Raw genomic sequence first — 225,923 nt, forward strand, 5'->3', positions numbered from 1 at the left:
AGGAGGTCGCGCTGCGACCGTCTCGAGACCCGGTGAGGGTGGTGTCGGTGATGTGGACGTTGAGGACGACCTTGCGACCCGGGGACTGGACGGTGACTTCGCCGGTTTCCTCGTCGGCGAACAGCAGGTCCAGGGACAGGTCTNCGGTGATGTGGACGTTGAGGACGACCTTGCGACCCGGGGACTGGACGGTGACTTCGCCGGTTTCCTCGTCGGCGAACAGCAGGTCCAGGGACAGGTCTTGGCGAGCCATGTCACCGACACCGCGTGCGCGGCGAACGTCCAGGGACGAGTCGTCGCCGAGTTTGCCGCGCTGGATCGCGCGCCGGTTGACGGCCTGGTCGAAGTCGTGACCGTCTGCGGCATCGACCAGGGCGTCGATGCGGACGCGTCCGTGTTGGTCGACCTGGCGATCGACGTCGACGAACAGGTCCTCGTTCGCGGCCTGGCGTTCGGCCTCGGCACGTTCGGGGTCGAACCGGAGGATGGCTTCGGTGACGAGGCGGTCGAGCTGCGCCCACCCGACGCCACCGACGGCGGCGAGCTGCCGGTCCACGAAAGCAGCGGCTTCAGCGTTCAACGACCGGGTGAGGTCGGCGATGCGTTCGGCACGCCACGGCGCCAACCTGCCCTCGACCACGGACTTGTAGATGTTGGGGAGCCGCCAGGCGCACTCGATGATCCGACCGACGTAGGCACGTCCACCATCAGGTGAGCGGCCGAGTACGGCGATGAGTTCCATCAACGCGAACTCCGACACCAGCGGCGCACCCTCACCCGCGATCGGGACACCCGTGTCGATGACACCGTCGATGATGGTCGCGGCCTGCTCCGGGGTGGTGACGGTGTGCTGGTTGGCCCAGGTCACCAGGTCGGTCCAATCCTCGACCAGTGACTCCTCGCGCGGGACAGCAGCGTGCCTGCCGGGCGACCCTCGTGCCGTCCGGTCAGTTCGCTGTCCCCCTGCTCCATACCTGTATTGGATCACGAGGAGGCGACACAACCACGGCCCGGAAACCCGCCTGTGGACAGAGGAAAGTCCCTCGACTGCCTGTGGAGAGCTCGTGGTCAGGGCCGGGGGTTTCGAGGCTCGCTGCGCTCGCACCTCAACCACCGGGCGGCGTCTCGATACGCGGCTCGCTGGCGCGCACCGCTACTCGACGAACTTGGCGGTACGCAAGACTCGTCGCGTGCAGGTCGACCTGGAGGACGTCACCCCGCTCCGGTTCCCCGACGGCTCGCCCGTCCGCGCAGCGTCCGCCATCGCGCCCTTCGGGGCCGGATTCCTCGTCGTCCAGGACGACGCGACGCACGCAGCCTGGTGCACGCCGGACGACGTGATGGCAATCCGCCTGCTGCCAGCGATCGGTGGGCTCGACACCTTCGAGAAGCACACCGGCACCAAGCACCTCAAGCCCGACCTCGAAGCAGCCTGCCCGCTCGAGATGGACGGCCGCCCCGCCGTACTGATGATGGGCTCCGGGTCGTCGATCGCGCGCATGCGCTGGGTGCTGGTCGTCCTGGAGGACGGCCGCCCACAGGTCACCGTGGCCGACATGACGGGGCTCTACGCGGCGGTCGCAGCCAGCCTCGGGGTCGACGCCGACGCCCTCAACCTGGAGGGCGCCTGTCTGGTCGACGGCGCGCTGCGCTGGTTCCATCGCGGCCTGCCGTCAGCCGGACTGCCCTCGGGAAGTGTCGACCTGGACCTGGCGCAGGTGCTGGCGGCCATGGCGGGCCGGACCTCACCCGAAGCAGTCGGCGTCGAGAACCCGCTGTTCTACGACCTCGGCGACGTCCACGGGGTCGGCCTGGCCGTCACGGACGCCGTCACCCTGCCCGACGGCACCGTGCTGCTGAGTGCCGCCGCCGAGGACAGCCCCAACGTGATCGACGACGGCCCCGTCACCGGCAGCGCCCTGGCCCTGCTCGTCGACGACGTCGTCACGGACGTGGTTGCCCTGCCGCTGATCGACGACAGGGTCGCCAAGGTGGAAGGGTTGATGGTCGTCGGCACCGACCGCGACACGATGCTGCTGCGCGCGGTCGTCGACGTCGACGACCACCTGGCGCCGTCACTCGCGCTACGGCTTAACGTCCGGCCCGGGGTCACTCGCTGCTGACCCGGTACCTGCCGATCGCCTCCGCTTCGGGATCGCTCTTCATGGCGCGATTCACAGCGACCACCTCATCCTCCGCGACCGTGATCTCCAACGGGATGTCTGCAGAGACGTTCGCCGCGAGAAGATCGAAACGCTCGCCGATCCGGAGGACGAGTCGTTCCCGGGCGGCGCCGACCCGCGGGTCCCCTCCGGTGGACTCGCTCCGGGAAAGCGACAAGCCACCGGAGGTCACTCCCACGTCGTCGACATCGACGTAGCGGTCGGCCCGCCGAACGACCTCGGCGAAGTCGGTGGGCGCCAGCTCCACGTTCACGGTTCGGAGCCACTTGCCCGCAGCGCGTTCGTAGGTCAACACAGCCTCGTCGCCTTGTGCGGCAACAAGGTCCTCGACAACCTCCTCGGCCAGGCGGCTGCCCTCGCCACCGAACGAAAGGGTCGCCTGCTTCGGGCCGACAAGGGTCACCACGACCACCTCGACGTCGCCGCCCTCGACCTCTTCGGCGTACTCGTCGAACACGCCGATCACTTCAGCGCTCGTTGCATCGCCCTCCATCGAGACCGTGACCTTCTTCGCCACGGTGGAGAACGGCATGTCGTCGTCGGCGTAGTCGACGTCCTCGGTGTGGACCTTGATGACGCCGGGCTTGTCCGCCGCGGCGCCCACCAGGCTCCCGTCCGAGGGCGAGCAGGCAGTCAGAACGGACAGGGCGCCGGCCAGCAGCAGTGCACGTATCACCGTGCCGATGGTTCCTGACGCAGCACGAGACCACATTGGTTTCGACCGAATCGGGACCCCGGGCCCCTTGGCTTCGAGCTCGCTTCGCTCGCCCTCAACAACCGGACTAGGGCGCAGACAGGTAGACCGACTTCAGCTCCGTGTACTGCGCCAACCCCTCGGGACCGAACTCGCGCCCGGTACCCGAGGCCTTGTAGCCACCGAACGGCGCGGCGAAGTCCATCGTGTACGTGTTGATCCCGTAGGTGCCGGTCCGCACGCCGCGGGCCACCTCGAGGCCGGCTTCGTGGTCCGAGGTCCACACCGTCCCGGCGAGTCCGTACTCCGAGTCGTTGGCGATCCGGACGGCATCGGCCACGTCGTCGTACGCGATGACCGAGAGGACGGGTCCGAAGATCTCCTCCTGTGCGATCCGCATCTTGTTGTCCACGTTCGCGAAGACGGTGGGCCGGACGTACCAGCCCTTGTCGAGGCCGTCGGGCCGACCGTCGCCACCGGTGAGGAGCTGGGCGCCCTCGTCCTGGCCGATCCGGATGTACGACGCCACGCGCTCCTGCTGGCGCGCCGCGACCATCGGGCCGATCTCCGTGGCGGGGTCCATCGGGTCGCCGACGACCATGTTGCCGATCGCGGTGGCGAGCGCGGCAGCGAAGGCGTCGTGCCGCTCGCGGCTGACCAGCACGCGGGTCTGCGCGACGCAGGCCTGGCCGGAGTTCATCACGCCGAGGAACTTCAGTCCCTCGATCGCAGCGGTCTCGTCGGCGTCGTCGAGGATGATCGCGGCGGACTTGCCGCCGAGCTCCAGTGACACCCGCTTCAGCTGCTGGCCGCAGATCGAGCCGATCAGGCGGCCAGCGGCGGTGGAACCGGTGAAGGCGACCTTGTCGACGCCGGGGTGGCGCACCAGGTGCTCGCCCACCTCCCGGCCACCGGCGACGATGCTGACCACACCCTCCGGGACGCCGGCCTCGATGAGCATCTCGGCCAGCAGGTAGCAGTCCAGCGGCGTCTCGGGCGCGGGCTTCACGACCACGGTGCAGCCGGTGAGCAGCGCCGGGACCAGCTTCGACAGCACCGTGAACTGCGGGACGTTCCACGGCGGGATCGCGGCCACGACACCGACCGGCTCGTGCCGGACGAGGACGTCGGTCCCGAGCACTCCGGGACGCGTCGACTCCCACGGGAACTCCCGGGCGATGCCGAGGAACGCCTCGATCTGCATCCACGGCGCCGGCGCCTGCGCGAGGCTGCTGAACGAGATCGGCGACCCCATCTCGGTGCTGATGACAGTCGCCATCTCCTCGAGTCGCGCGGCGTACAGGCCCGACAGGTTCTGGATGATCGCGATCCGCTCCTCGGGCGCCATCCGCGGCCACGGGCCCTCGTCGAAGGCCTTGCGTGCAGCGGCGACGGCGGCGTCGATGTCCGCGGTCGAGCCCTCGGGCACCCGCGCCACGACCTCCTCCGAGTGGGGCGAGACCACCTCCAGGACGGCGTCGGTGGCGGGCTTGGCCCACGCACCGCCGATGAACAGTGCGTCGCGGTCGAGAGTCATGTCGTTCCTTTCAGTTGCCTTGGTTTCGAGGCTCGCTTCGCTCGCACCTCAACCAGCGGCGTCAGCGGTCAGGGGGCGAGGTCGAACCAGTCGGCGAAGCCGCTGGGGTCGTGGCGACCGAGGGCGCCGTGCTCGAAGAGCCCCCAGCCCTCGGCCCCACCGGGTACGTCGACGCCGGCACCGTGGGCGACGGCGTGGCCGACGTGGTCGATCACGCCGAACATCACCCGGCCGGCGACGGCCGGGTCGTTCAGGTCGTAGGTGAGCCGCTCGGTGAAGCCGGCGCCCTTCCAGACACCGTGCGTCCAGTCGGAGTCGCCGCCGTACCCACCACCGACGTGGATGGGGACGGGCAGCTTCGAGGTGACCTCCAGAACCAGCGATTCTCCCGAGGGGGTGGTGCAGTGGATGGTCGCGCCGGTCGGGACACGCGTGCCCGATCCGTAGGTGATCTCGACGCGCGGCCAGCCGAGCTGCTCCACGCGGCCGTCCTTCCAGACGCGGGTGCAGTCGTTCAAGGTACGGAAGCCGTCGGGCGTCTCCTGGATGATGACCACGACACAGAAGTCGTCGAAGCGCATCGGGACGTAGAGCCACCACATGCCTTCGAAGGCCGGGTCCGCCGGCTTGCCGCCGGGAGCCGATTCGCCCACCGGCCGGATCCCCCACGAACGGTCCCGCGAGCCCACCCAGCGGTCCGGGGTGACCGCGATGTCCTCGCCATCGACAGCGATCGTGCCCTCCCACGTGCCGACCTGGGCGAAGCGCTGCGCGTCGAGGATCGTGTTCGAGCCCTGGCGCATCACGTGCGGCAGTTCCTGTACGACGTCGAAGGAGCCCTCCCACGTCAGGTCGAGGGCGATCCCCTCGGTCTCCTCGAGCACGATCCGCAGCTTCTTCAACGGATCCAGCACCTCGATCCGGTAGTTGCCGACCTGCTGCTGCATCCGGTCCGCACCGCGCGGATCGGCCGCGTCGCCGAGGTGGACGGCCGTCTGCTCCCGGCGCCCGTCGACGTCCCGGCTCAGCAGGACGAACGCGTCCTTGGTGCCGAGGTTCGGGTAGAAGCCGAGCCCGGTGATCAGGAACAGGTCGCCGGTGCGGTCGTGGGCGTTGAGGTAGCAACGGTCGTAGAAGTTGCGGTCGCTGCTGCCCGCCCAGGCGAGGGGACGCGGCAGCTGGTGGATCGGGTACTCGTCGAGGGGACCGAGGCCGACGTACTCACCGTGGAGGTTGGGAGAGCTCATGCGCCGACCTCCGCCAGCAGCGCCTCGAACAACGGACGGTGGTGGAACACCGACTCCGGGTCCTCGGGGCGCTCGATCTCGCCGAAGTGGATCTGGCGCGCGCTCGTGCGCAGGAAGACGCAGCCCCACAGCACCGCAGCATGGAGCTGGTGCCAGGTCAGGTCGCCGACCTCGACACCACACGCCGCCGTGTAGGCAGCGGTGACGTCCTCGGCCCGCAGGAAGTCCGGCATCCCGGGGACGCCGAGCATCCGCGCGATCTCGTCGAACACGCGGTGCGCGAAGACCATCCACGCCAGGTCCTGCTCACGGGACCCGAGCGTCGCCATCTCCCAGTCGAGGACGGCCACGGGCCGGAAGTCGTCGTACATCACGTTGCCGATGCGGGAGTCGCCCCACACCAGGACCGGTTCTCCGGACTCGGCCGGCAGGTTGGCCTCGAGCCAGGCGAGCCCGCGCTCGATCAGCGGCGACGGCGCGCTGTTCGCGTCGGCGGACAGTGCGTAGTCGTACCAGGACCGGGTGCGCGCGAGGTTCCGCGCGAGTGGGGTGGCGCCCTCGTGGCCGGTGACGGCCGGGTCGAGGAAGGCGAAGGTCGTCGCGGCGTCCGGGATGGAGTGCAGCTTCGCGAGCACCTCGACACTGCTCTGCTGGAGTCGCTGCCGCTGCTCGGGTGTCGCGTCGAAGAGCCAGTTGTCACCGAACGTGTACGGCATCACGTCCGGCGGTACGACGCCGTCGACCCGGTCCATCAGGAAGAACGGTGTGCCGAGCACGTCGCCCGTCGGCTCCAGCCAGCGCACGGCAGGCACGGGCACGTCGGTCAGCTCGGCCGCCAGCCGCATGGCGTCGTACTGGTCACCGAGGCGGTACTCCGCGAAGACCGGCAGGTCCTCGAGCGCTGGCGCGACGCGGACGACGTAGGCGCCAGTCACCCGCTCCCCTCCCTCGGTGACGGTGACGTCGAGCAGGACGGTCTCGCTCGACATGCCGTTGCTGTCGACCCCGGCGAGCAGCGTCACCTGCGGGTCGGAGCCGGCGGGCAGCACCGTGGCCAACCAGGCTTCGAGCTGGTCGTGCACCGCGGACTGGTCGCGGCTCGAGCGCTGCAACGTCATCTCGGCAGGCAACTCTGACTGCGACATGGGGGGCCTCCTGGGTTCAAGCCTGTTAGAACACGTTCTAGTTGTCAACGGAGGATTACGGTACCCTCGGTGTCGTAATAGGGGAAGAGGTCATGGGGAACGACATCGACGAAGTGGTCCGCGGCGCCGGCAGGCCCCGGGATCCGCGGATCGAACAGGCACTGCTGGCCGCTGTACGCGACCTGCTGACCGAGGGCGGCTATGCCGCCGTGACCGTCGCGGCCGTCGCCGATCGAGCGGGTACGACGAAGGCGGCCCTGTACCGCCGTTGGCCGGCGCTCCCCCACCTGATCCACGAAGCCGCGTTCCCCGGCGAGCTCGCACAGGACCTGGTCCTCGGGGCCGACCTGGCCACCGACCTCACGGGCGTCGTGCGCGGCACCCGGGACACGTTGTGCTCACCGATCGGCGCGGCCGCACTTCCCGGCCTGCTCGCCGAGGTCGGTGCCTGGCCCGACCTGCACGCCGCCATGATGCGCCGGTTCGGCGGGGTGTTCGCTGCGCTCGAGGACCGGCTGCAGAAGGCGGTGCGCGACGGTGACGCCCATTCGGAGGCGCGCGCGGACGACGTGCTGCGCCTGGCGATCGGCGCCGTCCTTGCCGGCCTGCTGCTCACCCCCGGCGAGCTCGACGACGCCTGGGTCGACCGGATCTCGGCGACGCTGACCCGCAGCCTCCGCCCCTGATCGCCCTGACCCTGACGGATCGGCGAATCAGGTCGCGACGACCTCGACCCGCTGGAACTCCTTGAGCTCGGTGTAGCCGGTGGTGGCCATCGAGCGCTTGAGGGCTCCGACGAGGTTCATGGTGCCGTCGGCGACGCGGGACGGGCCGAAGAGGATCTCCTCGATCGTGCCGACCTGCTCGAGCTGGACGCGCTGGCCGCGCGGGAGGTCGGCGTGGTGCGCCTCGGCGCCCCAGTGGAAGCCGCGACCCGGCGCATCGGTGGCGCGAGCGAACGGCGAGCCCACCATGACGGCGTCCGCGCCACAGGCGATCGCCTTGGCCAGGTCACCGGACGTGCCGATGGATCCGTCGGCGATCACGTGGACGTAGCGGCCGCCCGACTCGTCGAGGTAGTCGCGGCGTGCGGCGGCCACGTCGGCCACGGCGCTCGCCATCGGTACGGCGACGCCGAGGACCGTGCGCGTGGTGTGGGCGGCACCGCCGCCGAAGCCGACGAGCACACCGGCAGCGCCGGTGCGCATCAGGTGCAGCGCGGCCTGGTGGGTCGCGCAGCCGCCGACGATCACCGGGACGTCGAGCTCGTAGATGAACTCCTTGAGGTTCAGCGGCTCGGCCTGGCTGGACACGTGCTCGGCGGAGACGGTCGTGCCGCGGATCACGAAGAGGTCGACGCCAGCGTCCGTGACGACCTTGGCGAACTCCTTGGTGCGCTGCGGCGACAGCGAGCCGGCGACCGTGACACCCGCGTCGCGCATCTCGCGCAGGCGTGCGGTGATCAGCTCAGCCTTGATCGGTTCGGTGTAGATGGTCTGGAGGCGACGCGTTGCCTCCTCGCCCTCCAGCCCGGCGACCTCTTCGAGCAACGGCTCGGGGTCGTCGTACCGAGTCCAGAGACCTTCGAGGTTCAGGACGCCGAGACCGCCGTGGCGACCGAACGCGATCGCCGTCGACGGCGACATCACCGAGTCCATCGGCGCGGCGATGATCGGGAGGGTGAACGGGTACGCGTCGATCTGCCAGTCGATGCTGACTTCCTCCGGGTCGCGGGTGCGCCGCGAGGGCACGATCGCGATGTCGTCAAAGGAATAGGCACGGCGCGCGCGCTTCGCGCGGCCGATCTCGATGTCACTCACCGGGTCAGCCTAGTGGTCGTCTCGCCAACGGGCTGATTGGCAGCGGTCAGGTCGGACCCGACCCGTACCTGAGCGGCGTCATTTCCAGACGTGCACGTAGTCCACTTCCAGCGTCTTGGGACCGGCGTCAATGCCGTCGTAGCCGGTCGAAGCCCTACCCATGGCTGAAGTGAGTGCCACGATGTACTTCTTGTTCAGCATGGCGCTCTTCGAGGTGTTGACCAGGCACAGGTTGCCGTTCACCCAGATCTGGAGCTTGTTGGCATCCCATTCGAGGGTGAAGGTGTTCCATGCGCCCCGGTTGGCCACGCAGTTCCAGGCGGTGTTGGCCACACCCGGGTTGCTCCCCGTGTACGGCGTGGGCGCGGTGGCGTCGTAGTGCAGGTAGGGAACGGACAGGGTCGGGTACTCCGAGTAGGTCTCGGTGACGTCGATCTCTCCGGTGGCAGGGAAGAGCGATTCTCCGGCCTCCACGGCCGGCCAGAGCCAGAAGGCCTCGTGCAGCTTGGTGGGTGAGTCAGCCGAGATCTCTGGAGACTTCATGCGGGCCTCGAAGCGACCGTGCTCCTGGTTGAACCTGGCGTACGTGCTCACCTGCCCGGAGGCGTAGGGCACGTCAGGAATGTTCTTCGAGCTGTCAGCCGACTTGGGGCAGAGCACGTTGGAGGGCATCCTGCGCGTCGTGAGCTTGAGCGTGCCGTTGGACTGGCTGATGACCGACGGGTCGTCGACGTAGCACGCGTAGGCGTAGGGCGGACCCTCGCTGTACAGGCGGCCGTTGACGAAGTTGGTCTGAGGAGTCCACTTGCTGCGGTCCAGCGCACTGGCGTCGAACTCCTCCCCGAAGGAGCAGACCCAGAGCGTGCCGTCCGCCTTGGCCACGGGAGTCGTGCCGCACGTGGGAGCGCCGGGGCCGGGGGCGGTGGCGAGGGCGGTCACGGCCAGCTCAGGGCTGGTGCCCGCAGCGTGGGTGGTCGTCTTGACGACCGTTGCACGGTAGCGAGCCGCATTCGTGTTGGCAGGAGTGATGGTGAGGACAGCCCGCCCGGCGACGGCGTCATACGGAGCAGTCCCGGCGGCGCCCCACGAGAGGCCACCCCACTTCTCCAGCTTCACGGCTTCGCCGTTCGACAGGTGGGTTCCCGTGGCGACGAGCGTGGTGGGGGTGTTGACGACAGCATTCCCCTGGAGCGCGAGGGTGAGCACGGGTTGAGCCAGGACTCCGGTCACGGTCAGCGCAGCGCTGGCGGCAGCCTGGTGCGTGGCGCTGGCCTTGACGCTCACGCGGTACTTCACGGCCTTGGTGCTGGTCACCGGGACGGAGAAGCTGGCCGTGCCGGTGGAAGAAGCCGGAGCAGTGGCCACCGCGCCGTACAGGAGCCCGTTGAACTTCTCGAGAGTGATGGTGTCCCCGGCGTTCAGGCTGGTGGAGGTCACGGCGAGGGTGACGTCCTGGCCCACCGTGGGCGCAGACGCTGCGGTGAGGGTGAGCGTGGGCTTCGGAAGGGCCGCCGCCTGGGCAGCCAACGGGAGCGTGAAGACTCCCAGGAGGCCGACGAAGAGGGCAAAGAAGTGCAAACGTCTCACGAGCGTGGTCTCCTGCAGCGATCAGTGGAGCGTGACGACAGACGGGGGGGGTCTGCCAGTCCTACCACGCTCGCGCGCTGCGCGAGGACGAAACCTGACTGCCCGGGGCCCGGGTCAGTGCAGGGTCAGCGCAGCTCAGCGGTGGTAGTTCGGCGCCTCGATCGTCATCTCGACGTCGTGCGGGTGGCTCTCCTTGAGCGAGGCGGAGGTGATCCGGATGAACCGGCCCTTCTCCTGCAGCTCCGGGACGGTCCGCGCGCCGACGTAGAACATCGACTGCGAGAGCCCACCGATGAGCTGGTGGGCGACACCGGAGACCGGGCCCTTGTAGGCGACCTGGCCCTCGACACCCTCGGGGACGATCTTGTCGTCGCTGGTGACCTCGGCCTGGAAGTAGCGGTCCTTGGAGTAGGACTTCTTGCCCCGCGAGGACATCGCACCGAGCGAGCCCATGCCGCGGTAGGCCTTGTACTGCTTGCCCAGGTGGAAGACGACGTCGCCGGGCGACTCCTCGCAACCGGCGAGCATCGAGCCGATCATCACGGACTCGGCGCCGGCCACGATCGCCTTCGCGATGTCACCGGACTGCTGCAGACCGCCGTCGGCGATGACCGGGATGCCGGCCGGGTGGGCGGCCAGGGCCGCTTCGTAGACGGCCGTGACCTGCGGGACACCGCAGCCGGTGACGACGCGCGTCGTACAGATGGAACCGGGGCCGAAACCGACCTTGACCGCGTCTGCTCCGGCATCGACGAACGCCTGCGCACCTTCGCGGGTCGCGACGTTGCCGCCGATGACCTGGACGTGCTTGGTGGCCGGGTCGTTCTTCAGGCGGCGGACCATGTCGAGCAGCAGCGTGACGTGGCCGTGGGCGGTGTCGGCGACGAGTACGTCGACGCCCGCGTCGATCAGGCTGGTCGCCCGCTCCCACGCGTCACCGAAGTAGCCGATGGCCGCACCGACGAGCAGGCGGCCGCTGGCGTCCTTCGAGGCGAGGGGGAACTGCTCGGACTTCACGAAGTCCTTGACGGTGATCAGACCACCGAGGCGGCCCTGCTCGTCGACCAGGGGCAACCGCTCACGCTTGTGCTGGCGGAGCAGCAGGGTGGCGTCGTCCCGGCTGATGCCGACCGGGCCGGTGATCAGCGGCATCGGCGTCATCACTTCGTCGACCTTGGTGGTCGCCCACTCGGCAACGGGGGTGAAGCGCAGGTCGCGGTTGGTGCAGATGCCGAGGAGACGGTTGTCGGTGTCGACGACCGGGAGGCCGGACACGCGGTACTCGCCACAGATGCGGTCGAGCTCCTCGAGCGTCGCGTCGGGGCCGATCGTGACCGGGTTGGAGATGATCCCGGTCTGGGTCCGCTTCACGAGGTCGACCTGGTAGGCCTGCTCATCGGCGGAGAGGTTGCGGTGCAGGATGCCGATGCCGCCCTGGCGGGCCATGGCGATCGCCATCCGCGACTCGGTGACCGTGTCCATGGCGGCGCTGATCAGCGGCGCCTTGATCATGATGTCGCGCGTCAGGCGCGTGCTCGTGTCGATGTCGTCCGGTGCGAGGTCGGAATGACCCGGCAGCAGCAGCACGTCGTCGTAGGTGAGACCAAGGGCTGCGAATTTGTCGGGGACCTCCACCGGGCCAGTCTACGGCCCGCCCTTGACTGGTCCGACACTCTGGGGGTGTGAGTACCGCGACCTCTGACCTGCCCCCGCACGTCCTCGTGCTCTTCGGCGCCACGGGCGATCTCGCCAGCCGCAAGCTGTTCCCCGGGCTCTACCGGCTCGCCGCCGCTGGGCGGCTCCCCAGGCACCTCGCCGTGATCGGCAGTGGGCGCCGCTCCCCCGGCACCGACGAGGAGTTCCGCGGGCACGTCCGCGACGCACTCGACGAGTTCGTCGGCGACGTCGACGAGGCGGTCGCCGGACCGCTCCTGGAACGGATCACCTTCGTCGCTTCCTCCGCCGACGACGGTACGGCGCTGGCGCGCGCGGTCGAGGCGGCCGAGGACCGGCTGCTGACCGATGCTCGGTGCCTGCTCTCCGACGTACGCCGCCTCTTCTACCTCTCCGTGCCGCCGACGGCCGTCGAGGGCATGGTCCAGATGCTTGACCGCGAGGACCTCGTGGACCGGTCGCGCCTGGTGGCGGAGAAGCCCTTCGGCACCGACCTGGCCAGCGCTCGCGAGCTGCATGCCGTGATCTGTGGGGTGTTCGCCGAGGACCAGGTGTTCCGGATCGACCACTTCCTCGGCAAGGAAGCGGTGCAGAACATCCTCGCGCTGCGCTTCGCGAACGGGCTGTTCGAACCCGCCTGGAACCGGCACACCATCGAGTCGGTGCAGATCGACGTGCCCGAGAAGCTCACCGTCGAGGGGCGCGGCAGCTTCTACGAAGGCACCGGCTGCCTGCGCGACATGGTCACCACCCACCTGTGCCAGCTGCTCGGGTTCGTGGCGCTCGAGGATCCCCACGCGTTCCGCGAGTCGGCGATCCGCGCAGCGAAGGCGGCCGTGTTCGCCGCCGTACGACCGCTCGATCCCGAGCGCGTCGTCTTCGGTCAGTACGACGGCTACCGGTCCGAGCCCGATGTCGCCGACGACTCCGACGTGGAGACCTTCGTCGCGATCGAGGTGTGGATCGACAACGACCGCTGGCGCGACGTGCCGTTCTACCTCCGCACCGGCAAGGCGATGGCCGACGGTCGGCGCACCATCACGGTCCGGTTCCGCGACCCGCGGCACCGCTGGCTCAAGCCGGAGGGAGGTGGCGTCCCCGAACCCAACGAGCTCGTGATCGAGCTGGCCGACCAGCCGCGGATCGCGATCGACGTGCGCGCCAAGCGCCCCGGCCCCGACATGGCGCTGATCGAGGGTGTCTTCCGGCTCGACCTGGTCGGCGACTCCCCCGGCGACGACCCGCTCGAGGCCTATGAGCGGCTGCTGCTCGACGTGATGCGCGGCGACCGGACCCTGTTCATCAGCTCCGACGAGGTCGACCGGCTGTGGGAGATCTGCCAGCCGGTGCTCAACCGACGGCCCGTCGTCGAGCCGTACCCGGTCGGATCCTGGGGGCCGGAGTCGGCGCGCGGGCTGGCGCTCGGCGGCTGGCGCCTGGGCAACCACGCGCCGGACCGGGAGCTGACCCGCTGACCTCTGGTCAGTGCTTGGTCCACTCCTCCGACTGGGTGAGCTTGAACAGATAGGCCAACGGCGGTACGACGACCACGACCGCCACCGCGACCGCGACCAGCAGCGCCTGGAGGGTCGCCTGCGCCCCTGCCGCGTCCACGATGGTCACCTCGTCGACGAGCAGCCACGGGTACTGCCCGACGCCCCACCCGGACACGACCGACGCCACGGCGACGACAGCGGTGAGCCGGGAGACGGCGTACTGCCGACGCCAGAGCAGGACCAGCGTGCCGAGGCCGGCCAGTGCGGCCAGCACGACGAGCGGCGCGGCCCGGCCCTCGAGCCCGGCTGCCAGCGTGGGTGCGTCGTGGTCGATCGGGACCAGCGCCGCGAACACGACCGCACCGGTGACGACACCGACGCCCAGGGCACGGACGCGCAGCTCATCGGCCAGGCGGGCCTGACCGCTGCGCGCGGCGTCCGCGACCAGGAACGTCCCCGCCAGGAAGGCACACGTGCCGACCGCGATCACGCCACCGAACAGCGAGGTCGGGTTGACCCACGACGACCAGCGGTCCCCCGTGCCATCGAGCGGCACCCGGCCCGACGCGATCGCGCCCGCGATGGTGCCGAAGAAGAACGGCGTGATGATCGATGACGCCGCGAAGATGACGCCGAACAGGCGAGCCTGGCCGAGGGTCTCGGAGAACTTGCGGAACGCGAAGCTCGCTCCCCGGAGCACGATCCCGAGCAGGGCGAACAGCAGGGGCAACACGAGGGTCGTCATCGCAGCCGCGAACGACTCGGGGAAGGCCGTCCACCAGATCACCAGGACGTAGATCAGCCAGACGTGGTTGGCCTCCCACACCGGCCCGATGCTGTGGTCGACCAGCGTCCGCAGCTCGGCTCCCCTGCGGCTGCTGCCGGCGGTGAGGTCGAAGAAGCCGGACCCGAAGTCGGCCCCGCCCAGCACGGCGTACGCGATGATCCCGACGAACAGGGCCGCCGCCACCGCCACCTCGATGCTCATTCGTGTTCCCCGCTGGTCGAGCCCGCCGAGACCGCCGGCGCGTAGGGGCTCGGCAGGTCGATCGCACCCTCACGCCAGCGTCGCGCCATCGACCGCAGTACGACGACCGCACCCCACGTCATCAGCGAGTAGACGACGGTCGTGATCCCGAGCAGCCACCACAGGCTGGCGGTGTAGTCCCCGACGGCGTCGGTGGTGCGCATGACGCCGTACACGATCCACGGCTGGCGGCCGACCTCCGTCGCGATCCAGCCGGCTTCGAGCGCGATCACGGCGAGTGGTCCCGAGGCGGCGGCGAAGCGGAGGAACCAGCGCTTCTCGAGCAGGTCCTTGCCGCGGCGGCGCTGGAACCAGAACAGCACCACGGCTCCGGCGAGCAGGGTGCCGATGCCGACCATCGTCTGGAAGGCGAGGTGGGTCATGTTGACGGGCGGGTGCTCGTCCTCGGGGATCGTGTCGAGGCCGGGGACGGGCTTGTCCGGAGAGTTCATGGCGATCAGCGACCCGAGGTAGGGGATGTCGATCGCGCCCTTGACCTCGCCGTCGACGAGCACGCCTCCAAGACGCAGGGGCGAGGGGCTCTCGGTCGTCTCGGCCAGCTCGAACGCCGCCAGCTTCGCCGGCTGCCGCTCGTCGAGACCGATGCCCAGGACGTGCCCGACGAACGGCTGCGTCACCGCGGCGATCGACGCGAACACGAAGGGCACCATGAAGCCGAGCCGGTGGTGGGCGTCGCGACGGCCGCGGAGCATGCCGACGGCGTACACGCCGGCGACCGAGAACCCGGCCAGCATGTAGGCACCGACCCACATGTGACCGAACTGCAGGAAGGCGTGCTGGTTGAACAGCACCGCCCACGGGTGCACGTCCGTGACCTCGCCGTCGACCATCCTGAAGCCCGAGGGGACGTTCATCCAGGCGTTGACGGCGAGCACGCAGTAGGCCCCGATGATCCCGGTGACCGCCATCGGCAGCACCATCATCACGTGCCGCTTCGGGGGCATCCGGCCCCAGCCGTAGAGGTAGATGCCGAGGAAGATCGCTTCCAGGAAGAACGCCAGGCCCTCGAAGGCGAACGGCAGTCCCAGGACGTCGCCGTACGTCCCCATCAGGCCGGGCCAGAGCACGCCCATCTCGAAGCTGAGCACGGTCCCGGACACGGCGCCGATGGCGAACAGCACGGCCGAGACCTTGGCCCAGCGCTGCGCGAGCCCCAGGGCGACCGGGTCGTTGCGACGGATGCCGCGCAGGTGCATCGCGAAGATCATCGCGGGGAACGCGACGCCGAAGCAGGCCAGGATGATGTGCCAGCCCAGGGAGAGCGCCATCTGTTCGCGAGCAGGGAGCAGGCCCGCGGGCTCGGCCTCGGCGGCCCCGGCAGCCCCGGTGGCAAGGTGGACAAGGACGCTGGTGACGACATCGGGAGTCAACACGACGTCGACGCTACCGCCTTGTGAATACTTTCACAAAGTCATCGGGGTGTTGTGCTGATCACCCGCGGAGGTCGGTGATGGCGATCCGCACGGTCAGCGAATCCCCCGCCATCCTGATCCGACCCCGCATGCCTGCGGCCAGCACCATCGGGAGCACGGCACGGGTCTCCGACGGCGCGGTGAGCACGATCTCCTCGGCCCCCTGGGACCGGGCGACCCGGGCGATCTCGGCGAGCAACCGGGTGCCGACGCCACGACGGTGCCAGGCCGGATCGACCCACAGGTCCACGGGCCAGGGGTGGTCGTCGGTCTCTCCGACCGCGACCTCGGCACGGCCCGCGACCTTGCCGCCCGCGATCGCCGAGACCACGGAGCCGTCGCGGACGTAGTCCGGATCGCCGGCACCGGGCTGGTGCGGGGCCGGCGGCGCCTGCGCGTCCAGCACCTCACCGACCAGTTCCGCCAACGCACCGGCACGCGCGCGCTCGGTGGCCGTGAACGGTGTGGTCCGCCGGATCTGGATGGTCGCGGACCCGCCGACCGTCATCTCGAGCACGTCGGCGGAGGCGTCAGTGGTCGCGACGTCAGCATCGAACAGGTGGGCCGCCATGTCGGGGAAGGTGGCCGGCTGCGCGATGATCGCGCGCACGGCCTGGACGTAGCGGGTCGGCTGGTCCTCGAGAGCCGCGGTCGTCACCTGGACCGCCGCGACCGCCGTACCGCCGGCATTGCGGACCAGGTCGTTCAGCTGCTCGGCCGTCCAGTCGGCCGGCACCAGCAGCACGAACTCGTCGGTCACGGTGCCCGCATCGGGGAAGACCTGGACGGTCTGGATGTTGACCCCGGCCCGCCCGCAGGCCGCCGCCAGCTCCGCCAGGGCACCCGGCCGGTCCGGCAATCCCGCTCGCACTCGCCACAACATGTGCCCACTATGCCGGACCGAGGTCACCGCGGGCGATCACCAATGTTTCCAAAAAGACATCGGCCCGCCGTACCGGAGTACGACGGGCCGATGGTGGATCAGTGGCCGTTGATCAGTGGCCGTGACCGTGTCCGTGGCCGGCACCCGCGTCGGGAGCCTCTTCCTCGGGCTTGTCGACGATCAGTGCCTCGGTCGTGAGCAGCAGGCCCGCGATGGAGACGGCGTTGATGAGAGCCGACCGGGTCACCTTGACCGGGTCGATGACGCCCTGGGCGACCAGGTCGCCGAACTCACCGGTGGCGGCGTTGTAACCGAAGCTCGCGCCGTTCTCGGCGAAGCCCTCGCGCACCTTGTTGGTGATGACGTAGCCGTTGACGCCGCCGTTCTCGGCGATCCAGCGCAGCGGCTCGTCGGCCGCCTTGCGGACGATGCGAACGCCGGTGGCCTCGTCGCCGGTCAGGCCGAGGTCACCGTCGAGGACGGACACGGCGTGGATCAGGGCAGAGCCACCGCCGGGCACGATGCCCTCTTCGATCGCGGCGCGCGTCGCGGAGACGGCGTCCTCGATCCGGTGCTTCTTCTCCTTGAGCTCGACCTCGGTGTGGGCGCCGACCTTGATGACCACGACGCCGCCGGCCAGCTTGGCCAACCGCTCCTGCAGCTTCTCGGAGTCCCAGTCGGAGTCGGAGGTCTCGATCTCCTTCTTGATCTGCTCGACACGACCCGCGACGGCGGCAGGGTCGCCGGCACCGTCCACGATCGTGGTGTTGTCCTTGGTGACCACGATGCGGCGGGCGCTACCCAGCACGTCGAGGCCGACCTGGTCGAGCTTGAGGCCGACCTCCGGCGAGATGACCGTGGCACCGGTGAGCACCGCGATGTCCTGGAGGATCGACTTGCGACGGTCGCCGAACGCAGGCGCCTTGACGGCAACAGCGTTGAACGTGCCACGGATCTTGTTGACGACCAGGGTCGACAGCGCCTCACCGTCGACGTCCTCACAGAGGATGAAGAGCGGCTTGCCGGCCTGGATGACCTTCTCCAGCAGCGGCAGGAGGTCGGCGATCGCCGAGATCTTGCCCTGGTTGATGAGGATGTACGGGTCGTCGAGGACGGCTTCCTGGCGCTCCGCGTCGGTGACGAAGTAGGCCGAGATGTAGCCCTTCTCGAACTGCATGCCCTCGGAGAACTCGAGCTCGGTCGAAGGAGTGTTGGACTCCTCGACGGTGATGACACCGTCCTTGCCGACCTTGCCGAACGCCTCGGCGAGCAGGTCGCCGATGTGGCTGTCACGCGAGGAGACGGTCGCCACGGAGGCGATGTCCTTCTCGTCGTCGACCTCGCGGGCGGCATCCTTGAGCGCCTCGCCGACAGCGGCAGCGGCCGCGTCGAGCCCACGCTTGAGACCCATCGGGTTCGCACCGGCGGCGACGGCGCGCAGGCCCTCGTGGACCAGCGCCTGGGCCAGGACGGTTGCGGTCGTCGTACCGTCACCGGCGACGTCGTTGGTCTTGGTCGCGACCTCCTTGGTGAGCTGCGCACCGAGGTTCTCGAACGGGTCGTCCAGCTCGATCTCACGCGCGACGGTCACGCCGTCGTTGGTGATGGTCGGCGCGCCCCACTTCTTGTCGAGAACGACGTAGCGGCCCTTCGGGCCGAGCGTCACCTTGACGGTGTTCGCGAGGGCGTCGACGCCGCGCTCGAGCGCACGCCGGGCGTTCTCGTTGAACTCCAGGATCTTGGGCATTGCTACTCCTTGGGAAGTGCTGAAGGCGCCACGCGGGTCAGCGCGGCGCCTTCAACGGAAACAACAGGGATCAGGCGAGAACGGCGAGGACGTCGCGCGCCGAGAGAATGAGGTACTCCTGGCCGGAGTACTTGACCTCGGTGCCGCCGTACTTGCTGTAGATGACCTTGTCGCCGACGGCGACGTCGAGCGGGACGCGGTTGCCGTTGTCGTCGATGCGGCCGGGGCCGATCGCCAGGACCTCGCCCTCCTGGGGCTTCTCCTTGGCGGTGTCGGGGATGACCAGGCCGGACGCCGTGGTCTGCTCCGCCTCGAGGGGCTTGACGACGATCCGGTCCTCGAGGGGCTTGATGTTGACCGACACGATGTCGACCTCCACTTTCTGAGCTGACTGCTTGGGTTCGGTGGGCGTGACCGGGGAGCGAACTTCCCGATCTGCATTGGCACACTCGGTCCGAGAGTGCCAACCACGAAACTAGCACTCTCCGCAAGTGAGTGCCAGAGCGACCCCTGGGCGAGATGCCGCAGTTCTGGAGCAGCCCTACCAAAGTCGGTTGACCCGCGCCCGCCCGAACGGAAGCGTTCGACCCATGTTCGCTGCCCTCGGCCGGTTCGTGTCCCGGCGCCCCTGGTACGTCGTCGCGGCGTGGGTGGTCTTCGCGGTCGTGGTGATCGCGCTGTCTCCCAAGCTCGAGCCGACGGCCGACCAGTCAGAATTCCTGCCGCGGCACTACGAGTCGATCCGGGCCGTCGAAGCGATCCAGGACGAGTTCGCCGACCTGAACACCAGCACCGGCGCGGTGATCGTCTTCGACCGCAAGGACGGCGAGAACGTCACGCCCTCCGACGTCGCCGCTGCGAACGCCGCCATGAAGAAGGTCGACGGCGAGCTCGGCAAGACCTTCGACGCGGTCAAGGCCCAGGACACGCCGGCAGGGCCGCTGCTCGCCGTACCCGTGCCGACGGACAAGAACGACACGACCGGCGCTTCGGCCAAGGTCATCCTGAGCGAGATCACCCTTGCCGACGGCGTCGCGGGCTTCGAACCCAGCGCGCTCGACGACGTCAAGGCGCTCCGCAAGGAGATCGCGTCGGCCACCAGGGGCAGCGATCTCGAGTACGGCGTCACCGGCGCCGTTGCCCAGAACCTCGACTCCCAGGAGGCCTCGGGCGACGCGCTGAAGATCGTCGGAGGCGCGACGGTGCTGCTCATCGTCGTCCTGCTCGGCCTGATCTTCCGCAGCGTGCTGATCTGCCTGCTGCCCGTCGTGGTGGTGGGCCTGGTGTCGGCCGTGGCCACCGGACTCATCGGCGCAGCCAACGAGGCATTCGACCTCAAGGCCGATTCCTCGATCGAACAGATCCTCATCGTGGTGCTGTTCGGCGTCGGCACCGACTACATCCTCTTCTTCCTGTACCGCTACCGCGAGCGCCTGCGGGAGGGCGAGGACACCCGCGGCGCGGTCGCACACGCACTCGAGCGCGCCGGCGAGGCCATCGCGTCCGCAGGAGGCGCCGTGATCGTCTCCTTCCTGGCGTTGCTGCTGTCCTCCCTCGGGGTGTTCAAGGCGATCGGTCCGGCGCTCGCGATCGCCGTCGCGGTCACGCTGCTGGCCTCGCTGACCCTGGTGCCGGCCATCGCGACCCTGCTCGGCAAGGCGCTGTTCTGGCCGTCGAAGAAGTACCTCCAGGAGCCGAAGGCCGCCCGCTTCGCCGCGCTCGGAAAGAGCCTGGGCGCCCATCCCGGCCGCTTCGCGATCGCCTCGGGTGGCGTGCTCGCGATCCTCGCCGTCTTCACCCTCGGCTTCACGCCGTCCTTCGACTTCAACAGCTCGTCGATCCCGAAGGACGCCGAGTCCTCGGTCGCAGGCGCCAAGCTCGCGAAGTACGTCTCCGCCGGAGCGGTGGACCCGACGCTCGTCGTCCTGCGCTCGACCGACGACGCACCCATCGACCAGACCGAGGCCACGGCGTTCGCCGACCAGCTCGGAACCACCAAGGGTGTCGCGTCCTCGACCCTGGGGCAGCAGAGCGCCGACAAGTCTGCGTGGCTGGTGCTGGTCAACCTCGACGACGACCCGATCTCCAGCCCTGCCATCAAGACGGTGGTCGACCACGTCCGGCCCACCGCGCACGATGCCGCGCCGGACGGAACCCAGGCGCTGGTCGGCGGCAACACGTCGGTGTTCGTGGACTTCGAGAAGGCGATGAACCGCGACTACTCGGTCGTGTTCCCCGTGGCCGCCCTGGTCATCTTCCTGATCCTGGCGCTGCTGCTGCGCAGCCTGGTGGCACCGGTCTACCTGATGGTCTCGGTCGGTCTCGGCTTCGGGGCCACGCTGGGCGCCACGGTGCTGGTGTTCCAGCACTTCATGGGTGACGCCGGGCTGATCTTCATCCTGCCGATGTACATCTACCTCTTCGTCGTCGCGCTCGGCACGGACTACAACATCTTGATGATCGCCCGACTACGTGAAGAGGCGCGCGAGGGCCGGTCTCCACGCGAGGCGGCCGCCGAGACGCTCAAGCACGGCGGGCCCACCGTCGCCGCGGCCGGCGTGATCCTGGCCGGCACCTTCGCCTCCCTCATGCTCGGCGGCAACTCGTTGCTGGTCTCCATGGGCTTCGCGATCTCGCTCGGCATCGCGATCGCCGCGTTCGTGATGTCGATGTTCTTCACCCCGGCCATCACCGCGCTCATCGGGCACGCCGCCTGGTGGCCCGGGCACGGTGACGAGAAGAAGCACCACGATGCGCCGACACCGGAGTCCACGACGACCTGACAGGATCACCGGGTGGACCTCGATGCCTTCCGGTGGCTGCTGACCGACGACGGCCAGGCCTTGCTCGCCGAGGCGACCGCGCTGGTCGACAGCGGCGCGAGCGCCCTCGCAGCAGGCTCCGCCCTCCGTCGTACGACGTCCGCGGAACGCGCCGCGGTGGCGCTCACACAGGTGGAGCTGCGCGGCCGCGCAGCTGCGAAGTTCGGGGACCTCGCGCCCCGGATGTACTTCACGCCGGACGCCCTGGAGCAGTCCACCCGGCTCCGGGTCGCCGAGCACCGGGCCGGCCGGTACACCGCCTTCGAGGCGTCCAGCCTGATCGACCTGGGCTGCGGGATCGGGGGCGACCTGATCGCTGCCGCCCGGGCCGGGATCGTGTGTGCCGGCGTCGACCTCGACCCGGTCCGGGTGGCGGTCGCCGAGGCGAACCTTGCTGCCCTGGGCCTGGCCGGGGCGGTGCAGGTCGCCGACGCGACCGAGGTCGACCACCGCGCCTTCGACCTGGCATTCGCCGACCCGGCACGACGGACCGGCGCGGGCCGCACCTTCCGGGTCGAGGACTGGACCCCGCCGTGGACCTGGGTCGAGGGACTGCTCCGGCGCGACGCCTGCGTCAAGGTCGCGCCCGGTATCCCCCACGCCCTGATCCCCGAGGGTGTCGAGGCCGAGTGGGTCAGCGACGAGGGCGAGGTGAAGGAGGCCGCATTGTGGGCCGGCCGGACCGCGACGGTCGCCCGCCGCGCGACCGTCATCGGTCCCGGAGGACTCGCCAGCCTGACCGACGAGGACGACCCGGGCCCCGCCGCAGTCGGCGTACGACCGGTCGGTGCGCACCTCTACGAACCGGACGGCGCAGTGATCCGCGCCGGCCTGGTGACCGCGGTCGCCGCGGGTGTCGGCGGCGGACTGCTCGACGCGAAGATCGCCTACGTCACCAGCGACTCAGCCTTCCGCTCCCCCTTCGCGCGGGGCTACCGCGTCGTCGAAGAGCTCCCCTACCGGGAGAAGCAGCTCAAGGCGGCCCTTCGCGAGCGCGGGATCGGACGGCTGACCATCAAGAAGCGCGGCGTGGACGTCGTTCCCGACCAGCTGCGCAAGCGGCTGGCCCTCAGCGGCGACGCCGAGGGAACCATCGTCCTCACCCGGGTGGCCGGGGTCGGCACAGCGCTCCTGGTCGAGCCCTTCTGAACCAGTGCGCGGGATCGTCTCCCGAAATCGCGTGATGTTCCGGCACCCACCACGTCTGGATTCCTTGACCCCTCGGAATCAAGGAGTGACAGATGCCCCACCACGTGACCGTCAAGCACCGGGCCACCGAACCGGTGCGCAACGTTGACCGCCCCGCCAACGCAGGCTCCCACCGCAGGTACCGGACGTCTGACCTCCCCATCGCCGCTGCGCTCGGGATCATCCTGATCATCGTGGCAGCCATCCTCGCGACGAGAGGCTGACGTGCGGATCTCCCTGCGCTCGCTGGTCGCCGTCTTCACCGACCTCGTCGTCCGTCCGTTCCGCGGCCCCCGGCGCTGACCACCTGGCTGCTGCCGATCAGTCACGGCCGAGAGCAGCAGCCTCCGCACCGATGGTGGTGTCCGCGCCGTGGCCGGTGTGGACCACGGTGTCGTCGGGCAGCGCGAACAGCGTCGCTCGGATCGAGGCCTCCAGCGTCGGGCGGTCGCTGAACGAGCGACCGGTGGCTCCGGGACCGCCGTGGAACAGGGTGTCGCCGGTGAACACGCAGCCGAGGTCGGGGGCGTGGAGGCAGACCGCACCGGGGGCATGGCCCGGCGTGTGCAGCACCCGCAGGGTGGTGCCGGCGACGCTGATCTCCATCTGGTCGGACAGGTCCACGTCCCAGAGGTGGTCGAGGTGGGTCATGGTCCACAACGTCCGGTCGTCGGGATGCAACAGGATCGGAGCGACCACCAGCTCCCGCAGCTCGGGGGCGACGCGGACGTGGTCGTCGTGCGCATGGGTGCACACGATCGCCTTGACCTTCCTGGTCCCGACCACCGCGATGATGTCGTCCACGGAGTGGGGTGCATCGATGACGATGCACTCCTCGTCGTCACCGATCACCCAGATGTTGTTCTCGACGTCGAACGTCTCCCCGTCAAGGGAGAAGGTGCCGCTGGACACCGCATGATCGACCCGCACTTCCCCAGCCACTAGAGGACCACCACCGAACGCAGGACGTCGCCGTGGTGCATCCGCTCGAACGCCGCCTCCACGTCACCCAGCCCGATCTCCTCGGACACGAACGCGTCCAGGTCCAGCCGCCCCTGGCGGTACAGGTCGACCAGCATCGGGAAGTCCCGACTGGGCAAGCAGTCGCCGTACCAGCTCGACTTCAACGAACCACCACGACCGAAGACGTCGATCAACGGGATCTCCGGCACCTTCATGTCCGGAGTCGGTACGCCGACCAGGACCACCGTGCCCGCGAGGTCGCGGGCGTAGAACGCCTGCTTCCAGGTCTCGGGCCGGCCCACCGCGTCGATCACCACGTCGGCACCATCGGCGCCCTCGTAGGTCTCCGCACAGATCCGCTTGATCTCCTCGACCGGATCCACCACCGACGAGTCGACCACATGGGTCGCGCCCATCCGGCGGGCCGTCTCGAGCTTCTTCGCATCAATGTCGACCGCGATGATCGGACTCGCGCCAGCCAGCGCCGAACCGGCGATGGCGGCCACCCCGACACCACCGCACCCGAGCACCGCGACACTCTTGCCACGCGTCACCGCACCGGTGTTGATCGCCGCCCCGATCCCCGCCATCACCCCACAACCCAGCAGGCCGACCGCCGCGGGACGTGCCTGCGGGTCGACCTTCGTGCACTGCCCCGCAGCCACCAGGGTCTTCTCCGCGAACGCACCGATGCCCAGCGCCGGCGAGAGTTCCGTCCCGGCACCCTCACCATCGGCGAGCGTCATCTTCTGCTTCGCGTTGTGGGTGTTGAAGCAGTACTGCGCCTCACCGCGCCGACAAGCTCGACACTCACCACACACAGCCCGCCAGTTCAGCACCACGAAGTCGCCCGGCACCAGACCGGACACCTCAGGCCCCACGGCCTCGACGACCCCGGACGCCTCATGGCCCAACAGGAACGGGAAGTCGTCATTGATCCCACCCTCCCGGTAGTGGAGGTCGGTGTGGCACACCCCGCAGGTGAGCACCTTCACCACCGCTTCCCCAGGACCTGGATCCGGGACGTTGATGGTCGCGATCTCGACCGGCGCTCCCTTGCTACGAGCGATGACGGCCTGGACCTGCTGCATGCTGCCTCCTGCACGGTGATGAACGGACCACCACCGTAGTCACCCAGGAACAACCATCACTTCCATTCGACGCTGGCGAGCACCGATGAGATCAGCGCGTCGCCCTTCGCCTTGGTGATCCCGGTCCGGAGGACGAAGTAGATCCTCACGATCCGGCCCTTGTGGATGGTCCCGAACTGGCTCAGGCGGCCGTTCGCGTCCTTGCCCTCGAGCACCCAGCCGTCGACGCCGGCGACGATCCGGTTCTCGACGCGACGGTACTTGTCGGTGCCGCCCATGTTCTCCGTGCGCAGGACAGTGCGGGCGGCGTCGTCGATGGAGGTCTCGTCGTACAGGACGTCACTGCCACTGATGGTCACGCCGACGTCGTCGATCAACGCATTCGCCACGAGGGACCCCCCGCTGTCGTCGACGGACCAGTCACCCTCCGCGGGGATCCGCAGGCTCAGGGTGACACCGACGACGGCCTCCTCGCCACTGGCCGGCTCGACGGCTGGTGCGTCCGTGGGCGTGTCCGAGGCGCCGTCATCCGTGGTGGCGGTCGTCGTGGTGCCCTCGGGCGACCCATCCGCAGCGGGGTCGTCATCAGACGTGCAACCGCCCGCACCAGCGGCGATGACCACGGACAGCAGCGCGGCAGGGACCCGAGAACGCATGACGCCAGCCTATCGGCCGATCTCGCCGGTTTCGGGCCCACACCAGCCGGGTACTCGGGCTCCAGTCAGTCCATCACTCGGGCGAAGGATCGGTCATGCTTCCAGAACTCGCCGGCTTCACGCCGGCCGCGCTTGCTGCGGCGCCTCCCAAGGAGCTGGAGCTCGTCGATGACGAGATCTCCAAGGTGATCAAGGTCCTCAACGACGAGATCACGGCGCTCGAGGACAACGAGTTCCCGGTGAAGGGCCACGTCGCCCACCACTCGTTCGGTGGCGGCTCCCGCTCCCCCATGCTGGCCGCCCACCACAAGCGCGCGCACGGCGTCGTCGTGGACACCCTGGTCGACCTCCGCAAGGACCTGAGCGACTTCCGGGAGGCCGTGCGTGACGCGCGCCGGTTGATCCGTGACAAGGACGAGGAAGCCGAGGTCGACATCCGCCTGGTCCTCGCCCGGACCGAGAACCTCGACCTGGGAGGCGACGCCTACGCCCGGGCCCAGGTCGACCACAAGAACGACGGAGGCGAGAACTGATGGCCGGCGCGAACATCGCCCGACTCCAGCAGTGGACGGCCGGCATGGACCCGGACGACGTCCACGAGGCGCAAGATGCCTGGTCCAAGGGCGCAGGATCCCTCGCCGACGTGCAGCTGGCCCTGACCACCGCCGCCGAGAACATGCCGAAGGGCTTCGGTGAGACCTCCGGGGTGAGCGAGTCCGCCGCCACCGCGTTCATCACGGTCGCCGAGCGCCTCAATGCCCAGAAGGACCGGATGGCGGGCGCCGCCGAGGTCCTGCTCAACGTGCACAGCGCCATGACCCTGGCGCAGTCCGCCGCAGCCGACATCCCCGACAAGCCCGCCGACGAGGCCCCCAAGGCGGACGACTACCCGGGTGTGCCCCTGGTCCTCAACCTGCCGCTCGCTCTCGCCACAGCCAAGTACAACAACGACGTGACGGCGTACAACGACGCCGACGCGGACGCCGAGAAGAAGATCACCGCGCTCACCTTGAGCTACGACAAGGCGATCGACGTGATGAAGGAGATCCACGGCGATCCCTACGTCGACGTGCCGGACCAGGACGCCAGCGACCCCGGGCCCGGGCCCGGCCCGGGTCCGGGTCCGAAGAACCCGACCGACCCCACGGACGACGACGATGACGACACCGACGACGACGACACCGACGATGACGACGACGACACGGATGACGACGGCACCGACGACGATGACGACGACGATGACGATGACGATGACGACACCGACGACGATGACGACACGGATGACGACGACACCGACGACGATGATGACGACACCGATGACGACGACCTCACCGGCAACGTCGACGACGACGGCAGCACCAAGACCTACCCCGGCGTGATCGGCGGCGGACTGGCCTCGGCCGGGCTGCTGGGTGGCCCCGGCGCCATCAACGGGATCCGGAACCTGCTCTCCCGCGGCGGTCCGACGAGCGGCGTCGGCACCATCGGCAGCAGCACGCGCGCCGGCGGACCGGGCTCACTCGGTCGCTCGGGCATCTCCGGCTCGGCCGGCAGCGGGGTGTCACGCGGCGGTGCGGGCAGCGGACGTGGTGGCGCGACCGGCGCACCCGGGACCAGCGGCGGCCGCGGGGGCCGCGGCGGCGCAGGTGGCCGCGGCGGGGTCGGCGGCGGCGCGAGAGGCGCCCGCCGCAAGGGCGACGACGACCCGTCACACGACCAGGACCTCTTCGACGACGGCCAGGACTGGATCGACGACGAGGGCACCGGGCCCGGCGTGCTGGGCTGATTCAGCGGGCTGATTCAGCGGGCTGCTTCAGCGGGCTGCTTCAGCCAGCAAGGACCTCGGTGACCGGCAGGCTCGAGTCGGCCGGAAGGTCGAGCGGGGACGGCTGACGTCCTCGCGCGACCATGGTCGCGCCGAGGGCAGCCACCATCGCCCCGTTGTCGGTGCACAGCCCCGGACGTGGCACCCGGACACGGATGCCGAGCTTGCCGGCCCGCTCCTCGGCCATGGCCCGCAGCCGCGAGTTGGCAGCCACCCCGCCCCCGATCATCAGGTCCTCGATGCCCTCCGCGTGGGCGGCGTCGAGGGCCTTGCGCACCAGGACGTCACAGACGGCTTCCTGGAAGGACGCTGCGACATCGGCGACCGGAACCGGCTCGCCGCTGCGCTCGCGCGCCTCCACCCAGCGTGCGACCGACGTCTTGAGGCCCGAGAACGAGAAGTCGAAGCGGTGTCGTTCGAGGTCGCGACGACTCGACAGTCCTCGCGGGAAGTCGATGGCGATCCGGTCACCCTCCCGAGCGACCCGGTCGATGTGCGGCCCGCCGGGGAAGGGCAGGCCCAGGAGTCGGGCGACCTTGTCGAAGGCCTCGCCCGCGGCATCGTCGATGGTGGCGCCGAGCGGATCGATGCCGCCGTCGTGGCCCGTGATGTCGGTGACCTTGAGCAGGCTGGAGTGACCGCCGGACACCAGCAGCGCCAGGCACGGCTCCGGCAGCGGGCCGTGCTCGAGCTGGTCGACGGCGACGTGCGCAGCGAGGTGGTTGACGCCGTAGATCGGCTTGCCGAGCCCCAGGGCCAGCGCCTTCGCCGAGGCGACACCCACCAGCAGCGCGCCCGCGAGGCCCGGACCGTGGGTGACCGCGATCGCGTCGACGTCAGCCAGCTGGATGCCGGCCGTGTCGCAGGCCCGCTTGATGGTGGGGACCATCGCCTCGAGGTGGGCGCGGCTGGCGACCTCTGGTACGACGCCGCCGAAGCGCGCGTGCTCCTCGACGCTGCTGGCGACGGCATCGGCCAGCAAGGTGTGGCCCCGCACGATGCCGACACCGGTCTCGTCGCAGGAGGTCTCGATGCCGAGGACCAGCGGCTCGTCGCGAATCACGGGACCATTGTGACCGACGTCGTCAGGACGAGTGCCGTGGTGCCGTCGCGGTAGTAGCGGGCGCGCCTGCCGAGCTCGGTGAAGCCGTGGCGCGCGTAGAAGCCGATCGCCTCCGCGTTGTCCTCGCGCACCTCGAGCAGCAACCGGTCGGCGCCACCGTCCGCTGCCTGGGCGTGCACGGCCGCGAGCAGCGCCGTGGCCACACCCGACCGCCTCAGGCGCGGCAGTACGGCGATCCGCTGCAGCTCGGCCACGTCGACGACACTGACGACGGCGTACCCCGCGAACTCACCTGCGACGTCGGCGATGACATAGGAGACGGTGGGCAGGGAGCCGCTGACCCCCTCACCCACGAGGTTCGTCGACCACGGATCGAGCGGGAACGCCGCGGCTTCCAGGTCCACGACGTGCGGCACGTCCGCCGCGACGGCCACCCGCACGACCGGCGAGGAGCTCACCTCGCCGGCGCTCCGTCGGGCAGCACGGCCTTGGCTGCACGCGGGATCTCGGCGTCGGGGCGACGCAGGTACAACGGCTCCGGACCGGTCACTTCCACCTGCTGCCCGATCACCGCGCGCGCCAGCCACCCGGCGTCCGGGCGCAACGGGATGCGGGCGTTCGGGAAGGACTCGGGGTAGAGCGCCGCACCCTCGCCGACGACCGGCAGGTCGCTGGCGACGACAGCAGGACGCTCGACGACCGGCATGCCCTGCCTCCGGCCGCTGCCGTCGTACGACGCCAGGTAGACCTCCTTGCGCCGCGCGTCGGTGGCGACCAGGAACTCGCCCTCCACGACCCCGGACGCGACGGCCTCGGCGGCGAGCGCGTCGAGCGAGCACACGCCGTGGACGGGCACGTCGAGCACGTGACCCAACGTCCGGGCCGTGACCAGGCCGACCCGCAACCCGGTGAACGGGCCGGGACCGACGCCGACCGCGATGCCGGTCAGGCCGGCGGGCGTGATGCCGGCGGCGGCGAGGACCTGCTCGATGAGCGGCGCCAGCTGTTCGCCGTGCCGCATCCCGATCTCAGCGGTCGCGGCGGCGACCACCTCGGTCCCGTCATGGAGGGCGACGGTGACCGTCGGCGACGCGGTGTCGAAGGCGAGCAGCACGCCGTCGAGGCTACCGGCCCGGGCAGCCCGCCCTCACCGCCAGGCGCGGACCCAGTCGACCTCGATGGTCGCGGACGCTGCTGTCTGATCGGTCGGCGCGTTCCAGAGGTGTCCCCAGACCTGGGTCACGACGAGGTTGAAGGGCTGGTCGAACGGCTGCGGTCGGGTCAGCCCCAGCGGGTTCCAGACGTGCGAGTAGCAGAGCCGGCCGTCGTAGTAGAACCGCATCACCTGGGTGGTCCACTCGACCGCGTAGGTGTGGAAGGCACTGCTGGAGGTCGGCATCGCGCAGTTCCCGCCGGAGCTCTCCGGGATCACCTCACCTGCGTAGTGGACCGAGGGGTAGACGTTGCCCGGGCGCGCGCTGAACCACTCGGCGACGTCCACCTCGCCGGAGTGGGGCCAGGCCCCGTAGGTGTGGGCCTGCGGGTACAGCCACAGGGCCGAGTGTGGCCCCGGGACACCTGGCTCGGCCGGCAGCTTCGCCCGGAACTCGAAGCGTCCGTAGGCCTGGCCGAACCGGTCGCGCGTCGAGACGGTGCCGGCCGTGGAGGTGGTCCGGAAGTCGCCGTAGGGACTGGCACACGTGAAGGCCTCCAACTGACGACGTGCGGTGACCCGGAGGGTCCCCGACGCGACGGCGATCGTCGCCGGATCGTTGACGTAGCAGTCCCGGTTGCCGCTGGACATCCCGCTGTAGGAGGTCTCCTGGACCAGCCACTTGCTCGTGTCGAGGGTCTCGCCGCCGAACTCGTCGTGGAACGAGCAGGCGTAGTAGGAGCCGTCAGCACGGCGGGGCCGCACGCCACACTCATCGGTGGGTGCGGGTGCAGGCACGGGTGCCGGGGTGGCGGCGACCTTCCGGGGTCCGACCTGTCGGACCGCGCTCGCCCGGCCGCGGGAGACCACCCGGTAGCTGCGTGGCCGGGACGGGTAGGTCGTGGCGATCCGGTACGCACCTGAGCGCGCAGCGCGCGTCGTCCGCACCGTCTGCCAACGACCCGGCGCGCGCACCTGGAGCCTGACGACCGCGCGCGGTGCAGTCCGACCCGTGAAGAGCACCGAAGCGCTGCGTTCAGCAGGGTGGTCCAGGACAGGAGTCGCACGGCCTCCTGCGGCCGCGCGATCGACGGGAAGAGCGAGTGCGACGACGCACAGCAGTGCCACGACCAGCGCTCGAGAACGCACCACTGAACCCACCCCCTCCGCTCCCCTTGATCCCTCGAATCGAGGCTAGGAGTGGGCGAAGGCGCGCTGACACCTGCGCGCGCACGGACCCGGATGGCCTGCGTGGGTGGTGACATCAGGGATGGGGTCCGCGGGACCGGGGTCCCTGGGACCGGGTCCCTGGCGGGCGCCGAATCATGCCCTGGCGGGGCGAATTCCCGTTACCGCTGCCGAACCGGCAGCAGGTCCACGCCGAGCCACCTCAGGCCGACCGGATCCAGCTCGACGATCCGCGGGTCCGCGTCCGGGTCGACCTCCGTGGCCCCCGTCGCCCGGCCGATCCGCACCTCGAGCCAGGCATCGGCCAGCCCCTCGGCTAGGCCGCTCCCCCACTCGACGACCGTGACGGCATCGTCAAGATCGGTGTCGAGGTCCAGGTCGTCGAGCTCGGCTGCACCGCCGAGACGGTAGGCGTCCACGTGCACCAGTGAGGGACCGCCCGACAGCGAGGGATGCACGCGCGCGATCACGAAGGTCGGCGAGGTGATGCCCCCGCGGACCCCGAGCCCGGCGCCCAGGCCCTGGGTGAAGGTGGTCTTGCCGGCGCCGAGCTCGCCGCTGAGCACCAGGACGTCACCCGCCTGCAGCACGGACGCCAGCCGTTCGCCGAGGCTGCGCATCGCATCAGCCGTGGGGACCTCGACCGTGTGCGGTACCGGCCGCGCCATCTCGACGTACGGCGACAGGCGGGCCGTCTCCGCAAAGCCCATGTCGCGCCAGAACTGCACCGTGAGCGGGAGCTCCTCGCGAGCCAGGATCACCAGCCGCCGCAGGCCCTCGCGCCGACCCGCCTCGGCGAGGGCGGCCCGGACCAGGGCCCGGGCGATGCCGCGACCCTGCGCGCTCGGATCGACACCGAAGCGACGCAGGTAGAGCGCATCGCCGTCCGGGTCCAGCACGACAGCGCCGACCGTGCGGCCGTCCAGGCGAGCCAGCAGACCGCCGCCGGGGGCGAGCAGCGCGGCGATCGACGCCTCGGTCTCGCTGAGGGCTTCGGCCGGAGGGTCGAGAACGGGACGCGCAGCGAACGCAGCGCGGACCACAGCGAGCACCTCGCCGGCGGCCTGCTGGCCGACCGGGATCACCTCGAGGCTCACCGTGACGCGGCCCGAGCCGTGGCGGCGGTGATCAGCTGGTCGAGCTCCGCGTTGACCAGCTCGTGGCGTTCCATGATCACCATGTGCCCCGCGCCCTCGCACTCGAGCAGCCGGGAGTCCGGGATGCGCGCGTGCAGCTTGCGCGAGTGACCGATCGAGGTGATCCGGTCAGCGGTCCCGCAGATGATCGAGGTCGGGATCCGGCCGAGGGTCTCGACGTGGTCGAACTTGTCGAGGCTCGCGAAGTGCGGGAAGAAGTCGGCGACCACCTCGAACGGCGTGGCGCCGAGCATCTCGTCGACGAACTCGACGTACCCCTGCGGCACCGGCCCGCCGAAGGCGACGCGGTCGGTCACCACGGTGGCGATCGAGCTGCCCGCCCTCCGCAGCAGGTCGACGCCACGGTGGCCCAGGTGCAGCGTGCGGACGGCGCCGCTGGCGAAGGGGCCGGTCAGTCGCGCCGGCAGCATCGGCAGCAGGATCCGGCTGGGGTCGAGCCCACCAGCGGTGGTCGAGATCAGCCCGGCTCCGATGACGCGGGTGCCGATCAGGTCGGGGAACTGCTCGGCCAGCGCGATGATGGACATGCCGCCCATGGAGTGCCCGACCAGGACGACCGGGCCCTCGGGCACGACGGCATCGATGACGTCCCTGAGGTCGCGCCCCAGCTGGTCGATCGTCGAGTGGCTGCGGTCGGAGCTCCCGGACCGGCCGTGAGAGCGCTGGTCGTAGTAGACCGTGCGCACCAGCCCGCGGTAGGCCGCACGCTGGAAGTGCCAGCAGTCGTGGTTGAGGCAGAAGCCGTGGACGAAGACCACCGTGACCGGCAGCGCGTCGTCCCGGGTACGACGAAGCAGCCGCTCGAGCGCACCACTGGGCCCCGTGGCCGGCGGTGTGGCGGCACCGACCTCGTCGACCTCGACGTACAGGCGCACCCCGTCCTCGGCGATGACACTGACCTCCGGCGAGCGCAGCGTCCCGAACGGGATGTCCTCACCCGCCCGCCGCCCGATCTGCCGCTGCTGGCGCAGGACACCGACCGCCGTACCGGCGGCGGCGATGCCGAGGGCACCGGCGACCGAACCGAGGATCCGTCCGCGACGACTCATCGCTCCCCCACGTACCTGCGCGTCATCCGTCCACCGATCCTCGTGACGATCTCGTAGTTGATGGTGCCGCATGCCTCGGCCCAGTCGTCGGCGGTCGGGCCGCCGGCGGACGCAGGTCCGAACAGGACGACCTCGGTCCCGACCTCGGGCCGGTCCCCGCCGAGATCCACGACGACCTGGTCCATGCAGACGGTGCCGCGGATCGGACGGAGCTTCCCCTCCACGCCGACCTGAGCGGCGACGTCCGGCTGTCCCGGGCGCGACGCGTGGCGCGGGATGCCTTCGGCGTAGCCGATCGGCACCAGTCCCACCGTGGTCGGCTCCTCGGCAACCCAGTGGTGCCCGTAGGAGACGGCGTCTCCTGCAGCGAGGTCCTTGACCATGACCAGCGGCGCCCGCACGGTCATGGCCGGCTGCAACGTGACCGGGAGGGTCTGACCGGGTGCCGGGTCCAGCCCGTAGAGCGCGATGCCGCAGCGGACCGCGTCGAAGCGGGACGACGGACGCAGCAGCGTCGCGGCGGAATTGGCGAGGTGGCGCAGCTCCGGGCGAAGTCCGTGGTCGGCGGCCAGCGCGAGTGCCTCACGGAAGGCCGCTTCCTGCCGGTCGTTGGCGGGGTGGTTGCGCTCGTCGGCGCACGCGAAGTGCGACCAGATGCCGGTGACCTTCCAGTGGCCCGCCTCCTCCCCGGCGCGGGCGCGGTCGAAGACCTCGGCCCAGGCGGACCGAGGGGCGCCGCCACGCGACAGCCCCGTGTCGACCTTCAGCTGGATCCGGGCCGGTCCGGTCCGTCCGGCGAAGGCCGACGCCATGGCGTCCAGCTCAGCGACGGAGTAGGCCGTGACCTCGATGTCGAGATCAGCAGCCGCCGCGTACGGAGCTCCCGGGGCAGTGATCCAGCAGAGCAGCGGCCCGACATCGCCCGCGGCACGCAGGGCGAGGGCTTCCTCGATCGTGGCCGTGGCCAGCCACTCCGCGCCACCCTCGCGGGCAGCCCGGGCACAGGCGACCATGCCGTGGCCGTAGCCGTCGGACTTCACCACCGCGATCAGCGGGACGCCCGCGATCTTCCGCAACGTCCGCGCGTTGGCGCGGATCGCGTCGAGGTCGACCACGATCTCGGCTGGCCCCAGGGGCGCCGACGTGCTGGGCATGGTCCTGATCCTCCCATCACCCCGGACCGGGGGAGGCGAAGAGGGCCGCGATCACGTCCGGCACCGCGGCGGCGACATCGGTGGCGACGATCGGTCCGCCGGCCGATGCCCGCGTGGCGGCAGCGCCGTGGAGCCAGGACCCGACCGAGGCGGCGTCGAAGGGCTCGAGGCCGGCGGCGAGCAGCGCGCCGATCAGTCCGCCGAGGACGTCGCCGGCGCCGGCGGTCGCCAGCCACGGCGTGCCGGAGGTCGTCACGCGCACCCGCCCGGCCGGTTCGGCGATCACGGTGTGCCTCCCCTTGAGGAGTACGACGGCGTCGTACTCACGGGCGGCCCGGCGGGCATGCTCGAGCGACTCGCCCTCGACCGTCGCGCGTTCGACACCGAGCATCCGGGCCAGCTCTCCGGCGTGCGGCGTGAGGACAGCAGGCCGGCCCCGGGCCAGGTCGGCGAACGCGAGAGCATCGGCGTCGACCACCAGCGGCACGTCATCGGCCAGCGAGTCGCGCAGCGCCTGTTCCGCAGAGCTGTCGCTTCCCGAGCCGACGACCCAGGCCTGGACGCGGCCGAGGCCGACGACCTCCGGGTGCCGGTCCCGGATCCGGTCGAGCACGGTCGCATCGCCGTCGTACCGCACCATCCCGGCGAGGCCGCAGGCCGCGCCGTCGACGCTGAGCAGGCCGGCCCCCTGGTAGGTCGCCGAGCCGGCGCGGACGCCGACGACGCCGCGGGTGTACTTGTGCGACGCGGGGCCGGGCCGGGGCAGCAGCTCCGCCACGTCCGCGGGTTGCAACGCCTCGACAGAGGTCCACCCGCTGGTTGAGGTGCGAGCCTGCGAGCCTCGAAACCCGAGCCCGATGTCGACGAGCTCGAGCGCACCGCAGGCCTGCGCGGCCGGGTCGACCAGGTGGCAGGCCTTGTGAGTGCCGAACGTGACCGTGAGCGCGGCGGTGACGTGCGGACCGTCCACGGCACCCGTGTCGACGTCGACCCCGGACGGCACGTCGACCGCGACGACCGGGATCCCCTCGAGCGCCGCCAGCGCGGCCACGGCGTTCGGCCGCAGGCCCGGTCGGCCCCCGATCCCGACGATCCCGTCGATCACGACGTCGACCCGTCCCGGTGGTTGAGGTGCGAGCGAAGCGAGCCTCGAAACCTCCGGGCCGGCGTGCACCCGTCCCCCGACAGCCCGCAGCGCCGCCACCCCACCCGGGTGCGCCTGCTCCGACAGCAACCACGCCTCCACCTGCACGCCCCGTCGCGCGAGCACCACACCGGCGTACAACGCATCACCGCCGTTGTCGCCCGACCCGACGAGCAGCACGACTCGGCGCCCGTACGCCGTACCGAGGAAGTCCAGCACCGCGTACGCAAGGCCGTGCGCGGCCCGCTGCATGAGCGCGCCGTCCGGCAGCTCGGCAAGCAGCACCGCCTCCGCTGCACGGACCTGCTCGACCGTGTGGGCGCGAATCATGCTCAGTCCTCGAGCACGACGACCGCCGAGGCGATGCCGCCGTCATGGGTCAGCGAGAGGTGCACCGAGCGGACACCGAGCAGGTCGGCCTCGGCGAGCACCGTCCCGCGCAGCACGAAGCGCGGTCGACCTGACTCCTCGGAGATCACCTCGGCGTCGTGCCAGGCCATGCCGCGGGGTGCGCCGAGCGCCTTCGCGAGCGCTTCCTTGGCCGCGAACCGGGCGGCCATCGAGCTGATGTGCCGGCCGCGCTCCGCCTCGACGAACAGCTTGTCCACCAGCGCAGGGGTACGACGACACGACTCCTCGAACCGGGCGATCTCGCACACGTCGATGCCCACCCCCACCACGGCCATGGGCGTTACTCGACGGTGACGGACTTGGCGAGGTTGCGGGGCTGGTCGACGTCGTGGCCGAGCGCCGTGGCGAGCTCGCAGGCGAACAGCTGCAGCGGCACGATCGCCACCAGCGGCTGGAGCAGCACCGGCACCTTGGGCAACCGGATCAGGACGTCGGCGTACGGCTCGATCGAGGAGTCCCCGTCCTCGGCCAGGCAGATCGTGCGGGCACCGCGCGCCCGGACCTCCTGGATGCCGCTGAGCATCTTTCCGTGCAGCTGGTCGCGGCCCTTGGGAGGCACGACGCAGAACACGGGGAGGCCCTCCTCGATCAGGGCGATCGGGCCGTGCTTGAGCTCGCCGGCGGCGAAGCCCTCGGCGTGGATGTAGGCGAGCTCCTTGAGCTTCAGGGCACCCTCGAGGGCGACCGGGTAGCCGGCGTGCCGGCCCAGGAACAGGACCGAGCGGCTGTCGACGTGGTCACGCGCGAGCTCGTAGACCGACTCGGCGCCCTTCAGGACGGTCTCGATGTGCTCGGGCATCGCCTCGAGCTGCTCCATGATCTCGTCGATCTCGTCGCCGAAACGGGTCCCCTTGACCTGGGCGATGTAGAGCGCGAGGAGGTAGCAGGCGACCAGCTGGGTGAGGAATCCCTTGGTCGAGGCGACGCCGATCTCGGGTCCCGCGTGGGTGTAGATCACGGCGTCCGACTCGCGCGGGATCGACGAGCCGTTGGTGTTGCAGATCGCGAGCACCTTGGCCTTCTGCGAGCGCGCGTGGATGATCGCCTGCAGCGTGTCGGCGGTCTCCCCCGACTGGCTGATCGCGACGATCAACGTGGTGGAGTCGATGATCGGGTCGCGGTACCGGAATTCCGAGGCGAGCTCGACCTCGACCGGCGTGCGGGTCCAGTGCTCGATGGCGTACTTCGCGACCATGCCGGCGTAGAACGACGTCCCGCAGGCGATGATGATGATCTTGTCGATGTCGCGGAGCTCCTCGTCCGCGAGGCGCATCTCGTCGAGCTGCAGCTGCCCTGCGGCGGTACGACGGCCGATCAGCGAGTCGGCGACGGCGCGCGGCTGCTCGAAGATCTCCTTGCGCATGAACCAGTCGTGGCCGTCCTTCTCCGCAGCGGAGAGGTCCCAGTCGACGTGGAAACGCTTGGCCTCGACCGGCCGGCCCCAGAAGTCGGTGACCTCGACGTTGTCGCGAGTCATCACCACGATCTGGTCCTGGCCGAGCTCGAGCGCCTCGCGGGTGAACTCGATGAACGCCGCGACGTCGGAGCCGAGGAAGTTCTCGCCCTCACCCAGCCCCACGACGAGCGGGGAGTTGCGGCGCGCCGCCACCACGGTGTCGGGGTCCTGGCTGTCGATCGCGACGAGCGTGAAGGCACCGTCGAGCTGCTGGCACACCCGCTGCATCGCGGTGACCAGGTCGACGCCGGACTGGACCTGGAGCTCGACGAGGTGCGCGACGATCTCGGTGTCGGTGTCGGAGAGCAGCTCGTGGCCGTCGTCCTCGACGCGGGAACGGAGCTCGACGAAGTTCTCGATGATGCCGTTGTGCACGAGGCCGACCCGGCGGACCGAGCCGGTGTGCGGGTGGGCGTTGACGTCGTTCGGCGGTCCGTGGGTGGCCCAGCGGGTGTGGCCGATGCCGATCCCGGAGGTGGGCATGGGCTCGTCGTCGATGACCTTCTCGAGGTTGGCCAGCTTGCCGGCCTTCTTCTCGACGAACAGCTCACCGCCGCTGACGACCGCGACTCCCGCCGAGTCGTAGCCCCGGTACTCCAGCCGGCGCAGACCGTCGATGATCGTGTCCTGGGCCGACCTGGGCCCTATGTATCCGACGATCCCGCACATGATCAGGCAGTCTACGGTGGACGCGCCTCCGGACCGGCACGGGCGCACTGGAAGAATCGTCACCATGGTGACCGGTCCCACGGCGGACAACCTCTCCACGACTCAGGCTGCTGCTCAGGCGGGCGACGAGTCGCAGCGCGAGGCTTCCCCGTACGTCGAGCTCGACCGGGCGACCTGGGCGCAGCTGGCCTCGGAGACCGAGAGCCCGCTCACCACCGAGGAGCTGGACCGCCTGCGTGGCCTCGGCGAGTCGCTCGACCTCGACGAGATCCGCGACGTCTACCTGCCGCTCTCCCGCCTGCTGAGCCTCCGGGTCCGCAGTGCGTCAGCGCTGCACCAGGACCAGGAGGAGTTCCTCCACGGCCTCACCCCGCCCAGGACGCCGTTCGTGATCGGCCTCGCGGGGTCGGTGGCCGTGGGCAAGTCGACCGCGGCGCGTGTCCTGCAGCAGATGCTGGCGCGCTGGCCCGAGCACCCCAACGTCGCCCTCGTCACCACCGACGGCTTCCTCTACCCCAACGCCGAGCTCGAGAAGCGCGGCCTGCTCGACCGCAAGGGTTTCCCGGAGTCCTACGACCGGCGCGCGCTGCTGAAGTTCGTGATCGACATCAAGTCGGGCAAGGACGAGGTCGAGGCGCCCGTCTACTCCCACCTCGTCTACGACGTGAAGCCCGACGAGAAGGTCGTGGTGAAGCGACCCGACATCGTGATCGTCGAGGGCCTCAACGTCCTGCAGCCCGCGCGGGTCCGTGAGGACGGCCGGATCACCCTGGGCCTGTCCGACTTCTTCGACTTCTCGATCTTCGTCGACGCCAACACCAACCACATCCGCGACTGGTACGTCGACCGCTTCCTGCGCCTGCGCGAGACGGCGTTCCGCGACCCGAGCTCCTACTTCGCGAAGTACGCCGCGCTGAGCCACGACGTGGCCGTCGACGAGGCGCGGCGGATCTGGGACGCCATCAACGGCCCCAACCTGGAGCGCAACGTGCTGCCGACGCGGTCACGGGCGACGCTGGTGCTGCGCAAGTCCGCGGACCACTCGGTCCGCTACGTGCGCCTGCGCAAGATCTGACGCCTGGCTTCAGGCGAGCGCGAGCCGTCGTCGTACGACGTCGGCCAGGCCGTGCGCGATGGAGTCGGCCTGTTCGGCGGTGGGCGCCTCGACCATCACCCGGACGAGGGGCTCGGTCCCCGAGGGGCGCAGCAGCACCCGTCCGGTGCCGGCCAGCTCGGCCTCGGCAGCGACGACGGCAGCAACCAGCTCGGCGTCGTCGGTGCGCGCACGGTCGACGCCGGGCACGTTGACCAGCACCTGCGGGAGACGGGTCATCACGGCCCCCAGCTCGCGCAGCGACTGGCCGGTGGCCACCATCCGGTGCAGCACCTGCAGGGCGGTGAGGACGCCGTCGCCCGTGGTGGCGTGCTCGTTCATGATCACGTGACCGGACTGCTCGCCGCCGAGCGAGTAGCCGCCGTTCTTCATGTCCTCGAGCACGTACCGGTCGCCGACGGCGGTCTGCCGCACGACGACACCCGCCGCGGTGAGGGCCTGGACGAAGCCGAGGTTGGACATGACCGTGGCCACGACGGTGTCGTCGACCAGCCGGCCCGCGTCCCGCAGGGAGAGGGCCAGGATCGCGAGGATCTGGTCGCCGTCGACGATCGCGCCCTCGGCGTCGACTGCCAGGCAGCGGTCGGCGTCGCCGTCGAGCGCGAAGCCGACGTCGGCGCCGTGGTCCAGGACGGCCTTCTGCAGCACGTCGAGGTGGGTCGATCCGCAGCCGTCGTTGATGTTGAGCCCGTCGGGCTCCGCACAGATCGCCACGACCTCGACGCCCGCGTCACGCAGCGCCTTCGGACCGGCGACCGAGGCTGCGCCATGGGCGCAGTCGAGCACGACCTTCAGCCGGCGCTGACCAGCCGCGGGACCGAGGTCGCCGACGGTCGCGACCAGGTGGGCGGCGTACTCGTCGATCGCGGTGAGGTGCGGGGTGAGCCGGCCGACGTCGCCGCCGACGGGCCGCTCCCACGGCTCCTCGAGGCGCGCCTCGATGGCGTCCTCGATCGCGTCGTCGAGCTTGACGCCGCCGCGGGCGAGGAACTTGATGCCGTTGTCGGGCATCGCGTTGTGCGAGGCGGAGAGCATCACGCCGAGGTCCGCGCCGAGCGAGGCGGTCAGGTAGGCGACCCCGGGTGTCGGGATCTCGCCCAGCAGCAGCACGTCCACGCCGGCCGAGGCCAGGCCGGCCACGACTGCCGCCTCGAGGAACTGCCCGGAGATCCGGGTGTCACGCCCGACCACCGCGAGAGGCCTGTGTCCGGCGAAGACCCCGCGCTCGGCAAGGACGTGCGCAGCCGAGACGGACAGGTCCAGGACCAGCTCGGCGGTCAGGTCGACGTTGGCGAGACCGCGAACGCCGTCGGTGCCGAAGATGCGGGGCACGTGCACTCCCTCGTGTGGTGGCGGAACGATCATGGCCGAAAACGGCCGACAGGGCCACGGACCGCAGGTGCGGTGCGTGGCCCTGTCGTCGCAATCAGCGCTTGCTGTACTGCGGAGCCTTACGGGCCTTCTTGAGACCGGCCTTCTTGCGCTCGGTCGCGCGGGCGTCACGGGTCAACAGACCGGCCTTCTTGAGGGCCGGGCGGTTGGCGTCGATGTCGATCGCGTTGAGCGAGCGGGCCACGCCGAGGCGCAGGGCGCCGGCCTGACCGGTGATGCCGCCACCGTGGATACGGGCGATCACGTCGAAGCGGCCCTCGAGGCCGAGCGTCGCGAAGGGCTCGTTGGCGACCTGCTGGTGCAGCTTGTTCGGGAAGTAGTCCTCGAACGCGCGGCCGTTGATGGTCCACGTGCCGGTGCCCGGAACGATCCGGACGCGGGCGACGGCTTCCTTGCGACGGCCGGTGGCCGCGCCGGGGGCGATCGTCGCCGGGACGGCGGGAGTGGCGTCGGACGGCGAGGTCTCGCTGGTGTAGGCGAGGCCCTGGTCGTCGGTCTCGAAGGTCTCTTCGACCTCGGTGTTCTGCGATTCAGTCACGATGAAAGTCCTTAGTCCTGGTCAGCTCGGTCGGGTCACTGGGAGATCTGGGTGATCTCGTACGCAACGGCCTGCTGCGCCTGGTGGGGGTGCGTCGGGCCGTTGTAGACCTTGAGCTTCGTGATGATCTGGCGACCGAGGCGGTTCTTGGGGAGCATGCCCCAGACCGCCTGCTCGACGGCCTTGCGGGCGTCCTTGTCGATGACCTGACCGATCGGGGTCGCGGTCAGACCACCCGGGAAGCCGGAGTGGCGGTAGACCATCTTGTCGGTGCGCTTCTTGCCGGACAGCGCGACCTTGTCGGCGTTGATGATCACGACGAAGTCGCCGGTGTCGGCGTTCGGCGCGAAGATCGGCTTGTGCTTGCCGCGGAGCAGACCAGCGGCGGTGACGGCCAGCCGGCCCAGGACGACGTCGGTGGCGTCGATCACGAGCCAGGCGCGCTCGACGTCTCCGGGCTTGGGAGCGTAGGTACGCATAGTGCGAACACTTCCTCGGTTAGTTCGTGGACCCATTCGACGAATGTCGACCGGGCTTGCCTGCCGCCGGTGCTGTTGCACCGTGCAGGCGACGTCTTCTGACGAACTCAGCCCGGCCCACACATGCTCGTCTCACGACGATCCACCTGAAGGAGGCACTGGGCCTGATTCAGACGCTGGGCGATCCGGGACTGCCTCGGCGCCGTACAGGACGGCAGCGCGAAGCGGCAGGAGACGCGCAGGAAAGACTACGGCGGGGTCCTTGACACGGTCAAAACGCCGTCGTTGCACGCTGCAGACCGGCGACGGCCGCCTGCAGGCGGTCGGTGACCTCGCTGACGAGACCCAGCCCGTCGACGGCCACCAGGAGCCGCCGTTCCTCGTAGGCGGCCACGAGCGGAGTGGTCTGCTCCTCGTACACCGCGAGGCGGCGCCGGATGACCGACTCGGTGTCGTCCGCACGCCCCTCCGTGCGCGCCCGGCCGAGGAGTCGCTCGACCAGTTCCTCGGGGTCTGCCGACAGGAGGAGCACTCCGTCCAGCCGGGCATCGAGGCGGGCAAGCACCCTGTCGAGCTCGGCGACCTGGTCGAGGGTGCGGGGGTAGCCGTCCAGGAGGAAGCCGTCGTGGCAGTCAGCCGCCTGGAGGCGGTCGCGGACCATGGCGTTGGTGATCTCGTCAGGGACGTACTCCCCCGCGTCCATGTAGGCCTGCGCCCGGAGCCCGAGGAGGGTCGCGTCCGCGACGTTGGCACGGAAGATGTCGCCGGTGGAGATCGCCGGGATTCCGTGACGCTCGGCGATGTAGCGGGCCTGGGTGCCCTTGCCCGCACCCGGCGGGCCCATGATGATCAACCGCATCGTGGGGGTTCCTCTCTTCTGGGGGATGCGCGAATGCGCCTGGATGAATCAGTCAGCTGGCGGAGGCAATGTGCTCGATGCGGGCCGCGTGGACCCGCGCGTGGGCGATCGCAGCCGGGGTCGTGTCGAAGAGATGGCGCTCATGGGCCAGGCCGTCGTACACACCGAGCTCGGTGAGGACCTGCCGATGGCGGACCTGTACGCCGGACAGGAGGACCGTCACCCCGCGGCGCTCGAGGCGGGCGATGGTGTCGGCCAGCACGTGGGCACCCGTGGCGTCGATGCTGACGACGTGTGACAGGCGCAGCACGACGACCCTGACGTCGCTCACCTCGGCCAGCTCGAGAAGGAAGTCGTGCGCGGCACCGAAGAACAACGGCCCCTCGAGGCGGTAGCAGACGATGTGGTCGTCGAGGAGGGACCGCTCCTCGGCGGTGTGGTCTCCCTCGTCGAGCGGCATCTCCTCGAGCCGTGCGGACCTGGCGGCCTGGCGCAGCGCCACGAACCCGGCCACCACCAGTCCGACGATCACCGCGGTGACCAGGTCGAAGGCGACCGTCGAGATGGTGGTGACCGCGAGGACCGCGGCGTCGCCCTTCGTGGAGCGGGCGAGCGCCATCAACCCGGAGACCCGGACCATCTGGACCGCGGTGGCGACCAGCACGCCGGCGAGGGCTGCGAGCGGGATCCGGCCCACCCATTCGGCGGCCACCAGGACGACTCCCAGCAGGAGCGCTGCGTGGACGAGCGCCGCCAGGCGCGACGTGGCGCCCGAGCGGACATTGACCGCTGTCCGGGCGATCGCGGCCGTGGCAGGAATCCCACCGAACAGGGGTGCAGCCAGGTTGGCCAGCCCCTGGCCGAGCAGCTCGCGATCGGAGTCGTGACGTTGCCCGACGCTGAGGCCGTCCGCCACCGTCGCCGACAACAGGCTCTCCAGGGCAGCGAGCGCGGCGACCGCGATCGCCGGAAGCAGGAGCGCGTCCAGGTCCGCCAGCGGCACTCCGGGCAACGACGGAACAGGCAGGCTCGACGGGATCGCCCCGATCGTGTCGGCGGCCAGGTCGAACACCAGGTTGCAGGCACTGGCGAGCGCCACGGCGATCAACGACCACGGCAGCCGTGGATGGAACCGGGCCAGCAGGAGGATCCCACCCGCGACCCCCGTCGCCATCAACAACGGCGCCCAGTTCGGGCCCTCGATCCAGATCCGTGCGGCACGTCCCGCCACGACGAGCACCTGTTGCCCGTGCGACGCCACGCCCAGGGCAGCAGGGACCTGCTGCACAGCGATGATCACCGCGATCCCGAGCGTGAAGCCTTCGACGACGGGAATCGGGACGTACCTGATGAACCGCCCGCCACCGGCCAGCGCCAGGCCGACCAGGATCAGACCGGCGAGCATCCCGACGACCAGGACCCCGTCCGCTCCGTGGGTGGCGACGATCGGGATCAGCACCACCGCCATCGCCCCGGTGGGACCGCTGACCTGGACCCGGCTGCCGCCGAACAGAGCGGCGACAGTGCCAGCGACGATCGCCGTGACCAGTCCCGACGTCGCGCCCATGCCGGTGCTGGCGCCGAACCCCAGCGCGAGCGGGAGCGCCACCAGCCCCACGGTCAGTCCGGCCGTCACGTCCCGACGGGGTGAGAGGTGCCGCCAGTCCGAACGTCGGGGGGCGACCTGTCCGAGCCGTCGCACGCCCGTCGCCACGAGGTCACGAGCCACGGCACCCGCCCGGCCAGTCACCCGGCCGGTCAATGGGGCGGTCAATGGACGGCGGACATCGGGGACAGCTCATCCTCCAGGTCCCCCTGTGCGGCGACGATCCCGGACAGGATGAGGCGCGCCGCCGCCAACAGGTCGCGGACCTCCGGAACGCTGACCGAGTAGACCACCTGCCCGCTGTCGCGTCGCGAGACCACCATCGAGGTGCGCCGAAGGACCGCGAGCTGCTGGGACAGGCTGCTGGGCTCGATGGCGATCTCCGCCAACAGCTCGTGCACCGCATGGTCCCGCTCGGAGAGCAGCTCGAGGATCCGGATGCGGGCAGGGTGGCCGAGGGTCTTGAAGAACTCCGCCTTCGCTTGGTACAGCGGAATGCTCATGACACCACTGCCCGGACGGTCACCATGCACTCAGACTACACGACTTGCACAGTTCTTCAAGTCATGTAGTCTGCAACTCAACAACCGAGAGCAGGGAGCCCGCATGCCGCACCAACACCGGATCGTGGTCCGGCTGCTGACGCCGGGACAGGTCATCAAGAGCGCCCGTTCCGCCAGCGGGCGCGCCGTCGTCCGGGGGATCACCGAGCCGGTTCCGGGGGTCCGACGCCTGCTCCTGCACGACCCCGAGACGGGCGACCGGCTCGGGAGCCTCGCCTACCCGGTGACCGGCACGGTCATCGCGGGCTGACTGAGTCACCTGCCCTGTCACCTGCCCGGTCTTTGCCCGGCAGGACGTCACTGTGAGATGTGTCCCAGGCCACGCCTCGGGACACCACCTTTCCGCCATGTGACACGGGCGACTAGGTTGCAGGGGTGACTGACTCTCTCACCGTACGCGACAACCGCACCGGAGCGGAGTACGACATCCCGATCGTCGACGGCACCATCAAGGCCGCCGACATCGGGAAGATCAAGGCCGATGAGGAAAATCCCGGCCTGGCTGTCTACGACCCCGGTTTCGTCAACACCGCCTCGTGCCGCAGTGCCATCACGTACATCGATGGTGAGCGCGGCATCCTCGAGTACCGCGGCTATCCGATCGAGCAACTCGCGGAGAAGTCGAACTTCCTCGAGGTGGCCTACCTGCTCGTCCACGGCGACCTGCCGTCGAAGGAGCAGTACGACGCCTGGGTGCACGAGATCACGTACCACACGTTCGTGCACGAGAACGTCAAGGGCTTCATGCAGGGGTTCCGGTACGACGCGCACCCGATGGGGATGCTGATGGCGTCGATCGGGGCCCTTTCGACGTTCTACCCCGAGTCGCGTCACATCGACGACCCGGACAACCGGCACATCCAGATCGTGCGGATGATCGCGAAGATGCCGACCCTCGGCGCCTGGTCGTTCCGCCACGCGCAGGGCAAGCCGTACGTCTACCCCGACAACGAGCTCTCCTACGCGGAGAACTTCCTCTCGATGCTCTTCAAGATGAGCGAGACGAAGTACGCCGCGGACCCGCGCATCGCCAAGGCGCTCGACGTGCTGTTCATCCTGCACGCCGACCACGAGCAGAACTGCTCGACCAACGCGGTCCGCTCGGTCGGCTCCTCGCAGGTCGACCCCTACTCCGCTGTCGCGGCCGGCATCGGCGCCCTCTACGGCCCGCTGCACGGTGGCGCCAACGAGGCCGTCCTCAAGATGCTGCGCCGGATCGGCACCAAGGAGAACATCCCCGCCTTCATCGAGGGCGTGAAGGCCGGCAACGAGCGGCTGATGGGTTTTGGTCACCGGGTCTACAAGAACTTCGACCCGCGCGCCACGATCATCAAGAAGGCCTGCGACGACGTCTTCGAGGTCACCGGGGTCAACCCGCTCCTCGAGATCGCCAAGGAGCTCGAGAAGATCGCGCTCGAGGACGAGTACTTCGTCAAGCGCAAGCTCTACCCGAACGTCGACTTCTACTCCGGCCTGATCTACGAGGCCCTCGAGTTCCCGCCGGAGATGTTCACCGTGCTGTTCGCCATCGGCCGCGCGCCGGGCTGGCTCGCACAGTGGCTGGAGCTCGTCCAGGACAAGGAGCAGAAGATCGCTCGTCCGAAGCAGATCTACACCGGTCCGCGCACGCTCGACTTCGTGCCGGCCGAGGAGCGCTGGGCCTGAGCCCACCGCTCCTGGCTTGACCGGTACAGGTGCCCCACGTGCTTCACGTGGGGCATCTGCCGTTGTCAGCCCGGGTACGGCGGCAGGTCGGCGTCGTACAACCACGGCTCGAGCAGCGTCGTCACGTCCCGGGCGGTGCGGTCGGTCGCGAAGGCGAGGAACTCCTCGGTGGTGACCGAGGCCCCCGCCCGGTCTGCCGCCCAGCCGCGCAGGACCTCGAAGAAGGCGGTGTCGCCGACGTCGACGCGCAGTGCGTGCAGGGTCAGGGCGCCGCGCTTGTAGACGCGGTCGTCGAACATCAACGCGGGACCCGGATCCGCCAGGACGAGGTCCTGGTCGAGGTCGGCCAGCTTGTCGTGGTGGTGGCGCGCCCACTCGTCACAGGTGCGCGGTCCGCCGGACTCCTCGGACCACAACCACTCGCTGTAGCAGGCGAAACCCTCGTGCAGCCAGATGTCCTGCCAGCGCGCGAGGGTGACGGCGTTGCCGAACCACTGGTGCGCCATCTCGTGCGCGATCAGCCGCACGTGCGACCAGTCGTCGGTGCAGAAGTTGCGGCCGAAGGTCGACAGGCTCTGGCTCTCGAGCGGGATCTCGAGGTCGTCGTCGGTGATGACGGCGGCGTACGCATCGAACGGGTACGGGCCGAAGGCCCGCTCGAAGAACTCCATCATCGCGGGCTGCTGGTCGAAGGAGCCGTCGAGGTCGGCGTCCGCCGGTCCGATCGTGCGGGTCGCCTCGTCGTGCTGCACGGTGAGGTAGCGACCGATCTGCACCGTCGCGAGGTAGGTCGCCATCGGCTCGTCCATCTCGTAGCACCAGGTCTCGACACTCGCCTTGCGGCGGTGGTCGGCCAGGGCGCCGTTCGCGACCACGGTGTAGCCACACGGCGCGGACACGGTGATCCGGTAGGTCGCCTTGTTGTCGGGCCGGTCGTTGCAGGGAAACCAGGTGGGCGCGCCGTGGGGCTGGGCCGCGACGATGGCCCCGTCGGCGAGCTCCTCCCACCCCGCGTCGCCGTGGTGCTCGTCGATGATCGGTTGCGGGGTGCCGCCGTAGGCGATGGTGATCCGCAGCTCGGCACCTCGAGCCGCAGGCCCCGCGAGCTGGAGCACCAGGCGCTGGTCGCGCGCGGACCACTTCCTGAGGCGGGCCCCCTCGACACGCACCTTGCTCGCCTGCAGGTGCGCGAGATCGAGGACCAGGCGCGAGGTCTCCTCGTCGATGACGACGTCGAGGACGGTGGTGCCGCGCAACCGGTTGCCCTCGAGGACATAGGTGACGTCGAGGTCGTAGTGCCGGACCGAGTACGACGGGTCGCCGTGGCCGGGGAGGTACGGATCGGCGGTGGGTAGCGGCACTACTCGGCCCACGGGCCGATCGGGTTGCCGATCCAGCGGGTCTTGTCGGGCACCGTCTCGCCTCTCATCACCAGGGACACCGGGCCGACGGTAGCGTGCCGGCCCAGCACCGCGGCGGGCAGCACGACCGAGTTCGGGCCGAGCGTGGCGCCTCGTCGCAACCGAACCGTGTCGGTCACGAGCAGCCGGTCGTGGAAGAGGTGCGTCTGCACGACGCTGCCCTGGTTGACGGTCGCTCCGTCGCCGAGGTCGACCAGGTCCGGCTCGGGGAGCCAGTACGACTCGCACCACACGCCGCGGCCGACCTGCGCGCCCATCGCGCGGAACCACAGGTTGATCAGCGGCGAACCGGTCGCCAGGCCGGCGAACCACGGAGTCGCGAGCACCTCGACGAACGTGTCGGCCAGCTCGTTGCGCCAGACGAAGGAGCTCCACAGCGGGTGGGCACCTGCCTTCACCCGGCCGACCAGCAGCCACTTCGCGGCGATCGCGGTGACGGCAGCAGCGAGGCCGGCGCCCCACAACAGCACGGGTACGACGACCACGCCGGCCACGGCGCCGTACTCGGCCCAGACGGCGACGGTGCCCAGGACGACCGCCACGTGCAGGGCGACCGTGAGGACGACGGGCACCAGCCGGGCGATCTCCCAGCAGGCGCGGGCGACCTTGAGGCGCGTCGGGGGCGCATAGGTCCGCTCGTCGGCGGAGCCCTGTGCGGTGCGACGCAGCGGCGCGGGCGGGCTGCCGAGCCACGACTCCCCCGCCTTCATCGTGTTGCGGGCCGGCGCGGCCGACAGCACCGCGACGAGCGAGCGCTTCGGGACCTTGCGGCCGGGGGCAGCCATCGCCGAGTTGCCGACGAAGGCGCGCTTTCCAACCTTCACCTGGCCGGCGCGCAGCCAGCCACCGCCGAGCTCGTAACCGCCGATGAGGGTGTCGTCGGCGAGGAACGCCTGGTCGCTCACCGTCGTCAGCGACGGGATCATCAGCACCGTCGATGCCTCGACGTCCTTGCCGATGCTCGCACCCAGGAGCCACAGCCAGCCGGGGGTGAGCTGCGAGCTGTAGAGCGGGAACAGCCAGGTCCGCGCCTCGTCGAGCACCCGGATCGTGGCCCACACGCTCAGCGCGGGCCGGCTCTGCAGGGGGTGCGCGCCCGGCAGCACGCCGCGGCCGAGCAGGCGCACCACGACGAGGACAAGGCCCGCGAGCAGGACACAGCCAGCGACGACAGCGGGCACCAGCCATGGCGCGAGGGCACCCAACGCCTCGCCGGCGCTGGCGGTCTCGTCGAGGTCGGCGACCAGCAGGATCGGCAGCACGACCGCGGTGACGGCGACCGAGGGCAGCAGCGCGAGTCCGGCCGCGGCGGCGGCGTACGAGATCGCCCACCGGCGCAGCGAACGCCGCGAGGCGGCCGGCCGCTCCGCCCAGGGGCCGCGCGCCGCGGAGCTCGCGCGGGTCGCCGGGGCACCCGACCAGAACTCACCCGAGGGCACGTCGTCGAACACGGCCGATCCCGGGGCAACCTCGGCGTCGTCGCCGACGACAGCACCGGGACACAGCATGGAACGGGTCCCGACCCGCGCGCGGTCGCCGATCCGGATGCCACCGACGTGCAGGGTGTCGCCGTCGATCCAGTAGCCGGTCAGGTCGACCTCGGGCTCGACCGAGGCCCCCTTGCCTACGGTGAGGTGGCCGGTGATCGGCGGCAGCGAGTGCAGGTCGGCCCCTCGGGCGACCTTCGCGCCGAGCAGTCGGGCGTACCAGGTGATGTACGGCGCCCCCGCCATCCGGGTCGCACCCAGCTCGTCCGCGAGGCGTTCGGCGGCCCAGATCCGCAGGTGCACCTTCCCGCCACGCGGATAGCTCCCCGGCTGCACCCCGGCGAGCACCACCTGGGCGAGCTTCGCGGACACGAGCATCCGGCCGACCGGGCTGACGAAGACGACGAGCAGGGGAACGAGCACCCACCACGACACGGCGGGCAGCCACGCGACGCCGAGCACGTCGTGGAGCAGGCGGGACAGCGTGAGCGTCCCGGCGAGCCAACGGGGCGCAGCGAGCGACCGCAACAGCGGCACGGCCACGACCTGTCCCAGCTGGGTCTTGCGCGGGATCGGCATCACCTTGCGGCTCTGCTCCGCGAGCGCTGACGGCTCGAGCGTGTCGAGCAGCGCGGCGAGGCCGGCGACGGTCGGCACCTCGTAGATGTCGGCGACGGTGAGCTCGGGGTGGTCGGCCCGCAGGATCGTCACGACCTGGGCGGCCGTGAGGCTGCCGCCCCCGAGGTCGAAGAAGTTGGAGTCCGGCCCGTCGGGCAGCGCACCGATGACCCGCTGCCACACCTCGGCGATCCGCGCCGACGTGCCGTGCAGGCCGGCGTCGGCCGGGTCCCCGGCGGCCAGCGGCCACGGGAGCGCGTCACGATCGACCTTGCCGGAGATGCGGGTCGGGATGTCGTCGACCACAGCCAGCCGCGGCACGAGGGCCGCCGGCATCGTGGCCCGCAGGTGCGCGGTGGCCGACGCGGCGTCGTACGCCGGGGTGGTGGTGAGATAGCCGACGAGGAGCTGGTTCCCGGTCGCCGTACGACGGACGGCGGCCGCCGCAGCGCTGACGCCGGGGAGGGCGAGCAGGGCCGAGTCGATCTCGCCGAGCTCGATGCGACGGCCACCGACCTTGACCTGGTCATCGGCGCGACCGGCGAACAGCAGTCCGACCGGGTCGTTGATGACGATGTCGCCGCTGCGATAGGCGCGGTCCCAGCCGAGAGTCGGCATCGGGGCGTACTTCTCGGCGTCCTTGGCAGGGTCGAGGTAGCGGGCCAGGCCGACGCCACCGATGATCAGCTCGCCGCGCTCGCCCTCGGCGACCGGATGGCCTTCGGCATCGACGACGACCAGGTCCCAGCCGGCCAGCGGCAGTCCGATCCGGACCGGGCCGTCTGCGCTGACCAGTGCGCCGCACGCGACGACGGTCGCCTCGGTCGGGCCGTAGGTGTTCCAGACCTCTCGGCCCTCACGGATCACGCGGGCGGCGAGCTCGGGCGGAAGTGCCTCGCCGCCGAAGATCAGCAGCCGGACCTGCTCGAGGGCGTCGTCGGGCCACAGGCTCACCAGCGTCGGCACGGTGGACACGACGCTGACCTTGTTGGCGACCAGCCACGGGCCGACGTCCACCCCGCTGCGCACCAGCGCGCGAGGTGCGGGCACCAGGCAGGCGCCGTACCGCCAGGCCAGCCACATCTCCTCGCAGCTCGCGTCGAACGCGACGCTGAGCCCCGCCATCACCCGGTCGGCGGGGCCGAGCGGCTGCTCCTGGAGGAACATCCGGGCCTCGGCGTCGACGAAGGCCGCGGCGTTGCGGTGGGTGACCGCGACACCTTTGGGCGTCCCGGTCGAGCCGGACGTGAAGATCACCCAGGCGTCGTCCTCGGGGACCGGGTCGCGGCGGTCGCGGGGAGCACGTTCACGGCGTGACTCGATGACCAGGCCGGTGCCGATGACAGCGGCGACGTCGGCCTCCCCGAAGACCAGGCGCGCGCGCTCCTCGGGGTCGTCGGCGTCGACCGGCACGTAGGCGGCGCCGGCGAACAGGATCCCCAGGATCGCGACGTAGAGGTCGGTGGTCCCGGACGGCAGCCGGACCCCGACCTTGTCGCCGGGTCCGATGCCCAGGTCAGCCAGGTCGTGCGCGACCACGGTGGCTGCCTCGCCGAACTCGGCGTACGTGACGGTGTCGTTGCCGCTGTCGAGCGCCATCGCGTCGGGGTGGTCGGCCGCCGTACGACGGAAGATCTCGACGAGGGTGCGCGACGCGGGGGCCTCGTCGCCTCGAAGAAGGGGCGACGAAACGGTGCTCACATCTCGATCGTTGCCGACGGAGGTGAACGGAGGATGGCCACGCATCGAGGGGATCGTTGTGCATCGCTGTGACCTGGGACACAATCCGGGACGTGAGTGCGACGACCGAGTCAACATCAGCGTCCCCATCAGCCACCCGGGCATGGCCCCCGGCCCATGCCTCGGAGCCGACGTACGTCGACGACCGGCTCAACTACTGGGCGGCGGCGACACCCGACGCCGAGGCGATGACCTACCTCGGCCGGACCTGGACGTGGGCCCAGTGGCACGAACGCGTGCACCGCGCGGCAGGCGGACTGCGTGAGCTGGGCATCGCCCGCGGCGACGTCGTGTCGTTCCTCGACAAGAATCACCCGGCCTGCGTGGAGATCAGCCTCGCCGCCGGCTCGATCGGTGCGGCCAACGCGATCATCAACTGGCGCTCGGCCGGCGACGAGATCGACTACGCCGTCAACGACTCCGGCGCCAAGGTGCTCTTCGTCGGCAGCGAGCTGATGCCGACGATCGCGGCGATTCGCGACCGGCTCCCGAACGTCCAGAAGATCATCGAGGTGACCCCGGACGGTGCCGAGGGCGACGAGTACGAACAGTTCCTCGCCGAGTCGGTCGCCTGCGACGACGGTCCCGACGTCCTCGAGGACGACGTCTGCCTGATCATGTACTCATCGGGCACGACCGGTCGCCCCAAGGGCGTGATGCTCACCCACCGCAACATGGTCAAGCACACGGTGAACGCCCACGAGGGCTGGGAATTCGAGCCCGGCGACAAGTCGATGGTGGCGATGCCCCTGTTCCACGTCGGCGGGTCGTCGTGGGTCCTGTTCGGGATCCACGACGGCATCCCCAGCGTGATGACGCGTGAACCCGACGCGGCATCGCTGGCCGGCGCGATCATGGCGGGCGCCAACCGCGCCTTCCTGGTGCCGGCCGTGCTCGCCCAGGTGCTGCAGTCCGGGCCCGACGCGGTCAAGCTCTTCGGGGCCCTCAAGACCTACACGTACGGCGCCGCGCCGATGCCGCCGCCGCTGCTCCGCGCGGCCATGGAGGCGTGGCCCGACACCGACTTCATCCAGGTCTACGGCCTCACCGAGGTGGCCGGTGTGGTGACCCATCTGATGCCCGAGGACCACCGCAACGCCATCGCCGACGGACACCCGGAGCGGCTGGTCTCGGCGGGCAAGCCGGTGCCCGAGGTCGAGGTGAAGATCGTCGACCCCGGCACGCTCGAGGAGGTGGGGACCGGCGAGCACGGCGAGCTCTGGTTCCGCACGCCGCAGCTGATGAAGGGCTTCCTGAACAAGCCCGAGGCGACCGCGGAGGTGCTCGTCGCCGACGGCTGGTTCCGCACCGGCGACATGGGCCACGTCGACGAGGACGGCTACGTCTTCGTGTCCGACCGCCTCAAGGACATGATCATCACCGGCGGCGAGAACGTGTACTCCCCCGAGGTCGAGCGAGTGCTGTCCGAGCACCCCGGCGTCCTCGAGGTCGCCGTCATCGGCGTCCCAGACGACCAGTGGGGAGAGTCGGTCAAGGCGGTCGTGGCGTTGAAGCCGGGCTCCGACGCGTCCGAGACCGAGCTGATCGAGTGGACGCGCGAGCGGCTGGCCCGGTTCAAGGCACCCCGCTCCGTCGACGTCGTCGAAGCCCTCCCCCGCAACCCCACCGGCAAGGTGCTCAAGCGCGAGCTGCGCAAGCCCTACTGGGAGTCGCGGGACCGCCAAGTCTGAGCCGGGTTCTCAGGGCAAGTCCTCAACGGGGTCTCAGCGCAGTCACAGGGACCCTCGCCACAGTGGACGCATGACCCAGGTCCTGCCTCCTCCGCCCGCACCGCCGTTCTTCCCGTCCGCGTCGCCCATGGGGTCACCCCCTCCCACGCGGCGGCCGAAGCGGTCCGGGTTCGCGGTGCTGGTGCTGACCGGCGCCCTGCTGGTCGGGGGCGGCGCCGGGATCGGCGGTGCGGCGATCTACGACGCCGCCACCGGCGGGTCCGGCTCCAACGCGGGCGCGCCGCTCCAGGTGGTCAACACGGGCGACAAGCAAGCGGCTTCCGGCAGCGTCGAAGGTGTCGCGGCCGCCGTACTCCCCTCGGTCGTGGCGCTCGACGTGAGCGGCGGGGGCAACTCCGGCAGCGGTTCGGGCGTCGTGCTCGACGCCAACGGCCTGATCCTGACCAACGACCACGTCGTCACCCTGGGCGGCGAGATCCCGGCCGACCAGGCCGAGGTGACCGCGTCGTTCAGCGACGGCACCAAGGCGCGGGCGACGGTCGTCGGCACCGACCCGTTGACCGACACCGCACTGGTGAAGGTCGAGGGCGTCGACAACCTGACCCCGATCACCATCGGCAAGTCCAGCAACCTGGACGTGGGTGAGCAGGTCGTCGCGATCGGCTCACCGTTCGGGCTGGACGCGACCGTCACCAGCGGCATCGTCAGCGCGCTGGACCGGCCCGTGCAGGTGGCGCGGGACGCCAAGGGCAACGTGACCGCCTACCCGGCGATCCAGACCGACGCCGCGATCAACCCCGGCAACAGCGGGGGTCCGCTGGTCAACATGGACGGCCAGCTCGTCGGCATCAACGCCTCGATCCGCTCGACCGGGTCGGGTGCGGGCGCGGAGTCCGGCTCGATCGGCCTCGGGTTCGCGATCCCGATCGACGAGGTGCTGCCGATCATCGAGCAGCTGCGAGGTGGCGAGACCCCGACGCACGCACGCCTCGGCATCCAGGTCTCGAACGCCGCCGGCACCGCCGGCTCCAGCGACACGACCGTGTCGGGCGCGAAGATCGAGGAGACCGAGGACGGCTCGGCCGCATCCGACGCCGGACTGAAGGCGGGCGACGTGATCACCGCGATCGACGACCGCCGCATCGAGGACAGCGACGGCCTGATCGCGACCGTGCGCTCCTACCGCCCCGGCGACACCGTGAAGGTGACGTACCTGCGGGGCGGCAAGGAGCGCACAACCAAGTTGAAGCTCGGGTCGGACGGCTGACGGTCAGGCTCAGGAGCCGCCGCCACCTGCCTTGCGGCGGTGCATCTTGGGAGCGCCACCGACGACTTCGGAACCGTGGGCCTTCTCCTTGCCGGGGACATCCTCGGTCAGGCTCTTGCCCTTGTTGTTCTTGCGGTCGAGGGCCTCGCGCATCTTGGCCTTGAGGTCGTCGTTCGCGTTGCTGGCAGCCATGGGGGCATTCCTTCCTCGGTGCGGACGGTGACGGTTCCACCGTCGCATCCCCCAGCATTGCTTGGGAAGCCAATAACCGGTGAGTCGGCCCCGCCTCGGGACGCCGACCAGGTCAGTCGAGCTGCTTCTGGAACTCGCCGCCGCGCGCGCCGCGGACGAAGCCCAGCCGCTCGTTGATGGCGATCATGTGGTCGTTGACCCCCGCGTTCCAGGTGACGGTACGACGGCCCGCCACGTCGCTGCCCGCCTGGATCGCCCGGTGGTTGGCCACCTTCACGGCCAGTCCCAGCCGATGGCCGCGGTGGTCCCGATGGACGAGGGTGCCCCACTGGAAGAGGAACGGGTTGTCGGGGAGGGTCTCGGCGAGCTGCGTGTAGGCCACCACCCGACGGGTCTCGTCGAGCGCGACCGTGTGCCACATCGTCCGACCCTGCGCCGCCTGCAGGACCTCGGACTCCCGGAAGGCGGGGACGTCGACCGCCTCGTTCTCGTGGACACCGGAGCCGGTCGGCGCCTCGGTCGCCAGGGTGGTCGACAGCTCCAGCCAGCTCACGACGAGGTCCTCCGGGATCGGACCCGCCCAGGAGCGGAGCTCGTAACCGGCGTGGTGCGGCGCCGCCTCGCGCGTCAGGGCGTCCAGCAGGTCGTCGGGGACCGGCAGGTGGAGCTGGCGCTGCACGTCAGGGAGCGTGAGCGTGAAGCCGTGGCTGCGGGCGAACTCCGCACCGGTCGTTCCAGCGCCGTCCTCGGGGCCGTCGGGCAGCCACGACGGGAAGCCCTCCACGCGCGTGCGGCCGGCGATCCGCGCCTGTGCCTCGATGTGCGTCAACAGCGCGCTGCCGAGTCCGCGTCGTCGTACCTCCGGGAGGACACCGACGTGCAGCTCCGCGAGGTCGAGGTTGTCCTTCAGCGACAGCTGCATGCGGCCGGCGGCGACGACCTCGCCGTCCAGGAATCCGCTGAACAGCCGGAACTGGCGCAGTCCCTCGGTCGCTCCCACCAGGGGCAGCAGCTCGGCCTGCGACCAGTACTCCGCATGGTCGCCGAGATCGTGCCTCTCGGCGGTGACCGCCACATCGACCCATGCCGCCACGGCTCGTTCGTCGCCGCGCGCGACCTCGACGACCCGCAGCCCGCTCATCGCGTCCGCACCACCCTCGCCTCGTCCCACACCGGGTCGTCCGACTCGTAGACACCGCCGTCGCTGCCGAAGACGCAGAACCGGTCGAAGCCGCGGGCGAACCAGCGGTCGTGGGTCACGGCGACAACCGTCCCGTCGAAGGCCGCCAGTCCCTCCTCCAGCGCCTCGGCCGACTGGACGTCGAGGTTGTCGGTCGGCTCGTCGAGCAGCAGCAGGGTCGCGCCGGACAGCTCGAGCAACAGGATCTGGAACCGCGCCTGCTGGCCACCGGACAGCGACTCGAACTTCTGCTCCGACGTCACCGCCAGCTCGTAGCGATCGAGCACCCGGGCTGCCTGCTCCCGGCCCATGCCCTTGCGCCCGTTCGGCGAACCGTCGCCGCGGTGCAGGATCTCCAGCAGCGTCCGGCCCGTCAGCTCGGGGTGTTCGTGGGTCTGCACGAACCAACCCGGCCGCACCCGTGCGCCGAGCCGCGCGCGCCCGGTGTGCGGGACGGCGACGATCTCGGCGTCGCCGACGGGCTGGTGCTCGATGTCCGGGTCACTGCCTCCGGCAGCCAGGAGCCGCAGGAAGTGGGACTTGCCGGAGCCGTTCGACCCGAGCACGGCCAGCCGGTCGCCGTACCAGACCTCGAGGTCGAAGGGCTTCATCAGGCCGGTGAGCTCGAGGTCCTCGCAGACGACGGCGCGCTTGCCGGTGCGGGCGCCCGACAGGCGCATCGTCACCTGCTGCTCGCGGGGCTGCTCGGTCGGCGGTCCGGCCTCCTGGAACTTGCGGAGCCGGGTCTGGGCGGCGCGGTACTGCGACGACATGCCGTCGTTGTACTCGGACTTGATCTTGAGCCGCAGCACCAGCGCCTTGAGCTTCGCCTCCTCCTCGTCCCAGCGGCGACGCAGCTCGGCGAAGCGGGCGAAGCGGTCCTTCCTCGCCTCGTGGTACGACGTGAAGCTGCCCGCGTGCGTCCAGGTGCTGTTGCCGCCGCCACCCGCCCCGAGCTCCACCGTGACGACGTGCGTGGCCGTGTTGGCGAGCAGCTCGCGGTCGTGGCTGATGAAGAGGATCGTCTTGTCCGACGCGGCAATCCGCTGCTCCAGCCAGATCTTGCCGGGCACGTCGAGGAAGTTGTCGGGCTCGTCGAGCAGCAACACCTCCTCCGGCCCGGCGAGGAGGTACTCCAGCACCAGGCGCTTCTGCTCACCGCCCGACAGGGTGCGCAGCTCGCGGTACTTGGCGCGGTCGTACGGGAGTGCCAGCGCCTTGACCGTGCAGACGTCCCAGATCACCTCGACGTCGTACCCGCCCGCGTCGGCGTACTCCGACAGCGCCGTGGCGTAGGCGATCTGGGTCTTCTCGTCGTCGGTGTCCATGAGCGCGAGCTCCCACCGGTCGACCTCCGCCTGGGCACGACGGACCCGCTCGGGGGCGAGGCTGAGCAACAGGTCGCCCACCGTCGGTCGGTCCGCGAGGCCCCGGTCGACCATCTGCCGCATGACGCCCAGCCCCCCGGAGCGGGTGACCACGCCGGCGTGAGGGGTGAGGTCACCGGTGATGATGCGGAACAGCGTGGTCTTCCCGGCCCCGTTGGCACCCACGAGCGCGACCTTGGCACCCTCGCCCACCCGGAACGCGACGTCGTCGAGGAGCAGCCGCCCGTCAGGCAGCTCGTACCGGAGACCTGCAACCTCTACGTGACCCACGAGAGGTGATTGTCCGGCATGGGCAGTGGTGGTGCGACCGCTTTACCGGGACCGTCAGCGGCGCCATTCGTACGGCGTGGTCGTGGACACCTTGAGGAAGCCGTAGCGCTCGAGGATCGGGCGGGAGTACTCGGTGGAGTCGCTGTGGATGAGGGTCTTGCCCCGCCGCAGTGCCGACCGTGCCCGTGCTGCGGTCAGAGCCCGATAGATCCCTCGTCCACGCCACTCCGCCAGGGTCGACCCGCCCCAGATGCCGGCGAAGTCGGTCCCGAGGACCGGCTCGAGCCGGCCGGCCGAGACGACCTGTCCGTCCGCCTCGGCGACCCACAGCTCCATCCCGTCGTCGAGCGCCAGCCTGCGCAGCAACGCCTCGGCCATCTCGGCGCCCTCGTCGGGCGTGTCACCGAACGCCCGCGCGCTCATCTCGCTCATCGCACGCACATCGTGCTCCGCACTGACCTGACGCAGCGTCACACCGTCGGCCAGCGGTACGTCGACCGCCAGGCTCTGCGCTGCGCCGATCATGATGGACTCCGGCTCCTCCGCAACGAACCCGTGGTCCAGAAGGCTCTCGTGAAGTCCCGGCGCGCGGTCGTGACCCCGGGTCTTCCACTCCACCCGCGTGATCTCAGGGTCCGCCCGGAAGTGCGCGAGCGCCGCACCGACGAGTCCGGCGATCACGTCCGCGTCCGCACCGGCCAGGTGCTGGTACGTCACGAAGCCGCGTCCGCCTGCGAACGTCACCAGCCGCAGCGGGCCGTGCCCGGTCACCGCGATCGCGCTCGGTGTCTCGGCGTCGGTGCGCAGTTGTTCGTCGTACGCCGCAAGGAATCGGGCATGGTCGTCCATGACGCCCATCCTCGCGAAGCGGCGTTGTCGCGACCACCGACTTTCGGTGGCTTGGCTGCGCCGCTGGTCGAGGAGGTTGCGCAGCAACCGTCTCGAGACCACCCACCGTCCATCAACTCTCCACAACCCAAGTGGAGAATTTCCCCTGTCCACAGGCGGGTTTCCGGGCCGTGGTTGTGTCGCCACCTCATGATCCAATACAGGTATGGAGCAGGGGAACAGCGAACTGACCGGACGCGACCTGGTGACCTGGGCCAACCAGCACACCGTCACCACCCCGGAGCAGGCCGCGACCATCATCGACGGCGTCATCGACACCGGCGTCCCCATCGCAGGCGACGGTGCACCGCTGGTGTCGGAGTTCGCGCTGATGGAGCTCGTCGCAGTCCTCGGCCGCTCACCTGACGGTGGCCGTGCCTATGTGGGTCGGATCATCGAGTGCGCCTGGCGGCTGCCCGGCATCTACGCCGGGTGGTGGAGGGCAGGTTGGCGCCGTGGCGTGCCGAGCGCATCGCTGACCTGACCCGGTCGTTGAACGTCGAGGCTGCGGCGTTCGTGGACCGCCAGTTGGCCGCGGTCGGTGGCGTGGGTTGGGCTCAGCTCGACCGCCTCGTGACTGAGGCAATCCTGCGGTTCGATCCCGAACGTGCCGAAGCCGAACGACAGGCCGCGAACGAGAACCTGTTCGTCAACGTCGACCGCCAGGTCGACCAGCACGGACGCGTCCGCGTCGACGCCCTGGTCGATGCCGCGGACGGTCACGACTTCGACCAAGCCGCCACCCGGCGCGCGATCCAGCGCGGGAAACTCGGCGACGAATCGTCCCTGGACGTCCGCCGCGCACGCGGTATCGGGGACATGGCCCGCCAAGACCTCTCCCTGGACCTGCTGTTCGCGGATGAGAAGACCGGCGAAGTCATCGCCCAGTCACCGGGTCGCAAGGTCGTCCTGAACGTCCACATCACCGACACCACGATCACCGGGTCTCGAGACGGTCGCAGCGCGACCTCCTCGACCAACGACGAGAACCCGTTCGCGAAGCCCGACGTGAACCCGGTCGGACGCTGGGACGAAGGCCGCGCACCGATCAGCACGGCCCAGATCAAGGAATGGCTCCGCGCAAGAGACACCACCGTCATCGTCCGCCCCGTCATCGACCTCAACGACTGTGTGCCGGTCGACTCCTACGAGATCCCCGACCGCATCCGACGCAGAGTCGAGCTCCGCGACCACGCCTGCCGATTCCCCTGGTGCACAAGGCCCGCGGTGAAGTGCGATCTGGACCATGTCGCTCCGCACAACAAGGGCGGGCCCACCTGCCCCTGCAACCTCGTCCCCGCCTGTCGACGGCACCACCGCGCCAAGACCTTCTCCCGGTGGCGGTACGTGATCGTCCTGCCCGGGCACTACTTGTGGATCAGCCCGAACTGCCGACACTTCCTCGTCGGACCCAACGGCACCCAAGCCCTCGACCCACCCCGCACCGTCGACCCCGACGAATAGCTCCCCCGCTCGTACCCCGCCCACCAGCGGGGCTCGAGGCATGCTCAGGCACTGGTGCAACCGCCCCGGGCGCCGCACACTGGCCCCATGACCGTCGCGCTGGTCGTTGCCGCCCTCGCCACGATCTCGTTGGTGGCGCTGATGGCGCTGACGTCATCCGGCCAGCGGCGCAGAAGCCCCGGGCTGGCGGTCGCGCTCATGGCAGGCCTGTTCTTCCCCGTCACCTGGACCGTCTGGTACCTCCGCGACGAGCATCCCTACCGCTCCTGACGTCGGGTACGCCCGGATTCAGCCGTTGTTGATGGCCGCGTTGCACGCGTTGTCGAAGGCGGTGGCCTCGTCAGGGTCGGTCGTACCGTGGCCGATCAGGCCACCCTCGCTGCTGTCGTAGGCGGCGTACTCGCCGGTGGTGTCGTTGACGAGGCAGAACAGGACGCCCGGTTGCGTCAGGAGCCGGAAGTAGGTGTTCAGGCGGTGTCCAGACGGGAAGCGGGCGAGGTCGCCGTCCTCCATGAGGCTCTCCACCTCGAACATGTCGATCGGATAGTCCCCGCCGCCGGCGTACAAGCGCGCCAGGTCCGCGCCGAAGGCAACCGCAGCATCGGTGGTCGTGATCGCGGTCGTGGTCGTTGACGACGCTGACTCCTCCCCCTCGACCGGCGCTCCGGAACTCCCCTCGGGCAGCAACAGGCCGACATTGAAGTCCTCCTCGGTGCACCCGCCGCCGACCGCGTCCGGAGCCTCGTTGAGCGAGGCCCACACGATGTCGGCCACCGCACTGGTCGGCGCGACGATCGTGACCTGATGGTCGCCGAAGGCCCTGTTGTAGCGGTAGCGTCGGTCGTCGAGCTGCTCGCCGATCCCCTCGTCGAGGGCACCCGACACCGCACAGACCGAGTAGCCGCTGCGGTCGCCCTTCTCGCCGACTCCCCAGAACGCAGGGATGTCGTACCCGATGCCGTTGCGCTCGAACGACACCCACCGCGACCCGTCGATGACCGGTTGACCATCGTGCCGAGCAGTGGCGAGGATCTGACGGGCGAGGTCACGGTCGGTGGTGGTCACGTTGAGCACCCGGTCGTCGAGGTAGACGAAGGTGGTCCAGTACGCGCGGCCGTCGCCCAGCCGACGAGTCACGACAGCCGGAGCCGCAAGGGGCTCATAGGTCTGGCGGTCCTCGAAGTAGGTGCCGGTGCCGTCGCCGCACGGATCCTCGTCGGGCGCCGCGTACACGGTCGGCGTGGCGTCGTCTCCCGCGCAGTCATAGGCCTTCCAGTCCGGCGGCAACGAAGCGCGGAGATCGCCCTCCGAGATCGTCTGCCAGGCACCCGAGGGCCGCTCGGTCGGGTCGTGGGCGATCGAGTCGTCCCCACCCCCTGCCACCAGCGCGACGGCGGACACCGCCACCACGAGTGCCGCTGCGACTCCCCCGACGGCGATCCGCCGCTGGCGTCGTACCCGATGGCGCCGGCGGGCGCCCGCGGCCAGGCCAGACGCATCCGGCGCCTCCTCGGCGACTGCGGCGAGCGTCGCGCCCACCTGCTCCTCGAAGTCACTCATCACGCTCACCCATGTCCTGGTCGTGCAGACTGCCCAGTTCGGTCCTGAGTACGGCGATCCCGCGGGACACCCGCGAACGGACGGAGCCCTCGCGAACCCCGGTCAACGCTGCGATCTCGTCGTACTCGAGCTGTTCGTAGAAACGCAGGACCACGGCGGTCCGTTGCGCCTCGGGCAGCGCCTGACAGGCGGCCCAGATCCGCGCCCGTTCGTCATGGCCCGGACCCTCGCCGGGGCCGGCGACGACCTCGCCACCACCGACGAACTCCGACGGCGACTCGCGACGCCGGAACTTCCGCCACCACGAGGTGTGCGCGTTGACGACCATTCGCCGGACGTACGCATCGAGGTTCTCGACCCGGGCGATCCGGTCCCAGCGCGGCAACGCCCGGGACAGCGCGTCCTGCACCACGTCCTCGGCATCGGCCGCGTTGCCCGTCAACACGTAGGCGAGGCGCAACAATGCCGGGCCGCGCGCCGCGACCCAGGCATCGAACGCCGGGGCCTGCGCGAGCGCCACGGGGTCCGCCCCACTCGACTCCATCACCGCTTCCACACCCCTCCAACGCTGCAAGTCGCGATCCTGTTGCGAGTCTGCTGCAAGGATTCGGCCATGGAGTGGATCGACCTGCTGCAGACGACGACGGATCGGTTCGCCGAGGTGCTGGAGACCGGCGACCTGGCGGCACCCGTGCCCGACTGCCCTGGATGGACGCTGACCGAGCTCGGCGAGCACACCCGGTGGGTGCACGCGTGGGCGGCCAACGCCGTCATCGCAGGCAACCCCGATGGCGCCACCGATCCTGTCAGCACTGACCGTGCGTCGCTCGTCGCCGGCTACCGGGCCGCGGCCGGCACCCTGCTCGACGCGCTGCGACGTACGCCTCCCGACGAGCACGTGTGGACCTTCGGCCCAGAACCGGTGAGCGCGTTCTGGCGCCGCCGCCAGACCCAGGAAGTCACCATCCACCTGTACGACGCCCTCGCCTCCCAGGGACGGGCAGCGGAGTGGGCCATCTCCGTCTCCCCCGAGCACGCCTGGGACGGAGTCGACGAGGTGGCGACGCTCTTCTACCCGCGCCAGATCAAGCTCGGGCGCACCCAGCCCCTGCAGGGCACCGTGCGCTTCGTGGCGACTGACCTCGACCGCTCGCTCGACCTGGGCGACACCGAGCCAGTCGCTGAACTGACCGCGCCCGCTGCCGACCTGCTGTTGATGCTCTGGAACCGCCAGCCCGTCGCGGGCGATGCCGCCACTGTGCTGGCCACTGCCGCTGTCACGCCCTGACCCATATTCGATAGGCGCCCGGCCCGCTCTCGCCGTAGCCTCTCCCTGCGAGATCAGCAGGGCGGTTCGGTGTGCCGAACCCATTCTGCGCGTTGTACCTCGCATGGCCCTGAGAAGGCACCACTGGTAAGGCGCGCAAGCGCCCGAGGTTCAAGTCCTCTGCAATGGTGGCGTCGGACGGAGACAACAGCACTTCCCAGCCTTGCGACCGGAACGGTCAGTACGACGATCCGGTCCCGCTGGTGGTGTGTTTTCGTCCGGCGTCACCTCCCACTCAAGCTCCACCGATGGCCGACAACGCGAAAGGAGAAGCCGTCATGTCCCTCTTCACCATCATTGCCTCACCCGGGGAACGGCTCCTCGAGCAACGTCCGGGGCACCCGACACGCACGCTCGAGCCGGGCAAGCATCGACGGCGCTCCGACGCGACCTACGTTCCTGTCGACGTCCGTGAGCGGCTGGAGCAGGTCTCCCCTCAGGAGGTCCTCACCGCCGACGGCCTCGCGGTGAAGGTGACCGCCGTGATTCGCTGGAGCGTTGCCGATGCCGTCCGGTTCACTGAGCACGCCGCCCAACCGCTGGCGTTCGTCTACCTGGCCGTTCAGGTCACCCTGCGCGACGCCTTGGTCGGCGTCCCCGTGGATGAAGCCCTGACCGTTGTCCGTGGGCTCGGTCCCTCACTGACGGCGGCCGCACGCGCAGCCGCCGACACCGTCGGGATCGACGTGTTGGACGTCGCGATCAAGGACGTCATCCTGCCGCTGGAGCTCCGGACGGCGTGCGCCAGCCTCGTGACGGCCAAGCAGCAGGCACAGGTACTGCTCGAACAGGCGCGTGCCGAGACGGCCGCCCTGCGGTCGTTGGCCAATGCAGCGAAGCTGCTCGACGACCACCCGGCGCTCGCCCGGATGCGGATCGTGCAGGCGATGCCCCATGGCTCGACCCTCAAGGTGTCGCTCGACTCCGAGCAGACGCCGCAGTAGGGCGGCTGGCCCATCACTCCCTGACGCGCGCCCATTCGGCCGGGCAGTGCTCGTGTTCGCGACAGCACGCGTGCGGCGTCATCTCCTCGTCCGGCCACGGGTGCGACCACCCGTGGCCGCTGAGCTCGGGGTGCGTGCACTTGTAGTGACCGGGCCGGTCCGGCGCGGCCGCCTGCTGGAGCACGGCGGCGCGTTCGTGGGTCAGCTCTCCCTGCCGGTCGAGCAGCCGCGCCACGTCGGAGAGGTTCACTCGGAGACGAACCGCGCGTCCACCTGGGCGGAGACCTCGATGTCCTCGGGCGAGAGCTCCAGCTCGCTGGCGCCGGAGGAGTCCTTGGCCATGCTGGCCATGCGCATGTACGGCGCCGCGCCGCCCCCGTCCATGGGCGAGATGCCCATCGTCAGCATGCCGGCATCAGCCACCGCGACGGGTCGGACCGTTCCGAGGTCGAGCGCGTCGGCGTACTCCTGGGCGCGGCGCGAGGCGTCCTGGACGGCGCGGGTGCGGACCGCCCGCTCGAGGTCCTGCCGGTTGTTCTCGGTGAGCGCCCACACGACGCCGTCGAGGCTGAAACCGGCGGTGCCGGTGACGTGGCGCCCGACCCAGTCGGTGAGCTTCGTGAAGTCGCGGAACTTCACCTCGAGGCTGATGCTCGCGTGGTGCACCAGCGGCAGCTGCTTGCCGTCCTGGTTCCACGGGCGGTTGGCCCAGGTGCGGATGTGCTTCGTCGCCCACCAGGTGACCGGACCGTGCTCGGGGTTGTGCAGCACCTGGATCGACTTCTTCACCGCGTCGAGGTCGTTGACCACGCGGTTGTACACGGGCTTGAGCTCCGGACCCTCGAAGCCGAGCGTCGCCATCACGGTGCCGCGCTCGGGACTCTGGAAGGCGGTGTGCGAACCGCGGACGGTGAACTCGGTGGGCATGGACCCACCTTAGGAGGAAGGTCCTCAGGCGCGGCGGGTCTCGAGAACGCGGAAGCTCTTGGCGCTGGCCAGCCGCGTGGTCGGGAAGCCCTGCTCACCGAGCCAGCGCTGCAACGAGTCGGCGCCGAGGTTCTTGCCGACCACCATCACGGCACGGCCGTCCGGCGCGAGCCGCGGCAGCCAGGTCAGCAGCAGCTCGTGCAGCGCCTCCTTGCCGATCCGGATGGGCGGGTTCGACCAGATCTCGTCGAACTCCGCATCGGCCGGCACCTCCTCGGGCACCGACGCCATGAAGCGGTCGGCGACGCCCAGAGACGCGGCGTTCTCGTTGGCCAGCAGGACCGCGCGCTGGTTGACGTCGACGGCGGTGACGACCGCGTCCGGCACGGCAGCGGCGACGGCGAGCCCGATGACGCCGTACCCGCACCCGAGGTCGAGGATCCGGCCACCCTTCGGTGGTTCGGTCTCGCGGAACAGGATCGACGTACCGCTGTCGAGGCGGCCACGGGCGAAGACCCCGGACCCGCTCTGCAGCTGGAGCTCGAGCCCCCACACGGCCGCGTAGGCGGTCTCGCGCTGGAAGGGCACCGACGGATCGGCGGTGAAGTAGTGCTCGTCGCTCATGAAGGCGCCTCGGTGGAAGTACGGCGGGCGGCGGTCTGCTGGGCCCGGGCTGCGAGTTGGTCGTCGGCCGGGTAGCAGACCTCTTCGAGTACCAGGCCGTGCGCAGGAACGACGGTCACACCCTGGTCCCGCTGCTTGCCGGTCAACACCTCGGCCGCCCAGGCGACCGACCTGCGTCCCTCGCCGACGGCGACGACGCACCCGACGAGTGCGCGCACCATCGAGTGGCAGAAGGCGTCGGCCCGGACGTGGCCGACCAGGATCCCGCTGTCGTCCCGTCGCCAGTCGAACTCGAGCAACGTGCGGATCGTCGTCGCGCCTTCACGCTTCTTGCAGAACGCGGCGAAGTCGTGGAGGCCGATGAGGGAGGCCGAGGCCTCGTTCATGGCGTCCCCGTCGAGGTGCCGTCCCCAGCGCAGCACCTCGCGCCGGCGCAGCGGGTCGATCAGGGCCGGCGCGTCGGCGATCCGGTAGGAGTAGCGCCGCCACAGTGCGGAGTAGCGCGCGTCGAAGCCGTCCGCCGCGGGGACGATGTGGTGGACGCGGACGTCACGACCGAGCACGCCGTTGACGCGGCGACCGAGGCGGTAGAGCTGGTCGGGTGCGACGGCCACCAGGTCCTCGGGGACGTCGACGTGGGCGACCTGGGCGCGCGCGTGCACGCCGGCGTCGGTCCGTCCGGCGACGGTCACGGTCAGCGAGCCCTCGGGGATGCGCAGGACCGTGGTCAGCGCCGTCGTCAGGTCTTCCTGCACCGTCCGCAGCCCCGGCTGGGTGGCCCATCCCCGGAATTCGGTGCCGTCATAGGCAAGATCGATCCGCAACCGCACGCGTGAATCGTAGGGCGTCAGACGATCTCGGCGCGGGTCGGCGGGTCTGCGCCCACCCGGCCGACGGTGATCGCGGCTGCCTTGGCGGCGTACTCCAGCGCAGCGATCCACTCCTCCGCGTCCAGTGCGGCGATCCGGTCACCACCGCCGGCGCCGAGCAGTGGCCAGAGGTGGTCGAGCAGTGCTGCGCCGAACGTGTCGCCGGCGCCGATGGTGTCGACGACCTCGACCATCTGGGCGTGGATGCCGCCGGTGCACCAGTCGCAGCCGCAGCGTGAGTGCCACGAAGCACCGCCGTCGCCGTGCGTCACGACGACGGCCGACGGACCCAGCTCGAGGAGGCGGGACGCCGACTCCCCCGGGTCCTGGTCGGGCCACAGGGCCAACAGGTCCTCGTCGGACGCCTTCACGAGGTCGGCGAGCGCCGCCATCCGCGTCACCCCGGCGACCACCTCGGGTCCGGTGCCGGTGATCGCGGGGCGGAGGTTGACGTCGTACGACACCGTGGTGGTGACCTTGAGCTGCTCCACCAGCGCGAACACGTCCGCAGCACCCGGGGCGAGCAACGGAGCCAGCGACGTCACGTGCACGACGTGCGACGGATCGGCCTGCGGATCGGGCACGACATCGGCGGGCAGCTGCCACCCCACCTCGAACGTGTACGACGCCGCGCCGGTCGCGTCGATGACGGCGTCCGCGCGCGGGCTGGATGCCAGCACCTGCGGATCGCCCGCGAGCGTGACACCGGCATCCCGCAGGTGCGCAGCGAGCAGCTCGCCGGCGGCGTCGGGACCGTAGGCGGTCGCGAGCCGGACCGGGCGGCTCAGCCGGGCCAGGGCGACGGCCACGTTGACCGCCGAGCCTCCGGGCCGCTCGACGGGCACCGCTCCGGGCACCTGCACCACGTCGAGCACGGCTTCACCGATCACCAGGGCTGTCGTCACGGCCCCACTGTGCCGTTGTTGTCGGCCCGATCAAATAGGCTCGCGGGCGTGACCCTGGAGACCTCGCTCGAGAAGCCGGCCCCGGTCCGGGCGATCGCGAACGCGATCTCGGGCTGGATCGACCGGCTGGGCGCGGTGTGGGTCGAGGGCCAGGTCACCCAGATCAGTCGTCGGCCCGGGCTGGCCACGGTCTTCCTCACCCTGCGCGACTCGGTCGCCGACATCTCGGTGCCGGTCACCTGCTCGCGCGTCCTGTTCGACGGACTCGCCACCCCGGTCACCGAGGGCGCCAGCGTGGTCATCCACGCGAAGCCGACCTATTACGCCAACCGCGGCAGCATGTCGCTGCAGGCCCGCGACATCCGGATGGTCGGTCTCGGCGAGCTGCTTGCCCGCCTCGAGCAGCGCCGCCAGCTGTTGGCTGCTGAAGGTCTCTTCTCCACCGAGCGCAAACGGCGGCTGCCGACCCTTCCGGCGCGGGTCGGACTGGTCACCGCAGCCAGCTCCGCCGCCGAGCGCGACGTGGTCGAGAACGCCACCCGCCGCTGGCCAGCGGTCGTCTTCGAGATCGCCTACGCCTCGATGCAGGGCCACAAGTCCGCGGCCGAGGTGATCGACGCCGTACGCCGCCTCGACGCACACGCCGAGGTCGACGTCATCGTGATCGCCCGCGGAGGTGGCTCGGTCGAGGACCTGCTGCCCTTCTCCGACGAGGGCCTGATCCGCGTGGTCGCTGCTGCTCGCACCCCGATCGTGTCGGCGATCGGCCACGAGCCGGACTCCCCACTGCTCGACCTGGTCGCCGACCTCCGGGCCTCCACTCCGACCGACGCGGCCAAGCTGATCGTGCCGGACATGCTCCAGGAGCGGAGCCGGGTGATCGAGGCCCGCTCACGCATCCGTCAGGCCGTCACGATGCGGCTGGACCGGGAGCAGGGACAGCTCGACGCGATCAGGTCCCGGCCGGTGCTCGCCGATCCGCGCACCCTCCTGGACGCGCGCGCCGAGGAGCTCGACGACTGGCGGGTCCGGATCCGCCGCCAGCTCGAGACCCGGCTCGACCGGGCAGCCGACGACATCGGCCACCGCCGGGCGCGGGTCAAGGCGCTCTCACCGCTGGCCACCCTGCAGCGGGGGTACGCCGTGCTGCAGGATGCCGACGGCCACGTCGTCACGTCCGCCGCCGGGGTCACCGCCGGGGCCGGACTGGTCGTGCGGGTCGCCGACGGCCGGATCAACGCCACCGCCACCACGACCGAACTGATCGAGGAGAGCCCATGAGTGAGTTGACTGACGAGACTCCGTCCTACGAGGACGCCCGCGCCGAGCTGGTCGAGGTGGTCCGTCAGCTCGAGGCCGGCGGCACCACCCTCGAGGAGTCGCTCACGCTCTGGGAGCGCGGCGAGAAGCTCGCCACCGTCTGCCAGGACTGGATCGACGGTGCACGAGCCCGGCTGGACGCCGTGCTCGAAGCCGGCGACGAGGAGTAGCTCCTAACGCAGGACCGGCGTCCACGACCAGGCCTCGTTGCTCCTCGCCTCCTTGGTCCACGACTGGGCTGCCAGGGCGGTGACCACGATGAGTTCTTCGCCGGCCCACACCGCCGGGCCGGGCTGCTCCGAGGCACCCGTCGGCTGAGGCACCTGCAGCCAGGTGCCGCTGAGGTCGTCGTACACGTAGCCCTCGCTCGCCATCAGGCGTCCGTCGGGGGCGTACACACCCCAGCCGGTCGAGCGTTCCGCGGGCTGCGGAAGGGCCGACCAGGCGCCCGTGCGCAGGTCGAGGCGCCCGCCCGCCGGGACCTGGCGCCCGTAGTCGCCGGGCGGATCACCACCGCCGTCCGAGGTGGCCAGGCTGAGCCCGATGGCCCGATCGCCCAGCGCGCCGTCGAAACCGCCCGTCCACTCCCCCACTCCGAACTCGCGCCAGGTGCCGTCCGGTTGCAGCAAGGCCGCTTCCACGTACGACGGACGCGCGCCGCCGCCGGGACTCGCGACCAGGGCGTGGGCCCCGAGCAGCAGCCCGTACGGAGTGCTGACCATGGAACGGCCGAACGAGGGGCCGAGCGGGTCGTCCGGGAGGTCGGACCACTCGTCGGTGTCCGGTGAGTACGCGAGGTCCGCACGCTTCCCGTCCTCGTCGCTCCCGCTGACGAGCACCAGTCGGTCGCCATCCGCGACCAGGTCGTACCAGCCGCTGATGCGACGAGGCAACGTCGTCCAACGGTCCCTGGCGACGTCGTAGGACAACAGACTCTCGTCGACCCGGATGAACAGCCGCCCCGCCACGACCACGCCGCGGTTGTACGCCGCGATCTGGCGAGGCGCATCGGCGATGCGGCGCCAGGTCCGGGTGGCCGGGTCGAGCGCGGCGCCGTCGGTCGCTGCTTCTGTCGCCTTCACACAGGACGCGTTGGGCGGGCAGGGTTCGCCGACGTCACCTCCGACAGCGAGCACCTCGCTGCCGGTCCACACCACGACCGGTCCGTCCCGCTCGGCGAGGGGGAAGTCGGGGAGCCGCTGCCACTCGGGCTGGTCACTGGCCCGGGCCGGCTCGGGCGCGGGGTCGGCGTCGTTCTCATGGCTGCACGCCGGCAGGCCCAGCAAGGTCAGGGCGATGACCAACGGCAGCAGGCGGCGCATGGCCTTACGACGCTCTCACGTCGCCGGCGGTTCCGTCAGCGGTTCCGTCAGCGGTTCCGTCAGCGGTTCCGTCAGCGGATCGGCGCGGTGGTCAGGCGGTCGATGATGGTCTGGAGGTCCTTGGCCGGGGCCGAGCCGAACACGATCAACGTGTCGTCGCCGTACTCAGCCGCAAACGCGGTGTCGCCACCGTCGTCCGTGTAGCCCTTCCACTTCCGCACGACTGGACTGCTGACACTCGCGGGAACGGTGTAGGCGTCGGCGACCTGCGTCTCCTCGTCCACCCACTGCGCCAGCAACGCCGGGATGGTGGAGTCCTCCTGGCGGACCCCGACGAAGTCTCCGTCGTCGGTCAGGAGGCGGACCATGAAGACCGGGTCGTCACCGGGAACGATGTCGACGCCGGTCGCGATCCAGCCGTCCGGCAGCGTCGCGGGATAGGTCGGCGTGAGCCCGGCCTGCTGCGCCGACTCGATCGTCTCGGCGTACTCGATCGCCTCGGGCTTGATCTCGAGGTCGTGCCGGAACGCACCGGTGAAGTACAGCAGCGCCCCGAGCCCGATCACGGTCACGACCAGGGAGGTGACCAGCCCGGCAGCCGATCGCTGGTAGCGGCCGGCCTTTCCGGTGGGCTCTGTCTTCGGGGCGCTCATGACGGCTCAAGTATCCCGGGGACGCCTCGGCGGACGGCAGCCGGGGACGGCGTACGCGCATTTGCGTCTCATTTGAACCAAATCAGTCGCAGGTGCGACACAATGGGCGCCATGACCGACTATCGCGTGGCCGAAGCCGCCGAGCTCCTCGGGGTCAGCACCGACACGGTGCGCCGGTGGATCGACGCCGGCCGGGTGCCGAGCAGCAGCACCGACGGCCGCACCGTGATCCCCGGTGCCGACCTCGCCGCGCTCGCGACGTCACTGGTCGACGAGGCCGAGCACGACCGCACCCGGGCAGGCGCCGTCAGCGCACGCAACCGGATGACCGGCATCGTCACCCGCGTCGTGACCGACACCGTGATGGCCCAGGTCGAGATGGTGTGCGGGCCGTACCGCGTCGTGTCCCTGATGAGCACCGAGGCCGCCGTCGAGCTCGGCCTCGAGCCCGGCGTTCGCGCCATCGCCTCGGTGAAGTCCACCAATGTCGTCGTCGAGAGGCCGGTCCGATGAGGCGCCTGCTTCCGCTCCTGTTGCTCGTCCCCCTCGCCGCCTGTGGTGGGAACGGCGACGGCGGCAAGGAGACGCTCACCGTCTTCGCAGCCGCCTCCCTGACCCAGACCTTCGAGGAGCTCGAGAAGCAGTACGAGGACGACCACCCGGACGTCGACGTCAAGCTCTCCTTCGCCGGCTCCTCCGACCTGGTCGCCCAGATCACCGAGGGCGCCACGGCCGACGTGTTCGCCTCCGCCGACAACAAGAACATGGACAAGCTCGTCGACGCCGACCTCGCCGCGGGCGACCCCAGCGAGTTCGCGACCAACACCCTGGTCATCGCCGTGCCGCCGGGCAACCCGGCCGGAGTGAAGACGCTGTCCGACCTCACCAAGAAGGACCTGCAGCTCGTCGTGTGCGCCCCCGAGGTGCCGTGCGGCAACGCCGCCAGGTCGGTCGCCGAAGGTGCCGGCCTCACACTGAAACCGGTCAGCGAGGAGCAGTCGGTGACCGACGTCCTCGCCAAGGTCGAGGCCGGCGAGGCCGACGCAGGGCTGGTCTACGTCACCGATGTGAAGGGCGCCGGCAACAAGGTCGAGGGCATCGAGTTCCCCGAGGCAGCCTCGGTCGTCAACCACTACCCGCTGGTCGCGGTCGAGGGCTCCGATCACCCCGACCTCGCTCAGGAGTGGATCGACCTGGTGCTCGGCGCGACGGGCCAGCAGGTCCTTGCTGATGCCGGATTCGGACCGCCGACGCCATGAGTCGCACTCGACACGTCGGACTGCCGCGCTGGGTGTTCGTCCCGGCAGCGCTCGCCGTCGTGTTCGTGGTGCTCCCGGTCGCCTCGCTCGCCACCCGGATCAACTGGGCCGACTTCGGGTCGCTGGTCACCTCCGATGCCGCGATGTCCGCGCTGGGCCTGAGCATCCGGACCTCGGCAGCCAGCACCGTCCTGTGCCTGCTGTTCGGCGTGCCCCTCGCCGTCGTGCTCGCCCGCAGCGAGTTCCGCGGCCTGGGCGTGCTCCGCTCCGTCGTCCTGCTGCCCCTCGTGCTGCCACCCGTCGTCGGCGGCATCGCCCTGCTCGCCACCTTCGGCCGTCAGAGCCTGCTCGGCGAACACCTCGAGGCCTTCGGGGTCCGGATCGCGTTCACCTCGATCGCGGTCGTGCTGGCCCAGACGTTCGTGTCGCTGCCCTTCCTCGTGGTCAGCCTCGAAGGGGCTCTGCGCACCGCCGGGGAGAGGTACGACGTCGTGGCCGCCTCGCTGGGCGCGGTACCCACCACGGTGCTGCGCCGCGTCACCCTCCCCCTGGTCCTCCCGGGCCTCGCGTCCGGTGCGGTGCTTGCCTTCGCCCGGTCGCTCGGCGAGTTCGGCGCGACCATCACCTTCGCCGGCAGCCTCGAAGGCACCACCCGGACCCTGCCGCTGCTGATCTACAACCTCCGCGTCACCGACGCCGACGCGGCGGTCGCGATGTCCCTCCTGCTGGTGGTGGTGGCGATCGTGGTCATCGGGCTGGTCCGGCCCCGGGTGGCGTCGTGACCACCCCACGGCGTTCTTCTCCTCCGCTTCGCTCCCCCGAACAACACCGCGGGGACCCCGGATGAGCGCTCTCATCGAGGTGACCCTCGCCGACCGTGGCGTCGACGTCGCGTTCGAGGTGGCCGAGGGCGAGACCGTCGCCCTGCTCGGCCCCAACGGCGCCGGGAAGTCCACTGCCCTGGCAGTCCTGGCCGGACTGTTGCGTCCGGACACCGGTCGCGTCGTCATCGACGGCGAGGAGGTCACCGGCCCGGGCCGCTGGGTCCGCCCGCACGCCCGGCGCACCGCCCTGCTCGCCCAGGAGGCGCTGCTCTTCCCCCACCTCACCGTCCTCGACAATGTCGCGTTCGGCCCCCGCAGCACGGGCGCCGGACGCCGGGAGGCCCGCACCACGGCCGAACGGTGGCTCAGCGAGGTCGACGCGAGCGAGCTGGCCGGGCGCCGACCCGCGCAGCTCTCCGGGGGCCAGGCCCAGCGGGTCGCCGTCGCCCGAGCCCTCGCCGCCGAGCCGCGACTGCTGCTGCTCGACGAACCCATGGCCGCCCTCGACATCTCCGTCGCGCCCGCGCTCCGCCAGCTCCTGCGCAAGGTCCTCGCCGACCGCACCACCGTGATCGTCACCCACCACGTCCTCGACGCGCTGCTCCTGGCCGACCGGGTCGTGGTGATGGACGGGGGCCGGATCGCCGAACAAGGCCCGGCGGACGTCGTACTCTCCCGGCCGCGGAGCGCCTTCGCCGCCCGCTTCGCCGGCCTCAACCTGGTGGCCGGCCTCGCCACCCCCGACGGAGTACGACGACCCGACGGCACCGTCCTGCACGGCACCCTGGCCGACCCGCGACCCACCGACGGCTCGGCAGCCGTCGCGGTCTTCCGGCCGTCCGCCGTGGCCGTGCACCGCGAGGCGCCGGGCGGCAGCCCGCGCAACGCGATCCCGGTGCAGATCACCGAGCTCGAACCGATCGGCGACGTCGTACGCATCCGTGCCGGCGACCTCGCCGCCGACGTCACCCTGGCCTCCGTGGCGGAGCTCGCACTGGCCCCCGGGGTGGCCGCGACCTTCGTGGTGAAGGCGACCGAGGTCGACGTCTACGCACACTGACCGCGGCACGCGCGCGACAAGTCACGACTCGACGCTTCGTCCAGATAAGGTTCGCCCCATGAACGACGCCCTCGCCGTTGAGCCGCCCGCCCCCGACCGCAACCTTGCCCTCGAGCTGGTCCGCGTCACGGAGGCCGCAGCGATGGCAGCGGGCCGGTGGGTCGGCCGCGGCGACAAGAACGGCGCCGACGGCGTCGCCGTGCAGGCGATGCGCGTGATGATCTCGACCATCGGCATGGACGGCACCGTCGTCATCGGCGAAGGCGAGAAGGACAACGCGCCGATGCTCTACAACGGCGAGTCCGTCGGCGACGGCACCGGACCCGAGTGCGACGTCGCCGTCGACCCGATCGACGGCACCACGCTGACCGCGAAGGGCATGGCCAACTCCATCGCCGTCCTCGCCGTCTCCCCGCGCGGCACGATGTACGACCCGTCGGCCGTGTTCTACATGGAGAAGCTGGTCACCGGTCCGGAGGCCGCCGACGTCGTCGACATCCGCTACCCCGTCGCCGAGAACATCCACCAGGTCGCGAAGGCGAAGGGCTCCAACCCGTCCGACGTGACCGTGGTGCTGCTCGACCGCCCGCGCCACAACCAGCTGGTCGAGGACATCCGGGCCACCGGAGCCCGGATCAAGTTCATCTCCGACGGCGACGTCGCCGGCGCGATCATGGCCGCCCGCGCCGACACCGGCATCGACCTGCTGCTCGGCATCGGCGGCACCCCCGAGGGCATCATCTCCGCCTGCGCGATGAAGGCCCTCGGCGGCACGATCCAGGGTCGCCTCTGGCCGACCGACGACGAGGAGCGCCAGCGCGCCATCGACGCCGGCCACAACCTCGATCCCGACTTCATCCTGACCACCGACACCCTGGTCACCGGCGACGACTGCTTCTTCGTCGCCACCGGCATCACCGACGGCGAGCTGGTCCGCGGCGTGCGTTACCGCGCCGGCGGCGCCACCACCCAGTCACTGGTGATGCGTTCGCGCAGCGGAACGATCCGCACCATCACCTCCGAGCACCAGCTCTCCAAGCTCCGCGGCTTCTCGAGCATCGACTTCGACTGATTCAGGCGGTCGCGACGTCGATCAGCTGACGCGCGTTCGCCGCGCTCTGCTGCAGCAGCGACGACGAGACGATGTCGATGACCCGCGGGTCGACGGCGAGGCCGACGTGCGAGGCACGCACCTCGACGGCCCGGCCGTCGGGGTCGATGCAGGCACGCCAGTCGACGATGCCGTCGCGGCGTGAGTAGATGTTGGTCATCGAGACGTCCGCGCGCAGCGGCTCCTGGGACTCGACGAAGCTCAGGTGGGCGCACTCGCCGCTGACGCAGTCGGTGCTCATGACGCCGGGGAGGCCGACGTCCGAGAGCCGGTTCAGGGCGCGCACGCCGCGGGTGAGCAGGGCGTGGTGGGCGGCGGGGGCGCGCATCGGGCTGCCCATCGTGACCAGGCCGGCCACGAGGTCGGGGCGGCGAGCGGCGAGTCCGCGGGCGATCATGCCGCCCAGGCTGTGGCCGACGATCTGCACGCGGGCTCCGCGGCGTTCGGCGAGCTGCTCCAGGCGCACCTCGAGGTCGAGGGCCGACTTCAGGGTGCAGTTGACGTTGGCATGGATGTGCGAGCGGTAGGTGCGGAACCCACGCTCCCGCAGCTCCTTGTTCATCGCAGCCAGGGTCCAGTCACCGGCGAGGAAGCCGGGGATGAGCAGCACCGGCTCGGCCGCGCGAGCGGCGGCCCCTCCGGCGAACGGAGTACGACGACGGGTGGTCCGGGCGGCGCCACGGCGGACCGCGAAGCGGCCGGCCTCGGTGACCACGCTGCCCTCGCGCAGGAGCGCGGCCAGGGCCGGACGGCCGTAGCCGTCGGGCAGCAACCAGGGCGCCATCGTGTCGTTCACATCACAGACGGTACCCAGTTGAATGAGCAACTACTCGCAATTCGGCACACTGGTGGGCATGTCCCACCCTCCGACGGAGTCGATCCCGCCCGAAGTGACCATCTCGGATGAGCTGTTTGCGCCAGTGACGGCCGGCATCGAGCTGTGCTACCAGACCTTCGGCGACCCAGCGGCCGACCCGCTGCTCCTGGTGATGGGCCTGGGCGGCCCGATGACCTGGTGGGACCCGGAATTGTGCACCCAGCTGGCCGCGGCGGGCTTCTACGTCATCCGCTACGACAACCGGGACACCGGCCACTCCACGCGCAGTCCGGGCCGGGTGCGGCGCGGCCACCTGGTCCGCGCCTTCGTCGGCGCACCGACCCGGGCGCCGTACTCGATCGCCGACCTGGCGGGCGACGCGTTCGGCCTGCTCGACCACCTCGGCATCGAGTCGGCGCACGTCGCAGGAGTGTCGATGGGCGGCATGGTGGCGCAGACCATGGCCCTGGAGTCACCCGAGCGGGTGCGCAGCCTGGCCAGCATCATGTCCACCACGGGACGCCGCAGCGTCGGGCGCCAGCACCCGAGCCTGATCCCGACCCTCATCGCCAAGCGAGGCCCGGAGCGGGAGGCCTACATCCAGGGCAGCGTCGCGGTCTGGAAGATCATCGGATCACCGGGCCATCCCCAGACGGAGGAGAAGCTCCGCTCGCGGGCCGGGGACACCTTCGACCGCGGGGTGTCCCGCGCCGGCGTCCTGCGCCAGATGATGGCCGTGCTGACCCAGGACGACCGCACCCGGGCACTCGCCGGCCTCACCGTCCCGACGCTCGTGATGCACGGCCTCGCCGACAAGATGGTGCACGTCTCGGGAGGGCGCGCGACCGCAGCCGCGATCCCGGGCGCGCGGATCACGCTGATCAACGGCTGGGGCCACGACATGCCCGCCGCTCTCTTCCCGACCTACACCGCAGCCATCCGGAGCAACGCGAACCGCGCGGGCTGAGGTCTCGAGACGCCACCAAGGCGCGGCGAACACGCGGGTCTTGCCAAAGGCCTCCTCGACCACCGAGTTACACAGACGCAGTCGCCCCCAGCACCCGTCCGGCGTGTTCGAGGTCCACCGTCAGGTTCTCGCCCGTCGACGGCTCGAACAGGTGGATCCGGCGGCCATCGACCCAGATCTCGGCCTCCTCGCCCTCCTTGATCCGGCTCGCACCGTCGAGCGAGACCACCAGCTGGGTGCGCATCGCCTCGCCGTCGAGGTCCTTCTCGAGCTGCTGGAGCTGCTTGGTCACCTCGTCCGGGGACTCGAAGGGGATGTAGGCGTAGGTCTCGTTGCCGAGCCACTCCACGACGTCGACCTTTGCCCGGAACGTCGAGCCCGGGCGCGCATCGGCGCTCGCCAGGGAGGCGTCCTCGAAGTGCTCGGGGCGGATGCCCGCGATGAGCAGGCCGCGTCCGGCGACCCGTTCGGCCTTGTCCGGCGGGATCTCCACCTTGCCGAAGGGCAGCTGCACCGACGTGCCCTCCACCGTGGCCGGGAGGAAGTTCATCGGCGGGGAGCCGATGAAGCCGGCCACGAACAGGTTGCCCGGGTTCTCGTAGAGCTCGCGCGGGGTGGCGAGCTGCTGCAGGATCCCGCGCTTGAGGACGGCCACCCGGTCACCGAGCGTCATCGCCTCGGTCTGGTCGTGGGTGACGTAGACGGTGGTGATGCCGAGCCGCTTCTGCAGGCGTGCGATCTCGGTGCGCATCTGGCCACGCAGCTTGGCGTCGAGGTTGGACAGCGGCTCGTCGAACAAGAAGGCGTCGGCCTGGCGGACGATCGCCCGTCCCATCGCCACCCGCTGCCGCTGGCCACCGGACAGGTTGCCCGGCTTGCGGTCGAGGTGCTCGTCGAGCTCCAGCGTGCTCGACGCGTCGCGGACCAGCTTGTCGATCTCGGCCTCGGGCTTCTTGGCCAGCCGGAGCGGGAACGCGATGTTCTCGTAGACCGTCAGGTGCGGGTAGAGCGCGTAGTTCTGGAAGACCATCGCCAGGTTGCGATCGCGCGGCGCGAGGTCGTTGACCCGGCGCTCGCCGATCAACATGTCGCCGGAGGTGATGTCCTCCAGTCCGACGATCATCCGCAGCAGCGTGGACTTTCCGCAGCCCGAGGGCCCGACGAGGATCATGAACTCCCCGTCAGCGACATCGATGGAGATGTCGTTCACGGCCGGGAAGCCGTCGCCGTACTTCTTGACGATGTTCTTCATCGTGATCGCGGCCATCGGAACCCCTACCCCTTCACTGCGCCGGAGGTCAGGCCGGCGACGATCTTGCGCTGGAAAATCAGGACGATGATGATGATCGGGATCGTGGCGATGACGGCTCCCGCGGCCAGCAGGGATGCCGGCCGGTTGAACGGGTCAGCCCCGACGAAGAACGACAGGGACGCGGGGATCGGGCGGGCGTTCTCCGTGGAGGTGAGCGAGATCCCGAAGACGAAGTCGTTCCAGGCGAAGAAGAACGTCAGGATCGCCGCCGTGAACACACCGGGCGCCGCGAGCGGGACGATCACCTTGCGGAACGCCTGCCACGACGTCGCGCCGTCGACCTGGGCGGCCTGCTCCATCTCCCACGGGATCTCGCGGAAGAAGGCCGACAGCGTCCAGATCGCCAGCGGGAGCGTGAAGGACATGTACGGGATGATCAGTCCCGGCCAGGTGTCGTAGAGCCCGATCGCGCGCCACAGGTCGAACAGCGGACCCACCAGCGAGACCACCGGGAACATCGCGATCGCCAGCGAGAGCGACAGCACCAGCTTCTTGCCGGTGAACTCGAGGCGGGCGATCGCGTACGCCGCCAGCGTGGCCACCACGACGGAGAGGATCGTGGCGATCAGGCTGATCCCGATCGAGTTGAAGATCGCTCGCCGGAACTGCTCGTTGTCCCACACGGCCTGGTAGTTGTCCCATCCGGCACCGCCACCGTCGGCCGGGAAGAATCCCGGGCTGCCGTTGGTGATCGCGGTCTCGGACTTGAACGACAGGGAGATGACCCAGGCCACCGGCAGCAGGCACCAGATCATGATCAGCGCGCAGCCGACGACCATGCCGACGCGGTTTCCCATGCGGTTGCTCATGTCAGGACTCCTGTCGTGCCTGGGCGAGATCGACGCGGAAGAGCTTGACGATGCCGAACGCGATCAGGAGCACCGAGAGGAACAGCAGCACCGACAACGCCGAGCCCATGCCGAGCTGGAACTGCTCGATGGTCTGGCGGTAGGTCAGGAAGCTGATCGACTCGGTCTTCACGGCACCGGCCGTCATCACGAAGATGTTGTCGAAGATCCGGTAGGCGTCGAGGGCGCGGAACAGGACGGCCACCATGATCGCGGCCCGCATGTTCGGCAGGATCACCTTGACCAGGCGTTGCGTCCAGGTCGCGCCGTCGACCTTCGCGGCCTCCACCATGTCCTCACTGACCTGGGCCAGTCCGGCGAGCAGCAGCAGGGACATGAACGGCGTGGTCTTCCAGATCTCGGAGACCATGATCGCCACCACGGCGGGCGTGGTCTCGCCGAACCAGTTGAAGTCGTCGCCGATGAACGGGAGCCAGCCGTTGATGAAGCCGTTCTGGAACGAGAAGGCGAACTGCCAGGCGAAGCCCGAGACCACGGTGATGATCCCGTAGGGGATCAGGATCGACGTACGGATCACGCCGCGGGCGAAGATCACCCGGTGCATCACCATCGCGAAGATGAAGCCGATGACGAGCTCCACCGCGACGGTCACCACCATGTAGAGCACCGTGACGCCGGTGGTCTGCCAGAACAGCGGGTCACCCAGCGCCGTGAGGTAGTTGCCGAGGCCGATGAACTCCCGGTCGTCCGGGGCGGTCAACGCGTAGTCGAAGGTCGAGAGGTAGATCGCTCGCAGCATCGGGAACGCGGTGACCAGCAGCATCAGCACGATGGCCGGTGCCACGAGCTTCTGCCCGAGCCGGGTCTCGGCGCGGGCCCGGTCGCTGGCGACCTGCTTGCCGGTGGTCTTGCCGGTGGTGGGGGCGGTGACCGTGCTCATAGCAACGACTTCCCTTCCAGCACGTCCTTGAGATACTTCGCGGAGTCCTCGGGAGTGCTGTCCGGGTCGACCGAGGTCGGCGAGTGCCACCGGGACTGGATGGCGCCGGAGATCATCGCGTAGAACGCACTCTTCGGGCGGGGGCCACCCTCGTCGACGCTGGTCCGGTAGAGCTCGATCAGGTCCTTCGGGAACTGACCGCTGGCGGCGACCTCGTCGTACGCCGCGTTCGTCGAGGGCATCAGGCCCGCCTCGAGCGCCAGGTCCACCTGGGCCTGCTGGGACGTGATGCACTCGGCGGCCTCGGTGGCCCAGTCCGGGTGCTCGGAGTAGGCGCCGACCCCGATGTCGATGCCACCGACGGGTGGCCTGGACTCCTCCCCTTCGACCGTCGCCGGGTAGCGCGCCCAGCCGAGGTCGGCGAACTGGTCCTTGGTCGGCCCGCCCGGCGTGTCGACGAGGCCCTCGTAGTTCTTGTAGACGAAGGTCCAGTTGGTCATGAACTCCCCGGGTCCCTTCGCGGGGAACATCTGACCGAGGCTGGTGCCCTCACGCGAGACGCTCAGGTCCGGTTGAGCAGCACTCGAGTCCGCGAGCTTCTGGACGATCGCAGCGGCCTTCCGCCCGGCATCCGAACCGATCTCGACCTTGGCGTCCCGGCCGGCCTCGGTGTCCGAGACGATGGAGCCGCCGGCACCCTGGACGAGGGCGTTGATCCACACGACGTACGCCTCGTACTTGTCAGCCTGGACCCCGACCGTTCCGCCGTTGTCGGCCGCCGCATCGATCACCTGGTCCCAGGTGACGGGCTTGGTCATGTCGAGGCCGGCCGCCTCGGCGAGCGACTTCCGGTACCAGAGCACCTGGGTGTTGGCCCAGAGCGGGATCGCGTAGACCCCGTCCTGCCAGGTGACCGTGTCGGCCGCGCCGGCGAGGTAGTCGCCATCGCCCTCGACACTGGCCGCGACCTTGTCCGCGATCGGGCCCTCGACCTCCTTCAGCCAGCCCGCGTTGGCGAACTCCGCGACGAAGACCGGGTCGAGATTCATCAGGTCGGTCGACGAGTCCTCCGCGGCGAGCCGGCGTGCGAGCTGGGTGCGCTGGTCGGTGGCGCCCGTGGGCAACAGCTGGACCTCGAGGTCGTAGTCGCTGGTGCTGCACTCCGCGGCATACCTCTCGAAGACGGGGACGCCGTCGGGGTTGACGTACCAGTTCAACGTCGGCTTGTCCGACCCGCCGCAGGCAGCGAGGGTGCCTGCCGCCAGGACCGCCGAGGCCGCGCACGCGACCTTCCGACGTCGTCTGTCTCGTGACGAAAACATCAACCAGACCACCCCCTCCGAGTGTGGGTTGTGTCACTCAGGCCTACCGCAGCAAAGGGGGTGTTGTCCATGGCTGGTGTCTGTCCGGGCCGATCCTTTACGCGTAGGTTGCAGGTCATGGCGCTCCACGTCGTCGCCGCCCGCACCGACCCCGCGCTGTTCCAATTGCCGTGGTCCAGGCCCCTCGCCGAGTGGGACAGGCAGTACGTCGTACCGCTCCCCCTCGGCCTGTCCCGGCACGTCGTGCGGGTGGTCCAGGTCAACCACCAGTTCCTGGCGATCAAGGAGACCGAGGAGGCGATCGCGCTGCGCGAGTACGACATGCTGCGGACCCTGCAACGGCTCGGCCAGCCCGCCGTCGTACCGCGGGGTGTGGTGCGGGGACGCACCGACGTCGAGGGAAATCCGCTGCCTGCCGCCCTGCTCACCGAGCACCTGCACTACTCGTTGCCGTACCGCACCGTCTTCCAGCACGGCCTCCGTCCGGACCAGGTGCCCGCACTGATCGATGCGCTCGTCGTGCTCCTCGTGCGGCTCCACCTGGCCGGGGTCTACTGGGGCGACGTGTCGCTGTCGAATGCCCTTTTCCGCCGCAGTGCTGGGGGATTTGCGGCCTACCTCGTCGATGCCGAGACCAGCGAGCACCATGACTCCGTGTCGGACGCGATGCGTGAGCACGACGTCACCGTCGCGACGGAGAACATCTTCGCCGAGCTGATGGACCTGCAGGCCAGCGGCGACACCGACGTGGTGGTCGACGGCTTCGAGATCGTCACCCAGCTCGGCGAGCGCTACCACGCGCTCTGGGACGAGCTGACCGTGGCGGAGGAGTTCGGCACCGACGAGTGGTACCGGATCGAGCAGCGGATCGGACGACTCAACGACCTGGGCTTCGACGTCGACGAGCTCGACGTCCAGGCCGGGTCCGACCGCGTCCGGATCCAGCCCCGGGTCGTCGAAGCGGGACACCACTGCCGCGAGCTGCGACAGCTGACCGGGCTCGACGTCGAGGACAGCCAGGCCCGCAAGCTGCTCAACGACCTCGCCGCGTTCACCGCCCACGGTGGGTACGACGACGAGGAGCGCGAGACGGTGGCGCGGCGGTGGTTGACCACCATCTACGCGCCGATCGTCGAGATCCTGCCGGTCGACCAACGTCGCAAGATCTCACCGGCAGAGTTCTTCCACGAGGTGATGGAGCACCGGTGGGCGCTGTCGGACCTCGCCGGCCACGAGGTCAACATCTTCGACTCGGCCCGCGACTACGTCGACACGGTGCTGCCGGACCGGCCGTCCGACACCCCGCCCCTGAGCTAGGGGCGGCCGCGGACCTCGAACGCATCGATGACGTCCTGCCGGCTCGGTGGACCACCCAGCGCCAGCGCCCACAGGAGCAGTCGGGCCTTGACCGGCGAGAGCCAACCGGCGCCGACCGCACCCCGTGCGATGAGGTCGATCTCGGAGCCGGGATAGCCGTACATCGCCCGCCCGGTGGGGCCGGAGCCCGTGCGAGAGGCGAAGACGACCGGCACCTGCCGGGCGATCCGGCCGACCGCCTCGGCCATCGCGGCGGACACGTGGCCCGCACCGAAACCGGCGATCACGAGCCCGTCCACGTCGTCGGGCCGGATGGCGTCGACGACGTACCCGTCGTCACCGAGGTAGGTGGCGAGCAGCGGCACCCGGGGGTCGTCCGCCTCCTGACCGAGCGCGAGGCGCAGGGGCGCAACGCGACCGGCCGGGACGCCGTACGCGACCTCGGCCTCGACGCACCGCCCGATCGGCCCGAAGACCGCGGAACGGAAGGCGCTGGTCGACATCGAGTCGGTCTTCGCCACCCAACGCGCCTGGTGGATCTCGTCGTCGAACGCAACGAGGACACCGCGATCACGCGAGGACGGCGCGAGGGCACAACGCACCGCGGTGAGCAGGTTCGCCGGACCGTCGGCACCGGCAGCCTGCGGGGAGCGCATCGCGCCCGTCACCACGAGCGGCTCCGGCAGGTTCCAGAACAGGTCCAGCAGGTACGCCGCCTCCTCGAGGGTGTCAGTCCCCTGCGTGAGTACGACGCCCGTCGCTCCTGCGTCGACAGCGGCCTGCGCCCAGCGAAGTGCCCGCAGGATGGTCGGTTCGTCGAGGGACGGGCTCGGCAGCATCGCGAGTGTCTCCACCCGGGCGTCAGCGATCTCGGAGAGCCCGGGCACCGCGGTGGCGAGCGACGCCGCCGACAGCGTGGGCACGACTTCTGCGCCGTCGGTCGACGTCGACGCGATCGTGCCGCCGAGAGCACCGATCGCCACCACAGGAAGACTCATGGCGCCATCTTGTCCGATCGCTCGACCGATGGTCCCTGTCGGCGCCGGGTGGCAGGCTGAGGGGCATGCCGAAGGACACGTCACCGGGCCGGATGGGCGGCAGCGCCGAGCGCCCCGCCCGCTTCTTCGCCGATGCCGCCGAGTTCGGCGCCTGGCTGGCGGCGAACCACGACACCGCGACCGAGCTGTGGATGGGCATCAACAAGAAGCACGTCCCGGACGGCGGGCTGACCTGGGCGCAGGCGGTACCCGAAGCCCTGTGCTGGGGCTGGATCGACTCGATCGCGCAACGCATCGACGAGAACGCCGTCCGGCAACGCTGGACCCCGCGCAAGAAGACCAGCAACTGGAGCAAGGTCAACCTCGACTTCGTCGAGCAGCTGACGGCCGAAGGCCGCATGCAGCCGAGCGGGCTGGCCATCTGGGAGCAACGCAGGACCGACCCGGCGCCGTACACCCACGAGGTCGACGGCGAGATCGTCCTGCCCGACGCCTACGCCGCGCAGCTCGCCGCCGACCCCGCCGCCACCGCGTTCTGGGAGACAGCGACCAGGACCTACCGCAAGCTCTGCAGCAACTGGGTGCTCACCGCCAAGCAGGAGGCCACCCGTGACCGCCGCATGGCCCAGTTGGTGGAGGATTCCGCCGCAGGCCGGATGATTCCCAGCCAGCGCTACGGCGAAATCCCCAAGTGGGTCGAGCGGGCGGCGTCCGCAGCCCGAGCTGCGGACCTGTAGCCGCCGTTTCTTTACGGAGCAGCCCCTCCCGATCAGCCCGAGGCAGTCCTAGAGTCGAGAGATGGTGCTCTCGCGGGCGCTTCGCGCAGCAGTTGCGACCCTCACCCTGACGGCAGCCGGAATCGTCGGCACGGTCACGTCCGCAGCGCCCGCCGTCCCCGACACCAGCTCAGGTGCCGAGCCCTTCCTCGACTCGTTCCACTGCAGTGCGGATCCCGCCCACAACATCGGCGTCTTCCTGGACGGAGACACCTACCGCGGCAACGTCAACTGGGTCCCGGAGCACTTCGTCGCGCCGACGGGAGCGCCCTGGGAGGTCAAGTACGCCGACGGTCAGGTGCGGCTGATCGCCCAGGGGCAGTACCTCCCGCTCCCCGGCCAGCCCTTCCGGCGGGGCACCATGACGCTCACCGCCCAAGTGAGCGAGCTGCACCCGACCGTCACCCACACCGGCACTGGCACCGGGTCCGGGGCGAGCAACGACCAGGAAGTGCACCTGACGGTCGCCCGCGCACTCGAGGTCATGGGCACCGCGCACCTCGAGTTCGACAACGGCAGCACTGCGGAGGTCAGTGGCTGCACCGGTTCCGTCGTGTCGCGGACGATGGACCGGCAGTCCGAGCCGAAGGCGCAGGTGAGGAGCGCCAGCACCTCCGGGGCGTGGTGCAACCCGGTCGAACAGGGCACGCGGGTCGACGAGGTGTGGATCGACACGGCGACCGAGGACTGGGTGGTGACGCTGTCGACGTACGACGACGCCGGGACGCCGGACAACTTCGACGACGATTCCGGGGCGTTCTACTCCAGCGTGACCACGGTGACGCTGGCGCAGATCGAGGACGGAACGTCGCTGGAGCTGGCCGGCACGAACCTGCAGGGCGATCCGGTCGATGCCACGATGACGCTTGCCTGGTCCGGCGCGACGGTGTCGCCGTCGGCGCTCTTGTCGGGCACCTGGACCCAGCGCAGCACGATCACCAGCGGACCGCTCACCGGCGACGTCACCGATGCCGACGGCCGGGTGACCGCTCTCGACTGCTTCGCCTACAGCGCTGACCACCGCAGGGTCGACACAGGGGGCGGCTCGCCGCCCACCGGTCCGGCGCCGATCAACGACACCCCCGGCGGTGCCGTCGTCCTGACCGGAACCGCGACCCTGCAGACCTCCGGCTCCGCCCTTGAGGCCGAGCAGGCCAACCCGTGCACGGAACCGTGGGAGGACCAGCCGGACTACCGCGCGACCCACACCGTCTGGTTCGCGGTGACGGGCGACGGCCCGACCACCATCGACACCGCGGGCACCCGGTTCGACACCGCGATCGCCGTCTACGTCGCCGACGAGGCGGGGGCCCTCGTGCCGGTCGAGGACGGGTGCAACGACGACTGGTGGCGTCCGTTGGCACCCGGCCTCGTCACCCTCACCCTCCAGGCCCGCTCGACCTTCGACGCCGCGTCCGGCACGACCTACTACGTGCAGGTCGGTGGCGTGTCGAGCGACGAGAACTACGGCGCACTGCGGGTCGCGGTCAGGTCCGGCTCCACGTAGACCGACGCGCCCAGCTCCAGGAACTCCTCGGACTTCTCCTTCATCCCGAGGGCTGCGTCCTCGGGTGACAGGTCCGCACCGAACCGGTCGCGCACGTCCTGGCTGATCTTCATCGAGCAGAACTTCGGACCGCACATCGAGCAGAAGTGCGCAGTCTTGGCGTTCTCGGCCGGCAACGTCTCGTCGTGGAACTCCTCGGCCGTGACCGGGTCGAGGGACAGGGCGAACTGGTCGCGCCAGCGGAACTCGAACCGGGCCTTCGACAACGCGTCGTCCCAGTCCCGCGCGCCGGGGTGGCCCTTGGCCAGGTCAGCGGCGTGGGCGGCCAGCTTGTAGGTGATCACGCCGGTCTTCACGTCGTCGCGGTTCGGCAGGCCCAGGTGCTCCTTGGGCGTGACGTAGCAGAGCATCGCCGTACCGTGCATGGCGATCGTCGCGGCGCCGATGGCCGAGGTGATGTGGTCGTAGCCCGGCGCGATGTCCGTGGCGAGCGGGCCGAGCGTGTAGAACGGCGCGCCGTGGCACCAGTCCTGCTGGAGCCGCACGTTCTCCTCGACCAGGTGCAGCGGCACGTGCCCCGGACCTTCGACCATCACCTGCACGTCGTGCTCCCACGCGCGCTTCGTCAGCTCGGCAAGGGTCCTGAGCTCCGAGAACTGGGCTTCGTCGTTGGCGTCAGCCGTCGAACCGGGACGGAGTCCGTCGCCGAGGGAGAAGCTGACGTCGTACTGACGGAAGATCTCGCAGAGCTCGTCGTAATGGGTGTAGAGGAAGTTCTCCTCGTGGTGGGCCAGGCACCAGCCGGCCATGATCGAGCCGCCACGGCTGACGATTCCAGTGACGCGCCGCGCGGTCATCGGGACGTAGCGGAGGAGGACCCCGGCGTGGACGGTCATGTAGTCGACGCCCTGCTCGCACTGCTCGATCACGGTGTCGCGGAAGATCTCCCAGGTGAGCTTGTCGGCCTCACCGTTGACCTTCTCCAGGGCCTGGTAGATCGGCACGGTGCCGATGGGCACGGGGCTGTTGCGGATGATCCACTCGCGGGTGGTGTGGATGTCGTCGCCGGTCGACAGGTCCATCACCGTGTCGGCGCCCCAGGTGATCGCGTGGGTCAGCTTGTCGACCTCTTCGGCGATGCTGCTGGTGACCGCGGAGTTGCCGATGTTGGCGTTGATCTTCACCAGGAAGCGCTTGCCGATGATCATCGGCTCGGACTCCGGGTGGTTCACGTTGGCGGGGATGATCGCGCGGCCGGCGGCGATCTCGCTGCGCACGAGCTCGACGTCGCACTGCTCGCGCGCGGCGACGTACCGCATCTCCTCGGTGACGATGCCGGCGCGCGCGTACGCCATCTGCGTGACGGCGGCACCGGTCGAGCGGCGCGGGGCCCGACGCTCGCCGCCCCACTCCCCCTGGGCCTCGCCGCGGCGCAGCGCCGCGCGGCCGTTGTCGAGCAGCTGGGTCTCGCGGCCGTCGTAGGTCCCGGTGTCGGCACGGTCCTCGATCCAGCCGGCGCGCAGCGGCGGCAGCCCGCGTTCGGGCTCGGATCCGGGGCCTTCGGTGCAGTAGCGGTCGAAGGTCTCGCCATTGGTCAATGCGACACGGGTGAAGGGGACCGCGAGGTCTCCGACCTCGATGCGGGTGTGGGCGGGGTGGACGGTCATCGGTGTTCTCCTTGGATGTGTGCGACGGGTCCTCGGCCGCGGCCGAGGATCCAGTTCTTGCCGAGATGGAGCTGTTGTGAGACGAAGGCCGCGGCACGTTCCGCCGCGATCGGGAGGTCGGCGCCGAGGGCGAGGTGGGCGGCGAGCGCACTGCTGTGGGTGCACCCGGTGCCGTGGTCGTTGGTGGTCGGGATGTCACCGCCGCGGGTCACGATCACCCCGGCCCGGACGGGCATTCCGAGCGCGAGGAACTCGTCCTCGTTGGGGGTGACCACCGTCGCGACGGGGAGCAGGTGCTCGCGGTAGGCGCGCACGACGGCGTCGTCGGCGAGGACGGCTCCGGAGGTCGCGACGATCACCGGGTCGACGACGAGGATCCGTCCGGCGCAGCGTTCGGCGACGAGTCGCACCACCTTCGCGGTGCCGAGCATCCCGGTCTTGACCGCGACCGGGTCCAGGTCCTCGAGCACCGCGTCGAGCTGCGCGGCGACCACGTCGAAGGGCACCGGGTGGATCGCCCGTACGCCCGTGGTGTCCTGGGCGGTGACCGCGGCCACGACACAGGCGCCGTGGACGCCGAGCGCGGCGAAGGTGGTCAGGTCCGCGGCGATCCCGGCGCCACCACCGGAGTCGGTGCTGGCGATGGTGACGACGACCGGCGGGTTCACGGAGCCACCGCGCGCAGCAGGTCGGCCACGACGGCCGCCGGGTCCTCGGCCCGCATCACGGCGCCCATCACCGCGACGCCGTACGCTCCCGCCTTGCGGGCCTGTTCGGCATTGCCCGCAGTGACCCCTCCGAGTGCGTAGACCGGCAGCGGCAGGTTCTCGAACGCGTCGGGCGGCAGCGGCGGACCGTGACCGGGCTTGCTCTCCGTCCATGTGTACGGCGACAGGGTGGCCCACCAGGCGCCGTCACCCGCCGCGCGCGAGACCTCGGCCCGGCTGTGGCACGAACGCCCCCAGCGCGTCGCCCGGCCCGGCGAGGCACCGGCGGGGACGTGGAGTCCAGCGCTCCCCATGACCGGCCGGTGCGCAGCGATGACCGCGAGGCCGAGACCACGCGCGGCATCGGCGATGTCCTGACGCTCACCGTCCGACAGGTCGGTCTCGCGCAGGACGACCTGGGTGAGCCCTGCTCCGGCGGCTTCACGCAGGACGTCGACGAGCGTGCGACCGGGTGGCACGAGGGTCCGGTCCGTGAGGAGGAGCAGGCGGGCGCTCATCCCTGTGCCCCGATCCGGCCGGCCGTCGGGCTGGACGCTCGAGCGTTCGCCTGCCGCGGGATCCGGCCGGCCTGCCGCGCGAGCCGCCCGGCCTCGACCCCCAGCCGCAGCGCCCGGGCCATCGCGACCGGGTCGTCGGCGCGGGTGACGGCCGTGGCCGCCAGCACGGCGTCACAGCCCAGCTCCATGGCGAGCGCGGCATCACTGGCGGTTCCGACGCCCGCATCGAGCACGACCGGGACGTCCACGGCGGCGCGAACGGCCTCGATGGCGTGCGGGTTGAGCAGCCCGAGCCCCGAGCCGATCGGCGACCCGAGCGGCATCACCGCGGCGCAGCCCGCATCGACGAGTCGCCGGGCGATGACGGGATCGTCCGTGCAGTAGGGCAGCACCGTGAAGCCGCGGCGGACCAGCTCGGCGGCTGCGTCGAGGAGCTCGACGACGTCCGGGAGCAGGGACCGCTCGTCACCGATCACCTCGAGCTTCACCCAGCTGGTCTCGAGTGCCTCGCGCGCCAGCTCCGCGGTGATCACGGCCTCACGGGCCGACAGGCACCCGGCGGTGTTGGGCAGCAACCGGACACCCGCGTCCCGCAGCACGGCGAGGAGTCCGCCCTCCGCGACCGACGACGTGCGTCGGATCGACACCGTGACCAGCGCAGGCTCCGCGGCGGCCAGGATCGGTGCGGCGAGGGCGACCTGCGGGAGCCCGCCGGTGCCCAGGAAGAGCCGGGAGGACAGGACTTCTCCCGCGATGACCAGCAGGTCCTCGCTCGAAGGGGTGATCATCGGGGTCCCCGCGCGACTTGTTGGGCGGAGGAGCGAAGCGGGGGAGGCGAAGAATCGCGTGGGGTGGTCATCCGCCCTGCACCGCCGTCACGACCTCGACCGCGTCGCCCTCGGCGAGCACCCAGCCCGCCCAGTCCCCGCGGGGGACCACGTCGCCGTTGACGGCGACGGCGATGCCGTTGGGTCGCGGGTCGTCGAAGCGCAGCGTCAGGAGGTCCGCCACGGTCGCGCGGGCCTCCAGGGCCATCGCCTCACCGTTGTGCGTGATCGACATGTCGTTCCTTTCCTGCAGTGATGAGCCGCCGAGGGTCGACCGAGGGGTCGACCGCGGCGCCGTCGAGGAGATCGGCCACGAGGCGGGCCGTGAGGGGAGCCAGCAGTACGCCGTGGCGGTGGTGCCCGGCAGCGAGGACGACACCGTCGGCGCCGCTGGGACCGATCAGGGGACGACCGTCCGCGGTCGCCGGCCGGTCGCGGGCGGTCGACTCGACGAGCTCGGCGCGATCGAGTCCCGGCCACAGGGTGCGGCCCGCCGTGAGCAGCCGGTGGACTCCGCCCGCCGTCACGACCGGAGGCGCCTGGTGTTCCTCGGCGGTGGCGCCGACCACGACCTCCCCGTTGCCTCGCGGCACCAGGTAGATCGGCTCGCCGCCGACCCAGCCGCGCACCGTGTGCGTCGGCGGGTCGTCGCTCCGGACCCGGAGGATCTCGCCGCGTACGCCGCGGACCAGCCCGGCCCACGGCTCCGGGAGACAGGCACCGGTGGCGACGACGGTGACGTCAGCACCTCCCGGATCGCCCGACACGACAGGGATCCGGGCCAGCAGAGCCGCACACACCGCCCGTGGGTCGACGCTCATCTCCCCCTCGAGGGACGCCGCGCCCGCGACCCGCGCCAGCACCGGCTCGCACGCCCGCACCGCTGCGCGGTCCAGCAGCGTCGCGCGGCCACCCAGGCCACCGACCAGAGCGGCCTGCCGTTCGACCTGCTGCAGGTCGCCGGCGTCGTACCCGACGAGAAGGGTGGGGGCGGTGCGGAGCTCGACACCGAGCCGATCAGCGAGCGCCGGCCACAGCGCGAGGGACGCCGTACCGAGCCGGAGGATCTCCTCCTCGCCGTGCCACACCTCGGCCGCCGGACTCAACATCCCGGCGGCGGCGTACGACGCCCCGCGCGCCGGATGCGGGTCGACCACCGCGACGGTGTGCCCGCGGCGGATCAGCTCGTCGGCAACGGTCAGGCCGATGACCCCCGCGCCGAGCACGGTGACACGCATCCCGGTCACCCGATCGCCGCGAGGAGCTCCTCTGCTGCAACGACAGGATCGGGCGGGCGCCAGATGCCGCCGATGACGGCCACACCGGACGCACCGGCCTCGAAGACGGCGGCTGCGTCGGCCGCGGTGATCCCGCCGATCGCGATCACGGGCAGCACGCCCACCACGTGCCGCAGGCCAGCGGTTCCGAGTGGTTCGGGCAGTCCGGGCTTGCTCGTCGTGGCGAACACGGGGCCGACACCGGCGTAGTCCGCACCCTCCGCCGCCGCCGCGACGACCTCGTCCCGTGAGCGACAGGTTGCGCCGATCACCAGCTGGGGCGCGATCCGACGGGCGTCGGCGACGGCGAGGTCGGCGGCGCCGAGGTGGACGCCGTCCGCGCCGGTCGCCAGCGCCACGTCGAGGCGGTCGTTGACCAGCACCGTCGCGCCGTGTGGGGCGACGGCGGCACGGACTGCGCGCACCAGCGCAACGAGGTCACGGGTGCCGAGGTCCTTCGCCCGGACCTGGAAACCGTCGACGCCTGCGGCGGCGATCGACGCCACCAGCGCGAGGTCGTCCCGGTCGGAGACCAGGCAGTGCACGCGTCCGAGGCGGCGCGATCCGTGCAAGGGGTGGGAAAAGGCAGTCATCATCGTCCGTTCCTTCGCCGGCATGATCCGGATCAGGTGTGACGGTCGGAGCGGCTGCAGCTCCCTCTCAGCCCGCTGCCGCGGACTCCCGTGGGTGGTCGTCGACCACGCTAGCGCACCGTGGACAAGGTCCGGGGGCGGGAGGGGGGATGGGTCGTCGACGGATCGGGTAATGCCTGACTGTCCGGCGGACGCCCGTCAGGACCATCCACCCATCCAGGAGGAACAGTGACCACCACACCCGAAGAGCCGCTCAGCGACGACGACATGACGACCAGCCCGACGGGCAGCGCTCCCCAGCCCGGCGGAGACGCGGACGGCACCGACGGAGGGGACGCCGACGGGACCGACGGCGACGCCACGGACACCACGGACGGTGACACGACCGACTCCGACGGCACCGACTCCGACGGCACCGACTCCGACGGCACGGACTCCGACGGCACGGACGGCGACGCGTCCTGACCGTGACCGGCTCCGCGCTCGACCTCCTCAGCGGCGACGCCCAGACCTTCCTGACCAAGGTCTGGGCGTCCCGCGTCCACCTGCACCGGACTGATCCCGACCGGCTCGTCGGGCTGCTGTCGCTCGACGACGCCGACACCCTGCTCACCTCCTCGGCCATCCGCACCCCGTCGGTCCGCCTGGCCCGGGACGGCGCCGTCCTGCCCGAGTCCACCTACACCCGCAGCGCGACGCTCGCCGGGAAGTCCCTCACCGGCCTGGTCGACGCCCGCAAGGCACTGGACCTGTTCGCCGGCGGCGCGACCATCGTCTTCCAGGGCCTCCACCGCTACTGGCAGCCCGTGACGGACCTTGTCGCCGAGCTCGAGCTCGAGCTGGGCCACCCGTGCCAGGCGAACGCCTACCTCACCCCACCGGGCTCGCAGGGCTTCGCCCTGCACTCCGACTCCCACGACGTCTTCGTGGTCCAGACCGCCGGGTCCAAGCAATGGCAGGTGGAAGGCCCCGACGGCATCGAGGAGGTGCTCCTCGAGCCGGGACTGTCGATGTACCTGCCCACCGGGACCCCGCACGCCGCTCGCGCCGAGGACACCGTCTCCCTCCACGTCACCCTGGGCATCAACCAGCTCACGTGGCGCGGGCTGGCCGAGCGCAGCCTGGCCGACGCCCTTGCGGAGGTGCCGGACACCCACCTGCCCGCCGGTCACCTGGACGACCCCGCACAGCTCGCCTCGCAGCTGGCCGACCATCTCCAGGGGCTCGCGGACCGCATCCGCGCGCTCGACCCCGGCGCTGCCGTCGAGCAGGAGGTGCGACGGTTCCTGACCAGCCGGAGCCCGCGCCTGGCCGGCGGGCTGCACGACGTGCTCTCCGCCGGGGCGATCGACGACGACACCCGTCTCCGCCGCCGCACGGGCCACCCCTGCGTCCTCCTGCCCCGGGAGGACCGGGTCGAGGTGCTCCTCGGCGACCGGTCGATCGACGTGCCGGGATGGCTGCGACCGGCGCTGGAGGAGGTCCGCGCCCGCCGGACACTCCGCCCCGCCGACCTCGGCGGGACCATCGACCCCCAGAGCAGGCTGGTGCTCTGCCGCCGCCTCGTCCGGGAGGGACTCCTCGAGGTCCTCCGGTGACCTCGCGCGACCCGGACTTCCGGTGCGCCGTGGCCAGCGCGCTGCGGGAGGAGCCTGCGGCCGGCACCGCCTCGACCGTGCGGGCTTTCCTGCTCATCGAGCACACCGGACCGTGGGGTGCCGACGCGCTGCTGGACGCAAGGCTCCCTTCCGGGCTCGGCGAAGCCGTCGCGCGCGCCGCCCGGACTGCGCGCGTGCGCCCGCTGCTCATCCGTCGGCCCGGACGCACCCCGGACCCGGAAGGGACGCGGGTGTTCGCCGCCTTCGCTGGCCCCGCGCGGCCGTGGCTGGAGACCGCGGTGCTGGACGACCCGAGCCACCTGCCCGACCTCGACCTCGTGGCCCTCAGCGAGGGTCGCTCCCCCGGCCTCACCCCATACGACGGCCGGCTGCTCTGCGTGTGCACGCACGGCAGGCATGACGCCTGCTGCGCCGAGCGCGGACGTCCGGTCGCCGCTGCACTGGCGGCCGAACACCCGGACGAGACCTGGGAGGTCTCCCACATCGGTGGCGACCGCTTCGCCGCGAACCTCCTGGTGCTGCCGGACGGGCTCTACTACGGCCGGCTGACTCCTGACGCCGCTCTCCGGATCGCGCGCGACCACGACACGAGCCGGCTCGATCTCGACCACCTGCGCGGCCGGTCGTCGTACGCGATGCCGGTGCAGCTCGCCGAGATCGCCCTGCGCCGTGAGCTCGAGGAGACCCGCGCCGACGCGCTCCGGCTGGTCTCGCGCCGACGCGACGGCGAGGTCACCGACGCGGTCTTCGACGTCGGTGGTGCCCGGTGGCGGGTCCGGGTGCGCACGACTGCGGGCGCCGAACTCGTGCAGCTCACGTGCCGGGCCAGCCGCGACAACCCCGTCCCGGCGCACGAGGTCATCTCCCTCGAACCAGAGCAGTAGCGGAGCAGCGGCTCAGGCCGAGGCACTCGTCGCTGCGGCGACCGGATGGTCCCGGAGGTGGCGGCTCACGGCGAGCGCCGCGGCACGACCCGCCCGGTTGCCGCCGATCGTGCTCGCCGAGGGCCCGTAGCCCACCAGCTGCACCCGCGGGTCGCGCTCCACCGTCGTGGCCGTCTGTACGTCGGCGCCCGCCTGCAGCAGCGCGATGCCGCCGAGGTCGCTGCGCAGGTGCAGCGGTGCGAGGTGCGAAACGGCCGGCCGGAAGCCGGTGGCCCAGAGGATCACGTCCACCGGCTCGAAGCTGCCGTCAGCCCAGCGGACGCCGTCGGGCTCGATCCGCGCGAACATCGGACGGCGGCGGTCGTAGGCGCCGAGCCGAGCCGCTTCCTGCTCCTGCGGCCGCAGGGCCAGGCCGGTCACGCTCACGACGCTGGCCGGTGGCAGGCCGGCACGCACCCGTTCCTGGACCAGCTCGATCGCGTCGCGACCGGCGCGCGCATCGAAGTGGTCGCGCCACACGGGCGGACGCCGGGTCACCCAGAGCACGTCGGTCCGCGGCGCGAGCTCGCCGATGAACTGGACCGCCGAGGCCCCACCACCGACGACCAGCACGCGCTTGCCGTCGAAGTGCTCCGGCCCCGGGTAGTCGGCCGTGTGCACCTGCTCGCCACGGAAGGACGCCGCCCCGGGGTAGGACGGCAGGAACGGCCGGGTCCAGGTGCCGGTCGCATTGATCAGGGTGCGGGTCCACCAGGTCCGGGCTCCCGCGTGCACCACCAGCAGGTCTCCCTCGGAGGTCACCCGGTCCACCCGGACGGGCCGCACGACCGGCAACCTGCGCTCGGACTCGTAGCGCGCGAACCAGTCCGGCAGCACCGCATTCGCCCGTTCGGTCGAGCCGCCCGGTGCCGCCGCATCGGGCAGGTCGGCCACCCCGTGCACGTCCTGCATGCTCAGCGAGTCCCAGCGGTGTTGCCAGGCACCGCCGGGCAGCGCATTGGCGTCGAGCACGACGTGATCGATCCCCAGGCGGGTCAGGTGGTACGACGCAGAGAGCCCGGCCTGGCCTGCCCCGATCACCACGACGTCGTACACGCGCATTGTGGTGGAACAGCCGGAACGGCCGGTCTATGCCACACGACTGAAACCCGCCGATTGATCAGCCGTGACCTTCTATGGCTAACCTTCGTTAAATCTCTGGAAAGTCCTCGGATTTTTGGAGTGGTAGGCGGAGAGTGATCTCCAAAGCCTTCCAACTCAATACTTGCCATCAAGGGAATGGGGTCCCGTGAACGCGCGGAAGTTTGTCTCGTTTTTCACCTTCGTCCTTCTGGGCGTAGGTCTGGTCGCCGTTCCGGCGCCCGCTCAGGCTGCAGGCATCGTCTACAGCTACGCCGCCAGCACCGGGGCCACCTACGTCAAGCTGTATGACGGCGTCGTCCAGTCCGACCTGACGGCACAGTCGTCGGTCACCGGTGGCGCGAAGTCCAGCAGCGTGTCCAACAGCACCGCAGCCGTGAAGGTCTTCAACCTCGCCGACATCGGCGCGGTCCAGACCAAGACGGATGCGGTCGTCTCGACCGTGCTCGGCAACACCACGACCACGCTGAAGAGCTTCGCGCGTGCGGCGCACGTCAGCCTGCTCGGCGGCCTGATCACCGCGGACGCGGTGGAAACCAACGTCACGACGACCGGTCGTGCGGACGGTTCGCACTCCTTCACCGCCAACAGCAGCCTGGCCGGGATCAAGATCGCCGGCATCAACCTGCCGCTGAACATCCCGAAGAACTACTCGGTCACCATCCCGGGTGTCGCCAGCGTCACGCTCAACTACGCGCTTCACGGCAAGGTCGACGGCCTCACGGCAACGCTCGGGTGGGCCGTTGGTGTCACCCTGCTGCAGCCCATGGGTGGCCAGCCTGCCGGCGTGACCCTCCTGGTGAACCCGGTCAACCACTACCTCTCCGAGGTCGACCCGGCCTCCGGCGCGGGCCTGGCGGGCGTCGCCTACGGCACCCGCGTCAACGCCAACGTCGGTAGTGACGTGACCGTGGTCAGCGACCCGACCGCTCGGGTCGCGACGCCGGCTGGCTCGAGCAACGGCCGCACGCTGTCCAACTCGACCCTCAGCGCTCGCGTGACCGGAGTCCTGACGACGGGCGTGATCACCTCGACCACGACGTCCACCAAGGACGCCTTCGGCAACGCCTCGGTCACCAACACCAACAAGCTCGCCGGGCTGAACCTGCTCGGTGGCCTGGTGAAGGCGGACGCCATCGAGGTCATCACCTCGATCAAGCGTGACGAGGGCAAGTACACCGGCAGCATGCAGATGAAGCTGGTCCGGCTCACGGTGGCCGGTCAGACGATTCCGCTCGACGTCTCCCCGAACACCATCATCAACATCGCGGGTGTCGGCGAGATTGCGATCAACCGCCAGGAGACCAACACCGCGGGCGGTGCCTACCAGAACCGGATCATCGGTCTGCGGATCACCCTCGACACCGCTCAGGCCGGTCTCCCGGTCGGTGCCGTGATCGAGTCCGGCGTGGCCTACGCGGCGATCTCGCCGCCGGCTGCCGGCTGAACAGAGTAGTTTCCCGCAAGGGGCTGGGTCGCGATGCGACCCAGCCCCTTCGCAATTCCGGACCAGCGATATCCTCGGTAGTCGTGGCTGACGCAGAGTTCCGGTATTCCGACCTCCTCCCGACCGGCAAGGACGACACCCCGTACCGGTTGATCACGACCGAGGGCGTTTCGACGGTCGAGGGACCCGACGGGAGGACCTTCCTCCAGGTCGATCCCGCTGCCATCCAGCAGCTCACGGCAGAGGCGATGCACGACATCAGCCACTACCTGCGCCCGGCGCACCTCAAGCAGCTGCGCAAGATCATCGACGACCCCGAGGCGTCCGGGAACGACCGCTTCGTCGCGCTCGACCTGCTCAAGAACGTCAACATCTCCGCCGGCGGCGTGCTGCCGATGTGCCAGGACACCGGCACCGCCATCGTGATGGGCAAGAAGTCCGAGGGCGTCCTCACCGGCGCCGACGACGGCGAGGCGATCAGCCGTGGCGTGTACGACGCGTACACGAAGCTGAACCTGCGCTACAGCCAGCTCGCGCCGCTCACGACGTACGACGAGAAGAACACCGGAACCAACCTGCCGGCCCAGATCGAGCTCTACTCGACGGCCCAGGGCGAGAAGGGCCCGGAGTACAAGTTCCTCTTCATGGCCAAGGGCGGCGGCTCGGCCAACAAGTCCTTCCTGTTCCAGGAGACCAAGGCCGTCCTCAACCCGAAGCGGATGCTGGAGTTCCTGGACGAGAAGATCCGTTCGCTCGGCACCGCCGCCTGTCCGCCGTACCACCTGGCCGTGGTGATCGGCGGCACGTCGGCGGAGTTCGCCCTCAAGACCGCGAAGTACGCCTCGGCGCACTACCTCGACAACCTCCCGACCGAGGGCAGCATGAGCGCCCACGGGTTCCGCGACCTGGAGCTCGAGGAGGAGGTCTTCAAGCTCACCCAGGACTTCGGGATCGGCGCCCAGTTCGGCGGCAAGTACTTCTGCCACGACGTCCGGGTGGTCCGCCTCCCCCGCCACGGCGCCTCGTGCCCCGTGGCCATCGCCGTCTCCTGCTCCGCCGACCGCCAGGCGCTGGGCAAGATCACCGCCGACGGCGTCTTCCTGGAGCAGCTGGAGACCGACCCCGCGCAGTACATGCCCGACGCAGGTGTCGCCGAGGACATCTCGGGCGGCGAGGTGGTCCAGGTGGACCTGAACCGCCCGATGAGCGAGATCCTCGCCCAGCTCTCGCAGTACCCCGTGAAGACCCGCCTGTCCCTCACCGGGCCGCTCGTGGTCGCGCGCGACATCGCGCACGCCAAGATCCAGGAGCTGCTCGACTCCGGCCAGCCGATGCCGGAGTACCTCAAGAACCACCCGGTCTACTACGCCGGCCCCGCCAAGACGCCCGCAGGCATGGCCTCCGGGTCCTTCGGGCCCACGACCGCCGGACGGATGGACAGCTACGTCAAGAGCTTCCAGGCCGCGGGCGGGTCGATGATCATGCTGGCCAAGGGCAACCGCAGCAAGCAGGTCACCGAGGCGTGCGCCGAGTACGGCGGCTTCTACCTCGGCTCGATCGGTGGCCCGGCGGCTCGACTGGCGCAGGACTGCATCCGCAGCCAGGAGGTGCTGGAGTACCCCGAGCTCGGCATGGAAGCGGTCTGGAAGATCGAGGTCGAGGACTTCCCCGCGTTCATCGTGGTCGACGACAAGGGCAACGACTTCTTCACCGATCCCTCGGGTGCCGTCAACGTCCCGCTCGGCAGCATCCGGGTGCGTTCGGCCGAATAGCCTGCGAGGAGACACCTCCGCGACATACGATTCCCGGGCCCGCGCCGTTGCGCGGCGTTCGTTGTCTGTCTCGGGGGTTTCATCCATGCGCCTCAACCGCGCCCTTGCCGTCCTGCTCATCGCCGCGGCGGTCAGCGGTTTGCCGATCGTCGCCGCCGACGCTGACGAGCCGGCCCTGTCGTTCTCGGAGACCCTGGACACCAGCCAGGCCGGCCATGTGAAGGGCACGATCACGACCGAGGCCGCGTTCGTCTACGCGCGGCTCTCCCCCGGCGTGCCGGCCACGAAGTACGCCGTCACCGACGGCCAGGTGAGCTTCGACCTCGAGACGTGGGGCTACTACAGCCCATTCAACCCGAACGAGTATGTGCAGGCCGTGGCCTGCACCGGAGGTACCTTCCAGGCGCCGACCGGCTGCGGCACCGAGCCGGTCCTCTCCTCCGCCTTCGTCCCGCATGACCTCGTGCCCACCGTGACCTGGCCAGCCGACACCACGATCGGTCGCAACAGCGACGGCACGCCTCAGCAAACGAGCGTGACGGTCACCGACCCCGACGGCGGCGGCGACCTCAGCGTGGGGTGGAGCTACTGGGACCCGGAGATCGGAGACCAGGACCAGGTCTTCCCCGTGGTGCCACCAGCAACCATCACCCCCGCCCTCCATGACGGCGTCGGCACACTGCGCATCCACCGATGCGCGACGGCCAGCCCCTACCAGTGCACCGCCTATGTCGCGCAGGACAGCCCCGAGATCACCGTCGCCCGAGGCCCCATGCAGGCTCACGTCACCAGCGCCACGGAGATCACGAGCGTCGCTCCCGACAGCACCGCCACCGTCTCGCTCGACCGTTCCGGCGACTATGCCCTCGACTGGTGGCTCGAGCAGGACGGCGTTGCCCTGCCGTCGACGGGCGGGCACCAGACCGGCACCACCGGTGAGGACGGGACCATCACCATCACCGTCCCCGGATCCGGCATCACCACCGAGGGCGACATCACCATCGCAGGCCAGGTCGCCATCGACGACCCGGACTTCGGTCCCTACAGTGCGGCGCTCCAGATGTGGACGACGTTCGTCGTCGACCGAAGCGGTCCTGCGATCGAGGACCTCACCGTCTCGCGCTCCTCGATCCACCCCCTGGCCATCGCGGCCCTGTCGACGTACCAGACGGTCACGATCTCGCTGAAGGACACCGAGCAGCTCGACTACCACGACCAGATCGAGATCCGCGATGCCACGGGCGCCACCATGCGCCGGCTCGAACCCGACTTCGCCAGCGCCCTGCTCGGCACCGCCACGTGGGACGGACGCAAGACCGACGGCGCCCTCGTGCCTGCCGGCACGTACACGGTCGCGGGCATCGACTCGCTGGGCAACGCCTCGGCGATCATCCGCACGGTCACCGTCTCCCACGCCACGGGCGTGCTGCGCACCTACCGGCGCACCCTGTCCGCCGCGGCGACCAAGATCGACAAGTACGTCGGGCGGTGCAGCACCCTGCGGCGGCCCTCGTTGCGCGGGTGGAGCGGATCGCTCGGCTACTACTCGAACACCCGGTGCCGTGGCTCGGACGATGCGAGCACGGTGTCGACGCTCAACGCCCTCCGACTTCCCGGTCTGCCGGCAGTGCGCTACGTCGACACCCGGGTCGACACCACCGGTGGTGCGGCCCGGCGCGCCCCCCGCAGCCGGGGCGTCATCCGGCTCTGGGTCGGCGACCGGTGGACGTCCTTCTCATCGGTGAGCCGAACGCTCGGCACCCACGCCGGCCCCCGAGGTGCCGGCGCCGTCGACCGTGACCGCTACGTCGTGTGGAACTTCGGGACTGCCATCGGCCACAAGTACGACGTGAAGTCGTTCACCGTGACGGTTCGCTACTACAGCTGGTCCTGACGGGGCCGCGCGGTCACAGACCGATGCCCGGCCCCAGTCCGGGCATCGCGCTGAGGATCGCCGCCCACTGCGCCAGGTCGGCCTTGCGTTGCTGCAGGTCCTGACGGACCGCCGCGCCGAGCCCGATCCCGCGCGCGACGTCGAGGGTGAGCCGCACCGAGGACTGGACCTCGGTACGGCTCGGGTCCGCATGCAGCAGCTCGATGGTGAGCTCCTCCATCTCGCGGCTGAACCGGCGCTCGATCGGCACCACGAGGGACCGGATCGCCGGGTCCGAGGCGGCCGCGACCCACAGGTTCAACGCTGCCCGGCCGATCACGTCGGTCCAGACCCCGGCCAACCGGGTCAGGACGTCGAGCACCGGGTTGTCGTCGTCCGCGTCGACCGGCCGGGTACGCAACCGGTCACCGAGCCCGACGGCGACGCGCTCCACGGCTTCCCGCACCAGGTCGTCGCGGCTGCCGAAGTGGTGCTGGGCGGCGCCACGGGAGACTCCCGCGCGCGCCGCCACCGCGACCACCGTGGTGCCGTGCCAGCCGACCTCGGCGAGGCTCTCGATCGTCGCGTCGAGAAGGCTCTCCCGGGTGGCCCGGCTCCGGTCCTGCTGAGGTTCGCGCCCCATGCGCCGTGCTGCCTTCCGCTCAGGCGTAGAGCGCGTCGATCTGTGCGGAGTACTTCTCTGCGATCGGCTTCCGCTTGAGCTTGAGGGTCGGGGTGAGCTCGTCGCCACCGGGCATCCAGAAGCTCGGGACCACCTCGAACTTCTTCACCTGCTCGACCCGGGACAGCTTCGCGTTCCCGGCGTCGATGCCCTTCTGGATCACGGCCAGCAGCCCCGGGTCCTTGGCGAGCACGGCTGGGTCGGCAGCGACACCGGCCTTCTCGGCGTACGCCGCGGCAGCGTCGGGGTCGAGCACGACGAGCGCGGTGTTGTACGCCCGGGCGTCGCCGATGCACACGATCGCGGCGGCGAGCGGCGTGCTCACCTTGAGCGTGTTCTCGATGTTGGACGGGGACATGTTCTTGCCGGCCGCGCTGATGATCAGCTCCTTCTTGCGGTCGACGATCGTGTAGTAGCCGTCCTCGTCCACGGTGCCGATGTCGCCGGTGTGGATCCAGCCGTCGGCGTCGAGCGTCTCGGCCGTCTTCTCCGGGTCCTTGCGGTAGCCGACCATGTTGCCGGGCCCACGGACCAGGAGCTCGCCGTCCTCGGCCAGCTTGATCTCCACACCGGGGATCGCGGGACCGACCGTGCCGAGCTTCTGCTTGCCCGGGGGGTTCAGCGTCGAACCGCCGCAGGTCTCGGACATCCCCCACAGCTCGCAGACCTCGATGCCGAGGCCGAGGAAGAACTTGAGGGTCTCCGGGGAGATGGCTGCTGCACCGGACCACGCCCAGGTGAGTTCCTGCATGCCGAGGGCTTCGCGGACCTTGGCCAGGACCAGCTTCTCGGCCACCGCCAGCTTGACCTTGTCGATCGGGTTGAGCGCCCTGCCGGCGAGGCGGGCGTCGGCCTTCTTCTCCGCCATCGCCAGCGCGAACTGCGCGATCTTCTGCTTCTTCGCGTCGGGCTCGTCGGCGACCTTCGCCTCGACACCGGCCTTGATCTTCTCCCAGACCCGCGGCACGGCGAACCAGATCGTCGGCTTGCAGTCGGGCAGCGCCTCGGCGACCTTGCGCGGGTCGGCCACATAGGTCACCTGGGTGCCGCGGGCACACAGGCCGTACTGCGACGTCGCCCGGTCGGCGATGTGGGCCATCGGGAGGAAGGAGGTGATCCGGCCGCCGAACGGCATCGGGAAGTTCGCGGCGACGGAATCCAGGATGCTCATCAGGTTGCCGTGGCTCAGCTGGACGCCCTTCGGCGGTCCCGTGGTACCCGAGGTGTAGATGAGGGTGAGCAGGTCTTCGGGGGTGACGGCCTGCCACGCGGCGTCGAAGTCGAAGTCCGGGTCGCCGGCGGCCATGAGCTCGTCGAGGGTCGTCGTGGCGCCCTCGGGTTTGCCGTCGATCACGATGACGTGCTCGGGCGCTGCGCCCGAGGCGAGAATCACGGGGAGCAGGGCGGTCTCGGTGAAGACGACCTTGTTCTCGGCGTTGCCGAACAGGTAGGCGACCTGCTCGGGCGCAGACGTGTTGTAGATCGAGAAGGCGGTCGCACCCAGGTGCATCGCGCCGGCGTCGATCCAGGCGGACTCCGGGCGGTTGGTCACCATGATCGCGACGGTGTCCCCCCGCTGGACGCCCAGGCTCGCCAGACCGGCGGCGACCTTGCGCACGTGGCTGGACAGCTCGCGCCAGGTGACGGCGACCGCGTCCCCGGGAGTCCGGACGGCAACGGCGTCGGGGTTGACGTTGGCGGTCTGCTGGTAGGCCTGGCAGACGGTGGTGGGCGAGCTCAATGGGTCTCCTCGGTGGCGGGTTCGCGCAGAACGTAAGCCACGTCACACCGCCGAAGCAAGCACTTCTGCTTGTTTTGGGACCCGTCGGGCCGCGCGGCAGGAACTGCGGGCAACCGCCGTCCGTTGACGCGGGTGAACCCCCTTCGAAAGGACCCCTGCTGATGCGTTGCCCCGTCGACGAGACCACGCTGGTGATGAGCGAACGGAGCGGAATCGAGATCGACTACTGCCCCCAGTGTCGCGGCGTCTGGCTGGACCGGGGCGAGCTCGACAAGATCATCGACCGCTCCGTGGCCGAGCCGGCGCCCCAGCAGGCCGCCCCGTCGCAGCGTCAGCCCGAGTACGACGGGTACCAGCCGCCCCGGCAGCAGTACACCCCGCAGCAGCAGGGCCACTACAAGAAGAAGCGCAAGGAGTCCTGGCTCAGCGAGCTCTTTGACTGAGACGCGCCCTGGTCCTTTCGGGCCACTTCTCCTGGGTCCTTGTTCCCGAGTTCCGGCGAAATGCGACTGACCCTTCCGCCCGGGCCGATCGGGGGACTGTCACGACAAGACCGTCGCGACGAGTCACGCAAGGACCGTCATGCTCGAACAGCCATGGGGCCGCTGGACTGCTCCTCACAGCGCGCGCGTGCTCGCGGTGGCTCCGCGCCGGCCCAGGCCCTGGCTCCTGCTCTACGCGATCGTCGCGGTGCCGCTGTACGTGTCGTACGTCGCGCTGCCTGACGCACCGCGTTACCTGTGGACCGCCATCGGACTGCTCTCGCTCACCGGGCTGGTCGTCGGCACGGTCGTGAACCGGCCGCGGCGGCGCCTGCCGTGGTGGCTGGCCACCCTGGGCGTGGCCGCCCTCATGGCTGGAGACACGACCTACGACCTGCTGACCGCCGTGTTCGGCCAGCTCAATCCGTACCCCTCTGCTGCCGACGGGTTCTACCTCGCGATGTACCCGCTGCTTGCGGGTGGGCTGCTGGTGCTGGTCCGGGTGATCAAGCCGCTCGGCGACAGGCACGCCGCCATCGATGCCAGCATCGTCACCGTCGCTCTCGGGCTGCTGGTCTGGGTCTACCTGGTCGAGCCCTACACGCAGGACGCGACGCTGACCTGGGGCCAGAAGGCGGTGTCGATCAGCTACCCGCTCGGAGACGTCCTGATCCTCGCCGTCCTGGTGCGACTCCTCATCGGCACCGAGCGGCGACCGTACTCGCTGTGGTTGCTCGGCATCGGCACCGTCGGCCTGCTCGCCTCCGACACCGTCTACGGGCTGATCCAGCTGAACGGCAGCTGGACCACCGGCAGCCTCGTCGACCTCGGCTGGATGGTGTTCTACGGAGCCTGGGGAGCGGCGGCCCTGTCACCGGACATGGCCCGGCTCACCGAGCCGGTGCGGCCGACGCCACAGCAGATCTCGAGCCGACGCCTGCTCCTCCTCGCCCTGGTCCCACTCGCCGCTCCCGGCCTGCTGCTGTGGGAGTTCTCGCGCGGCGGTTCCGGCCACGTCCTCGAGACCGCAGCGACCGCGGCGGTGCTCTTCCTCCTGGTGTCGCTGCGCCTCAAGGGCCTGGTCAACGCCGCCCGTGAGGCGACCCACCGCGAGTACGCGATGCGCCGCACCGGCGAGGCCCTGGTCGCCGCCTCGGACCCGGACACCGTCCACCGCGTCGGCCTCGCGGCCCTGGCCGACGTCACCTGCCACTCGGCCCGCCTCGTCATCGCGACCGGCCTCCCCCTCCGGGTGGTGTTCGACTCCGGCGACGCACACCGGAACCGGGCCGACGCGGACCTCGATCCGCTCCTTCGGCGCCACGAGCACGAGCTGCTCAGCCAGCAGTTCGTCCTCACCACCGCCGCGCTGTGCGGTCCCGCCCTCGCTGCGGCCATCGGCGCAGATGAGACCGTGCTGCTGGCCGCGATGGTGCGCGACGAACGGATCAGCGGACTGCTGATGGCCCACGGCCCTGGCGTCGACCGGCCCGAGAGCATCGACCCCATCTGCACCCTGGCGTCCCAGATGATGCTCGCCCTCGACAGCATCGAGCTCACGGCACAGGTCGCCGAGCGGAGGAGCGAGGCGCACTTCCGGTCGTTGTTCCAGCACGCAGCCGACATCATCCTCGTGTTCGACGAGCAGCTCCGGCTCCGGTTCAACACACCGTCTGCGCAGACGGTGCTGGGCTGGGAACCAGAGGGACCACGTGGCCGGACCGTGGACTCGATGGTGCTCGCAGAGGACCTCTCCAAGGCCCGTCTGCTCCTCGGCAGGGTCTTGGTGGGCGAGCGGCGCACGGGGCGCGGACCGAGCGACGAGTGGCGGATCGTGGACCGCAGTGGCCGGGTACGCCTGTTCGAGGTCTCCTGCCGGAACCTGGTGGACGACCCGAGCGTCGGCGGGGTGGTCGTCACCCTCCACGACATCACCGAGCGTCGCCAGCTCGAGAGCGATCTGGCGTACCAGGCGTTCCATGACTCCCTGACCCAGCTGCCCAACAGGGCCATGTTCCTCGAGCGTGTCGAGCGCGCCCTCGTGTGCAGCGGTCCCGAGCGCGAGCCGATCGCCGTCCTCCTGATCGACCTGGACAACTTCAAGATCATCAACGACACCCGTGGCCACGCCGCAGGTGACGCGCTGCTCGCCAGCGTCGGGCAACGGCTGCAGGCCGCCCTGCGGCCCTCGGACTCGTGCGCGCGTCTCGGCGGCGACGAATTCGCGGTCCTCGTCGACGGGGTGTCGAGCGACGAGGAGGCCTGCGAGGTCGCCTCGCGTCTGCTCGAGCACCTCCGGCCGCCGTTCGACATCGGCGGGGAGAGCGTTCACGCAGGGGCCAGCTTCGGCGTCACGACCAGCGCGTACGGCCAGCAGGCGGCGGAGCTGCTGCTGCAGGCCGACCTCGCGATGTACGCCGCGAAAGACGCCGGAAAGGGCGGCGTCGAGTTCTTCCGGCCCGCCCTGATCGACGTGATGCAGCTGCGGGCACGGACGGTCAGCGAGCTCGAGCGCGCCGTGGAGCAGGACCAGTTCGTGCTCCACTACCAACCCATCATCGCGCTCGACGCCTCCGCCGTGGTCGGGTTCGAAGCCCTGATCCGCTGGCAGCACCCGGAGCGTGGGCTGCTCGCTCCCCACGACTTCATCGACGTCGTCGAGGACAGCGACCTCGCCATCTCGGTGGGCGCATGGGTGATCGACAGGGCGGTCGAACAGGCCGCCCAGTGGCAGGGCACCGGCCCCGACAGCGGGTTGCTGAAGATCGGCGTGAACGTGACCCCGCACGAGTTCGCCCATCCGGGATTCGTCGACGTCGTCCTCACCGCACTGGAGCGCCACGGCCTGCCACACGAGGCCCTCGTGCTGGAGATCACCGAGCGCATCCTCGCTGGCGGGGACCCCCAGATCGTCCGGGCGATGACCCAGCTGCACGACGTCGGCGTCCACCTGGCCATCGACGACTTCGGGACCGGCTACTCGGCGCTCGGCTACCTTCGGCGGTTCCCCGTGAGCATCCTGAAGATCGATCGGAGCTTCGTGGACGGCATCGGCACCTCCGGCGACGACCGGGCGCTGGTCGAGGCCATCGTCCGACTCGGCGAGACGTTCGGCCTCGACGTCGTCGCGGAAGGGGTGGAGACCGAGCAGCAGCGCGACGAGCTGGTCCGGCTCGGTTGCCACTTCGCACAGGGATACCACTACTCACGGCCACTGCCCGCGGCGCAGGCCACGAGGTTCGTCCACGAGTGGTCGACGCCCCGGCTGACGACCACACCCGCCTCCGCTGCTGGCTGACGCCGCCACCAGTGGCCCTGGCATGGCCTGCCGAGTAGCGTCGTGGGCGTGACGAGCGACGCCAGCTTCCGGACCGAGCACGACTCCATGGGCGAGGTCCGGGTCCCGGCCGCGGCCCTCTGGCAGGCCCAGACCCAGCGGGCCGTGGAGAACTTCCCGATCAGCGGGACGCCGATCGAACCGGCCCTGGTCCACGCGCTCGGCGAGGTCAAGGCTGCGGCCGCACGCGCCAACGGCGAGCTGGGTGTGCTCCCCGCCGACCTGGCGGCCGCCATCGAGGCAGCGGCTCGCGAGGTCGCCGAGGGCCGGTACGACGACCAGTTCCCGATCGACGTGTTCCAGACCGGGTCGGGCACCAGCTCCAACATGAACGCCAACGAGGTGGTGGCCACCCTTGCGGGACGGGCCGGGGTCGAGGTCCACCCGAACGACCACGTGAACGCCAGCCAGTCGAGCAACGACACCTTTCCCACGGCCATCCACGTCGCGGCCACCCTGGCCGTCGTGCGCGACCTGGTGCCGGCCCTCGACGTACTCGCCGACTCGCTCGAGGCGAAGGCCACCGAGTTCGCCGACCTGGTGAAGTCGGGCCGCACGCACCTGATGGATGCCACACCGGTCACGCTCGGCCAGGAGTTCGGCGGGTACGCCGCCACCGTGCGCTACGGCATCGAGCGGCTGGAGTCGGTCCTCCCCCGCGTCCGGGAGCTGCCCCTGGGCGGCACCGCCGTCGGCACCGGCATCAACACACCGCGCGGCTTCGCCGCAGCCGCCATCGGCGCCCTCGGCGCGGCCACGGGCGAGCCGTTCACCGAGGCGCGCAACCACTTCGAGGCCCAGGGCACCCGCGACTCGCTCGTCGAGCTCAGCGGCGTGCTGCGCACCATCGCGGTCGGCCTGACCAAGATCTGCAACGACCTGCGCTGGATGGGGTCGGGGCCCACGACCGGCCTCGCCGAGATCCACCTCCCCGACCTGCAGCCGGGATCCTCGATCATGCCGGGCAAGGTCAACCCGGTGCTGCCGGAGGCGACCCTGATGGTCTGCATGCAGGTGATCGGGAACGACACCGCCGTCACGGCCGCCGGGGCCAGCGGCTCCTTCGAGCTCAACGTCGCCATGCCGGTGATGGCCCGCAACGTCCTCGAGTCGGTCCGACTGCTCTCGACGGCCACCACGACTCTCGCACGACGCTGCGTCGACGGGATCACGGCCGACGAGGAGCGGATGCGCCGGTACGCCGCCTCGTCACCATCGGTGGTGACGCCGCTGAACAAGCACCTCGGCTATGAAGCTGCTGCGAAGGTCGCCAAGCAGTCGCTGGCCACCGGAAGCACCATCCGCGAGACGGTCCTCGCGATGGGGTACGTCGACCGGGGCGAGCTGACGGTCGAGGAGCTCGACGCCGCTCTCGACCTGGAGTCGATGACCCACCCCTGAGCGGCTCAGCGCACGGTCGTCGGGCCTACGACTTCCGCCGACCGGTCAGGATCGATCCGGCGATCACTGCGATCGCGGCGACCGCGACCTGCCAGAGGTGGCGGATCCAGTCGATGCCGTTCGTCGCGTTGGTCATCTCGGCCGGGTGCTTGTCGAAGTTACCGTTGTTGTTGCCGACCACGACCCAGTAGAGATAGCTGCCGACCAGCATGCCGACGATGCCGCAGGCGGTGGTGAGCCAGAGCGGGAACCTGGTGCGGTCGCCCGGGGCCACGGCCTTCCCGATCAGACCGATGATCGTTCCGCCGACGAGGGTGACGATGATGGTCCAGAGCATGGGTACGCCTTCCGTCGCGCGGAGAACCCGATGTCCCGCGATGAAGGCATCATGCCCCCGGCGTGACACCCAGCCCGGCAGGCGCGGCGTGAGCGGCCGCTCGGCCGCCCATCGAACTCAGTACCAGCCGTGGCCCTGGGAGTGCCCCCAGGCGCCGCACGGGCTGCCGTACCGGTTCTGGATGTAGCCCAGGCCCCAGCGGATCTGCGTGGCCGGGTTGGTCGCCCAGTCCGCGCCGGCGGAAGCCATCTTGGAGCCGGGGAGTGCCTGCGGAATGCCGTAGGCACTCGAGCTGGGGTTGTCGGCGTTCCAGCGCCAGCCGGACTCGCGGCTCCACAGCGAGTCGAGGCAGCCGAACTGGTCGGAGGAGAACCCGAACTCGCTGAGCAGGGCCCGGGCAATGTCCCTGGGGTCTGACTCGGAGAGCTTGCGCTCGTCGGTCAGCGCCGCCGGGCCGGACTCGTCGAGGCCGGCGGCCTTTGCCGGGTCGGCCTCGGGGCGGCGGTCGTTGCGGGAGACGACCTCGCGGCGCTCGCTCGCGGCGGCGACGTCGGCGGTGCCGGCAGCGGTCAGTGCATCGAGGTCAACGCTCGCGGCGGGCGGCGGGGCGTCCTGGCCGAGGACTCCGGCGGCCACGGAGACACCGGTGACCGCAACAGCGACCGACGACAGGACCACCACGTTGCGGGCAGCCTTGCGGGGGGCCTGGGCGAGGTGAGCGTGCTTCGGTGCTCCACGGTGCTTGGGCGAAGGGTTCGCGTGCTTCGACAAATGCTCGAATCTCGGGCTCGACAGCAGGACCTGATCACCGCCCGATCGGGCCCGACACCATTGTCAACACCGCCGGTGACCAGCGACCACCATGCCTGAGGGAACTTCCCCACGCAAACCGAAGCGCCCGTTTCGATCGTGGTTTCAGACCTCGTCTGCCACGATCGCCACGGACGCCTCAGTTGTCACACCAGTCCCAGCGGCCGGGATCGGGCTACACGACGACGTTCTCCAGCATCTCGGTCACCAGCGCGGCGATCGGCGAACGCTCCGAACGGGTCAGCGTGACGTGGGCGAACAGCGGGTGGCCCTTGAGCTTCTCCACCACCGCCACCACGCCGTCATGCCGGCCGACACGGAGGTTGTCGCGCTGGGCGACGTCATGGGTGAGCACGACCTTGGAGTTGGCGCCGATCCGGGACAGCACCGTCAGCAGCACGTTGCGCTCCAGCGACTGCGCCTCGTCGACGATCACGAACGAGTCGTGGAGCGAACGTCCACGGATGTGGGTCAGCGGGAGGACCTCCAGCATGCCGCGGTCGAGGATCTCGTCGACGACGTCCTTCGACGTGAGGGCGCCGAGGGTGTCGAACACGGCCTGTCCCCAGGGCGACATCTTCTCCGACTCCGAGCCGGGCAGGTAGCCCAGCTCCTGGCCGCCGACGGCGAAGAGCGGGCGGAACACCACCACCTTCTTGTGCTGCTGGCGCTCCATCACCGCCTCGAGGCCGGCGCAGAGGGCCAGGGCCGACTTGCCGGTGCCGGCGCGGCCGCCCAGCGAGACGATGCCGACCTCGGGGTCCAGCAGGATGTCGAGGGCGACCCGCTGCTCTGCGCTGCGGCCGTGCAGACCGAAGGCCTCACGGTCGCCCTTGACGAGGTGCACCTGCTTGTCCGGCCCCACCCGTCCGAGCGCGGATCCGCGTTCGGACAGCATGACCAGGCCGACGTGGCAGGGCATCTCGCGCGCCTCGGCGAGGTCGAGGGTCCCGTCGTCGTACAGCTCGTCGAGAGCATCGGCAGAGACCTCGATCTCGGCCATCCCGGAGTAGCCGGTGTCGGAGTCGCCCAAGGTCTCACCGCGGTACTCCTGGGCGTCCAGGCCGACCGCCGACGCCTTGATCCGCATCGGGAGGTCCTTGGACACCAGGATGACTTCGTGGCCCTCGTCGGCGAGGTTCCGCGCCACCGCGAGGATCCGCGTGTCGTTGTCTCCCAGGCGGAAGCCAGAAGGGAGCGACGAGGCGTCGGTGTGGTTGAGCTCGACGCGGATGCTGCCGCCCTCCTCGCCCACCGGGACGGGAGCATCCAGACGACCGTGCTTGACCCGCAGCTCGTCGAGCATCCGCAGCGCGCTGCGGGCAAAGTACCCGAGCTCTGGGTGATGCCGTTTGGCTTCGAGCTCGGTGATCACCACCACCGGCAGGACGACCTCGTGTTCCTCGAACCGGCGCAGCGCCGCCGGGTCAGCCAGCAGAACGCTGGTGTCGAGAACATAGGTACGACGCGTGCTTGCCTGGGCCTTCGTGTTCGACACGTGAAACCTCACCGGACCGCACGCCCTGGTAGGGCCCCGGCCCTATCCCTGGTGGACGGACCGGGTTGCACAGTCGTGATGGTTCACGTCGGGCCTCCCGGTGTGGCCGGCTTCCCCACCTGCCACTGATCGGAAAGTACGCCCGTCATGAGTCCGATGGGTGCGCCACGCCGCGTCGGAAAAGTTAATGTCAGGTGACGCGTTGGTAGGCGAAGTCCGCGATGACGCGGTCCTTCGCCAGCCCCTTGCGCTCGAACTTCGTCACGGGGCGCTCGTCCCACCGTGCCACGGGGCCACCCGACAGCAGCGGCTCCGAACCCAGCACGACGTCCATCTGCTCGGCGTAGTCGGCCCAGTCCGTCGCCAACCGCCACAGCCCACCGGGCACCAGCCGCGACGCCATGAGGCGTGCGTTCTCCGGCGTGATCATCCGCCGCTTGTGGTGCCGCTTCTTGTGCCACGGATCCGGGAAGAAGGTCCAGATCTCGCTGACGCTCGCCTCACCCAGGAGGTGCTCGAAGGTCCACAGCGCGTCCACGCCACAGAACCGCACGTTGGACACCCCCGCGTCCCCCACGCGCCCCAGGCTCTCCGCCACCCCCGGCAGCCAGACCTCCAGCGACAACACGTTGTACGACGGCCGAGCCGCCGCCAGAGCAGCCGTCGCCTCGCCGACACCCCCACCGATCTCCACGATCAGCGGAGCGTCCCGGTCGAACCACGACGCGAACGAGAAGTCAGGAGCATCCACCGCCTCGTCCGGAATGACCCACCCGTCGGCGTACTCGTCCCAGCCGTGCTGCTGCTTCGGCGTGAACCGACTGCCCCGCCGCGCGTAGGTCAACACCTCCCGCTCCCGCCGACCGTCCTCGGTCAGCTTCTGGTGGGGTCGGGCCGGGCGCACTCCGTCATTCACGACGGACATTCTCCCGGCCGGACGAGACGGAGCGAAAACGCAGGGACCCCCACCGCCCGAAGGCGATGGGGGTCCCTGGTGAAGAAGGGTCAGATCACTTGGTGATCTTCGTGACCCGGCCGGCGCCGACGGTGCGGCCACCTTCGCGGATCGCGAACTTCAGGCCCTCGTCCATGGCGATGGGCTGGATCAGCTCAACGGCCATGTCCGTGTTGTCGCCCGGCATGACCATTTCCGTGCCCTCGGGGAGGGTGACGACGCCGGTGACGTCGGTGGTCCGGAAGTAGAACTGCGGCCGGTAGTTGTTGAAGAACGGCGTGTGACGGCCGCCCTCTTCCTTCGACAGGATGTAGACCGAGGCGTCGAAGTTGGTGTGCGGGGTGGTGGTACCCGGCTTCACGACGACCATGCCGCGCTCGACGTCCTCGCGCTTGGTGCCACGGAGGAGCAGACCGACGTTCTCGCCCGCCTGGCCCTCGTCGAGCAGCTTGCGGAACATCTCGACGCCGGTGACCGTCGACTTCAGCGAGGTCTCGCGGATGCCGATGATCTCGACCTCCTCGTTGACCTTGACGATGCCGCGCTCGATACGACCGGTGATGACGGTTCCACGACCGGTGATCGTGAAGACGTCCTCGACGGGCATGAGGAACGGCTTGTCGACCTCACGCTCGGGCTGCGGGATGCTGGCGTCAACGGCGTCGAGCAGCTCGAGAACCGAGTTGCCCCACTTCTCGTCGCCCTGCAGCGCCGGGAAGGCGGCAACGCGAACGACCGGGATCTCGTCGCCGTCGTAGTCGTACTCGGAGAGGAGCTCGCGCACCTCCATCTCGACGAGCTCGATGAGCTCCTCGTCGTCGACCATGTCGCACTTGTTGAGCGCAACGACCAGGGCGGGAACGCCGACCTGGCGGGCGAGCAGCACGTGCTCACGCGTCTGCGGCATCGGACCGTCGGTCGCGGCAACCACCAGGATCGCGCCGTCCATCTGCGCGGCACCGGTGATCATGTTCTTGATGTAGTCCGCGTGACCGGGGCAGTCAACGTGCGCGTAGTGGCGCGCCTCGGTCTGGTACTCGATGTGCGCGATCGAGATCGTGATGCCGCGCTGACGCTCTTCGGGAGCCTTGTCGATCTGGTCGAAGGCCGAGGCCTCGTTCAGAGTCGGGTACTTGTCGTGCAGGACCTTCGAGATCGCCGCGGTCAGCGTGGTCTTGCCGTGGTCGATGTGACCGATGGTGCCGATGTTGACGTGCGGCTTGGTCCGCTCGAACTTGGCCTTAGCCATTGCTGGCTCCTCCTGGGATTGTTACTTGACTCGTACTGGGTTGGGTGATGCGCCGAGGGCGGCGGAAAGCAGTCGGAAGACTACTCGCCACGAACCTTCTTGATGATCTCGTCGGCGATGTTCGTGGGAACCTCGGCGTACGAGTCAAACTCCATCGAGTACGACGCCTGACCAGAGGTCTTGGACCTCAGGTCGCCAACGTACCCGAACATCTCGGACAGCGGCACGAGGGCGTTCACGACGATGTCGCCGTGACGCTCCTCCTGTGCACGAATCTGGCCGCGACGGCTGTTGATGTCACCGATCACGGTGCCGAGGAAGCCCTCGGGGGTGATGACCTCGACGGCGAACATCGGCTCGAGGAGGCACGGCTTGGCCCTGCGGGCGGCCTCCTTGAACGCCTGGATGCCGGCGATCTTGAACGCGAGCTCGGACGAGTCGACGTCGTGGTAGGCGCCGTCCTCGAGGGAGAACTTCACGTCGACCATGGGGTAGCCGGCGAGCACGCCGAACTCCATGGCTTCCTGGCCGCCGTTGTCGACGGACGGGATGTACTCGCGCGGGATGCGACCGCCCGAGACGTTGTTGACGAACTCGTACCCGATGCCGAGACCGGTCTCGGGGTCCTTGTTCGGCTCGATCGAGATGACGACCTTGGCGAACTGGCCGGAGCCACCCGTCTGCTTCTTGTGGGTGTAGGAGTGGTTCTTGACCTCGGCGCGAATGGTCTCGCGGTAGGCAACCTGCGGCTTGCCGACGGTGGCCTCGACCTTGAACTCACGCTTCATCCGGTCGACGAGGATCTCCAGGTGGAGCTCGCCCATGCCCGCGATGATGGTCTGACCGGTCTCTTCGTCCGTCTTGACGACGAACGTCGGGTCCTCGTCGGACAGGCGCTGGATGGCCGTACCGAGCTTCTCCTGGTCGGACTTCGTCTTCGGCTCGATGGCGACCTCGATCACCGGGGCCGGGAACGTCATCGACTCGAGGACGACCTGGTTGTTCGGGTCGGACAGCGTGTGACCCGTCTTGGTGTCCTTGAGGCCCATGACGGCCACGATCTGGCCGGCGCCGACCGACGCGATCTCCTCACGCTTGTTGGCGTGCATCTGGTAGACCTTGCCGATCCGCTCCTTGCGGCCGTTGACCGAGTTGACCACGGTCGAGCCAGCTTCGAGCTTGCCGGAGTAGACGCGGACGTAGATCAGCTTGCCGAGGTGCGGGTCCGTGGCGATCTTGTAGGCCAGGCCCGAGAACGGCTCGTCGTCGGAAGGCTGACGAGTGATCTCCTTCTCCTCGTTGCGCGGGTCGTGACCCACGATGCCGTCGATGTCGAGCGGCGAGGGGAGGTAGTCGACGACCGCGTCGAGCAGGGGCTGGACGCCCTTGTTCTTGAAGGCGGTGCCGCACAGGACCGGGTTGAGCTTGTCGGCCAGGGTCGCGCGACGGATGGCGGCCTTGAGGGTCGGCACGTCGAACGTGTCGCCGTCCTCGAGGTAGACCTCCATGATGTCGTCGTCGGCCTCGGCGACCGTCTCGACGAGCTTCTCGCGGTACTCCTTGGCCTGCTCGAGGAGGTCCGCGGGGATCTCCTCGATGACGTAGTCCTCACCCATGACGGTCTCGCCGCGCCACACCTTGGCGTGCATCTCGACCAGGTCGACGACGCCGATGAAGTCGCCCTCGGCACCGATCGGGAGCTGGAGGACCAGCACGTTGGAGTTGAGGCGCTCGACCATCATGTCGACGCAACGGAAGAAGTCCGCGCCGGTGCGGTCGAGCTTGTTGACGAAGCACATACGCGGGACGGAGTACTTGTTGGCCTGGCGCCAGACCGTCATCGTCTGCGGCTCGACGCCGGCGACACCGTCGAACACCGCAACGGCGCCGTCGAGGACGCGCAGGGAGCGCTCGACCTCGGCCGTGAAGTCCACGTGGCCGGGGGTGTCGATGATGTTGATCTGGTGCTTCTTCCACCAGCAAGTGGTCGCAGCAGAGGTGATCGTGATGCCACGCTCCTGCTCCTGCTCCATCCAGTCCATCGTGGCAGCGCCCTCGTGGACTTCACCGATCTTGTACGTGATGCCGGTGTAGAAGAGGATGCGCTCGGTGGTGGTGGTCTTGCCGGCGTCGATGTGCGCCATGATGCCGATGTTGCGTACGACGTTCAGGTCGGTCGTGATGTCGACTGCCACGTGAGTCAGCGTTCCTTAGATCTTGGGATGGAGAAGGTGGGTGCCGGAGCGGGCGCCGCCGTGGCGGGCCCGCTCCGACGAAATCACCAGCGGTAGTGGGCGAAGGCCTTGTTGGACTCGGCCATCTTGTGGGTGTCCTCGCGCTTCTTCACCGCGGCACCGAGGCCGTTGGCTGCGTCGAGGATCTCGTTCTGCAGGCGCTCGGCCATCGTCTTCTCACGACGGTCCGCGGCGTAGCCGACGAGCCAGCGCAGCGACAGCGTGGTGCCGCGCGTGCCCTTGACCTCGATCGGGACCTGGTAGGTCGCGCCACCGACACGGCGGGACTTGACCTCGATGGAGGGGCGCACGTTGTCGAGCGCACGCTTGAGGGTGATGACCGGGTCGATACCGGTCTTTTCCCGGGTGCCTTCGAGCGCGGTGTAGACGATGCGCTGTGCAACCTGCTTCTTGCCGTCCTGCAGCACCTTCGACACGAGCTGGCTCACCAGCTGCGACCCGTAGACCGGGTCCATGTCGATCGGCCGCTTCGGCGCGGGGCCCTTGCGCGGCATGTCAGCTCTTCTCCTTCTTGGCACCGTAGCGGCTGCGAGCCTGCTTACGGTTCTTCACGGCCTGGGTGTCCAGAGCGCCGCGGATGACCTTGTAACGAACACCGGGGAGGTCCTTCACACGACCGCCGCGGACGAGCACGATGGAGTGCTCCTGGAGGTTGTGACCCTCACCCGGGATGTAGGCGGTGACCTCGACGCCACTGGACAGGCGCACGCGGGCGACCTTGCGCAGAGCGGAGTTCGGCTTCTTCGGGGTGGTGGTGTAGACGCGGGTGCAGACACCGCGACGCTGGGGCGAACCCTTCAGGGCAGGCGTCTTGGACTTCGACACCTTGTCCTGGCGGCCCTTTCGGACCAACTGATTAATGGTGGGCACCTGGTGGTTCCCTTTCCTTGTGCTCTCTCGTGCCGGCGCCTTGCCGGGCACGGATGTGTTGCGTTACTGCGTGCCGAATGAGTGGTCCGCTTCGCGTTTCGCACCCAGTCCAGGCCCAGAATTCGGACCCATGATTCGGACATCGGGGAGTGCGACCGCGTTGAGGGCATGCTCGACGTGCCGGGTCACCCCAGACACGAGAATCGAGATTACCGGCCGCCCATGAGCCGGTCAAAATACCGGTGCACCGGCATTTTCGGGCCGGAGGACGACCACGGGCGTCCGGCGCTCCGCGAACGCCCGTACGGCGACCGCCGCGACCACACCCACGAGCACCAGCAGCCCGCTCACGACCAGGGTCCAGCGGGCGCCGTACTGCTCCCCGATCCAGCCGATCACGGGGGCGCCGAGCGGCGTTCCACCCATCACGATGGTCATGTAGATCGCCATCACGCGCCCGCGCAGCGCCGGGTCGGACTCGACCTGGAGGAGAGCGTTGCACGAGTTCAGCACGGTGATCACCGAGAACCCCAGGAGCGGGCACAGCAGCACGAAGGTGAGGTACGACGGCATGAGACCGGCCGCGATCTCTACCAGGCCGAACGCCACCGCCGCCCCGAGCAGCAGCCTGACCCGCACCCGCGAGCGCCCGGCCGCGACCAGGGCGCCGGTCAGCGAGCCGACGGCGAGCGCGGAGCCCAGGACGCCGTACTCGGTGGCGCCCTTGTCGAAGATGTCGGTGGCCATCAGTGCCGAGGTGATCTGGAAGTTCATGCCGAACGTCCCGATGAAGAACACGAGCACCAGGATCATCAGCATCTTCGGCTCGCTGCGTACGTAGGCGAAGCCGGCGCGCAGCATCCCGGGCGCACGGGCCACGGGGCGCGGGGAGTGGAGGCCGGCCGCATCCATCCGGCGCAGCTGGAGGATCACTGCCGCGTAGGACACGGCGTTGACCAGGATGACCCATCCGGTCGCGCGCATGCCGCCACCGCCGAGACCGATGAGCAGGCCGGCGAGTCCGGGGCCGACCATCCGGGCGGCGTTGAAGGCGGCCGAGTTCAGGCTGACCGCATTGGCGACGTCGTCCGCGCCGACCATCTCGGAGACGAACGCCTGGCGCGCCGGCGCGTCGAAGGCCGCGCCGATCCCGAAGACGAAGGCGAGCAGGTAGACGTGCCACGTCTCGGCGACACCGAGAGCGGCGATGACTCCGAGGGCCAGGGCGGATCCGGCCATCACGGCCTGGGTGACCTGCAGCAGGCGGCGCTTGGAGAAGCGGTCGGCCACGACGCCGGCGTACGGCGACAGCAGGAGAACCGGGAGGAACTGGAGGCCGGTCGTGATGCCGAGCGCGGCACCGCCGTTGCCGGGGATGGTCAGGACCAGCCAGTCCTGGGCGATGCGCTGCATCCAAGTCCCGATGTTGGAGACCAGGCTGCCCGCGAAGTACAGGCGGTAGTTGTGGTGGGCCAGGGAGCGGAATCGGGGGCTCGTGGCGGGGCTCCTTCTGTTCTCAGAGGGTCTGTTCGGATTCGGCCAGCCGCTGGAGGATCGGGGCGGCGCGGCGCAGGATGTCGCGCTCGTCGGAGGGGAGCTCCTCCAGGCGCATCGACAACCAACGGTCCCGGCGCGCGGCGTCGGCCAGCACGACCGCCCGACCCGCGTCGGTGATGCGTACGACGACCTGCCGGCCGTCGTCGGGGTGGTCGTGCCGTTCGACGAGTCCCCGCTCACCGAGTGCGGTGACGGTGCGGGTCATGGTCGGCGGCCGCACCTGTTCGCGCGTGGCCAGCGCTCCCACGGTCTGGTCGCCCCGACCGTGCAGGACCCACAGCACCGCCATCGCGGTCAGGCTGAGGTCGTTGTCCGGGTGGCGCTCGCGCACCAGCCGGCGCCGCAGGCGCATGACCGAGAAGCGGAGCTCGGTCGCGAGCCCTGCTGTCGAACGCACGTGCTTGTCCAGGATCGGCATGTCGTTACTATAAGTCATTACCTTGCGTAACTATTCCCGGTCGTGTCCCCGTCACGCACAGCGCACCGCCGCGGCGGCGTACGATCGAACCGTGGAGCTCCGAGACGACCAGCCGACCCAGCACGAGATCGGCAACCGCACCTACCTGATCGCTCCCGTCGAACCCCTCGACGTCGACGGGGTGCGGACCGTCCAGGTCGGCACCGGGCTCTTCCTGCTGGCCTTCCTCGGACTGCTGCCGTTCTGGGGCCGCCTCGAGGAGGAGGGCCAGACCTGGCTGCTGTGGATGTGCCTCACCGGCGTCGGCCTCGGCCTCCTCGGGACCGAGTACTGCAAGCGTCGGCGCGTCATCCGCACCGAACGCGCGTCCGATGGCGAGTGAGCTCCCTCCGACCCGGTGGGCCCTCGGCGGGGCGAAGAACAGCGGCTACGGCGTCCGCTTCGCTGAGCTGATCAGCCAGGGCAAGGACATCGACGGCGAGGCTCGTCTGGCCGACACGCTCCTCGACCGGGGCGCCCGCGTCCTCGACGCCGGCTCCGGCATCGGACGAGTGGGCGGATACCTCCAGGCCCGCGGCCACCAGGTCCTGGCAGCCGAGCCCGACCCGGCGCTGGTGGCGCAGTCGCACGACCTCCATCCCGAGCTGGTCGTCGTACCGCTCGAGATCCTGGCGCTCACTCCGGAGGCCGTCGCCGCAGCGGGTGGTCCGGACTCCTTCGACCTCGTGGTCTGCGTCGGGAACGTCCTCACGTTCGTCGCCGACGGCACCGAGGTGGCCGTCCTCCAGCGCCTGCGCGACCTCCTCGCACCGGGTGGGCGGATCCTCGCGGGCTTCCACCTCCGGGGCGGGCCGAGCACGGCGCGGCCCTACTCCCCCGAGGAGTTCATCGCCGACGCCACGTCAGCGGGCCTGCGGATCGACCACCGCTTCGGTGGGTACGACCTGCGACCGGTCGACGACGAGTACGCCGTCTGGCTGCTCAGCCTGGCGTGAGACGCGTCTCGCGCCTAGAACGTCTCGAGGTCCTCGGTGCCGATGGTGTCGACCACCGGCGGGGCCGGGGGCTGCGACTGCTGCCGCTTGCTGAGGCGGACCTCGGAGTGGGCGCCACAACCGTGCTGGAAGGCCACCACGCGGGCGTCGTCGTTGGCGTCGCCGTTGGCGCAGACGCCGAACATCTCGGACAGCGGGCCGGCGAGGCGGACCAGGAACCCGCAGGAGTAGCACTGGTGCGGGGCCGACTTCGCGATCGGCGCCTCCGGGCCGGAGTCGCCGTCGTACCAGCGCTCGGCGGCGATGTCGCGGCCCTCCGGGGAGAGCACGCGGACCCGCCCGAGGCCGAGGTCCTTGGCCACCTCGCGGATCTGGGCCTTCTCGTCGGTGTCGAGCGGGTCGTCGCCGAAGGAGTACGTCGGCACGAGGCGCGGGTCCTCGTCGGAGACGGGAAGCAGGTCGCCGGGCGAGAGGTCGCCGGGCTGCAGGCGGTCGCGGTAGGGCACCCAGGCGGGAGCGATGATCGCTTCGGCGCCGGGCAGCAGCACGACCTCCACCACGGTCACCTTGCGCTGGCGGGACGCCCGCGTGAGGGTCACCGCCCACTGCCAGCCGTGGTAGCCCTTGCGGTTGCACCCGAAGAGGTGGGTGACGACCCGCAGGCCGTCGACCTGGTGGCCGAGGTGGTCGCCCACGTCAGCGGCGTCGACCTCGTGGAGCAGCGCGGTGCGCGCTTCATCAACGGCGTCGGCCGCGACGGCGTCAGTCAACTTGCGCTCGAGTGTGGACACGAGGCACAGCATCCCTCATTCGGGCGATCCTCGTCACGTCGGGGGCCGCGGCGGGAAGTCGGGGGGTGTGGGTTCGCCAGCAACAGGCAAGATGGACACCGTGAGCCATCCGCCTCCGCCACCGCCACCACCACCGCCGCCGCCGCGCGACGGAACGGGTGCGGTGTCGGACGCCGAGATGAGCGAAACGGGGTCCATGCGCGCCGTCGGGGCAGGCCTCGGGACCGGGGCGAAGGCCACGGCTCGCGGCCTCAAGGCCACCGCGGCGGTGACCGGGCGCGCCAGTCGCGCAACCTTCCTGCAGGCAAGGAAGGCCGCGGGCGCCCAGGGCGCGGAACGCTCCGGGCTGAAGCGCCTGATCGAGCTGCACGCCTTCAACGCCGCCGGTGACTCCGCCTTCGCCATCGCCCTGGCCGGCACCGTCTTCTTCGCTGGAGCCACCAGCGGCGAACGGGGACCGGTCCTGTTGTTCCTGGGTCTGACCATGGTGCCGTTCGCCATCGTCGCCCCGCTGATCGGGCCGTTCCTCGACCGCTTCAGCCACGGGCGACGCTGGGCCATCGGCGCCACCTTCGCCCTGCGCGCGTTCCTGTGCTGGGTGCTGGCCGGGACGCTGACCGACGGCTCACCGTGGTTCTACGTCGCCGCGCTGGGCGTGCTGGTGTCGTCGAAGGCGTACGGCGTCGCCAAGGCGTCCGCCGTACCCCGACTGCTCCCCCACGAGATCACCCTCGTGAAGGCGAACGGCCGCGTGGCCCTCGCCGGCGTGGTGGGCGCGTGCGTGTCGGCCCCGCTCGCGGGCGCGGCGTACTGGATCGGTCCCGAGTGGGCCTGCCGCTACGCCTTCGTCGTGTTCGCCGTGGGCACGGTCGCCGCGATCCTGCTGCCGGGCCAGGTCGACTCCTCCACCGGCGAGGAGTCCGTCGAGGCCCCCCGTGACTCCGTGACCGGGGCACGTCGTACGACCGGACTGCCGCCGAAGGTTGCCTTCGCCCTGCGCGCCAACTGCGGACCTCGTCTGCTGTCCGGCTTCCTCACCATGTTCATGACCTTCGTGCTGACCACGGAGCCCCTGGACGGCTGGGAGAGCACGACCAAGTCGACCGTGCTGCTGGGCCTGGTCATCGGAGGTGCCGGCCTGGGCAACACGATCGGCATCTTCGTGGCCTCGCTCGCACGCAAGATCAACCCGGTCGTGATGGTGGTCGTCGCGCTGCTCGCCGACATCGTCGCCCTGGTGTTCGCGACGATCGTCTACAGCCCGCTACCGCTGATCGTCCTCGGCCTGACGGTCGGCCTGATGCAGTACCTCGCCAAGGTCTCGCTGGACTCCACCATCCAGACCGGCGTCCCCGCGAGTGCCCACGCGAGCGCCTTCGCCAAGGGCGACACCACGCTGCAGCTGGCGTGGGTGGTCGGCGGCTTCCTCGGCGTGATCCTGTCCTACCCCGCAGTCAACGACTTCGGGCTGGCCTTCGCCGCGGTGCTGGTGACCGCCTGGGCGGTCTTCGTGCTGCGCAGCGCGCCGCACAAGCGGAGCAGCAGGCAGGGCCCGCCGCTCCCTGCCGCTTAGTGGGTCAGAGCTCCAGTTCGTCAGCCAGCGCGCGGAGCACCTTCGCGACCGGCTGGGCCGCGCGACGATCGGGGTGGCGACCGTGGCGGTAGGCCTCGCCGACGCCGTCAAGCAGGCGGATCAGGTCCTCGACGATCAGGACCATGTCCTCCGGCGACTTGCGGCGGGCGTTCTGCTGGTTGCGGGAGACCGAGGCAGGCGCGTCGATGAGCTTGACCTGGAGCGCCTGGTCGCCGCGACGACCCTGGGCGATCCCGAACTCGACCTTGGTGCCCGCCTTGAGGGTGGTGACGCCCTCGGGCAGCGCGTCGGAGCGCACGTAGACGTCCGCGCCGCCGTCCTGGGAGAGGAAGCCGAAGCCCTTCTCCGTGTCGTACCACTTCACCTTGCCACTCGGCACGGTCTCGACCTTCCTCGCTGATCACACAGTTCCCGCGGGCCTGACGGCTCGCGAGGGCACATGTTAGTGGTCGTGGGTGATCGGGACCGACGTCGTACCCTCGCGGACGTGGGAAGCGAACCGTCACCGCCGCAACTTCTGCCCCCTCCGCTGCCGTTGCGGACCGAGCGTCTCGTGCTGCGCACGGTGGTCGCCGACGACCGGGAGGCGATCGGGTCCTACTGCGCCGACCCCGAGGTGACCCGCTACCTGCCGTTCCCGGCGCTCGACGACGAAGGCCTGACGAAGCGGATGGATCGCCTGGTGGCGGCGACCGCACCCTCGGCCGTCGGGGAGTTCCTGGCGCTGGCCGTCGAGCTCGACGGAGTGCTCATCGGCGACCTGATGCTCCGCTTCGGCGCCAGCCACGGACCGGGCGACGCCCCGTCGATCGGTGAGCTCGGCTGGGTCTTCGCCCCGGAGCACGCCCGCCGCGGGTTCGCCACGGAGGCCGCTCGCGCCCTCATCGACCTCGCGTTCGGGCACTACCCGCTGCACCGCGTGATGGCCCAGCTCGACCCACGCAACACGGCCTCCGCCGCGCTGTGCGAGCGGTTGGGGATGCTCCACGAGGCGCACACCCGCGAGGACTTCGCCGACCGCGACGGCACCTGGGGCGACACGGCCGTCTACGGCCTGCTCCGGCGGGAGTGGGCGGCGCTGTAGCTCGCCGACTTGGCTCAGCTCGCGCGTTCGACGCGCATCATCCGGTCACCGAACCGGACGACATCACCGGCGAGCAGGGTGCTCGGACGCCCGGGCGTGAGTGACTTCGACATGCCCCCGCGGACCACGAAGGACCCGTTGGTCGAGCCACGGTCCATCACGACCAGGGCACCGTCGGGCGCGACCTGGAACTGCGCGTGGGTCTTGGACAGCGACATGTCCGAGGAGCGCAGGGGTACGACGTGGCGCACCGGCTCGCCCGGGCGTGGCTCGGGTCGGCGGCCGACGAGTGCGAGGCCCTCGACCACGAACGCCTCCCCCGAGTCGAACGACACCTTCCACCGCACCGACGGGGGTGCGGCAGGAGCAGGAGCGGCCAGTGCCGGCGCGGGGGCCTTCCGGACCGGCTGCGCGGGCGGCGGCGCAGCCGCGGGTGCGGCGCGATGTGCTCCGGGATCCGGCGCGGCCACGACGGGCGGCCGTGCGGGGGCCGGGGGCGGAGCCGGGGCCTGACGCACGACGGGTGCCGGAGCAGGAGCCGGTGTGATCGGAGCGGGAGCCGGTACGGGCGCGGGCGCAGCCGCCGGGGTGGGAATCGGGGTCGGCACCGGGATCGACTCGGGCGCCGGGACCGGCACCAGCCGCATCGCCGTGAGGTTCACGATCTGCTGCGGGCGGTCATCGACCTCGTCGGCCGCGACCGGCATCGGACGGACGTCGACCACGACGGCGTCACCGATCTGGTCGTGCAGGGCGCGACGCTGCCTGGTGGGATCCGCCGCCGCTGTCCACGCCAGCGTGGCCAGGCCCATGCCCACGGTCGGGATGCCAGCGACGCCGAGCGCCAGTGAACGCCCGGTCGCGGCCAGCACACCGATCGGGCGCCCCGTGGTCCGTCGTACGACGCGAAGCCCGACCAGGGCCTTGCCCGGCGTCAGCCCGGTCGTACCGACCACCACCGCGGTCACCAGGCCGATCAGGACCACCGCCCCGACGAACGACGCCAGGGCGATCCACACGTCATCACGCGCCGCGAAGCGCCAGACCGCGACGCCGATCCCGGCCGCGATCCCCCACCCGATCGCACGATCGAGCACGAACGCCGAGAAGCGTCGGTCGAGCTCGGCCGGTGGAAACATCACCGGCTCCGCCGTGGGCGGGACGAGGGACATGAATGCGCTCCGAGTAGCGGTGGCCCGTCAGGGCCGGGTGACCTGGATGGTGACTCCATCGCCCAGGTTGATGATGGCGCCGGGAATCAGCTGGACAGCGATGCCGGGCTTGAGGTCCTCCGGCCCCAGCCCCGGCTGCACCAGGACGGTGCCGTTGGTCGAGCCCATGTCGGTCACGACGGCGGTGCCGTGGTCGGCACCGGTGCCGGGACGGACCTCCACATGGGTCGAGGAGATCTCGTGCAGCCGGCTCGGGACCGTGATCAGGGTCGGCTGCTCGGTCGAGGTGAATCGGCGGGCCTCCGGGGCGCGGCCGATGAGGACCGCGCGGTCCACGACGATGGTCTGGCCGTCGGAGATGAGGAGCTTCGCGACCGGAGGGGTGATCGCCGGAGCCTGCGGCTGCCCCGGGATGCCGGCCGGAGGCACCGGCGGCTCGCCGCCACCCGCGATGGTCAGTCCGTCGTGCTCGAGCGGGAAGCCGGGCGGCGGAGGCACGGCACCACCGACGGGTTCCCACGAACCGATCGGGAGCGGCGGAGCATCAGCGACCGGGGAATCCATGGGCGGCGGGGGCGGCGTCCAGCCGGCGGGGGCGACCTCGGTGGCCCCACCCAGCGGCGGGAACGGCGGCGGCGGAACCGCCGGAGTGTCGGGCTCGGCAAGCGGATCGGGCTCGCTCGCTGCCGGAGCGGCAGGGACGTCGGCGGGGACGTCGGCGGGGACGTCGGTGGGGGCAGGGTTGTCCCAGGGGGTGACCCAGCCGGCCGGCGCAGCATGCTCGGGCGCGGCCGCGTCGTCCGCCGGCGCTTCCGTCGGCACCTCCGTGGCCGGAGGGACCTCGCCCAGCGGGTCGTCCAGCGGGTCGGTGAGCGGGTCACCGAGCACCGGGTCCATGACCTCGGTGGCCGGACCCTCGTCGAACGGCGAGGCCTCGGCCTGGACGTCGTCCTCGACGGGGGTCTCCGTCATCGACTCGCCCACGGCGTCGTCGTCCGTCGCGCCGTCGACCACGGACTCGTCCAGGGCGTCGCCCTCGGACGAGGCGACCTCGACCTCGACGTCGGCCGGTTCCATCGTGGTCTCCGGTTCGGGGGCCAGGTGCGCGCCACCGAAGGACGGCGGCGGCGGGGGCTCCCAGGGCGCGTCGACCCCGGCAGCAAGACCGCCGGCCGCGAGGCCGCCGGCGACCAGGCCACCGGCCAGCATGGCGCCGTCGGCCGAGGCGCCGTCGGCCGAGGCGCCGTCGACCGGACCGCCCTCGGCCACCATGTCTTCTTCGGCCATCTCCTCGACCGTCTCGACGGGGGCATCGTCGATGTGCTCGTCCACGGCGGCGACCATCGCGACGTCATCACCCGCGTCGGTCATCGCACCCGTGGTCGGAGAAGCCAGCACGGCCGGCCGGTCGATGCGGCTGACCCGGACGAGTCCGCCCAGGATCGGGAAGTCGGCGGCGGGTGCGTCGTGGGCCATCGCGTCATCGGGCACCGTCACGGTCAGCGCGGTGACGCCCTCCACGGCACGCTCGACCCAGGTGTGGCTCGCAGCGCCGTCCAGCGCGACGTCCTCGCCCGCACCGGTGAGTGCTGCCGTGACGCCCTGGCCGCGCAGCAGGATCCGGGTGGGGCCGTCGTCGGTGCTCACCAGGACGAAACCCGGGATCCTGCTCAGGCCCGAGGCGAGCAGACCGTCGAGAACCTCGTCGAAACCGGCGCCGCTGTCGACCAGCGACCAGAGGGCGACAACCTGTTCCCTCTGCGACTCCGGCAGCAGGATCGTGACCTTGCTTCCGAACACCGCGAACCAGGATCCAGCGCGGTAGGACCAGGCACCGGTGGCGCCCGTGGCGATCTCGCTCATGGGAGAGCTCCCAACTTCTGCTCCAGACTCACCCGCTGCGCATCGGAGTCGTACGGATCTGTGTGGGTCAATCCCACCACATCCACGACGACTGCGGTGGCGTTGTCGTGCCCGCCCGCACTCAGAGCAGCGGCGACGAGCTGTTCGGCGGCATCCCGGGGGTCCTCGCAGCCACCCAGGATCGACCCGATCTGCTCGTCGCTGACCATTCCGCTGACCCCGTCCGAGCACAGCAGCAACCGCTCCGCTGCCGCCAGCGGCATCAGGAAGAAGTCCGCCTCCCCGCTCACGCTGCCGGGCAGGGCCGATCCGCCGAGCGCCCGGGTGATCACGTTGCGGCTCGGGTGCACGGCTGCCGCGGCGGCACTGATCTGGCCGGCGTCGACCATCTCTTGGACCAGGCTGTGATCGACGCTGACCTGCTCGAGGACGCCGTCGGTGTGCCGGTAGATCCGCGAGTCGCCGACGTTGGCCAGCAACCACCGCGGCCCGTCGTCGGAGTCGACCAGCAACGCCACGACGGCGGTCGTGCCGGCGGAGAACGACGCCGGCGCACCGTTGGCGCGCTGCTCGGCGTCGTAGGCAAGGATCCGGTCCTGCACCGCCTGCAGGGTGGAGGCGATCGCCTCGGCGCCGCGCGCTGCGTCGTACCCGTCGGCCGCGAGGCGTGCGAACTCCTCGATGACGATGCCGCTGGCCACGTCGCCACGGTCGTGGCCGCCCATCCCGTCGGCGACGACGAAGACCGGAGGGTTGGCCAGATAGGCGTCCTCATTGGCCGAGCGGACGAGCCCGACGTCGGTGGCCGAGCCGTGGTGCAGCTCGACCTGGCTGACGCCGATGATGCGCCCCGTCATGCGAGCCGGTCCGGTGTCGGTAGTTTGGGCGGCGTGGGACCAGGACCTGAGGGGCACCGGTCGTTGGCCGACCAATTGCGGTCGTGGCCCGACGAGCGGCTCCAACGCCTGCTCGCAGCACGTCCCGACCTTGCCACCCCTGCCCCTCACGACTTCGGTCAACTCGCCTCGCGCGCCGCGGTGAGGAACTCGATTGCGCGAACGCTCGATGGCCTCACCCGGGGCGAACTCTCCGTGCTTGATGCCCTCGTGGTGGCCGGTCAAACCACCGAATCCGAACTGATCTCGATCGTGTGGGCCGACCCGCCGTACGTGGCCGCGACGGCAGCCCGACTCGTCGACCTTGCCCTGGCCTGGGAGTCGCCCGAGGGACTGCGCGCACTCACCGGTGTCGCCGATGCCATGCTCGGCGGCGGCGAGGCCGGAATGAGCGGACTGCGTCCTCGCTCGCCCGCTCGGCGTGACCCCGTCGACCTGGAAGCCGTCATCGCGGCGCTACCGACCGAGGCGCGCGCGCTGCTCGACCACGTCGTGGCCAACGGTGGGACTGCCAAGCCCGGAACCGCCCGCATCGGCCTGCGTCCCGAGGACGCCGAGACCCCCGCGGAGCTCCTGATCGCGCACCGGCTGCTGCTGCCCGGCGGATCGCTGCAACCCGGCCTGCTGATGGCGCCCGGGGAGGTCGGCCTCGCGCTGCGAGGCGGACGTACGACGACCGCCCCGATCGACGAGCGTCCCCCCGTCGCGGCCGAGGCCCGGTCCCCGCGCCTGGCCCAGGGCGCCGCCGTCGGCGCCGCCACGGACGTCGTACGACGGACCGAGACGCTGCTCGAGTGGTGGGGCGTACGACCCGCGGCTGCCCTGCGCACCACCGGGCTCGGCGTCCGGGAGCTGAAGGCGACAGCGACGTACCTCCAGGTCTCCGATGTGGTCGCCGCGCTGCTCGTGGAGGTGGCGGCCGAGGCCGGGCTGCTCGGCAACCGCGCCGACTCCGACGGCAATCCCGTGTGGGTGCCGACCGAGCAGTTCGACGTCTGGCTCGAGCTCCCGACCGCCGAGAAGTGGTCGGTGCTCGCCCGCGCCTGGCTGGCCAGCGCGCGGTTGCCGTCGCTCGTCGGCGAACGTGGTCCGGACCAGAAGCCCTGGAACGCACTGACTCCCGAGCTCTCGGCCTCCGGCATGCCCGAAGCCAAGGGGATGGCTCTGGCGGCGCTGGCCGGCCTCCCCGAGGGGCACGGCCTGGCCGCCGGCACGGGGCTGCCCTCGCTGGTCGCACATCTTGCATGGGAGCGCCCGCGGCGACCCCGTACCCGACCGGACCTGGTCGCGTGGGCGGTCGCGGAGGCCGCGGTCATCGGGATCACCGGCGCCGACGTGCTCTCACCGTTCGGGCGCGCACTGGTCGCTGGCGACGACCCGGCCCCGGCTCTGGCCGCGCTGCTGCCCCCACCCGTCGACCACGTCCTGATCCAGGCGGACCTGACCGCCGTGGCCCCCGGGCCCCTCGAACCCGACCTCGCCCGCCGGCTCAACCAGGTGGCGGACATCGAGTCCCACGGAGCGGCGACCGTCTACCGGTTCACCCCGGACTCCGTTCGTCGCGGGCTCGACGTGGGGTGGACCGCCGCCGAGCTCCATGCCTTCCTGCTGGCGGCGTCCCGGACACCCGTGCCGCAGCCGCTGAGCTACCTGATCGACGACGTGGTGCGCAGCTTCGGCCGACTGCGCGTCGGAGTCGCCTCCGCCTTCATCCGGTCCGAGGACGAGGCGGCCCTCGCCGGTCTGCTCGGCCACCCGCGTGCGGTCGGCCTGGGACTCCAGCGGATCGCACCGACCGTGGTCGTCTCCAGCGTGCCGATCGACGTCCTGCTCCCCCGGCTGCGGGACCTGGGTGTCGCGCCAGTCGTCGAGGGACCCGACGGTGTGGTCCGCGTCGGCGTGAACGAGCCGCTGCGGGCACGGTCGCCGCGGACCCGCGACGGGGCCGACCCGGCCCGGGCCGCTGCCCGCCAGTCGGCCCATGTGGTCGGGGCGGTCCTCAGCCTGCGCGAGGGCGATGCGGAGGCCCGCAACCGGCCGGCGTCCGCGTCGGCTCCCGGGGGCGGTGTGCTCTCGGCCCTGCGTGAGGCGATCGAGCGGCGCGGCGTCGTACTCATCGGGTTCACCGACAACCAGGGCGTCGTGAGCGAGCGGGCCGTCGCACCGATCACCGTCGAGGGCGGGCGGCTGACCGCGCGTGACCAGGACGCGGACGCCGATGACCCTGACGCCGAGCGGACCTACGCCGTGCACCGGATCAGCCGGGTCGTTCCCGTCACCTAGACTCGTGCGGTGAGTGACGGACCGTTGATCGTGCAGTCGGACAAGTCCCTGCTGCTGGAGGTCGACCATCCGCAGGCGGCCGAGTGCCGCAAGGCGATCGCTCCCTTTGCGGAGCTGGAGCGCTCCCCCGAACACATCCACACCTACCGGCTCACGCCCCTGGGGCTGTGGAACGCGCGGGCCGCAGGTCACGACGCCGAGCAGGTCGTCGACACGCTGCTCACGTACTCCCGCTACTCGGTCCCGCACGCCCTGCTCGTCGATGTCGCCGAGACGATGGCCCGCTACGGCCGGCTGCGACTCGAGAAGCACCCCGTGCACGGACTCGTGCTGACGTCGACCGACCGGCCTGTGCTCGAGGAGGTGCTGCGCGCCAAGAAGATCGCGGGCATGCTCGGCGAACGCCTCGACCCCGACTCGGTCGCCGTGCACCCGTCCGAGCGCGGCAACCTCAAGCAGGCGCTGCTCAAGCTGGGCTGGCCGGCCGAGGACTACGCCGGGTACGTCGACGGCGAGGCCCACGCGATCGACCTCGCCGAGGACGGCTGGGAGCTGCGCACCTACCAGCGCGAGGCTGCCGAGTCGTTCTGGAACGGCGGCTCCGGGGTCGTCGTACTCCCGTGCGGGGCGGGCAAGACCATCGTCGGTGCAGCAGCCATGGCGCACGCGCAGGCGACCACGCTCATCCTGGTCACGAACACGGTCAGCGCCCGGCAGTGGAAGGACGAGCTGATCAAGCGCACGTCGCTGACTGCGGACGAGATCGGCGAGTACTCCGGCACCGTCAAGGAGATCCGCCCCGTCACCATCGCGACGTACCAGGTCATCACGACCAAGCGGAAGGGCGTGTACCCGCACCTCGAGCTGTTCGACGCCCGTGACTGGGGCCTGATCGTGTACGACGAGGTGCACCTGCTGCCCGCGCCGATCTTCCGGATGACAGCGAACCTGCAGGCGCGGCGCCGGATCGGGCTGACGGCGACCCTGGTCCGCGAGGACGGTCGCGAGGGTGACGTGTTCTCGCTGATCGGCCCGAAGCGGTACGACGCCCCGTGGAAGGACATCGAGGCGCAGGGCTGGATCGCTCCGGCCGACTGCATCGAGGTGCGGGTCAGCCTGACCGACTCCGCCCGGATGGTCTACGCCACCTCCGAGGCGGAGGAGCGCTACCGCCTCGCTGCGTGCACGCCGGAGAAGATCCGCGTCGTGCGCGACCTGGTCGCCCGCCACGTCCATCAACCGACCCTCGTGATCGGTCAGTACCTCGACCAGATCGAGGAGCTGTCGACCGCACTCGACGCCCCGGTGATCACCGGCGCGACCCCGGTCAAGGAACGCCAACGCCTCTTCGAGGCGTTCCGCACCGGTGAGGTCGGGCTGCTGGTCGTGTCGAAGGTCGCCAACTTCTCGATCGACCTGCCCAGCGCCGAGGTCGCCATCCAGGTGTCCGGATCGTTCGGGTCACGCCAGGAGGAGGCCCAGCGCCTCGGTCGCCTGCTGCGTCCCGGCGAACCCGGCCCCGACGGTGAGCGGAAGATCGCGCGGTTCTACACGATCGTCTCCCGCGACACCGTCGACGCCGACTTCGCCCAGAACCGCCAGCGTTTCCTCGCCGAGCAGGGGTACGCCTACCGGATCGTCGATGCCGACGACCTGGACGCTTCCGCAGACCAGGTCTGATCAGGCCGCGCTGACCGCCTGCTCCTCCTCCGCCACGACCAGGGCGAGCGCCAGGATCTCGGTCACGTGACCGACGGGGTGGACGGTCAGCTGCTCCAGGATCTCCGCCGGTACGTCGTCCAGGTCGGCCCGGTTGCGTTCGGGGATGAACACGTCGGTGACGCCGGCCCGCTGCGCTGCGAGCAGCTTCTGCTTCACCCCGCCGATCGGGAGCACCCGACCCGACAACGTGACCTCGCCGGTCATCGCGACGTCGGACCGCACGGGCCGCCCGGTCAGCAGCGACACCAGTGCCGTCACCATCGTGACGCCCGCGGACGGACCGTCCTTGGGGATCGCACCCGCGGGGAAGTGCACGTGGATCGACCGCTCGAAGGCGGAGGCCGGGATGCCGAGCTCGGTGGCGTGCGAACGCACCCACGAGAGCGCGATCCTGGCCGACTCCTTCATGACGTCGCCCAGCTGACCGGTGACGGTCAGGCCCGTTTCGCCCTCGGCGACCGACGTCTCGACGTACAGCACGTCACCACCCATGCCGGTCACGGCGAGGCCGGTCGCGACGCCGGGGACCGAGGTCCGCTCCTGGACGTCCGGCGTGAAGCGGGGTCGGCCGATCAGGTCCTTGAGCTGGTCGAGACCGATGTCGACGCGGTCCACCTCGCCGGACGCGAGACGCGCGGTGGCCTTGCGGAACGCCTTGGCGAGCAGCCGCTCCACCTGGCGCACACCGGCCTCGCGGGTGTAGTTGGACGCGATCTCGCGCAGTGCCTCGTCGCTGATCGTCACCTCGTCGGCGCCGAGCGCGGCGCGCTCGAGCTGCCGCGGCACCAGGAAGTCCCGTGCGATGGCCACCTTGTCGTCCTCGGTGTAGCCGTCGAGGGTCACCAGCTCCATCCGGTCCAGCAGGGCCGCCGGGATCTGGCCGATGTCGTTGGCGGTCGCGATGAACAGCACGTTGGACAGATCGAGGTCGAGCTCGAGGTAGTGGTCGCGGAAGGTGTGGTTCTGCGCGGGGTCGAGGACCTCGAGCAGCGCCGCCGCCGGGTCTCCCCGGTAGTCGGAGCCCACCTTGTCGATCTCGTCGAGCAGCACGACCGGGTTCATCGAACCCGCCTCCTTGATGGCCCGTACGACGCGGCCCGGGAGGGCGCCGACGTACGTACGCCGGTGGCCACGGATCTCCGCCTCGTCGCGGACTCCGCCGAGGGCGACCCGGACGAAGTTGCGGCCGAGGGCGCGCGCGACGGACTCGCCGAGCGACGTCTTGCCGACTCCCGGAGGGCCGGCGAGCAGGATGACGGCACCGGAACCCCGGCCACCGACGACGTCGAGGCCACGCTCCTCACGGCGGGCGCGCACGGCGAGGTACTCCGTGATGCGGTCCTTGACCTCCTCCAGCCCGTGGTGGTCGGCATCGAGCACCGCACGAGCGGCACGGACGTCCGTGTCGTCCTCGGTCCGCACCGACCAGGGCAGGTCGAGCACGGTGTCGAGCCAGGTGCGGATCCAGCCGGCCTCGGGGTTCTGATCGCTGGCACGCTCGAGCTTGTCGACCTCGCGCAGCAGCGCTTCGCGCACGTGGTCGGGTACGTCGGCGGCCTCGACCCGGCCGCGGTGGTCGTCGGTGTCCGCCTCGCCCTCACCGAGCTCCTTGCGGATCGCGGCGAGCTGCTGGCGCAGCAGGTAGTCCCGCTGCGACTTCTCCAACGACTCCCGCACGTCCGACTCGATCTTCTCGCTGACCTCGGACTCGGTGACGAAGTCACGGGTCCAGTCGACGAGCAGGCGTAGGCGCTCGGCGACCGCGGGGGTCTCGAGCAGCTGCCGCTTGCGGTCGTCACTGAGGTACGGCGCGTACCCGGCGGTGTCGGCGAGCGTCGCCGGGTCCTCGATCCGGGTGACGTTGTCGGCCACCTGCCACGCCTCGCGGCGGTGCAGGAGACCGACGACGAGCTGCTTGTACTCCTCGGCCAGCGCCCGGACCTCGTCATCGACGGTCCCGCCGTCAACGGTCTCGACCTCGACCCACAGGGCCGCGCCGGGGCCGGTCACGCCGCTGCCGATCCGGGCCCGGCCGCCGGCCTTGAGCACCGCCGCGGGTTCACCGCCGGAGAACCGGCCGACCTTCTCGATGCTCGCCACGACGCCGTACGACGCGTAGCGGTCCTCGAGGCGCGGGGCGACCAGGACCTGGGCGGGCTCGCCCGATTCACGGGCAGCGAGCTGAGCTGCATCGATGGCGGCACGAGCGGGCTCGTCGAGCTCGACCCGGACGACCATCCCGGGAAGCACCACGACGTCGGAGAGGAACAGCACCGGAAGCTGCAAGGGGTTCGTCATGCACCTTCCAATGCATTCCGGGTTGGCGCTGTTCCGCTGTTCGCGGAGGGCGAACCCGGGAACTTTCAGGCGTACAACTCCGCGGGCACGATCCGGACGTCGAACGGCGCGCTGGCCATCCACTCCTCGTCGCCGGAGACCAGCGCCACGACCTCGTAGCGCCCGTCGCGCAGCTCCCATGCCGTCAGGCTCGGAACCTCCGGATCGAGGATCCAGTACGACGGCACTCCAGCGCGTTCGTAGAGCCGCTTCTTGCGCACCTGGTCGCGACCACGTCGGCTCGGCGAGAGGATCTCGACGGCGAGCAGTGGCGGCGCCTTCAGGCCGCGCTGCTCTGGCACGTGGCGTCCCACCACGATCAGGTCGGGTTGGACGACGGAGGTGAGCTCGAGCTCGACATCGAAGGGCGCGGCAACGACGACCAGGCCGTCGGGACACACCGACCGCAGGGCGAAATGGAGCTCACCCGACATCCGCTGGTGGTCAAAGGACGGCGAGGGGACCACGCTGATCTCACCCTCGAGCAGCTCGTAACGCAGTCCGTCGGCGGGCAGCGCGTAGTAGTCGTCCCGGGTGTGACCGGGTCCCAGGGTGGGCGTGGTCATGGGTTCCATGGTGCCTCCTCATGCAGTGAGCTCGCCAGCGTTGAGCCGGGCGAGGTCCGCGGCCGATCGTCCTTGCGCCGCACCCCAGGCGTCGTGACGGCCGCCGATCCTGCTCTCGGTCACGCGACCCCCGAACAGGCGCTCCACGGCGTCATCGACTGCCCGCGACCGGCTCCGGAGCACAGGGAGCGACGCGACCGCCCCGGCCTCAGCGAGGACAGCGTCGTTCGCCGTGGCCAGACGCTCCCCGATCCTCGACGCGAAGCCGAGATGGAAGGAGCGCCGGAAGGCAGAGGTCCGGGACCGGTCTCCCGCGGCGGCGCTGCGGGCGGCCTCGGCGAGCGCGTTGCCTGCCTGCACGAGCAGCGAGGTGAACAGGACCTCGACGGCAGCCAGGTCGTCGGCGTGACCGACGACCACGCTCAGGTCGAGGCCGTTGATCCCGATCGCCCGGCACCTGTTGGCCTCGGCAACGGCAGCCAGCAGGACCCCTTTCACCGCGACGTACGGCGCTTCCAGCAGCACCCGTGTCATGCACGGCTCGTCTCCGGCCGGACCACGCTCGAGCCGGGCACGATCCACGGCGTGCCTGGCCATCAGCTCCTGGGCCTTGGCCGTCAGCAGCTCTGCTTCGGCCTCGAAGGCGGTCGACTCCGCCTTGGCCAGGAGCTTGCGAATCCGTTCGAGCAGGGGGTCCGCGGCCGCAGCGAGGGCGGGGGCGCCCACCGTGACCACCGACGGATCGACCCCGGGCGGCGGGATGAGCAGGGGAAGTCGCGGCAACCGGGAGAGGACTCGCCAGGCAGCCCCGACCGCGTCGTAGCACCGCCGCCGATCCATTCCTTCGCGTCGTCGCCACTGCCGCAACCAGTCATGACGGGTCGATTCGCTGCGGCCCTCGAGTCCGTCGATCTGGGCCTGCCAGCGCGGATCGATCACCTGGGACGTGCGGCGATCGTGGTCGGCGACGATCGTGAGATCAACGAGTCGCGCCGCGATCCGGTCGGCCTTGTGCGCCATCACGTGCACCAGCTCGGCCGGTTGCCAGCCCTGGGACCAGGCACTGGCGAGCGCCTCGAGCAGGATCCGCTCCCCCGCGGGATCGACGACCGACACCGACCACAGCGCCAGCCGGTCGGACTCCGCGGTCGGCAACCGCTTCGACTCCGTGGCGCGCCACAACAGCCGCTGCCAGGCCTCGCGGGCCTCCCTGACGTCGTACCGATCTGTCATCTGCTCCTCCTGCTCCCGGTGTCGGAGCAGGGACGTTCGCAGTCAGGTCGGACAGAGGGGCCGTCGCCCCGCCACCTCTGTGGAGAGCCCGGGCGACCAGGCAGCCTGTGGAGGGTTGGTGGACGGTCGCGCGCACCTGCCCGACAGGCGGTCATCACGACGAACGTGGTGACCGCCGCCCCCGACGTGCAGCCCGCCATGGACGCGTACCAGGCCGCCCAGGGCGACGAGACCTACGACAACGTGCTGCGCCTCCTCGTCAAGGCCGACCTGCTCGTCGTGATCGACCCCGACGGCGACGGCAACGCCCCGACCCACATCCGCAACGGGCGCGGCGAACGCGTGGCCCTGGCCTTCACCGACTCCACCCGGCTCGTCGCCTTCTACGAGGGAAGGGCCGTCGACGTGCAGCAGCGCCCGGCAGCCGACGTCCTCGCCCTGGTCGCGAAGGAGTACGACGTACTCATCATCGATGCGCAGCATCCGTCATCGTTCGCAACGACGCCCGAGTGGATCCGTGGGGTGCTCGACGAGGCCCAGTGAGCCTCAGGCGTCGGCGTCCTCGGCGAACTGCTCGTGGTTGCGGATGACCTCGGCGATGATCACGTTGAGGATCTTCTCGGCGAAGTGGGGGTCGAGGCCCGAGCTCTCCGCCATCGACCGCAGCCGTGCGATCTGCACCGATTCGCGCGCCGGGTCCGCGGGCGGCATGCCGGCCTTCGCCTTCAGCTGGCCGACCTGCTCGGTGCACTTGAACCGCTCGGCGAGCAGGTGCACGAGGGCGGCATCGAGGTTGTCGATGCTCGACCGGAGACGGTGGAGCTCGGCCCGCGCTTCTTCTGCACTCACGGCCACCATCCTGCCGTACGCGTTGCTAAATGCCGTGTGCAAGCCATTTCCGCGGACCTAGCGTGGTCGGTCGGCCCGCAACCGCGAGCCACCCGAGAACCAGAAAGGCAGACCAGAGGAAACCACGATGGAGAAGATCACGCCGAAGCTCATCAACTGGGCTTCGATCCTCGAGCAGGGCACGCGCGACCAGGCGGTGACGACGGCACGGATGCCGTTCATCCACCCGCACCTCGCGCTGATGCCCGACGCCCACCTGGGCCTGGGAGCGACGGTGGGTTCGGTCATTCCGACCCTCGGCGCCATCATCCCGGCCGCCGTCGGCGTCGACATCGGTTGCGGCATGATCGCCGTGCGCACCCAGTTCACCGCGGACCAGCTGCCCGCCGATCGGCGTCCGCTGCGCGAGGCCATCGAGCGGGCGATCCCGCTCTCGGCCGGCGCCGCCAACCGCACGGTCAGCCGACCCCACACCGAGCAGCGGCTCGAGCAGCTCGGTGCCGCCGCGAGTGAAGCCGGCTTCGAGCCCGGCCGCTACGCGAGCCGGTGGGAGCTGCAGCTGGGCACGCTCGGGTCCGGCAACCACTTCATCGAGGTCACCGTCGACGAGGAGCAGCGGGTCTGGCTGTTCCTGCACTCGGGTTCGCGGGGAGTCGGCAACAAGATCGCCCAGAAGCACATCAAGGTCGCTCGCGACCTGTGCGAGAAGTGGTGGATCACCCTGCCCGACAAGGACCTCGCCTACCTGGCCGAGGGCACCGACGAGTTCTGGGCCTACATCCGCGAGATGCGGTGGGCGCAGCTCTACGCGCTGCTCAACCGCGAGGAGATGATGGACCGGGTCGTGCGTCAGTTCGCCGAGTGGGTCTCGACAGGCTCGACCAACGACGTGACCTCGGTCGACGACGTGGAGCGGTGCGAGGAGATCAACTGCCATCACAACTACACCGAGCAGGAGACCCACTTCAACAAGCAGGTGTGGCTCTCCCGCAAGGGCGCGATCAACGCCGAGCTCGGGCGGCCGGGCCTGATCCCGGGCTCGATGGGGACGGCGTCGTACGTCGTCAGCGGGCTCGGCAACAAGGTGGCGCTCAACTCCGCACCGCACGGCGCGGGGCGGGAGTACTCGCGGTCGCGGGCCCGGCGCACGTTCACGCGTGAGCAGCTCCAGGAGGCGATGGTCGGCATCGAGTACCGCGACACCGAGGCGTTCATCGACGAGATCCCGGCGGCGTACAAGGACATCGACCAGGTGATGGCGGACGCCGCCGACCTGGTCGAGATCCGCCACACGCTGCGGCAGATCGTGAACGTGAAGGGCGACTAGGCCCAGCAACAACCGCCCACCCGTGACAGGGGCTGGGGCATGCGGGTTGAATGTCCCGATGGAGGACGACCATCCCGACCTGCCCTGGCCCCTGTCCGGTGCCGACTCGCTGCGCGCGGAGATCCTCGCCGCGTACGCCGACCCGCATCGCGGGCACCACGGCACCCGGCACCTCAGCGAGGTGCTCGCGCACCTCGGCACCCTGAGCGAGCAGGGGACGCCGTACGACCGCACGCCGGTCCTGCTGGCCGCGTGGTTCCACGACGCGGTGTACGACGGCGAGCGGGACGCCGAGGAGAGGTCGGCGAGCTGGGCGGAGGAGGCGCTCCCCGCCTTCGTCGACGACGCCACGGTGGCCGAGGTGGCCCGGCTGGTCCGGCTGACCGAGCACCACCGCCCCGAGGAGGGCGACGCCAACGGGGCGGCCCTCTCGGATGCGGACCTGGCGATCCTCGCCGCGCCGGTGGAGCGCTACGACGCCTACGTCGCAGCCGTGCGCACGGAGTACGCCTATCTCCCCGACGAGGTGTTCGACAAGGGTCGTGCCGACGTCCTGCGGGCGCTGTCGAGCAAGCCGCGGCTCTTCCACACGGCGTACGGCGCCGCCCACTGGGAGACCGCGGCCCGCACGAACCTGGCTCGCGAGATCGAATCCCTCGACGCTACGAAGTGAGCGCTGCCGCAGGCTGGGCGTCCCAGGCGCCGGCGGCGACCCAGGCCCGGACGTCCGCAATGGCGGCCTTGGCCGCGGCGTTGCGCAGCTCGACCGTGACGTCGCAGGGCTGCACGGGGAAGAACTCGATGTCGCCGATGCCGACGAACCCGAAGATGCTGCCCAGGTAGCTCTGCACCTGGTCCAGGCTGGACATGGGCGGCTGGGAGTAGTCACCGCCGCGCGAGGTCACGCAGACCATCTTCTTGCCCTCGACGAGGCCGACCGGCTGGCCCAGCTCGTTGTAGGTGAAGAGGTAGCCCGGTTGCACGATGGCGTCGATGTAGTACTTCAGGGCGTACGGAATGCCGAAGTTCCACATCGGCACCGTCAGCACGTACAGGTCGGCTGCCAGGAACTGCTCGATCGTGCGCTCGATCTCCTGCCAGGACCCGGTGGCCGCCTCGTCGACGGGCTGTCCCGTCATCAGGGCGTACTTCGACTTGATGTTGACGCCAGCGACCGCGGGCAGGTCGGCGCTGAACAGGTCGAGGGTGGTGACCTCCAGGTCGTCGTACTTCTGGTGAAGCTCTTCGATCAGGACGCTGGACACACGCCCCGTGTTGGACGCGAGGCCACGTGGCGTCGCGATGATGTGCAGAAGCCGGGTGCTCATGAGGACTCCAGGGGGCGCGGTGATCGATGAACAGGGACGCACTGGCGGACGGGCACCGAGAGCCTGGCGCAGCTACGTTCCGACGCTAGCCATCCGGATGCCCCGCCGGGTCCGGAACCCGGTAAAAACTTGGGGCCCACCGCACAATGGAAGTGTGGACGACAGCGTGATCTATGTGGCCCGAGCGCAGGTGCTCGCCGACCTGGAGGCACGCGCCCTCGGGACGCCGGACACGGTGACCCTGCTCGAGGAGGCCTGCTCCGAGCGTCGGTGGTGGCTCGAGCAGTGGGTCGACGGAGCGCCGTACATCGGCGGGCTCATCGCGCAGGACGTGCAGGACGCCCTGGCCGACCAGTTCGGACGCGGCACGCGTGAAGGCCTGTGGCCGGTGTGCGTGGGATGCCAGGACGGACCGATCCACGCGCTGCACATCGATCCCGACCTGGGCGGCCCGGACCCGCAGTGGGTCTGCGAGGAGACCGGGCACCGGGTCGCACCGCTGGGCGGCCTGACCGGCTGACCTGCAGGTCCGCCCGGTCGCCCGGTCGCCCGGTCCCTCAGCCGCTCAGTCGCGCAGGAGCAGGCAGACCGAGTGCTGGTCGCCCCGGTAGATCGTCCGCGACACCTCGACGGGGACGTCACGCCACAGGGCACGCCGGGCACGCCGCAGGACCACGCCGCCGACGGGGATCTCGAGCAGCCCCGCCTCGACGTCGGACGCCGTGCGCGCGGCGACGTCGTCCTCGGCCCAGGTGGGACGGCGCCCACGAGAGGCCAGGTCGACGTACAGGCTGGGAGGAAGCTTCTCGAGCAGCCCCGGAACCATGCTCTCCGGCAGGAAGGCGTCCGACAGGCACACCGGATGGCCATCGGCGAGGCGGAGCCGCCGCCAGTGCACGACCATCTCGTCGGATCGCAGACGGAGCGCGCCGGCCACCGACGCGTTCGGTGCGACCCGCTCGGCAACGAGGGTCCGCGACTCGGCCACGACGCCCTTGGCCGCCATGTCCTCGGTGAAGCTCGAGACACCGGTGGGCATCCGGCGCGGCTCGGCGACGAAGGTGCCCCGTCCGGGGTACCGCTCCAGGACGCCCTCGGCCACCAGGGCGTCGAGCGCCTGGCGCACGGTCATCCGGGCGACGCCGAACCGGTCGACCAGGTCCCGTTCCGAAGGCGCCGCAGTACCGGGCGAGCTGCCCCGGACCAGCTCGCGGACGTACTCGCGGATCTCGACGTGCTTGAGCATGCGACTCATCAACCCCCCTGGACCGGTGACACGATTCGGACACTAGGAGGGGGCGGTGGACGCGTCCCGCGAACACCCGAATCTTTGCCCGAACCATCGGATCGGTGGACACCGACACCCCGTGTCGTACGAACACCTGTTCGATCGGGGGCTATTCTCGAACCATGGCGGTGGACTTCCAGAGCACTCTCTTCGAGACGGTCGACCCCGGACAGACCGGCTCGATCGAACGTCGCCCGCTCAGCGACGGCGCCTGGGTGGACGTCGCCCGCAACTGGCTCCCCCACGCCGACGACGTCTTCGCGGCACTCGTCAACGACGTGCCCTGGCGGGCGGAGCGACGGGCGATGTACGACCGCGTGGTCGACGTACCGCGCCTCGTCCACACCTACATGATCGGCGACGACCTGCCCCACCCCGCGCTGACGGCCGCCCGCGAGGACCTCTCTGCCCGGTACGGCGACGAGCTCGGCGAGCCGTTCCGTACCGCCGGGTGCTGCTACTACCGCGACGGGCGCGACAGCGTCGCGTGGCACGGCGACACGATCGGTCGTGGCTCGACCCACGACACGATGGTCGCGATCGTGTCGGTCGGCGACCCGCGCCGGCTGCACCTGCGCCCGCGCGACCCGGAGCGCCGGACCGACGCCTTCGCGGTCGAGATGGGCCACGGCGACCTGGTCGTGATGGGCGGGTCCTGCCAGCGCACCTGGGAGCACGCCGTCCCCAAGGTGGCCTCGGCCGGACCGCGGATCTCGGTCCAGTTCCGGCCCTTCGGAGTCTTTTGAGGATTCGCCCCTACGAGGTGGCTTCCACCTCGGCCATCGAGCGCAGGATGCAGAACTCGTTGCCCTCGGGATCGGCGAGGATCACCCAGCCGGACCCCGGTCCGTGGATGCCGCGATGGTCGGCGACCTGCGTGGCGCCGTACTCGAGGAGACGGGCCAGCTCCTCGTCCCGGGTGGCCTCGCGGGGCCGCAGGTCGAGGTGGACCCGGTTCTTCAGCGGGGTCTTGGCATCGGGGACCTGGAGGAAGAGGACCCGGTGGCCCGTCACGGGGTCGAGGATCATGCACTCCACGTGTCCCGGCAGGTTCGGGTCGCCTTCCACGTCGACGTAGCCGAGGACGGGCTTCCACCACTCCGAGAGCTCGTACGCGTTGAGGCTGTCGACAGTGATGTGCGAGATGTACGACGTCATGCGGCCACTCTCACCGGGACGGCTCGTCGCCACAACCGGGTTTTCGGTCGCAGGTCAGGGCGTGACCGAGACCGTCGGCTCGACGGGATCGACCGACGCCGTGGCGGTCTCGGTCACGGTGACCGTCTCCGTCGGGGTTCCGGAGGGGGTCGGCTCGGTCGCGTCCGTCGTGGTCGCGGACGTCTCCTGGGTCGGTTCGGTCGACGCGCTCCCGGTCGGAGCCGTGGTGGGGTCCGCGGGCGTGACCCGTTCGGTCGGTTCGTCACCGGTGTCGGTCCGGTCGCCGAAGATCCCGGTGATGGAGGTGCGGTCGTCATCGGTGCCGCCCGTGATCGTCGAGACGCTCCTGCCGGCAAGCACTTCGACGATGCTGATCGCTGCGAGCGACACCACGAACACGACCACGGCGAACACAGCCATCCGTCGCCACGGCAGCGCTGCCCAGCGACTGCGCTCCTTCACCGTTGGCCGCTCGACTGCTGGCCGCTCGACTGCCGGCCGCTCGACTGCCGGCCGTTCCACCGTCGGCGGACCAGCATCAGGCTCCAGGGCGTGGCTGGCGTCGTCGAGTCGCTCGCGCGCCCGCGCCACGTCCTGCTGGGCCCGCGGGCTCTCGGGTCGTCGCTCCGCCCTTCGAAGATCCTGGTCGGCGAGGTTCACCTTCTGCAGGGCCACTGCCTGCACCTCGGCCATGCGACGCCGGCTGGACTCGATGCCCTGTTTGTAGAGCGCGGTGCTGACGGTCGCGACGACGCTGCCGAGAGCGGCGCCGATCAACGTGCCCGCCGCGCCGAGGGTCGAGAGCAGGACGGCCACCGTGACCGCCGCGGCCGCGCCGGCAAAGGTGGCCGGCCAGTCGATCGGCGACCGCACCTCCCGCTGCGCGACGTCCTGCTCAACCATGGCGGGTCGTCGGGTCAGTCCGTGCCGTGCGCGGAGATGAACGCGAGGATCTGCTCGGACAGCTCGGGGCGGCAGACGATGACGTCGGGCAGGTAGACGTCCGCCTGGTTGTAGACCAGCTCGCTGCCGTCGACCCGCGAGGTGAACAGGCCAGCGGCACGGGCGACCGCGACCGGAGCCGCCGAGTCCCACTCGTACTGGCCGCCTGCGTGCACGTAGGCGTCGGCGACATCGCGCACGACCGACATCATCTTCACGCCGGCCGAGCCCATCGGCACCAGCTCCGCGTCGATCTCGGCGGCCAGTGCCTGCACGAACGCGGGCGGGCGGGTCCGTGAGACGGCGATCCGCGGCCGCTCCCCCTTCCGGTGGTCGAGCCTGTCGAGACCCGGGACGACGGGCGGGGTGCCGGTGTTGAACGTCTCCCCGAGGACCGGCTGCGCGACCGCGCCGGCGATCAGCGTGCCGGCCTGCCACAGCGCCACGTGCACCGCCCAGTCGTCGCGCGGCGGCTCGGAGAACTCGCGGGTGCCATCGAGCGGGTCGACGATCCACACCCTGTCGGCCTGCAGCCGGGCGTCCTTGTCGGCGGCGTTCTCGAGCGCCTCCTCCGACAGGACGGCGTCGTCGGGGCGGTACGTCGCGAGCAGGTCCATCAGCAACACGTGGGCAGCCTGGTCGCCGGCGTCCTTGAGGGCCTTGCCCTCGAGGCCTTCGGCGCGCACCTCCAGCAACCGCTGACCGGCGGCTTCAGCCAGCCAGGTCGCGAACTGGTGGTCATCGGCAACAACGTCAGCGGGCGGGACACCGGGGTCGAAGGTCACTCCGGCACCCTAGCGAGGCGCGACGCGTCACCTGTCAGGTGGCCACCTACTGACCACTCGCTCAGTGCGTCAGGAGTTGTAGCGCTGCTGGGTCTTCTCGAGGCCGTCGGCGACCAGCGACTCGACGGCGTCGGCCGCGGAGTCGACCTGGAACGGCAGCTCCTTGCGCTCGACACCGGAGTAGTTGGACAGCACGAAGTCGGCGACGTCCTGGCGCCCGGGCGGGCGGCCGATGCCCGCGCGCACCCGGAAGAAGTCGCCGGTGCCGAGCGAGGACCGCATCGACTTGAGGCCGTTGTGGCCGTTGTCGCCGCCACCGAGCTTGATCCGCAGCGTGCCGAAGTCGATGTCCAGCTCGTCGTGGATCGCGATCACCTGGGCGGCCGGCACCTTGTAGAACGTCGCCAGCGCCTTGATCGCGCCGCCCGAGTCGTTCATGTAGGAGCGTGCCTTCGCCAGGACCACGCGCGGCGCGGTCGTGCCGGGGGCACCGAGACGGCCCTCGACCACGTCCGCACGACCGGTCTTGTGGGCGCGGAAACCGCTCCCCATCCGGCGCGCGAGCTCGTCGACCACGAGGTGGCCGACGTTGTGCCGATGCCCGGAGTACGACGACCCGGGGTTGCCGAGGCCGACGACGAGCCACACACCGGAACCGTTGTCGTCGTCCACGGGGGTCTCCTCTGTCTCGTCGGGCTCAGCGGCAGTGTCGACCGCGGGGGGAACGGCAGAACTCCCCGGCACGATTGCTCGCGCCGGGGAGATCAGACGGCCCAGAAACCACCTGAGCCGGCCGAAGGTCACTCGCTGTCGCCAGCCTCAGCGGCCGGGGCGGCCTCGCCCTCAGCGGCCTCGGCCTCGGCGTCGTCGCCCGTGTCGCTGTCCTGGGCGCCCGTGACGTTGACGATCAGCGTCTCCGGGTCGGTGACCAGTGTCGAACCGGCCGGCAGGACGACCTGTCCGGCGAGGAACTGGGTGCCGGCGACGGCGCCCTCGATGTTGACCTCGATGGACTCGGGGATGTTGGTGGCGTCGGCCTCGACCTGGATGGTGTTGTTCTCGGTCACGACCAGCGTGTCCTTCTCGGCCTCACCGACGACGTGGATCACGACGTCGACGGTGGCCTTGTCACCACGGACGACGGCGACGAAGTCGACGTGCTCGAGGACGCGGCGGACCGGGTCGACCTGGACCTGCTTGGTCAGGGCGAGCTGGATCGTGCCGTCGATGTCGAGCTCGAGGAGCGCGTTCGCGCCGCCGTGCCGGATCGCCATCATCGTCTCGTGACCCGGGAGGGTGACGTGGATCGGCTCGTTGCCGTGGCCGTAGACGACCGCGGGGATCTTGTTCTCGCGACGGATGCGGCGGGCGGCGCCCTTGCCGAACTCGGCGCGGATCTCGGCCTTGATCTTCTCGGTGCTCATGGGGAATCTCCTGGATCGTCTGGGTCTCGGTGGGAGCCCCGGAAACAGGAGCGCCGCGCTTCCCTCACCCGGTGACCGGCAGGGCGCGCGGCGTCGTGACGTACTACGAGCCGGCCCAGTCGATCACGGAGTCACAGAAGCGGGAGCTCCCTCGCCGAGGCAACCGGAGAAGATTACCCACGTTTCGGGGGTACGGCGAAATTCCGGCTCACCGGTAGGGGTCGGTGATCTCGCGCAACGATTCGAGGGCTTCGCGGAGTGCCGCCATCGCGTCCGGCCCGAGCTTTCGGGTCCATTCCCGCTCGATCGCCCGCTCCTCGCGCCGGGCCACCTCCTGCGCCTGGTCCATGCGCGGCGCACCGACCACGAGACGGGCCCGGGCATCCGACGGATCGGGCACCCGGTCGACGTACCCGGCCCGGGCGAGCTGGTCCACCAGGACGCTCGCGCTCTGCTTGGTGATCCGCGCCTGTTCGGCCAGGTCGGTGACCCGACTCCCCTGCTCGGCCACGCGGGCCGCGACCCGTGCCATCGCCGGAGTGAGGTCGTCGAACCCGGCGGCGACGATCGCGTCGTGGATCCGCTGTTCGGCGTACCGGGCGCTGATGAACATCAGCAGGGCCGGATGGGGGTGGCTCACCACGTCTCCTGGAGGGCTTGACGAAACAAGTCAGTTCGCCTGACCATAGCAGTCAGGAAACCTGACCATCCACCCGGAGACCGAAGGAGGGCCACCATGGAGAAGGCCGAGCTCTGGCGCCACATCCATGCCGAGCGTGCCGCCCTCGCCAGCCTGCTCGCGGAACTCCCGGACGAGGACTGGTCCCACGACACGTTGTGCCCGGGATGGACCGTCCACGACGTCGCCGCCCACGTCATCTCGACGCCGCAGATCGGCTGGCGCGACATGGGCGGGCTACTGGCCCGCAACCTCGGCCGTGGCTACAACACGATGATCTTCCGCGAGGTGAAGCGGATCGGCGCCCGGGAGACGCGCGACAGCATCCTGTCCGACTTCGACCGGTACGCCGCCAGCACGCACCACGTCCCGACGACGACATCGGTCGAGCCGCTCATCGACGCACTCCTGCACCACCAGGACATCGTCCGGCCACTCGGACGGACCCGCGAGATGCCTCCGGCCGCCGCGGCCGTCGCCGCAGACCGGGTACGACGCCTCGCGCCGCTGATGGGCACGGGCAAGCTCGTCCGGAGCGTCCGGATGGTCGCCACCGACGTCGACTGGGACCATGGCAAGGGGCCGGTCGTGACCGGCCCGATCCAGGAGCTCCTGATGCTCGCGTCCGGCCGCGTGCCCGACCCCGCGCTCGTGTCGGGCGAAGGTCTCGCCAGGCTCCCCGGCTGACCTGGCAACACACCTCGAGTTGTGTCGATACTCCTTTATACTGTGGAGAAGTATAAAGACGTATCACGCTCGGGAGGACGCCATGCCGAACAATCCCTACACCCCCGGACAGGTGCCACGGATCCTCGCCGGCCGCACCGCGGAGATGCGACGGATCGAGGGGTTGCTCGGCCGCGTCGCGACGTTCGGCGAGCTGGGCGGTCCGCTGCTGGCCTTCCACGCACCCCGCGGCATCGGCAAGACCTCGCTGCTCCGGGCCGGCCAGCGCCGAGCCGTGGAGTCCGGGTTCGTCACGGCCTGGGTCGCGTGCTCGCGCCAGCAGCCCGTGCTGCCGGAGATCGCGCACAGCATCGCCCGTGCCCTCGAGCGCGCGGACGCCGTACCCGGTGGCGCCGCCGGCAGCCGGTGGCGTGGCCAGCTCGAACGACTGACCGTCGAGGTGGGAATCCCCGGCGCGAAGGTGCAGGCCGAGATGGCCCGCAAGGAGCCGTCGGCACCCCCGCTCGCAGCGGTCGGCGTGCTCGAGTCGTTGCTGCACGAGGCTGCGTCCTCGGTGCGGAGCCGAGGCGGCGCCGGCCTGCTGCTCCTCCTCGACGAGCTGCACGCGGCCTCGGCCGATGAGATGTCGGTCCTGCTCAACACCCTGCAGAACCTCGACGGCGAGCGCACCGAGAACCCGCTGGCAGCGGTCGCTGCCGGCCTTCCCGTCACGCCCGAGGCGCTGACCCGCGCCGCGACGTTCGGGGAACGCAGCACGTTCGTCTCGCTCGACGTACTGTCCAGGGACGATGCACGGGCGGCCCTGGTCGCGCCGGCGGAAGCCGAAGGCGTCGGATGGACCGAGGCCGCACTCACCGCGATCGTGGACGAGTCACGCGGCTATCCGTACCTGCTCCAGCTGCTCGGCAGCACGACCTGGGACGCGGCTGCACCGGACGACGGCGCCCGGCTCACCCTCACCGCCGTCAAGCGCGGCCTGCCCGTCGCCCGCGACCAGATCAACGCCATGCACCGCGCGCGCTGGGGAGCGGCCTCCCAGTCGGAGCAGCGGTTCCTCGCTGCGATGGCCGCCGCTGGCGACGGCAACGTGACCCGGGCCGCCATCGCAGCGGGCCTGGGCGTCGAGTCCCGTGCGATCAGCGTCCCTCGCGAACGCCTCATCGAGAAGGGCGTGATCGAGCCCGTCGGTCACGGACTGGTGCGGTTCACCCTGCCGGGGTTCGGTGCGTTCGTGCGGGGCCTCGACGAGGCCTGAATTGCGATAGTCCCGGGTCAAAAGCACCGGAATCTGACTGATTCCGGTGCTTTTGGCCAGGGACTATCGCGGCGGAGCAGGTCAGGCGTGACCGTCGAACATGCTCGTGACCGAGCCGTCCTCGAACACTTCCCGGATCGCCCTGGCCACGAGCGGCGCGATCGACAGCGTGGTCAGCTTGTCGAACTGCTTCTCGGCCGGGACGGGCAGCGTGTTGGTGATGACGACTTCGACGGCGGTGCTGTTCTTGAGCCGGTCGACCGCGGGCTCGGAGAGGATCGCGTGGGTGGCAGCGATGACCACTCCGGCCGCACCCTCGGCCATCAGCGCCTCGGCGGCCTTCACGATCGTGCCACCGGTGTCGATCATGTCGTCGGTCAGGACGCAGATCCGGTCCTTGACCTCACCGACGACCCGGTTGGCGACGGTCTCGTTCGGCCGGTCGGTACGACGGGTCTTGTGGATGAACGCCAGCGGAGCACCGCCGAGGCGCGCGGACCAGCGCTCGGCGACCTTGATCCGGCCGGCGTCCGGGGAGACCACGGCGAGGGGCTGGTCGCCGTACTTGGCCTTGATGTAGTCGGCCAGCAGCGGCAGCGCCATCAGGTGGTCGACGGGGCCGTCGAAGAAGCCCTGGAGCTGGTCGGCGTGCAGGTCGACCGTGATGATCCGGTCGGCGCCGGCGCTCTTGAACATGTCGGCGATCAGTCGCGCGGAGATCGGCTCGCGACCGCGGTGCTTCTTGTCCTGGCGGCTGTAGCCCCAGAACGGCATGACCACGGTGATCCGCTTGGCGGACGCGCGCTTGAGCGCGTCGACCATGATCAGGTGCTCCATGATCCACTCGTTGATCGGAGTGGTGTGGCTCTGGATCACGAACGCGTCGCAGCCGCGGACGGACTCCTCGTAGCGCACGTAGATCTCGCCGTTGGCGAACTCGTAGGCCTGGGTGGGCACGAGCTTCTGCCCCAGGATCTCGGCGACCTGATCGGCCAGCTCGGGATGTGCCCGTCCCGAGAAGAGCATCAGGTTCTTCTCGGTTGCCTTCTTCAGACCGCTCACGTGCGTGACTCCCCTGGTCGCCGGAGGTGGTGCCCACGATTCTGCCCGGTCGTCACCGTCGGCCCCAAGTCCCCGTCCGTTTTGGGACTGTTCCGGAACTCGTCATGGACTGCGTCACGGAACGGGCCGGCGGGTCAGGTGCACAGGCCCGCCGCTTCACGCCCGCTCGTCGACAGCCCGTCGGACCCTCCGGAGCCGTCCGGACCGGTCGACTCACGCGGCGTGCCCGCGGACGAACCGTCCGTCGTCGCTGACGCCGACCCCGGGGCCGAGGGGTCCGTCGAGGTCCCGTCGGTCCCGTCACCGGCACTGAGCGCGTCCTTGCGGAACTCTGCGGTCAGGGGCTTGTCGTCGCGTGCCAGCGCCCAGAGCCGCTCGACGCCCTCGGTCCACTCGATGCCGGCGCTGACCTTGTCGGAGAAGGTCCAGGGCGTGGTGACGAACTTGATGTTGTCCGCTCCGACCTTGCGGGCGTTGAACGCCAGGTCGGCCATCGGGGCGATGCCCTTGAAGTTGGTCTGCAACGAGGACGTCGCCGCATTCATGAACGACAGCACCTTGTCCGGGCGGGCCAGGATGCCGGCGGTGAGGGCCCTGCTGATCATCGAGCCGATGAACGCCTGCTGGCGTCGGGTGCGGTTCGGGTCGATGCCGCCCGAGATGCCGTAGCGGACCCGGAAGTAGGCCAGCGCCTCGTCGCCATGGACCACCCGGGTGCCCGCGTCGAGGTGGATGTCGTGCTCGTTGTCGTCGATGTCCTGGGGTAGGCAGACCTCGACCCCGTCGAGGGCGTCGACCATGTCCTTGAACTGGTTGAAGTCCACGAGCAGGTAGTTGTCGATCCGGATGTCGGTGAGCTGCTCGAACTGCTGGATCGTGCAGAACGGTCCGCCGGCGGCGTACGCCTCGTTCTACTTCACGTAGCCCGCGGTGGCGGGGATCTCCGAACCGTCCTCGCGGTAGCAGGTCGGGCGCATGACGGCGGCGTCGCGCGGGATCGAGATGCCGTAGGCGAACGTCCGGTCGGCCGAGAGATGGAAGAGCAGGGTCGTGTCCGACAGGCCGCCGCCGGCCTCACCGTCGACGCCGTTGCCCTCGCCGGAGCGCGTGTCGGAGCCCATCACCAGGATGTTGACCGCCTTGGTCCGCGCGGCAGGCCGGTGCTTGACCCGGTCACCGATCGGGACCTGGTTCACGTTGCTGTTCCAGTGGTCGTAGGCGAGGACGACACCCAGGCCCGTCAGCAGACCCAGCGAGAGCAGGCTGGCCAGGATCACCCCGGCGACCGTGCGGCCAGGTCGCGATGCCTTGCGCCGACCGGGTCGCATCAGGCGTGGTCGCCTGCTGGCTCGTCCTCCGCCGCTGCTGCTGCCGCCGCTTCGGCCTGGGCCGTTCCGGCCCGCTTGCTCTGCGCCCAGCCGGGAAGGTTGCGCTGCGGCCCACCACTGACGGCCAGCGCACCCGGCGGGACGTTCCGTCGTACGACGGTGCCGCCACCGGTCCCGGCTCCGTCACCGATCTCGACGGGAGCCACGAACGTGTTGTTGGAGCCGGTCTTGGCGAAACGACCGACCTTCGTGCGGTGCTTCGCGGAGCCGTCGTAGTTGGCGAAGATGGTGCCGGCACCGATGTTCGTGCCCTCACCGATCTCCGCGTCGCCGACGTAGGACAGGTGCGGCACCTTGGCGCCCTGGCCGATCTGCGCATTCTTGGTCTCGACGAACGTACCGATCTTGCCGTCGGCGCCGAGCAGCGTGCCGGGGCGCAGGTAGGCGAACGGGCCGACGTTCGCGTTGGCCCCGATCACGGCGAGCTGTCCGTGGGTGCGCACGACTCGCGCGCCCGCACCGATCTCGCAGTCCTCGAGGGTCGTGTCCGGTCCGATGACGGCGTCCTCGGCGATGACCGTGGCGCCGAGCAGCTGCGTGCCGGGCAGGATCGTGACGTCGGCAGCGAGGACGGCGTCTGCGTCGATCCAGGTGGTCGCGGGGTCCATCACGGTGACGCCGGCGGCCATCCAGCGGGTGACGATGCGGCGGTTGAGCTCGCGGCCGAGCTCGGCGAGCTGGACCCGGTCGTTGGCACCCTCGGTCTGCAGGGCGTCGTCGACGGCATGGGCGGCGACCGTCAGTCCGTCGCCGTGGGCCAGGCCCACCGCGTCGGTCAGGTAGTACTCGCCCTTGGAGTTGTCGTTGTCGATGCGCCCGATGCAGTCGAGCAGGAAGCCGGCGTCGAAGGCGAGGATCCCGGAGTTGATCTCGGTGATCGCGCGCTGCACGTCGCTGGCGTCCTTCTCCTCCACGATCGCCTCGACGCCACCCTCGGCGTCGCGCACGATCCGGCCGTAGCCGTGCGGGTCGGCGACGATGCCGCTGAGGATGCTGACCGCCGCCTGGGCGCCGCGGTGGGACTCGGTGAACGCACGGAGCGTGGCGCCCTCGAGGAGGGGCGTGTCGCCGTACGCGATCAGGACGGTGCCGGTGCGCGGCACGTCGCCGAGCGCATCGAGGGCGATCCGTACGGCGTGCCCGGTGCCGAGCTGCTCCTCCTGTACGGCGAGCACGGCGTCGGGACGCAGCTCGGTGACATGGGGGGCGACCAGCTCGCGCTGGTGGCCGACGACCGTGACCACACGGTGGGGCTCGAGGCTGGCGACAGCAGCCAGCACGTGGCCGATCATGCTGCGGCCGCCGATGCGGTGGAGCACCTTCGGGGTCTTGGACTTCATCCGGGTGCCCCCGCCGGCGGCGAGGACGATGACGGTCAGCTGGTCGGTCACGACAGCAACCTTAGGCGGTCGCCGGGCGGCCCTTCCCCATCCCCGCGTCGAGGGTTCAGCGCCCGTCGAGCCAGGCGAGCACCGCCAGCACGCGGCGGTTGTCGTCCGCGGCGGGCGGGAGGTCGAGCTTCGCGAAGATGTTGTTGGTGTGCTTGCCGATCGCCTTCTCGGTGACCACGAGGCGAGCGGCGATCGCCGCATTGGTGCGGCCCTCCGCCATCAGGGTCAGCACCTCGCGCTCGCGATCCGTCAGCCGGTCGAGCGGCCGGCTGCGGCCCGACACGAGCGCGGCGACGACCTCGGGATCGAGCACGGTGCCGCCGCCGGCAACCTGCCGGACGGCGGCGAGGAAGGCGTCGACGTCGGCGACCCGGTCCTTGAGGAGGTACCCGACCGCGCCCTCGCCACTGGCCAGCAGGTCGCGGGCGTAGAGCGGCTCGACCCACTGGCTCAGCACGAGGACCGGCAGCCCCGGCCGGGCACCGCGGGCGGCGGTGGCCGCCTCCAGGCCCTCGGTGCTGAACGTCGGCGGCAGGCGTACGTCGACCACGGCGATGTCGATGTCGTCGCGCGTCAACGCGCGGGCGAGCGAGGGCGCGTTGTCGACCGCTTCGACGACCTCGATGCCGCCCGACTCGAGGATCCGGGTCAGGCCGACCCGCAGCAGGGCCTGGTCCTCGGCGAGGACCGCCCGCATCGGGGCGGGTGCGCCGGTGTCTCCGTCGCTCAGCTGGTCCGGCACGGAACCTCCAGCTCGATGAGCGTCGGCCCGCCTGCCGGGCTCAGCACCCGCAGGTCGCCGTCGAACGCGTCGAGTCGCCGGGCGACTCCCGTGAGACCGGAGCCGGCGGCATCCGCGCCACCCCGTCCGTCGTCCCCGACGGTGATCCGGAGCCGGTCGCCGTCGTACCGACCGGTCACCCAGGCGCGCCCGGCGCGGGCGTGCTTGACGGTGTTGGCCAGGCACTCAGCAACAGCGAAGTAGGCCGCGGACTCGACGGGTGCGGGCAGTCGAGGCACCTCCACGGCGACCGAGGTCGGGACCGGCAGCGCGAGGGTGAGGGCCTCGATCGCGCCGGCCAGGCCCTTGTCCGCAAGGACGGGCGGGTGGATGCCGCGCACCACGCCCCGCAGGTCCTCGAGCGCGTCGATGGTGGTCTCGCGGGCCTCACGCAGCAGGGCGGCGGCCGCGGCGGGGTCGGTGTGGACCAGCTTCTCGGCCAGGCCCACGCTCATGCCGACCGAGGCGATCCGGGCCTGGGCGCCGTCGTGCAGGTCGCGCTCGATCCGGCGCACCTCGGCAGCCGAGTGGTCGAGCGTCTCGGCGCGCGACTCCCGGACCCGTTCGACGCGCTCCTCCAGCTCAGCGACGCGGGAGTTGCCGAGCATGGCGCGCTCGGCGCGGGCCCTCGCCTGCACCAGCGGCGGGGTCACGAACCACCACGCGATCCAGGCCGGGCCGCTCAGGAGCAGCAGGATCAGCCAGATCCAGCCCGACGCGGTGACGGCGAGGATGAACCAGGTCAGCGGCAGCGTCAGCAAGGTCACGGGGACCAGCGACATCGCGAACCCGCCCGACGCGGAGAACCACAGGAAGCCGAAGTTCCGCCACCGCGCCGGGTCGCGCATCCAGCGCAGCGGCCGGACCAGCACAGCACCACGGTCCGAGGCGTATCCGGCGACGATCTCCTCGTCGAGCAGCTTGCCGCTGGTCCGGCGGTGGACCGCGGTCAGGGCAGCCGTCGCAGGGAACACCAGCTGGGCGAGGAGGACCCCGATGCCCAGCGCCGGGCCGAGAGCCAGGCACAGCACGGTCAGGATCGCGAGCGCCAGGCTCGGCAGGAACGACGCGGCGTAGCCGGCCGAGACCAGGGTCAGCCGGAGCCGGTCGACGACGGCCTCCGTGGTGACGGTGTGGGGCCGCCCGAGGCGGATCGGCGCGAGAACGTCCATTGGTTCGAAGTGTGTCATCGCACTGCCCCCGACACCATCGGGTTGCCCGCGCTCCGCGCCGCCCCACGGGCAGCGCCGAGCGTCACGGCGACGACTCCGGCGACCACGGCGGGCACCAGCCACAGGCCGCCGTCCGGTACGACGCCCTCGTCCCGCGCCACCGTGAACGGCACCACGGTCGCGAGCGAGGCGAGGGTCCCGAGCAGGACGCCGACGGCTGCCACGATCGCGGCCTCACCGACCACCGAACCGCGGACCTGGCGCGCTGTCGCGCCCAGCAGGTGCAACCGGTGCAGCTCTGCGCGGCGGTGGGCGATCGTCGCCACGAACGCATTGACCACCATGATCGCGGCGAACAGCGAGATCATGCCGACGACCACGTTGTTGAGCAGGTTGATCGTGTCGCTGTCGGGAGTGCCCGCCGGGAGCGACCGGGCGTCGATGTTGACGAGCATCAGGGTGCCGACCGCCGCCGACGTCAGCACGATCACGGGCGCCAGCACGCCAGCGAGCAGGTGCGCCCTCCGTGCGGTGTTGTACGACGCCAGGTGGCCGCTCGCGCCGAACGGACCGACCAGGCGGCCGATCGGGGTGGCGCACCAGCGCAGCAGGACGGGAGCCAGCACGGCGAGACCGACACCGACCAGGATCGAGCTCGACCCGCTGGTGGACATCGCCGCGTAGGGGTCGGCGTCGTGCGCGGTGACCGCGATGGTGATGACGGCCATCGCGATCCCGTACCCGATGAGCAGCAGTGCGATCGCGACTCGCCACCACGCCATCCGGGACTGCTCCGCAGCACTGCTCTGCACCAGCACGCCCGCAGGACCACGCGTGGCCTTGCGTGCTGCCACGGCGGACGCGATCGACGAGGCGAGCAGGACGAGCGCGGCTCCCGCGGCGACCGAGACCGGCCCGCCGCCGTACTGCGTGCGGGAGGTGATCAGGCCGCCGGACTGCAGCAGGTCGAAGAGGAGACGGCCGGCGCCGAGGGCAGTCGCGGCTCCGGCGACGGCTGCGGTGCCGGCCACGACCGCGGTCTCGCGGACGATCAGCTTCCTGGCCTGACGGGGCGTGGCGCCGATCGTGCGGACCAGGCCGATCTCGGCCGCCCGCTGGGTCGCGGTGATGCCGACGGTGGACGCAACGGAGAAGAGCACGATGACCGCGCCCCAGCCGCCGACGACGGCGCCCATGATGACGAGGGTGTCGGCGTCGGTGCCCCGGGCTCCGGACGCGGACTCCACGAGGGTCGCGAAGGAGCCGATGAGGGCGGCGCCGAGCAGGACGGCGACGAAGGTCGCCGTGGCGGCGAGCGGGCGGTGGCGCAGGCTGCGCCAGGCCAGTGAGCTCGTGGCGTTCATCGCGCGACCACCAGGTCGTCGAGGTGCGCCATCTGACCGGCGACGGCGTCGGCGGTGGGGTGGGTCATCCGCCCGGCGACGCGACCGTCGACGAGGAAGACCACCTCGTCGGCGTACGACGCCGCGACCGGGTCGTGCGTCACCATCACCACGGTCTGGCTGGGCCCCTGGGGGTCCGTGACGCTGCTCCGCAACAGGTCGAGGATCTGCCGCGCGGTGGCCGAGTCGAGGGCGCCGGTCGGCTCGTCGGCGAGGACGACGTCGGGCTGGCAGACGAGGGCGCGCGCGATCGCGACGCGTTGCTGCTGCCCACCCGAGAGGCTGCCGGGCAGGTGGTGCGCACGGTCCGCGAGCCCCACCCGGGCGATCAGGTCGCGGACGCGCGCCCGGTCGGGCCGCTTGCCGGCCAGCCGCGCGGGCAGCCCGACGTTCTGGGTCACCGACAGGTAGGGCATCAGGTGGAACGCCTGGAACACGAAGCCGATCCGTTCCCGACGCAAGCGGGTGCGGCGCTCCTCGTCCCAGTCGGTGACGTCCTCGCCACCGATGGCGATGCGTCCCGAGGTCGGGCGGTCGAGGCCGGCGGCGCACGCGAGGAGCGTGGACTTCCCGGATCCGGACGGGCCCATCACTGCCGTGAAGGTGCCGCGCCGGAAGGCGAGGTCGATGCCGCCGAGCGCGGCGATGGTGGCGTCGCCGGTGCCGTAGGTCCGGGTGAGGTCGTGCACGGCGAGTGCCGGTGCGGCGGGGTTGCTGGGTGTGGACATGCGGGGCTCCTGAGGACGTCGGATCTGTTGTCCACGACGCTAGGAACTTCTGGAGCCGCGATCGATGGGGCTGAACCGCCAAGCAGGGGTGGGGTTTCCCCTACCCCTGCCCGCGGGGGCGAATGCAGATCCGGGCCTCAGGCAGGTCACAATCGGTCCATGCCCACTGCGAGCACCGCCGACCGTTTGCTCGACGCCCAGGTCGCCTGGCTCCTGACGAGGATCACCGGCGCCGGCCTCGCTGACGTCCTCGCCGAGGACATCGACGACCTGCTCGACGCCGGTTCGCGCCTCTCGGTGAGCGACCTGGTGGACCCGGTCCCGGTCAAGGAGCTGATCCGGCTCGTCCTGCAGCGCGTGCCCGCGAGCGCCGCGGCCAGCACCGTGGTCGGGATCGCCGCTGACACCGCGTACGACGGACCGGCGAAGCCGTTCGCCGTCGCGGACGTGCTCGACCGCGACCACGTCGACGCCCTCCTGTCCGAGCTGCTGGCGCGCCCGGACATCGCGGCGAAGTTCCTCGACAAGGTCGCCGAGAGCCCGCTCGCCGCGTCGGTGTCGGCCCGCTTCGTGACCCGGATCGTCGGCGACGTGCTGGCCACCAACCGCGCGGTGGCCGAGAAGATCCCCGGCATGGGTTCGCTGGTCTCGCTCGGCAGCAGCGTGGCGCGGGGCGTCGCCGGCGCCGCCGACAAGCAGTTCGAGTCGCTCCTCGGCGACACTGCGGGCAAGGGCGCGACGTTCGCCATGCGCCGCCTCAACAAGCTCCTCGTCGAGACGCTGTCCGATCCTGCCGCCCGCGAGGCGGCCCTCCAGGTGTTCGACCTGTACGCCGACCACCCGCTCGGCAACCTGCACGACGTGGGCGAGCGCGAGGACATCCACCGTGTTGCCGGCCTGCTGCAGGACATCGCGATCGCCGGCGCCGCTTCGGAGCCGGTCCTCGCCCTGTCCGACGCGCTGGTCGACGGCTTCTTCGCCGTGTACGGCGACCACCCGATGTCCACGCTCGTCGACGACCTCGGCCTCACCCGCGACGAGCTGGTCGGCCAGGCCACGGCCCTGTTGCCCGGCCTGCTCGCGAAGGCCGTCGAGTCCGGCGAGGCGGAGCGGCTGATCCGTGCGCGGCTCGCGCCGTTCTACGCGTCGCCCGAGGTCGCGGAGATCCTCGGCGCGTAGCCCGGCAGTCCGGGCCGCCGGAACAGTGGTGGCAGGAACCGCAGCATCAGCGTCGACCAGGTCAGGTGCGTGATGGTCGGCGCCTGCACGCCACCCGAGGCGCGACGCTGCAGGCCGAACAGCGTGCCCATGACGGTCGCAGCGAGCACCAGCGCAGGATTGCGGGTCGTCGTCGTCGCGACGGTGTAGACGACCGTCGAGGCCAGGGCCGGGTTGCGGTCGCCGAGCGCCGCGTAGAGCGCACCGCGGAAGAAGATCTCCTCTCCCACGCCGTTGGCCAGCGTGGTGAGCAGGACCAGCCGGTCGTCACCCTCGTCGGCGAACAGCAGCACCCGCGAGATCGCGGCGTCCAGTGGCGGGATCCGGCGTGCCACCAGGGCGGCTGCATAGAAGAACGCGAACGCGCCGACGCCGGTGGCGACCGGGGTGACGACGGGGCGACGCAAGGACGAGTCACGCGTCTGGATCCACCCCAGGTGCAGCGGTCCCGACACCAGGCCACCCACCGACCAGATGCCGGCGACGGCCGCGGTGGAGAGGTAGAACTCCCGCGAGCCGGGACGGGTCGACAGCGACGCACCGAGCAGTCCCGCACCGACCAGGGAGGTCACGCCGACCACCTCGCGCCGCCGGCGCACCACCTCGCTCGTCTCGCTCGCCGCGATCGGCACGACGTGGCTCAGGGACATGGGCAGGCGGGCGGCGAGCCGAGCCCGCCACCGTCGTCGCGTCATCGCTCTGCGGCCCGCTCTGCGGCCCGCTCCGCGAGCGCGACGCGGACCGCGTCGTCGTACCCCATGGTCTCGAACGGTACGACGTCCCGGATGGTGTGCTCACGAACCACGACCTCGTTGACCATGGAGTCGACCAGGTTGCGCCCCGCACGGGTGTCGACGTCGGTGACGAACGACAACCAGCGCGAGGACAGTGCGGGCGTGAGCAGCGGGACCGGCAGGATCGGCAGTCTTCTCCCCTCGACGGCGGCGACTCGCTGGAGCATCTGGCGATACTCCAGGACGTCCGGCCCTCCGATCTCGAAGGTCCGCCCCGCAGCATCCGGATGGCCCAGGACACCGACCAGGTAGCGCACCACGTCACCGACCGCGATCGGCTGGGTCCGGGTGCGGACCCAGCGCGGGGTGATCATCGCCGGCAGGTGCTCGACGAGCTGTCGGGTGATCTCCCAGGAGATGCCGCCGTGGCCGACCACGATCCCGGCGCGCAGGACGGTCACCGGAGCTCCCGCCTCGGCCAGCAGCCCCTCCACCTGGCGGCGGCTGCGCAGGTGGGCGGAGAGGTCGTCCTGGTCGTCGCCGAGACCGCCGAGGTAGACGATCTGCTCCACCGCCTCGGCCGCTGCTGCTTTCCCGAAGGCAGTCGCGGCGGCAGCATCGCGCGACTCGAAGTCGGTCGAGTCCAGCGAGTGCACGAGGTAGTAGGCCGCAGTGCAGCCGCGCAGTGCCTCCGCGAGGGAGCCGGGCAGACCCACATCGCCGTGGACCGCGGTCCCGGGACCGTGGTGGCGCTGGGGCTTGCGGGTCATCACCCGGACGTCGTGGCCCGCGGCCGCCAGCTCCTTGACCAGGCGGCGGCCGACGAACCCGGTGCCACCGGCGACGAGGACGGGGCGGTCGCTCCCGGACATCAGGCCCTCCTGCCGATCAGCACGGGGACTCGGTGGCACTGGTGCTGGCGCGGTCCTGGGCGGTACGGCGGCCGCCGGCGATCAGCCAGGCAACGGGCGACAGACCGGACGCCGGGTGTTGGGCCGCCGTACGCCAGGCCTCGCGGTAGAGGTCCCGCGCGAGCTCCTCCGCCGAGGCACGATCGCCCCGGCTGCCAGCGAGGGCGTAGCGGAAGGTCAGGGGGCTCGTCCGGTCGTAGAAGGCAAGGAAGGCGGCGACGTCCCCGCCGCCGGCGCGACCGAGCAGCTCGGCGAGGTCACCCTCGCACGCCGCTCGGTCTGCCCGCGTCATGTTCACGTCCATAGTTAAACACAAACCTAAACACTCTGCTTAGATTAGTCTGTGACCATGGAGCAGCGCGATGCGGACGCACCCGAGGCAGCCGTCGACCTCACCATCGGCGATCTCGCGCAGCGCACCGGCCTGACGCCTGCCGTCATCCGCACGTGGGAGACCCGTCACGGATTCCCGTCGCCGCGCCGCCTCGAGAGCGGCCACCGGCGCTACTCCGATGCCGACGTGGCCGTGATCCGCCAGATCCTGCGCCGCAAGGACGGTGGCGTGCGGCTCGATGCCGCCATCGCGGAAGCGGTGAGCCACCGCGGGCCGACCAGTCCCTCGATCTTCGCCGAGCTCCGGCGACGCCACCCCGCGCTCGTCGCGCACCGGCTGCGGAAGACGACCCTCCTTGGCCTCTCCCACGCCATCGAGGACGCGTGCTGTGCGGCCGCAGAACGGCCCGTCCTCTTCGGCGCCTTCCAGCGTGCCGAGCTGTACACACCCTCCGCAGGACGATGGACGGAACTGGCCCGGGTGGCCAGGTCCGCCATCGTCTTCGCCGACCTCGACACGGCCCACGAAGCAGGCCCGTCCGGCCCCGAACAGGTCCACCTGGAAGCCGACGCCCCGCTCCGCCGGGAGTGGGCCGTCGTCTGCGACGCGCAGGACAGCACCGCCCTCCTGTCGGCCTGGGAGCTGCCCGGCCAGACGACCGTGGCCGACCGGGACCGGGTCTTCGAAGCCATCTGGACCGTCGATCCCGACGCCGTGCGCGACGCCGCACGTGTGGCTGCCCGCGTGGCGGCGGACGCCGACAACGCGACGGCCCAGCTCCTCGTCCAGGAGCTGGCGGACCCGCCGCGGCGCCGCGCCAACGAGGCAGAGGCGGCCACCGCGCTGTTCAACAGGGCGATCGCGTACGTCGACCGGCTGCGCTGAGCCGCTCGCGGAAGTGACGCTCACTCGGGCCTGCGTGGCGCCAAGGCCCGTGCCTGCGAAGCACGGGCCTCGACGCCATCGCCCTGCCTGAGGCCTACGACACCAGGTAGATCCGGGCGTAGGCGACCTGGACGATCGCGCCGGCCGGGAGGCCGTACGCCGCCGTCGTCAGCGTGATCTGCAGACCGATCGTCGTCGTCGACGAACCCGTGATCTTCTGGTAGTTCACGACCACGATGCCCAGGCCAGCGACCGTGATCGTGGTGTTCGCGTCGGCATTGACGTACGCACCGCCGATCCTGAGGTTCGCGATCACCGTCCTGGCCTGGTGCGTGACCGCCGGCGGACCCGAGTCGATGCCGGCTTCGACGCTGATCGCATCCGCCTTGATCAGGCCGTCGAACAGGTTCACCTTGCCGACGGACGCGGTCATCAGTCCCTTGGTGTTGGTCATGGTCACCGTGCCGTTCGCCGAACTGGTGGCGGCGTCGGCGAGGGCCACGCCGGGCAGGTTGACGTTCGCCGTCGAGTTGCGAATCGTCACCCCGTTGGTACCGCCCAGGGGCATGGAGGTGTAGGCGGTCGGCCCGGACGAGGCCTGGGCCACCGTGCCGGCCGCAGCCAGGACGTTCGTCGCCCAAGCGGCCCCACCGATCGGGGAGCCCGGGATGTATCCGTACGCCGCATTCGCCGGGGTCACGAAGATCTCGGTACCGGTGTTGAGGCCTCCGAGCGACTGCAGCAGCGTCACCTTCACACCGACAGCAGCCGCCCTGGCGGTGATGTCCGGAGTCATGGTCGTGGACGTCGCGCTCGCATTCAGCACGATCTCGGCAACGCCCGGGATCGTGACGGTGAAGTTCTTGGGCACGGCCGCGGGAACCACCCGCCCCGGAATCGACACGCCGGTCAACACACTGTTCGTGTTCGCGAACGGCAGACCGAGCTTCAGCCCGGCGGTCGCCGTGGTCTCGATCGCCCGGACCTTGACCAGCCCGAGGACGTTGACGTCGGCGACGGTCGCCTTCGACACGATCTGCTGGGTCAACCCGCTGTTCGCGAAGGACGTCGCCTGGGAGCTCTTGACCGCACCGGTCTGGAGAATGCCCGGCACGATGACACCAACGGTCGAATTGCCGGTGCTCTTGCCCATCTCGGTCGTCGTGAGGGCCGACGCAGCCGTGAGACCCGAGTTGACTGCACCACCCACGGCTCGAACCAGCGTGCCACCGCTGTAGCTGGAGAAGCCGTTCGCTCCAGCGTGGGCTGGTGCGGGTGTCACCAGCAAGAGACCTGCAGACACGCCGATCGCCGTGATCAGCGCCATCACTTTCTTGTGCATGTTGCTCTCCGCCCAATAACCCCGGAACAAGGCACAACCGACGGTTGCGCCCCCCGAGAAGGGGGACAGACCTGGAGCTCCCCACAGATCAAAAAGCACGCTAATCCTGAGCAAACCGTGACGTCCAGAGCCAGCACACGCGCCAGCGGAATTGAGGACCAGCACTCACACGTGCCACCTGTGAGCGGGTCTCGAACTTGCTCCCCGGGTAGGAGTCGAACCTACGTCGCTAGTCCTGATTCAAAGTCAGGCGGGCCCTGCCGGCAGACCAACCGGGGATTGCGCCCCAAAGCCTAGAGCGAGGTCGTCGCTCGGCCACCATTAGGATCCGGTCATGGCAGCGCGAGGCTCGTACGCGAAGGGCGTCGCCAAGCGCGAAGAGATCCTGACCACCGCCCTCGACGTCATCGCACGCAACGGTTACCGGGGAGCGTCGGTCCGCGAGCTCGCGGACGCCGTGGGCCTCAGCCAGGCCGGCCTGCTGCACTACTTCTCCTCCAAGGAGGAGCTCTTCACCGAGGTCCTCCGCAAGCGCGACGAGGTCGACGCGGCGACGTACCTCGGCGACGGCGGCGCACCCGTCGACGGCATGATCGCGACCGTCCGCCACAACGCCGAGGTCCCCGGACTGGTGCGCCTCTATGCGCAGGTCTCGATCGAGGCCACCGACCACGACCATCCGTCCCGGGCCCACTTCACCGAGCGCTACGAGGCACTGCGCCAGCTGCTCAGCCAGGTCGTGCGCGACGAGCAGTCCGCAGGTCGCGTCGATCCCGAGCTCGACCCGGAGCACGTCGCCACCCTGTTCGCCGCAGCGGCGGACGGCCTGCAGAACCAGTGGCTGCTCGATCCGTCGATCGACATGGCCGACCAGCTCGCGTACTTCTGGCGGCTCGTCACCCGCCACCCCTAGGCCGGGGCGTCGGCCGCCCTCCGAAATTCGGGTCTTGTCCCGCCCGGCCACTGCCCCCACACTGATTCCCGAGTGTCGCTCGGTTTTGGGATCGTGCGCCTCCCAGAACGAGGAGCGACGAATGCCGTCCGACACCACCCGGGCCGAGATCGAGACCATCGAGGTCACCACCAGCGCGGGCAGGGTTCGCGGCGCGTGGCGGACCAGCAGGGCGGGAGATCGATCAGCAGCATTCCTCGGGATCCCGTTCGCCGAGCCACCGGTGGGCGAGCTCCGGTTCGCCGCTCCGGTCCCACATGGGCCCTGGGACGGCGTGCTCGACGCCACCACGTTCGGCGCGACCCCCCAGCGCGGCGACTCCGGAATCACCCTGATCCCGGAACCCTCGGTACCGGGCGATTCGACGCTCAACGTCAACGTGTTCACCCCCACGCCGAGCAGCGACACCGGCCTGCCCGTCCTGGTCTACATCCACGGCGGCGGCTACTTCGCCGGGTCGCCCGCGAGTCCCTGGTACGACGGCGCCGCCTTCAACCGGGACGGCGTGGTCACCGTGACCATCTCCTACCGCCTCGGCTTCGACGGCTTCGGCTGGATCGCCGATGCGCCGCACAACCGCGGAGTCCTGGACTGGCTGCTCGCCCTGGAGTGGGTGCAGCAGAACATCGCCGACTTCGGCGGCGACCCCGGCCGCGTGACCATCGTCGGCCAGTCAGCCGGCGGCGGCGCCGTCCTCACCCTGCTCGGCATGCCCCGTGCCCAGAGCCTGTTCCGCGCTGCCTGCAGCATCTCGGGGGCGGCGTTCGACCTGCCCCTCGAACGCGCCGAGGCCTTCGGGCGCACCATCGCGAAGGCGGGGGGTGTCGAACCCACCCGGGCCGGGCTCGCCAGCCTCACTGAGGAACGGCTTCTCGAGCTGCAGAACAAGGCGATGATGGCCGGCCTCCGCGGCAACCCGCTGAAGCTGCTCACGAAGTTCCTCGACGACGGCCTGGCGATGGCGCCGGTCGTCGACGGCGACCTGATCACGCAGGGCACCCTCGACGCCCTCCACGCCGGGGTCGGCTCCGACAAGCCGCTGCTCCTCGGCACCACCGACGACGAGTTCGCCGTCCTCTTCCACAAGGTCAAGGGCGTGTTCCGGATCCTGCCCACCGGGCCGTTGTTGCGCATGGGTGGCCTGAAGGGGCCCACCCGCGCCGCCTACCTGGCCGCCAACCCGGACGTCGTCCGGCGCGGTACGGCGGCCGTCCTCGGCCGCTACGTCACCGACCGGATGTTCCGCACGCTCGCACTCCGCACCGTTGGCGCGCGCGGCACCGACGCTGCCACCTGGCTGTACCGGTTCACCTGGCGCTCGCCCCGGTTCGACGCGTCCGTGCACTGCCTCGACGTGCCGTACTTCTTCGACTGTCTCGACCTCGACGGAGTCACCGAGATCGCCGGTGACCACGCGCCCCAGTCCCTCGCGGACGACGTCCACGCAAGCGCCGTGGCATTCGCCCAACACGGCGATCCGGGTTGGCCGCGGTGCACGAGCGAGCGCCCCACGACCCGCGTCCACGACGAGATCAGCACCATCGAGGCCGACGGCTACGCGTCCGTGCGACCACTGCTCCAGGGCTGAGCTCGACTCCACGTTCGGGCAGTTCCCCGGAATCCATTGCCTCCTGACTTAATACTCGGTAAGTTCCGCTGGGTGTGGCTCCAGTCACACCGTCAGTCGTCTCTCAGCGAGTGCTCGTCGGCTCGCTCACCGTCCCAGGAGTGCGCACGTGCACAAGCCCATGAAGCTCGCCGGCCTGCTGGTCGCCGCCCTGACCACCGCCTCGGCGCTGGCAGCGTGTGGTGGCACCTCGAGCAGCGGCGGCACCACCGACGACACCCTCACCGTCGGCCTGCAGAGCCCGCTGCTCACGTTCGACCCGACCAAGATGGACTGTGCGACCTCACGCCTCTACTGCCAGGCGACGTACGACACGCTGGTCCACCTGAGCGCCGACGGGAAGCCGGAGCCCGGCATGGCGGAGTCGTTCGAGTACGACGCCAAGGGGACCGCGCTGACCCTGAGCCTGCGCAAGGGCATCACCTTCACCGACGGCACCGCGTTCGACGCAACCACGGCCAAGGCCGCCCTGGACTGGTTCATCAAGAACGGCGGCCCCAACGCCGCCATGTCCGCCTCGATCACGAAGGTCAGCACCGAGGGCGAAGACCTGGTCATCACGCTGAGCGAGCCGGACCCGGCGCTGCTGGGCAACCTGGCCTCGAACCTCGGCATGATGGCCTCCCCCGAAGCCCTGAGGTCGCCGTCGATCGGCACCGAGCCCGCCGGATCCGGCCCGTACGTCTACAACAAGGGCAGGTCCCAGACCGGGTCGACGTACTTCGATCGCAACGACGCCTACTGGGACACCGACGCCTACCCGTTCGCGCACCTCGAGCTGGTCCAGCTCAGCGACCCCAACACCGTGCTGAACGCCCTCAAGGTCGGCCAGATCGACGCCGCGAGCGTCGGTGCGCGGGAGCTGCCCGCTGCCAAGGAAGCCGGCCTGTCGGTGATGGAGTCCGCGGGCAGCTGGACCGGCCTGGTCCTCGCTGACCGTGCCGGCAAGGTGCAGCCCGCCCTGGGCGAGGTCGAGGTGCGCCAGGCGATCAACCTCGCCCTCGATCGTGACTTCTACATCACCGAGCTGGTCCCAACGGGCGCGGTCGCGACCGACCAGATCTTCGCCCCCGGAGGTCCGGCGTACGACGAAGCCCTCGACGACCAGTACGCCCACGACGTCGAGAAGGCCAAGGCCCTGATGGCCGAGGCCGGGTACGCCGACGGCTTCTCGGTCACCATGCCCGACCTCAGCCAGTTCGTCGGCGGTCCCGCGCCGAACACCGCACTCGAGCAGATGCTCGGGTCGATCGACATCAAGGTCACGTGGGAGAAGGTGCCGGTCATCGAGCTGCTCGGCGCGATGCAGGGCGGCAAGTTCGCGATGTTCATGATGGCGCTGCCCACGCAGTCGCCATGGCAGGACATCCAGGCCGCTGTCCTCCCGGAGGCCGCGTTCAACGCGTTCCACAGCGCGAACCCCGAGCTCGACCGACTCCTGTCGACCGCACGGCACGCGGCGCCCGGTGCAGAGCAGGACACGGCCTACAAGGCCATCAACACCTGGCTGGTCGACAACGCCTGGTTCGCCCCGCTCATCAACAGCTCCACCCCGTTCGTCTCGGTCGAAGGCGTCACGATCGAGCCCCAGGTGCAGGGCGTCGACCTGGCCCGGTACCAGCCCTCGAAGAAGTGACCTCGATGGTGAGGCTCCTGTTCCGGCGGGCCGTGGCCGCCCTCGTCCTGATGATCGCCGTCGCCGTTGCCGGCTTCGTGATCACCGGCCTCGGCAACAGCGACCCCGGTCGCAGCATCCTCGGCCCGCAGGCCACCGCAGCCCAGGTCGAGGCGGAGAACCACCGACTCGGACTCGACCGCTCCCAGGTGGAGCAGTTCACCGACTGGGCCGGCGGCGTGGTCCGGGGCGACCTCGGGCGCTCCTACCTCGGAGACCGGCCGGTGACCGAGAAGATCACCAACTACCTGCCCGTCACGATGTCGCTGGTCGCACTCAGCATGGTCGTGATCGCCGTGCTCAGCCTCGTCCTCGCGGTCGCCTCGGTCTCCGGGCGAGCCTGGGTCGACCGGTGCGTCCAGCTCCTCGCGGTGATCGGGCACGTGCTGCCGGGCTACCTGTTGGCGTTGCTGCTCCTGCTCCTGTTCGCCGTCCAGTTCCAGCTGTTCCCGGTGTTCGGGTACACCCCGATCGGCGAGTCACCCGCACAGTGGCTGCGCGGGCTTGCACTGCCCGTCATCGCCCTCGCCCTCGGCAGCGTCGCGGGTGCGGCGCTCCAGGCCCGCGGCGCGCTGATGGACGTCCTCGAGGCCGACTACGTCCGGACCCTGCGCTCGAGGGGCATCGGCGGCCGTTCAGTCCTCTTCCGGCACGCACTGCGCAACGCCTCGCCGGCCTGGCTGACGTCGCTGTCCCTGGGTTTCGTGGCCCTGCTCGCCGGCGCGTTCATGGTCGAGAAGGTGTTCGCCCTCCCCGGCCTCGGGACCCTCTCCGTCGAAGCCACGTCGTCGGGTGACCGACCGGTCCTGATGGGCGTCGTGGTCCTGACCGGCGGTCTCGTCGTCGTCGTGAACCTGCTCGTCGACCTGCTGCAGATGTGGCTGATCCCGAAGGCGAGGACCGCATGAGCGCCGAGGTGGTCACGGCCACCCCCGACCTGACAACGCGTCCCTCGACGCTGCGGATCATCCTGCGCAACCCGCTCTCCCGGACCGGCGTGGTGCTGCTGGGCCTGGTGCTGATCGCACTGGTGGCAGCCGTCGTCATCGACTGGGTGGCTCCGGATGCAGCGTGGAAGGCGGACCTCTACCAGCTGAACGCCGCGCCCGGCACCGACGGACACCTGCTCGGCACCGACAGCGGTGGTCGCGACGTGCTCGTGCGCCTCGTGGTGGCGACCAGGGCCACGATGTTCGCGGGCGTGATCGCCCTGGTCGTCGCCGTGCTGCTCGGAGTGCCCGGCGGCCTCATCTCCGGCTACTACGGCGGCAAGGTCGACCTCGTCCTGGACTGGCTGTCGAGCCTTGCCATGTCGTTGCCGTCCATCGTCGTGCTGCTCGCCATCATCTCCAGCCTCGGCACCTCGATGTGGATCTCGATGACCACGCTGGGCTGCATGATGGCGCCGGCGGTGTTCCGCCTGCTCCGGGCGCAGGTCCACGCCGTACGCAACGAGCTCTACGTCGATGCCGCCCGGGTCGCCGGCCTTTCCGACGCCCGCATCATCTCCCGCCACGTCCTCCGGGTCGTCCGGGGACCGCTGGTGCTGATGATCAGCGTCCTGTCAGGCGTCGCCATCACGGTCCAGACCGGCCTGGACTTCCTCGGCCTGGGCGACTCCACGACGATCACCTGGGGCGGCATGCTGAGCGAGGGCTTCGCCGCGATGACCCTGAACCGGGTGCTGTTCATCTGGCCCGGACTGGCCATGGCGCTCACCGTCGCCGCCTTCTTCCTGGTCGCCAGCGGCGCCCGCGACGCGTTGCAGGGAATCGACGGCGGGAGTACGACGGCACCGCCGGCCCCCGAGCGGATCCGCCTCACGAAGGTCCCCACGAGCCAGTCGTCCGCGACACCCGCCGAGGACGAGGTCCTCGCCGTTCGCGGCCTGGTCATCGGGTATCCGTCCGGTGACGGCCTGGTCGAGGTCGTGCACGGAGCGGATCTCACGCTTCGCAAGGGCCGCACCCTCGGACTGGTGGGTGAGTCCGGGTCGGGCAAGTCGCAGACCGCCTTCGCCGTCCTCCACCTGTTGCCCCGTCAGGCCCGCCTCTCCGGAGGCGAGATCTGGCTGGACGGGACCGACCTGCTCGCCCTCCCCCGCCGCGAACGCGAGCGACGCGTGCGGAGCGCCATCGCCTACGTGCCACAGGAGCCGATGAGCAACCTCGATCCGACCTTCACCATCGGCTACCAGCTGACCGAGCCCCTGCGTGCGCGCGGCGTCGGACGCAAGGCAGCGCGGGAGCGGGCGACCGCCCTCCTGACCCGTACGGGCATTCGTGATCCCGAGCGCGTGATGGCGTCGTACCCCCACCAGATCTCGGGTGGAATGGCTCAACGCGTGCTGATCGCAGGCGCGCTCTCGACCGACCCGCACGTGCTGATCGCCGACGAGCCGACCACGGCCCTCGACGTCACGGTGCAGGCCGAGATCCTCGACCTGCTCCGCGGCCTCCAGGCCGAGTTCGGCATGTCGATCCTGCTGGTGAGCCACGACCTCGGCGTCATCGCCGACCTGTGCGACGACGTCGCGGTGATGCGCGAGGGCCAGGTGGTCGAAGCCGCAACGGCCGAGAACTTCTTCGCCCACCCTCGCCACGAGTACTCCCGGATGCTGCTCGCCGCCGTCCCCGCGGAGCACGAGGTCCGCGCCGAGTACGTGGCCGACCGGAGCGTCCGCCAGGACGCCGCACCACGGGAGAAGCACTCATGACACTGCTCGAGATCGAGGACCTCGTGGTCCGCTACCCCGGCCGCGGAGGCGCCCGGGGTCGCACCTTCACCGCCGTCGACGGCGTCAGCCTCGACGTCCGCCCCCACGAGACGGTCGGACTGGTAGGCGAGTCCGGCTCCGGCAAGACCACCATCGGACGCGCGGTCCTCGGCCTCGCGCCGGTCACCTCCGGCCGGATCCGGTACGACGGCCGCGAGATCCACGCACTCGCCCGAGCCGGGCGTCGAGAGCTCTCCTCGAGGATCCAGGTCGTCTTCCAGGACCCGTACACCTCGTTGAACCCCGCCATGACCGTCGAGGAGATCCTGGTCGAGCCGCTGCGCGCGGCCGGGTGGTCCCGTGGCGCCGCACGGGATCGCGTCGTCGACCTGCTGGAGCAGGTGGCGCTGCCTCGGGGCGCGGCCGACCGTTATGCCCGCGAGTTCTCCGGCGGCCAACGCCAGCGGGTCGCGATCGCCCGGGCGCTCGCGCTCGAGCCCGAGCTGGTGGTGTGCGACGAGCCGCTGTCCGCGCTCGACCTCTCCACCCAGGACCGGGTGCTGCAGCTGCTCATCGACATCCAGGAACGCACCGGCGTCGCGTACCTCTTCGTCTCCCACGACATCGCCCTCGTGCGCCAGATCAGCCACCGCGTCGCCGTACTCCAGCAGGGTCGGCTCGTCGAGTTCGGCAGCTGCGCGCAGGTCACGACGACGCCCGCGCACACCTTCACCGCGGACCTGCTGCTCGCCTCGCCCGTGGCCGATCCCGCGCGTCAGCGCGAGCGTCGCGCCCAGCGCCAGGCCCGACGTGACCGCGTCACCTCACCGACGTCACCCATCACCGTCAGCCACACCCCCGACCCAGGGAGAGTTCCATGAACAACGCCATCGCCATCCTCGCCGGTCTCGTGCTGGGCGCTGTCGCATCCATCGGCGGCGTCAACGCCGCGGCGCCGCCGACCCCCGACAAGGCCTCCCAGGGTTCCCCTGTCGACTACGCCGATGAATGACCTGCGCCTGCAGGTCGTGATTCCGGCGCGCAACGAGGCCGCGCGCCTCCCTCGGACGCTCGCCGCCCTTCGCCACCACCTGGCGTCGATGCCGGCGGCACCGTGGGCGGGGCTCGAGACGATCGTGGTCGACAACGGCAGCACCGACCGGACGGCTGCCGTCGCCCACGCAGCCGACAGCCCCGACCTGCCGGTCACAGTGGTGCGTTGCGACCGACCGGGCAAGGGCGCAGCGGTGGCCGCCGGCGTGGCCGCCTCCGACGCCGGCCTGGTCGCCTACATGGACGCCGACGGAGCCACTGCCTTCGACGCGCTGGAGCGCGCCGTGAACTGCCTGACCGGCGGAGCCGACGTCGTCGTCGGCTCCCGGGCCCACCCGGCATCGACCACCACCGCCCGGCACGATGCCGTCCGCGGCGTCGGGGCTTCGCTCTACCGGGCAGCCGCCCGCAGGGTGGTCCCGGGCATCGCCGACACGCAGTGCGGCTTCAAGCTGATGCGTGGGGACCTGGCTCGGGCCGTCTTCCGCGAGGTGCGCGCCGCCGGATTCAGCTTCGACGTCGAGCTGCTGGCCCGGCTGCAGGCCCGGCACGCCGAGATCGTCGAGCTCCCGGTGACCTGGGTCGACGTACCCGGTTCCACCTTCCGGCCGGCCCGCCACGGAGCCGCCGCCTTCACCGAGCTCGCCGGCATCCACCGGCGCACCCGACCCGAGTCCCGACCGCTCCGCGACCTGTTCCTGGTCGAGGGTCCCGACCCGCTGCTCATGCAGCAGAGCCTCGCCCCGTTCCACGTCTGAACCCGAACCTCTGCCACACCTGGAGAAACCCATGCGTCGTCATCTGGTCCCCGTGTTCTTCGGCCTCGGTGCGTTCCTCGCCACCGCCGCCCTCATCCTCCGGTTCTACGGATCCGGTCAGCTCGAAGCTGCCGACAAGGACCCCGGCGAGGTGATCACGATGGTCGCCACCGACGCGACCGTCTTCGTGCCCTCGACCCAGACCGAGGTCACCACCGACGTGACGGTGAAGCAGAAGAACGACGGCGACCAGGCTGCCGCCGAGAAGGCACCGGACGGAGTCGTCGTCTGGTTCACCACGACGACGCGCACCGTCGCTGACGGCACCGTGGTCCAGCGCAGCATGGCGCGGACCGCGATGGACGCCCGGAGCGCCGAGGTGGAGCCGTGCTGCGAGAGCTTCGCCGAGGTGGTCGACCAGGCGATCTCGGAGGACCGGCGTACCGGCCTGGTGCTGAAGTTCCCCGCAGGAACCGAGCCCCGGGACCACGAGATGTGGGACAGCACCGTCGGCAAGCCGGTGACGGCGACGTACGTCGACGAGGTCGATGTCGATGGCGTGACCGCCTACCGGTTCAAGGTCGTGATCCCCCCGACCGTGGTCGGCACCCGCGAGGTCATCGCGAGCACCATCGGCCTTGCCGCCGAGGGCACCGTCGAGACCGAGCGCTCCTACGGCCTCGACCGCACCCTGTTCATCGAGCCCCGCACCGGCGCGATCCTCAACGACGTCCAGGACATCAGCGACACCCTCGTCCTTGACGGCAAGGTGGTCCGCACCCTGTTCGACGGCTCGCTTGCCTACACCGACGAGCAGGTGCAGGCCAACGCGGACGAGAACGGCAGCCGGGCCTCGGAACTGCGGATGGTCCACGACGTACTGCCGCTGACCGGGCTGGCCCTGGGCCTGGGCTGCATCGCCGCCGGCGCGGTCCTGCAACGCAGCGCAGGACGCCGCCGCGCGGTCGCATAGGGTCGGTCCATGGCTAGCAAACCTCCTGCCGAGCGGTCGGGCAAGCTGTCCCGGGCACGCATCATCGAGATCGCTTTCGAGCACTTCGCGACGTACGGCTACCGAGGTGCATCCCTGGCGAAGATCGCGGCCGAGGTGGGGATCTCCCAACCCGGCCTGCTGTACCACTTCCCCACCAAGACCGCCCTTTTCATGGGGGTGCTGAAGGCCCGCGACCTGCACGACCTCGAGCTGGTGGAGCTGCACACCGAAGACCTCGAGGACCTCGACTTCCTCAAGATGCTTGACTACTTCGAGCTGGTCGTCGAACACAACGCGCGCAACCGGAACATGGTGCAGCTGGCCCACCTGATCGCGGCCGAGGCCGGCAACCTCGAGCACCCGGCACGCGAGTGGGTCGTGGAGCGGATGACGGCCTTCCGGTCGCTCTGCACATCGGCCATCGCGAAGAGCGTCGAGCGCGGTGACATCCGCGCGGACGCCGACCCTTCAGAGGTGGCAACGATGCTCATCGCCGCCTCTGAGGGCCTGGAGAACCAGTGGCTGATCGAGCCCTCCATCGACCTCGCCGGCTCGTTCAAGGTGTTCCTGGCGATGTTGCGGCGCGACCTGCAGGCGGGTCAGCCGCCGACCTAGCCTACCGAGTACTCGGTAAGGTACGTTGGGGGCTCCATCGACCGCCGAGGAGACCCATGTCCGCGATTCCGCACGCCACCGCTTCGTCCAGCGAGACCGACCCCCTCTCCGGGCCGAGGGACGAGGACCTGGAGCAGTTGCTGCAGGAACGGCTCGGCAAGCTCGACCTCCCGTCGAAGGTGCGCCTGCTGACCGGTGCGACCTTCTGGGCACTGCCGGCCGACGACACCATCGGCCTCCGAAAGATCGAGTTCTCCGACGGACCCGCCGGCGTCCGGGGCGACTCGGGCGACGAGCGCAAGCCCTCGCTCAACCTCCCCTCCGGCAGCGCCCTCGGCGCCACCTGGGACACCGACGTCGCCCGCCGCTACGGCGGCCTGCTCGGGCAGGAAGCAGTCCGCAAGGAGATCGAGGTCGTCCTCGGGCCCACGATCAACCTGCACCGCTCGCCGTACGGCGGCCGGCACTTCGAGGCCATGGCCGAGGACCCGCTCCTGACCGGGCACCTGGCCGCCGCCGTCGTCGAGGGCATCCAGTCCCACGGCGTGGCCGCGTGCCCGAAGCACTACGTCGCCAACGACTACGAGATCGACCGCTTCACGGCCAGCTCCGAGGTCGACGACCGGACGCTGCGCGAGCTGTACCTCGCGGCGTTCGAGGACGCGGTGGTCGACGCGAAGGCCTGGACGATCATGTCGGCGTACAACAGCGTCAACGGGACGACGATGACCGAGCACGACCTGCTACGCACCCCCCTGAAGACCGAGTGGGGCTTCGACGGCGTGGTGGTCTCGGACTGGATGGCCGTGCGATCCGTCGACGCGGCCGCCAACGGGGCCCAGGACGTCGTCATGCCCAGCGAGTTCGGCCCGTGGGGCGACGCCCTCGTCGAAGCTGTCCGCGAGGGTCGCGTCGAGGAATCGGCGATCGACGAGAAGGTGCTCCGGGTGCTTCGCCTGGCAGCGCGGGTCGGCGCCCTGGACGGGGTGGAGCAGGACGCCGGGGCTCCCGTGGCGACGGCGGACCCGCTCGGCCTCATCACGGAGCTCGGCGCCGAGGGCATGGTGTTGCTCCGCAACGAGGGCGAGCTGCCGTGGGGAGTTGCCCCGGCCTCGATCGCCGTGATCGGCCCCAACGCGCTCTACGCCCGGAGCCAGGGTGGCGGCAGCGCCACCGTCATGCCCGAGCGCGTGATCTCGCCGCTGGAGGGACTGCGCGAGCGCTTCCCCGACGCCGAGATCACCTTCGCCATGGGCGTGGAGGCTCCCACCGGCGTCTTCCCGTTCGACCGCGACCGTCTGCACGACCCGATCGCGAACGAGCCGGGCGTGCACCTGACGATCCTGGACGCGGAGGGCGCGCTTCTCGTCGAGGAGGTGCGCACGAGCGCTGAGCTGATCTGGCTCGGCACCCTGCCTGCCGGCGCCGCCACCATGACCCTCACCACCCGGTTCACGCCCGCCACGACCGAGCGCTGCGACATCGGCGTCTACTGCGCCGGCAGGATCCGGCTGGACGTCGACGGGGCCACCGTGATCGACGCGCACCACACCGCCACCAGCGAGGGATTCGACATCAGCCGCGACATCTTCGCGCCGCCGGTCAGCACCTTTGCGGTGGAGACCGTGGCGGGTACGCCGGTCGACGTCGTCGCGACCAGCGACCTGACCTCGCTGCCGCTCCCGATGCTGCACGCGATCACGCTCGGGGTCGCGCCGCGCGCAGGTACGGCCGAAGAGATGCTGGCCGACGCGGTCAGGGCCGCCGCCGAGTCCGACGTCGCGGTGGTCCTGGTCGGCACCAGCGCCCGGACCGAGACCGAAGGCATCGACCGCGACACCCTCGCGATGCCGGGAGCCCAGGACGACCTGGTCGCCGCGATCCGCGCGGCCAACCCGCGCACCGTCGTCGTCGTCAATGCCGGAAGTCCGGTCATCCTGCCCTGGCACCAACAGGTGTCGGCCGTGCTGCTGACGTGGTTCGGCGGGCAACAGACCGGGACCGCTTTGGCCGAGGTCCTGGCCGGCGACCGGGAGCCCGGCGGTCGGCTGCCCACCACCTGGCCCGGAGACGAGGCGTCCGTTCCCCTCGGCCGTGACATCCCCGTCGACGGAAAAGTGCACTACGACGAAGGCATCGAGATCGGCCACCGGGCCTGGCTCCGCGCCGGACGGACGCCGGCGTTCGCGTTCGGCCACGGCCTCGGCTACACCACGTGGACGCTCTCGGACGCCGAGGTCACGCCGACCGTCGAGGCCGGAGGCGCCCTCACGGTGCGCGTCGCCGTCGAGAACACCGGCGAGCGGGCCGGCAAGCAGGTCGTGCAGGTGTACGCCAGCCGGGCGGACAGCGACGTGCTACGGCCCGTGCGCTGGCTCGTCGGCTGGGGCGTCGCTCGGCTCGCGGCCGGCGAGCGGACGACGCTGGAGATCGAGGTGCCCAGCCGCACCCTGGCCGCCTGGGTCGACGGCGCCTGGACCTACGAGCCCGGTGCGTTCGCCCTGCAGATCGGCACCAGCGTCGACGACCTGCCCCTCGCGGGGAGTGTCGAGCTGAAGTGACGCCGGACGTCGTACCTGACGAATCTGCTGCTCCCGCGAACGGGCACGACAGGTTCGTCAGGTACGACGGTGGTGCGGTCAGGCGTTCGGCACCAGGCAGAGCAAGGTGTCGCGCTTCTTGTAGTCCAGCGGCTGACCGCCGTTCGCGCAGGCGGTGCCGGACTTGCCGATGCTGGAGATCAGCGCGACTTCCGCGTCACCCTTGTTCGCCGCGCACTCGACCTTGGAGCTGTCGGTCGCCGTGAGGCGGAAGCAGTCGCCCTTGGCCGCGTTCAGTCCGAGGCAGAGCTCGGCGACGTTCCCCGAGTCCGCCTTCCCGACCGAGATCGAGAGGGTGTCCTCGTTCGGGTCGCAGTCACCCTTGTTGCCGGTGACCTTGAAGGTCGCGTCGCTGTCTCCGCAGTCCTTGTCCTTGGTCTTCGCATTGACGGTGCCCGTGACAGTGATGCACTCACCGACCTTCGGCGCCTTCGCCTCGGCGACCTTCTCCGAGCCCTTGCTGAAGATGAAGGACGCGACGACAGCGATGACGATCGCCACGCCGACGCCAATGAGTTTGGTGATCAGGCTCTTGCCCATGGGGGGGTACCTCCGAGTGTTGAATGGGCGGTCCCGAGCCCCCCTCAGTGAATTCTCAGCATCACCCTAGGGGCAGGCGGGCCGAAGCACGTCAGCGCAGCAGGTCGCGGCCGATCACCATCCGTTGAATCTGGTTGGTCCCCTCGAAGATCTGGGTGACCTTCGCGTCGCGGAACATCCGCTCGACCGGGTACTCCCGCGTGTACCCACTGCCCCCGAGCACCTGCACCGCGTCGTTGGTCACCCGCATCGCCGCGTCGGAGGCGGTGAGCTTCGCGACGGAGGCCTGGCGCGAGTACGGACGTCCGGCGTCCTTCAGCCGAGCGGCGTGGAGGTACGACGCCCGCGACCGCTCCACGTCGGCCGCCATGTCGGCCAGCAGGAATTGCAGGCCCTGGAACTCCCCGATCTTCTTGCCGAACTGCTCGCGCTCGCGCGCGTGGGCGACGGCCTGAGCCAGCGCGCCCTGCGCGATGCCGGTCGCGACGGCGGCGATGCCGAGGCGTCCGGCGTCGAGAGCCGACAACGCGACCCGCATGCCCGCGCCCTCCTCGCCGATCAGCTGGGCGGCCGGCACCCGTGCGTCGTCGAACAGCACCTGGGTGGTGACGTCACAGCTCAGGCCCATCTTCTTCTCGGGCGCACCGAAGCTCATCCCGGGCGTCCCATCGGGCACCACGAAGGCCGACAGGCCCCGCTTCGGATCCTCCGAGGTGCGAGCGAACAGCACGTAGTAGTCCGCACAGGAGCCGTTGGAGATCCACTGCTTGGTGCCCTTGACGACGTACTCGTCGCCGTCACGACGGGCCGAGGTCCGGATGCCACTCACGTCGGACCCGGCCTGCGGCTCGGACAGGCAGTACGCGCCGATCCAGTCGCCGGAGAGCATCCGGGACAGCCAGACGTCCTTCAGCTCCGTCGAGGCGTTGACCTCGACCACGTTGGCGGTGAGGGTGTGCACGCTGGTGCCGACCCCGACGCTGGGCCAGACCGTGGCGATCTCCTCGACGACCTGGAGGTACACCTCGTACGGCTGGTTCCCGCCGCCGTACTCCTCGGGGAACGGGAGGCTCAGCAGGCCGGACCGCCCCAGCAGCCGGTAGGCCGCTTCGGGGAACTCGCCGCGCTCCTCGGCCTGCGCGACCTGGGGCGCGAGCTCCTTGGTGGCGATCTCACGGGCGAGGGCCAGCAGCTCTTCGGCTTCCTCGCTGGGCAGCAGTCGGTCGACGGTGGTTCCCATGGGTCCACATTAAGGTCCGGGGTTTCGAGGCTCGGCTGGCGCCTCGCACCTCAACCACCGGACGGTCAGTAGCTCAGCTCGACCCAGTCGTCGACGTCGTAGCGGCCATTGGTCTGCAGCGTCACCGACTGGATACCGACGGGACGACCCTCGCGATAGGTGACCAGGGCGACCCCGGCGGCCCGCCGGAGCTTGCTGCCGATGGCGATGGCGTAGGCGGCGCCGCCGGTGGTGCCGGCGGTGTAGGTGTACCCGATCTCGCCGTTCTCGCCGGTGACCGCGGTGGGTCCGTCCTGGACGTGCGTGTGGCCGCCGATGACCAGGTCGACGCACCCGCGAGCGAGCGCGGCATCGCCGAAGTCGGCGTCGTGGACGAGGATCGTGTTGACCCGCTGGCCACGTTCGTCAGCCGCGCAGGCTTCGTCGGTGAGCCGCTCGGCCACCTCGGACGACGTCAGGCCCGTCTCGTCGCGCCAGTTGCCGAGCCCGCTCGAGCGCGGGTCGTCGACGCCGAGCAGGCGAGCGCCGCCCGGACCCTCGAGCGCGGCACCGTCGAAGTAGGTCCAGCCGAGGTCTTCCATGTGGGCGCGGACGAAGGTGCCGTTGTCGTGGTTGCCGGCGACCGCCCAGCGGCCCTCGAAGTCGTCGAACGCCGCCCCCAGCGAGTCGAGCGAGAACGCCTCCCAGCGCTCCCCCGTCGACGTGTCGTCACCCGCGTTGAACACGTTGACGGCACCCCCGGCCTTCGCGAGGGCGCGGGCGACCTTGTCCATGCCGACGTTGTCGTGCCGGTCGGAGACCAGCAGCACGACCGTCTCGTCGTCCTCCGGCTCGCGCAGGTCGAGGTCCGCAGCGTCCTTGGCGGCCTTCGAGTAGAACGTCAGCCCCTGCTGGTAGCTGCTGACGGCGCTGGCAATCAGCCGGCGGGTCTGCCCCGTGGACGCGTCGCCCAGGACGAGCACGTCACGTGCCTCCTCCGGCAGGGGTACGTCGTCCCCCACGAAGTCCTGCAGCGAGGTCCAGTGCTCGGCCGGCGGACCCTGGCGACCCCAGCCCGCTGGTACGGCGATCGCGGCGACCACGGCCAGCAGAGCGGCCACGCCGACGGCGCCCTCGAGCGTCGGCAGGCCGCTCACCAGGGCCCGACGCCGCTGCGACCCGAGGGCAGCCCACATCAGCAGCGGGACCGCACCGATCGCGGCCCCCTGCACGAGTGCGGCGACGGCCATCGAGCTCACCGCACGTTCGACCACGGCGATCTGGCCCTCGGGTTGTGAGGCGATGGCGGCGTACCGCGCTGTCAGCTCCGGCAAGGACGCCGTGTCGCTCTTCCCGAGCTGGACCTCCACGCCGATCCCCGAGGGTGACGGCGCGCGCAGGTCCGGCAGCAGCGGGCCGGTCCGCAGCACGACCTCGCCCGAGAAGTCCGGGCTGACTCGCGCCTCGTGGCTGGCCAGGTCGATCTCGCGCTCGCTGTTGACGAAGACCATCGCCGCGACGCAGGTCGACAGCACGATCCAGGTCCCGACGTAGGCCAGGACCTTGAGTAGCCGTACCGGTGAGATCGGAGGAATCGTTACCTCCGGCTCCGCGCCTCCGCGACGGCGTACAGCGCGACCGACGCAGCCACTCCTGCGTTGAGCGACTCGAGGACACCTGCCATCGGGATCGAGAGCAGCCGGTCGCAGTTCTCCGCCACCAGGCGGGCCAGGCCGTCACCCTCGGATCCGATGACGAGCACCAGCGGGCCCTTGACCAGGTCGGCGTCGGCGACGAGCTCCGGCAGGCTCAGGTCGCCGTCAGCGGCCAGGCCGATCACGAAGCAGCCGGCGTCCTGGTAGGCCTTGATCTGGCGGTTCAGGTTCACCGTCTGGGCGACAGGACAGCGGGCAGCGGCACCGGCCGACGTCTTCCAGGCCGACGCCGTCATCGACGCGGCACGGCGCTCCGGGATCACGACGCCGTGCGCACCGAATCCGGCGGCACTGCGGACGATCGCACCGAGGTTGCGCGGGTCGGTGATCGAGTCGAGCATCACGATGAGCGGAGCCTCGGCCGCTTCGGTGGCCGCCTCGAGCAGGTCGTTCGGGTCGGCGTACTCGTAGGGAGGGATCCGCGCGGCGATGCCCTGGTGGACAGCCTTGTCGGTGAGCTTGTCGAGCTCGGTGCGGCTGACCTCCATGAGGCCGACGCCCATCTCCGCGGCGAGCCGGAAGACCTCACGCAGGCGGGTGTCGCGCTCGGTGTTGTCGGCGACGTAGACCGACGTGATCGGAACCTTCTCGCGCAGCGCCTCGAGCACCGAGTTGCGTCCGGCGATCCACTCGGCGTCGCTGGTCTTGCGGCCACCGCTGCTGGCGCCGGCGCGCTTGGCCTGGCGCTTCTTGTACTCCTCGGCCTTGTGCGTCTTGTGGTACGGGCGGTCGGCCGCCTTCGGCGTCGGGCCCTTGCCCTCGAGGCCGCGGCGGACCTGGCCACCGGATCCGGCCTGGGGCCTCTTGCTCGACTTGCGGATCGCGCCCTTGCGGCTCGAGTTCCCGGCCATTTCAGTTCACCGTCCAGGTAGGTCCATCAGGGGTGTCGGTGACTTCGATGCCAGCCGACTTGATTCGATCGCGGATCGCGTCCGCGCGTGCCCAGTCCTTGTCGGCGCGGGCTTGCGTGCGCTCGTCGAGAAGGCCTGCGACGAGGACGTCGACCGCAGCGGTCAACCTCTCCTCGGTGTCCGTGGTCGCGCCGCTCGCTGCCCAGGCCGGGTCGGCCGGGTCGAGGCCAAGGATGTCGAGCATCGCCCGCACCGAGCCGGCGCTGCCGCGCAGCGCCGTGAGGTCGTCACCGGCCAGGAGCTTGTTGCCCTCGCGGGTCACCTCGAACAGGGCGGCGAGAGCCGCCGGGGTGCCGAGGTCGTCGTCCATCGCCGTCACGAAGTCGGCGCACGGCACACCGAGCGGCACGTCGTCGCCCAGTGCGGCGGCAGCGCGCTCGAGGAACGACTCGATCCGCCGATACCCGGCAGCCGCCTCCTCGAGCGCCTCGAACGAGAACTCCACGTGCGAGCGGTAGTGCGCTGCTGCCATGTAGTAGCGCAGCTCCACGCCCCGCACCCGCTGCAGGACCGACGGGATGCTGAGGGTGTTGCCGAGCGACTTGCTCATCTTCTCGCCGGCGGTGGTGATCCACGCGTTGTGCATCCAGTACGACGCGAACGCGCCGCCCGCCGCACGCGACTGCGCCTGCTCGTTCTCGTGGTGGGGGAAGCGCAGGTCGACGCCGCCGCCGTGGATGTCGAACGCGGGACCGAGGTACTTGCCCGCCATCGCGGAGCACTCGATGTGCCATCCGGGCCGGCCGCGGCCCCAGGGGCTCGGCCAGGACGCGGTCTCCGGCTCGGACTCCTTGCGGCCCTTCCACAGCGCGAAGTCACGAGGGTCACGCTTGCCGCGCGGGTCCGCGTCGGCGGCGGGCTCCATGTCGTCGATGCCCTGGTGGGTCAGCTCGCCGTACGACGGCCACGACCGTACGTCGAAGTAGACGTCACCGGACGCGTCAGCCGCCGGGTAGGCGTGACCGCGGGCGATCAGCTCCTCGATCATCACGATCATCTCGGGCGTGTGCCCGGTGGCGGCCGGTTCGTAGGTCGGCGCCGCGACGTTCAGCGCGGAGTAGGCCCGGTCCAGCTCGATCTTCATCGCGTACGCGAGGTTGTACCAGGGGCGACCCTGCTCGGCGGACTTCGCGAGGATCTTGTCGTCGATGTCCGTGATGTTGCGGATGAACGTGACGTCGTACCCGCGGAAACGCAGCCAGCGCTGGAGGACGTCGAAGTTCACGCCGGAGCGGACGTGCCCGACGTGCGGCTCGCTCTGGACCGTCAGACCGCACACGTACAGACTCGCCTTGCCCTCTTCAAGGGGCACGAAGTCACGCACTTCGCGAGTCGCAGTGTCATAGAGCCGGATGGTCACCGGGCAAGTCTAGAGAAGTGCCGGGATCTGGGACGCATCGTCGGCGACGGCGCTGGTCAGGCGGAGTATCCGCCGTCCACGTCCAGCTTCTGGCCGGTGATGAACCCGGCGCGGGACGAGGCGAGGAAGCAGACCGCTTCGGCGATGTCGGCGGCCGACCCGAAGGTCCTCAGCGGGATGTTGCCGCGGGTGACCTCGAGTGCCCGCTCGTCGAGCTCGCCGGAGGAGATGAGCCGCTCGGCCATCCCGTCGTTGAGCATGCCGGGGCCCACGGCGTTGACCCGGACGCCGTACCGGCCCTCCTCGACGGCGAGGCCACGCACCATCGCCTCGACGGCTGCCTTGGGCGCAGAGGAGAGGCCGTCGCGCACGGGAAAGCGGGAGGTCGCAGCGGTCGTGACCGCGGTCAGTGAGCCGCGCGACTCCCGCAGGAACGGCAGGGCAGCGTGCGCGACCGCGAAGAATCCCGCGGCGTCGACGAGCAGCTGCTCCCCCATCGCCGACGGCGCCACCTTGGAGAGGTGGACCATCGGCACGTGCGGCCCGGCCGCATGGACGACCGTGTGCAGCCCACTGAGCTCGGCGGCGGCGTGGCGGACCACACGGGTCACCTCCTCGGTGTCCCCCAGGTCCAGTCCGTACGACGCCACGCCCACCTCGACCGGACGGGTGCGGTGGGTGACGGCGACACGGGCCCCACGCTCGATCAGCAGCTCGGCGATCGCGCGACCCAGGCCCCCGGAGCCACCGACGACAAGAGCCCCGCCCGTCAGGGCGGCGAAGTCCCGCGCGCTCACGCGCTCATGCGTTCGCGCTGACGTCGATGGTGTGCCATCCGGTCGCACCGTCGGGCAGAACGTCGGCGATCGCCCCGGTCTGCACGTTGCCGGCCTTGTCGGTGGCGCGGACCCGCAGCTGGTGCTCGCCCTCGTCGAGGTCGAGCGTCGTGCGCCACTGCACCCAGGTGTCGATGTTGGGCGTGGTCGCCAGCTCGGCTGGCTTCCAGGCGCCGCCGTCGACCTGGACCTCGACCCCGGAGATGCCGGTGTGCTGGAGCCACGCGACGCCGGCGACGACGACCTCACCGGCGGAGACCTCGTCACCGTCGTGGGGCACCTCGATCTTGGAGGCGATCTTGACCGGCCCCTGCTCGGACCAACCCTTGCCCGTCCAGTAGGCGTCGATCTCGTCGAACCGGGTGACCTCCATGTCGACGACCCACTTGGTCGCCGACACGTAGCCGTAGAGCCCGGGCACGATCGTGCGCACCGGGAAGCCGTGCTCGATGAGGAGCGGCTCGCCGTTCATCGCGACGGCCAGCATCGCGTTGCGCTCGTCCATCAGCGCGCCCAGGGGGGTGCCGCAGGTCCAGCCGTCCTCGGAGGTCTGCAGCACGGCGTCGGCCCCGTCCTGCGGGCCGGCCTCAGCGAGGATCGCGGCCAGGCGCACGCCGCTCCACCAGGCGTTGCCGATCAGGTCGCCCCCGACCTCGTTGGACACGCAGTTGAGGGTGATCCAGTCCTGGGTGATCTCGCGCGAGACCAGGTCCTGGTAGGTCAGCGTGATCTCCCGATCGACCATGCCGTGGATCCGCAGCTCCCAGTCGGCAGGCTCGATGGTCGGCTTGATGAAGGCCGTGTCGATCAGGTAGAAGTCCTCGCTCGGCGTCTGCCAGGGCGAGACGTTCTCGATGTCGAAGGCGGCGCCGTCCGGGACGTCCGGTGCGGTGATGCCCTCGATCCGCAGCAGCCGGCGGCTCTCCTCGGCCCGGCGGCGCGCACTGCCCGCGAGCCGTCCGAGCAGCCCGCCGAAGGCCGCGAACCCGGCCGTGGCGCCGGCGGCGATGAAGAAGTGGCGGCGGGTGTGCATCGGCTCGGCCGCAGGGTCGTCGCTGTCGGCGACCATCTCCCAGCGCCGCAGCCACTCGGCCAGGACGGCCAGCGCGACGATCCAGCACAACAGCCCGACCACGATCGGCGCGAAGTCGATGGGGCTCGGTGTGGGCTTGGCGAGCACCGCGACGACCGCGACGCCGGCCAGGACGCCGTACCCGACCATGGCGGCCCACCACCGGGTCCGGGCGAGCCGCCCGAGCACGGCGAACGTCACGGCGAGGAAGAGCATGATGCCGACGACGAGGATCTTCTTGTCGTCCTTGTCGAAGGTGTCGATCGCCCATTTGACGACCGATCCGGGCGTCAGGTCCGCGAAGCCCTCCGCGACCACGACGACGGGGGATTCCCGCACGTGGAGCAGTGCCGCTGCGGCGTAGCTCAGGGCCAGGCCGACCGCACCGGACAGCAGACCGGCGAAGGCCCACCAACCGCGGGATGTCTTCACAGGGCCGATTGTCCCTCAGGCATGATCAGAGCGTGAACCCAACTGCCAACGGGAGTGTCGCCGCCGCGCTCGCCGGGCTCCGCACCGGCATCGGCACCGACGTCCACCGCGTCGTCCCCCGCGTGGACGACGACGCGCCGCTGGCCCTCGGTGGACTGCTCTGGCCCGACGAGGACGTCCGTCTCGAGGGTCACTCGGACGCCGACGTCGCGGCCCACGCGATCTGCGACGCCCTGCTCTCGGCAGCGGGCCTCGGCGACCTCGGCAGCAATTTCGGTACGGCGGAACCGCAGTGGTCGGGCGCGAGCGGGGCCGCCCTGCTCGGCGAGACCCGGCGCCGGGTCGAGGCGGCCGGGTTCTCGGTGATCAACGTCGCCGTCCAGGTGATCGGCAACCGCCCGAAGATCGGTCCGCGGCGAGCCGAGGCCGAGGCGGCACTGGGTGGGGTGCTGGACGCCCCCGTCTCGCTCTCGGCCACCACCACCGACGGGCTGGGCCTCACGGGTCGTGGCGAAGGGGTGGCGGCGATCGCGACCGCACTGCTGAGTCACTGAGCCCGTCCCACGACTCGGAAGTTCCCGCAACACGCTGTCGCAGGTGTACCTGTGCGTGGCAGGGTGGCGGCCGACACCGGCGTCGAGGGAGGACCCAGCGTGACCCAGCACGACGTGATCACCGAGGACGGCCTGCGCATCCACGTGACCGTCCGCGGGCAGGCAGATGCACCACTGTCGGTGTTGCTCGCCCACTGCTGGACGGCGGACGAGTCGGACTGGCACTACCAGGTGGCCGACCTGCTCAGCCGCTACGGGCACCAGATCCGGCTGATCACCTGGGACCACCGCGGCCACGGCCGGTCCGATCGCGCACCGGAAGCGGCCTGCACGGTGCCCCACCTGACCCGCGACATGGGCCTGGTCATCGACGCCTTCGCGCCCGATGGTCGCCTGGTCCTCGCGGGCCACTCCATCGGCGGCATGTCGATCACCGCGCTCCCCGAGGAACGGCCCGACCTGATGGACCGCCTCGACGGCGCACTGTTCGTCAGCACGTCGTGCGGAGAGATGAACAAGGTGACCCTCGGACTGCCACCGCAGGCAGGAGCCCTGCTGCGCGACCGGCTGCCGCTGGTGCTGGCCAGCCGATCGCGGATGCTCAGCCTCAGCCGGCGCGAGAAGTACCCCGTGATCGAGCGCCAGATCACCAAGCGCTTCCTGTTCGGGCGACCGGCACAGCCGCGCGACGTCGGCCACGTCGTCGACCAGCTCATCAAAGCCGGGCCCGACACCATGTCCGGCTTCTTCAAGGACATGATGACGCACGACCGGGTCGGCAACCTGTCCGCGTTCGACGACATCCCCACGACCGTGCTGGTCGGCAGTCGTGACCTGCTCACCCCGCCCGGGCACGCCGCCAGGATCGCCCGCGGCATCCGCGGCGCCCGGATGCTCGTGGCCCCCGACGCCGGCCACTACCTGCCGTTCGAACGACGCGACCTGGTCAGCGGCGAGCTGTCCGTGCTGATCGACCGTTCGCTCGCGCGAGCCGGCTCAGCCGTGGCGTAGAGGGACTAGGCGGCAGCGGTCTTCCGGTGACCGACGAGCACGACGCCCTCGACCACCTTGACGTCGTACGCCGGCACAGCGGCGTGGACGTCGTCCAGGCACCGTCCGGTTCGCAGGTCGAAGGCGTGCCGATGGGCCGGTGACGCGACGAACGGCGTCTCGCCGCGGCGCCCCACGATGCCCTTGGAGATGCCCCCGATCGCGTGCCGTGCGAACGGGTCGTGGTTGCCGAGCGCGTAGACCGCGTCATCCCCCGTCCGGAAGATCGCGATCGCCTGCCCGTGCACCAGCGCGGTCACACCGCGATCGACCTCGAGCTCAGCCATCCGGCAGACCGGTTGCCACTCCTCCACGGCCCCGCGACCTCTCATGCCTGTGAACGTAGGTCGGTGTTGTTCTCGCCAGCGTTTCGCTGTGTAACGGGGAGGAAAACGCTTTCTCCCAGTTGCTCGGCTCCCGACCCTCCCCGGACGGCGTGCGGCGACTACTCTCGCCCGGTGTCGACTCCCGCCCCCGCCGCATCGGATCCGGTTCCGCCCCGTGCCGCTGTCGTCGTCCTGGCGGCCGGTAGCGGCACCCGCGTCGGCGCCGACGTGAACAAGGTGTTGCTGACCCTGCGGGACCGACCACTCCTGGCCTGGTCGGTACAGACCGCACTGTCGCTCCCGGACGTCGCACCGGTCGTGGTCGTCTGCCGCCCGGGCGAACGCACGACCATCGCGCAGGCGCTCGCGCCGCACGTCGGCGACCGCGAGGTGCTGCTGATCGACGGTGGCGCGACCCGCCAGGCCTCCGAACAGGCCGCCCTCGACCTGCTCGCCCCTGTGGTCGCCGCCGGGGAGATCGACGTGATCGCGATCCACGACGGCGCGCGGCCGCTCGCCGGGACCGACCTGTTCGAGCGGGTCATCGCCATCGCTCGTGAGTACGGCGGCGCCGTACCCACACTGGAGCTGGCCGGCCTGTTCCCGCGCCCCGCCATCGGGACGTCGATGCCCACCGACCCGGGCAGCCGGTTGGTCGGCGTCCAGACGCCGCAGGCGTTCCGCGCCGCGCCGCTCGTCGCGGCCTACGCCGCGGCGAGGGCAGCGGGCTTCGACGGCACCGACACCGCCGCAGCCTTCGCACAGTTCGCGCCCGGTGGGGGCACGATCCGGGCCGTCCCGGCCGGGGCGAGGAACCTCAAGGTCACCTTCGCCGAAGACCTGCCCGTCGCCGAGGCACTGCTCGGTTAGAAGTCGCGGACGACCGACCGGTCAGCGGGGGTCGGTCAGGGCGGCCAGCACCGCGATGTCCTCGTCCGAGCCCACCCGCCGCGCCTCGGGGGGCGCCTCGACGAACTCGACCCGCTCGTCGCCGTACCTCTCCCGCAGGGTGGCGACCAGCTCGAGGAAGTCGGTCGAGGGCAAGGGTCCGCCTGCCGCGAACAGGTCCTCGACCACCGACGGCGGCAGCACCACCGGCGAGCAGATCGCGAGCAGCTCGTCGCGATCGACGGTCTCGCCCAGGGTCTGCTCACGAACCACCTTGACGGTGTCGGTCACCGGACGGACACCGACGACGATCCGGTCCTCGACACCGGCCCGATCGGCGCAGCGGGCCAGGAAAGCGGGCGGGGTCATCGGGCACAACGGGTCGTGCAGCAGCACGGCCTCACCGCGTTCGGCGACGAGCTCCCACGGCACGGTCTGGTCGATCAGGTCGATCCCGGCTTCGCCGGCCGCCCAGGCGGCAGCAGCGACGAGTGACTCGCCGTGGATCAGGTGGAACGGGAGCGCACCGCGGCCCTCCTCGACCACCATCCCCGAGACGGGGGCACAAATGTCAACGACGTCGTACGGATGGGGGCTCATCAGGGCCCCACCGTACGACGTCGTCGATCATTGGTCGGCAGCGCGTCGGGAGGCGTCGTGGCTGCGAGCTTGCTCGCCGCTGAACGCCGGAGACGCGCTCGACCCAAACTAACTGGCGAGGACTTCGTCCAGGATCGTCTCGGCCTTGTCCTCGTTGGTGTGCTCGGCGAGCGCGAGCTCGGAGACGAGGATCTGACGAGCCTTGGCGAGCATGCGCTTCTCGCCGGCCGACAGCCCGCGGTCCCGCTCACGGCGCCACAGGTCGCGGACGACCTCGGCCACCTTCATGACATCGCCACTGTGCAACTTCTCGAGGTTCGCCTTGTAGCGACGCGACCAGTTGGTCGGCTCCTCGACGTGCTCGGCCCGAAGGACGCCGAACACACGGTCCAGGCCTTCCTTGTCCACCACGTCGCGGACCCCGACAAGATCGAGGTTGCAAGCCGGAACCCGGACAACCAGGTCCTGCTGGGCGACGATCCGGAGAACGAGGTACTCCCGAGCTTCCCCCTTGATCGTCCGCATCTCGATGTTTTCGATGACCGCAGCCCCGTGATTGGGGTAGACGACCGTTTCGCCGACGGTGAAAGTCATATGTGAAAAGCCCCTTCCTAGGGTGACCTATGCTACCACGCCCTGGGCCGGTCCCACGAAGCGTTTGCGCAGGTCAGGGCCGCATTGGCTGGCTTGACAACGCGGGTGAGGTGTGTTCGGCCGGCACGGTTGCCCGTGAGACAGATCACCTGACCGGGGTACGACGGCCCCCCACCGCCCACGCGGACGACACCGATGTGGGACAGACGTTTCGGCGGGCCCGCGCACAAGGCGCCGGAGCGTGGTCAATACTGCTCGTCATGGCAAAGACGCAGCGTTGGCGACGCGGCCGCCCTGCCGGGGAGGAAACCACCTCAGTCGAGGAGGAGGTCGACTCCGCGGAGGTGTCGGCGCCCGAGGAGACGGCCGACGACGGCCCCCTCGACCCGGACGAGGACACCGACACGGCACCGGACGTCGAGCCGGAGGGCGATCACGACGTGGACGCTGAGCTCGACGTGGACCTGGAGCTCGAGGCCGACCTCGACCCCGACGAGGAGACCGCCCTCGACGAGGGCGAAGACCTTCCCGACGACCTTGCCGACGACCTTGCTGACGACGAGGACCTCTACGAGGACGGCCTCGTCCAGCCCACCTACGAACAGCCGACCGGCCTGGCCCGTGTCCTCTTCGGTGGCCGCAATCCCGCCGAGGTGGTGCCGATCCAGCTCCTCCAGGCGGCGCACGCCAAGCAGGCCATCGGCACGGCCGTTGCCATGGGCCTGGTGGCGGCGATCGCCGGCCGCCCGGCCCGCGAAGCGGGCGTCGTACTCCTCACCGTGCTGGTGGGCCAGACGATCCTCGGCTGGCACAACGACATCGTCGACCGGCAGCGCGACAAGTCCCACGGCCTCAAGGGCAAGCCGCTCGCGATGGGCCGCCTCCAGGCGGACACGGTCTGGTACGCCATCGTGGTCGCGACGCTGCTGCTCGTGCCGCTGTCGATCATGACCGGGATTCGCGCGGGCTGCCTGTACCTCGCGGCGGTCGCGGTCGGCATGCTCGGCAACATCGTGCTGCGCACCGGGTTCTTCTCGTGGTGGTCGTGGGCGGCGTCCTTCGCCCTCCTTCCTGCCTACCTCTCCTATGGCGGCTGGGGCGGCCAGGCGGTCGGCAGCGCACCCGAGACCTCGATCGTGGTGCTCGCCGCACTGCTCGGCATCGGCATCCACTTCCTGCGTGCCGTCTGGGGTCTGGTCGCCGACCACGAGGACGGCTGGACCTACCTTCCGCTCAAGCTGGGACTCAAGCTCGGCGCCACGCGATTGCTGGCCCTCGCCACCCTCTACACGGTGGTGATCACCGTCCTGCTCGTCGTGATGGGCGCCAAGGTCGGCCTCAGCCGCTGACCTCAGCCCGAGCCGCACACCTCGCCGGTCCCGGAGACCGCTAGAGTGTGGCCGCTCCCGCGGCGTACGCCAGCGGAAGCACCGACCCGGACCCAGGGGCCGTTGCAACGGCCGATGAAGAGAGAGCTGCGGAGGCCTGCCGAGATGCACCACCTGCGCCCGACTGCGATCGCCGGACTGCTGCTGGCCCTCGTGCCCGCCGCCATGACCCTGTCGTCCTGCGGCTTCGACTACCCGACCGACCGCATCAACACGATCGCGGCCGGCGAGAACAACCGGGAGGCCTCGGTCGACGCCCTCGGCATCCGGTTGCTGGCCACCGCCACGGGCGAGGGTCGCCTGATCGGGTCACTCTCGAACAACCTCGACGAGGATGCCGACCTGGACACCGTGACCTCCCCCGAGGGCAAGGCGACCGCCAAGTTCAAGGCGGTCGAGGTCCCCGGTCGCGGAGCCGTCAACCTCGCTGCGGACGTCGTCATCCCCGTGACCGGCGACTTCACCGCCGGCGACGTGATCACCCTCGAGCTCGGCTTCAGCACCGGCGAGACGGTCAGCCTGAACGTTCCGGTCGTCAAGAACTGCTACCAGTACACCCAGATCCCGACCGAGGCCGCCGAGAGCGACTCCGAGGAGTCCGAGCCCGCCGAGGACGAGGCAGGGGACGGCGAAGCCGCCGACGCTGCAGCCGAGGAGGAGCACGCCGACGGCGAGCACGAGGAGGGCGGCGACGCCCGCTTCAACTGCTCCGACGAAGCCCCCGCTCCGGAGGGCGCGCACTGATGACGTTCACGCTCATCCTGCTCCGCCACGGCGAGAGCGACTGGAACGCGAAGAACCTCTTCACCGGCTGGGTCGACGTCGCACTGACCGACAAGGGCCGCGCGGAAGCCGTGCGTGGTGGCGAGCTGCTGAAGGAGGCCGGCCTGCTGCCGGACGTCCTGCACACCTCGCTGCAGCGCCGCGCCATCAACACCGCCGCGCTCGCGCTCGACGCCGCCGACCGGCACTGGATCCCCGTGCGCCGCTCCTGGCGCCTCAACGAGCGCCACTACGGCGACCTGCAGGGCAAGGACAAGGCACAGGTCCGCGCCCAGTACGGCGAGGACCAGTTCATGCTCTGGCGTCGCTCGTTCGACATCCCGCCGCCGCCGCTGGACGACAGCAGCGAGTTCTCCCAGGCCGACGACCCGCGCTACGCCGACCTCGGCGACGACCTGCCCCGCACCGAGTGCCTCAAGGACGTCATCTCCCGCCTGCTGCCCTACTGGGACGCCGGGATCGTGCCGGACCTTCGCGCCGGCAACACCGTCCTGGTCGCCGCGCACGGCAACAGCCTGCGCGCGATCGTCAAGCACCTGGACCAGATCAGCGACGCCGACATCGCCGGGCTCAACATCCCGACGGGCATGCCGCTGGTCTACGAGCTCGACGAGGACACCCTCGTGCCGACCGTCCCGGGCGGCCGCTACCTCGACCCCGAAGCGGCTGCTGCCGCCGCGGCGGCCGTGGCGAACCAGGGCCGGTAGTCAGTCTCGGCAGCCGCACACACGGGAGTTTCACCGGCTGACCGGTGAAACTCCCGCTCTGCGGGCGGGTTGGACGACGAAACTCATGCTTGGACGAGGAACCTTCGTCGTCCCAGCGTGAGTTTCACCGGCCGGCCGGTGAAACTCCCCCTAGTCGGCCAGAACCCCGTCGGCGACGACGGCCAGCATCGACTTCGCCGCCTCAGCGTCGAGGTCGCTGTTGTCGACGACGGCAGCAACCCCACCCACGAGCCGGCACAGCTGCATCGCGTCGACGTCACGGCGCATGGCTCCCTCAGCTGCCAGTGCGTCGATCACCCGCTGGTTGGCGTCGAGATAGGTGCGGCACTTGGTGGCGAACGGTGACCCTTCGTCACCCAGCGCACTGGTGATCCGCCATGCAGCGCCCTTGTGGCGGGTGAGGAACTCGACGTACGCCTGGAACCAGGCGAGAAGCCGGTCCCGCGGGCTGCCCTCGCCGGCCAGCGACTTCGCCGCGGCAGCATTCACCGTCTCGACCCACGCCTGGATGGCGGCGTCGTACAGCGCCTCCTTGGTCGGGAAGTGGCGGTAGAGCGTCCCGACACCGACTCCGGCGGTCTTGGCGACCTCATCCATCGACACGGCGTCGTAGCCCTTCTCGCGGAAGAGCTGACGAGCGATGTCCGCGATGTGCTCACGGTTGCGGACGGCATCGGCGCGCAACGAGTTCACCTGTTCCCTTGCTAAACGGAGACACCCTCCGTATTGTGGAGGACAACCGGAGTCATCCTCCGCTAAGTGTACGTCGGCCTCCCCGGCCAGAACAGGACACCACCCTTGTCTTCCATCACGCTCTCTCCCGCGGCGCCACGGGCCATCGCCCGCACGACGTCGACCGGTATCTCCATCGTTCTCCTCGCCCAGCTCATGCTGGTCCTCGACTCCGCCGTGATGAACGTCGGACTCCCCCACATCGCCACTGATCTCCACTTCGGCCCCGCCTCGCTGTCGTGGGTCCTCAACGGCTACGCACTTGCCTTCGGCGGCCTCCTGCTCCTCGGCGGCCGGCTCGGCGACGTCTTCGGCCGGCTCTCGGTCTTCTGCGTCGGCCTCGCCGTGTTCACGCTCTTCTCCCTGCTCGGCGGCCTCGCCACCGAGCCGTGGATGCTCGTGACGGCGCGTGCCTTCCAGGGCGTCGGCGCTGCGATCGCGGCACCCTCCGTGCTTGCCCTGATCACCACCACTGCGCGCGACGAAGCCGCCCGCAACCGTGGGCTCGCCCTCTTCACGGCGGTCTCCTCGGGAGGCGCCGCCCTCGGCATGCTGCTCGGCGGCGTCCTCACCGACCTGCTGTCATGGCGCTGGACGCTGTTCATCAACGTGCCCATCGGGATCGCGGTCCTGCTCACCGTCCGCCGCCACGTCGCCGACACCCCCCGTCGACCGGGCCGCTTCGACGTCGTCGGGGCCGTGAGCGCCACCGGCGCCGCTGTCGCCCTCGTGTGGACACTCATCAAGGCGCCCGAGCACGGTTGGGGCTCAGCGGAGACCATCCTCGGACTCCTCCTCGCCGCCGTCCTCGCGGTCGTGCTGGTCGTCACCGAGGCACGCCACAGCCACCCGTTGCTCCGCCTCGGCCTGCTGCGAAGCCGCTCCCGCGTCGCCACCCTCGTCACGATGGCGGGCCTGTACGGCGGCATGCTGGCCACGTTCTTCCTGATGGTGCAGTACTTCGAGGAGGACCTGGGCTACGGGCCGCTGCAGACCGGCTTTGCGTTCCTGCCGATCCCGCTCAGCGTGTTCACCATGTCGCGGATCACCCCGCGTCTGGTCACCCGGTTCCGGCAACCGCCGATCATCGTCGCGGGTGCCGCGGGCACGCTCGCCAGCTTCGTGTTCCTCAACCAGATCGATGCCGGGACGACCTACTGGACCGGCGTCTTCCCTGCCCTGCTGGTGATGGGCCTGAGCATGGGCGGCAGCTTCATGCCGATCACGTCGTTGGCCCTGCTCGGTGTCGAGCCGGAACACGCCGGAGCAGCCTCCGGCCTGCTGCAGACCATGCAGCAGCTCGGTGGCGCGGTCGGCCTGGCCGTGGTCGCTTCGGTCTACGCCTCGCACCGCGTGCCGGGTGACTTCCTCGCCGGAGCCCACGCCGGCTTCGCGGCCGCGGCGATCATCGCCGCGATCGGCCTCGCGAGCGCCGCAACACTGCTCGCCCGGCCGCGCACCGCATCCTGATCAACACTCCGCACGCAGATCGGCCCGCCCCGTGCACACGGGGCGGGCCGATCTGGTGAATGAATGGCTGTCAGGCAGCGGGGACCGGGTTGTGCCCGGTCACCACGAAGATGACCCGGTTGGCGATCGAGACCGCGTGGTCGGCGATGCGCTCGTAGTAGCGGCCGAGCAGGGCGATGTCGACGGCCGCCTCGACACCGTGCGACCAGTCGTCGGAGAGCAGCTCGGAGAAGCTGGTACGACGGAGCTGGTCCATCTCCTCGTCGTCGCGACCCAGGGCGATCGCCGCCTCGACGTCCCGACCGGCGATGACCTCGCACACCCGCGCGACCATGTCCTCGGCGACCTCGGCCATCCGTGTCATCGTCGGACGGGCCTCCGCGGGCACGGCGACGTCCGGCACGCGGAGGCGCGCGACCTTGGCGACGTGCACGGAGAGGTCGCCCATCCGCTCGAGCTCGGCGACCATGCGCAGCGCGGCGACGACGGTGCGCAGGTCACGGGCGACCGGCTGCTGCAGGGAGAGCAGGCTGAAGGCGTTCTCCTCGACCTGCTCGCGGGCACGGTCGATCTCGGCATCGTCGCTGATGACCTTCTCCGCAATCGAGGAGTCACCGGTCATCAGGGCGGTGGTGGCCTGGCCGACGGCGACCTGGACGCGGCGGGCGATGCCCGCGAGGTCCTCGAAGATCGCATCGAGCTGGTCAATGTAGGCGTCACGCATGCGGCAGAGCCTAGGCAACACAGGTGACCAACCGGCGCATGCCGGTGAACGGGGAATGAACATCGCGAAGCCCGGCCTCGCCGATTCCCGGCTCGATCTGCGCTGAGCCGTACGATCGAGCTGTGGATCCGACGACGCAGGCCTTCCTGGCCGCGATCCTCGGCGCCCTCGTGTCCGGCGGCGCGATGTTCGCCTGGTACCTCAGCGATCGGCAACAACGACAGTACGTCGCACCCGAGGAACCGCAGGTGCCGGACGGGGTCGCCGCCGTGCTCTCCGTGCTGCGCAGCAGCGCGGTCGTCGTCGACGAGTCCGACGTGGTCCTCAAGGCTTCCGCGCCGGCGTACGCCATGGGCTTCGTCCGTGGCACCAGCCTGCTGTCCGAGGAGCTCGGCAACCTGATCCGCCAGGTCCGCCGCGACGGACAGATCCGCGAGACCGAGCTGATCGTGCCGCGGGCGGCCGGCGTCCCCCGCCACGTCACGGCCCGCGTCGCACCGCTCGGCTCCCGCCTGGTCCTGGCCCTGGTCGAGGACCGCACGCGGGAGCGACAGGTCGACGCCGTACGTCGCGACTTCGTCGCCAACGTCAGCCACGAGCTGAAGACACCGATCGGTGCGATCCGGCTCCTCGCCGAAGCGGTACAGGACGCATCGGACGACCCCGAGGCGGTCTATCGCTTCGCCTCGCGGATGCTGACCGAGAGCGACCGGTTGTCGCGACTGATCCTGCAGATCATCGAGCTCTCACGGCTGCAGGGGGACGAGCCGATCGACTCCCCGGTGCCCGTCTCGATCGACGAGATCGTCGCCGCCGCAGTCGACGGCAGCCACACCAACGCCACCGCGAAGGACATCTCGATCATCGCCGAGGGCGACGAGGGCCTCAAGGTGATCGGCAGCGAGAAGCAGGTCAGCGCGGCCGTCGCCAACCTGGTCGCGAACGCCATCGCGTACTCCGAGCCGAACTCCCGCGTGGTCGTGACCCGCAAGCGGGTCGGCTCCTCCGTCGAGATCTCCGTGATCGACCAGGGCATCGGCATCCCCGAGGCCGAGGTCGACCGGATCTTCGAACGGTTCTACCGCGTCGATCCCGCGCGACACCGCTCCACGGGAGGCACCGGACTCGGCCTGTCGATCGTCAAGCACGTTGCCGCCACCCACGGCGGAGACGTGCGCGTCTGGTCCGTCGAGGGCCAGGGCTCGACGTTCACGCTGTCCCTTCCCAAACACCCCGACCACCAGGAGGCCAGGCCGCTCATCCGGCTGGCCCCGCTCGCGTCCGACCCGGACTCACCGGCCGAACGCACCGAAGATCAGGAGAAGTCCCCATGACCCGTGTCCTTGTCGTCGAAGACGAAGAAAGCTACAGCGACGCCCTCGCCTACCTGCTCCGCAAGGAGGGGTTCGAGGTCGCGATCGCGGCGGACGGCAACGAGGCGTTGAAGGAGTTCGACCGCAACGGCGCGGACATCGTGCTGCTGGACCTGATGCTCCCCGGCATCCCCGGCACCGAGGTCTGCCGCACCATCCGGCAGACGTCGAACGTGCCCGTGATCATGGTCAGCGCGAAGGACGACGAGGTCGACAAGGTCGTCGGACTCGAGCTCGGCGCCGACGACTACGTCACCAAGCCGTACTCCCCGCGCGAGCTGGTCGCCCGGATCCGTGCCGTGCTGCGCCGCGGCAACGAGGCCGAGCTGCTTCCCGACACCCTCGAGGCCGGACCGGTCCGGATGGACGTCGAGCGCCACGTCGTGACCGTCGACGGCACCGAGCAGCGACTCCCGCTCAAGGAGTTCGAGCTGCTCGAGATGTTCCTGCGCAACCCCGGCCGGGTGCTGACCCGTGGCCAGCTGATCGACCGGGTCTGGGGCTCGGACTACGTCGGCGACACCAAGACGCTCGACGTGCACGTCAAGCGCCTGCGGGCCAAGCTCGAGCCCGAGCCGAGCGAGCCGAAGTACCTCGTCACCGTGCGCGGGCTGGGCTACAAGCTGGAAGTCTGATCGGGGTCTCGAGACGCTTGCTGCGCAAGCTCCTCGACCTCCGCGGGCAGATCGCACTCGAGGACGACGTCCGCAGCGGGCTCGATGATCGCGACCTTCGCACTCCGGCCGCCCGCAGCCACCAGGCAGCCGACCAGGATCAGCGGGAAGCCGACGATCATGCCGTTGGTGATCTTCTCGTCGAGCACGATCACGCCGAGCACGATCGCCACCGCGGGGTTGACGTAGGTGATGATCGTCGACCGCGTCGGCCCCGCCTCCTTGATCAGGTCGAGGAAGACGACGAAGGCCAGCGCGGTGCAGACCAGTGAGAGCACGCCGATGCTGACCCAGGCCTCGGCCGGCAGGTCGGTCGGCGGATTCGCCACACCGAACGGTGCGTAGACGACGGCAGTGACGGTCAGCGCGCAGGCCATCACGCCGAGACCGGAGACGTCGGAGAACCAGCGCGCCAGGATCAGCGGTCCGGCTGCGTAGCAGACCGCCACGCCCAGCATCTCCGCCACCGCGAGCATGTCGAGATGCCCCAGGTCGAGGCCGACCAGGCAGGCCACCCCGGCAAAACCGAGGACCAGACCGCCCAGCTGCTTGAGCGTGAACCGCTCGGCATGGGCGGTCACCAGGAACGCCAGTGCCCCGAACAGCGGGACCGCGGCCACCAGCAGGCCGGCCAGCGACGAGGAGATGCGCTGCTCGGCGTGCCCGAGCAGCACCCACGGGATCATGATCTCGATGACCGCGAACAGGACGAGCGGCTGCCAGCGGGCGAGCACCGGCGCGACCTCGCGGCGCATCAGCGCGATCGGCAGCAGCACGAGGACCGCGAGCGCCGTACGCAGGAAGACGAGCTCAGCAGGCGACACGTGCTCGACGGCGATCCTGATGAAGAGGTACGGCAGGCCCCAGATCAAGCACATCGCCAGGAACAGGGTCCAACCGCGGTTCGTCACCGGATCAATCTACGGACCGCCACCGACATCTCCCCACCGATTTCTTGCCAGTCCATGTCGAGAACCGGCCAAGGGCTCCGTCCCAGGAGTGAAGGTGGCAAGAATGGCCACCTCGGACCCAAGGAGACCACGATGGCGAAGTACCTCTTGCTCAAGCACTACAACCGCACCAGCGGCCCGGACTGGCTGCCCGGCACCAACGTGCCGATGGACCAGTGGGAGCCGGACGAGATCACGGCCCACGTCGAGTTCATGCGCCAGTGGGCCGACGAGATGAGCGAGCGCGGCGAGTTCGTCGACGGTCAGGCCCTCGAGCCGGCCGGCGCGTTCGTCCGGTACGACGGCGAGGGCAGGCCGCCCGTCACCGATGGCCCGTTCCCCGAGACCAAGGAGCTGATCGCCGGCTGGATGATCATCGACGTCGACTCGCAGGAGCGCGCCTACGAAGCGGCCGCCAGCCTGTCGGCGGCGCCGGGCAAGGGCGGCCGGCCGATCCACGAGTGGATCGAGGTGCGCCCGTTCTACGGCGAGCCGCCCGTGGTCACCGAGTGAACGAGGACCTGCTGCGGGAGCTGACCCCGCAGGTCCTGGGCATCCTCGTCCGCCGCGGGATCGAGTTCGCGGCGGCCGAGGACGCCGTCCAGGAAGCCCTCGTCGAGGCCGTACGACGATGGCCGGATGCGATGCCCGACGACCCGCGTGCGTGGCTGGTCACGGTGGCCGGCCGCAAGATGATCGACGAGCACCGCTCGGTGGCCGCCCGCAACCGGCGCGAGCTCCAGCACCGCCTCGAGCCCGACGCGGGACCGACCGAACAGGCCGACGACACGCTGCTCCTGCTGAGTCGTTGCTGCCACCCGGACCTCACACCGGCGTCAGCGGTGGCGCTGACCCTGCGCGCGGTCGGCGGGCTGACCACCGCGCAGGTCGCGCAGGCGTTCCTGGTGCCGGAGGCCACGATGGCGCAGCGGATCTCCCGCGCCAAGCGGACGATCGCCGGGCAGCCGTTCGCGCGCCCGGGCGAGGTCACCGCCGTCCTGCGGGTTCTCTACCTGATCTTCAACGAGGGCTTCACCGGCGAGGTCGACCTCGCCGTCGAGGCGATCCGGCTGACCCGGCAGCTGGCTGCCACGACCCCTGACCCGGAGGTCGGCGGCCTCCTCGCCCTCATGCTGCTGCACCACGCGCGGCGGGCTGCGCGTCGTACTCCCGGCGGGGAGCTGGTCACCCTGGCCGACCAGGACCGCTCTCGGTGGGACACGGCGATGATCGCGGAGGCGGTCGGGATCCTGCAGGACGCGCTGGACCGCGACGCGGTGGGCGAGTACCAGGCGCAGGCCGCGATCGCAGCCCTCCACGACGACGCCGCCCGGGCCGAGGAGACCGACTGGGTCCAGATCCTGGAGTGGTACGACGAGCTCGTCCGCCTCTCCCCCAGCCCGATCGTGCTGCTCAACCGGGCCGTGGCGGTCGGAGCTGCCGACGGCCCGCTGGCGGGCCTGAAGGCGCTCGCGCCCCTCGACACCACGCTGCCGCGCTACGACGCGGTCGCGGCGTGGCTCCACGAGCAGGCCGGGGACACCGTCGAGGCGGCCCGGCTCTACTCCGTCGCCGCCGGCAAGGCGCCGACCCTCCCGGAGGCCAACCACCTGCGACGGCAGTCGGCGCGGCTACGCGCCTGAGTCGGTCTCCGCAGGCTCCAGCCAGCCCCGGAACGCCTCGAGGTTCGCGGTCGACTCGCCCCGGTCGATCCGCCACTGCCACTCCTTGCGGATGGAGGACTCGAAGCCGAGCTCGAGGATCGTGTTGAACGACTCGTCGGCGTAGGTCAGCACCGAGCCGAGGAGCCTGTCCAGGTCTTCCGGCGTCGCCGACGAGAGCGGCAACCTGGCGTCCAGGTAGATGTCGCCGTGGTGGTCCAGGGCGAAGCCGACGCCGTACATCTTGAGGTTGCGCTCGAGGAGCCAGCGGTAGACCCGTTCGAACTCCTCGTCGGGGCGGCGACACACGAACGCGTGCACGCCCAGTGCGTGCGGCCCGACGTCGAGGCGCACAGGAGTCTGGAGCTTCTTCTCACCGGGCAACGAGAACGTGAAGGTGCCCGGCGTCGACTCCTCGAACTCGATGTCGTTGTCCACCAGATGGGTGCGTACGACGTCCGCGGGTTCCATCACGCAGACGAGCCTACTTCTTGGCGCATGAGCGAGTGGGCACGTTCGTAGACGGCCAGCGTCTGCGCGGCCGTGGCGTCCCACGAGAACCTCTCGGACTGCACGAGGGCGCCGGCGGCGAGCCGCTCGCGGAAGTCGGCATCGGCGACGACCCGCTCCAGGGCGAGGGCCCAGTCGTGCGGCTCGTGGGTGTCGACCAGCAAGCCACTGTGACCGTCCCGGACGACGGTCGTGAGCCCACCTACTGCGGCGGCCACGACCGGCGACCCGGCGGCCTGTGCCTCGGCGGCGACCAGCCCGAACGACTCGTTGTACGACGGCACCGCGACGAGCGTGGCCGCGGAGTACCACCCCGCGAGCTCGTGCTGCGGCACGGGCGGGACGAACCGGACGACGTCGTCGATGCGCAGCTCGGCCGCCAGGTTGGCCAGAGCAGCGGGCCGCTCCAGGCCACTGCCGGACGGGCCGCCGACGACCGGCACGACCAGGCGCGAACGGAGGTCGGGGCGGCGGAACAGGAGCTCGGCGACAGCGCGGAGCAGCACGTCGGGGGCCTTGAGCGGCTGGATGCGTCCGGCGAAGAGCAGCACCAGCGCGTCGTCAGCCAGGTCGCGGGCCCGACGGGCGGCCGACCGCTCCGCGGGCGACATGCTCCGGAACACGTCGGTGTCGACGCCCGGGTGCACCACCTCGACGCGGGCCGGCTCGGCGTCGTACAGGTTGATCAGCTGCTTGGCCTCGAGGTCGGTGTTCGCGATCAGCACGTCGGCTGCCTCGACGACCTGCTCCTCGCCGATGACTCGGGCCTCGGGCTCGGGGGTGTCGCCCTCGGCGAGTGCTTCGTTCTTGACCTTGGCCATGGTGTGCATCGAGTGCACGAGCGGCACGCCCCAGCGGTCGCGCGCAAGCGCGCCGACCTGCCCGGACAGCCAGTAGTGGGAGTGCACGACGTCGAAGTGGCCGGCGGGGTGCACCGCCTCCGCCCGGAGCACCTCGCGCGCGAACACGCAGAGCTGGCCGGGCAGCTGCTCCTTGGTGAGTCCCTCGAACGGACCCGCGTGCACGTGGTGCACGGTCACGCCGGGGGACATCGGGACGATCGGCTCGAGGCTGGAGCGGGTGGCCCGGGTGAAGATGTCGACCTCGATGCCACGCTGGGCGAGCCGCCGCGCGACCTCGACGACGTAGACGTTCATGCCGCCCGCGTCACCGGTGCCGGGCTGGTCCAGCGGCGAGGTGTGCAGGCTGATCATCGCGACGCGTCCGACCTCGGACGCCCCTGACTCCCCCATGCCACCTCCTGCTGATGTCGCTCGCTGCCGTCCGAACTCCCGTCGGCCGGCGATTGGTCAACCCTCCCAGTGTGCCCGGCATTCCCGTCCGGCAAGAATGGCGTTCATGAACAGACCGATCGCCGTCGTGACCGGAGCCTCCAGCGGCATCGGCGCCGCCACCGCGCGCCACCTCGCCGACGCCGGCTTCGAGGTGATCTGCGCGGCGCGCCGGGCGGACCGGATCGAGGCGCTCGCTGTCGAGATCGGCGGTCGGGCCGTCGTCTGCGACGTGACCGACGAGTCCTCGGTGCAGGCGCTGGCGTCCACAGCGGGCCCGCGGGTCGACGTACTCGTGAACAACGCGGGGGGCGCGTTCGGCTCGGCTCCGGTCGCCGAGGGCGACGCCGACCAGTGGCGCCGGATGTACGACGTCAACGTGGTCGGCCTGATGCAGGTCACCCGGGCGCTGCTGCCCGCGCTGATCGCCGGCGGAGTGGCCAGCGGTGCCGGCACGATCATCAACGTCGGCTCGATCGCGGGGCGCGTGGCCTACGAGGGCGGAGCCGGGTACACCGCCGCGAAGCACGGCACGAAGGTCGTGACCGAGACGCTGCGCCTGGAGCTGGTGACCCAACCGGTGCGGGTGTGCGAGGTCGCGCCGGGGATGGTGCGGACCGACGAGTTCGCGCTGGTGCGGTTCGACGGCGACCAGGCGAAGGCAGACGCGGTCTACGCCGGCGTGGCCGAGCCGTTGGTGGCCGACGACATCGCCGACGCGATCACCTGGGTCGCGACCCGCCCGCCCCACGTCAACATCGACGAGCTGGTCATCAAGCCACGGGCGCAGGCTGCTCCACACAAGGTGCATCGCGCCTGACCCGTCCCAGCAGCGCCCGCACCAGGTTGCCGAACCGCAACCGCAGCGCCGACGGGACGCCCGTCCACGCCGTCCGGGAACGGATCGGCAGGGCCGCGTGAGCCGGGAGCGCCAGGACCACGACTGCCCGCCCCAGGTCCCCCGGGTTCCGGCTGGACGCCACGTGATGGCGGAAGTGTCCCCCGCTGCCGCCGGAGTACGTCGACGGGTTCGACACCGAGTGGTTCGCGCGCGCCCGGTCGAGCACTGCCGCCGGCACCCGGTCGAGCTGGGCGTGGATCCGCGGAGGCACGCCAACAGGGAGCCCGACCGTCTCGCGCGCAACCGCCAACGACACGGCCGCCGGCGCGCGCAGGCCTCCGTCGAACACTGCCGGATCGCGAGCGAGCCGACGGAGGTCGATCAAGGTGCGCATCCAGGTCCAGCCCTCACGGTGCCCGGCCAGGTGGCCCAGCGCGTCGCGGGGGCTGAGCGTCGCCACCTGCGCCCCACCGATCTCGACCAGCTCCCGGCGCGGCCACAGCTCGGCGAACTCAGGATGGGCGCCGCGCAACGGCTCGAACCGCCAGTGCAGGTCGACGTCGCCGCCCGCGCCGATGTACGTCAGCGCGCTGCCCCATCGGTTCACGTGCCCCCAGGCCCACATCTCGGGCTCGATCTGCCCGTACGCGTGCAGCGCCCAGCCCGCGGCCTTCAGCACCCGGTGGGCGTCGGCGACCTTCCCCGGCGCGACGAGCAGGTCGATGTCACCGGGTCCGCGGGCGTCGTACTGCCCCGTCGTCTGGACGGCGAGGGCCTGTCCCTTGAAGACGAGCACATCGATGCCGTGCTCGTCGAGGAGCCGGACGGCACGGACCGTCTCGAGGGTCTGGAGCATCAGCCGCTGCTGGTTGCGCTGGCGCCAGGCGTCCATGACCGACGTGATCTCGCGGGGCAGTCCGAGGGCGTCGGCGTGTGTGCGCAGCACGTCGGAGACCCGGTGCCGGCCGATCACCTCCAGGAGATCGTGAGGCGCAACCTCGCCGAGGGAGACAGGTTCCGCAGGCCGCCCTTCCTCCGCTCCCAGGGCACCCTTCACGAGCGTCCGGAGGACGCCGAGAGCGGCGGGGCTGGCGGTCATGACGTCGAGCGTGGCAGCCACGGGAACCCCGGACCATCGGAATCGATGGTCCCGTCAGGTTAAAAAATGCGGGAACTCCGCACGAAGGCGTGTCCCCGGACGTCAAAGTTCTGTTCAACGCCTGACGGGGACCTCCCTCCCGCCGTCATGACAGAAGGAGCTCACATGAAGCTTGCCTACGAAACGCCGGTGCTCGAGGCCCTCAGCCTCAGCGCCACGCACGACGACATCGAGGTCGATGTCGACGCCGACGTCGACCCCGTGGCCGAGGTGGACGTCCACCTGGGCATCGGGCTCGGCAGCTGAACACCCGCTCCGGACTGCTGCTCGTGGCGGCGTGGACCCTGCTGGGGCTCACCCGCCTGCTCACGGTGGTGCTGCCCTTCCGGGCGATCCGGCACCTCCTGGGTGAGCAACGGTCACCGAACGGAGCTGACCCGGCCTCGGGGCCGGTCCCCCCACCTGCCGACGCGCGCGACGAGAATCGCGCCCGGCAGATCGGCTGGGCCGTGCGGACTGCCGCCCACCGGACCCCCTGGCGATCGGACTGCTATCCACAGGCCCTCACCGCGCGCACCTTGCTGCGCGTGGCCCGCGTGCCCCACGCGGTGACCTTCGGCGTACGCCGTGACGACGCCGGCACCCTGAAGGCGCATGCCTGGGTGAGTGCCGGGCGCGTCGCCGTGGCCGGTGGCACCGGCCAGTCCTGGGTCGGCGTCGGCAACTTCACCTGGTCCCCGCGCGGCCGCTGACAGGTCCGTGCCCATGTACTCCGCCTACGGCCTCCGACTCTCCAGTGAGATCGCCCTGCCCGAGGTGGGCGGCTCCCTCGACGGGCCGGGAGCCGCCGACATCGAGATCACGCTGGGCACACCGGCCGGCCCGTCGGCATCCGCCACCCTGCTCCCTCTCGGCCTGTGGGTCGACGGCGACCGGATCGGCGTCGACGTCCCCGACGTCGGCCGCTACGTCTGCGAGGGCGGCACCCGGATCGTCGTGCAGCCTGCTCCCGAGGTGGAGGCCGGAGTCCTCAAGCTCTTCCTGCTCGGTACGGCGCTCGGCGCGCTGATGGTGCAGCGCGGCCATCTCGTGCTGCACGGCAACGCCTTCCGCGTCGGCGACGCGTGCGCGGTGGTGGTCGGTCACTCCGGCGCGGGGAAGTCAACGCTCGCGGCCGAGATGCACCGCCGCGGACACGACATCCTCAGCGACGACGTCGTCCCGATCGATGCCGACGGCCGTGCTCTCCCCGGCTGGCCGCGCCTCAAGCTGTGGCAGGACGCGCTCGACCGGCTCGGCATCGACTCGAGCGGCTACGACCGGATCCGCGGGGCGCACGCGAAGTTCCACGTGCCCCTGGACCGGCCACCGCTCGACCCGCTGCCCGTGCGCTGGATCTACGTGCTCGACCGGCACCGCGGTCCGCTCACGATCACTCCGCTCACGGGAGCGGCGATCTTCACCAGCCTGCACGAGCACAGCTACCGCAAGGAGATCCTGGTGGGCGCCCATCGGCAGACCCATCTGGCCCGGAGCGCGGCACTTGCCGCGACCGTGCGACCCGCGCGCCTCGACCGCCCCCGCGGCATGGACTCCGTCGTGGCCTCGGCCGACGCGATCCTCGCCGACATCGACCAGTCCCTCTCCGGGACCCCTGGGAAGGAACACCATGCGACGAGCCACTGAGACCCCTGCTGCGTCGGGCCGCTGGGTCCGCGACTCCGCCCTCCACGCCGTCGAGATGGACGCCGAATTCGTGATGATGGGCGTCGAGCAGGGCGAGTACTACGCGGTCAAGGGCGTCGCCGCAGCCCTGTGGCGCCACCTCGCCCAGCCGCACGACGTCAGCGAGCTGGCCACCCTCGTCTCCGAGGAGTACGACGTCAGTGCCGAGGCCTGCCGCGCCGACGTCGCGGCTTTCCTCGACCAGCTCGCGGCCAAGGGCATGGTCCGCGCGGTGTGAGCCTCAGGCGAGGGCGCGGTCCAGCGCGGCCTCGACGTGCAGCGAGGTGCACGGGAACACGGGGATCTCGGAATCGGCCTGGCGCACGAGCAGCTCCAGCTCGGAGCACCCCAGGATCACGCCGCCCGCGCCGGCGTCCCACAGCTCGCTGATCATCGCGACGACCGAGCGACGGGAGTCGTCGACGACCTTCCCATGGACCAGCTCGTCGTAGATGATCCGGTTGAGCTCGTCGTGGTGCGTCGGCTCCGGCACCAGCACGCCCAGGCCGTGGCTTGCGATGCGGTCGGTGAAGAAGGTGCGCGACATCGCGAACTTCGTGCCGAGCAGGGCCACCGTCTCGACGCCCTGCTCCTTGCACGCCTCGGCGACGACGTCGCCCAGGTGCAGCAGCGGGATGGAGACCGCGTCCTGGACCTGTTCGGCAACGCGGTGGAAGGTCGTCGTGCACAACATCAGGAAGTCGGCACCGGCGCGTTCGACCGAGATGGCGGCGTCACGCAGGATGGCCGCGACGCCATCCCAGTCCTCGGCCTCCTGGAGTGCGGTGACCTCGCCGAAATCGACCGATGTCATCGCTGTCCGTGCCGAGTGGAAGCCCCCGAGACGCTGCTCGACACCGCGATTGAGCGCCTCGTAGTAGGCCGCACTGCTCTCCCAGGACATGCCGCCGACGAGCCCGATGGTCTGCATGGGGGAAGTCTAGAGGTGTCGCAGGACACCTCGACGGGGCGTCGGCGATGTGAGCCGGAGCCTGCCCCGCGGTTAGGCTGGCAGGCGGCCACCGCGCGCGAGCGCGTGTCCGGCCACACCAGAACCTTCGACGAGAGCGACGCCGTACTCCCATGTCCCAGACCATGTCCGAGGATGGACGATCCCTCCGCCACGACCTTCGCAACGTAGCCATCGTCGCGCACGTCGACCACGGCAAGACCACGCTGGTCGACGCGATGCTGCGCCAGGCCGGCGCCTTCACCGCTCACCAGGCCGAGTCCGTCGCCGAGCGCGTCATGGACTCCGGTGACCTCGAGCGCGAGAAGGGCATCACCATCCTCGCGAAGAACACCGCCGTCCACTACCGCGGCCCCTCCGCCCAGGAGATGGCCAACGGCGACATGGTCATCAACATCATCGACACCCCCGGCCACGCCGACTTCGGTGGCGAGGTCGAGCGCGGCCTGTCCATGGTCGACGGCATCGTGCTCCTCGTCGACGCGTCCGAGGGCCCGCTCCCGCAGACCCGCTTCGTGCTGCGCAAGGCCCTCAACGCCAACATGCCGGTGATCCTGGTGGTCAACAAGACCGACCGCGGCGACGCGCGCATCGACGAGGTCGTCGACGAGACCTACGAGCTCTTCATGGACCTGCTCGACGAGACCCACAGCCACGACGCCCTCGACTTCCCCGTCGTGTTCGCGTCCGGCCGGGCCGGGATCGCGTCGCTGACCAAGCCCGAGAACGGCACCCTCCCCGAGGGCACCGACCTCGAGCCGCTGTTCCGCACCATCCTCGAGAACATCCCCGCTCCCGTGTACGACGAGGGCGCACCCCTGCAGGCGCACGTCACCAACCTCGACGCCTCCCCCTTCCTGGGTCGCCTCGCACTGCTGCGCATCCAGCAGGGCACCCTGAAGAAGGGCCAGACCGTTGCGTGGATGAAGCGCGACGGTGCGGTCAAGAACGTCAAGATCACCGAGCTCCTCATCACCGAGGGCCTCGAGCGCAAGCCCGGCGAGCAGGCCGGCCCCGGTGACATCGTCGCCGTCGCCGGCATCCCGGAGATCACCATCGGCGAGACCCTCGCCGACGCGGAGAACCCCATCGCCCTGCCGCTCATCCACGTCGACGAGCCCGCCATCTCGATGACCATCGGCACCAACACCAGCCCCCTCGTGGGCAAGGTGAAGGGCCACAAGGTCACCGCCCGCCTGGTCAAGGACCGCCTGGACCAGGAGCTCATCGGCAACGTGTCGCTCCGCGTGCTCCCGACCGAGCGTCCCGACGCGTGGGAGGTGCAGGGCCGCGGCGAGCTCGCCCTGGCCATCCTCGTCGAGCAGATGCGTCGCGAGGGCTACGAGCTCACCGTCGGCAAGCCGCAGGTCGTCACCCGCGAGGTCGACGGCAAGATCCACGAGCCGTTCGAGCGCCTCACCATCGACGCACCCGAGGAGTTCCTCGGCACGATCACCGAGCTCCTCGCAGCTCGCAAGGGCCGCATGGAGGGCATGACCAACCACGGCACCGGCTGGGTGCGCATGGAGTTCGTCGTCCCGGCCCGAGGCCTGATCGGTTTCCGGACCGACTTCCTCACCGAGACCCGCGGCACCGGTATCGCCCACCACATCTCCGAGGGCTACTTCCCATGGGCCGGCGACATCCGCTCGCGCGCCTCCGGCTCACTGGTCGCGGACCGCTCGGGTGCCACGACGGCGTACGCCATGACCTCCCTGCAGGAGCGCGGCGTGATGTTCCTCGAGCCCGCCACCGAGGTCTACGAAGGCATGATCGTCGGCGAGAACTCCCGCGCCGACGACATGGACGTCAACATCACCAAGGAGAAGCAGCAGACCAACATCCGGTCCGCCACCTCCGACAACTTCGAGAAGCTGATCCCGGCGAAGAAGCTCTCCCTCGAGCAGAGCCTGGAGTTCTGCCGCGAGGACGAGTGCGTGGAGATCACCCCGGAGACGGTGCGGATCCGCAAGATCATCCTCGACGCCAACGAGCGCGCGAAGATCACCAGCCGCGCCAAGAAGGCCTCCAAGTAGGTCTCCTTCGCCAGGCTCAGCCTGGTCTGGACAATGGCACGTCGTAGTCACCTCAGGTGGCCACGACGTGCCATTGCCGTTCCCGGGCACCCGCTGTGTGATGGGGAGTGGGACCGGCCGCATACGGCTTTGCTTCTCGGTGGCGATTCTCGGGGAGTTGGGTGCAGCGACAATCAGCCGCGCACGTCCACCGTGAGGAATGCTCCCAATGCCTTCAGCCTCCCGATCCTCCCGCGCTCACCCGCGTCCACTCCGGCGCCGCGGCCTTCGCCGCTCCGGCACCTTTCTCGCCTGTCTGGCGGTCGTCGCAGCCACCCTCGTCAGCTCCGGCGCCGAGGCGGTGGCCTTCGGCCCGTACAACATCGACGGGACCGTTCCCGGGGGCGACGGCGCGCAGCATCTCGACGACCCCTCGGGCAGCGCCAAGGAGATCGGGCCGAAGAACGGCAGCCCGACCAAGATCAGCGTGATCCACACGGCGACGCCGCCGATGCTCGAGCTCACGAATCCCAACGGCCAGGTCGACCTGAAGCAGGCGTGGCTCAACCTCAAGCGCCAGGGCGGCGCCGACTTCCTGTACTTCGCCTGGGAGCGCGACTCGAACACGGGCAGTGGCTTCATCTCCTTCGAGTTCATGAAGAACGGACTGCCGTCCGGTTGCGCCACCTCGTATGCCGTCGCCACCTGCAACCCCTGGCGGACTGCCACCGAGGCCGGCAACGTGAAGGTCGGTCGCAGCGCCGGCGACTTCCTGATCCTGTGGGACCAGAGCGGCAGCAGCGCAGTCCTGTCCAAGCGTGTCTGGACGCAGGCGAGCCCGAACGCACCCCTGGTGCTCGGCGCGCCTGTGCTGCTCAGCGCGGACCCCACCAAGGCGGCTGGTCTCTACAGCCCGGACAAGACCCGCGGTGAAGCGGCGATCAACCTCACGTTGTCCGGCCTGACCGACGGCCAGTCGTGCACGACGTTCGCGAACGTCATCCCGAGCACGGTCACCGGCAACTCCGACACGGCCGACTACAAGGACACCATCCTCCAGAAGATCGACCCGCTCAGCAGCTGCGCGCCGACGATCAGCACGACCCCGGCGGACGGCGACGTCTCGATCGGGAGCGGCGTCGTCGAGGTCGCCGACGTCGCGACGGTGGGCCTGACCGGCGGCAACGGGACGCCGTCCGGATCGGTCTCGTACTGGCTCTGCGACACGGACACCGACGGACCGACGTGCGGGGCAGGCGAGGGCGAGCTGATCGGCTCGACCAACCTGACCGGCAACACCTTCCCCGTCGAGGTCACCTCTCCCACGGCGTTCATCACCGCAGCCGGGTCCTACTGCTGGCGCGCCACCTGGAGCGGCGACGCCGCGAACGGCATTCCTGCGGCCTCCGAGAACGACAAGGCAGGCGAGTGCTTCGAGGTCAGCGCGGCCACACCGACGCTCTCCACCGAAGCAGGCGACGACACCACCGCAGGGGGCACCGTCAGCGACACCGCGACCCTGAGCGGAACGGCAACTCAGCCGGTCGGCGACGGGATCAGCACCACGGCGCCGGTGGGCGCAGCTGACGCGGGCGGGACCATCACCTTCGACCTCTACGGGCCCAGCGACACCGGGTGCGGGCAGGGCGAACCTGTCTACACGGTGTCGGTCGACGTGGAGGGCGATGGCGAGTACTCCACGCCGGACCCGCAGTTCGAGCCGGACTCGGTCGGCGTCTACCACTGGGTCGCCACGTACAGCGGCGATGACCCCAACACCAACGGCGTCAGCCACAACACGGACTGCGACGAGGACTCCGAGGAGGTCGAGGTCACCGACGTCCCGTCGACGATCGAGACCGCCCAGTCGTGGGTGCCGAACGACTCGGCGACCTTGTCGGCCGCCGCCGGCGGCGACATGAAGGGCACCGTGACCTTCGACCTCTATGCCACCGGAGACTGCACGGGCGCAGTGGTGTTCACGGAGGACGTCGCGATCGATGACCCCTCGGGCGTGATCGTGGGCACCTCGAACGAGGACGCCTTCGGTGCCGGTGACTACTCGTGGCAGGTGACCTACGACAGCACCAACCCGGCTCAACGGGACATCGATGGAGGCTGTGAGGAGACCTCCTCACTGGCCGTCGACGACGGAGACCCGGTCTCGAGTGACTGAGGCCTGAAAGGCCCGCACTCCGGGCGAAGCGTCGTCACCCGACCAGTACCCACGAGACTGGTCGGGTGACGACTTCCCGGAGCCCGGACCGCTGGCTCTTCGCGACGCTCGCCGCCGTCACCACGGTCACCGCGATCGTCAGCAGCCTCGGCGCTCCCCTGGTCCCCAGCATCGCCAGCCGGTACGACGTCCCGATCAGCACCGCGCAGTGGATCCTGACCGCGACGCTGATCATCGCGGCTGCCGCCACCCCGGCCCTCGGCCGCTGGGGCAGCGGTCGCCTGCGCCGCCCCGTCATCCTCGGCGCGCTCGGCGTCGTCCTGGTCGGCACCGTGCTGGCCGCCGTACCGCTGGGGATCGGTCCGCTGATCGCCGGGCGGGCCCTGCAGGGGGTGGGGCTGGCGCTCTCCCCGCTGACGATGGCCGTCGCCCGCGACGTCTGGTCCGGCGACCGTCTCGCGTCGCGGCTGTCGTTGCTCTCGATCGCCACCGTGGCCGGCGCAGGGCTGGGCTACCCGATCACCGGCTTGCTCGCCGAGTACGCGGGCGTCAGCGGTGCCTACGCGTTCGGCGCCCTGCTCGTCGCGCTCAGCCTCGGCCTCGCGGTCCGCCACCTGCCCCACCACGCCGAGGGAGTGCCCCAGGCCGTCGACCTGCCGAGCGTCGCGCTGGTCGCGACCGGCATGGTCTGCACGCTGCTGGCCGTCAGCGAGGGAGAGCGCTGGGGCTGGCTGTCGGCTCCGGTCCTTCTCCTCGCCGTCGGCGGGATCGCACTGCTGGCCGGCTGGATCGCCCGCACGGTCCGGGTCACCCGCGATGGTGGCCAGCCGCTCGTCGACCTCCGCCTGGCCACCCGGCCGGGCGTCCTGGGGCCGAACCTGGTCGGCATCGCCCTCGCCTTCGCGATGTACGGCATGCTGACCATCGTCGTCCTGCTGGTGCGCAACGACAGCAGCGCCGGGTGGGGCCTGGACCGCGGCCCCCTCAGCGCCGGGCTCGTGCTGGTCCCGTACGCGTTGCTGAGCGTCGCCGCCAGCCGGGTGGCGTTGCGGATGGCGCGTCGCTTCGGCCCCCACGTCCTGCTCCCCATCGGCTCGACGATCTTTGCGTCGTCCCTGGTCATGCTGACGCTCTGGCACGACACCTTCACCCAGGCCCTGGTCGCGATGGCGGTCGGCGGCCTCGGCAGCGGCTTCACGTTCTCCTCGCTGCCGATGCTGATCGTGCCCCACGTCCCGGCAGCGGAGACGGGCAGCGCGATGGCGTTCAACCAGCTGCTCCGCTACCTCGGCTTCTCCGTGGGCTCGGCCACGAGCGTCGCCCTGCTCGCGGTGTACGGCGGCCACGAGACCGCCTTCCGGGCGACCGCGCTGACGATGGCCGGCGCGTGCCTGGTGGCCGCGGCCGTCGTACCCCTGGGACGCCTGCGGCGCTGACATCCACCACCCAGGCACCGTGGAGGGACCGGCAGGTCCACCACTCGTCCACTTCCGGCCGGATTCACCCCGAAACCGGTCGAGTGGTGGATCGGTAGGGACCCTGTGGATGACCAAGTGCACCGGCGGCGCTGATGACCGACGATCTCTGGCATGCGTCCGTCGGAAGTGCTGCGAGAGAGCGGTGGCGTCGCCGACACCGCCGTCCTTCGCGCGCGCTGCGGAAGGAAGGCGATCAAGCGAGCGCTGGAATCGGGCGACATCATCCGGCTGCGCCGGGGTGTGTACGGCGTCCCGGGAATCGCTGAGGCGCAGCTGCGATCGATCGAGTTGTCCGCAACGATCGTCGGCCCGTCGGCTGCGTTGATCTGGGAGTGGAAGCTCAAGCACCTCCCGGAGCGACCGCACCTTGCCCTGTTCAAGGGCCGCGCGCTCACGCGTCGTCAGCGTGCTCAGATCGTCCCGCACTGGTGGTCCTCCCGGGGCGATGTCCTCATCAACGCCCAGGGGGCCTGTGTCCAGACGCCGCTGGCGACGGCCGTTCACTGTCTCCGGACGATGCCCTTCGACGAGGCACTCGCTGTTGCCGACTCAGCCCTGCGGTCCGGGCTGGTGACCCGCGACGACCTGCTCATCGCCATCGCGTCCGCGCCGCGCATCGGGCGCGCCCGGGCCGAGGCCGTGGCGCGAGCGGCTGACCGTCGCTCAGCGAACCCCTTCGAGTCAGTACTACGGGCAATCTGTCGAGATGTGCGTGGCCTCGATGTCGAGCCGCAAGTGCAGATCGGTCCGTATCGGGTCGACCTCGCAGACCGTCACCGGCGCATGGTGATCGAGGCGGAATCGCGGGAATGGCACGCTGGACCGGCCGAGCACAACGCGGACATTCGCCGCTACACGACCTTGGTGCGCGAAGGGTGGCTGGTGATTCGGTTCAGCTACGACGACGTGATGAACGACCCTGGTTACGTGCTCGAGGTTCTGCGCGACGTCCTTCGTCTGGCCCCGGTTCGGGCAGCGTGAGACGACGAGCAGGTCAGCGACCGAAGGTCGGCTTCTCCTTGGCCAGGAATGCCCGGACACCCTCGTTGAAGTCGGGGCCGGTGTAGACCTCGCGGAGCCGCGCCTCCTCGCCCTCGGGCGAGGCCTCGAGAGCCTGCGCGTAGGTGAGCAGCTGCTGCTTGGTGACTTCGAGCGTGACCCGAGAGGCCTGGCTGATGCCACCGACCAGCGAAGCGATCTCGGCGTCCAGGGCAGCGGCGTCGGCCACCGACGCGACCAGGGCGCCGACGGAGGAGGCGCGGTCGGCGGAGATCAGACGGGAGGCGAGCAGCATCTCGCGGGTGAGGGACTCGCCGAAGACGGCCTGGCACCGGTAGAGGACCGTTCCGGACAGGGCGTTGCCGAGGGTCCGGGCGATCGGGTAGCCGAACTTCGAGGCGGTGGTCGCGACCCGCAGGTCGCAGTGGGTGGCGACCGCGAGCCCGCCGCCGACACACACGCCGTCGATGGCGGCGATGGTGACCTGGGGCAGCGACCAGAGCCGCTCGAACATCTCCCGGATCCAGTTCTCGTAGTCGACCGCATCGGCCTCGAGGAAGTCGCTGATCTCATTGCCGGCCGCGAACGCCTTGCCGCCGGCACCGCGCAGCACCACGACCCCGACGGATCGGTCGGCGGCGGTCTCCTCCCAGAGCTCGCGCATCTGCGCGTACATCGCCTTGGTGAAGGCGTTGCGGCGCTCCGGTCGGTTGAAGGTCACCTCGAGCACACCGGGGCCGAGGCGGTCCCGTTCGATCAACAGGTCGTCAGTCACGGCCCGAGGGTACGGCGCGCAGCAGTGCATCCCGTACCGGCGTCCGGCTGGTGAGGACTCCCAGGCCCACCCCGGCCGCGTTCGCGACCGCGTCGCGCCAGTCCATCGTCCGGTCGGCGGTGAGCGTGCCCTGCCCGATCTCCATGGCGACGCCGTAGGACACGGCGAAGATCGCGGCCCAGAGCAGGGGTCGCCCGGGACGGAAGAGCTGCACGCCCGCGGCCGCGACCAGGAAGTACGTCGACAGGTGCATCCACTTGTCACTGGCAGGCACGTCCGGTCCGGACCTGGGCGCCCCGAGCGAGGCGTACGCGACCGCGACGAGCAGCGCGACCCACAGCCCGAGCCAGAGCCAGGGCAGGCGGAAGGCCTTCACCGGCGCCTGCCGGCGAGCCCGCGCTCGCTGACCACGACGGCCGCGAGCACCCCCGCGATCGCGCCGAACAGGTGGCCCTGCCAGGAGACTCCGGGCTGACCGGGCAGCACGCCCCACAGCACTCCGCCGTACACCAGCAGCACGGCCACGCCGATCCCGATCTCGAGCGGCTTGCGGTCGACCAGGCCCTGCACCACGAGGTAGGTGAGCCAGCCGAAGATCAGGCCGGAGGCGCCGATGTGGACCGAGTGGTCGCCCGCGACCAGCCAGACCGCCAGTCCGCCGACCAGCCAGATCACTGCGGTCGCGACGAGGCCGCGTGCGATGCCGGTGGCCAGCGTCAGGAATCCCAGCACCAGCGCGGGCACGGTGTTGGCGACCAGGTGTCCCCAACCGCCGTGCAGGAGCGGGGCCGCCAGGATGCCGAGCAGCCCCTCGTCGGAGCGGGGCCGGATCCCCCAGCCGTCGAGCCGGTGCGAGGCGGCGACGTCGATCCCCTCGATGACCCAGAGCACGGCGACGAACCCGGCCGCGCCGACTGCTGCCACCTGCCACGCCGGCCGCTCGCTGCTCTGGATGCTCATGGGCATCAGTCTGCCGCGTCGCCCCACACCGCGACCCAGTACTGGACACCGAAGGGCAGGTCGTCGTAGAGCACGTCCGCCTCCACGAGGGTCCTGCCGGCGAGCGCGTCCAGCGCAGCGACGTCGGCCCACAGCTCGGCTGCCAACCCGGGGTCTGCCGAGCCCAGGTCCGCGCGCAACGCGGCGTCGAAGCCCTCGGCCCGCTCGTCGAAGTGCCCCGGCGCCTTCTCGGTACGACGCCCCGAACCGTTGGCGACGACGAGGAGCCCGGTCTCGTCGGACTCGACGACCAGTGACCCAGCGGCACGCACCAGCGCTGCCCCGACCCGTCCTCCCGAGCCACCGGACGCGACGACCCGGATCCGCGGACCGAGCCGACCCACCGCGGCCAGGCAGGCCGCACGCAGCTCCGCGACCGGGTCCTCCAGCGACGCATAGCGTGGCAGCAGCGCCAGCACTCCCGGCACCAGTGCGGCCGGGTGCACCTGCGCGCTCACTGCAGCCCCCGGATCGCGCGCAGGGGCGGGCGGCGACCGGCGATGGACCACACCATGTCGACGGTCTGGCGGGTCTCGACCACCTGGTGCACGCGGTAGATCCTGGCGCCGGCGAGGGCACAGACGGACGTGGCCGCCAGCGTCCCGAGAAGCCGCTCCCCCACCTCCATGCCCAGCGTCTCGCCGACGAAGTCCTTGTTGGACAGCGACACCAGCACCGGCCACCCCGTGGCGACCATCTCTCCCAGGCGTCGGGTGACCTCGAGGGAGTGGAAGGTGTTCTTGCCGAAGTCGTGGGCCGGGTCGATCACGATCGACTCCCGCGCGACGCCGGCGGCCAGTGCGCGCTCGGCGTAGGCCACGGTGTCGGCGATCGCGGAGGCGACCACGTCGTCGTACTCGATCCGGTAGGGGCGGGTCCGGGGCGTCACTCCTCCGGTGTGCGTGCAGACGATCGCTGCTCCCCACTGGGCCGCGACGTCGACGAGCTCGGGGTCGGCTCCACCCCATGCGTCGTTGAGGACGTCGGCACCGGCTTCGCAGACGGCCGCGCCGACCTCGGCGCGCCAGGTGTCGACCGAGATCACCAGGCCTGGCCACTCCGCCCGCACCCGGGCCACGAAGTCCACGACCCGCGCCTTCTCCTCGGCGGCCGAGATCTCGACGCCCGGGGCGGCCTTGATGCCGCCGATGTCGACGATCTCGGCGCCCTGCGCCACCACCTCGGCCACCCTTGCGAACGCGGCGTCCTCGGCCCAGGTCGCGCCCTTGTCGAAGAAGGAGTCGGGTGTCCGGTTGACGATGGCCATCATCAACGTGTCGTCGTCGCCGAAGGTGTGGCGACCGAGAGCAAGGGTCACAGCAGGTCCTTTGCCGGCGGGCGTTCATGAATCGGTACGGCGTGCTCGACCGGCTGCAGCCCGCGGAGGTACTGCCGCAGCACCGGGTCCTGCGCAGCAGCGACGTCGACCCGCGCCAACGCCGCCGCAAGGATCTGCGTCGCCATCCCGCCCAGGTCGCGCAGCGCCTGGTGCCGGTGCGCGCGCACGCCCAGGTCGACCTGCGCGAGAGCCTCCGTCCCACCGGCGCGCACGGTGTCGATCAGCGCTGCCAGCTCCACCGCGTAGCCGCTGGGCACGGGGAGGCCGGCGAACCAGGACCGCCGTACGGCCCACTCACCCGCCAACGGCTGGACCAACCCACCGAGCTCGGGGAACAACAGGGCGATCAGCGGGCGGGCGACGAGCTCGGTGACCCGGCCGCCTTCGAGGGGGCCGTCGGCACCGGGCCGGTCGTAGAAGCCCTTGACCAGCTGCACCTCGGGCGAGCTCAGCAGCGGCCCCAGGAGTCCCGGCACGAAGTGGGTGTCCCAGTCGTGGAGGTCGGCGTCCATGAACACCACGAGCTCGCCGCTGGTGACGAACAGCGACTTCCACATCGCCTCGCCCTTGCCGGGGTGCGTGCCGAGGTCGGGGCGGATCTCCGCGGACCGGTGCACGCGGGCGCCCGCCGACACCGCGACGGCGAAGGTGTCGTCGACGGAGTCGCTGTCGATGACGACGATCTCGTCGACGAGCGCCACGGTCTCCATCAGCGCCTCGCGCACCCGGGTGACGACGGCGCCCACCGTCGCGGCCTCGTTGCGGGCCGGCACGACCAGGCTGACGCGCTGTCCCAGCGCCATCTTCTGACCCAGAAGTCCCTCGAGGCTCCAGTCGTCCCAGTGGGCGGCGCGGATCCCCATGCTCGCCAACCTACCGGCAGGGAACGCTCACCAACTTCGGTGCCCCAGCAAGGGAAACGGGTGTACCGTCGGGCCATCTCGGGACCGGGCGCTCCCTCCCCCCTGGAGTTCACATGTCCTTCCGCCGTTGGCGTCGCAAGATGCGATGCCTGCTCAAACACGGTCCGCGCCGTTGTCCGCACATCGAACGACACGGGCGCAGGTCGAAGCACCGACCACAACCGCAACCCGCGCCGTTCAGGCCCGAGCCACTTCCACAGACACGATCCGCGACCGGGCGCCACGCCCTGCACTGACGGCTCCACCGGTCACTGCACCAGATAGCTCCGGATCGCCTGCGCGAGGGCCCGGGCGTACCGCCGCCTGCCCACCGCGCTCTCGACCAGCGCAGCGTCCGCAGGATCGCGCATGTTGGCGAGCTCCACCATCACGGTCGGCACGTCGGACAGGTTCAGGGTGCCGAGGTCGGAGCGGACGTCGATCCCGTTCCTCCCGGCGTACGACGACGCCGGGAACCCCGCCGCCTCCAGGGCATCGCGTACGTCGACCGCGAGCCTGCGTGACGGTTGGACGATGTCGTCGGTCCAGCCGTCGAGCACGCCCGGCCGGATCACGTGGAACCCACGGAACCTCCCGTGGGCCGAGCCCGTCGCGACGCCGTCCGCGTGGATGCTCAGCCGGAGGTCGGCCGTGGGTCCCGCCTCGCCCGGGTTGCCGATCGTCCCGCGCTCGTCCACGCACGGACCCCAGAGGTCATCGGAGTTGCTGGCGCGGGTCAGGACCACCCGCGCGCCGAGGCGCCGCAGGATCCGCCGCGCCGCAACAGCCACCTCCCAGTTGAAAGTGGCCTCGGGGTAGCCCGCGTTGGTGGCCGCACCGGTGGTGTTGCACTCCTTCTCGAACCCGCCCGCGTCGACGGGCCGGGCGATCTCGGAACGGAAGTGCCGGTTGCCCAGCTGGTGGCCGGGGTCGAGCACCACCACCTTCCCCGCCAACGGCTTCGTCGAGGTGGTCGAGGGAGGCTCGCTCGGTCCCACGCTCGTCGAGTGCCCGTCGCGAGGAACGAGCGACGGCGTGTCTCGACCGGGTGGCCCGTCGCCACTGCAGCCACCAGCCAGAACAGCCACCAGCACCATCGCGACCCCACAGGCACTTCGACCGCTCCGACTCATCCCCATCACCTTAGGGCCGCCGGGGTGGCCTGCGCGTACTGTCGAAAGACGTGGCCATCCAGGCCCCCTCAGAGAGTTGCGCCGATGGTCGACGAGTCAAGCCGCCCGATTCCCCTCCTGGAGCTGGGGGTGATCGGTTCGTCGACGAAGGAGAACGAGTTCCGGCTGCCGATCCACCCCGACCACATCCGCGGCCTCGACGCGGACCTTCGGGCTCGGATCACCCTGGAGCATGGCTACGGCGCGCGGTTCGGCGCTTCGGACGCGGCCCTCGGGGAGCACGTCGCCGGGTTCGCCTCTCGCGAACAGATCTTGGCGGACTCCGACGTCGTACTGCTCGCGAAGCCGCAACATGAGGACATTGCCGCACTGGGCCCCGGACAGGCCTTGTGGGGCTGGCCGCACTGCGTGCAGGACGAAGCACTCACCCAGCTGGCGATCGATCGGAAGCTGACGCTGATCGCCTTCGAGGCGATGAACCACTGGCGGCGCGACGGTGGCTTCGGGCTACACGTGTTCCACAAGAACAACGAGCTCGCCGGCTACTGCTCGGTGCTGCATGCCATGGCGTTGGCTGGCCTGACGGGCGACTACGGGCGGCCCCTGACCGCGGTGGTGATCGGTTTCGGTGCCACGGCTCGCGGCGCGGTGACGGCGCTCAACGCACACGGCGTGCACCAGGTGGCAGTGCTGACCAACCGCGAGGTGACGGCAGTGGGTTCGCCGATCCATTCGGTGCTGATCCGGCAGTTCGACCACGACCCGGATGGCGACAGCCACGTGTTGACCGAGCGGGGCCGCGAGCCGCTGACGGCCTACCTGGCCGAGAACGACATCGTCGTCAACTGCACGCTGCAGGACACGGCCGCCCCTCTCGTGTACCTCGGCACCGACGACGTGGGTGCCTTCCGGCCGGGCAGTCTGATCGTCGACGTGTCGTGCGATCTCGGCATGGGCTTCGCCTGGGCTCGTCCGACGTCCTTCGAGGACCCGACGTTCCTGGTGGGCGACAACGTCCTCTACTACGGGGTCGACCACAGCCCGTCCTACCTGTGGAACTCGGCGAGCTGGGAGAACAGCAACGCGCTGATCCCGTTCCTGCGCCCGGTGCTCGAGGGTGCCCGCGGGTGGGACGCCCACGACACGATCCGGCGCGCGATCGAGATCCGCGATGGCCGGGTGGTCAACCCCGCGATCCTGGCCTTCCAGGGCCGGGCTGCCGAGCCGCCCCACCGGGTCCTTCACGCGTAGCCGAGCACGTCCTTGCGCTTCTCGCCCCACGCCAGCGCGGACGCGATGGCTTCGTCGAGAGACAGCTCGGTCTTCCACCCCAGCAACGCAGCGGCCTTGTCGGCATTGGCGAAGGCACCGGCGGCATCGCCCGGACGGGCGGGAGCCTCGGTCACCGGGATCGACTTGCCGACGACGCGTTCGACCGCGGCCAGCAGCTCGCGCACGGTCACACCGTCACCGCCGCCGATGTTGATGTAGGTGTACGTCGACGCGACCTTCTCGAGGACGTTGTCGAACTCCTCGATCGCGCGCACGTGGGCGCGGGCCAGGTCCCAGGCGTGGATGTAGTCACGGATGCCCGTGCCGTCACGGGTCGGGTGGTCGGTCCCGGTGATCGTGAAGCTGTCCCGCTGCCCCAGCGCGGTCTGCGCCATCAGCGGCACCACGTGGGTCGCGTCCTTGAGGTGGTAGCCGGTCTCGAGGTCCGGGTCGGCGCCGATCGGGTTGAAGTAGCGAAGGATGATGGCGCGCAGATCGGTGGCCCGGGAGAGGTCCTCCAGGACCATCTCCATCATCCGCTTGGTGCGGGCGTACGGCGAGGTCGGGTCGACCGGGTCCTCCTCGGTCACCTCGAAGTCCGGGGTCATCGCGTAGAGCGACGCCGTCGAGGAGAAGAGGATCCGTCCCTTGCCGAGCGCGGTCAGCTCGTCGAACATCTCCAGCGACTTCGCGACGTTGTCGCGGTAGTACTCGTACGGCTTCTCCACCGACTCCGGCACGACGATCCGGGCCGCCATGTGGATGGTGGCCTCGAGGTCGGGGTGCTCGGCCACGATGCGCCGCAGCAGCGCGCGGTCGGCGATGTCGCCCTCGTAGAAGATCCGGTCGCCGACGTACGCACGAGGACCGCTGAGCAGGGAGTCGAGGATGACGGGCGTGTGTCCGGCCTGCTCGAGGGCCTTGGACGTGATCGAGCCGAGATAACCGGCGCCGCCGGTGACGAGGACCTTCATGGTGTCGACCCTAGCGACCGCTTCTCCGCCAGCAGGTCCTGCAGGTAGCGACCGTAGCCGCTCTTCAGCAGGCCCTCCGCGAGCTCGGCCAGGCGATCGTCGTCGATGAACCCGAGACGCCAGGCGACCTCCTCGGGCGAGCCGACCTTCGTGCCCTGGCGGGCCTCGAGCGCCCGCACGAAGTTGCTGGCGTCGTTGAGGTCGTCGAACGTCCCGGTGTCCAGCCAGGCCGAGCCGCGAGGCAACACCTCGACCTGGAGGCGGCCTTCCTCGAGGTACAGCCGGTTGAGGTCGGTGATCTCGAGCTCGCCCCGGGGCGAGGGCTTGAGCGCCTTGGCCCGCTCGACGACGTCGGGACCGTAGAAGTAGAGCCCGGGGACGGCGTAGCGGCTCTTCGGGTGCTCGGGCTTCTCCTCGAGCGAGAGGGCCTTCCCGTCGGCATCGAAGTCGACGACGCCGTACGCCGTAGGGTCGGCCACGCGATAACCGAAGACGGCCGCGCCGTCGAGGTCCGTGAACCGACGCAGACGCGTGCCGAGCCCCGAGCCGTAGAAGATGTTGTCGCCGAGCACGAGGCCGGCGCCGCCGCCGTCGAGGTGCTTCTCGCCGATCACGAACGCCTGGGCCAGGCCGTCGGGCGAGGGCTGGACCGCGTAGCTGATCTCGATCCCGAACTGCGAACCGTCGCCGAGGAGCCGCCGGAACTGGTCGGCCTCGTGCGGTGTCGTGATGACGAGGACCTCCCGGATCCCCGACAACATCAGGGTCGACAGCGGGTAGTAGATCATCGGCTTGTCGTAGATCGGCATCAACTGCTTGCTGATCGCGTGGGTGATCGGGTGCAGACGACTCCCCGTACCACCGGCCAGAATGATCCCGCGCATGTCCATAGACTGTCACGCGTGCAACGCATCCTCGTGACCGGCGGGGCCGGGTTCATCGGCTCCAACTTCGTCCATCACCTCATCCGTCACACCGACGCCACGGTGACCGTTCTGGACAAGCTGACCTACGCAGCGAGCCGCGAGTCCCTCACGGGCCTTCCCGACGACCGGGTCCGCCTCGTCGTCGGGGACATCACCGACACCGCCCTCGTCGAGCCGCTCGTCGCCGAGCACGACGCCGTCGTCCACTACGCAGCCGAGTCGCACAACGACAACTCGCTCCACGACCCGTCACCGTTCATCCAGACCAACCTGATCGGCACCTTCACGCTGCTCGAGGCGGCGCGGAAGGCAGGGGTGCGCTTCCACCACGTCTCCACCGACGAGGTGTACGGCGACCTGGAGCTGGACGACCCGAAGAAGTTCACCGAGGACACGCCCTACCAGCCCTCGTCGCCGTACTCCGCCTCCAAGGCGGGATCCGACCACCTGGTGCGCGCCTGGGTCCGCAGCTTCGGCGTGCAGGCGACCATCTCGAACTGCTCGAACAACTACGGGCCGTGGCAGCACATCGAGAAGTTCATCCCTCGCCAGATCACCGAGGTCATCGACGGACGCCGCCCGAAGCTCTACGGCTCGGGCGAGAACGTCCGGGACTGGATCCACACGGAGGACCACTCCTCGGCGGTCCTCACGATCCTCGAGCGGGGCCGGATCGGTGAGACCTACCTGATCGGCGCGGAGGGCGAGAAGTCCAACCTCGAGGTGGTCCGGCTGATCCTGACCCTGATGGGGCGCGACGCCGACGACTTCGAGCACGTCACCGACCGGGCCGGCCACGACCTGCGCTACGCGATCGATGCGGGCAAGCTGCGCACCGAGCTGGGCTGGGTGCCGCAGTACGCCGACTTCGAGGCCGGCCTCGAGCAGACGGTCCGGTGGTACCAGGACAGCGAGGCGTGGTGGCGTCCGCACAAGGACGCGACCGAGGCGTCGTACGCCGCGAAGGGCCAGTGACACCGGTGGTTGAGGTGCGAGCGCAGCGAGCCTCGAAACCCGGCGAGCTCCAGGTCGAGCAGACCCCGATCCCCGGCCTCCTCGTCGTCCGCCTCCCCGTCCACCGCGATGACCGCGGCTGGTTCAAGGAGAACTGGCAGCGCGAGAAGATGGTCGCGCTCGGCCTGCCCGACTTCGGTCCGGTGCAGAACAACATGAGCTTCAACGCGGCGCGCGGCGCGACCCGCGGCATCCACACCGAACCGTGGGACAAGTACGTCGCCGTCGCCACGGGCAGGGTCTTCGCCGCGTGGGTCGACATGCGCGAGGGCGACACCTTCGGGACGACCTTCTCGATCGAGTGCGACGAGAGCATCGCCGTGTTCGTGCCCCGTGGCGTCGGGAACTCCTACCAGGCGCTCGCCGACGGCACCGTCTACACCTACCTCGTCAACGACCACTGGAAGGCCGGCAAGACGTATCCGGCGCTCCACCTGGGCGATCCGGATGCGGCCATCCCGTGGCCGATCCCGCTGGACTCCGACGAGGTCGAGATCTCCGCCAAGGACGTGGCGAACCCCCTCCTCGGCGAGGTGACGCCGATGGAGCCGCTGAAGGTCCTGATCACCGGGAGCCGTGGCCAGCTCGGCCGCGCGCTCGCAAGGGTGTTCCCCGGCGCCACCCTGGTCGACCTCGACGAGCTCGACCTGACCGACGCCGAAGCACTCGCCGCCTGGCCGTGGCACGAGTACGGCGTCGTGCTGAACGCCGCCGCGTACACCGCCGTGGACAAGGCCGAGGACGAAGGACGCGCCGACGCCTGGGCAGCGAACGCCTCCGCACCCGCCGCCCTGGCCCGGATCGCTGCCGAGCGCGGCCTCACCCTGGTCCACTACTCCTCCGACTACGTCTTCGACGGAGCCGACGTCGACGGCGGGCACCGGGAGGACGAGCCCTTCGCTCCGCTGGGTGTCTACGGCCAGAGCAAGGCCGCCGGTGACATCGCGGTCGCCACCGCGCCGCGCCACTACGTCCTGCGCACGTCGTGGGTCATCGGCGACGGCAACAACTTCGTGCGGACCATGGCACGGCTCGCGGCCGACGGCGTCGACCCTGCCGTCGTCGACGACCAGGTCGGGCGACTGACGTTCACCGACGAGCTCGCCCGCGCGACGCGGCACCTGGTCGACAGCAACGCGCCGTTCGGCACCTACAACGCCACGAACTCCGGCCCGCCCCGGTCGTGGGCCGACTACGCGCGACGCGTCTTCGAGCTCACCGGGCACGACCCCGCCCGGGTCAGCACGGTGACGACGGCCGAGTACGCCGCCGGCAAGCAGGTCTCGCCACGGCCGCTCCACAGCACCCTCGCCCTGGCGAAGCTGGAGGAGACGGGGTTCACCAGCACGGACGCCGACACCGCCCTGGCCACCTACCTGAACGATCCCACCTCCTAGGCTGGGAACCCCCACCGAAGTCGGAGACGAAGTGTTCGCGCTCGCCTGTCCCACCCAGACCTATGCCTGGGGTTCCACCGATGCCATCCCCGGCTTCCAGCGCCGACCCGGCACCGGCGAGCCCGTGGCAGAGGTCTGGATGGGGACCCACCCGCTCGGCACTGCCCGCGTCATCGACGCCGACGGCAGCGAACGTCCGCTGACCGAGGTGTCCGGCGACCTCAGCTTCATGCTGAAGGTCCTCGCCGCCGACCAGCCGCTGTCGATCCAGGTGCACCCGGATCGCGCGCGCGCCCGGGCCGGGTTCGACGCCGAGGAGGCCGCAGGCATCGCACTGGACGCGCCGAACCGGGTGTTCAAGGACCCGCGCCCCAAGCCGGAGATGGTCTACGCCCTCTCCACCTTCGACACCCTCGTCGGACTGCGCCGCACCTCGGAGATCGTGCGCGTGCTGCGCGCACTGGAGCACCCGCTCACCAAGGAGCTGACCGAGGCCCTGCTGGACGACCCCGGTTTCGCCGGCATCATCAGGTTGATCGAGGGTCTGGTGACCAACCCGCCCTCCGCCGAGGTGGTGGGCGAGGTCGTCGCCGAGTGCCAGCGAGCCCTCGACAACGGGCTGGACATCAAGCGCGCGTACGCCACCGCCGTCGAGCTCGCCGCGACCTCACCGGGCGACGTCGGCGTCCTCATCGCCCTGCTGATGAACCGGCTGACGTTGCAGCCCGGCGAGGCGGCGTACCTCGCCACCGGCATCATCCACGCCCACCTGCGGGGATTGTGCCTCGAGGTCATGGTGTCCTCCGACAACGTCCTGCGTGCGGGCCTGACGACCAAGCACGTCGACCCCGAAGGGCTGGTCCAGTGCCTCGAGGAGGGCACGTCCCGCGCGGCTCGGGTCGAGCCCCAGGTCGTCAACTACTCGACCGACGTGTTCATCCCCGGTACGGAGTTCGCACTCTCGGTCACGCAGAGCTCACCCGCCGACCCCGCGGGCGTCGTCCTCCCCGCCTCGGGAGCACGCTTCCTGATCTGCACCGACGGTGCGGTCGCGGTGGTCAACACGCGCGGCGACATCCTGCGCCTGCAGCGCGGCGACGCGGCCTACGCGGAGGACGACGACGGTGCGCTCCGCGTGCTCGGCACCGGCGAGGTCGCCCAGGCGTTCGTGCCGACCGGCGGCGAGACCGGCCAGCTCTTCGACCTGCTGTAGCCGTTGGTCGAGGAGGTCGCCCTGGCGACCGTCTCGAGACCTACCTGCGACGCAAGCCTGCAAGCGCCGGCCGTACGTCGGCCAGGTAGACCAGCGCCGCGACGGTCATCGCGAGGTTCACGATCGAGAGATTGATCGGCACCAGCTGCAGGAGCACGCCGACGCCGAGGATCGCGGTCCAGGTCGCCTTGTTGAGCTTGTCGGCGGCGACGTAGGACTCACCCGAGTAGAGCAGGGCGCTGACGAACGCGAAGATCTTGATCACCAGCAACGCGAAGGCGATGCCGATGTTGATCCAGATCTCGACGTCGCTGATGGCGCCTACGAATCCCCCACTCATGATGCGCAGATCCTAGCCGCCGTGGGAAAAAGACCACGACCCCGAGGCTCGCGGCCTCGGGGTCGTGACGGAAGTGGAGCGTCAGCTCACTTGGCAGCAGCCTTCTTGGCCGGAGCCTTCTTGGCGGCAGCCTTCTTCGCGGGAGCCTTCTTGGCGGCCGGCTTGGTCGCCGGAGCCTTCTTCGCAGCCGGCTTCGGGGTGCTCTTGCGGAGCTTCACGACGACGCCCTCGCCGCGCTTGGCGAGGTCGGCGTACAGCGCGGTGGCGGTGGCGACGTTCTCGTCGACCTTGCCCTTGACCGTGGTCTGCACCTTGGCCGGGAGGGCCTTGGCGTCAGCCTGGAGCTCGGCGAACTTCGCCTCGGCCTGGCCCTTGCGGTCAGCGAACGTGCTGGCGGCGCGGTCCTGGAGGGTCTTGGCCTCAGGGAGCTCGAAGCCCTTGACCGTGCTCTGGACGTCAGCGACCTTGGCGGTCACCTTGGCCTGAACGTCGGCGACGTAGCCCTTGACCTTCTCGACGGCGAGGTCGGTCGCGCCGACACCGGCGTAGATCGGCTTCTGCGCGGCCTCGGGGACCTCGGGGAGGTCGATGGACTTGATGTCGATCGTGGGGATCTCGATCTTCGGGAGCTCGAACTTCGGCATTGCATTCACCCTTCGTTGGTGACGTTGTTGGGAATTTCCTGGGCAGCGATCGGTGCTTCGGCGGCGTCCGCAACACGGGGGGGAGCTTCGGCCGCGTTCAGCGCGAGGAACGACGCATAGACGTCGAGGAGCGACTGCTTCTGTCGCTCGCTGAGGACGGTGTCGCCGAGGATGGCGAGTTCCACCGACCCAGCCAGGCCGTCCTCCGGGTTGAGGATTCCGGCCCGGATGTACAGCTGCTCTGCGGAGATCCGCAGCGCCTTGGCGATCTGCTGGAGCACCTCGGCGGACGGCTTGCGCAGTCCCCGCTCGATCTGGCTGAGGTACGGGTTGGAGACACCGGCCTGGTCAGCGAGCTGCCTCAGCGAGAGCCGCGACGAGAGCCGCTGCTCCTTGAGGTAGTCGCCGAGGGAGCCGACGGTCTTCCCGACCTTGCCTTTTGCCATGGGTACATAGTGCTAGCAATAGTTAGCAAACTGCAAGCACGCGGGACGTGAACTCCTTCACACTGTCGTTTCCTTAGCAACTCACTCGACTCTGTACGATCACCGATGTGTCGAGCCCGCCCGTTCCCCAGCACTGCCCCACGCCCCGGGAGCTCGACGACCTCGAGCTGCTGACCTCCGGCGCAGCGGGGCCGATCCTCGGCTTCAACGAACCGGGCAGCCCGATCACCCTCGACCTGCCCGAGGCGCTGTCACTGCACCTCGACGAGGGCAACGAGGTCGAGCTCGTCGATCCCGAGGGACTGCCCCTGGCCCGGATCGCCCAGACACTGCGCGGTCTCAGCGTGACGCCCCTGGCCCACGCCCAGTTCGGCCCGTTCCGCCGGCTCTACCTCACGCCGGACCTGGCTCGCGCGACCTATGCCGGCCGGACGGTCGTGCCCGTCACCGACCTGATCACCGACACCCAGTTCGAGCAGCTGCGGGCGCTCGGACCCGTCCTGCTCGTCGCCCTGGTGGGCCGCGGCAGCGCCGCAGTCAGACCGGTCGCACTGCTGCGGGCCACCACCGCGGTCGCCGATCTCGTCGACGGCGCCGTGGTCGCGGTCCCCCTCACCGTGCACGACACCGAGGCCGATGCGGCGCTGCGCAGCTCGGTGCTTGCGGCGTACGCCGGCGCCGACCCCCTCGTCGAGCTCATCCCCGGTGGGGCACCGCTTCCCGTGCTCGCCGAGATCGTCGCCCAGGAGCATCCGGCCCCGGCCGACCAGGGCCTGGTGCTGTTCTTCACCGGCCTCTCGGGCAGTGGCAAGTCGACCCTGGCCCAGGCCCTGATGGACCGCCTGCTGGAACAGGGCCACCGATCCCTGACCAGCCTCGACGGCGATGTCGTACGTCGTAACCTCTCGGCCGGCCTGAGCTTCTCGAAGGCGGACCGGGAGACCAACATCCGCCGGATCGGTTGGGTCGCCGCCGAGATCGCTCGTCATGGCGGCGTCGCGGTCTGCAGCCCGATCGCGCCCTTCGACGAGACCCGGCAGCAGGTGCGCAGCATGGTCGAGGACGCCGGCGGCGCGTTCTTCCTCGTCCACGTGGCCACGCCGCTCGAGGAGTGCGAACGACGCGACCGCAAGGGCCTCTACGCCAAGGCGCGCCGGGGCGAGATCCCCGAGTTCACCGGTATCTCCTCCCCCTACGAAGAACCTGCGGACGCCGACGTACGCGTCGACACCACCGGTCGCAGCATCGAGGACGCGCTCGAGGACGTCACCCTGGCGCTCCGCGAAGCCGGCTACCTCGACGTCCGCCTCGACACCGCCGATCTGGTCGGGTCCGGCTTCGCCAGCACCGCCACCGGGCCGGCAGCAGTCGGCGCCCGAGACAGCTCCTCGGTGGCCGCGCGGCGAGCGAGCTCCTCCGCGGTCGAGGTGCGCACCCCAGCGACCCCCGGGGCGCCCCTGCGTGTCCTGTTCGTGTGCACGGCGAACATCTGCCGCTCGCCGTACATGGAGCTGCGTGCCCGCACCCTGCTCGGCTCCTCGACCCGGGTGGAGTTCACCAGCGCCGGCACCCACGGGTTCCGCGCACACGAGGTCGATCGCACGATGGCCACCGTCCTGACCGATCGTGGGGTCAGCCCGGAGCTGCTGGCGAGCTTCGTCAGCCGCCCGCTGACGCGTGAGCTCATCGCGCAGGCCGACCTGGTGCTCACCGCCGAGTCGTCTCACCGCACCTTCGTCCTCGAAGAAGCGCCCGGGGCATTCCGCAAGGCCTTCACCCTCGGACAGTTCGCGGAGTCGGTCGACCGGGTCAGCACCTCGCTCACCGGCGCTGCGCTCGTCACCGCCGTCGGTCACCGCCGAGCCGGTGCCATCGACGCGCACGACATCCGGGACCCCTACCGACGTGGCCGCGCTGCGGCGGAGGCCTCCGCAGACCAGATCGACTCGCTCCTCCAGGCCGTGCTCACGCGCCTGGCCGGACCCCAGGCAGGCAACGCATGAGCGAGTGGCTCACCCTCACGGCGCTCTCGATCGCGACCGCCGGCTTCCTCGTCGGCATCGTCGTCGGTCTCACCGGCATGGGCGGCGGCGCCCTGATGACGCCCGCGCTGATCTTCCTCGGCGTCGGCCACACCGCGGCGATCGTCACTGCGGACCTCACGGCTGCGGCCATCTACAAGACGGGCGGCGCGATCACGCACGCCCGCGAGGGATCACCGAACTTCCGCCTGGCCGGCTGGCTGATCGCCGGATCCGTGCCCATGGCGTTCGTGGGGCCCTACCTCGCCAACGCCCTCACCGATGATCCCGAACAGCTCGAGAAGACCCTCAAGCTCTGCATCGGCATCGCGCTGCTGTTCGCCGCGTCGACCTATGCCTTGCGCATCTACATCAACCTCCGCCGGGTGGAGCGCGGTGGCGTCGTCCCCGACGACGACCCGCACATCCGCCCCATCCCCACCCTGCTGGTCGGGATGCTCGGCGGCCTGCTCGTCGGAGTGACCAGCGTCGGCTCGGGCTCGGTCATCATGATCGCGCTGCTGATGATGTACCCCGGACTCACCGCCCTGCGGCTCGTCGGCACCGACCTCGTCCAGGCGGTCCCGCTGGTCCTCAGCGCGGCGCTGGCGAACATCGCGATCCACGGCCTCGAGTGGGCGCTGCTGATCCCGCTGGTGCTCGGCTCGGTGCCCGGGACGCTGCTCGGTTCCCGGCTCGCCCCGCGGGTCCCTCAGTCGTTCATCAAGCGCGGCATCGTGATCGTGCTGACCATGTCCGGCGTCGCGCTGCTCTTCAAGTCAGGGCTGCACCCGTTCGGCGAGGGCCACGAGACCCTCGAGGCGGTGCTCGTCGCTGCCATCGGCCTGGCGATGCTGGTCCTGGTCCCCGTCATCTGGGGTCTGATCCGCAAGCGGCACGGCATGCCGATGTTCGGCGCACCGACCGTCGCCGAGATCGAAGCGCTCCGCCCGGAGGACAAGGCGCCGGAACCCGCCTGACCCCGTCGGGGCGTGCGTCAGCGCGTTCCGAGAGGTGACAGGGGGCGCGCGTCGCCCTCGAGCTGGAACGGCTGCGTCGCGGCAGCGTGGGCAAGACCGAAGGTCACCGCGGCTGCAGCAGCGACCCAGACGGCTCCGAAACCCAACAACATCTCCATGGCTGACCACCTCTCTCCTCCAAGGTAGCCCTCGGGCCCGAAACAACCCATCAGCCGATCGGTGCGTCCCGCGATGGTTCTTTCGCACTAGGCCGGTCAGTCGCGCCCGTAGATGTCGCGCGTGTAGACCTTCTCCGCCACGTCGTCGAGCAGGTCGCACCGGCGGTTGGTGATGATGACGTCGGCCTTCGCCTTGAACTCGTCGAGGTCCCGGATCACCTTGGAGTTGAAGAACCGCTTCTGGTCGAGCTCCGGCTCGAACACGATCACCTTCACGCCGCGCGCCTTGATCCGCTTCATCACGCCCTGGACCGCCGACTCGCGGAAGTTGTCCGACCCCGCCTTCATGGTCAGCCGGTAGATGCCGACGACCTTCGGGTCGCGGCGCAGGACGTCGTCGGCGATGAACTCCTTGCGGGTGGTGTTCGCCTCGACGATCGCGCTGATCAGGTTCTGGGGCACCGACTGGTAGTTCGCCTGCAGCTGCCGGGTGTCCTTGGGCAGGCAGTAGCCGCCGTACCCGAAGGACGGGTTGTTGTAGTGCGCGCCGATCCGCGGGTCGAGGCCGACGCCCTCGATGATCTGGCTCGTTGCGAGCCCGTGGGTCGCGGCGTAGGTGTCGAGCTCGTTGAAGTAGGCCACGCGCAGCGCGAGGTAGGTGTTGGCGAAGAGCTTGATCGCCTCCGCCTCCGTCGACCCCGTGAACAGCACCGGCACGTCCTCGTCGAGCGCGGCCTGCACGAGCAGCTTGGCGAACAGCCGCCCGGGTTCCGTGTCCGATCCGATCACGATCCGCGACGGGTGGAGGTTGTCGTGGAGCGCCCGGCCTTCGCGCAGGAACTCGGGGCTGAACAGGATGGAGGCGCCGGGGTGCAGGTCACGCAGCGTGTTGGTGTAGCCGACCGGCACGGTCGACTTCACAACGATCGTCGCCGCAGGATTCGCGGCAAGCGCGTCCGCCGTGACCTTCTCGACGGTGCTCGTGTCGAAGTAGTTGGTCTCCGGGTCATAGTTCGTCGGCGTCGCGACGACGACGTACGACGCATCGGCGTAGGCAAGCTTGCGGTCGCGCGTTGCGTGGAGCGACAGGCCACCCTTCGCGAGGTACTCCTCGAGCTCGACGTCGACGACGGGTGAGCGCCCCTCGTTGACCGCCGCCACCCGGTCCGCGTCGACATCGAGGACCGTGACGTCGTTGAACCGCGACAGCAGCACCGCATTGGACAGTCCGACGTAACCGGCTCCGACCACAGTGATCTTCATGGTTCCGACGGTGAGCGGCCTCCCTGAACGACCGCAGACGTCGGTGTGAAGGGCACGTGGCGACCTGACGCACGGTCAGCGGCGGGTTCCCGACTGGTCCCACTCCCACAGGCACGAGATCGGCAGGCCCCACATGCCCGGGCGCTGCTGGTGGCCGCGGGGTGCCGTGTTCAGGACGATGCCGCCCCGGAAGCGGGACCCGGCACGCGCGGCGAGGGCCTCGAGCGAAGCGAACTGGTGCGGCCGGAAGCTGCTCGCGGTGCGCACCTCGATGCCGTAGACGCTGTTGTCGGGGAGCTCGACGACCAGGTCGACCGCCAGCCCGTTGCGCTCGCGCAGGTGGCTCACCCTGTGTTCGACGGCGCTCCCGGGCTGCTGCCGCAGGAGCTCGGCCGCGACGACGCCCTCCAGCAGCGGAGCCAGCCGGCTGCGGCCCCGGAAGTCGGAGAGCTCCTCCACGGACACCCCCGACAGGTGGCGCGCGACGGCGACGTCGTCGAACACCACCCGCGGACGGCCGATCGCACGCTTCGCGACCGGGGAGCGACAGCCGGGCACGAGGCGGACCAGGCCCAGCGCGACGAGCACGTCGACGTACGGCGACAGCGTCGTGGCCGGGATGCCCGAGGAGGCCGCCAGCAGGGACTTGTTGAGCTCGGCCGACGGCGGGTCCGCGAGGGCCGCCAGCAGGGCCAGCAGGCGCGCGGGATCCACCCGCCGCAGCGCCCTGGCCCGCCGGCGGGCGAGCCGCTGCAGGTCGCGCTCCAGGCCGTCACGCGGAGCCATCAGGTCGACGTACTCCGCAATGCCCCAGCGGGACCGGACCTCTCCCGGGACCGACGCGCGGGAGCCCAGACGGGCGAGGAAGTCGGCGGCCACGGACCGCAGTCTAGAAGCTTCCCGCCTCAAACTCGTAGATTTGTCTAAGGCGAAGCCCTTGATGTCCGGCTGACAGGCGCTGCATGGCACGATGCGCGGGTGACTCAGACACGTACCGACTACCGCCTGAGCCAGCTGGACCAGCTGGAGGCCGAGTCGATCCACATCTTCCGCGAAGTCGCGGCCGAGTTCGAGAAGCCGGTCCTGATGTTCTCGGGCGGCAAGGACTCGATCGTGATGCTCCGCCTGGCGGAGAAGGCCTTCTTCCCGGCGAAGATCCCGTTCTCGATCCTCCA

At 70.3% G+C, this 225,923-nt stretch carries 223 protein-coding genes, 1 tRNA gene, 1 pseudogene and 1 riboswitch (1 of these 226 cut by a window edge); of the genes and pseudogenes, 91 read left to right on the forward strand and 134 right to left on the reverse strand.

Annotation, left to right across the window (positions count from 1 at the left end; translation table 11 throughout):
- The first annotated feature begins 1,190 nt into the window (after positions 1–1,190).
- The gene (locus ASD84_RS07145) at positions 1,191–2,123 is read left to right on the forward strand and encodes a DUF6910 family protein (RefSeq protein ID WP_056708350.1); all 933 of its coding nucleotides are present in this window, start codon (positions 1,191–1,193) and stop codon (positions 2,121–2,123) included.
- On the opposite strand, the gene ASD84_RS07150 is transcribed toward ASD84_RS07145, so the two are convergent.
- From ASD84_RS07150 to ASD84_RS07165, 4 genes are all read right to left on the reverse strand, one after another.
- Positions 2,110–2,859 carry a hypothetical protein gene (locus ASD84_RS07150; protein WP_056708355.1) on the reverse strand — a complete coding sequence of 250 codons (750 nt, stop codon included), beginning with the start codon at positions 2,857–2,859 and terminating at the stop codon, positions 2,110–2,112. The two genes, ASD84_RS07145 and ASD84_RS07150, sit on opposite strands and share 14 nt — an antisense overlap.
- Before the next feature lie 106 nt (positions 2,860–2,965).
- Positions 2,966–4,414: an aldehyde dehydrogenase gene (locus ASD84_RS07155; protein ID WP_056708358.1), complete on the reverse strand. Its 1,449-nt coding sequence runs from the start codon at positions 4,412–4,414 to the stop codon at positions 2,966–2,968.
- A gap of 68 nt (positions 4,415–4,482) precedes the next feature.
- Positions 4,483–5,661 carry a hypothetical protein gene (locus ASD84_RS07160; protein ID WP_056708359.1) on the reverse strand — a complete coding sequence of 393 codons (1,179 nt, stop codon included), beginning with the start codon at positions 5,659–5,661 and terminating at the stop codon, positions 4,483–4,485.
- Entirely contained in the window at positions 5,658–6,806 is a 1,149-nt protein-coding gene (locus tag ASD84_RS07165; RefSeq protein WP_056708362.1) for a phosphotransferase family protein, read from the reverse strand. The genes ASD84_RS07160 and ASD84_RS07165 overlap by 4 nt, the downstream gene beginning before the upstream one ends.
- A gap of 92 nt (positions 6,807–6,898) precedes the next feature.
- Here ASD84_RS07165 and ASD84_RS07170 point away from each other — a divergent pair, with 92 nt between their 5' ends.
- Positions 6,899–7,492: a TetR-like C-terminal domain-containing protein gene (locus ASD84_RS07170; RefSeq protein ID WP_056708365.1), complete on the forward strand. Its 594-nt coding sequence runs from the start codon at positions 6,899–6,901 to the stop codon at positions 7,490–7,492.
- Positions 7,493–7,519: 27 nt separating this feature from the next.
- Here ASD84_RS07170 and ASD84_RS07175 read toward each other — a convergent pair whose 3' ends face one another.
- The 3 genes from ASD84_RS07175 to guaB all read right to left on the reverse strand — a co-directional run bounded on the left by ASD84_RS07175 (position 7,520) and on the right by guaB (position 11,848).
- The gene (locus ASD84_RS07175; protein ID WP_056708369.1) at positions 7,520–8,626 is read right to left on the reverse strand and encodes a GuaB3 family IMP dehydrogenase-related protein; all 1,107 of its coding nucleotides are present in this window, start codon (positions 8,624–8,626) and stop codon (positions 7,520–7,522) included.
- A 78-nt stretch (positions 8,627–8,704) separates the two neighbouring features.
- Positions 8,705–10,213 carry a glycoside hydrolase family 16 protein gene (locus ASD84_RS07180; protein WP_162251500.1) on the reverse strand — a complete coding sequence of 503 codons (1,509 nt, stop codon included), beginning with the start codon at positions 10,211–10,213 and terminating at the stop codon, positions 8,705–8,707.
- A gap of 135 nt (positions 10,214–10,348) precedes the next feature.
- A complete protein-coding gene (guaB, locus tag ASD84_RS07185; RefSeq protein WP_056708376.1) occupies positions 10,349–11,848 on the reverse strand; it encodes an IMP dehydrogenase in 1,500 nt (499 codons plus the stop codon).
- A 47-nt stretch (positions 11,849–11,895) separates the two neighbouring features.
- On the opposite strand from guaB, the gene zwf reads away from it, so the two are divergent.
- Complete coding sequence (gene zwf / locus ASD84_RS07190; protein ID WP_056708379.1) at positions 11,896–13,362, forward strand: glucose-6-phosphate dehydrogenase; 1,467 nt, start codon at positions 11,896–11,898, stop codon at positions 13,360–13,362.
- A gap of 7 nt (positions 13,363–13,369) precedes the next feature.
- On the opposite strand, the gene ASD84_RS07195 is transcribed toward zwf, so the two are convergent.
- The 5 genes from ASD84_RS07195 to groES all read right to left on the reverse strand — a co-directional run bounded on the left by ASD84_RS07195 (position 13,370) and on the right by groES (position 18,837).
- Positions 13,370–14,371 carry a cytochrome d ubiquinol oxidase subunit II gene (locus ASD84_RS07195; RefSeq protein WP_056708381.1) on the reverse strand — a complete coding sequence of 334 codons (1,002 nt, stop codon included), beginning with the start codon at positions 14,369–14,371 and terminating at the stop codon, positions 13,370–13,372.
- Positions 14,368–15,804, reverse strand: coding sequence for a cytochrome ubiquinol oxidase subunit I (locus ASD84_RS07200; RefSeq protein WP_235531009.1), 1,437 nt, complete (start codon positions 15,802–15,804; stop codon positions 14,368–14,370). The genes ASD84_RS07195 and ASD84_RS07200 overlap by 4 nt, the downstream gene beginning before the upstream one ends.
- 58 nt (positions 15,805–15,862) lie before the next feature.
- Complete coding sequence (locus tag ASD84_RS07205; RefSeq protein WP_082573205.1) at positions 15,863–16,726, reverse strand: GNAT family N-acetyltransferase; 864 nt, start codon at positions 16,724–16,726, stop codon at positions 15,863–15,865.
- Between the two features lie 112 nt (positions 16,727–16,838).
- On the reverse strand, positions 16,839–18,473 hold the full coding sequence (groL, locus tag ASD84_RS07210; protein WP_056708387.1) for a chaperonin GroEL: 1,635 nt from the start codon (positions 18,471–18,473) through the stop codon (positions 16,839–16,841).
- 70 nt (positions 18,474–18,543) lie between these two features.
- On the reverse strand, positions 18,544–18,837 hold the full coding sequence (groES, locus tag ASD84_RS07215) for a co-chaperone GroES (RefSeq protein WP_056710771.1): 294 nt from the start codon (positions 18,835–18,837) through the stop codon (positions 18,544–18,546).
- Between the two features lie 226 nt (positions 18,838–19,063).
- Between groES and ASD84_RS07220 the strand changes: the two genes are divergently transcribed.
- The 3 genes from ASD84_RS07220 (at position 19,064) to ASD84_RS25030 (ending at position 22,707) form a co-directional block, all read left to right on the forward strand.
- Positions 19,064–21,256, forward strand: coding sequence for an MMPL family transporter (locus ASD84_RS07220; RefSeq protein WP_056708390.1), 2,193 nt, complete (start codon positions 19,064–19,066; stop codon positions 21,254–21,256).
- A 12-nt stretch (positions 21,257–21,268) separates the two neighbouring features.
- Positions 21,269–22,444 (forward strand): class I SAM-dependent methyltransferase, encoded by a 1,176-nt coding sequence (locus ASD84_RS07225; RefSeq protein WP_056708393.1) that lies wholly within the window; start codon positions 21,269–21,271, stop codon positions 22,442–22,444.
- A gap of 92 nt (positions 22,445–22,536) precedes the next feature.
- Entirely contained in the window at positions 22,537–22,707 is a 171-nt protein-coding gene (locus ASD84_RS25030; protein ID WP_156391643.1) for a hypothetical protein, read from the forward strand.
- Between the two features lie 97 nt (positions 22,708–22,804).
- On the opposite strand, the gene ASD84_RS07230 is transcribed toward ASD84_RS25030, so the two are convergent.
- From ASD84_RS07230 to ASD84_RS07240, 3 genes are read right to left on the reverse strand one after another with little or no spacing between them, the layout of a single operon-like run.
- On the reverse strand, positions 22,805–23,395 hold the full coding sequence (locus tag ASD84_RS07230) for an MBL fold metallo-hydrolase (RefSeq protein ID WP_235531010.1): 591 nt from the start codon (positions 23,393–23,395) through the stop codon (positions 22,805–22,807).
- A gap of 29 nt (positions 23,396–23,424) precedes the next feature.
- The gene (locus tag ASD84_RS07235) at positions 23,425–24,537 is read right to left on the reverse strand and encodes an S-(hydroxymethyl)mycothiol dehydrogenase (RefSeq protein ID WP_056708397.1); all 1,113 of its coding nucleotides are present in this window, start codon (positions 24,535–24,537) and stop codon (positions 23,425–23,427) included.
- A 56-nt stretch (positions 24,538–24,593) separates the two neighbouring features.
- Positions 24,594–25,193 carry a hypothetical protein gene (locus ASD84_RS07240; RefSeq protein WP_056708399.1) on the reverse strand — a complete coding sequence of 200 codons (600 nt, stop codon included), beginning with the start codon at positions 25,191–25,193 and terminating at the stop codon, positions 24,594–24,596.
- A 95-nt stretch (positions 25,194–25,288) separates the two neighbouring features.
- Here ASD84_RS07240 and ASD84_RS07245 point away from each other — a divergent pair, with 95 nt between their 5' ends.
- On the forward strand, positions 25,289–25,726 hold the full coding sequence (locus ASD84_RS07245; RefSeq protein ID WP_056708404.1) for a hypothetical protein: 438 nt from the start codon (positions 25,289–25,291) through the stop codon (positions 25,724–25,726).
- A complete protein-coding gene (locus ASD84_RS25460) occupies positions 25,726–26,979 on the forward strand; it encodes a hypothetical protein (RefSeq protein ID WP_056708407.1) in 1,254 nt (417 codons plus the stop codon). Before ASD84_RS07245 ends, ASD84_RS25460 begins: the two co-directional genes overlap by 1 nt.
- 40 nt (positions 26,980–27,019) lie before the next feature.
- On the opposite strand, the gene tsaD is transcribed toward ASD84_RS25460, so the two are convergent.
- The 10 genes from tsaD to glmS form a co-directional block, all read right to left on the reverse strand.
- Positions 27,020–28,078 (reverse strand): tRNA (adenosine(37)-N6)-threonylcarbamoyltransferase complex transferase subunit TsaD, encoded by a 1,059-nt coding sequence (gene tsaD / locus ASD84_RS07255; RefSeq protein WP_056710775.1) that lies wholly within the window; start codon positions 28,076–28,078, stop codon positions 27,020–27,022.
- On the reverse strand, positions 28,078–28,539 hold the full coding sequence (rimI, locus tag ASD84_RS07260) for a ribosomal protein S18-alanine N-acetyltransferase (RefSeq protein ID WP_056708410.1): 462 nt from the start codon (positions 28,537–28,539) through the stop codon (positions 28,078–28,080). Before rimI ends, tsaD begins: the two co-directional genes overlap by 1 nt.
- Entirely contained in the window at positions 28,536–29,195 is a 660-nt protein-coding gene (gene tsaB, locus ASD84_RS07265) for a tRNA (adenosine(37)-N6)-threonylcarbamoyltransferase complex dimerization subunit type 1 TsaB (RefSeq protein WP_056708412.1), read from the reverse strand. The genes rimI and tsaB overlap by 4 nt, the downstream gene beginning before the upstream one ends.
- Before the next feature lie 33 nt (positions 29,196–29,228).
- Positions 29,229–30,383 carry a family 16 glycosylhydrolase gene (locus tag ASD84_RS07270; RefSeq protein WP_156391645.1) on the reverse strand — a complete coding sequence of 385 codons (1,155 nt, stop codon included), beginning with the start codon at positions 30,381–30,383 and terminating at the stop codon, positions 29,229–29,231.
- Between the two features lie 200 nt (positions 30,384–30,583).
- Positions 30,584–31,519 (reverse strand): tRNA (adenosine(37)-N6)-threonylcarbamoyltransferase complex ATPase subunit type 1 TsaE, encoded by a 936-nt coding sequence (gene tsaE, locus ASD84_RS07275; RefSeq protein WP_056708418.1) that lies wholly within the window; start codon positions 31,517–31,519, stop codon positions 30,584–30,586.
- Complete coding sequence (locus ASD84_RS07280; RefSeq protein WP_056708421.1) at positions 31,516–32,628, reverse strand: alpha/beta fold hydrolase; 1,113 nt, start codon at positions 32,626–32,628, stop codon at positions 31,516–31,518. The genes tsaE and ASD84_RS07280 overlap by 4 nt, the downstream gene beginning before the upstream one ends.
- Positions 32,625–33,782, reverse strand: coding sequence for an alanine racemase (gene alr / locus ASD84_RS07285; protein WP_056708424.1), 1,158 nt, complete (start codon positions 33,780–33,782; stop codon positions 32,625–32,627). Before alr ends, ASD84_RS07280 begins: the two co-directional genes overlap by 4 nt.
- A 16-nt stretch (positions 33,783–33,798) precedes the next feature.
- Positions 33,799–35,256 carry a bifunctional ADP-dependent NAD(P)H-hydrate dehydratase/NAD(P)H-hydrate epimerase gene (locus tag ASD84_RS07290; protein ID WP_056708427.1) on the reverse strand — a complete coding sequence of 486 codons (1,458 nt, stop codon included), beginning with the start codon at positions 35,254–35,256 and terminating at the stop codon, positions 33,799–33,801.
- 2 nt (positions 35,257–35,258) lie between these two features.
- Positions 35,259–35,612, reverse strand: coding sequence for a holo-ACP synthase (locus ASD84_RS07295; RefSeq protein WP_056708429.1), 354 nt, complete (start codon positions 35,610–35,612; stop codon positions 35,259–35,261).
- 5 nt (positions 35,613–35,617) lie between these two features.
- Complete coding sequence (gene glmS, locus ASD84_RS07300; RefSeq protein WP_056708432.1) at positions 35,618–37,462, reverse strand: glutamine--fructose-6-phosphate transaminase (isomerizing); 1,845 nt, start codon at positions 37,460–37,462, stop codon at positions 35,618–35,620.
- 64 nt (positions 37,463–37,526) lie between these two features.
- Between glmS and coaA the strand changes: the two genes are divergently transcribed.
- Positions 37,527–38,537, forward strand: coding sequence for a type I pantothenate kinase (coaA, locus tag ASD84_RS07305; protein WP_056708434.1), 1,011 nt, complete (start codon positions 37,527–37,529; stop codon positions 38,535–38,537).
- A 9-nt stretch (positions 38,538–38,546) separates the two neighbouring features.
- Here coaA and glmM read toward each other — a convergent pair whose 3' ends face one another.
- The 6 genes from glmM to ASD84_RS07335 all read right to left on the reverse strand — a co-directional run bounded on the left by glmM (position 38,547) and on the right by ASD84_RS07335 (position 43,953).
- Positions 38,547–39,908 (reverse strand): phosphoglucosamine mutase, encoded by a 1,362-nt coding sequence (gene glmM / locus ASD84_RS07310; RefSeq protein ID WP_056710777.1) that lies wholly within the window; start codon positions 39,906–39,908, stop codon positions 38,547–38,549.
- Positions 39,909–40,002: 94 nt separating this feature from the next.
- Positions 40,003–40,506 carry a 30S ribosomal protein S9 gene (rpsI, locus tag ASD84_RS07315; RefSeq protein ID WP_082573206.1) on the reverse strand — a complete coding sequence of 168 codons (504 nt, stop codon included), beginning with the start codon at positions 40,504–40,506 and terminating at the stop codon, positions 40,003–40,005.
- Positions 40,507–40,541: 35 nt separating this feature from the next.
- Entirely contained in the window at positions 40,542–40,985 is a 444-nt protein-coding gene (gene rplM, locus ASD84_RS07320) for a 50S ribosomal protein L13 (RefSeq protein WP_056708437.1), read from the reverse strand.
- Between the two features lie 271 nt (positions 40,986–41,256).
- Positions 41,257–41,844 carry an adenylate kinase gene (locus ASD84_RS07325; RefSeq protein WP_056708442.1) on the reverse strand — a complete coding sequence of 196 codons (588 nt, stop codon included), beginning with the start codon at positions 41,842–41,844 and terminating at the stop codon, positions 41,257–41,259.
- Positions 41,845–41,896: 52 nt separating this feature from the next.
- Positions 41,897–43,480 (reverse strand): SulP family inorganic anion transporter, encoded by a 1,584-nt coding sequence (locus ASD84_RS07330; protein WP_235531011.1) that lies wholly within the window; start codon positions 43,478–43,480, stop codon positions 41,897–41,899.
- Positions 43,481–43,614: 134 nt separating this feature from the next.
- Positions 43,615–43,953 carry an ArsR/SmtB family transcription factor gene (locus ASD84_RS07335; protein ID WP_056708445.1) on the reverse strand — a complete coding sequence of 113 codons (339 nt, stop codon included), beginning with the start codon at positions 43,951–43,953 and terminating at the stop codon, positions 43,615–43,617.
- 103 nt (positions 43,954–44,056) lie between these two features.
- On the opposite strand from ASD84_RS07335, the gene ASD84_RS07340 reads away from it, so the two are divergent.
- On the forward strand, positions 44,057–44,263 hold the full coding sequence (locus tag ASD84_RS07340; RefSeq protein ID WP_056708448.1) for a hypothetical protein: 207 nt from the start codon (positions 44,057–44,059) through the stop codon (positions 44,261–44,263).
- A gap of 125 nt (positions 44,264–44,388) precedes the next feature.
- Positions 44,389–45,678, forward strand: coding sequence for a citrate synthase (locus ASD84_RS07345; RefSeq protein ID WP_056708451.1), 1,290 nt, complete (start codon positions 44,389–44,391; stop codon positions 45,676–45,678).
- A gap of 65 nt (positions 45,679–45,743) precedes the next feature.
- Here the strand turns inward: ASD84_RS07345 and ASD84_RS07350 are convergent, their stop codons facing one another.
- Both ASD84_RS07350 and ASD84_RS07355 read right to left on the reverse strand, forming a co-directional pair.
- Positions 45,744–47,039, reverse strand: a complete 1,296-nt coding sequence (locus ASD84_RS07350; RefSeq protein WP_056708454.1) for a M1 family metallopeptidase — start codon at positions 47,037–47,039, stop codon at positions 45,744–45,746.
- Complete coding sequence (locus ASD84_RS07355; protein WP_235531012.1) at positions 47,039–50,905, reverse strand: Pls/PosA family non-ribosomal peptide synthetase; 3,867 nt, start codon at positions 50,903–50,905, stop codon at positions 47,039–47,041. Before ASD84_RS07355 ends, ASD84_RS07350 begins: the two co-directional genes overlap by 1 nt.
- Positions 50,906–50,997: 92 nt before the next feature.
- Between ASD84_RS07355 and ASD84_RS07360 the strand changes: the two genes are divergently transcribed.
- Together ASD84_RS07360 and ASD84_RS07365 are read left to right on the forward strand one after the other, a co-directional pair.
- The gene (locus tag ASD84_RS07360; protein ID WP_082573378.1) at positions 50,998–52,635 is read left to right on the forward strand and encodes a long-chain-fatty-acid--CoA ligase; all 1,638 of its coding nucleotides are present in this window, start codon (positions 50,998–51,000) and stop codon (positions 52,633–52,635) included.
- Between the two features lie 70 nt (positions 52,636–52,705).
- Complete coding sequence (locus ASD84_RS07365; RefSeq protein ID WP_056708460.1) at positions 52,706–53,902, forward strand: S1C family serine protease; 1,197 nt, start codon at positions 52,706–52,708, stop codon at positions 53,900–53,902.
- 9 nt (positions 53,903–53,911) lie between these two features.
- Here ASD84_RS07365 and ASD84_RS07370 read toward each other — a convergent pair whose 3' ends face one another.
- The 4 genes from ASD84_RS07370 to ASD84_RS07385 form a co-directional block, all read right to left on the reverse strand.
- On the reverse strand, positions 53,912–54,094 hold the full coding sequence (locus ASD84_RS07370) for a DUF5302 domain-containing protein (protein WP_056708462.1): 183 nt from the start codon (positions 54,092–54,094) through the stop codon (positions 53,912–53,914).
- Positions 54,095–54,206: 112 nt separating this feature from the next.
- Complete coding sequence (locus ASD84_RS07375) at positions 54,207–55,235, reverse strand: GNAT family N-acetyltransferase (RefSeq protein WP_156391647.1); 1,029 nt, start codon at positions 55,233–55,235, stop codon at positions 54,207–54,209.
- Positions 55,232–56,932 carry an ABC-F family ATP-binding cassette domain-containing protein gene (locus ASD84_RS07380; RefSeq protein WP_056708466.1) on the reverse strand — a complete coding sequence of 567 codons (1,701 nt, stop codon included), beginning with the start codon at positions 56,930–56,932 and terminating at the stop codon, positions 55,232–55,234. The genes ASD84_RS07375 and ASD84_RS07380 overlap by 4 nt, the downstream gene beginning before the upstream one ends.
- Before the next feature lie 54 nt (positions 56,933–56,986).
- Complete coding sequence (locus tag ASD84_RS07385; protein ID WP_056708469.1) at positions 56,987–57,781, reverse strand: GNAT family N-acetyltransferase; 795 nt, start codon at positions 57,779–57,781, stop codon at positions 56,987–56,989.
- Between the two features lie 205 nt (positions 57,782–57,986).
- Here ASD84_RS07385 and ASD84_RS07390 point away from each other — a divergent pair, with 205 nt between their 5' ends.
- The 3 genes from ASD84_RS07390 (at position 57,987) to ASD84_RS07400 (ending at position 59,554) form a co-directional block, all read left to right on the forward strand.
- The gene (locus ASD84_RS07390; protein WP_056708472.1) at positions 57,987–58,304 is read left to right on the forward strand and encodes a hypothetical protein; all 318 of its coding nucleotides are present in this window, start codon (positions 57,987–57,989) and stop codon (positions 58,302–58,304) included.
- Entirely contained in the window at positions 58,268–59,284 is a 1,017-nt protein-coding gene (locus ASD84_RS07395) for an HNH endonuclease signature motif containing protein (protein ID WP_156391649.1), read from the forward strand. The genes ASD84_RS07390 and ASD84_RS07395 overlap by 37 nt, the downstream gene beginning before the upstream one ends.
- Before the next feature lie 87 nt (positions 59,285–59,371).
- Positions 59,372–59,554: a hypothetical protein gene (locus ASD84_RS07400; protein ID WP_056708478.1), complete on the forward strand. Its 183-nt coding sequence runs from the start codon at positions 59,372–59,374 to the stop codon at positions 59,552–59,554.
- Positions 59,555–59,572: 18 nt separating this feature from the next.
- On the opposite strand, the gene ASD84_RS07405 is transcribed toward ASD84_RS07400, so the two are convergent.
- A complete protein-coding gene (locus ASD84_RS07405; protein ID WP_056708480.1) occupies positions 59,573–60,844 on the reverse strand; it encodes a hypothetical protein in 1,272 nt (423 codons plus the stop codon).
- Positions 60,837–61,418, reverse strand: a complete 582-nt coding sequence (locus ASD84_RS07410) for a SigE family RNA polymerase sigma factor (protein WP_235532838.1) — start codon at positions 61,416–61,418, stop codon at positions 60,837–60,839. Before ASD84_RS07410 ends, ASD84_RS07405 begins: the two co-directional genes overlap by 8 nt.
- Before the next feature lie 39 nt (positions 61,419–61,457).
- Between ASD84_RS07410 and ASD84_RS07415 the strand changes: the two genes are divergently transcribed.
- Together ASD84_RS07415 and ASD84_RS07420 are read left to right on the forward strand one after the other, a co-directional pair.
- Positions 61,458–62,132: a maleylpyruvate isomerase family mycothiol-dependent enzyme gene (locus tag ASD84_RS07415; RefSeq protein ID WP_056708483.1), complete on the forward strand. Its 675-nt coding sequence runs from the start codon at positions 61,458–61,460 to the stop codon at positions 62,130–62,132.
- 317 nt (positions 62,133–62,449) lie between these two features.
- Positions 62,450–63,115 (forward strand): slipin family protein, encoded by a 666-nt coding sequence (locus ASD84_RS07420; RefSeq protein WP_056708486.1) that lies wholly within the window; start codon positions 62,450–62,452, stop codon positions 63,113–63,115.
- 13 nt (positions 63,116–63,128) lie between these two features.
- On the opposite strand, the gene ASD84_RS07425 is transcribed toward ASD84_RS07420, so the two are convergent.
- The 5 genes from ASD84_RS07425 to ASD84_RS07445 are packed head-to-tail and all read right to left on the reverse strand — an operon-like array spanning position 63,129 to position 66,440.
- On the reverse strand, positions 63,129–63,365 hold the full coding sequence (locus ASD84_RS07425; RefSeq protein WP_056708489.1) for a hypothetical protein: 237 nt from the start codon (positions 63,363–63,365) through the stop codon (positions 63,129–63,131).
- Positions 63,362–64,042, reverse strand: a complete 681-nt coding sequence (locus ASD84_RS07430) for an SIMPL domain-containing protein (protein ID WP_156391651.1) — start codon at positions 64,040–64,042, stop codon at positions 63,362–63,364. Before ASD84_RS07430 ends, ASD84_RS07425 begins: the two co-directional genes overlap by 4 nt.
- Positions 64,043–64,066: 24 nt before the next feature.
- A complete protein-coding gene (locus ASD84_RS07435) occupies positions 64,067–64,666 on the reverse strand; it encodes a class I SAM-dependent methyltransferase (protein WP_056708491.1) in 600 nt (199 codons plus the stop codon).
- Positions 64,663–65,496 (reverse strand): tRNA pseudouridine(38-40) synthase TruA, encoded by an 834-nt coding sequence (gene truA / locus ASD84_RS07440; RefSeq protein ID WP_056708495.1) that lies wholly within the window; start codon positions 65,494–65,496, stop codon positions 64,663–64,665. Before truA ends, ASD84_RS07435 begins: the two co-directional genes overlap by 4 nt.
- A 17-nt stretch (positions 65,497–65,513) precedes the next feature.
- A complete protein-coding gene (locus ASD84_RS07445) occupies positions 65,514–66,440 on the reverse strand; it encodes a PfkB family carbohydrate kinase (RefSeq protein WP_056708498.1) in 927 nt (308 codons plus the stop codon).
- A gap of 48 nt (positions 66,441–66,488) precedes the next feature.
- Between ASD84_RS07445 and xseA the strand changes: the two genes are divergently transcribed.
- A complete protein-coding gene (gene xseA / locus ASD84_RS07450; protein WP_056708502.1) occupies positions 66,489–67,721 on the forward strand; it encodes an exodeoxyribonuclease VII large subunit in 1,233 nt (410 codons plus the stop codon).
- Positions 67,718–67,930 carry an exodeoxyribonuclease VII small subunit gene (locus tag ASD84_RS07455; protein ID WP_056708505.1) on the forward strand — a complete coding sequence of 71 codons (213 nt, stop codon included), beginning with the start codon at positions 67,718–67,720 and terminating at the stop codon, positions 67,928–67,930. The genes xseA and ASD84_RS07455 overlap by 4 nt, the downstream gene beginning before the upstream one ends.
- A gap of 3 nt (positions 67,931–67,933) precedes the next feature.
- Here ASD84_RS07455 and ASD84_RS07460 read toward each other — a convergent pair whose 3' ends face one another.
- Both ASD84_RS07460 and ASD84_RS07465 read right to left on the reverse strand, forming a co-directional pair.
- Entirely contained in the window at positions 67,934–69,082 is a 1,149-nt protein-coding gene (locus ASD84_RS07460) for a hypothetical protein (RefSeq protein ID WP_056708507.1), read from the reverse strand.
- Between the two features lie 71 nt (positions 69,083–69,153).
- Positions 69,154–69,735, reverse strand: a complete 582-nt coding sequence (locus ASD84_RS07465; protein WP_056708510.1) for a DUF4245 family protein — start codon at positions 69,733–69,735, stop codon at positions 69,154–69,156.
- Between the two features lie 111 nt (positions 69,736–69,846).
- Between ASD84_RS07465 and ASD84_RS07470 the strand changes: the two genes are divergently transcribed.
- The 5 genes from ASD84_RS07470 (at position 69,847) to glpX (ending at position 73,950) form a co-directional block, all read left to right on the forward strand.
- On the forward strand, positions 69,847–70,248 hold the full coding sequence (locus tag ASD84_RS07470; RefSeq protein ID WP_056710784.1) for a TOBE domain-containing protein: 402 nt from the start codon (positions 69,847–69,849) through the stop codon (positions 70,246–70,248).
- Positions 70,245–70,994 carry a molybdate ABC transporter substrate-binding protein gene (gene modA, locus ASD84_RS07475; RefSeq protein WP_056708513.1) on the forward strand — a complete coding sequence of 250 codons (750 nt, stop codon included), beginning with the start codon at positions 70,245–70,247 and terminating at the stop codon, positions 70,992–70,994. Before ASD84_RS07470 ends, modA begins: the two co-directional genes overlap by 4 nt.
- Positions 70,991–71,776, forward strand: coding sequence for an ABC transporter permease (locus ASD84_RS07480; RefSeq protein WP_056708516.1), 786 nt, complete (start codon positions 70,991–70,993; stop codon positions 71,774–71,776). The genes modA and ASD84_RS07480 overlap by 4 nt, the downstream gene beginning before the upstream one ends.
- A 61-nt stretch (positions 71,777–71,837) precedes the next feature.
- On the forward strand, positions 71,838–72,878 hold the full coding sequence (locus tag ASD84_RS07485; protein ID WP_056708518.1) for a sulfate/molybdate ABC transporter ATP-binding protein: 1,041 nt from the start codon (positions 71,838–71,840) through the stop codon (positions 72,876–72,878).
- 58 nt (positions 72,879–72,936) lie between these two features.
- Positions 72,937–73,950: a class II fructose-bisphosphatase gene (glpX, locus tag ASD84_RS07490; protein ID WP_056708522.1), complete on the forward strand. Its 1,014-nt coding sequence runs from the start codon at positions 72,937–72,939 to the stop codon at positions 73,948–73,950.
- A gap of 1 nt (position 73,951) precedes the next feature.
- On the opposite strand, the gene ASD84_RS07495 is transcribed toward glpX, so the two are convergent.
- On the reverse strand, positions 73,952–74,785 hold the full coding sequence (locus ASD84_RS07495) for an esterase/lipase family protein (RefSeq protein WP_056914037.1): 834 nt from the start codon (positions 74,783–74,785) through the stop codon (positions 73,952–73,954).
- Between the two features lie 58 nt (positions 74,786–74,843).
- Here ASD84_RS07495 and ASD84_RS07500 point away from each other — a divergent pair, with 58 nt between their 5' ends.
- Positions 74,844–75,773 carry an alpha/beta fold hydrolase gene (locus tag ASD84_RS07500; RefSeq protein ID WP_056708527.1) on the forward strand — a complete coding sequence of 310 codons (930 nt, stop codon included), beginning with the start codon at positions 74,844–74,846 and terminating at the stop codon, positions 75,771–75,773.
- A gap of 67 nt (positions 75,774–75,840) precedes the next feature.
- Here the strand turns inward: ASD84_RS07500 and ASD84_RS07505 are convergent, their stop codons facing one another.
- Genes ASD84_RS07505 through ASD84_RS07520 form a run of 4 tightly spaced genes read right to left on the reverse strand, consistent with a single transcriptional unit; the run spans position 75,841 to position 80,156 of the window.
- Positions 75,841–77,040: an ABC transporter ATP-binding protein gene (locus ASD84_RS07505; RefSeq protein ID WP_056708529.1), complete on the reverse strand. Its 1,200-nt coding sequence runs from the start codon at positions 77,038–77,040 to the stop codon at positions 75,841–75,843.
- Positions 77,041–77,048: 8 nt separating this feature from the next.
- A complete protein-coding gene (locus ASD84_RS07510; protein WP_056708532.1) occupies positions 77,049–77,894 on the reverse strand; it encodes a carbohydrate ABC transporter permease in 846 nt (281 codons plus the stop codon).
- A gap of 1 nt (position 77,895) precedes the next feature.
- Positions 77,896–78,834 carry a carbohydrate ABC transporter permease gene (locus ASD84_RS07515; protein WP_056708536.1) on the reverse strand — a complete coding sequence of 313 codons (939 nt, stop codon included), beginning with the start codon at positions 78,832–78,834 and terminating at the stop codon, positions 77,896–77,898.
- On the reverse strand, positions 78,831–80,156 hold the full coding sequence (locus ASD84_RS07520) for an extracellular solute-binding protein (RefSeq protein ID WP_056708539.1): 1,326 nt from the start codon (positions 80,154–80,156) through the stop codon (positions 78,831–78,833). Before ASD84_RS07520 ends, ASD84_RS07515 begins: the two co-directional genes overlap by 4 nt.
- 117 nt (positions 80,157–80,273) lie before the next feature.
- On the opposite strand from ASD84_RS07520, the gene ASD84_RS07525 reads away from it, so the two are divergent.
- Positions 80,274–81,473, forward strand: a complete 1,200-nt coding sequence (locus ASD84_RS07525) for a DUF4032 domain-containing protein (protein WP_056708541.1) — start codon at positions 80,274–80,276, stop codon at positions 81,471–81,473.
- Here ASD84_RS07525 and ASD84_RS07530 read toward each other — a convergent pair.
- Positions 81,470–82,471 carry an asparaginase gene (locus tag ASD84_RS07530; protein WP_056708544.1) on the reverse strand — a complete coding sequence of 334 codons (1,002 nt, stop codon included), beginning with the start codon at positions 82,469–82,471 and terminating at the stop codon, positions 81,470–81,472. The two genes, ASD84_RS07525 and ASD84_RS07530, sit on opposite strands and share 4 nt — an antisense overlap.
- Positions 82,472–82,536: 65 nt before the next feature.
- Between ASD84_RS07530 and ASD84_RS07535 the strand changes: the two genes are divergently transcribed.
- Positions 82,537–83,208, forward strand: coding sequence for a YdeI/OmpD-associated family protein (locus tag ASD84_RS07535; RefSeq protein ID WP_200954455.1), 672 nt, complete (start codon positions 82,537–82,539; stop codon positions 83,206–83,208).
- A 61-nt stretch (positions 83,209–83,269) separates the two neighbouring features.
- A complete protein-coding gene (locus tag ASD84_RS07540) occupies positions 83,270–84,754 on the forward strand; it encodes a hypothetical protein (RefSeq protein ID WP_056708549.1) in 1,485 nt (494 codons plus the stop codon).
- Here the strand turns inward: ASD84_RS07540 and thiC are convergent.
- From thiC to thiE, 7 genes are all read right to left on the reverse strand, one after another.
- Positions 84,712–86,421 (reverse strand): phosphomethylpyrimidine synthase ThiC, encoded by a 1,710-nt coding sequence (thiC, locus tag ASD84_RS07545; RefSeq protein WP_056708551.1) that lies wholly within the window; start codon positions 86,419–86,421, stop codon positions 84,712–84,714. The two genes, ASD84_RS07540 and thiC, sit on opposite strands and share 43 nt — an antisense overlap.
- Complete coding sequence (locus ASD84_RS07550; RefSeq protein WP_056708554.1) at positions 86,418–87,089, reverse strand: bifunctional hydroxymethylpyrimidine kinase/phosphomethylpyrimidine kinase; 672 nt, start codon at positions 87,087–87,089, stop codon at positions 86,418–86,420. The genes thiC and ASD84_RS07550 overlap by 4 nt, the downstream gene beginning before the upstream one ends.
- Positions 87,086–87,646, reverse strand: a complete 561-nt coding sequence (locus ASD84_RS07555) for a thiamine phosphate synthase (RefSeq protein ID WP_056708557.1) — start codon at positions 87,644–87,646, stop codon at positions 87,086–87,088. Before ASD84_RS07555 ends, ASD84_RS07550 begins: the two co-directional genes overlap by 4 nt.
- Entirely contained in the window at positions 87,643–88,434 is a 792-nt protein-coding gene (locus tag ASD84_RS07560) for a thiazole synthase (RefSeq protein WP_056708559.1), read from the reverse strand. The genes ASD84_RS07555 and ASD84_RS07560 overlap by 4 nt, the downstream gene beginning before the upstream one ends.
- Positions 88,435–88,501: 67 nt before the next feature.
- Positions 88,502–88,708, reverse strand: a complete 207-nt coding sequence (gene thiS / locus ASD84_RS07565) for a sulfur carrier protein ThiS (RefSeq protein ID WP_056708562.1) — start codon at positions 88,706–88,708, stop codon at positions 88,502–88,504.
- Positions 88,686–89,711 (reverse strand): FAD-dependent oxidoreductase, encoded by a 1,026-nt coding sequence (locus ASD84_RS07570; RefSeq protein ID WP_082573379.1) that lies wholly within the window; start codon positions 89,709–89,711, stop codon positions 88,686–88,688. The genes thiS and ASD84_RS07570 overlap by 23 nt, the downstream gene beginning before the upstream one ends.
- Positions 89,712–89,716: 5 nt before the next feature.
- On the reverse strand, positions 89,717–90,346 hold the full coding sequence (gene thiE, locus ASD84_RS07575; RefSeq protein ID WP_200954457.1) for a thiamine phosphate synthase: 630 nt from the start codon (positions 90,344–90,346) through the stop codon (positions 89,717–89,719).
- Positions 90,335–90,445: riboswitch (TPP riboswitch) on the reverse strand. (Overlaps the previous gene by 12 nt.)
- 126 nt (positions 90,446–90,571) lie before the next feature.
- Here thiE and ASD84_RS07580 point away from each other — a divergent pair.
- Genes ASD84_RS07580 through ASD84_RS07590 form a run of 3 tightly spaced genes read left to right on the forward strand, consistent with a single transcriptional unit; the run spans position 90,572 to position 92,846 of the window.
- Positions 90,572–90,808, forward strand: a complete 237-nt coding sequence (locus tag ASD84_RS07580; RefSeq protein ID WP_056708570.1) for a hypothetical protein — start codon at positions 90,572–90,574, stop codon at positions 90,806–90,808.
- Between the two features lie 2 nt (positions 90,809–90,810).
- Positions 90,811–91,941 (forward strand): cupin domain-containing protein, encoded by a 1,131-nt coding sequence (locus ASD84_RS07585; RefSeq protein ID WP_235531013.1) that lies wholly within the window; start codon positions 90,811–90,813, stop codon positions 91,939–91,941.
- Positions 91,938–92,846 (forward strand): sucrase ferredoxin, encoded by a 909-nt coding sequence (locus ASD84_RS07590; RefSeq protein WP_200954459.1) that lies wholly within the window; start codon positions 91,938–91,940, stop codon positions 92,844–92,846. Before ASD84_RS07585 ends, ASD84_RS07590 begins: the two co-directional genes overlap by 4 nt.
- Before the next feature lie 12 nt (positions 92,847–92,858).
- On the opposite strand, the gene ASD84_RS07595 is transcribed toward ASD84_RS07590, so the two are convergent.
- Positions 92,859–93,947, reverse strand: a complete 1,089-nt coding sequence (locus tag ASD84_RS07595) for an NAD(P)-binding domain-containing protein (protein WP_056708573.1) — start codon at positions 93,945–93,947, stop codon at positions 92,859–92,861.
- 187 nt (positions 93,948–94,134) lie between these two features.
- Here ASD84_RS07595 and ASD84_RS07600 point away from each other — a divergent pair, with 187 nt between their 5' ends.
- The 3 genes from ASD84_RS07600 (at position 94,135) to ASD84_RS07610 (ending at position 99,099) form a co-directional block, all read left to right on the forward strand.
- Entirely contained in the window at positions 94,135–95,433 is a 1,299-nt protein-coding gene (locus tag ASD84_RS07600) for a choice-of-anchor P family protein (protein ID WP_056708577.1), read from the forward strand.
- A gap of 83 nt (positions 95,434–95,516) precedes the next feature.
- On the forward strand, positions 95,517–97,205 hold the full coding sequence (locus ASD84_RS07605; protein WP_056708580.1) for a fumarate hydratase: 1,689 nt from the start codon (positions 95,517–95,519) through the stop codon (positions 97,203–97,205).
- A gap of 85 nt (positions 97,206–97,290) precedes the next feature.
- Positions 97,291–99,099: a hypothetical protein gene (locus ASD84_RS07610; RefSeq protein ID WP_056708589.1), complete on the forward strand. Its 1,809-nt coding sequence runs from the start codon at positions 97,291–97,293 to the stop codon at positions 99,097–99,099.
- Positions 99,100–99,112: 13 nt separating this feature from the next.
- Here the strand turns inward: ASD84_RS07610 and ASD84_RS07615 are convergent, their stop codons facing one another.
- Positions 99,113–99,721, reverse strand: coding sequence for a TetR/AcrR family transcriptional regulator (locus tag ASD84_RS07615; RefSeq protein WP_056708597.1), 609 nt, complete (start codon positions 99,719–99,721; stop codon positions 99,113–99,115).
- Positions 99,722–99,740: 19 nt separating this feature from the next.
- Entirely contained in the window at positions 99,741–101,501 is a 1,761-nt protein-coding gene (locus tag ASD84_RS07620; protein ID WP_056708605.1) for an AMP-binding protein, read from the reverse strand.
- A gap of 161 nt (positions 101,502–101,662) precedes the next feature.
- Here ASD84_RS07620 and ASD84_RS07625 point away from each other — a divergent pair, with 161 nt between their 5' ends.
- The 3 genes from ASD84_RS07625 (at position 101,663) to ASD84_RS07635 (ending at position 106,721) form a co-directional block, all read left to right on the forward strand.
- Positions 101,663–101,944: a zf-TFIIB domain-containing protein gene (locus ASD84_RS07625; RefSeq protein WP_056708607.1), complete on the forward strand. Its 282-nt coding sequence runs from the start codon at positions 101,663–101,665 to the stop codon at positions 101,942–101,944.
- A 139-nt stretch (positions 101,945–102,083) separates the two neighbouring features.
- Entirely contained in the window at positions 102,084–105,281 is a 3,198-nt protein-coding gene (locus tag ASD84_RS07630) for a bifunctional diguanylate cyclase/phosphodiesterase (RefSeq protein ID WP_156391653.1), read from the forward strand.
- A 48-nt stretch (positions 105,282–105,329) separates the two neighbouring features.
- Complete coding sequence (locus tag ASD84_RS07635; RefSeq protein ID WP_082573382.1) at positions 105,330–106,721, forward strand: class II fumarate hydratase; 1,392 nt, start codon at positions 105,330–105,332, stop codon at positions 106,719–106,721.
- A 25-nt stretch (positions 106,722–106,746) separates the two neighbouring features.
- On the opposite strand, the gene ASD84_RS07640 is transcribed toward ASD84_RS07635, so the two are convergent.
- From ASD84_RS07640 to ASD84_RS07685, 10 genes are all read right to left on the reverse strand, one after another.
- On the reverse strand, positions 106,747–107,058 hold the full coding sequence (locus ASD84_RS07640) for a hypothetical protein (RefSeq protein WP_056708613.1): 312 nt from the start codon (positions 107,056–107,058) through the stop codon (positions 106,747–106,749).
- Between the two features lie 117 nt (positions 107,059–107,175).
- Positions 107,176–107,829: a lytic transglycosylase domain-containing protein gene (locus ASD84_RS07645; protein WP_056708616.1), complete on the reverse strand. Its 654-nt coding sequence runs from the start codon at positions 107,827–107,829 to the stop codon at positions 107,176–107,178.
- 214 nt (positions 107,830–108,043) lie between these two features.
- Positions 108,044–109,366 (reverse strand): PhoH family protein, encoded by a 1,323-nt coding sequence (locus ASD84_RS07650; RefSeq protein WP_056708619.1) that lies wholly within the window; start codon positions 109,364–109,366, stop codon positions 108,044–108,046.
- Positions 109,367–109,556: 190 nt separating this feature from the next.
- Positions 109,557–110,282 (reverse strand): tRNA (guanosine(46)-N7)-methyltransferase TrmB, encoded by a 726-nt coding sequence (gene trmB / locus ASD84_RS07655; RefSeq protein WP_056710793.1) that lies wholly within the window; start codon positions 110,280–110,282, stop codon positions 109,557–109,559.
- Between the two features lie 94 nt (positions 110,283–110,376).
- Complete coding sequence (tuf, locus tag ASD84_RS07660) at positions 110,377–111,570, reverse strand: elongation factor Tu (RefSeq protein WP_056708622.1); 1,194 nt, start codon at positions 111,568–111,570, stop codon at positions 110,377–110,379.
- 80 nt (positions 111,571–111,650) lie between these two features.
- A complete protein-coding gene (fusA, locus tag ASD84_RS07665; RefSeq protein WP_056708625.1) occupies positions 111,651–113,765 on the reverse strand; it encodes an elongation factor G in 2,115 nt (704 codons plus the stop codon).
- 83 nt (positions 113,766–113,848) lie between these two features.
- Positions 113,849–114,319 (reverse strand): 30S ribosomal protein S7, encoded by a 471-nt coding sequence (gene rpsG / locus ASD84_RS07670; RefSeq protein ID WP_056708627.1) that lies wholly within the window; start codon positions 114,317–114,319, stop codon positions 113,849–113,851.
- A 1-nt stretch (position 114,320) separates the two neighbouring features.
- Positions 114,321–114,695 (reverse strand): 30S ribosomal protein S12, encoded by a 375-nt coding sequence (gene rpsL / locus ASD84_RS07675; protein WP_056708632.1) that lies wholly within the window; start codon positions 114,693–114,695, stop codon positions 114,321–114,323.
- Positions 114,696–114,926: 231 nt separating this feature from the next.
- A complete protein-coding gene (locus ASD84_RS07680) occupies positions 114,927–116,171 on the reverse strand; it encodes an MFS transporter (RefSeq protein ID WP_082573383.1) in 1,245 nt (414 codons plus the stop codon).
- 40 nt (positions 116,172–116,211) lie between these two features.
- The gene (locus ASD84_RS07685; protein ID WP_235531015.1) at positions 116,212–116,670 is read right to left on the reverse strand and encodes a MarR family winged helix-turn-helix transcriptional regulator; all 459 of its coding nucleotides are present in this window, start codon (positions 116,668–116,670) and stop codon (positions 116,212–116,214) included.
- 91 nt (positions 116,671–116,761) lie between these two features.
- Here ASD84_RS07685 and ASD84_RS07690 point away from each other — a divergent pair, with 91 nt between their 5' ends.
- Together ASD84_RS07690 and ASD84_RS07695 are read left to right on the forward strand one after the other, a co-directional pair.
- Entirely contained in the window at positions 116,762–117,052 is a 291-nt protein-coding gene (locus ASD84_RS07690; RefSeq protein ID WP_235531016.1) for a DUF2530 domain-containing protein, read from the forward strand.
- Positions 117,042–117,665 (forward strand): class I SAM-dependent methyltransferase, encoded by a 624-nt coding sequence (locus ASD84_RS07695; RefSeq protein ID WP_056708641.1) that lies wholly within the window; start codon positions 117,042–117,044, stop codon positions 117,663–117,665. Before ASD84_RS07690 ends, ASD84_RS07695 begins: the two co-directional genes overlap by 11 nt.
- Positions 117,666–117,679: 14 nt before the next feature.
- Here ASD84_RS07695 and ASD84_RS07700 read toward each other — a convergent pair whose 3' ends face one another.
- Complete coding sequence (locus ASD84_RS07700; protein ID WP_235531017.1) at positions 117,680–118,456, reverse strand: DUF3027 domain-containing protein; 777 nt, start codon at positions 118,454–118,456, stop codon at positions 117,680–117,682.
- Positions 118,457–118,547: 91 nt separating this feature from the next.
- Here ASD84_RS07700 and ASD84_RS07705 point away from each other — a divergent pair, with 91 nt between their 5' ends.
- Positions 118,548–120,029, forward strand: a complete 1,482-nt coding sequence (locus ASD84_RS07705; protein ID WP_414858589.1) for an MFS transporter — start codon at positions 118,548–118,550, stop codon at positions 120,027–120,029.
- 4 nt (positions 120,030–120,033) lie between these two features.
- On the opposite strand, the gene ASD84_RS07710 is transcribed toward ASD84_RS07705, so the two are convergent.
- Positions 120,034–120,429 (reverse strand): cold-shock protein, encoded by a 396-nt coding sequence (locus tag ASD84_RS07710; RefSeq protein ID WP_056708651.1) that lies wholly within the window; start codon positions 120,427–120,429, stop codon positions 120,034–120,036.
- Positions 120,430–120,537: 108 nt separating this feature from the next.
- Between ASD84_RS07710 and ASD84_RS07715 the strand changes: the two genes are divergently transcribed.
- Positions 120,538–121,134, forward strand: coding sequence for a GNAT family N-acetyltransferase (locus ASD84_RS07715; protein ID WP_200954461.1), 597 nt, complete (start codon positions 120,538–120,540; stop codon positions 121,132–121,134).
- Between the two features lie 14 nt (positions 121,135–121,148).
- Here the strand turns inward: ASD84_RS07715 and ASD84_RS07720 are convergent, their stop codons facing one another.
- From ASD84_RS07720 to ASD84_RS07730, 3 genes are read right to left on the reverse strand one after another with little or no spacing between them, the layout of a single operon-like run.
- Positions 121,149–122,306 carry an RDD family protein gene (locus tag ASD84_RS07720; protein ID WP_056708654.1) on the reverse strand — a complete coding sequence of 386 codons (1,158 nt, stop codon included), beginning with the start codon at positions 122,304–122,306 and terminating at the stop codon, positions 121,149–121,151.
- A 27-nt stretch (positions 122,307–122,333) separates the two neighbouring features.
- Positions 122,334–124,169, reverse strand: coding sequence for a hypothetical protein (locus ASD84_RS07725; RefSeq protein WP_056708657.1), 1,836 nt, complete (start codon positions 124,167–124,169; stop codon positions 122,334–122,336).
- Complete coding sequence (locus tag ASD84_RS07730) at positions 124,166–125,026, reverse strand: PP2C family protein-serine/threonine phosphatase (protein WP_056708660.1); 861 nt, start codon at positions 125,024–125,026, stop codon at positions 124,166–124,168. The genes ASD84_RS07725 and ASD84_RS07730 overlap by 4 nt, the downstream gene beginning before the upstream one ends.
- A 234-nt stretch (positions 125,027–125,260) precedes the next feature.
- On the opposite strand from ASD84_RS07730, the gene ASD84_RS07735 reads away from it, so the two are divergent.
- Positions 125,261–127,348: a helicase-associated domain-containing protein gene (locus tag ASD84_RS07735; protein WP_235531019.1), complete on the forward strand. Its 2,088-nt coding sequence runs from the start codon at positions 125,261–125,263 to the stop codon at positions 127,346–127,348.
- A 9-nt stretch (positions 127,349–127,357) separates the two neighbouring features.
- Positions 127,358–129,028 (forward strand): DNA repair helicase XPB, encoded by a 1,671-nt coding sequence (locus ASD84_RS07740; RefSeq protein ID WP_056708664.1) that lies wholly within the window; start codon positions 127,358–127,360, stop codon positions 129,026–129,028.
- Here ASD84_RS07740 and lon read toward each other — a convergent pair whose 3' ends face one another.
- The 3 genes from lon to ASD84_RS07755 all read right to left on the reverse strand — a co-directional run bounded on the left by lon (position 129,029) and on the right by ASD84_RS07755 (position 133,206).
- Positions 129,029–131,368 (reverse strand): endopeptidase La, encoded by a 2,340-nt coding sequence (gene lon, locus ASD84_RS07745; RefSeq protein WP_056708667.1) that lies wholly within the window; start codon positions 131,366–131,368, stop codon positions 129,029–129,031.
- Between the two features lie 65 nt (positions 131,369–131,433).
- Positions 131,434–131,973 (reverse strand): Uma2 family endonuclease, encoded by a 540-nt coding sequence (locus ASD84_RS07750; protein WP_162251501.1) that lies wholly within the window; start codon positions 131,971–131,973, stop codon positions 131,434–131,436.
- A gap of 18 nt (positions 131,974–131,991) precedes the next feature.
- Positions 131,992–133,206, reverse strand: coding sequence for a DUF2786 domain-containing protein (locus ASD84_RS07755; protein WP_056708671.1), 1,215 nt, complete (start codon positions 133,204–133,206; stop codon positions 131,992–131,994).
- 168 nt (positions 133,207–133,374) lie between these two features.
- On the opposite strand from ASD84_RS07755, the gene ASD84_RS25310 reads away from it, so the two are divergent.
- Positions 133,375–133,749, forward strand: coding sequence for an SseB family protein (locus tag ASD84_RS25310; RefSeq protein ID WP_056708674.1), 375 nt, complete (start codon positions 133,375–133,377; stop codon positions 133,747–133,749).
- Positions 133,750–133,752: 3 nt separating this feature from the next.
- Here ASD84_RS25310 and ASD84_RS07765 read toward each other — a convergent pair whose 3' ends face one another.
- Positions 133,753–134,055 carry a chorismate mutase gene (locus ASD84_RS07765; RefSeq protein WP_235531020.1) on the reverse strand — a complete coding sequence of 101 codons (303 nt, stop codon included), beginning with the start codon at positions 134,053–134,055 and terminating at the stop codon, positions 133,753–133,755.
- 127 nt (positions 134,056–134,182) lie between these two features.
- On the opposite strand from ASD84_RS07765, the gene ASD84_RS07770 reads away from it, so the two are divergent.
- Positions 134,183–135,382 (forward strand): RtcB family protein, encoded by a 1,200-nt coding sequence (locus tag ASD84_RS07770; protein ID WP_056708680.1) that lies wholly within the window; start codon positions 134,183–134,185, stop codon positions 135,380–135,382.
- 58 nt (positions 135,383–135,440) lie between these two features.
- The gene (locus tag ASD84_RS07775) at positions 135,441–136,055 is read left to right on the forward strand and encodes a hypothetical protein (RefSeq protein WP_056708682.1); all 615 of its coding nucleotides are present in this window, start codon (positions 135,441–135,443) and stop codon (positions 136,053–136,055) included.
- On the opposite strand, the gene ASD84_RS07780 is transcribed toward ASD84_RS07775, so the two are convergent.
- Positions 136,045–136,710 carry an FMN-dependent NADH-azoreductase gene (locus ASD84_RS07780; RefSeq protein WP_056708684.1) on the reverse strand — a complete coding sequence of 222 codons (666 nt, stop codon included), beginning with the start codon at positions 136,708–136,710 and terminating at the stop codon, positions 136,045–136,047. The two genes, ASD84_RS07775 and ASD84_RS07780, sit on opposite strands and share 11 nt — an antisense overlap.
- 154 nt (positions 136,711–136,864) lie before the next feature.
- Between ASD84_RS07780 and ASD84_RS07785 the strand changes: the two genes are divergently transcribed.
- On the forward strand, positions 136,865–137,230 hold the full coding sequence (locus ASD84_RS07785; RefSeq protein ID WP_056708687.1) for a hypothetical protein: 366 nt from the start codon (positions 136,865–136,867) through the stop codon (positions 137,228–137,230).
- Positions 137,231–137,275: 45 nt separating this feature from the next.
- Here ASD84_RS07785 and ASD84_RS07790 read toward each other — a convergent pair whose 3' ends face one another.
- A complete protein-coding gene (locus tag ASD84_RS07790) occupies positions 137,276–137,965 on the reverse strand; it encodes a GntR family transcriptional regulator (protein WP_056708690.1) in 690 nt (229 codons plus the stop codon).
- 155 nt (positions 137,966–138,120) lie between these two features.
- Here ASD84_RS07790 and ASD84_RS07795 point away from each other — a divergent pair, with 155 nt between their 5' ends.
- Positions 138,121–138,744: an alpha-ketoglutarate-dependent dioxygenase AlkB gene (locus tag ASD84_RS07795; RefSeq protein ID WP_056708692.1), complete on the forward strand. Its 624-nt coding sequence runs from the start codon at positions 138,121–138,123 to the stop codon at positions 138,742–138,744.
- A 10-nt stretch (positions 138,745–138,754) separates the two neighbouring features.
- Here ASD84_RS07795 and ASD84_RS07800 read toward each other — a convergent pair whose 3' ends face one another.
- The 6 genes from ASD84_RS07800 to ASD84_RS07825 all read right to left on the reverse strand — a co-directional run bounded on the left by ASD84_RS07800 (position 138,755) and on the right by ASD84_RS07825 (position 142,947).
- Entirely contained in the window at positions 138,755–139,156 is a 402-nt protein-coding gene (locus ASD84_RS07800; RefSeq protein WP_056708694.1) for a VOC family protein, read from the reverse strand.
- A 54-nt stretch (positions 139,157–139,210) separates the two neighbouring features.
- On the reverse strand, positions 139,211–140,059 hold the full coding sequence (locus ASD84_RS07805) for a hypothetical protein (protein ID WP_056708696.1): 849 nt from the start codon (positions 140,057–140,059) through the stop codon (positions 139,211–139,213).
- Positions 140,060–140,073: 14 nt separating this feature from the next.
- Entirely contained in the window at positions 140,074–140,883 is an 810-nt protein-coding gene (locus ASD84_RS07810) for a 3'(2'),5'-bisphosphate nucleotidase CysQ (protein ID WP_056708699.1), read from the reverse strand.
- A 69-nt stretch (positions 140,884–140,952) separates the two neighbouring features.
- Positions 140,953–141,555: an aminoacyl-tRNA hydrolase gene (gene pth, locus ASD84_RS07815; RefSeq protein ID WP_056708704.1), complete on the reverse strand. Its 603-nt coding sequence runs from the start codon at positions 141,553–141,555 to the stop codon at positions 140,953–140,955.
- Between the two features lie 128 nt (positions 141,556–141,683).
- On the reverse strand, positions 141,684–142,307 hold the full coding sequence (locus ASD84_RS07820; protein ID WP_056708708.1) for a 50S ribosomal protein L25/general stress protein Ctc: 624 nt from the start codon (positions 142,305–142,307) through the stop codon (positions 141,684–141,686).
- Between the two features lie 208 nt (positions 142,308–142,515).
- Positions 142,516–142,947 carry a MarR family winged helix-turn-helix transcriptional regulator gene (locus ASD84_RS07825; RefSeq protein ID WP_235531021.1) on the reverse strand — a complete coding sequence of 144 codons (432 nt, stop codon included), beginning with the start codon at positions 142,945–142,947 and terminating at the stop codon, positions 142,516–142,518.
- Positions 142,948–143,043: 96 nt separating this feature from the next.
- On the opposite strand from ASD84_RS07825, the gene ASD84_RS07830 reads away from it, so the two are divergent.
- Both ASD84_RS07830 and ASD84_RS07835 read left to right on the forward strand, forming a co-directional pair.
- On the forward strand, positions 143,044–143,673 hold the full coding sequence (locus tag ASD84_RS07830; RefSeq protein WP_056708711.1) for a maleylpyruvate isomerase family mycothiol-dependent enzyme: 630 nt from the start codon (positions 143,044–143,046) through the stop codon (positions 143,671–143,673).
- Between the two features lie 82 nt (positions 143,674–143,755).
- Positions 143,756–144,928, forward strand: a complete 1,173-nt coding sequence (locus ASD84_RS07835; protein WP_056708713.1) for an ATP-binding protein — start codon at positions 143,756–143,758, stop codon at positions 144,926–144,928.
- Between the two features lie 81 nt (positions 144,929–145,009).
- On the opposite strand, the gene ASD84_RS07840 is transcribed toward ASD84_RS07835, so the two are convergent.
- The 8 genes and pseudogenes from ASD84_RS07840 to ASD84_RS07875 form a co-directional block, all read right to left on the reverse strand.
- Complete coding sequence (locus ASD84_RS07840; protein WP_056708716.1) at positions 145,010–145,990, reverse strand: ribose-phosphate diphosphokinase; 981 nt, start codon at positions 145,988–145,990, stop codon at positions 145,010–145,012.
- 134 nt (positions 145,991–146,124) lie between these two features.
- A pseudogene (locus ASD84_RS07845) lies at positions 146,125–146,889 on the reverse strand (LCP family protein); the annotation flags it as partial.
- A gap of 12 nt (positions 146,890–146,901) precedes the next feature.
- The gene (locus ASD84_RS07850) at positions 146,902–147,267 is read right to left on the reverse strand and encodes a hypothetical protein (RefSeq protein ID WP_156391655.1); all 366 of its coding nucleotides are present in this window, start codon (positions 147,265–147,267) and stop codon (positions 146,902–146,904) included.
- Between the two features lie 50 nt (positions 147,268–147,317).
- The gene (gene glmU, locus ASD84_RS07855; protein ID WP_056708725.1) at positions 147,318–148,769 is read right to left on the reverse strand and encodes a bifunctional UDP-N-acetylglucosamine diphosphorylase/glucosamine-1-phosphate N-acetyltransferase GlmU; all 1,452 of its coding nucleotides are present in this window, start codon (positions 148,767–148,769) and stop codon (positions 147,318–147,320) included.
- Positions 148,770–148,824: 55 nt separating this feature from the next.
- On the reverse strand, positions 148,825–149,466 hold the full coding sequence (locus ASD84_RS07860) for a response regulator (RefSeq protein ID WP_056710804.1): 642 nt from the start codon (positions 149,464–149,466) through the stop codon (positions 148,825–148,827).
- A gap of 29 nt (positions 149,467–149,495) precedes the next feature.
- Positions 149,496–150,722 (reverse strand): sensor histidine kinase, encoded by a 1,227-nt coding sequence (locus ASD84_RS07865; protein WP_200954463.1) that lies wholly within the window; start codon positions 150,720–150,722, stop codon positions 149,496–149,498.
- Positions 150,723–150,736: 14 nt separating this feature from the next.
- Positions 150,737–152,086, reverse strand: a complete 1,350-nt coding sequence (locus ASD84_RS07870; protein WP_056708732.1) for an FtsX-like permease family protein — start codon at positions 152,084–152,086, stop codon at positions 150,737–150,739.
- Complete coding sequence (locus ASD84_RS07875; protein ID WP_056708735.1) at positions 152,083–152,853, reverse strand: ABC transporter ATP-binding protein; 771 nt, start codon at positions 152,851–152,853, stop codon at positions 152,083–152,085. The genes ASD84_RS07870 and ASD84_RS07875 overlap by 4 nt, the downstream gene beginning before the upstream one ends.
- A gap of 159 nt (positions 152,854–153,012) precedes the next feature.
- On the opposite strand from ASD84_RS07875, the gene ASD84_RS07880 reads away from it, so the two are divergent.
- Entirely contained in the window at positions 153,013–154,032 is a 1,020-nt protein-coding gene (locus tag ASD84_RS07880) for a hypothetical protein (RefSeq protein ID WP_056708739.1), read from the forward strand.
- Here the strand turns inward: ASD84_RS07880 and ASD84_RS07885 are convergent.
- Genes ASD84_RS07885 through ASD84_RS07895 form a run of 3 tightly spaced genes read right to left on the reverse strand, consistent with a single transcriptional unit; the run spans position 153,993 to position 156,008 of the window.
- Complete coding sequence (locus ASD84_RS07885; protein WP_082573213.1) at positions 153,993–154,766, reverse strand: CPBP family intramembrane glutamic endopeptidase; 774 nt, start codon at positions 154,764–154,766, stop codon at positions 153,993–153,995. The genes ASD84_RS07880 and ASD84_RS07885 overlap by 40 nt on opposite strands.
- Complete coding sequence (locus tag ASD84_RS07890) at positions 154,763–155,677, reverse strand: NAD(P)H-binding protein (protein WP_056708742.1); 915 nt, start codon at positions 155,675–155,677, stop codon at positions 154,763–154,765. Before ASD84_RS07890 ends, ASD84_RS07885 begins: the two co-directional genes overlap by 4 nt.
- A 16-nt stretch (positions 155,678–155,693) precedes the next feature.
- Positions 155,694–156,008: a hypothetical protein gene (locus tag ASD84_RS07895; RefSeq protein ID WP_056708745.1), complete on the reverse strand. Its 315-nt coding sequence runs from the start codon at positions 156,006–156,008 to the stop codon at positions 155,694–155,696.
- A gap of 57 nt (positions 156,009–156,065) precedes the next feature.
- Here ASD84_RS07895 and ASD84_RS07900 point away from each other — a divergent pair, with 57 nt between their 5' ends.
- Positions 156,066–156,935 (forward strand): DICT sensory domain-containing protein, encoded by an 870-nt coding sequence (locus ASD84_RS07900; RefSeq protein WP_056708748.1) that lies wholly within the window; start codon positions 156,066–156,068, stop codon positions 156,933–156,935.
- Positions 156,936–157,029: 94 nt separating this feature from the next.
- Here the strand turns inward: ASD84_RS07900 and ASD84_RS07905 are convergent, their stop codons facing one another.
- Both ASD84_RS07905 and ASD84_RS07910 read right to left on the reverse strand, forming a co-directional pair.
- The gene (locus tag ASD84_RS07905; protein ID WP_056708751.1) at positions 157,030–158,277 is read right to left on the reverse strand and encodes a choice-of-anchor P family protein; all 1,248 of its coding nucleotides are present in this window, start codon (positions 158,275–158,277) and stop codon (positions 157,030–157,032) included.
- Between the two features lie 200 nt (positions 158,278–158,477).
- Positions 158,478–158,556: transfer RNA gene (locus ASD84_RS07910), tRNA-Gln, on the reverse strand.
- Positions 158,557–158,611: 55 nt separating this feature from the next.
- Between ASD84_RS07910 and ASD84_RS07915 the strand changes: the two genes are divergently transcribed.
- The 11 genes from ASD84_RS07915 (at position 158,612) to ASD84_RS07960 (ending at position 171,228) form a co-directional block, all read left to right on the forward strand.
- Positions 158,612–159,190, forward strand: coding sequence for a TetR/AcrR family transcriptional regulator (locus tag ASD84_RS07915; RefSeq protein ID WP_056708755.1), 579 nt, complete (start codon positions 158,612–158,614; stop codon positions 159,188–159,190).
- Positions 159,191–159,311: 121 nt separating this feature from the next.
- On the forward strand, positions 159,312–160,817 hold the full coding sequence (locus ASD84_RS07920; RefSeq protein WP_056708758.1) for a carboxylesterase/lipase family protein: 1,506 nt from the start codon (positions 159,312–159,314) through the stop codon (positions 160,815–160,817).
- Between the two features lie 148 nt (positions 160,818–160,965).
- The gene (locus tag ASD84_RS07925) at positions 160,966–162,492 is read left to right on the forward strand and encodes an ABC transporter substrate-binding protein (protein ID WP_056708761.1); all 1,527 of its coding nucleotides are present in this window, start codon (positions 160,966–160,968) and stop codon (positions 162,490–162,492) included.
- 5 nt (positions 162,493–162,497) lie between these two features.
- Positions 162,498–163,439, forward strand: a complete 942-nt coding sequence (locus tag ASD84_RS07930; RefSeq protein WP_162251502.1) for an ABC transporter permease — start codon at positions 162,498–162,500, stop codon at positions 163,437–163,439.
- On the forward strand, positions 163,436–165,247 hold the full coding sequence (locus ASD84_RS07935) for a dipeptide/oligopeptide/nickel ABC transporter permease/ATP-binding protein (protein ID WP_056708766.1): 1,812 nt from the start codon (positions 163,436–163,438) through the stop codon (positions 165,245–165,247). Before ASD84_RS07930 ends, ASD84_RS07935 begins: the two co-directional genes overlap by 4 nt.
- Positions 165,244–166,128: an ABC transporter ATP-binding protein gene (locus ASD84_RS07940; protein WP_056708769.1), complete on the forward strand. Its 885-nt coding sequence runs from the start codon at positions 165,244–165,246 to the stop codon at positions 166,126–166,128. The genes ASD84_RS07935 and ASD84_RS07940 overlap by 4 nt, the downstream gene beginning before the upstream one ends.
- Positions 166,125–166,259, forward strand: coding sequence for a hypothetical protein (locus ASD84_RS25995; RefSeq protein WP_268788459.1), 135 nt, complete (start codon positions 166,125–166,127; stop codon positions 166,257–166,259). The genes ASD84_RS07940 and ASD84_RS25995 overlap by 4 nt, the downstream gene beginning before the upstream one ends.
- A complete protein-coding gene (locus ASD84_RS07945; protein ID WP_056708772.1) occupies positions 166,252–167,058 on the forward strand; it encodes a glycosyltransferase in 807 nt (268 codons plus the stop codon). Before ASD84_RS25995 ends, ASD84_RS07945 begins: the two co-directional genes overlap by 8 nt.
- 31 nt (positions 167,059–167,089) lie before the next feature.
- A complete protein-coding gene (locus ASD84_RS07950; protein WP_056708776.1) occupies positions 167,090–168,031 on the forward strand; it encodes a DUF3068 domain-containing protein in 942 nt (313 codons plus the stop codon).
- Between the two features lie 9 nt (positions 168,032–168,040).
- The gene (locus ASD84_RS07955; RefSeq protein WP_056708779.1) at positions 168,041–168,667 is read left to right on the forward strand and encodes a TetR/AcrR family transcriptional regulator; all 627 of its coding nucleotides are present in this window, start codon (positions 168,041–168,043) and stop codon (positions 168,665–168,667) included.
- A 56-nt stretch (positions 168,668–168,723) separates the two neighbouring features.
- Complete coding sequence (locus tag ASD84_RS07960) at positions 168,724–171,228, forward strand: beta-glucosidase family protein (protein ID WP_056708783.1); 2,505 nt, start codon at positions 168,724–168,726, stop codon at positions 171,226–171,228.
- A 78-nt stretch (positions 171,229–171,306) separates the two neighbouring features.
- Here ASD84_RS07960 and ASD84_RS07965 read toward each other — a convergent pair whose 3' ends face one another.
- The 7 genes from ASD84_RS07965 to ASD84_RS07995 form a co-directional block, all read right to left on the reverse strand.
- Positions 171,307–171,807 (reverse strand): hypothetical protein, encoded by a 501-nt coding sequence (locus ASD84_RS07965; protein ID WP_056708785.1) that lies wholly within the window; start codon positions 171,805–171,807, stop codon positions 171,307–171,309.
- 91 nt (positions 171,808–171,898) lie between these two features.
- Positions 171,899–173,047, reverse strand: coding sequence for an acyl-CoA dehydrogenase family protein (locus ASD84_RS07970; RefSeq protein ID WP_056708787.1), 1,149 nt, complete (start codon positions 173,045–173,047; stop codon positions 171,899–171,901).
- Between the two features lie 65 nt (positions 173,048–173,112).
- Entirely contained in the window at positions 173,113–174,561 is a 1,449-nt protein-coding gene (locus tag ASD84_RS07975; RefSeq protein WP_056708790.1) for a metallophosphoesterase, read from the reverse strand.
- Positions 174,562–174,623: 62 nt separating this feature from the next.
- The gene (rlmB, locus tag ASD84_RS07980) at positions 174,624–175,592 is read right to left on the reverse strand and encodes a 23S rRNA (guanosine(2251)-2'-O)-methyltransferase RlmB (protein ID WP_056708793.1); all 969 of its coding nucleotides are present in this window, start codon (positions 175,590–175,592) and stop codon (positions 174,624–174,626) included.
- Between the two features lies 1 nt (position 175,593).
- Positions 175,594–177,012, reverse strand: a complete 1,419-nt coding sequence (cysS, locus tag ASD84_RS07985; RefSeq protein WP_056708796.1) for a cysteine--tRNA ligase — start codon at positions 177,010–177,012, stop codon at positions 175,594–175,596.
- Positions 177,013–177,068: 56 nt separating this feature from the next.
- Entirely contained in the window at positions 177,069–177,809 is a 741-nt protein-coding gene (locus ASD84_RS07990) for an SDR family NAD(P)-dependent oxidoreductase (RefSeq protein ID WP_056708799.1), read from the reverse strand.
- A gap of 4 nt (positions 177,810–177,813) precedes the next feature.
- Positions 177,814–179,352, reverse strand: coding sequence for a molybdopterin-dependent oxidoreductase (locus ASD84_RS07995; RefSeq protein WP_056708803.1), 1,539 nt, complete (start codon positions 179,350–179,352; stop codon positions 177,814–177,816).
- Between the two features lie 32 nt (positions 179,353–179,384).
- On the opposite strand from ASD84_RS07995, the gene ispF reads away from it, so the two are divergent.
- On the forward strand, positions 179,385–179,906 hold the full coding sequence (gene ispF / locus ASD84_RS08000) for a 2-C-methyl-D-erythritol 2,4-cyclodiphosphate synthase (protein WP_235531023.1): 522 nt from the start codon (positions 179,385–179,387) through the stop codon (positions 179,904–179,906).
- Positions 179,907–180,005: 99 nt separating this feature from the next.
- Positions 180,006–180,917, forward strand: coding sequence for an alpha/beta fold hydrolase (locus tag ASD84_RS08005; RefSeq protein ID WP_162251503.1), 912 nt, complete (start codon positions 180,006–180,008; stop codon positions 180,915–180,917).
- A gap of 5 nt (positions 180,918–180,922) precedes the next feature.
- Here the strand turns inward: ASD84_RS08005 and nirD are convergent, their stop codons facing one another.
- The gene (gene nirD, locus ASD84_RS08010; protein WP_056708808.1) at positions 180,923–181,288 is read right to left on the reverse strand and encodes a nitrite reductase small subunit NirD; all 366 of its coding nucleotides are present in this window, start codon (positions 181,286–181,288) and stop codon (positions 180,923–180,925) included.
- A 126-nt stretch (positions 181,289–181,414) separates the two neighbouring features.
- Between nirD and ASD84_RS08015 the strand changes: the two genes are divergently transcribed.
- On the forward strand, positions 181,415–182,152 hold the full coding sequence (locus ASD84_RS08015; protein WP_056708811.1) for an IspD/TarI family cytidylyltransferase: 738 nt from the start codon (positions 181,415–181,417) through the stop codon (positions 182,150–182,152).
- Positions 182,153–182,173: 21 nt separating this feature from the next.
- Here the strand turns inward: ASD84_RS08015 and ASD84_RS08020 are convergent, their stop codons facing one another.
- Both ASD84_RS08020 and ASD84_RS08025 read right to left on the reverse strand, forming a co-directional pair.
- A complete protein-coding gene (locus ASD84_RS08020; RefSeq protein WP_056708815.1) occupies positions 182,174–182,770 on the reverse strand; it encodes a 2-C-methyl-D-erythritol 4-phosphate cytidylyltransferase in 597 nt (198 codons plus the stop codon).
- A gap of 108 nt (positions 182,771–182,878) precedes the next feature.
- A complete protein-coding gene (locus tag ASD84_RS08025) occupies positions 182,879–183,364 on the reverse strand; it encodes a CarD family transcriptional regulator (protein ID WP_056708817.1) in 486 nt (161 codons plus the stop codon).
- A 260-nt stretch (positions 183,365–183,624) separates the two neighbouring features.
- Here ASD84_RS08025 and ASD84_RS08030 point away from each other — a divergent pair, with 260 nt between their 5' ends.
- The 3 genes from ASD84_RS08030 (at position 183,625) to ASD84_RS08040 (ending at position 186,242) form a co-directional block, all read left to right on the forward strand.
- On the forward strand, positions 183,625–184,713 hold the full coding sequence (locus ASD84_RS08030; protein WP_056708821.1) for a hypothetical protein: 1,089 nt from the start codon (positions 183,625–183,627) through the stop codon (positions 184,711–184,713).
- 114 nt (positions 184,714–184,827) lie between these two features.
- The gene (locus ASD84_RS08035) at positions 184,828–185,496 is read left to right on the forward strand and encodes a hypothetical protein (RefSeq protein WP_156391657.1); all 669 of its coding nucleotides are present in this window, start codon (positions 184,828–184,830) and stop codon (positions 185,494–185,496) included.
- Positions 185,496–186,242 carry a phosphoglyceromutase gene (locus ASD84_RS08040; protein WP_056708827.1) on the forward strand — a complete coding sequence of 249 codons (747 nt, stop codon included), beginning with the start codon at positions 185,496–185,498 and terminating at the stop codon, positions 186,240–186,242. The genes ASD84_RS08035 and ASD84_RS08040 overlap by 1 nt, the downstream gene beginning before the upstream one ends.
- Positions 186,243–186,392: 150 nt before the next feature.
- On the opposite strand, the gene ASD84_RS08045 is transcribed toward ASD84_RS08040, so the two are convergent.
- Positions 186,393–186,956, reverse strand: a complete 564-nt coding sequence (locus ASD84_RS08045; protein WP_235531026.1) for a TetR/AcrR family transcriptional regulator — start codon at positions 186,954–186,956, stop codon at positions 186,393–186,395.
- Positions 186,957–187,061: 105 nt separating this feature from the next.
- Between ASD84_RS08045 and ASD84_RS08050 the strand changes: the two genes are divergently transcribed.
- Positions 187,062–188,465, forward strand: a complete 1,404-nt coding sequence (locus ASD84_RS08050; RefSeq protein WP_056708830.1) for an MFS transporter — start codon at positions 187,062–187,064, stop codon at positions 188,463–188,465.
- A gap of 70 nt (positions 188,466–188,535) precedes the next feature.
- Here ASD84_RS08050 and phoU read toward each other — a convergent pair whose 3' ends face one another.
- Positions 188,536–189,189 carry a phosphate signaling complex protein PhoU gene (gene phoU / locus ASD84_RS08055; protein ID WP_056708832.1) on the reverse strand — a complete coding sequence of 218 codons (654 nt, stop codon included), beginning with the start codon at positions 189,187–189,189 and terminating at the stop codon, positions 188,536–188,538.
- Positions 189,190–189,311: 122 nt separating this feature from the next.
- Between phoU and ASD84_RS08060 the strand changes: the two genes are divergently transcribed.
- Both ASD84_RS08060 and ASD84_RS08065 read left to right on the forward strand, forming a co-directional pair.
- On the forward strand, positions 189,312–190,523 hold the full coding sequence (locus ASD84_RS08060; protein WP_056708835.1) for a sensor histidine kinase: 1,212 nt from the start codon (positions 189,312–189,314) through the stop codon (positions 190,521–190,523).
- Positions 190,520–191,197, forward strand: coding sequence for a response regulator transcription factor (locus ASD84_RS08065; protein WP_056708838.1), 678 nt, complete (start codon positions 190,520–190,522; stop codon positions 191,195–191,197). The genes ASD84_RS08060 and ASD84_RS08065 overlap by 4 nt, the downstream gene beginning before the upstream one ends.
- Here the strand turns inward: ASD84_RS08065 and ASD84_RS08070 are convergent.
- Positions 191,179–192,147 (reverse strand): DMT family transporter, encoded by a 969-nt coding sequence (locus ASD84_RS08070; RefSeq protein WP_082573216.1) that lies wholly within the window; start codon positions 192,145–192,147, stop codon positions 191,179–191,181. The two genes, ASD84_RS08065 and ASD84_RS08070, sit on opposite strands and share 19 nt — an antisense overlap.
- A 132-nt stretch (positions 192,148–192,279) precedes the next feature.
- Here ASD84_RS08070 and ASD84_RS08075 point away from each other — a divergent pair, with 132 nt between their 5' ends.
- Both ASD84_RS08075 and ASD84_RS08080 read left to right on the forward strand, forming a co-directional pair.
- Positions 192,280–192,699, forward strand: coding sequence for a YciI family protein (locus ASD84_RS08075; protein ID WP_056708841.1), 420 nt, complete (start codon positions 192,280–192,282; stop codon positions 192,697–192,699).
- Positions 192,696–193,829 carry an RNA polymerase sigma factor gene (locus ASD84_RS08080; RefSeq protein ID WP_056708844.1) on the forward strand — a complete coding sequence of 378 codons (1,134 nt, stop codon included), beginning with the start codon at positions 192,696–192,698 and terminating at the stop codon, positions 193,827–193,829. Before ASD84_RS08075 ends, ASD84_RS08080 begins: the two co-directional genes overlap by 4 nt.
- Here ASD84_RS08080 and ASD84_RS08085 read toward each other — a convergent pair.
- Both ASD84_RS08085 and mshA read right to left on the reverse strand, forming a co-directional pair.
- Positions 193,818–194,318 (reverse strand): YbjN domain-containing protein, encoded by a 501-nt coding sequence (locus tag ASD84_RS08085; protein ID WP_056708849.1) that lies wholly within the window; start codon positions 194,316–194,318, stop codon positions 193,818–193,820. The two genes, ASD84_RS08080 and ASD84_RS08085, sit on opposite strands and share 12 nt — an antisense overlap.
- Positions 194,318–195,610: a D-inositol-3-phosphate glycosyltransferase gene (gene mshA / locus ASD84_RS08090; RefSeq protein WP_056708851.1), complete on the reverse strand. Its 1,293-nt coding sequence runs from the start codon at positions 195,608–195,610 to the stop codon at positions 194,318–194,320. Before mshA ends, ASD84_RS08085 begins: the two co-directional genes overlap by 1 nt.
- A 106-nt stretch (positions 195,611–195,716) precedes the next feature.
- Here mshA and ASD84_RS08095 point away from each other — a divergent pair, with 106 nt between their 5' ends.
- The gene (locus tag ASD84_RS08095) at positions 195,717–196,469 is read left to right on the forward strand and encodes an SDR family NAD(P)-dependent oxidoreductase (RefSeq protein WP_056710812.1); all 753 of its coding nucleotides are present in this window, start codon (positions 195,717–195,719) and stop codon (positions 196,467–196,469) included.
- Here the strand turns inward: ASD84_RS08095 and ASD84_RS08100 are convergent.
- A complete protein-coding gene (locus ASD84_RS08100; protein WP_156391659.1) occupies positions 196,423–197,589 on the reverse strand; it encodes a nucleotidyltransferase family protein in 1,167 nt (388 codons plus the stop codon). The two genes, ASD84_RS08095 and ASD84_RS08100, sit on opposite strands and share 47 nt — an antisense overlap.
- A gap of 165 nt (positions 197,590–197,754) precedes the next feature.
- On the opposite strand from ASD84_RS08100, the gene ASD84_RS25035 reads away from it, so the two are divergent.
- From ASD84_RS25035 to ASD84_RS25320, 4 genes are read left to right on the forward strand one after another with little or no spacing between them, the layout of a single operon-like run.
- Complete coding sequence (locus ASD84_RS25035) at positions 197,755–197,895, forward strand: hypothetical protein (protein ID WP_156391661.1); 141 nt, start codon at positions 197,755–197,757, stop codon at positions 197,893–197,895.
- Between the two features lie 23 nt (positions 197,896–197,918).
- Entirely contained in the window at positions 197,919–198,341 is a 423-nt protein-coding gene (locus ASD84_RS08105; protein WP_056708855.1) for a lasso peptide biosynthesis B2 protein, read from the forward strand.
- 13 nt (positions 198,342–198,354) lie between these two features.
- Complete coding sequence (locus ASD84_RS25315) at positions 198,355–199,275, forward strand: hypothetical protein (protein WP_056708858.1); 921 nt, start codon at positions 198,355–198,357, stop codon at positions 199,273–199,275.
- Positions 199,259–199,552, forward strand: coding sequence for a PqqD family protein (locus tag ASD84_RS25320; protein WP_162251504.1), 294 nt, complete (start codon positions 199,259–199,261; stop codon positions 199,550–199,552). The genes ASD84_RS25315 and ASD84_RS25320 overlap by 17 nt, the downstream gene beginning before the upstream one ends.
- A gap of 3 nt (positions 199,553–199,555) precedes the next feature.
- Here ASD84_RS25320 and ASD84_RS08120 read toward each other — a convergent pair whose 3' ends face one another.
- On the reverse strand, positions 199,556–200,245 hold the full coding sequence (locus ASD84_RS08120) for an aspartate/glutamate racemase family protein (protein WP_056708861.1): 690 nt from the start codon (positions 200,243–200,245) through the stop codon (positions 199,556–199,558).
- Between the two features lie 152 nt (positions 200,246–200,397).
- Between ASD84_RS08120 and typA the strand changes: the two genes are divergently transcribed.
- From typA to ASD84_RS08140, 4 genes are all read left to right on the forward strand, one after another.
- Positions 200,398–202,320, forward strand: a complete 1,923-nt coding sequence (typA, locus tag ASD84_RS08125; RefSeq protein WP_235531028.1) for a translational GTPase TypA — start codon at positions 200,398–200,400, stop codon at positions 202,318–202,320.
- A 208-nt stretch (positions 202,321–202,528) separates the two neighbouring features.
- Entirely contained in the window at positions 202,529–204,475 is a 1,947-nt protein-coding gene (locus ASD84_RS08130; protein WP_056708863.1) for a hypothetical protein, read from the forward strand.
- Between the two features lie 65 nt (positions 204,476–204,540).
- Positions 204,541–205,911, forward strand: a complete 1,371-nt coding sequence (locus tag ASD84_RS08135; protein WP_056708866.1) for an MFS transporter — start codon at positions 204,541–204,543, stop codon at positions 205,909–205,911.
- Positions 205,912–206,064: 153 nt separating this feature from the next.
- Positions 206,065–206,934: a type IV toxin-antitoxin system AbiEi family antitoxin domain-containing protein gene (locus ASD84_RS08140; protein ID WP_056708868.1), complete on the forward strand. Its 870-nt coding sequence runs from the start codon at positions 206,065–206,067 to the stop codon at positions 206,932–206,934.
- Positions 206,935–206,947: 13 nt separating this feature from the next.
- Here the strand turns inward: ASD84_RS08140 and ASD84_RS08145 are convergent, their stop codons facing one another.
- The 7 genes from ASD84_RS08145 to ASD84_RS08175 all read right to left on the reverse strand — a co-directional run bounded on the left by ASD84_RS08145 (position 206,948) and on the right by ASD84_RS08175 (position 211,965).
- Complete coding sequence (locus ASD84_RS08145) at positions 206,948–207,727, reverse strand: enoyl-CoA hydratase-related protein (RefSeq protein ID WP_056708871.1); 780 nt, start codon at positions 207,725–207,727, stop codon at positions 206,948–206,950.
- Complete coding sequence (locus ASD84_RS08150; protein ID WP_056708874.1) at positions 207,720–208,103, reverse strand: VanZ family protein; 384 nt, start codon at positions 208,101–208,103, stop codon at positions 207,720–207,722. Before ASD84_RS08150 ends, ASD84_RS08145 begins: the two co-directional genes overlap by 8 nt.
- A complete protein-coding gene (locus tag ASD84_RS08155; protein WP_200954464.1) occupies positions 208,100–208,687 on the reverse strand; it encodes a rhomboid family intramembrane serine protease in 588 nt (195 codons plus the stop codon). The genes ASD84_RS08150 and ASD84_RS08155 overlap by 4 nt, the downstream gene beginning before the upstream one ends.
- 5 nt (positions 208,688–208,692) lie before the next feature.
- Complete coding sequence (locus tag ASD84_RS08160; RefSeq protein WP_235531030.1) at positions 208,693–209,184, reverse strand: hypothetical protein; 492 nt, start codon at positions 209,182–209,184, stop codon at positions 208,693–208,695.
- Complete coding sequence (folP, locus tag ASD84_RS08165; protein WP_200954466.1) at positions 209,181–210,044, reverse strand: dihydropteroate synthase; 864 nt, start codon at positions 210,042–210,044, stop codon at positions 209,181–209,183. Before folP ends, ASD84_RS08160 begins: the two co-directional genes overlap by 4 nt.
- On the reverse strand, positions 210,041–210,928 hold the full coding sequence (locus ASD84_RS08170) for a glucosyl-3-phosphoglycerate synthase (protein ID WP_056708880.1): 888 nt from the start codon (positions 210,926–210,928) through the stop codon (positions 210,041–210,043). The genes folP and ASD84_RS08170 overlap by 4 nt, the downstream gene beginning before the upstream one ends.
- Before the next feature lie 308 nt (positions 210,929–211,236).
- A complete protein-coding gene (locus ASD84_RS08175) occupies positions 211,237–211,965 on the reverse strand; it encodes an N-acetylmuramoyl-L-alanine amidase family protein (RefSeq protein ID WP_056708883.1) in 729 nt (242 codons plus the stop codon).
- A 219-nt stretch (positions 211,966–212,184) separates the two neighbouring features.
- Between ASD84_RS08175 and ASD84_RS08180 the strand changes: the two genes are divergently transcribed.
- The gene (locus ASD84_RS08180; RefSeq protein WP_056708886.1) at positions 212,185–213,351 is read left to right on the forward strand and encodes a N(5)-(carboxyethyl)ornithine synthase; all 1,167 of its coding nucleotides are present in this window, start codon (positions 212,185–212,187) and stop codon (positions 213,349–213,351) included.
- Here the strand turns inward: ASD84_RS08180 and galE are convergent.
- Both galE and rfbA read right to left on the reverse strand, forming a co-directional pair.
- On the reverse strand, positions 213,342–214,346 hold the full coding sequence (gene galE, locus ASD84_RS08185; protein WP_056708889.1) for a UDP-glucose 4-epimerase GalE: 1,005 nt from the start codon (positions 214,344–214,346) through the stop codon (positions 213,342–213,344). The genes ASD84_RS08180 and galE overlap by 10 nt on opposite strands.
- Complete coding sequence (gene rfbA / locus ASD84_RS08190; protein ID WP_056710823.1) at positions 214,343–215,230, reverse strand: glucose-1-phosphate thymidylyltransferase RfbA; 888 nt, start codon at positions 215,228–215,230, stop codon at positions 214,343–214,345. Before rfbA ends, galE begins: the two co-directional genes overlap by 4 nt.
- A gap of 18 nt (positions 215,231–215,248) precedes the next feature.
- Here rfbA and rfbB point away from each other — a divergent pair, with 18 nt between their 5' ends.
- Genes rfbB through manA form a run of 3 tightly spaced genes read left to right on the forward strand, consistent with a single transcriptional unit; the run spans position 215,249 to position 218,896 of the window.
- On the forward strand, positions 215,249–216,247 hold the full coding sequence (gene rfbB, locus ASD84_RS08195) for a dTDP-glucose 4,6-dehydratase (protein WP_056708893.1): 999 nt from the start codon (positions 215,249–215,251) through the stop codon (positions 216,245–216,247).
- Positions 216,248–216,252: 5 nt separating this feature from the next.
- Positions 216,253–217,683 (forward strand): sugar nucleotide-binding protein, encoded by a 1,431-nt coding sequence (locus ASD84_RS08200; protein WP_235531032.1) that lies wholly within the window; start codon positions 216,253–216,255, stop codon positions 217,681–217,683.
- A gap of 31 nt (positions 217,684–217,714) precedes the next feature.
- Positions 217,715–218,896 (forward strand): mannose-6-phosphate isomerase, class I, encoded by a 1,182-nt coding sequence (manA, locus tag ASD84_RS08205; protein ID WP_056708896.1) that lies wholly within the window; start codon positions 217,715–217,717, stop codon positions 218,894–218,896.
- A 40-nt stretch (positions 218,897–218,936) separates the two neighbouring features.
- Here the strand turns inward: manA and ASD84_RS08210 are convergent, their stop codons facing one another.
- From ASD84_RS08210 to ASD84_RS08220, 3 genes are all read right to left on the reverse strand, one after another.
- Positions 218,937–219,236: a DUF2516 family protein gene (locus ASD84_RS08210; protein ID WP_082573221.1), complete on the reverse strand. Its 300-nt coding sequence runs from the start codon at positions 219,234–219,236 to the stop codon at positions 218,937–218,939.
- A gap of 86 nt (positions 219,237–219,322) precedes the next feature.
- Complete coding sequence (locus ASD84_RS25465; protein WP_056708900.1) at positions 219,323–219,880, reverse strand: hypothetical protein; 558 nt, start codon at positions 219,878–219,880, stop codon at positions 219,323–219,325.
- Positions 219,881–219,885: 5 nt separating this feature from the next.
- Complete coding sequence (locus ASD84_RS08220; protein WP_056708903.1) at positions 219,886–220,326, reverse strand: helix-turn-helix domain-containing protein; 441 nt, start codon at positions 220,324–220,326, stop codon at positions 219,886–219,888.
- 107 nt (positions 220,327–220,433) lie between these two features.
- Here ASD84_RS08220 and cysC point away from each other — a divergent pair, with 107 nt between their 5' ends.
- Together cysC and ASD84_RS08230 are read left to right on the forward strand one after the other, a co-directional pair.
- The gene (gene cysC, locus ASD84_RS08225; protein WP_056708905.1) at positions 220,434–222,329 is read left to right on the forward strand and encodes an adenylyl-sulfate kinase; all 1,896 of its coding nucleotides are present in this window, start codon (positions 220,434–220,436) and stop codon (positions 222,327–222,329) included.
- A complete protein-coding gene (locus tag ASD84_RS08230) occupies positions 222,326–223,327 on the forward strand; it encodes a sulfite exporter TauE/SafE family protein (protein WP_056708909.1) in 1,002 nt (333 codons plus the stop codon). The genes cysC and ASD84_RS08230 overlap by 4 nt, the downstream gene beginning before the upstream one ends.
- A gap of 17 nt (positions 223,328–223,344) precedes the next feature.
- Here ASD84_RS08230 and ASD84_RS25040 read toward each other — a convergent pair whose 3' ends face one another.
- The 3 genes from ASD84_RS25040 to ASD84_RS08240 form a co-directional block, all read right to left on the reverse strand.
- Positions 223,345–223,485, reverse strand: a complete 141-nt coding sequence (locus tag ASD84_RS25040) for a hypothetical protein (protein WP_156391665.1) — start codon at positions 223,483–223,485, stop codon at positions 223,345–223,347.
- Between the two features lie 96 nt (positions 223,486–223,581).
- The gene (locus tag ASD84_RS08235; RefSeq protein WP_056708913.1) at positions 223,582–224,748 is read right to left on the reverse strand and encodes a nucleotide sugar dehydrogenase; all 1,167 of its coding nucleotides are present in this window, start codon (positions 224,746–224,748) and stop codon (positions 223,582–223,584) included.
- 75 nt (positions 224,749–224,823) lie between these two features.
- Positions 224,824–225,627, reverse strand: a complete 804-nt coding sequence (locus tag ASD84_RS08240) for a DUF4143 domain-containing protein (RefSeq protein ID WP_056708917.1) — start codon at positions 225,625–225,627, stop codon at positions 224,824–224,826.
- 99 nt (positions 225,628–225,726) lie between these two features.
- Between ASD84_RS08240 and cysD the strand changes: the two genes are divergently transcribed.
- On the forward strand, positions 225,727–225,923 hold the 5' portion of the coding sequence (gene cysD, locus ASD84_RS08245) for a sulfate adenylyltransferase subunit CysD (protein WP_056708919.1). 718 nt of this gene lie beyond the right edge of the window; 197 of the gene's 915 nt are visible here — the first part of the coding sequence; the start codon lies at positions 225,727–225,729; its stop codon lies off the right edge, out of view.

It is taken from the genome of Nocardioides sp. Root682 (genome assembly GCF_001427795.1).
In the GTDB taxonomy this organism is placed as follows: domain Bacteria; phylum Actinomycetota; class Actinomycetes; order Propionibacteriales; family Nocardioidaceae; genus Nocardioides.

What these genes read in the sequence shown, in the direction of transcription:
- ASD84_RS07775 (WP_056708682.1), top strand. Translation starts at nt 135,441, where the DNA reads ATGGAGGACGACCATCCCGACCTGCCCTGGCCCCTGTCCGGTGCCGAC.
- ASD84_RS07935 (WP_056708766.1), top strand. Translation starts at nt 163,436, where the DNA reads ATGAGCGCCGAGGTGGTCACGGCCACCCCCGACCTGACAACGCGTCCC.
- thiS (WP_056708562.1), bottom strand. Translation starts at nt 88,708, where the DNA reads ATGTCGATCACGCACAACGGTGAGGCGATGGCCCTGGAGGCCCGCGCG.
- ASD84_RS07480 (WP_056708516.1), top strand. Translation starts at nt 70,991, where the DNA reads ATGAGTCGCACTCGACACGTCGGACTGCCGCGCTGGGTGTTCGTCCCG.
- ASD84_RS07555 (WP_056708557.1), bottom strand. Translation starts at nt 87,646, where the DNA reads ATGAGCGCCCGCCTGCTCCTCCTCACGGACCGGACCCTCGTGCCACCC.
- ASD84_RS07905 (WP_056708751.1), bottom strand. Translation starts at nt 158,277, where the DNA reads ATGCACAAGAAAGTGATGGCGCTGATCACGGCGATCGGCGTGTCTGCA.
- modA (WP_056708513.1), top strand. Translation starts at nt 70,245, where the DNA reads ATGAGGCGCCTGCTTCCGCTCCTGTTGCTCGTCCCCCTCGCCGCCTGT.
- ASD84_RS08230 (WP_056708909.1), top strand. Translation starts at nt 222,326, where the DNA reads ATGAGCGAGTGGCTCACCCTCACGGCGCTCTCGATCGCGACCGCCGGC.
- ASD84_RS25315 (WP_056708858.1), top strand. Translation starts at nt 198,355, where the DNA reads ATGTACTCCGCCTACGGCCTCCGACTCTCCAGTGAGATCGCCCTGCCC.
- ASD84_RS07570 (WP_082573379.1), bottom strand. Translation starts at nt 89,711, where the DNA reads ATGCGTGTCACCGTGCTCGGCGCGGGGGTCATCGGCCTGACCGTTGCC.
- ASD84_RS07155 (WP_056708358.1), bottom strand. Translation starts at nt 4,414, where the DNA reads ATGACTCTCGACCGCGACGCACTGTTCATCGGCGGTGCGTGGGCCAAG.
- ASD84_RS07965 (WP_056708785.1), bottom strand. Translation starts at nt 171,807, where the DNA reads ATGGGCAAGAGCCTGATCACCAAACTCATTGGCGTCGGCGTGGCGATC.
- ASD84_RS07385 (WP_056708469.1), bottom strand. Translation starts at nt 57,781, where the DNA reads ATGGACGACCATGCCCGATTCCTTGCGGCGTACGACGAACAACTGCGC.
- ASD84_RS07960 (WP_056708783.1), top strand. Translation starts at nt 168,724, where the DNA reads ATGTCCGCGATTCCGCACGCCACCGCTTCGTCCAGCGAGACCGACCCC.
- tuf (WP_056708622.1), bottom strand. Translation starts at nt 111,570, where the DNA reads ATGGCTAAGGCCAAGTTCGAGCGGACCAAGCCGCACGTCAACATCGGC.
- ASD84_RS07430 (WP_156391651.1), bottom strand. Translation starts at nt 64,042, where the DNA reads ATGCCCACCGAGTTCACCGTCCGCGGTTCGCACACCGCCTTCCAGAGT.
- ASD84_RS25460 (WP_056708407.1), top strand. Translation starts at nt 25,726, where the DNA reads ATGGCCGGCGCGAACATCGCCCGACTCCAGCAGTGGACGGCCGGCATG.
- ASD84_RS07820 (WP_056708708.1), bottom strand. Translation starts at nt 142,307, where the DNA reads ATGAGCACCGAGAAGATCAAGGCCGAGATCCGCGCCGAGTTCGGCAAG.
- ASD84_RS07195 (WP_056708381.1), bottom strand. Translation starts at nt 14,371, where the DNA reads ATGAGCATCGAGGTGGCGGTGGCGGCGGCCCTGTTCGTCGGGATCATC.
- ASD84_RS07630 (WP_156391653.1), top strand. Translation starts at nt 102,084, where the DNA reads ATGCTCGAACAGCCATGGGGCCGCTGGACTGCTCCTCACAGCGCGCGC.
- ASD84_RS07835 (WP_056708713.1), top strand. Translation starts at nt 143,756, where the DNA reads ATGCCGAACAATCCCTACACCCCCGGACAGGTGCCACGGATCCTCGCC.
- ASD84_RS07520 (WP_056708539.1), bottom strand. Translation starts at nt 80,156, where the DNA reads ATGTTTTCGTCACGAGACAGACGACGTCGGAAGGTCGCGTGCGCGGCC.
- rfbA (WP_056710823.1), bottom strand. Translation starts at nt 215,230, where the DNA reads ATGCGCGGGATCATTCTGGCCGGTGGTACGGGGAGTCGTCTGCACCCG.
- ASD84_RS07790 (WP_056708690.1), bottom strand. Translation starts at nt 137,965, where the DNA reads ATGAGTCGCATGCTCAAGCACGTCGAGATCCGCGAGTACGTCCGCGAG.
- nirD (WP_056708808.1), bottom strand. Translation starts at nt 181,288, where the DNA reads ATGAGAGGTCGCGGGGCCGTGGAGGAGTGGCAACCGGTCTGCCGGATG.
- ASD84_RS07245 (WP_056708404.1), top strand. Translation starts at nt 25,289, where the DNA reads ATGCTTCCAGAACTCGCCGGCTTCACGCCGGCCGCGCTTGCTGCGGCG.
- ASD84_RS07885 (WP_082573213.1), bottom strand. Translation starts at nt 154,766, where the DNA reads ATGACGCGACGACGGTGGCGGGCTCGGCTCGCCGCCCGCCTGCCCATG.
- ASD84_RS07500 (WP_056708527.1), top strand. Translation starts at nt 74,844, where the DNA reads ATGTCCCACCCTCCGACGGAGTCGATCCCGCCCGAAGTGACCATCTCG.
- ASD84_RS07875 (WP_056708735.1), bottom strand. Translation starts at nt 152,853, where the DNA reads ATGTCCACACCCAGCAACCCCGCCGCACCGGCACTCGCCGTGCACGAC.
- ASD84_RS08210 (WP_082573221.1), bottom strand. Translation starts at nt 219,236, where the DNA reads ATGAGTGGGGGATTCGTAGGCGCCATCAGCGACGTCGAGATCTGGATC.
- ASD84_RS08100 (WP_156391659.1), bottom strand. Translation starts at nt 197,589, where the DNA reads ATGACCGCCAGCCCCGCCGCTCTCGGCGTCCTCCGGACGCTCGTGAAG.
- ASD84_RS07895 (WP_056708745.1), bottom strand. Translation starts at nt 156,008, where the DNA reads ATGACGCGGGCAGACCGAGCGGCGTGCGAGGGTGACCTCGCCGAGCTG.
- rpsG (WP_056708627.1), bottom strand. Translation starts at nt 114,319, where the DNA reads ATGCCGCGCAAGGGCCCCGCGCCGAAGCGGCCGATCGACATGGACCCG.
- ASD84_RS07170 (WP_056708365.1), top strand. Translation starts at nt 6,899, where the DNA reads ATGGGGAACGACATCGACGAAGTGGTCCGCGGCGCCGGCAGGCCCCGG.
- ASD84_RS07540 (WP_056708549.1), top strand. Translation starts at nt 83,270, where the DNA reads ATGGTGCTCTCGCGGGCGCTTCGCGCAGCAGTTGCGACCCTCACCCTG.
- ASD84_RS07465 (WP_056708510.1), bottom strand. Translation starts at nt 69,735, where the DNA reads ATGAGCGCCCCGAAGACAGAGCCCACCGGAAAGGCCGGCCGCTACCAG.
- ASD84_RS08065 (WP_056708838.1), top strand. Translation starts at nt 190,520, where the DNA reads ATGACCCGTGTCCTTGTCGTCGAAGACGAAGAAAGCTACAGCGACGCC.
- ASD84_RS07370 (WP_056708462.1), bottom strand. Translation starts at nt 54,094, where the DNA reads ATGGCTGCCAGCAACGCGAACGACGACCTCAAGGCCAAGATGCGCGAG.
- ASD84_RS08220 (WP_056708903.1), bottom strand. Translation starts at nt 220,326, where the DNA reads ATGGCAAAAGGCAAGGTCGGGAAGACCGTCGGCTCCCTCGGCGACTAC.
- ASD84_RS08030 (WP_056708821.1), top strand. Translation starts at nt 183,625, where the DNA reads ATGGCAAAGACGCAGCGTTGGCGACGCGGCCGCCCTGCCGGGGAGGAA.
- ASD84_RS07340 (WP_056708448.1), top strand. Translation starts at nt 44,057, where the DNA reads ATGCCGCACCAACACCGGATCGTGGTCCGGCTGCTGACGCCGGGACAG.
- ASD84_RS07920 (WP_056708758.1), top strand. Translation starts at nt 159,312, where the DNA reads ATGCCGTCCGACACCACCCGGGCCGAGATCGAGACCATCGAGGTCACC.
- ASD84_RS07780 (WP_056708684.1), bottom strand. Translation starts at nt 136,710, where the DNA reads ATGAGCACCCGGCTTCTGCACATCATCGCGACGCCACGTGGCCTCGCG.
- ASD84_RS08095 (WP_056710812.1), top strand. Translation starts at nt 195,717, where the DNA reads ATGAACAGACCGATCGCCGTCGTGACCGGAGCCTCCAGCGGCATCGGC.
- ASD84_RS07800 (WP_056708694.1), bottom strand. Translation starts at nt 139,156, where the DNA reads ATGACGTCGTACATCTCGCACATCACTGTCGACAGCCTCAACGCGTAC.
- ASD84_RS08155 (WP_200954464.1), bottom strand. Translation starts at nt 208,687, where the DNA reads ATGAGCATCCAGAGCAGCGAGCGGCCGGCGTGGCAGGTGGCAGCAGTC.
- ASD84_RS07930 (WP_162251502.1), top strand. Translation starts at nt 162,498, where the DNA reads ATGGTGAGGCTCCTGTTCCGGCGGGCCGTGGCCGCCCTCGTCCTGATG.
- ASD84_RS07750 (WP_162251501.1), bottom strand. Translation starts at nt 131,973, where the DNA reads ATGACCACGCCCACCCTGGGACCCGGTCACACCCGGGACGACTACTAC.
- ASD84_RS07160 (WP_056708359.1), bottom strand. Translation starts at nt 5,661, where the DNA reads ATGAGCTCTCCCAACCTCCACGGTGAGTACGTCGGCCTCGGTCCCCTC.
- ASD84_RS08040 (WP_056708827.1), top strand. Translation starts at nt 185,496, where the DNA reads ATGACGTTCACGCTCATCCTGCTCCGCCACGGCGAGAGCGACTGGAAC.
- ASD84_RS07610 (WP_056708589.1), top strand. Translation starts at nt 97,291, where the DNA reads ATGCGCCTCAACCGCGCCCTTGCCGTCCTGCTCATCGCCGCGGCGGTC.
- ASD84_RS07165 (WP_056708362.1), bottom strand. Translation starts at nt 6,806, where the DNA reads ATGTCGCAGTCAGAGTTGCCTGCCGAGATGACGTTGCAGCGCTCGAGC.
- ASD84_RS07685 (WP_235531015.1), bottom strand. Translation starts at nt 116,670, where the DNA reads ATGCCGATCCTGGACAAGCACGTGCGTTCGACAGCAGGGCTCGCGACC.
- phoU (WP_056708832.1), bottom strand. Translation starts at nt 189,189, where the DNA reads ATGCGTGACGCCTACATTGACCAGCTCGATGCGATCTTCGAGGACCTC.
- ASD84_RS07470 (WP_056710784.1), top strand. Translation starts at nt 69,847, where the DNA reads ATGACCGACTATCGCGTGGCCGAAGCCGCCGAGCTCCTCGGGGTCAGC.
- ASD84_RS07240 (WP_056708399.1), bottom strand. Translation starts at nt 25,193, where the DNA reads ATGCGTTCTCGGGTCCCTGCCGCGCTGCTGTCCGTGGTCATCGCCGCT.
- ASD84_RS07485 (WP_056708518.1), top strand. Translation starts at nt 71,838, where the DNA reads ATGAGCGCTCTCATCGAGGTGACCCTCGCCGACCGTGGCGTCGACGTC.
- ASD84_RS07290 (WP_056708427.1), bottom strand. Translation starts at nt 35,256, where the DNA reads ATGATTCGCGCCCACACGGTCGAGCAGGTCCGTGCAGCGGAGGCGGTG.
- ASD84_RS07365 (WP_056708460.1), top strand. Translation starts at nt 52,706, where the DNA reads ATGACCCAGGTCCTGCCTCCTCCGCCCGCACCGCCGTTCTTCCCGTCC.
- ASD84_RS07530 (WP_056708544.1), bottom strand. Translation starts at nt 82,471, where the DNA reads ATGAGTCTTCCTGTGGTGGCGATCGGTGCTCTCGGCGGCACGATCGCG.
- ASD84_RS07950 (WP_056708776.1), top strand. Translation starts at nt 167,090, where the DNA reads ATGCGTCGTCATCTGGTCCCCGTGTTCTTCGGCCTCGGTGCGTTCCTC.
- ASD84_RS08235 (WP_056708913.1), bottom strand. Translation starts at nt 224,748, where the DNA reads ATGAAGATCACTGTGGTCGGAGCCGGTTACGTCGGACTGTCCAATGCG.
- ASD84_RS07295 (WP_056708429.1), bottom strand. Translation starts at nt 35,612, where the DNA reads ATGGCCGTGGTGGGGGTGGGCATCGACGTGTGCGAGATCGCCCGGTTC.
- ASD84_RS07405 (WP_056708480.1), bottom strand. Translation starts at nt 60,844, where the DNA reads ATGAGTGACTTCGAGGAGCAGGTGGGCGCGACGCTCGCCGCAGTCGCC.
- glpX (WP_056708522.1), top strand. Translation starts at nt 72,937, where the DNA reads ATGAACGACGCCCTCGCCGTTGAGCCGCCCGCCCCCGACCGCAACCTT.
- glmS (WP_056708432.1), bottom strand. Translation starts at nt 37,462, where the DNA reads ATGTGCGGGATCGTCGGATACATAGGGCCCAGGTCGGCCCAGGACACG.
- ASD84_RS07865 (WP_200954463.1), bottom strand. Translation starts at nt 150,722, where the DNA reads ATGGACGTTCTCGCGCCGATCCGCCTCGGGCGGCCCCACACCGTCACC.
- ASD84_RS07970 (WP_056708787.1), bottom strand. Translation starts at nt 173,047, where the DNA reads ATGGGAACCACCGTCGACCGACTGCTGCCCAGCGAGGAAGCCGAAGAG.
- galE (WP_056708889.1), bottom strand. Translation starts at nt 214,346, where the DNA reads ATGAAGGTCCTCGTCACCGGCGGCGCCGGTTATCTCGGCTCGATCACG.
- ASD84_RS07945 (WP_056708772.1), top strand. Translation starts at nt 166,252, where the DNA reads ATGAATGACCTGCGCCTGCAGGTCGTGATTCCGGCGCGCAACGAGGCC.
- ASD84_RS07695 (WP_056708641.1), top strand. Translation starts at nt 117,042, where the DNA reads ATGGCGAGTGAGCTCCCTCCGACCCGGTGGGCCCTCGGCGGGGCGAAG.
- ASD84_RS08180 (WP_056708886.1), top strand. Translation starts at nt 212,185, where the DNA reads ATGGTCGACGAGTCAAGCCGCCCGATTCCCCTCCTGGAGCTGGGGGTG.
- ASD84_RS07415 (WP_056708483.1), top strand. Translation starts at nt 61,458, where the DNA reads ATGGAGTGGATCGACCTGCTGCAGACGACGACGGATCGGTTCGCCGAG.
- ASD84_RS07890 (WP_056708742.1), bottom strand. Translation starts at nt 155,677, where the DNA reads ATGTCCGGGAGCGACCGCCCCGTCCTCGTCGCCGGTGGCACCGGGTTC.
- rlmB (WP_056708793.1), bottom strand. Translation starts at nt 175,592, where the DNA reads ATGGCCGGGAACTCGAGCCGCAAGGGCGCGATCCGCAAGTCGAGCAAG.
- ASD84_RS07280 (WP_056708421.1), bottom strand. Translation starts at nt 32,628, where the DNA reads ATGAGTCGTCGCGGACGGATCCTCGGTTCGGTCGCCGGTGCCCTCGGC.
- ASD84_RS25995 (WP_268788459.1), top strand. Translation starts at nt 166,125, where the DNA reads ATGAACAACGCCATCGCCATCCTCGCCGGTCTCGTGCTGGGCGCTGTC.
- ASD84_RS08170 (WP_056708880.1), bottom strand. Translation starts at nt 210,928, where the DNA reads ATGGGGATCCGCGCCGCCCACTGGGACGACTGGAGCCTCGAGGGACTT.
- ASD84_RS08085 (WP_056708849.1), bottom strand. Translation starts at nt 194,318, where the DNA reads ATGGAACCCGCGGACGTCGTACGCACCCATCTGGTGGACAACGACATC.
- ASD84_RS07420 (WP_056708486.1), top strand. Translation starts at nt 62,450, where the DNA reads ATGTCCCTCTTCACCATCATTGCCTCACCCGGGGAACGGCTCCTCGAG.
- ASD84_RS07375 (WP_156391647.1), bottom strand. Translation starts at nt 55,235, where the DNA reads ATGAGCGGGCTGCGGGTCGTCGAGGTCGCGCGCGGCGACGAACGAGCC.
- ASD84_RS07880 (WP_056708739.1), top strand. Translation starts at nt 153,013, where the DNA reads ATGCCCACTGCGAGCACCGCCGACCGTTTGCTCGACGCCCAGGTCGCC.
- typA (WP_235531028.1), top strand. Translation starts at nt 200,398, where the DNA reads ATGTCCCAGACCATGTCCGAGGATGGACGATCCCTCCGCCACGACCTT.
- mshA (WP_056708851.1), bottom strand. Translation starts at nt 195,610, where the DNA reads ATGGGGGAGTCAGGGGCGTCCGAGGTCGGACGCGTCGCGATGATCAGC.
- coaA (WP_056708434.1), top strand. Translation starts at nt 37,527, where the DNA reads ATGGTGACCGGTCCCACGGCGGACAACCTCTCCACGACTCAGGCTGCT.
- ASD84_RS07235 (WP_056708397.1), bottom strand. Translation starts at nt 24,537, where the DNA reads ATGCAGCAGGTCCAGGCCGTCATCGCTCGTAGCAAGGGAGCGCCGGTC.
- ASD84_RS25465 (WP_056708900.1), bottom strand. Translation starts at nt 219,880, where the DNA reads ATGCCGAAGTTCGAGCTCCCGAAGATCGAGATCCCCACGATCGACATC.
- ASD84_RS07955 (WP_056708779.1), top strand. Translation starts at nt 168,041, where the DNA reads ATGGCTAGCAAACCTCCTGCCGAGCGGTCGGGCAAGCTGTCCCGGGCA.
- ASD84_RS25030 (WP_156391643.1), top strand. Translation starts at nt 22,537, where the DNA reads ATGCCCCACCACGTGACCGTCAAGCACCGGGCCACCGAACCGGTGCGC.
- ASD84_RS07870 (WP_056708732.1), bottom strand. Translation starts at nt 152,086, where the DNA reads ATGAACGCCACGAGCTCACTGGCCTGGCGCAGCCTGCGCCACCGCCCG.
- ASD84_RS08035 (WP_156391657.1), top strand. Translation starts at nt 184,828, where the DNA reads ATGAAGAGAGAGCTGCGGAGGCCTGCCGAGATGCACCACCTGCGCCCG.
- ASD84_RS07940 (WP_056708769.1), top strand. Translation starts at nt 165,244, where the DNA reads ATGACACTGCTCGAGATCGAGGACCTCGTGGTCCGCTACCCCGGCCGC.
- lon (WP_056708667.1), bottom strand. Translation starts at nt 131,368, where the DNA reads ATGACGAACCCCTTGCAGCTTCCGGTGCTGTTCCTCTCCGACGTCGTG.
- ASD84_RS08130 (WP_056708863.1), top strand. Translation starts at nt 202,529, where the DNA reads ATGCCTTCAGCCTCCCGATCCTCCCGCGCTCACCCGCGTCCACTCCGG.
- ASD84_RS25040 (WP_156391665.1), bottom strand. Translation starts at nt 223,485, where the DNA reads ATGGAGATGTTGTTGGGTTTCGGAGCCGTCTGGGTCGCTGCTGCAGCC.
- ASD84_RS07795 (WP_056708692.1), top strand. Translation starts at nt 138,121, where the DNA reads ATGGCGGTGGACTTCCAGAGCACTCTCTTCGAGACGGTCGACCCCGGA.
- ASD84_RS07455 (WP_056708505.1), top strand. Translation starts at nt 67,718, where the DNA reads ATGAGTGAGTTGACTGACGAGACTCCGTCCTACGAGGACGCCCGCGCC.
- ASD84_RS07525 (WP_056708541.1), top strand. Translation starts at nt 80,274, where the DNA reads ATGGCGCTCCACGTCGTCGCCGCCCGCACCGACCCCGCGCTGTTCCAA.
- ASD84_RS25035 (WP_156391661.1), top strand. Translation starts at nt 197,755, where the DNA reads ATGAAGCTTGCCTACGAAACGCCGGTGCTCGAGGCCCTCAGCCTCAGC.
- ASD84_RS07805 (WP_056708696.1), bottom strand. Translation starts at nt 140,059, where the DNA reads ATGGTTGAGCAGGACGTCGCGCAGCGGGAGGTGCGGTCGCCGATCGAC.
- ASD84_RS07205 (WP_082573205.1), bottom strand. Translation starts at nt 16,726, where the DNA reads ATGTTGTGGCGAGTGCGAGCGGGATTGCCGGACCGGCCGGGTGCCCTG.
- ASD84_RS07640 (WP_056708613.1), bottom strand. Translation starts at nt 107,058, where the DNA reads ATGCTCTGGACCATCATCGTCACCCTCGTCGGCGGAACGATCATCGGT.
- ASD84_RS08120 (WP_056708861.1), bottom strand. Translation starts at nt 200,245, where the DNA reads ATGCAGACCATCGGGCTCGTCGGCGGCATGTCCTGGGAGAGCAGTGCG.
- ASD84_RS07830 (WP_056708711.1), top strand. Translation starts at nt 143,044, where the DNA reads ATGGAGAAGGCCGAGCTCTGGCGCCACATCCATGCCGAGCGTGCCGCC.
- ASD84_RS08075 (WP_056708841.1), top strand. Translation starts at nt 192,280, where the DNA reads ATGGCGAAGTACCTCTTGCTCAAGCACTACAACCGCACCAGCGGCCCG.
- ASD84_RS08025 (WP_056708817.1), bottom strand. Translation starts at nt 183,364, where the DNA reads ATGACTTTCACCGTCGGCGAAACGGTCGTCTACCCCAATCACGGGGCT.
- ASD84_RS07720 (WP_056708654.1), bottom strand. Translation starts at nt 122,306, where the DNA reads ATGTCCCTCGTCCCGCCCACGGCGGAGCCGGTGATGTTTCCACCGGCC.
- ASD84_RS07325 (WP_056708442.1), bottom strand. Translation starts at nt 41,844, where the DNA reads ATGCGGTTGATCATCATGGGCCCGCCGGGTGCGGGCAAGGGCACCCAG.
- ASD84_RS07625 (WP_056708607.1), top strand. Translation starts at nt 101,663, where the DNA reads ATGCGTTGCCCCGTCGACGAGACCACGCTGGTGATGAGCGAACGGAGC.
- ASD84_RS25320 (WP_162251504.1), top strand. Translation starts at nt 199,259, where the DNA reads ATGCGACGAGCCACTGAGACCCCTGCTGCGTCGGGCCGCTGGGTCCGC.
- ASD84_RS07220 (WP_056708390.1), top strand. Translation starts at nt 19,064, where the DNA reads ATGTTCGCTGCCCTCGGCCGGTTCGTGTCCCGGCGCCCCTGGTACGTC.
- ASD84_RS07725 (WP_056708657.1), bottom strand. Translation starts at nt 124,169, where the DNA reads ATGAGCGAGATCGCCACGGGCGCCACCGGTGCCTGGTCCTACCGCGCT.
- ASD84_RS07510 (WP_056708532.1), bottom strand. Translation starts at nt 77,894, where the DNA reads ATGAGCAACCGCATGGGAAACCGCGTCGGCATGGTCGTCGGCTGCGCG.
- ASD84_RS07515 (WP_056708536.1), bottom strand. Translation starts at nt 78,834, where the DNA reads ATGAGCACGGTCACCGCCCCCACCACCGGCAAGACCACCGGCAAGCAG.
- ASD84_RS07560 (WP_056708559.1), bottom strand. Translation starts at nt 88,434, where the DNA reads ATGATCACCCCTTCGAGCGAGGACCTGCTGGTCATCGCGGGAGAAGTC.
- groL (WP_056708387.1), bottom strand. Translation starts at nt 18,473, where the DNA reads ATGCCCAAGATCCTGGAGTTCAACGAGAACGCCCGGCGTGCGCTCGAG.
- ASD84_RS07460 (WP_056708507.1), bottom strand. Translation starts at nt 69,082, where the DNA reads ATGCGCCGCCTGCTGCCGTTGGTCATCGCCCTGACCTTGCTGGGCCTG.
- ASD84_RS07915 (WP_056708755.1), top strand. Translation starts at nt 158,612, where the DNA reads ATGGCAGCGCGAGGCTCGTACGCGAAGGGCGTCGCCAAGCGCGAAGAG.
- ASD84_RS07400 (WP_056708478.1), top strand. Translation starts at nt 59,372, where the DNA reads ATGACCGTCGCGCTGGTCGTTGCCGCCCTCGCCACGATCTCGTTGGTG.
- ASD84_RS07335 (WP_056708445.1), bottom strand. Translation starts at nt 43,953, where the DNA reads ATGAGCATTCCGCTGTACCAAGCGAAGGCGGAGTTCTTCAAGACCCTC.
- ASD84_RS07390 (WP_056708472.1), top strand. Translation starts at nt 57,987, where the DNA reads ATGGAGCAGGGGAACAGCGAACTGACCGGACGCGACCTGGTGACCTGG.
- ASD84_RS07595 (WP_056708573.1), bottom strand. Translation starts at nt 93,947, where the DNA reads ATGCGCGTGTACGACGTCGTGGTGATCGGGGCAGGCCAGGCCGGGCTC.
- alr (WP_056708424.1), bottom strand. Translation starts at nt 33,782, where the DNA reads ATGCCCAGCACGTCGGCGCCCCTGGGGCCAGCCGAGATCGTGGTCGAC.
- rplM (WP_056708437.1), bottom strand. Translation starts at nt 40,985, where the DNA reads ATGCGTACCTACGCTCCCAAGCCCGGAGACGTCGAGCGCGCCTGGCTC.
- ASD84_RS08020 (WP_056708815.1), bottom strand. Translation starts at nt 182,770, where the DNA reads ATGAGCCCCCATCCGTACGACGTCGTTGACATTTGTGCCCCCGTCTCG.
- ASD84_RS07860 (WP_056710804.1), bottom strand. Translation starts at nt 149,466, where the DNA reads ATGCGGGCGGTCCTCGCCGAGGACCAGGCCCTGCTGCGGGTCGGCCTG.
- ASD84_RS07615 (WP_056708597.1), bottom strand. Translation starts at nt 99,721, where the DNA reads ATGGGGCGCGAACCTCAGCAGGACCGGAGCCGGGCCACCCGGGAGAGC.
- ASD84_RS07505 (WP_056708529.1), bottom strand. Translation starts at nt 77,040, where the DNA reads ATGGCCGCGATCACGATGAAGAACATCGTCAAGAAGTACGGCGACGGC.
- ASD84_RS07435 (WP_056708491.1), bottom strand. Translation starts at nt 64,666, where the DNA reads ATGAGCGACGAGCACTACTTCACCGCCGATCCGTCGGTGCCCTTCCAG.
- ASD84_RS07535 (WP_200954455.1), top strand. Translation starts at nt 82,537, where the DNA reads ATGCCGAAGGACACGTCACCGGGCCGGATGGGCGGCAGCGCCGAGCGC.
- ASD84_RS08140 (WP_056708868.1), top strand. Translation starts at nt 206,065, where the DNA reads ATGCGTCCGTCGGAAGTGCTGCGAGAGAGCGGTGGCGTCGCCGACACC.
- ASD84_RS07755 (WP_056708671.1), bottom strand. Translation starts at nt 133,206, where the DNA reads ATGACAGATCGGTACGACGTCAGGGAGGCCCGCGAGGCCTGGCAGCGG.
- thiC (WP_056708551.1), bottom strand. Translation starts at nt 86,421, where the DNA reads ATGACCGTCCACCCCGCCCACACCCGCATCGAGGTCGGAGACCTCGCG.
- ASD84_RS07730 (WP_056708660.1), bottom strand. Translation starts at nt 125,026, where the DNA reads ATGACGGGGCGCATCATCGGCGTCAGCCAGGTCGAGCTGCACCACGGC.
- ASD84_RS07705 (WP_414858589.1), top strand. Translation starts at nt 118,548, where the DNA reads ATGGACACCGTGAGCCATCCGCCTCCGCCACCGCCACCACCACCGCCG.
- ASD84_RS07900 (WP_056708748.1), top strand. Translation starts at nt 156,066, where the DNA reads ATGGAGCAGCGCGATGCGGACGCACCCGAGGCAGCCGTCGACCTCACC.
- ASD84_RS07770 (WP_056708680.1), top strand. Translation starts at nt 134,183, where the DNA reads ATGGAGAAGATCACGCCGAAGCTCATCAACTGGGCTTCGATCCTCGAG.
- thiE (WP_200954457.1), bottom strand. Translation starts at nt 90,346, where the DNA reads ATGATGACTGCCTTTTCCCACCCCTTGCACGGATCGCGCCGCCTCGGA.